The sequence below is a fragment of the Cognatazoarcus halotolerans genome (assembly GCF_009800965.1).
GTDB classification, from domain to species: domain Bacteria; phylum Pseudomonadota; class Gammaproteobacteria; order Burkholderiales; family Rhodocyclaceae; genus Cognatazoarcus; species Cognatazoarcus halotolerans.
The window spans coordinates 1-199,883 of the sequence record NZ_WUAF01000011.1; the positions used below are offsets into that span (position 1 = coordinate 1).

199 protein-coding genes, 1 tRNA gene and 2 pseudogenes are annotated in these 199,883 nt (G+C 61.7%); 123 read left to right on the forward strand and 79 right to left on the reverse strand.

Translation table 11 applies throughout. The annotated features are described in order from the left end of the window. Positions 1-211: 211 nt before the first annotated feature. The 12 genes from GQB03_RS14260 to GQB03_RS14315 all read left to right on the forward strand — a co-directional run bounded on the left by GQB03_RS14260 (position 212) and on the right by GQB03_RS14315 (position 10,368). Positions 212-287 (forward strand) — tRNA-Thr (locus GQB03_RS14260). Between the two features lie 200 nt (positions 288-487). After that, a complete protein-coding gene (locus GQB03_RS14265; protein WP_159690661.1) occupies positions 488-2,938 on the forward strand; it encodes a heavy metal translocating P-type ATPase in 2,451 nt (816 codons plus the stop codon). Positions 2,939-2,955: 17 nt separating this feature from the next. Further along, positions 2,956-3,189, forward strand: a complete 234-nt coding sequence (gene ccoS / locus GQB03_RS14270) for a cbb3-type cytochrome oxidase assembly protein CcoS (protein ID WP_159690664.1) — start codon at positions 2,956-2,958, stop codon at positions 3,187-3,189. Positions 3,190-3,556: 367 nt separating this feature from the next. After that, a complete protein-coding gene (ccoN, locus tag GQB03_RS14275; RefSeq protein WP_159690666.1) occupies positions 3,557-4,981 on the forward strand; it encodes a cytochrome-c oxidase, cbb3-type subunit I in 1,425 nt (474 codons plus the stop codon). Positions 4,982-4,999: 18 nt separating this feature from the next. Further along, positions 5,000-5,614, forward strand: a complete 615-nt coding sequence (gene ccoO / locus GQB03_RS14280; protein ID WP_159690669.1) for a cytochrome-c oxidase, cbb3-type subunit II — start codon at positions 5,000-5,002, stop codon at positions 5,612-5,614. Between the two features lie 17 nt (positions 5,615-5,631). Further along, complete coding sequence (locus GQB03_RS14285) at positions 5,632-5,808, forward strand: cbb3-type cytochrome oxidase subunit 3 (RefSeq protein WP_159690672.1); 177 nt, start codon at positions 5,632-5,634, stop codon at positions 5,806-5,808. Between the two features lie 3 nt (positions 5,809-5,811). Further along, entirely contained in the window at positions 5,812-6,741 is a 930-nt protein-coding gene (gene ccoP / locus GQB03_RS14290) for a cytochrome-c oxidase, cbb3-type subunit III (RefSeq protein WP_159690675.1), read from the forward strand. Between the two features lie 99 nt (positions 6,742-6,840). Further along, positions 6,841-8,280 carry a cytochrome c oxidase accessory protein CcoG gene (gene ccoG / locus GQB03_RS14295; RefSeq protein ID WP_235027069.1) on the forward strand — a complete coding sequence of 480 codons (1,440 nt, stop codon included), beginning with the start codon at positions 6,841-6,843 and terminating at the stop codon, positions 8,278-8,280. An 8-nt stretch (positions 8,281-8,288) separates the two neighbouring features. After that, complete coding sequence (locus tag GQB03_RS14300; RefSeq protein WP_159690678.1) at positions 8,289-8,804, forward strand: FixH family protein; 516 nt, start codon at positions 8,289-8,291, stop codon at positions 8,802-8,804. Between the two features lie 18 nt (positions 8,805-8,822). Then, entirely contained in the window at positions 8,823-8,960 is a 138-nt protein-coding gene (locus GQB03_RS14305; protein ID WP_159690681.1) for a DUF3149 domain-containing protein, read from the forward strand. A 112-nt stretch (positions 8,961-9,072) separates the two neighbouring features. Continuing rightward, a complete protein-coding gene (locus GQB03_RS14310; RefSeq protein ID WP_159690684.1) occupies positions 9,073-9,315 on the forward strand; it encodes a hypothetical protein in 243 nt (80 codons plus the stop codon). Positions 9,316-9,522: 207 nt separating this feature from the next. Next, the gene (locus GQB03_RS14315; protein WP_159690686.1) at positions 9,523-10,368 is read left to right on the forward strand and encodes a 23S rRNA (adenine(2030)-N(6))-methyltransferase RlmJ; all 846 of its coding nucleotides are present in this window, start codon (positions 9,523-9,525) and stop codon (positions 10,366-10,368) included. 28 nt (positions 10,369-10,396) lie between these two features. On the opposite strand, the gene GQB03_RS14320 is transcribed toward GQB03_RS14315, so the two are convergent. The 3 genes from GQB03_RS14320 to fabI form a co-directional block, all read right to left on the reverse strand. After that, a complete protein-coding gene (locus tag GQB03_RS14320) occupies positions 10,397-10,957 on the reverse strand; it encodes a DUF1415 domain-containing protein (protein ID WP_159690689.1) in 561 nt (186 codons plus the stop codon). 113 nt (positions 10,958-11,070) lie between these two features. Continuing rightward, positions 11,071-11,667, reverse strand: a complete 597-nt coding sequence (locus GQB03_RS14325; protein ID WP_159690692.1) for a hypothetical protein — start codon at positions 11,665-11,667, stop codon at positions 11,071-11,073. Positions 11,668-11,677: 10 nt separating this feature from the next. Next, the gene (fabI, locus tag GQB03_RS14330; RefSeq protein ID WP_159691171.1) at positions 11,678-12,457 is read right to left on the reverse strand and encodes an enoyl-ACP reductase FabI; all 780 of its coding nucleotides are present in this window, start codon (positions 12,455-12,457) and stop codon (positions 11,678-11,680) included. Between the two features lie 178 nt (positions 12,458-12,635). Here fabI and GQB03_RS14335 point away from each other — a divergent pair, with 178 nt between their 5' ends. From GQB03_RS14335 to GQB03_RS14355, 5 genes are all read left to right on the forward strand, one after another. Further along, positions 12,636-13,130: an HAD domain-containing protein gene (locus tag GQB03_RS14335; protein WP_159690695.1), complete on the forward strand. Its 495-nt coding sequence runs from the start codon at positions 12,636-12,638 to the stop codon at positions 13,128-13,130. 131 nt (positions 13,131-13,261) lie between these two features. After that, entirely contained in the window at positions 13,262-13,555 is a 294-nt protein-coding gene (locus GQB03_RS14340; protein WP_235027070.1) for a DUF3301 domain-containing protein, read from the forward strand. A gap of 2 nt (positions 13,556-13,557) precedes the next feature. Then, positions 13,558-14,226: a cupin domain-containing protein gene (locus GQB03_RS14345; protein ID WP_456064408.1), complete on the forward strand. Its 669-nt coding sequence runs from the start codon at positions 13,558-13,560 to the stop codon at positions 14,224-14,226. Continuing rightward, entirely contained in the window at positions 14,223-14,858 is a 636-nt protein-coding gene (locus GQB03_RS14350) for an acyl carrier protein phosphodiesterase (RefSeq protein ID WP_159690703.1), read from the forward strand. The genes GQB03_RS14345 and GQB03_RS14350 overlap by 4 nt, the downstream gene beginning before the upstream one ends. Positions 14,859-14,889: 31 nt before the next feature. After that, entirely contained in the window at positions 14,890-15,168 is a 279-nt protein-coding gene (locus GQB03_RS14355; protein ID WP_200832234.1) for a hypothetical protein, read from the forward strand. 12 nt (positions 15,169-15,180) lie between these two features. On the opposite strand, the gene GQB03_RS14360 is transcribed toward GQB03_RS14355, so the two are convergent. From GQB03_RS14360 to msrA, 5 genes are all read right to left on the reverse strand, one after another. Then, positions 15,181-16,197, reverse strand: a complete 1,017-nt coding sequence (locus GQB03_RS14360) for a DUF1615 domain-containing protein (RefSeq protein ID WP_235027071.1) — start codon at positions 16,195-16,197, stop codon at positions 15,181-15,183. A gap of 359 nt (positions 16,198-16,556) precedes the next feature. Beyond that, positions 16,557-17,180 (reverse strand): GTP cyclohydrolase I FolE, encoded by a 624-nt coding sequence (gene folE, locus GQB03_RS14365; RefSeq protein ID WP_159690709.1) that lies wholly within the window; start codon positions 17,178-17,180, stop codon positions 16,557-16,559. A gap of 19 nt (positions 17,181-17,199) precedes the next feature. Continuing rightward, on the reverse strand, positions 17,200-17,580 hold the full coding sequence (locus GQB03_RS14370; protein WP_159690710.1) for a ribbon-helix-helix domain-containing protein: 381 nt from the start codon (positions 17,578-17,580) through the stop codon (positions 17,200-17,202). 70 nt (positions 17,581-17,650) lie between these two features. Next, positions 17,651-18,229 (reverse strand): DJ-1/PfpI family protein, encoded by a 579-nt coding sequence (locus tag GQB03_RS14375; RefSeq protein WP_159690713.1) that lies wholly within the window; start codon positions 18,227-18,229, stop codon positions 17,651-17,653. Between the two features lie 89 nt (positions 18,230-18,318). Then, positions 18,319-18,927 carry a peptide-methionine (S)-S-oxide reductase MsrA gene (gene msrA, locus GQB03_RS14380; RefSeq protein WP_159690715.1) on the reverse strand — a complete coding sequence of 203 codons (609 nt, stop codon included), beginning with the start codon at positions 18,925-18,927 and terminating at the stop codon, positions 18,319-18,321. Between the two features lie 303 nt (positions 18,928-19,230). Here msrA and GQB03_RS14385 point away from each other — a divergent pair, with 303 nt between their 5' ends. Continuing rightward, complete coding sequence (locus tag GQB03_RS14385; protein WP_159690718.1) at positions 19,231-20,196, forward strand: AAA family ATPase; 966 nt, start codon at positions 19,231-19,233, stop codon at positions 20,194-20,196. Positions 20,197-20,257: 61 nt separating this feature from the next. On the opposite strand, the gene GQB03_RS14390 is transcribed toward GQB03_RS14385, so the two are convergent. Next, positions 20,258-21,190 (reverse strand): hypothetical protein, encoded by a 933-nt coding sequence (locus GQB03_RS14390; protein ID WP_159691175.1) that lies wholly within the window; start codon positions 21,188-21,190, stop codon positions 20,258-20,260. Positions 21,191-21,342: 152 nt separating this feature from the next. Beyond that, on the reverse strand, positions 21,343-22,614 hold the full coding sequence (locus GQB03_RS14395; protein ID WP_159690721.1) for a bifunctional O-acetylhomoserine aminocarboxypropyltransferase/cysteine synthase: 1,272 nt from the start codon (positions 22,612-22,614) through the stop codon (positions 21,343-21,345). A 249-nt stretch (positions 22,615-22,863) separates the two neighbouring features. On the opposite strand from GQB03_RS14395, the gene GQB03_RS23235 reads away from it, so the two are divergent. Then, entirely contained in the window at positions 22,864-23,286 is a 423-nt protein-coding gene (locus tag GQB03_RS23235; RefSeq protein WP_235027072.1) for a hypothetical protein, read from the forward strand. On the opposite strand, the gene GQB03_RS14405 is transcribed toward GQB03_RS23235, so the two are convergent. After that, complete coding sequence (locus tag GQB03_RS14405; RefSeq protein ID WP_159690727.1) at positions 23,241-23,759, reverse strand: O-acetyl-ADP-ribose deacetylase; 519 nt, start codon at positions 23,757-23,759, stop codon at positions 23,241-23,243. The genes GQB03_RS23235 and GQB03_RS14405 overlap by 46 nt on opposite strands. A 231-nt stretch (positions 23,760-23,990) precedes the next feature. Between GQB03_RS14405 and GQB03_RS14410 the strand changes: the two genes are divergently transcribed. Next, positions 23,991-24,602, forward strand: coding sequence for a hypothetical protein (locus GQB03_RS14410; RefSeq protein ID WP_159690730.1), 612 nt, complete (start codon positions 23,991-23,993; stop codon positions 24,600-24,602). A gap of 69 nt (positions 24,603-24,671) precedes the next feature. On the opposite strand, the gene GQB03_RS14415 is transcribed toward GQB03_RS14410, so the two are convergent. Both GQB03_RS14415 and GQB03_RS14420 read right to left on the reverse strand, forming a co-directional pair. Continuing rightward, positions 24,672-25,301, reverse strand: coding sequence for a DUF4136 domain-containing protein (locus tag GQB03_RS14415; RefSeq protein ID WP_159690733.1), 630 nt, complete (start codon positions 25,299-25,301; stop codon positions 24,672-24,674). Positions 25,302-25,395: 94 nt separating this feature from the next. Then, entirely contained in the window at positions 25,396-28,608 is a 3,213-nt protein-coding gene (locus GQB03_RS14420) for an error-prone DNA polymerase (protein ID WP_159690736.1), read from the reverse strand. A 70-nt stretch (positions 28,609-28,678) separates the two neighbouring features. Between GQB03_RS14420 and GQB03_RS14425 the strand changes: the two genes are divergently transcribed. The 3 genes from GQB03_RS14425 (at position 28,679) to GQB03_RS14435 (ending at position 31,289) form a co-directional block, all read left to right on the forward strand. Beyond that, positions 28,679-29,023, forward strand: a complete 345-nt coding sequence (locus tag GQB03_RS14425) for a hypothetical protein (RefSeq protein WP_159690739.1) — start codon at positions 28,679-28,681, stop codon at positions 29,021-29,023. A gap of 125 nt (positions 29,024-29,148) precedes the next feature. Then, the gene (locus tag GQB03_RS14430; protein ID WP_159690742.1) at positions 29,149-30,930 is read left to right on the forward strand and encodes a M61 family metallopeptidase; all 1,782 of its coding nucleotides are present in this window, start codon (positions 29,149-29,151) and stop codon (positions 30,928-30,930) included. 119 nt (positions 30,931-31,049) lie between these two features. Then, on the forward strand, positions 31,050-31,289 hold the full coding sequence (locus GQB03_RS14435; RefSeq protein WP_159690745.1) for a hypothetical protein: 240 nt from the start codon (positions 31,050-31,052) through the stop codon (positions 31,287-31,289). Between the two features lie 8 nt (positions 31,290-31,297). Here GQB03_RS14435 and GQB03_RS14440 read toward each other — a convergent pair whose 3' ends face one another. Further along, a complete protein-coding gene (locus tag GQB03_RS14440; RefSeq protein ID WP_159690748.1) occupies positions 31,298-31,837 on the reverse strand; it encodes an NUDIX hydrolase in 540 nt (179 codons plus the stop codon). 207 nt (positions 31,838-32,044) lie between these two features. On the opposite strand from GQB03_RS14440, the gene GQB03_RS14445 reads away from it, so the two are divergent. The 22 genes from GQB03_RS14445 (at position 32,045) to GQB03_RS14550 (ending at position 58,618) form a co-directional block, all read left to right on the forward strand. Further along, positions 32,045-34,036, forward strand: coding sequence for a diguanylate cyclase (locus tag GQB03_RS14445; protein ID WP_235027073.1), 1,992 nt, complete (start codon positions 32,045-32,047; stop codon positions 34,034-34,036). Between the two features lie 171 nt (positions 34,037-34,207). After that, the gene (gene flhD, locus GQB03_RS14450) at positions 34,208-34,525 is read left to right on the forward strand and encodes a flagellar transcriptional regulator FlhD (protein WP_159690754.1); all 318 of its coding nucleotides are present in this window, start codon (positions 34,208-34,210) and stop codon (positions 34,523-34,525) included. Positions 34,526-34,539: 14 nt separating this feature from the next. Further along, positions 34,540-35,085, forward strand: coding sequence for a flagellar transcriptional regulator FlhC (gene flhC / locus GQB03_RS14455; protein WP_159690757.1), 546 nt, complete (start codon positions 34,540-34,542; stop codon positions 35,083-35,085). A gap of 195 nt (positions 35,086-35,280) precedes the next feature. Then, entirely contained in the window at positions 35,281-36,135 is an 855-nt protein-coding gene (gene motA / locus GQB03_RS14460; RefSeq protein WP_159690760.1) for a flagellar motor stator protein MotA, read from the forward strand. A gap of 43 nt (positions 36,136-36,178) precedes the next feature. Continuing rightward, positions 36,179-37,267 carry a flagellar motor protein MotB gene (gene motB / locus GQB03_RS14465; RefSeq protein ID WP_159690763.1) on the forward strand — a complete coding sequence of 363 codons (1,089 nt, stop codon included), beginning with the start codon at positions 36,179-36,181 and terminating at the stop codon, positions 37,265-37,267. A 94-nt stretch (positions 37,268-37,361) separates the two neighbouring features. Continuing rightward, complete coding sequence (locus tag GQB03_RS14470) at positions 37,362-38,558, forward strand: methyl-accepting chemotaxis protein (RefSeq protein ID WP_159690766.1); 1,197 nt, start codon at positions 37,362-37,364, stop codon at positions 38,556-38,558. A gap of 23 nt (positions 38,559-38,581) precedes the next feature. Continuing rightward, positions 38,582-38,947, forward strand: coding sequence for a response regulator (locus GQB03_RS14475; RefSeq protein ID WP_159690769.1), 366 nt, complete (start codon positions 38,582-38,584; stop codon positions 38,945-38,947). A gap of 32 nt (positions 38,948-38,979) precedes the next feature. Further along, complete coding sequence (locus tag GQB03_RS14480) at positions 38,980-41,193, forward strand: chemotaxis protein CheW (RefSeq protein WP_159690772.1); 2,214 nt, start codon at positions 38,980-38,982, stop codon at positions 41,191-41,193. A gap of 182 nt (positions 41,194-41,375) precedes the next feature. After that, a complete protein-coding gene (locus GQB03_RS14485) occupies positions 41,376-41,879 on the forward strand; it encodes a chemotaxis protein CheW (RefSeq protein ID WP_159690775.1) in 504 nt (167 codons plus the stop codon). 28 nt (positions 41,880-41,907) lie between these two features. Continuing rightward, complete coding sequence (locus GQB03_RS23480; RefSeq protein WP_159690778.1) at positions 41,908-44,985, forward strand: methyl-accepting chemotaxis protein; 3,078 nt, start codon at positions 41,908-41,910, stop codon at positions 44,983-44,985. 52 nt (positions 44,986-45,037) lie between these two features. After that, complete coding sequence (locus GQB03_RS14495; RefSeq protein ID WP_159690780.1) at positions 45,038-47,929, forward strand: methyl-accepting chemotaxis protein; 2,892 nt, start codon at positions 45,038-45,040, stop codon at positions 47,927-47,929. A gap of 86 nt (positions 47,930-48,015) precedes the next feature. Next, on the forward strand, positions 48,016-48,876 hold the full coding sequence (locus GQB03_RS14500) for a CheR family methyltransferase (protein WP_159691177.1): 861 nt from the start codon (positions 48,016-48,018) through the stop codon (positions 48,874-48,876). Further along, positions 48,860-49,483 carry a chemoreceptor glutamine deamidase CheD gene (gene cheD / locus GQB03_RS14505; protein WP_159690783.1) on the forward strand — a complete coding sequence of 208 codons (624 nt, stop codon included), beginning with the start codon at positions 48,860-48,862 and terminating at the stop codon, positions 49,481-49,483. Before GQB03_RS14500 ends, cheD begins: the two co-directional genes overlap by 17 nt. A gap of 11 nt (positions 49,484-49,494) precedes the next feature. Beyond that, the gene (locus GQB03_RS14510; protein ID WP_159690786.1) at positions 49,495-50,535 is read left to right on the forward strand and encodes a protein-glutamate methylesterase/protein-glutamine glutaminase; all 1,041 of its coding nucleotides are present in this window, start codon (positions 49,495-49,497) and stop codon (positions 50,533-50,535) included. A 63-nt stretch (positions 50,536-50,598) separates the two neighbouring features. Beyond that, positions 50,599-50,907, forward strand: coding sequence for an STAS domain-containing protein (locus GQB03_RS14515; protein ID WP_159690789.1), 309 nt, complete (start codon positions 50,599-50,601; stop codon positions 50,905-50,907). A 126-nt stretch (positions 50,908-51,033) separates the two neighbouring features. After that, positions 51,034-52,710, forward strand: coding sequence for a methyl-accepting chemotaxis protein (locus GQB03_RS14520; protein WP_235027074.1), 1,677 nt, complete (start codon positions 51,034-51,036; stop codon positions 52,708-52,710). A 192-nt stretch (positions 52,711-52,902) separates the two neighbouring features. Beyond that, entirely contained in the window at positions 52,903-53,868 is a 966-nt protein-coding gene (locus GQB03_RS14525; protein WP_159690791.1) for a chemotaxis protein, read from the forward strand. A 19-nt stretch (positions 53,869-53,887) separates the two neighbouring features. After that, positions 53,888-54,835: a chemotaxis protein gene (locus tag GQB03_RS14530; protein ID WP_159690794.1), complete on the forward strand. Its 948-nt coding sequence runs from the start codon at positions 53,888-53,890 to the stop codon at positions 54,833-54,835. 14 nt (positions 54,836-54,849) lie between these two features. Then, entirely contained in the window at positions 54,850-55,248 is a 399-nt protein-coding gene (cheY, locus tag GQB03_RS14535) for a chemotaxis response regulator CheY (RefSeq protein ID WP_159690796.1), read from the forward strand. Between the two features lie 36 nt (positions 55,249-55,284). Next, on the forward strand, positions 55,285-56,157 hold the full coding sequence (gene cheZ / locus GQB03_RS14540) for a protein phosphatase CheZ (RefSeq protein ID WP_159690799.1): 873 nt from the start codon (positions 55,285-55,287) through the stop codon (positions 56,155-56,157). A gap of 83 nt (positions 56,158-56,240) precedes the next feature. Then, entirely contained in the window at positions 56,241-58,136 is a 1,896-nt protein-coding gene (locus GQB03_RS14545; RefSeq protein WP_200832237.1) for a chemotaxis protein CheA, read from the forward strand. Positions 58,137-58,309: 173 nt separating this feature from the next. Further along, a complete protein-coding gene (locus GQB03_RS14550) occupies positions 58,310-58,618 on the forward strand; it encodes a DUF3135 domain-containing protein (protein WP_159690801.1) in 309 nt (102 codons plus the stop codon). 47 nt (positions 58,619-58,665) lie between these two features. Here the strand turns inward: GQB03_RS14550 and tal are convergent, their stop codons facing one another. The 3 genes from tal to moeA form a co-directional block, all read right to left on the reverse strand. Next, on the reverse strand, positions 58,666-59,742 hold the full coding sequence (tal, locus tag GQB03_RS23255; RefSeq protein WP_235027075.1) for a transaldolase: 1,077 nt from the start codon (positions 59,740-59,742) through the stop codon (positions 58,666-58,668). Between the two features lie 138 nt (positions 59,743-59,880). Beyond that, positions 59,881-60,639: a pseudouridine synthase gene (locus GQB03_RS23260; RefSeq protein ID WP_235027076.1), complete on the reverse strand. Its 759-nt coding sequence runs from the start codon at positions 60,637-60,639 to the stop codon at positions 59,881-59,883. A gap of 39 nt (positions 60,640-60,678) precedes the next feature. Beyond that, a complete protein-coding gene (gene moeA, locus GQB03_RS14560; protein WP_159690803.1) occupies positions 60,679-61,932 on the reverse strand; it encodes a molybdopterin molybdotransferase MoeA in 1,254 nt (417 codons plus the stop codon). 316 nt (positions 61,933-62,248) lie between these two features. Between moeA and GQB03_RS14565 the strand changes: the two genes are divergently transcribed. The 8 genes from GQB03_RS14565 to GQB03_RS14600 all read left to right on the forward strand — a co-directional run bounded on the left by GQB03_RS14565 (position 62,249) and on the right by GQB03_RS14600 (position 68,743). Then, positions 62,249-62,725: a 4Fe-4S dicluster domain-containing protein gene (locus tag GQB03_RS14565; protein ID WP_159690805.1), complete on the forward strand. Its 477-nt coding sequence runs from the start codon at positions 62,249-62,251 to the stop codon at positions 62,723-62,725. 12 nt (positions 62,726-62,737) lie between these two features. Next, on the forward strand, positions 62,738-64,585 hold the full coding sequence (locus GQB03_RS14570) for an aldehyde ferredoxin oxidoreductase family protein (RefSeq protein ID WP_159690819.1): 1,848 nt from the start codon (positions 62,738-62,740) through the stop codon (positions 64,583-64,585). Between the two features lie 106 nt (positions 64,586-64,691). Beyond that, positions 64,692-65,957 carry an NAD(P)/FAD-dependent oxidoreductase gene (locus GQB03_RS14575; RefSeq protein ID WP_159690822.1) on the forward strand — a complete coding sequence of 422 codons (1,266 nt, stop codon included), beginning with the start codon at positions 64,692-64,694 and terminating at the stop codon, positions 65,955-65,957. Further along, positions 65,954-66,205 (forward strand): MoaD/ThiS family protein, encoded by a 252-nt coding sequence (locus GQB03_RS14580; RefSeq protein ID WP_159690825.1) that lies wholly within the window; start codon positions 65,954-65,956, stop codon positions 66,203-66,205. The genes GQB03_RS14575 and GQB03_RS14580 overlap by 4 nt, the downstream gene beginning before the upstream one ends. Positions 66,206-66,213: 8 nt before the next feature. Further along, a complete protein-coding gene (locus tag GQB03_RS14585; protein WP_159690828.1) occupies positions 66,214-66,522 on the forward strand; it encodes a hypothetical protein in 309 nt (102 codons plus the stop codon). After that, positions 66,523-67,233 carry an ABC transporter permease gene (locus tag GQB03_RS14590; protein ID WP_159690831.1) on the forward strand — a complete coding sequence of 237 codons (711 nt, stop codon included), beginning with the start codon at positions 66,523-66,525 and terminating at the stop codon, positions 67,231-67,233. It begins immediately after the preceding gene. After that, positions 67,233-67,952: an ATP-binding cassette domain-containing protein gene (locus GQB03_RS14595; RefSeq protein ID WP_159690834.1), complete on the forward strand. Its 720-nt coding sequence runs from the start codon at positions 67,233-67,235 to the stop codon at positions 67,950-67,952. The genes GQB03_RS14590 and GQB03_RS14595 overlap by 1 nt, the downstream gene beginning before the upstream one ends. Then, a complete protein-coding gene (locus GQB03_RS14600; RefSeq protein WP_235027077.1) occupies positions 67,934-68,743 on the forward strand; it encodes a substrate-binding domain-containing protein in 810 nt (269 codons plus the stop codon). The genes GQB03_RS14595 and GQB03_RS14600 overlap by 19 nt, the downstream gene beginning before the upstream one ends. A gap of 80 nt (positions 68,744-68,823) precedes the next feature. Here GQB03_RS14600 and GQB03_RS14605 read toward each other — a convergent pair whose 3' ends face one another. Both GQB03_RS14605 and xseA read right to left on the reverse strand, forming a co-directional pair. Beyond that, positions 68,824-69,408 carry a superoxide dismutase gene (locus GQB03_RS14605; RefSeq protein ID WP_159690840.1) on the reverse strand — a complete coding sequence of 195 codons (585 nt, stop codon included), beginning with the start codon at positions 69,406-69,408 and terminating at the stop codon, positions 68,824-68,826. Between the two features lie 83 nt (positions 69,409-69,491). Next, on the reverse strand, positions 69,492-70,871 hold the full coding sequence (gene xseA / locus GQB03_RS14610) for an exodeoxyribonuclease VII large subunit (protein WP_159690843.1): 1,380 nt from the start codon (positions 70,869-70,871) through the stop codon (positions 69,492-69,494). 388 nt (positions 70,872-71,259) lie between these two features. Here xseA and GQB03_RS14615 point away from each other — a divergent pair, with 388 nt between their 5' ends. The 7 genes from GQB03_RS14615 (at position 71,260) to GQB03_RS14645 (ending at position 76,332) form a co-directional block, all read left to right on the forward strand. Further along, positions 71,260-71,868 carry a MotA/TolQ/ExbB proton channel family protein gene (locus GQB03_RS14615; RefSeq protein WP_159690846.1) on the forward strand — a complete coding sequence of 203 codons (609 nt, stop codon included), beginning with the start codon at positions 71,260-71,262 and terminating at the stop codon, positions 71,866-71,868. Positions 71,869-71,883: 15 nt separating this feature from the next. Beyond that, complete coding sequence (locus GQB03_RS14620; RefSeq protein WP_159690849.1) at positions 71,884-72,306, forward strand: ExbD/TolR family protein; 423 nt, start codon at positions 71,884-71,886, stop codon at positions 72,304-72,306. Positions 72,307-72,315: 9 nt separating this feature from the next. Next, positions 72,316-73,335: a tetraacyldisaccharide 4'-kinase gene (gene lpxK / locus GQB03_RS14625; protein WP_159690852.1), complete on the forward strand. Its 1,020-nt coding sequence runs from the start codon at positions 72,316-72,318 to the stop codon at positions 73,333-73,335. Continuing rightward, the gene (locus tag GQB03_RS14630; protein WP_159690855.1) at positions 73,316-73,492 is read left to right on the forward strand and encodes a Trm112 family protein; all 177 of its coding nucleotides are present in this window, start codon (positions 73,316-73,318) and stop codon (positions 73,490-73,492) included. Before lpxK ends, GQB03_RS14630 begins: the two co-directional genes overlap by 20 nt. A gap of 4 nt (positions 73,493-73,496) precedes the next feature. After that, complete coding sequence (kdsB, locus tag GQB03_RS14635; RefSeq protein WP_159690857.1) at positions 73,497-74,273, forward strand: 3-deoxy-manno-octulosonate cytidylyltransferase; 777 nt, start codon at positions 73,497-73,499, stop codon at positions 74,271-74,273. A gap of 63 nt (positions 74,274-74,336) precedes the next feature. Then, complete coding sequence (gene adk / locus GQB03_RS14640; RefSeq protein ID WP_159690859.1) at positions 74,337-74,990, forward strand: adenylate kinase; 654 nt, start codon at positions 74,337-74,339, stop codon at positions 74,988-74,990. 85 nt (positions 74,991-75,075) lie between these two features. Beyond that, positions 75,076-76,332 (forward strand): 6-phosphofructokinase, encoded by a 1,257-nt coding sequence (locus GQB03_RS14645; RefSeq protein WP_159690861.1) that lies wholly within the window; start codon positions 75,076-75,078, stop codon positions 76,330-76,332. On the opposite strand, the gene GQB03_RS14650 is transcribed toward GQB03_RS14645, so the two are convergent. Then, a complete protein-coding gene (locus GQB03_RS14650) occupies positions 76,329-76,958 on the reverse strand; it encodes a YbhB/YbcL family Raf kinase inhibitor-like protein (protein WP_159690864.1) in 630 nt (209 codons plus the stop codon). The genes GQB03_RS14645 and GQB03_RS14650 overlap by 4 nt on opposite strands. A gap of 68 nt (positions 76,959-77,026) precedes the next feature. Next, a complete protein-coding gene (gene murJ, locus GQB03_RS14655) occupies positions 77,027-78,565 on the reverse strand; it encodes a murein biosynthesis integral membrane protein MurJ (RefSeq protein ID WP_159690866.1) in 1,539 nt (512 codons plus the stop codon). 177 nt (positions 78,566-78,742) lie between these two features. Between murJ and rpsT the strand changes: the two genes are divergently transcribed. Beyond that, on the forward strand, positions 78,743-79,009 hold the full coding sequence (gene rpsT, locus GQB03_RS14660) for a 30S ribosomal protein S20 (RefSeq protein ID WP_159690869.1): 267 nt from the start codon (positions 78,743-78,745) through the stop codon (positions 79,007-79,009). 140 nt (positions 79,010-79,149) lie between these two features. Here the strand turns inward: rpsT and GQB03_RS14665 are convergent, their stop codons facing one another. Then, positions 79,150-79,446 carry a DUF3579 domain-containing protein gene (locus GQB03_RS14665; protein ID WP_159690872.1) on the reverse strand — a complete coding sequence of 99 codons (297 nt, stop codon included), beginning with the start codon at positions 79,444-79,446 and terminating at the stop codon, positions 79,150-79,152. Between the two features lie 341 nt (positions 79,447-79,787). Here GQB03_RS14665 and GQB03_RS14670 point away from each other — a divergent pair, with 341 nt between their 5' ends. From GQB03_RS14670 to GQB03_RS14730, 13 genes are all read left to right on the forward strand, one after another. Next, complete coding sequence (locus GQB03_RS14670; protein WP_159690875.1) at positions 79,788-80,960, forward strand: aspartate aminotransferase family protein; 1,173 nt, start codon at positions 79,788-79,790, stop codon at positions 80,958-80,960. Between the two features lie 20 nt (positions 80,961-80,980). Continuing rightward, complete coding sequence (argF, locus tag GQB03_RS14675) at positions 80,981-81,904, forward strand: ornithine carbamoyltransferase (RefSeq protein ID WP_159690878.1); 924 nt, start codon at positions 80,981-80,983, stop codon at positions 81,902-81,904. Next, positions 81,897-82,340 (forward strand): cytochrome C, encoded by a 444-nt coding sequence (locus GQB03_RS14680; protein WP_159690880.1) that lies wholly within the window; start codon positions 81,897-81,899, stop codon positions 82,338-82,340. The genes argF and GQB03_RS14680 overlap by 8 nt, the downstream gene beginning before the upstream one ends. Before the next feature lie 31 nt (positions 82,341-82,371). Continuing rightward, positions 82,372-83,601, forward strand: coding sequence for an argininosuccinate synthase (locus tag GQB03_RS14685; protein WP_159690882.1), 1,230 nt, complete (start codon positions 82,372-82,374; stop codon positions 83,599-83,601). Between the two features lie 11 nt (positions 83,602-83,612). Then, positions 83,613-83,843 carry a DUF2788 domain-containing protein gene (locus GQB03_RS14690; RefSeq protein ID WP_159690885.1) on the forward strand — a complete coding sequence of 77 codons (231 nt, stop codon included), beginning with the start codon at positions 83,613-83,615 and terminating at the stop codon, positions 83,841-83,843. Positions 83,844-83,868: 25 nt separating this feature from the next. Then, a complete protein-coding gene (ppnP, locus tag GQB03_RS14695; protein ID WP_159690886.1) occupies positions 83,869-84,186 on the forward strand; it encodes a pyrimidine/purine nucleoside phosphorylase in 318 nt (105 codons plus the stop codon). Between the two features lie 66 nt (positions 84,187-84,252). Beyond that, positions 84,253-84,738, forward strand: coding sequence for a YajQ family cyclic di-GMP-binding protein (locus GQB03_RS14700; RefSeq protein ID WP_159690889.1), 486 nt, complete (start codon positions 84,253-84,255; stop codon positions 84,736-84,738). 224 nt (positions 84,739-84,962) lie between these two features. Then, entirely contained in the window at positions 84,963-85,658 is a 696-nt protein-coding gene (locus GQB03_RS14705; protein ID WP_235027078.1) for a retropepsin-like aspartic protease family protein, read from the forward strand. 107 nt (positions 85,659-85,765) lie between these two features. Then, positions 85,766-86,296 (forward strand): CoA pyrophosphatase, encoded by a 531-nt coding sequence (locus GQB03_RS14710; RefSeq protein WP_327516820.1) that lies wholly within the window; start codon positions 85,766-85,768, stop codon positions 86,294-86,296. Positions 86,297-86,352: 56 nt separating this feature from the next. Then, the gene (locus GQB03_RS14715; RefSeq protein WP_159690895.1) at positions 86,353-87,279 is read left to right on the forward strand and encodes a CobD/CbiB family protein; all 927 of its coding nucleotides are present in this window, start codon (positions 86,353-86,355) and stop codon (positions 87,277-87,279) included. Between the two features lie 24 nt (positions 87,280-87,303). Continuing rightward, positions 87,304-88,488 carry an acetyl-CoA C-acyltransferase family protein gene (locus GQB03_RS14720; protein WP_159690898.1) on the forward strand — a complete coding sequence of 395 codons (1,185 nt, stop codon included), beginning with the start codon at positions 87,304-87,306 and terminating at the stop codon, positions 88,486-88,488. Positions 88,489-88,738: 250 nt separating this feature from the next. After that, on the forward strand, positions 88,739-90,157 hold the full coding sequence (locus GQB03_RS14725) for a circularly permuted type 2 ATP-grasp protein (RefSeq protein ID WP_159690901.1): 1,419 nt from the start codon (positions 88,739-88,741) through the stop codon (positions 90,155-90,157). A 9-nt stretch (positions 90,158-90,166) separates the two neighbouring features. Beyond that, positions 90,167-91,117: an alpha-E domain-containing protein gene (locus tag GQB03_RS14730; protein ID WP_159690904.1), complete on the forward strand. Its 951-nt coding sequence runs from the start codon at positions 90,167-90,169 to the stop codon at positions 91,115-91,117. Between the two features lie 81 nt (positions 91,118-91,198). Here GQB03_RS14730 and rsgA read toward each other — a convergent pair whose 3' ends face one another. From rsgA to GQB03_RS14745, 3 genes are read right to left on the reverse strand one after another with little or no spacing between them, the layout of a single operon-like run. Further along, on the reverse strand, positions 91,199-92,086 hold the full coding sequence (gene rsgA, locus GQB03_RS14735; RefSeq protein WP_159691186.1) for a ribosome small subunit-dependent GTPase A: 888 nt from the start codon (positions 92,084-92,086) through the stop codon (positions 91,199-91,201). 55 nt (positions 92,087-92,141) lie between these two features. Then, complete coding sequence (locus GQB03_RS14740; protein WP_159690907.1) at positions 92,142-92,459, reverse strand: cytochrome c family protein; 318 nt, start codon at positions 92,457-92,459, stop codon at positions 92,142-92,144. A gap of 9 nt (positions 92,460-92,468) precedes the next feature. Then, entirely contained in the window at positions 92,469-93,725 is a 1,257-nt protein-coding gene (locus tag GQB03_RS14745; protein WP_159690910.1) for a M48 family metallopeptidase, read from the reverse strand. Positions 93,726-93,808: 83 nt separating this feature from the next. Between GQB03_RS14745 and orn the strand changes: the two genes are divergently transcribed. After that, positions 93,809-94,357 (forward strand): oligoribonuclease, encoded by a 549-nt coding sequence (gene orn, locus GQB03_RS14750; protein ID WP_159690913.1) that lies wholly within the window; start codon positions 93,809-93,811, stop codon positions 94,355-94,357. A 155-nt stretch (positions 94,358-94,512) separates the two neighbouring features. On the opposite strand, the gene GQB03_RS14755 is transcribed toward orn, so the two are convergent. Further along, entirely contained in the window at positions 94,513-95,712 is a 1,200-nt protein-coding gene (locus GQB03_RS14755) for a hypothetical protein (protein WP_159690916.1), read from the reverse strand. Positions 95,713-95,715: 3 nt separating this feature from the next. Here GQB03_RS14755 and GQB03_RS23485 point away from each other — a divergent pair, with 3 nt between their 5' ends. Continuing rightward, positions 95,716-96,105: a hypothetical protein gene (locus GQB03_RS23485; RefSeq protein ID WP_159690919.1), complete on the forward strand. Its 390-nt coding sequence runs from the start codon at positions 95,716-95,718 to the stop codon at positions 96,103-96,105. 143 nt (positions 96,106-96,248) lie between these two features. Here the strand turns inward: GQB03_RS23485 and rpmE are convergent, their stop codons facing one another. Then, positions 96,249-96,467 carry a 50S ribosomal protein L31 gene (rpmE, locus tag GQB03_RS14765; RefSeq protein WP_159690922.1) on the reverse strand — a complete coding sequence of 73 codons (219 nt, stop codon included), beginning with the start codon at positions 96,465-96,467 and terminating at the stop codon, positions 96,249-96,251. Between the two features lie 232 nt (positions 96,468-96,699). On the opposite strand from rpmE, the gene GQB03_RS14770 reads away from it, so the two are divergent. Continuing rightward, on the forward strand, positions 96,700-97,587 hold the full coding sequence (locus tag GQB03_RS14770) for an OmpA family protein (RefSeq protein ID WP_159690925.1): 888 nt from the start codon (positions 96,700-96,702) through the stop codon (positions 97,585-97,587). 53 nt (positions 97,588-97,640) lie between these two features. Here the strand turns inward: GQB03_RS14770 and arsC are convergent, their stop codons facing one another. Further along, positions 97,641-98,006 carry an arsenate reductase (glutaredoxin) gene (gene arsC, locus GQB03_RS14775; RefSeq protein ID WP_159690928.1) on the reverse strand — a complete coding sequence of 122 codons (366 nt, stop codon included), beginning with the start codon at positions 98,004-98,006 and terminating at the stop codon, positions 97,641-97,643. Between the two features lie 106 nt (positions 98,007-98,112). Between arsC and GQB03_RS14780 the strand changes: the two genes are divergently transcribed. From GQB03_RS14780 to GQB03_RS14790, 3 genes are read left to right on the forward strand one after another with little or no spacing between them, the layout of a single operon-like run. Next, the gene (locus GQB03_RS14780; RefSeq protein WP_159690930.1) at positions 98,113-99,078 is read left to right on the forward strand and encodes a tRNA dihydrouridine synthase; all 966 of its coding nucleotides are present in this window, start codon (positions 98,113-98,115) and stop codon (positions 99,076-99,078) included. Positions 99,079-99,086: 8 nt separating this feature from the next. Further along, complete coding sequence (trmB, locus tag GQB03_RS14785) at positions 99,087-99,812, forward strand: tRNA (guanine(46)-N(7))-methyltransferase TrmB (RefSeq protein ID WP_159690933.1); 726 nt, start codon at positions 99,087-99,089, stop codon at positions 99,810-99,812. Next, complete coding sequence (locus tag GQB03_RS14790; protein ID WP_159690936.1) at positions 99,809-100,516, forward strand: UPF0149 family protein; 708 nt, start codon at positions 99,809-99,811, stop codon at positions 100,514-100,516. The genes trmB and GQB03_RS14790 overlap by 4 nt, the downstream gene beginning before the upstream one ends. 194 nt (positions 100,517-100,710) lie before the next feature. On the opposite strand, the gene GQB03_RS22995 is transcribed toward GQB03_RS14790, so the two are convergent. Then, on the reverse strand, positions 100,711-100,947 hold the full coding sequence (locus GQB03_RS22995; RefSeq protein ID WP_200832250.1) for a hypothetical protein: 237 nt from the start codon (positions 100,945-100,947) through the stop codon (positions 100,711-100,713). Between GQB03_RS22995 and GQB03_RS23265 the strand changes: the two genes are divergently transcribed. Continuing rightward, on the forward strand, positions 100,900-101,259 hold the full coding sequence (locus tag GQB03_RS23265; RefSeq protein WP_159691189.1) for a YkgJ family cysteine cluster protein: 360 nt from the start codon (positions 100,900-100,902) through the stop codon (positions 101,257-101,259). The two genes, GQB03_RS22995 and GQB03_RS23265, sit on opposite strands and share 48 nt — an antisense overlap. 43 nt (positions 101,260-101,302) lie before the next feature. Here the strand turns inward: GQB03_RS23265 and GQB03_RS14800 are convergent. Continuing rightward, positions 101,303-102,151 (reverse strand): annotated as a pseudogene (locus GQB03_RS14800) (ATP adenylyltransferase family protein); the annotation flags it as partial. An 88-nt stretch (positions 102,152-102,239) separates the two neighbouring features. On the opposite strand from GQB03_RS14800, the gene GQB03_RS14805 reads away from it, so the two are divergent. Then, positions 102,240-102,470, forward strand: coding sequence for an RNA-binding S4 domain-containing protein (locus tag GQB03_RS14805; RefSeq protein ID WP_159690942.1), 231 nt, complete (start codon positions 102,240-102,242; stop codon positions 102,468-102,470). A 1-nt stretch (position 102,471) separates the two neighbouring features. Here GQB03_RS14805 and GQB03_RS14810 read toward each other — a convergent pair whose 3' ends face one another. From GQB03_RS14810 to acnA, 6 genes are all read right to left on the reverse strand, one after another. Beyond that, positions 102,472-104,187 carry a potassium channel family protein gene (locus tag GQB03_RS14810; RefSeq protein ID WP_159690945.1) on the reverse strand — a complete coding sequence of 572 codons (1,716 nt, stop codon included), beginning with the start codon at positions 104,185-104,187 and terminating at the stop codon, positions 102,472-102,474. After that, positions 104,184-104,567 (reverse strand): DUF6394 family protein, encoded by a 384-nt coding sequence (locus GQB03_RS14815; RefSeq protein WP_159690948.1) that lies wholly within the window; start codon positions 104,565-104,567, stop codon positions 104,184-104,186. The genes GQB03_RS14810 and GQB03_RS14815 overlap by 4 nt, the downstream gene beginning before the upstream one ends. A gap of 86 nt (positions 104,568-104,653) precedes the next feature. Next, positions 104,654-105,049: a YchJ family protein gene (locus GQB03_RS14820; RefSeq protein ID WP_159690951.1), complete on the reverse strand. Its 396-nt coding sequence runs from the start codon at positions 105,047-105,049 to the stop codon at positions 104,654-104,656. 73 nt (positions 105,050-105,122) lie between these two features. Next, entirely contained in the window at positions 105,123-105,950 is an 828-nt protein-coding gene (locus GQB03_RS14825; protein ID WP_159690954.1) for an HDOD domain-containing protein, read from the reverse strand. 83 nt (positions 105,951-106,033) lie between these two features. Further along, complete coding sequence (locus GQB03_RS14830) at positions 106,034-106,645, reverse strand: MOSC domain-containing protein (protein ID WP_327516818.1); 612 nt, start codon at positions 106,643-106,645, stop codon at positions 106,034-106,036. Beyond that, entirely contained in the window at positions 106,558-109,251 is a 2,694-nt protein-coding gene (gene acnA, locus GQB03_RS14835; RefSeq protein ID WP_159690957.1) for an aconitate hydratase AcnA, read from the reverse strand. The genes GQB03_RS14830 and acnA overlap by 88 nt, the downstream gene beginning before the upstream one ends. Before the next feature lie 425 nt (positions 109,252-109,676). On the opposite strand from acnA, the gene GQB03_RS14840 reads away from it, so the two are divergent. The 4 genes from GQB03_RS14840 (at position 109,677) to cls (ending at position 117,128) form a co-directional block, all read left to right on the forward strand. Next, entirely contained in the window at positions 109,677-112,274 is a 2,598-nt protein-coding gene (locus tag GQB03_RS14840) for a bifunctional aconitate hydratase 2/2-methylisocitrate dehydratase (protein WP_159690960.1), read from the forward strand. A gap of 201 nt (positions 112,275-112,475) precedes the next feature. Beyond that, positions 112,476-113,288: a DUF3014 domain-containing protein gene (locus tag GQB03_RS14845; protein ID WP_200832238.1), complete on the forward strand. Its 813-nt coding sequence runs from the start codon at positions 112,476-112,478 to the stop codon at positions 113,286-113,288. 139 nt (positions 113,289-113,427) lie between these two features. Next, positions 113,428-115,581, forward strand: a complete 2,154-nt coding sequence (locus GQB03_RS14850) for a YgiQ family radical SAM protein (protein WP_235027088.1) — start codon at positions 113,428-113,430, stop codon at positions 115,579-115,581. Between the two features lie 98 nt (positions 115,582-115,679). Beyond that, positions 115,680-117,128 carry a cardiolipin synthase gene (cls, locus tag GQB03_RS14855; RefSeq protein ID WP_159690965.1) on the forward strand — a complete coding sequence of 483 codons (1,449 nt, stop codon included), beginning with the start codon at positions 115,680-115,682 and terminating at the stop codon, positions 117,126-117,128. A gap of 75 nt (positions 117,129-117,203) precedes the next feature. Here cls and ppk2 read toward each other — a convergent pair whose 3' ends face one another. Next, positions 117,204-118,265, reverse strand: a complete 1,062-nt coding sequence (gene ppk2, locus GQB03_RS14860) for a polyphosphate kinase 2 (protein WP_159690968.1) — start codon at positions 118,263-118,265, stop codon at positions 117,204-117,206. A gap of 166 nt (positions 118,266-118,431) precedes the next feature. On the opposite strand from ppk2, the gene GQB03_RS14865 reads away from it, so the two are divergent. Beyond that, positions 118,432-118,884 (forward strand): MaoC family dehydratase, encoded by a 453-nt coding sequence (locus tag GQB03_RS14865; RefSeq protein WP_159690971.1) that lies wholly within the window; start codon positions 118,432-118,434, stop codon positions 118,882-118,884. A 6-nt stretch (positions 118,885-118,890) separates the two neighbouring features. Here GQB03_RS14865 and GQB03_RS14870 read toward each other — a convergent pair whose 3' ends face one another. Both GQB03_RS14870 and GQB03_RS14875 read right to left on the reverse strand, forming a co-directional pair. After that, on the reverse strand, positions 118,891-119,508 hold the full coding sequence (locus GQB03_RS14870; RefSeq protein ID WP_159690974.1) for a LysE family translocator: 618 nt from the start codon (positions 119,506-119,508) through the stop codon (positions 118,891-118,893). A gap of 26 nt (positions 119,509-119,534) precedes the next feature. Next, the gene (locus GQB03_RS14875; protein WP_159690977.1) at positions 119,535-120,056 is read right to left on the reverse strand and encodes a glycine cleavage system protein R; all 522 of its coding nucleotides are present in this window, start codon (positions 120,054-120,056) and stop codon (positions 119,535-119,537) included. 228 nt (positions 120,057-120,284) lie between these two features. On the opposite strand from GQB03_RS14875, the gene GQB03_RS14880 reads away from it, so the two are divergent. Next, the gene (locus GQB03_RS14880) at positions 120,285-120,674 is read left to right on the forward strand and encodes a nucleotide pyrophosphohydrolase (protein ID WP_159690979.1); all 390 of its coding nucleotides are present in this window, start codon (positions 120,285-120,287) and stop codon (positions 120,672-120,674) included. A gap of 1 nt (position 120,675) precedes the next feature. Beyond that, a complete protein-coding gene (locus GQB03_RS14885; RefSeq protein ID WP_159690982.1) occupies positions 120,676-121,215 on the forward strand; it encodes a YaeQ family protein in 540 nt (179 codons plus the stop codon). A 75-nt stretch (positions 121,216-121,290) separates the two neighbouring features. Here the strand turns inward: GQB03_RS14885 and narL are convergent, their stop codons facing one another. Further along, positions 121,291-121,944 (reverse strand): two-component system response regulator NarL, encoded by a 654-nt coding sequence (narL, locus tag GQB03_RS14890; protein ID WP_159690985.1) that lies wholly within the window; start codon positions 121,942-121,944, stop codon positions 121,291-121,293. Beyond that, positions 121,931-123,829 carry a HAMP domain-containing protein gene (locus GQB03_RS14895; RefSeq protein WP_159690988.1) on the reverse strand — a complete coding sequence of 633 codons (1,899 nt, stop codon included), beginning with the start codon at positions 123,827-123,829 and terminating at the stop codon, positions 121,931-121,933. The genes narL and GQB03_RS14895 overlap by 14 nt, the downstream gene beginning before the upstream one ends. Before the next feature lie 338 nt (positions 123,830-124,167). On the opposite strand from GQB03_RS14895, the gene GQB03_RS14900 reads away from it, so the two are divergent. Further along, complete coding sequence (locus GQB03_RS14900) at positions 124,168-124,854, forward strand: Crp/Fnr family transcriptional regulator (RefSeq protein ID WP_159690990.1); 687 nt, start codon at positions 124,168-124,170, stop codon at positions 124,852-124,854. A 33-nt stretch (positions 124,855-124,887) separates the two neighbouring features. Here the strand turns inward: GQB03_RS14900 and GQB03_RS14905 are convergent, their stop codons facing one another. Beyond that, entirely contained in the window at positions 124,888-125,586 is a 699-nt protein-coding gene (locus GQB03_RS14905) for a glutathione binding-like protein (protein ID WP_159690993.1), read from the reverse strand. A gap of 104 nt (positions 125,587-125,690) precedes the next feature. Between GQB03_RS14905 and purT the strand changes: the two genes are divergently transcribed. The 4 genes from purT to GQB03_RS14925 all read left to right on the forward strand — a co-directional run bounded on the left by purT (position 125,691) and on the right by GQB03_RS14925 (position 128,506). After that, positions 125,691-126,890, forward strand: coding sequence for a formate-dependent phosphoribosylglycinamide formyltransferase (purT, locus tag GQB03_RS14910; RefSeq protein WP_159690996.1), 1,200 nt, complete (start codon positions 125,691-125,693; stop codon positions 126,888-126,890). Between the two features lie 8 nt (positions 126,891-126,898). Continuing rightward, on the forward strand, positions 126,899-127,318 hold the full coding sequence (locus GQB03_RS14915; protein WP_159690998.1) for a hypothetical protein: 420 nt from the start codon (positions 126,899-126,901) through the stop codon (positions 127,316-127,318). A gap of 76 nt (positions 127,319-127,394) precedes the next feature. Next, complete coding sequence (locus GQB03_RS14920) at positions 127,395-127,757, forward strand: MbcA/ParS/Xre antitoxin family protein (RefSeq protein ID WP_159691001.1); 363 nt, start codon at positions 127,395-127,397, stop codon at positions 127,755-127,757. Positions 127,758-127,801: 44 nt separating this feature from the next. Next, on the forward strand, positions 127,802-128,506 hold the full coding sequence (locus GQB03_RS14925; protein WP_235027080.1) for an RES family NAD+ phosphorylase: 705 nt from the start codon (positions 127,802-127,804) through the stop codon (positions 128,504-128,506). 234 nt (positions 128,507-128,740) lie between these two features. Here GQB03_RS14925 and cspE read toward each other — a convergent pair whose 3' ends face one another. Further along, positions 128,741-128,950, reverse strand: coding sequence for a transcription antiterminator/RNA stability regulator CspE (gene cspE / locus GQB03_RS14930; RefSeq protein WP_159691004.1), 210 nt, complete (start codon positions 128,948-128,950; stop codon positions 128,741-128,743). Positions 128,951-129,319: 369 nt separating this feature from the next. Between cspE and ylqF the strand changes: the two genes are divergently transcribed. After that, positions 129,320-130,228 carry a ribosome biogenesis GTPase YlqF gene (ylqF, locus tag GQB03_RS14935; protein WP_159691006.1) on the forward strand — a complete coding sequence of 303 codons (909 nt, stop codon included), beginning with the start codon at positions 129,320-129,322 and terminating at the stop codon, positions 130,226-130,228. 31 nt (positions 130,229-130,259) lie between these two features. Here the strand turns inward: ylqF and GQB03_RS14940 are convergent, their stop codons facing one another. Further along, on the reverse strand, positions 130,260-130,469 hold the full coding sequence (locus GQB03_RS14940; RefSeq protein ID WP_159691009.1) for a dodecin: 210 nt from the start codon (positions 130,467-130,469) through the stop codon (positions 130,260-130,262). Between the two features lie 47 nt (positions 130,470-130,516). Further along, positions 130,517-131,608 carry a pseudouridine synthase gene (locus GQB03_RS14945; protein WP_159691012.1) on the reverse strand — a complete coding sequence of 364 codons (1,092 nt, stop codon included), beginning with the start codon at positions 131,606-131,608 and terminating at the stop codon, positions 130,517-130,519. 135 nt (positions 131,609-131,743) lie between these two features. Between GQB03_RS14945 and GQB03_RS14950 the strand changes: the two genes are divergently transcribed. Further along, positions 131,744-131,992 carry a hypothetical protein gene (locus tag GQB03_RS14950; RefSeq protein ID WP_159691015.1) on the forward strand — a complete coding sequence of 83 codons (249 nt, stop codon included), beginning with the start codon at positions 131,744-131,746 and terminating at the stop codon, positions 131,990-131,992. Here GQB03_RS14950 and GQB03_RS23490 read toward each other — a convergent pair. Then, entirely contained in the window at positions 131,965-132,426 is a 462-nt protein-coding gene (locus GQB03_RS23490) for a DUF2789 domain-containing protein (RefSeq protein WP_327516819.1), read from the reverse strand. The genes GQB03_RS14950 and GQB03_RS23490 overlap by 28 nt on opposite strands. Here GQB03_RS23490 and GQB03_RS14960 point away from each other — a divergent pair. Continuing rightward, a complete protein-coding gene (locus GQB03_RS14960; protein WP_159691017.1) occupies positions 132,425-132,895 on the forward strand; it encodes a CreA family protein in 471 nt (156 codons plus the stop codon). The two genes, GQB03_RS23490 and GQB03_RS14960, sit on opposite strands and share 2 nt — an antisense overlap. 47 nt (positions 132,896-132,942) lie before the next feature. Here GQB03_RS14960 and GQB03_RS14965 read toward each other — a convergent pair whose 3' ends face one another. Next, positions 132,943-133,557, reverse strand: a complete 615-nt coding sequence (locus tag GQB03_RS14965) for a YitT family protein (protein ID WP_159691020.1) — start codon at positions 133,555-133,557, stop codon at positions 132,943-132,945. 178 nt (positions 133,558-133,735) lie between these two features. On the opposite strand from GQB03_RS14965, the gene GQB03_RS14970 reads away from it, so the two are divergent. Further along, positions 133,736-134,560, forward strand: a complete 825-nt coding sequence (locus GQB03_RS14970; protein WP_159691023.1) for a nitroreductase family protein — start codon at positions 133,736-133,738, stop codon at positions 134,558-134,560. Continuing rightward, on the forward strand, positions 134,557-134,799 hold the full coding sequence (locus tag GQB03_RS14975) for a SlyX family protein (RefSeq protein ID WP_235027081.1): 243 nt from the start codon (positions 134,557-134,559) through the stop codon (positions 134,797-134,799). The genes GQB03_RS14970 and GQB03_RS14975 overlap by 4 nt, the downstream gene beginning before the upstream one ends. Here GQB03_RS14975 and GQB03_RS14980 read toward each other — a convergent pair. The 4 genes from GQB03_RS14980 to tssJ all read right to left on the reverse strand — a co-directional run bounded on the left by GQB03_RS14980 (position 134,771) and on the right by tssJ (position 138,398). Beyond that, positions 134,771-135,505, reverse strand: a complete 735-nt coding sequence (locus tag GQB03_RS14980; RefSeq protein WP_159691026.1) for a hypothetical protein — start codon at positions 135,503-135,505, stop codon at positions 134,771-134,773. The genes GQB03_RS14975 and GQB03_RS14980 overlap by 29 nt on opposite strands. 106 nt (positions 135,506-135,611) lie before the next feature. Continuing rightward, positions 135,612-136,376 carry a type IVB secretion system protein IcmH/DotU gene (gene icmH, locus GQB03_RS14985; protein ID WP_159691029.1) on the reverse strand — a complete coding sequence of 255 codons (765 nt, stop codon included), beginning with the start codon at positions 136,374-136,376 and terminating at the stop codon, positions 135,612-135,614. Next, a complete protein-coding gene (tssK, locus tag GQB03_RS14990; protein ID WP_159691032.1) occupies positions 136,373-137,713 on the reverse strand; it encodes a type VI secretion system baseplate subunit TssK in 1,341 nt (446 codons plus the stop codon). Before tssK ends, icmH begins: the two co-directional genes overlap by 4 nt. 19 nt (positions 137,714-137,732) lie before the next feature. After that, positions 137,733-138,398 (reverse strand): type VI secretion system lipoprotein TssJ, encoded by a 666-nt coding sequence (gene tssJ, locus GQB03_RS14995; protein WP_159691035.1) that lies wholly within the window; start codon positions 138,396-138,398, stop codon positions 137,733-137,735. Positions 138,399-138,536: 138 nt separating this feature from the next. Here tssJ and GQB03_RS15000 point away from each other — a divergent pair, with 138 nt between their 5' ends. The 14 genes from GQB03_RS15000 to GQB03_RS15065 all read left to right on the forward strand — a co-directional run bounded on the left by GQB03_RS15000 (position 138,537) and on the right by GQB03_RS15065 (position 156,368). Then, a complete protein-coding gene (locus tag GQB03_RS15000) occupies positions 138,537-139,148 on the forward strand; it encodes an outer membrane protein assembly factor BamD (RefSeq protein WP_200832239.1) in 612 nt (203 codons plus the stop codon). Positions 139,149-139,184: 36 nt separating this feature from the next. Then, the gene (tssB, locus tag GQB03_RS15005) at positions 139,185-139,706 is read left to right on the forward strand and encodes a type VI secretion system contractile sheath small subunit (protein ID WP_159691038.1); all 522 of its coding nucleotides are present in this window, start codon (positions 139,185-139,187) and stop codon (positions 139,704-139,706) included. Beyond that, positions 139,703-141,190, forward strand: a complete 1,488-nt coding sequence (gene tssC / locus GQB03_RS15010; protein WP_159691041.1) for a type VI secretion system contractile sheath large subunit — start codon at positions 139,703-139,705, stop codon at positions 141,188-141,190. Before tssB ends, tssC begins: the two co-directional genes overlap by 4 nt. Positions 141,191-141,215: 25 nt before the next feature. After that, on the forward strand, positions 141,216-141,752 hold the full coding sequence (locus GQB03_RS15015) for an Hcp family type VI secretion system effector (RefSeq protein WP_159691044.1): 537 nt from the start codon (positions 141,216-141,218) through the stop codon (positions 141,750-141,752). 57 nt (positions 141,753-141,809) lie between these two features. Continuing rightward, complete coding sequence (gene tssE, locus GQB03_RS15020; RefSeq protein WP_159691047.1) at positions 141,810-142,319, forward strand: type VI secretion system baseplate subunit TssE; 510 nt, start codon at positions 141,810-141,812, stop codon at positions 142,317-142,319. 2 nt (positions 142,320-142,321) lie between these two features. Beyond that, on the forward strand, positions 142,322-144,163 hold the full coding sequence (tssF, locus tag GQB03_RS15025) for a type VI secretion system baseplate subunit TssF (protein ID WP_159691050.1): 1,842 nt from the start codon (positions 142,322-142,324) through the stop codon (positions 144,161-144,163). Next, positions 144,160-145,179: a type VI secretion system baseplate subunit TssG gene (gene tssG, locus GQB03_RS15030; protein WP_235027082.1), complete on the forward strand. Its 1,020-nt coding sequence runs from the start codon at positions 144,160-144,162 to the stop codon at positions 145,177-145,179. The genes tssF and tssG overlap by 4 nt, the downstream gene beginning before the upstream one ends. Positions 145,180-145,364: 185 nt before the next feature. Beyond that, a complete protein-coding gene (locus tag GQB03_RS15035; RefSeq protein ID WP_235027083.1) occupies positions 145,365-148,181 on the forward strand; it encodes a type VI secretion system Vgr family protein in 2,817 nt (938 codons plus the stop codon). An 8-nt stretch (positions 148,182-148,189) separates the two neighbouring features. After that, a complete protein-coding gene (locus tag GQB03_RS15040; RefSeq protein WP_159691059.1) occupies positions 148,190-149,209 on the forward strand; it encodes a hypothetical protein in 1,020 nt (339 codons plus the stop codon). After that, the gene (locus tag GQB03_RS15045) at positions 149,206-152,322 is read left to right on the forward strand and encodes a T6SS effector BTH_I2691 family protein (protein WP_159691062.1); all 3,117 of its coding nucleotides are present in this window, start codon (positions 149,206-149,208) and stop codon (positions 152,320-152,322) included. Before GQB03_RS15040 ends, GQB03_RS15045 begins: the two co-directional genes overlap by 4 nt. 104 nt (positions 152,323-152,426) lie before the next feature. Continuing rightward, positions 152,427-153,341, forward strand: a complete 915-nt coding sequence (locus GQB03_RS15050; protein WP_159691065.1) for a DUF6708 domain-containing protein — start codon at positions 152,427-152,429, stop codon at positions 153,339-153,341. Further along, positions 153,338-154,351, forward strand: a complete 1,014-nt coding sequence (locus GQB03_RS15055) for a DUF6708 domain-containing protein (protein ID WP_159691068.1) — start codon at positions 153,338-153,340, stop codon at positions 154,349-154,351. Before GQB03_RS15050 ends, GQB03_RS15055 begins: the two co-directional genes overlap by 4 nt. Beyond that, on the forward strand, positions 154,348-155,361 hold the full coding sequence (locus GQB03_RS15060; protein ID WP_159691071.1) for a DUF6708 domain-containing protein: 1,014 nt from the start codon (positions 154,348-154,350) through the stop codon (positions 155,359-155,361). Before GQB03_RS15055 ends, GQB03_RS15060 begins: the two co-directional genes overlap by 4 nt. Further along, the gene (locus GQB03_RS15065) at positions 155,358-156,368 is read left to right on the forward strand and encodes a DUF6708 domain-containing protein (RefSeq protein ID WP_159691074.1); all 1,011 of its coding nucleotides are present in this window, start codon (positions 155,358-155,360) and stop codon (positions 156,366-156,368) included. Before GQB03_RS15060 ends, GQB03_RS15065 begins: the two co-directional genes overlap by 4 nt. A 110-nt stretch (positions 156,369-156,478) precedes the next feature. Here GQB03_RS15065 and GQB03_RS15070 read toward each other — a convergent pair whose 3' ends face one another. The 4 genes from GQB03_RS15070 to GQB03_RS15085 form a co-directional block, all read right to left on the reverse strand. Beyond that, positions 156,479-157,042 carry a class I SAM-dependent methyltransferase gene (locus GQB03_RS15070; RefSeq protein WP_200832240.1) on the reverse strand — a complete coding sequence of 188 codons (564 nt, stop codon included), beginning with the start codon at positions 157,040-157,042 and terminating at the stop codon, positions 156,479-156,481. A gap of 222 nt (positions 157,043-157,264) precedes the next feature. Continuing rightward, positions 157,265-157,621, reverse strand: a complete 357-nt coding sequence (locus GQB03_RS15075; protein WP_159691080.1) for an EthD family reductase — start codon at positions 157,619-157,621, stop codon at positions 157,265-157,267. A 678-nt stretch (positions 157,622-158,299) separates the two neighbouring features. Beyond that, positions 158,300-158,482 (reverse strand): hypothetical protein, encoded by a 183-nt coding sequence (locus tag GQB03_RS15080; RefSeq protein WP_159691083.1) that lies wholly within the window; start codon positions 158,480-158,482, stop codon positions 158,300-158,302. A 256-nt stretch (positions 158,483-158,738) separates the two neighbouring features. Continuing rightward, positions 158,739-159,065 carry a c-type cytochrome gene (locus GQB03_RS15085; RefSeq protein ID WP_235027084.1) on the reverse strand — a complete coding sequence of 109 codons (327 nt, stop codon included), beginning with the start codon at positions 159,063-159,065 and terminating at the stop codon, positions 158,739-158,741. A 261-nt stretch (positions 159,066-159,326) separates the two neighbouring features. Between GQB03_RS15085 and GQB03_RS15090 the strand changes: the two genes are divergently transcribed. Then, positions 159,327-160,535 (forward strand): ATP-grasp domain-containing protein, encoded by a 1,209-nt coding sequence (locus tag GQB03_RS15090; protein ID WP_159691086.1) that lies wholly within the window; start codon positions 159,327-159,329, stop codon positions 160,533-160,535. A 153-nt stretch (positions 160,536-160,688) separates the two neighbouring features. Next, entirely contained in the window at positions 160,689-160,991 is a 303-nt protein-coding gene (locus GQB03_RS15095) for a hypothetical protein (protein ID WP_159691089.1), read from the forward strand. A gap of 205 nt (positions 160,992-161,196) precedes the next feature. On the opposite strand, the gene codA is transcribed toward GQB03_RS15095, so the two are convergent. The 9 genes from codA to GQB03_RS15140 all read right to left on the reverse strand — a co-directional run bounded on the left by codA (position 161,197) and on the right by GQB03_RS15140 (position 170,664). Further along, positions 161,197-162,537: a cytosine deaminase gene (gene codA / locus GQB03_RS15100; protein WP_159691092.1), complete on the reverse strand. Its 1,341-nt coding sequence runs from the start codon at positions 162,535-162,537 to the stop codon at positions 161,197-161,199. A gap of 17 nt (positions 162,538-162,554) precedes the next feature. After that, positions 162,555-163,778 (reverse strand): PucR family transcriptional regulator, encoded by a 1,224-nt coding sequence (locus GQB03_RS15105; protein ID WP_159691095.1) that lies wholly within the window; start codon positions 163,776-163,778, stop codon positions 162,555-162,557. Beyond that, the gene (gene codB / locus GQB03_RS15110; RefSeq protein ID WP_159691098.1) at positions 163,775-165,055 is read right to left on the reverse strand and encodes a cytosine permease; all 1,281 of its coding nucleotides are present in this window, start codon (positions 165,053-165,055) and stop codon (positions 163,775-163,777) included. The genes GQB03_RS15105 and codB (GQB03_RS15110) overlap by 4 nt, the downstream gene beginning before the upstream one ends. A gap of 540 nt (positions 165,056-165,595) precedes the next feature. Then, positions 165,596-166,432, reverse strand: a complete 837-nt coding sequence (locus GQB03_RS15115) for an REP-associated tyrosine transposase (RefSeq protein WP_159691101.1) — start codon at positions 166,430-166,432, stop codon at positions 165,596-165,598. A 10-nt stretch (positions 166,433-166,442) separates the two neighbouring features. After that, entirely contained in the window at positions 166,443-167,345 is a 903-nt protein-coding gene (gene codB / locus GQB03_RS15120; protein WP_200832241.1) for a cytosine permease, read from the reverse strand. A gap of 541 nt (positions 167,346-167,886) precedes the next feature. Continuing rightward, the gene (locus GQB03_RS15125; RefSeq protein WP_159691104.1) at positions 167,887-168,723 is read right to left on the reverse strand and encodes an REP-associated tyrosine transposase; all 837 of its coding nucleotides are present in this window, start codon (positions 168,721-168,723) and stop codon (positions 167,887-167,889) included. 208 nt (positions 168,724-168,931) lie between these two features. Beyond that, complete coding sequence (locus GQB03_RS15130) at positions 168,932-169,378, reverse strand: hypothetical protein (RefSeq protein WP_159691107.1); 447 nt, start codon at positions 169,376-169,378, stop codon at positions 168,932-168,934. A 9-nt stretch (positions 169,379-169,387) separates the two neighbouring features. Then, positions 169,388-169,873, reverse strand: coding sequence for a hypothetical protein (locus GQB03_RS15135; protein ID WP_159691110.1), 486 nt, complete (start codon positions 169,871-169,873; stop codon positions 169,388-169,390). Then, complete coding sequence (locus tag GQB03_RS15140; RefSeq protein ID WP_159691113.1) at positions 169,870-170,664, reverse strand: M48 family metalloprotease; 795 nt, start codon at positions 170,662-170,664, stop codon at positions 169,870-169,872. Before GQB03_RS15140 ends, GQB03_RS15135 begins: the two co-directional genes overlap by 4 nt. Before the next feature lie 244 nt (positions 170,665-170,908). On the opposite strand from GQB03_RS15140, the pseudogene GQB03_RS15145 reads away from it, so the two are divergent. After that, positions 170,909-171,076: pseudogene (locus tag GQB03_RS15145) on the forward strand (IS200/IS605 family transposase); the annotation flags it as partial. Positions 171,077-171,197: 121 nt separating this feature from the next. Here the strand turns inward: GQB03_RS15145 and hpnE are convergent. From hpnE to GQB03_RS15165, 4 genes are all read right to left on the reverse strand, one after another. Further along, positions 171,198-172,487 (reverse strand): hydroxysqualene dehydroxylase HpnE, encoded by a 1,290-nt coding sequence (gene hpnE, locus GQB03_RS15150; protein ID WP_159691116.1) that lies wholly within the window; start codon positions 172,485-172,487, stop codon positions 171,198-171,200. 155 nt (positions 172,488-172,642) lie between these two features. Then, a complete protein-coding gene (gene hpnD / locus GQB03_RS15155) occupies positions 172,643-173,476 on the reverse strand; it encodes a presqualene diphosphate synthase HpnD (RefSeq protein WP_159691119.1) in 834 nt (277 codons plus the stop codon). Positions 173,477-173,485: 9 nt separating this feature from the next. Continuing rightward, positions 173,486-174,295: a squalene synthase HpnC gene (gene hpnC, locus GQB03_RS15160; RefSeq protein ID WP_159691122.1), complete on the reverse strand. Its 810-nt coding sequence runs from the start codon at positions 174,293-174,295 to the stop codon at positions 173,486-173,488. A 121-nt stretch (positions 174,296-174,416) separates the two neighbouring features. Beyond that, on the reverse strand, positions 174,417-179,231 hold the full coding sequence (locus tag GQB03_RS15165; protein WP_159691125.1) for an NAD-glutamate dehydrogenase: 4,815 nt from the start codon (positions 179,229-179,231) through the stop codon (positions 174,417-174,419). 300 nt (positions 179,232-179,531) lie between these two features. Here GQB03_RS15165 and GQB03_RS15170 point away from each other — a divergent pair, with 300 nt between their 5' ends. Continuing rightward, complete coding sequence (locus GQB03_RS15170; protein ID WP_159691128.1) at positions 179,532-179,756, forward strand: hypothetical protein; 225 nt, start codon at positions 179,532-179,534, stop codon at positions 179,754-179,756. 55 nt (positions 179,757-179,811) lie between these two features. On the opposite strand, the gene GQB03_RS15175 is transcribed toward GQB03_RS15170, so the two are convergent. The 10 genes from GQB03_RS15175 to GQB03_RS15220 all read right to left on the reverse strand — a co-directional run bounded on the left by GQB03_RS15175 (position 179,812) and on the right by GQB03_RS15220 (position 191,004). Next, on the reverse strand, positions 179,812-180,930 hold the full coding sequence (locus tag GQB03_RS15175) for an LVIVD repeat-containing protein (protein WP_159691131.1): 1,119 nt from the start codon (positions 180,928-180,930) through the stop codon (positions 179,812-179,814). 171 nt (positions 180,931-181,101) lie between these two features. After that, on the reverse strand, positions 181,102-181,518 hold the full coding sequence (locus GQB03_RS15180; protein ID WP_159691134.1) for a VOC family protein: 417 nt from the start codon (positions 181,516-181,518) through the stop codon (positions 181,102-181,104). Between the two features lies 1 nt (position 181,519). Continuing rightward, on the reverse strand, positions 181,520-181,798 hold the full coding sequence (locus GQB03_RS15185; protein WP_159691137.1) for a type II toxin-antitoxin system HicA family toxin: 279 nt from the start codon (positions 181,796-181,798) through the stop codon (positions 181,520-181,522). Positions 181,799-181,812: 14 nt separating this feature from the next. Continuing rightward, on the reverse strand, positions 181,813-182,805 hold the full coding sequence (locus GQB03_RS15190) for a toll/interleukin-1 receptor domain-containing protein (protein WP_159691140.1): 993 nt from the start codon (positions 182,803-182,805) through the stop codon (positions 181,813-181,815). Positions 182,806-182,898: 93 nt separating this feature from the next. Next, positions 182,899-184,401 (reverse strand): L-piperidine-6-carboxylate dehydrogenase, encoded by a 1,503-nt coding sequence (amaB, locus tag GQB03_RS15195; RefSeq protein WP_159691143.1) that lies wholly within the window; start codon positions 184,399-184,401, stop codon positions 182,899-182,901. A 33-nt stretch (positions 184,402-184,434) separates the two neighbouring features. After that, complete coding sequence (locus GQB03_RS15200) at positions 184,435-185,565, reverse strand: saccharopine dehydrogenase family protein (RefSeq protein WP_159691145.1); 1,131 nt, start codon at positions 185,563-185,565, stop codon at positions 184,435-184,437. 87 nt (positions 185,566-185,652) lie between these two features. Further along, a complete protein-coding gene (locus GQB03_RS15205) occupies positions 185,653-188,322 on the reverse strand; it encodes a CHAT domain-containing protein (protein WP_159691148.1) in 2,670 nt (889 codons plus the stop codon). A 162-nt stretch (positions 188,323-188,484) separates the two neighbouring features. Further along, positions 188,485-189,111 carry a LysE family translocator gene (locus tag GQB03_RS15210; RefSeq protein ID WP_159691151.1) on the reverse strand — a complete coding sequence of 209 codons (627 nt, stop codon included), beginning with the start codon at positions 189,109-189,111 and terminating at the stop codon, positions 188,485-188,487. 144 nt (positions 189,112-189,255) lie between these two features. Further along, positions 189,256-189,888: a glutaredoxin family protein gene (locus GQB03_RS15215; protein WP_159691154.1), complete on the reverse strand. Its 633-nt coding sequence runs from the start codon at positions 189,886-189,888 to the stop codon at positions 189,256-189,258. Positions 189,889-189,948: 60 nt separating this feature from the next. After that, complete coding sequence (locus GQB03_RS15220) at positions 189,949-191,004, reverse strand: RNA methyltransferase (protein ID WP_159691156.1); 1,056 nt, start codon at positions 191,002-191,004, stop codon at positions 189,949-189,951. Positions 191,005-191,229: 225 nt separating this feature from the next. Here GQB03_RS15220 and mgtE point away from each other — a divergent pair, with 225 nt between their 5' ends. The 3 genes from mgtE to GQB03_RS15235 all read left to right on the forward strand — a co-directional run bounded on the left by mgtE (position 191,230) and on the right by GQB03_RS15235 (position 196,595). Beyond that, positions 191,230-192,858 carry a magnesium transporter gene (gene mgtE, locus GQB03_RS15225; RefSeq protein WP_159691159.1) on the forward strand — a complete coding sequence of 543 codons (1,629 nt, stop codon included), beginning with the start codon at positions 191,230-191,232 and terminating at the stop codon, positions 192,856-192,858. 277 nt (positions 192,859-193,135) lie between these two features. Continuing rightward, on the forward strand, positions 193,136-193,891 hold the full coding sequence (gene epsA / locus GQB03_RS15230) for an XrtB/PEP-CTERM-associated transcriptional regulator EpsA (protein WP_200832243.1): 756 nt from the start codon (positions 193,136-193,138) through the stop codon (positions 193,889-193,891). Between the two features lie 319 nt (positions 193,892-194,210). Continuing rightward, positions 194,211-196,595 carry a metallophosphoesterase gene (locus tag GQB03_RS15235; RefSeq protein WP_159691161.1) on the forward strand — a complete coding sequence of 795 codons (2,385 nt, stop codon included), beginning with the start codon at positions 194,211-194,213 and terminating at the stop codon, positions 196,593-196,595. Positions 196,596-196,746: 151 nt separating this feature from the next. Here GQB03_RS15235 and GQB03_RS15240 read toward each other — a convergent pair whose 3' ends face one another. Beyond that, positions 196,747-197,256: an OsmC family protein gene (locus tag GQB03_RS15240; protein ID WP_159691163.1), complete on the reverse strand. Its 510-nt coding sequence runs from the start codon at positions 197,254-197,256 to the stop codon at positions 196,747-196,749. Positions 197,257-197,478: 222 nt separating this feature from the next. Here GQB03_RS15240 and GQB03_RS15245 point away from each other — a divergent pair, with 222 nt between their 5' ends. The 3 genes from GQB03_RS15245 to GQB03_RS15255 all read left to right on the forward strand — a co-directional run. Then, positions 197,479-199,182: a nitroreductase family protein gene (locus GQB03_RS15245; RefSeq protein WP_200832244.1), complete on the forward strand. Its 1,704-nt coding sequence runs from the start codon at positions 197,479-197,481 to the stop codon at positions 199,180-199,182. Further along, a complete protein-coding gene (locus GQB03_RS15250) occupies positions 199,179-199,643 on the forward strand; it encodes a rhodanese-like domain-containing protein (RefSeq protein ID WP_159691165.1) in 465 nt (154 codons plus the stop codon). Before GQB03_RS15245 ends, GQB03_RS15250 begins: the two co-directional genes overlap by 4 nt. Beyond that, positions 199,592-199,883 (forward strand): DUF1153 domain-containing protein (locus tag GQB03_RS15255; protein ID WP_235027085.1); only part of this gene is annotated, 292 nt, incomplete at its 3' end. The genes GQB03_RS15250 and GQB03_RS15255, both read left to right, overlap by 52 nt.

Consider the following 199,883-nt stretch of genomic DNA (forward strand, 5'->3'; position numbering starts at 1 on the left):
CCCATCCCGAACAGGACCGTGAAACAAGACCGCGCCGATGATAGTGCCCATCCGGGTGTGAAAGTAGGTCATCGTCAGACTAACCAAAAAAGGCCCCTGATAATCCATCAGGGGCCTTTCCATGTCTCCCGTCAAAAAGTAGACGAATTTTCGAAGATCCGCTGCACTGTCCTTGTCGGTGTGGGGATAGCCAGATAAAATCAACGCTTTCGCTGCTGTAGCTCAGTCGGTAGAGCAACTGATTCGTAATCAGTAGGTCACCAGTTCGATTCCGGTCAGCAGCACCAGCATCATAAAGGCCCGCAATAATGCGGGCTTTTTTTTGCGATGCCGTCGGATCGAACGGGTGTTTGTCGTGGTCTACGTCAATTAGTCGCACTCAAGCACTGGATCAGGATGTCGTGGTTCTGCGAGACTTGGTTGCGCGATGGCCGATCTCCGTTGGCGGCATTATTCAATATTGATGTGAGGGGATTTGACAGGCGCGATGACTGAAGAGCATGAAGATCAGTGCTATCACTGTGGTTTGCCTATCCCGCGAGATGTGAAGCACTCTGTTTCCATCGATGGGGTTAGGCGGGAGATGTGCTGCATAGGTTGTATGGCTGTCGCCCAATCAATAGTCGAGTCTGGATTGACCGAGTATTACCGCCATCGTGACTCCCTTCCTGCGTCCCCAAGGGAAGCACTTCCAGTCGAGCTAAAGGAATTGGGTTTATTCGATAATCTCGATTTTCAGAGGCGCTTTGTCCGTGAGGCAGAGGGGGGTGAAAAAGAAGCTGATCTCATTCTTGAAGGCATTACGTGCTCTGCATGCGTTTGGCTAAACGAACGGCACGTAATGGGGCTGCCCGGGGTAAGACTGGTCCATATCAACTATGCGACGAGACGTGCCCGAGTCAGATGGGATGAAGAAAAGATCAAGCTTTCAGAGATTCTGGCGGCTATTCAGGCGATCGGGTACCAAGCCTATCCTTACGATGCCGAGCGATCCGAGCAGGTGGCACAGCGGGAGCGACGGTCAGCTCTCTGGCGTCTCTTCGTCGCCGGCTTCGGGATGATGCAAGTAATGATGTATGCACTACCCGCCTATATTGCCGGAGACGGCGATATGGCCCCAGACATCGATCAATTGTTGCGCTGGGCGAGCCTTCTCTTGACGCTCCCCGTGGTTTTTTACTCTGCGGCGCCATTCTTTCGTCGAGCGCTTCGGGATCTTCGACTACGCCGCCTCGGAATGGATGTCCCGGTCGCTTTGGGAGTCGGTACTGCGTTCACTGCAAGTTGTTGGGCCACGTACTCGGGCACGGGTGAGGTGTATTTCGATTCAGTGGCGATGTTCGTATTTTTTCTGTTGTGTGGGCGTTTTCTTGAGATGCTGGCGCGTCAGCGCGCGGTCAGGGGGGTTGAGGAGTTGGGGAAGGTGATCCCCGCGTTTGCGGAACGCTTTGTCGTCTACCCCGGCCAGGAAACGGAGAGGGTGGCGGTGTCCGCCCTGAATGTGAATCAATATGTACGGGTCAAGCCCGGAGAGGTCTTTCCGGCGGATGGCGTAATCGTGGAAGGCGTCAGTAGTGCAGACGAGTCTCTGCTTACGGGAGAGAGCAGACCAATCGCAAAAGAGCGGGGGGCGGCGGTTATAGGTGGTGCCATAAACGTCAGTGCTCCTCTGGTCGTCAGGCTTGAAAGAGTGGGGGATTCGACCCGGCTGGCGGGAATGAGGCAGTTGATGGATCGCGCAGCGTCGGAGAAACCAGGGTTAGTCACTTTGGCCGACCGGGTGGCGGGCTGGTTTGTCGTTACGTTGCTCGTACTGGCTTCGGGTACCGGCATCTACTGGTGGGCCTATGATTCAGGACAGGCCCTATGGGTTTTTGTCTCGGTGCTCGTGGTCAGTTGTCCGTGCGCATTATCACTTGCGACCCCGGCGGCCTTAACCGTGGCAACGGATCATCTTGCTCGACTCGGTGTATTGATAACGCGCTCGCATGCGATTGAAGCGCTGTCACGGGCCGATCATTTCGTGTTTGATAAAACGGGAACGCTTTCTGAAGGGAAGATGCAGATCACCCAGGTTAAGGTGATTGATGGGGTATCGAGGTCCGATGTCGTGGTATTAGCGGCGTCGCTCGAAAAGGCGTCGGAGCATGCGCTGGCAAAAGCATTTTTCAACGAGGCAAGCAGACTCGGTGTGGCTCCAAGAGGGGCCGATGCGCTTGGCGCTGTTACGGGAGCCGGCGTGACTGGTTGGGTCGACGGGATCGAGTATCGGTTGGGGCGCATGAGTTATGTCGAAGATTTGGTTGGAAAGCCGGCTCCCGCCGAGTGGGGAATGCTCCTCGAGGAGCCTGGCACGATCGTTGTACTCGGATCGGTTGGCAGATGGATTGCAGCGTTTTGTCTCGATGACAGATTGCGAGAGGATGCTCCGGCGGCAATTGAATGGTTACAGAAGCATCGTGTCGAAGTTTCGATCTTCAGCGGGGATGGAAGCGCCGCGGTCCGTGCATGCGGAGAGTCGCTTGGTATTGCGGATGCTCGTGGCGAGATGAGTCCGGAGAAAAAGCATGATGAAGTCGAACTGCTCCAAAAGGGCGGAGCCATAGTGGCCATGACCGGCGACGGTGTTAATGACGCCCCCGTTCTCGCGAAAGCTCATGTTTCGATTGCGATGGGGGGGGGCACGGACTTGGCGCGAACGCAGGCAGACATCGTATTGTTGGGCTCGTCACTTCGGATGCTTACCGAGGCAGTACGGTTATGTCGCAAAACTCGGCGCATCATTGCGCAGAATCTCGGCTGGGCTCTTGCCTACAATCTGGTTGCGATTCCTTTGGCGATGCTTGGGATGGTGACACCCTGGATGGCAGGAATCGGCATGTCGGCGAGTTCACTCCTCGTTGTGCTGAACGCGACCCGGCTGCAACGCAAGACGTGATATCCGGGGTAATTTGAATGGAAACGCTCTACATCCTCATTCCGATCTCGGTTGTCCTGGTGTTCGTAATCGGTATCTTGTTTTGGTGGTCCTTGCGTAGTGGGCAGTTTGACGATATGGAGGGGCCTGCTTATCGCATGCTGATGGACGACGATCACCCGGAAAGCGAAGGCGGGGAAAAGCCGAGAGAGTTGAACGGTGTGCGGGACGGGGCGACAGGAGGGGAGGCGGACATCGGTCGAGCAAAATAGCCACACTCAATTCATGGGTTTTGATGTAGGTCAAGTCGCAGGAGCATGGTGTGTGGATAATTGACTGCAACGCAGGTGGCAGTAAATGGCGGGTACGCCAAATCGATACTGTCAGATGCCGTTTTGTCTCTCTGTTGGGGTTGGGGGTGCGTCGAAGGCGCACCCTTTTTTTGTTTTGGCTACGCGGGCAAACCGACGTAGTTTGAGCCGGATGGGCTTTGCTGCTGATCTTGCGGTGCAATACAATATTGATCTGTGTCAAAAATCATGTGTCGTCGCAAGGTATCCTTGCGCGGACCTTACCGTGACGCGAGCTTTAGGTTCGGGCCGGTCAAAAAAGTTCCATTAATCAAATGAGGTGACTTCCATGCAATCGCAAGCGACTTACAACTATAAAGTCGTGCGCCAGTTCGCCATCATGACGGTGGTGTGGGGGATCGTAGGCATGCTTGTCGGCGTGATCGTCGCGGCACAGCTCGTATGGCCCGAACTGAACTTTGCCGAGTGGTTCCATTTTGGCAGGTTGCGCCCGCTTCACACTAACGCAGTCATTTTTGCCTTTGGTGGATGTGCGCTGTTCGCTACTTCTTACTATGTCGTACAGCGTACCTGTCATACCACGCTGTTTGCGCCGAAGCTTGCCTCATTCACGTTCTGGGGTTGGCAACTCGTCATACTCCTTGCCGCGATCACGTTGCCATTGGGTATCACGAGCTCGAAGGAGTATGCCGAGCTTGAGTGGCCGATCGACATCCTGATCGCAGTGGTCTGGGTTTCGTACGCCTTGGTGTTCTTCGGGACAGTTGCCAAGCGTAAGACGTCCCATATCTATGTCGCTAACTGGTTCTACGGTGCTTTCATCATTACCGTTGCCTTGTTGCACATCGTGAATAGCATGGCTATTCCGGTAAGTCTGACAAAATCGTATTCGGCCTACGCTGGCGTTCAAGACGCAATGATTCAATGGTGGTATGGGCATAACGCCGTCGGCTTCTTCCTGACCGCAGGTTTCTTGGGGATGATGTACTACTTTGTGCCCAAACAAGCAGATCGCCCCGTTTACTCGTATAGGTTGTCGGTGGTGCACTTCTGGGCGTTGATCTTTACCTACATGTGGGCGGGGCCGCACCATCTGCACTACACGGCGCTTCCTGACTGGACTCAATCGGTGGGGATGGTGTTCTCACTCATCCTGCTTGCGCCGTCTTGGGGTGGGATGATCAACGGCATCATGACCTTGTCGGGTGCCTGGCATAAATTGCGGACCGATCCGATTCTGAAGTTCCTGATCACTTCGCTTTCGTTCTACGGCATGTCGACCTTCGAAGGGCCGATGATGTCGGTGAAAACCGTGAATGCGCTCTCGCATTACACTGACTGGACGGTCGGGCATGTGCACTCTGGAGCGCTTGGCTGGGTTGCCATGGTGTCGATTGGCGCGATGTACTATCTCATTCCCCGTATGTACGGGAAGACTGAGATGTACTCGACGAAGTTGATCACCACGCACTTTTGGGTTGCGACAATCGGCGTTGTTCTGTACATCGCATCAATGTGGATCGCCGGGGTCATGCAGGGGCTGATGTGGCGCGCTACCAACCCGGACGGGACGTTGACCTATTCGTTCGTTGAATCGGTGAAAGCCAGTTATCCGTTCTGGTCGATCCGCTTGCTGGGTGGTGTGCTCTTCCTGTCTGGCATGTTGATCATGTTCTACAACGTCTTGAAGACGATTGCTGGCGAGAAGGCATATAACGCACCCGTTCTCACGCCGCAAGCGGCACACGCCTGATCACGGAGAACTATAGTCATGGCTCAATCGAAACACGAGTTTATCGAGCGCAGCGTAGGCTGGATGATCGTGCTTACCCTTCTTGTGGTGAGTATTGGTGGTCTGGTCGAGATCGTGCCGCTGTTCTTCCAAAAATCGACAACGACACCGGTTGAGGGCCTCAAACCCTATGATCCGCTCCGTCTGGCCGGGCGAGATGTTTACGTCCGTGAGGGTTGCTACAACTGCCACTCGCAGATGATTCGTCCCTTCCGGGCCGAGACGGAACGCTATGGTCATTATTCGGTGGCCGGAGAATATGTCTACGATCGGCCGTTCCAGTGGGGCTCGAAGCGGACCGGTCCTGATCTTGCCCGGGTTGGTGGTCGTTATTCCGACCAATGGCATCGGGTGCATCTCCGGAATCCCCGCGACGTGGTGCCGGAGTCCAATATGCCCGCATTTACTTGGCTTGACCGTCCCGTGAAATCGGACGATATCGAGAAGAAGATGGCAGTGTTGCGCACGCTCGGCGCCCCCTACACCGATGAAGAAATCGCTGGTGCAAAGGCCGCTCTGCAGGACAAGACCGAACTTGATGCCGTCATCGCGTATCTCCAGGGGCTTGGTACAACGCTCAAAAATGTGAAGTGAAGGGATAGGATCGCGTCGTGGATATCAATGATCTTCGTAGTCTGCTGACCGTCTTGGGATTGTTGTGCTTCCTTGGCATTGCAGCGTGGGCATACAGCAGCAAGGCCCGAAAAGGGTTTGATGAAGCGGCGCAGATTCCCTTCACCGAAGAAGACTTGCCTGGCGAGAGCAGCAGGCAATCCAAGAAAGGATGAAAAATGGCTGACTTTGTTAGCGGTTTCTGGAACATTTATGTGATGGGACTGGTTGCGCTGAGCATCCTGTTCTGTGTGTTCATTCTTGTTTCGAACATGAAAGGTGAGCGGAACGCCGATGGTGAGGCGAAGTTGCATGGCCACGTCTGGGATGAAACGCTCGCCGAGTACAACAATCCGTTGCCGCGGTGGTGGATGTATCTTTTCTGGCTGACGATCTTCTTTGCGATTGTCTATCTGGTGCTCTACCCCGGGTTTGGAAACAACAAAGGTCTTTACGGCTGGAGTTCAGCGCAAGGCGAGGGTAGTCAGTACGCCCGCGAAATGCAGAAGGCGGATGAAACCTACGGTCCGATCTTTGCCAAGTATCAAACTGAAGATCTGAAGGCCGTTGCGGCTGATCCGGAAGCCAATGCGATGGGCGGGCGACTTTTTCTGACGTATTGCGCGCAGTGCCACGGCTCGGATGCGCGCGGTGCAAAGGGTTTCCCAAACCTTACCGACAACGATTGGCTGTACGGTGGTGAACCCGAAACGATCAAGACGACCGTGCTTGGGGGGCGTTTTGGTGTAATGCCGGCTCTTGGACCGGTACTTGGCGGCGAGGGTACGAAGGACGTTGCCAATTACGTTCGTTCGCTTTCTGGGCTTGCGCATGATTCGCTTCGCGCGCAACGTGGCAAAGAGCTTTTTGCACAGAACTGCGCGGCGTGTCATGGTCCTGATGGAAAGGGCAGCCATGCAATCGGGGCGCCCAATCTGACGGACAAAACGTGGCTCTATGGATCGTCCGAGGCCACCATCATCGAGACGGTAACAAAAGGTCGGCAGAACCAGATGCCCGCTTTCAAGGATTTCCTTGGCGACGCAAAGGTTCATCTACTGGCCGCCTATGTTTACAGCCTTTCGAACAAGACCGAGGCTGCGAAGTAATTGCGTTTTGAAGTTGCTGCACGTCAGTAGCGATTTCCCCGGGCTTGCTGCCCGGGGAAATTTTGAATTAGAACATAAGCAAGTGCGTATATACTGATCATGACAAAGCCAAGCTCCAGTGTTAAGGCAGGAATCGCCCCGAATCTGACTGCCGCCAAAGATGGCGAGGATTCGCTCTACGCGGTCCGCGAAAAGGTCTATATGCGGGCGGTTACCGGGTGGTTCGCGACTTGGCGATGGGTGTTGGTGTGGTTTACCCAGATTCTGTTCTACGGCCTGCCTTGGTTGCAGTGGAATGACCGGCAGGCGGTGCTCTTTCATCTCACCGAGCGCAAGTTCTATATCTTCGGTTGGGTTTTCTGGCCGCAGGATGTTTTTTTCCTCGCCATTTTATTGATCATTTCTGCTTATGCGCTTTTCTTCTTTACGGCCATAGCAGGCAGATTGTGGTGCGGCTACGCTTGTCCGCAAACGGTCTACACCGAAATCTTCATGTGGATAGAGCAGAAGATAGAGGGTGACCGCAACAAGCGGATGAAACTTGACAAGGGGCCAATGACGGCCCGCAAGTTTGGAATCAAGACGGCGAAGTACGGTGCCTGGCTAGCCGTGTCTCTCTGGACCGGCTTCACGCTTGTCGCTTATTTCAGTCCATTAAAAGATCTGTTGAGAGCGATTCCTACGCTTGGCTTTGGGCCGTGGGAAATCTTCTGGATCCTGTTCTACGGCGGGTTTACGTACCTCTTTGCAGGTGTGATGCGGGAACAAGTCTGCAAATACATGTGCCCCTATGCTCGATTCCAGAGTGTGATGTTCGATCCGGACACGCTGACCATTACCTATGATGAAGCGCGTGGCGAGCCACGTGGCGCCAGGAAGAAAGGTGCGGATCCGCAAACACTCGGAAAGGGTGACTGTGTCGATTGCGGTATCTGTGTTCAGGTTTGCCCGACCGGAATCGATATTCGCAACGGTCTGCAGTACGAGTGCATCGGTTGTGCGGCCTGTATCGATGCTTGTGATCAGGTAATGGACAAAATGAACTACCCGCGCGGATTGATTCGATATTCGACAGAGAATGCGATCAAGAAGGGATGGAGTTCAAAGGAGATTGTTGCGCATGTTTTCCGCCCGCGTACGCTCATCTACGGCGCGATTCTGGTTCTGATCTCGATGGCTTTTGTGTGGGGGCTTGCCACGCGATCTCCTTTGCGTGTCGATATCATCCGCGATCGCAGCATGCTGGCACGTGAGGTCGAAGGCGGGTTCATTGAGAACATTTACCGCCTGCAAGTGATGAACATGTCTGAATCTTCGCGCAAGTTCGAGATGTCGGCGTCGGGGCTGGATAATCTTAGGCTCAATGGCGATCGGGAAATATCCATCGAACCGGCCACGATAAAGTCCGTGACTGTTCAGATACAGGTCCCAGCCGACGCCGCCAAGCCAGGTTCACACGAAATTTTCATTGACGTGAGCGCCGAAGACGATCCGGGTGTGCATGTCCGCGAGAAGACGACTTTCCTGATGCCGGAGTGATGGTGCAAATGCGTAATCTGAAGAAGCAGGAAGGGGCGCGCCCTTGGTATCGAGAGACGTGGACTTGGTTCCTCATCAGTCTGCCCGCAACCGCCGTCATTGCCGGGTTCATCACCTATTGGCTTGCGGCAACGACGAATGACGGGCTTGTGGTGGATGATTATTACAAGCAAGGCTTGGCGGTGAACCAGGTCATTGCACGGGATCGCCTCGCCGCAAGACTTGGACTTCGTGCGCAGATAAGTCTGCGCGACGGCCAGATAACCGTAAACCTTGCCGCGGCGTCCGGGAGCCTGCCCGAGATAATCGTAGTTACGCTGATTCATCCGACCCGTGCCGGTGAGGATCAGAAGTTGCAGTTGGCTGGCCATAACGGAGCTTATGGTGGTGCACTCGCCCCAATGGCGCCGGGGCGCTGGCAGGTGGCGATTGAGGATGAGTCCCGCAGTTGGAGAATGAACGGGGCCGCAGACCTTCCGACAGAGACGACGATAAGGATTGAAAGTGTCAATTCCGACTCGTAATCTGACAGGAGGTACATCATGGCATTACAGGAGTTGTTTACAACCGATATCGGGCTGCTGAGCCTTTTTACCATTGGCTTCATTCTGGCGATGGCGGTGTTCATCGGTCGGTTCGTGAAGAACAGTATTCGTAAGGACGAACAGGCGAATAGCTAGAGACCGGTTGGATTCTGCGGTGCGGGTGTTTCTCGGCGGATGTTTCGCGCGAATCTGAGAGATGCCCGTACGCCCCGCTGATGGAGCTGGAAGATTTTCGGGAGCGTGTTGAATGCAAAGACTAATCCAGATTCTCTGGCCCTCATTCCTGATTGCAGGAGTTGCCGAAGCCGTATTCTTTACGGTGATCAACCCTCAGGAGCTCTATCTTTTCGGCAAGACAGTCAATTTTTCGGCTACTGCAACCTACTCGATCGGCTTTTTTGCTTTCTGGCTGGTCTGCGCAGCGTCGAGTTTGGTCACTATTTTCTTTCAGCGTACTGCCGATGAAGTCAATCACCCTGAGCGAAGCTGAAACGTAGCTGGGTGAAGCGACCGGGCGGCCGTCACGTATGCCGGGGATCTTCGTTGTTGCTTTTCGTCGTTTGGTCTCGCAGGTGATATGACCCGCAGAAATGTTGTTCCATGAGATTTGTTCTGCCGCTTTGGGGAGCGAATTCCGGATTGGCAGTGTTAGCATTGCGCTCCACCTTCTGCCCTTGATGCTTCACAGGACGCTCCAATGCTAAGCTATCGCCATGCCTTCCATGTTGGCAATCATGCGGACGTATTGAAGCACCTGGTGTTGATTCAGTTGCTTGATCATCAGCTCAAGAAAGATAAGCCATACTGGTACGTGGACACCCACGCGGGGGCAGGACGCTATGCGCTGGACAGCACGGAAGCGAACCGCAACGCCGAATATGTGGATGGTATTGGTCGGCTTCTGGCAGCGGCCGAAATGCCCGCCGCCATACGTGAATACGTTGAACTGATTCGGTCCTACAATCGTCGCGAGGCCGTGCGTTTTTACCCCGGTTCTCCAGCTATCGCATTATCGAGAATGCGAGCCGATGACCGAATGCGCCTGTTCGAGCTTCATCCGACGGATGCGAGGTTCCTGAGGCGCGCGTTCGCCACTGAAACAAATCGGGTAAAAATCGAGCAGGCAGAAGGTTTTGGCGCGCTGCGTTCGATTCTCCCGCCGCCGAGCAGGCGAGCGGTGGTGCTGATCGATCCTCCCTACGAGATTCGTGATGACTATCGTGTTGTCGTGGAAACCGTCAAGGATGCGCTCCAGCGGTTTTCCGGTGGTACTTACGCGGTTTGGTATCCACGCATTCAGAAGACCGAGGCGAAGCAATTGCCTGAGCGGCTGGGCAAACTCGGGGCGGCCTCGTGGCTGCATGTTTGGTTCGATGTCAGGAAACCTGCTCCCGGTGGACTCGGAATGCATGGTAGCGGACTATATGTGATCAACCCGCCCTGGACCTTGCCGAGTATCCTGAAGGACGTCATGCCGACATTGGTCCAGTTACTTGCTCAGGATGATTCCGCGCGCTTCGGACTGGATCATCATATTCCTTGAGTCGGCTCCTGCGGCAGGGCGTGTCTTCTTATCTCCAGTTCAGATATGGGAAGAGCCGGCGCTTCTCCAGAGTGCTCAAGCTGCACACTCGGCCGATGTTTCGCTCGGGGATACGCTCCGGGTTTGGAAACCTGCTCAGCGCCTCTTCGATGCTTTTTTCGCGTATGAGGTGCAGGATCGGATAGGGGGAGCGGTTAGTCAGGTTCTCGTCATCCTCCGGTGCGGTACCTTCGAAGCAATAGTCAGGATGGAAACTGGCTACCTGGATTTCGCCCTCCCATCCATACTGACGAACCAACATCTCCGCCACGTCGATAAAGCGGTTATAGGTTTCGAAGTCCTTGAGCATGGCGGGAACGACCAGTAGGCTCGTCTCCGTTGCGTCACTGGCTTCGTTCAGCAACAGCTCAACTTCCGATACGAGTTCATCGATCAGTCTTTCATCGTCTTGTGCGTTGCTGACAACGATTCTGAGTTGTCCGAGGCGACGAGGGCGCGCGGCGAACGGGCACAGATTGAGTCCGATTACAACCTGATCGAGCCAGGTGAGCACTTCAGTTTCAATGCGCTCGATGGCGTGTGGGCTCATGGCAGTCACCTTTGTCGTCGGAATCGTGTCGGGCGCGGTGTCGCCCACAAGCGCATATGTGATTAGCTGCGTTTATGCGGATGTCGTCCGCCTCACCCCTTGTCGCTGGAGATTCAGGCAATGAACACCGGATCAGAGAATACCAGTGTGCCATCGCGCCGTACCATCAGGTTCTCGGGATTCAGGATGTCCGGTTGTACCTGGTAGCTTTCTGTAAAGTCCGATAGAGACTTGAGTGCGTCCAGCATTGATGGCTGAATGCTCGCGGGCGGGGATTGCGTAAGGTGATAGAGCGCAATCCGGCCCATGTTGGCACCGAGCCTTATCCACTGCTGGCAGCCTTGGAAGTAGCTGTCAATCAGGCTCTTCGCAAGCCTTGCAGCCTCGGTGCCGGATGCGATGGGCCAGAGATGCTCCATCTCGACGAGATGGAAGGGGTAGCCCGAACACGCACGTCCGATCACGCCATGATCGACATGAACGATGGGGAAATGCGGTCCTCGTGGTCGATCGTCTGCTGTGTAGAGGAAGTAGTCCGCTGGCGAGCTGACAATTTTCATGACCCGCTCGCCATCCCCCTTGTCGAGGACGATGCTGTACTCCCCTCGACCGATTTCGCGAAGACCATCGAGCAGGGGGTGCTGTGGCACCGGATCCGGCAGAAGGATGTCGGCCCGCGCCAATGCGGTGCGGGCGCCAGCGTCGTCCATCGTTCCGGTGCTAGCCTACGATGTTGTAGCCAGCATCGACGAAGTGAATTCCGCCCGTGATGAGTCGGCCTGCGTCCGATACCAGGAAGGCGGTGAGGGCACCAATATCTTCCGGCGTCACCAGGCTATGCATGGGAGAGCGTTCGACGGCCGACGACATCAAGCCGTCGAATCCTGCAATGCCCGATGCAGCACGAGTCATCAGGGGGCCAGGCGAGACTGCATTTACCCGAATGTTCTTGCTGCCAAGCTCATAAGCCAGATAGCGGGTTCCAGCCTCGAGTGCGGCCTTGCAGAGGCCCATAACACCATAGTTCGCGATGACCTTTTCCGAACCCAGGTAGGTCATCGTGATCAGCGAGCCGCCGCCCGCTTTTTCCATGAGGGGTTCGACCAGTTTCGCGAGGCGGATGAACGAGTGAGTGGAGATATCCATCGCCATGGCGAAACCGTCCGCGGAGGTGTCGACCACCCTGCCGTGAAGATCGTCCCGCTTGGCGAAAGCCATGCTGTGAATCGCAAAATCAAGTTTTCCGAATGCGGCGTCGATCTGTTTGTGAACGTCGTCCATGGTTTCCGGGCGCGTTACGTCCAGCAGGTAAACATGTTCGACGCCGAGACGGTGAACGACCGGCTCGATGAATGCGCGGGTCTTCTCGTTCTGATAGGTAATGACCAATTTGGCACCGGCTTCAACACATGCTTCGGCGACGCCGGTGGAGATCGATTTTTCGTTGGCAATACCCGTTACAAGGCCGATTTTGCCTGTGAGATCAAACATTGGATTCATGATCATGCCCTTGAAATGGTTGGGGATAATGCGTTGCAGCAGAGCGCTCATCTCTTTAGTTCGGCTTGCTCTGTCTAAACTTTAACGCATTGCGTCCGATATTAGAGCGCTGGCTGTTGGGTTTTTTGATGCAACGCAATAAAATGCTCTTCAGCACGCTTTGACTTGGAGGTCGATTATGATTCGCCCTGTTTACATCTTCCTGGATTTCGATGGTGTGACACACCCGTGGGGAGAGGTCGAAGATTTCCGGTCGCTCCCGCTGATTGAGGACGTTGTCAGGCGCTACGAAGAAACCCGGATCGTGATTGCCTCTGACTGGCGGACCCTGTTCTCGATGCAGCGTCTGTCTTCGCGTTTCGCTGGAGATATCAGACCGCGTGTCGTGGGTGCTTCGCCCCATCTCGTGCCCAAGCGCGGTGTCGATCTGCACGGATTGCGCGAGCGAGAAGCGCGTCAATGGCTTGGTCAGCGCGCCGAGAAGGATGCTCAGTGGCTTGCAATCGATGATGCCCCGGGCAATTGGCCGACTCGTTCGCGCCTCGTGTTGACGGATTTCAAGCGCGGCTTTACCGAAGAGGATGCCGCCGCGACATGTCATCTTCTCGACGCCTTCAGGGCTGGAGGCTGGCAGGACGACGCGAATGCCACGGTGCATTCGTTGTGGGCTTGAGGGACGATGGTCTTCGCTGGGACAGGATGGTGAAAGTCGCGCTAATCTGCAGGTTGTGAACGGCGATTGTGCCGTTCCATTAACGCTTGCCGTGCTAGCCGATGCCGACTTTCGAGTTATCCGTAATTTGCTTGCTTGCCCTGGTTGCCTGGTTCTGGCTCGATACGCTTCGTGCCCGTGAAGCAGGGATTGCTGCCACACGTGCCCTGTGCCTCGGCCGGGGCCTGCAGCTGCTTGACGATACGGTTGCGTCAGAATCGCTTCGTTTGGCCCGTGACGACGACGGAAAGGTTCGGTTTCGGCGCGTTTACGCCTTCGAGTACAGCGATACCGGTGACAATCGCAGGCATGGATCCGTGACCCTGCTCGGATCGAGGGTCATCATGCTGGACGTGACCGAGCGCGTGCTCGAATTGGTCAAATGATCTTGCTGCGTGCCGATTTTTCCCGGCGAGAGGTAGTCGATACCAGGCTGATGCCGTGGGAGGCATCTCCGCTTGCGGGAGTCGATCGCAAGCCGCTAGACCGCATCGGCGGCGAGGTGGCACGAGCAACGAGTATTGTGCGGTACGCCGCAGGAAGCCATTTCGATGCACATGAACACCCGCTCGGCGAGGAGTTCCTTGTGTTGCTTGGCACGTTTTCCGACGAGTGGGGTGACTATCGGGCCGGGACTTATGTCCGTAATCCGCCAGGTTCGAGCCACAGGCCGTTTTCAAGAGATGGATGCGAAATCTTCGTCAAACTGAGGCAGTTCGTGCCCGACGATCGCAAGCGCATCCTGATCGATACACGTCGTACTGCATGGCTTCCGGGCCTGGTGCCGGGTCTTTCAGTGCTACCGTTGCATCAGCACGGTGTCGAGAGTGTGGCACTCGTGCGCTGGGCGCCCGGGACGCGTTTCAAAGCCCACAGCCACTGGGGAGGTGAGGAAATTCTGGTGCTTGATGGCGTGTTCTCTGATGAATATGGCGACTACCCGACGGGTACCTGGTTACGCAATCCACATCGCAGCATGCACACGCCATTCAGCGAGCAGGGGTGCCTGATCTGGGTCAAGGTTGGACACCTCGAGAGCCTTCCGGAGGGATCTTGAATTACCTTGCGCACTTGCTACTGGCCGGCGACGATCCGGCTCTGCGTCTCGGTGGGATACTCGGAGATTTCGTCAAGGGGTCATTGCCGGGCAACTTGCCGACCACGGTTGCGAGGGGGGTGGCATTGCATCGCAGGGTCGATTCGTTTGCTGACGCTCATCCTGCCTTTCAGACGAGCCGGAGGAGGGTGTCCGGCGCCCGGCGCCGCTACGCCGGAATCATGGTCGATATGTTCTACGATCACTTGCTCGCCGCCAACTGGTCTTCATGGTCTGGTCAGCCGCTTCATCGCTTTGCCGCCGATGCCTATGATCTCCTTGAGATGAATTCCAGCATGTTGCCAAAGCGTCTGACAGAAATCCTGCCAACAATGCGTTCACAGGACTGGCTCGCCTCCTATCGCGAGATCGATGCGGTTGCGGGGGCGCTTGATCGTATGTCGAAATACCGACTGCGCCAGCCCAACGGATTGGCCGGGGCCGGTCGGGAACTGGAACTGGAGTATCCCGGATTCGCAGCGGATTTTGCCGAGTTCTTTCCGGACGCGATTGCCTGTGTGCAAGACTGGATTGCCTCGGCGGCGGGTGCGCCTGCAGCGCTTGCAGTCGATCAAGAGGGCGGGCCATACTGACGCTCGACAACAAACGGGCCCCCAACCAAAGATGACCGACTCGCTTCGTCTCGCGATTGAACGCCTGCTCCGGGGGTCGATCTCGACAGCGCAGTTCGTGGCCGTATGGCGCAACGACGCCGGGCCGCTGCTCGCTGAACTGCCACCACGTTATGCAGAGGTGCTTGACGGGCTCCTGATGAGGCTCGAGTCTGCGGCGCTCTTCAGCGAAGAAAGCTGTTCATTCAGTCGCACCGAACTCATAGACAACCTTTCACTTTGGGTCGACAAGGCGGAATCTTATATTGCAGGCCTGCGCCGTGTCGGCTGAATCGGCCTCAGGCTATTGCCGCGTGAGGCAATTCCGGTAGCGCCATTCGACCCGCTTCGCAAACCATTCCGTTGTCAGTTTGCGGCTTATTTTCGGACTCTTGAGATCGATTCGCGGAATTTCCGCCCGTGGCGCCGGCGCCCCGCTTCGTTGATCGGCAAGAGCGAAAACCCGGCGATACAGTCGAGTCTGCGCAAAGCCTGTTTCCTTTTCGCTGCGCAGATCACGATCGATTTCATCACTGCCCATTCCGAGCGCGGACGTAAGCGCGGATAGCGCCCGCTGGGTCTCGCTCCGCTCTCCCGAAGGACGACCGTCCCGATAGCGCAACAGATCGCCATCAAGATCCAGACTTCGCCCTGAAAGGCGTGAGACTGCGCGCTGGAACGCTGCATTGCGACTGCTGTATCTGCCGGCATTGAAGTCCGCAAAGCGATAGACAGGTTCGCTGTAAGGGGCCGGGTAATCCAGCAGGATCGCAATGCCGAAGTACATGCCGCCGCGGCGGCTGAAAACTTCGCTGCGAATGCTGTCGCGAACCGGGTAAGGATAGGGGCGTTGTCGGGCGTGCGCCTCTGCAAATGCGACGCTGACCTGCATCGGGCCACCGGTATGTACCGGGTTGTGGCTCGCAAGCAGGGTGCGGCCGTAGGGCAGTTCGGAAATCATGTCCTGGTAGAGCGTGTTCATCTGGCTCTCGGTTCTGAGGGCATTTATCCGATCACGATAACTGCGTCCGTCTGGCGACGGTTTGAGCAGCGCCGCGTCGAGCAGCATTTTCGGAATTCCGTATCGGGTGCGCCGGGTTTCGATCTCTTTCCAGACGATTTTCGGAAGACCCGGAACCGGCGGGTCGGCCACGAACAGGGATTCCTGCTCGGTTACCGCGATCACGGCGCAGAAATTCTCGGGATTCGCCGCAATACGCAGGGTATTGAAGGCTGTCAGGATATCCTGCGCCCAACCGGCCCGATCTTTGCTGTTTGGCGGGATGAGCCGCGTAACCAAGGCGCGTGCCTGAGGCTCCACGAGTCGCGGCTGGCTTGGCTGGGCGGCTGGGGGAAGCGGTTCGATGGGCGCTGGCCGCGGATAGCCCTGGTCGATCACTGGCGGAAGCGTTTCAGTCGTGCTCGGACCCGCGCTGGGCTGAACCGGCGAAGGTTCCGGAGGCATTGGTGGCGATTGCCTGATTTCGGTCGGGCCTGTTGTGGCGCAAGCTGACAGAAACGCCGCAAGGATCAGGATGACGCGTTCTTTCTTCCACATCGGCTGCATCGTATGAATCGTCAATTGAATGGGCTGCGAGCGTAGCGGATCTGACGGCACGAGCAATCGGCCTGCGTTTCGATTGTGTAAGCGTTTGATTCAGCCCGACTCGGCCCGGCGCATCAATTCGAGAGCGTCCGCAGAAACTCGTTGCGCGCCTGGTGGGATGTCTCGAATTCGCCAGCCCATGCCTGGGTGACGACGCGTTCGTCTCCGCGTCGGTCTTCACCGAGCAGCAGGCACAACTGTTCGGCTTCGATGACGCATGCAGCGCCTCGGGCGCCGCCATGCTGTACCAGGGCATCCGCGATATCGCGTGTCATCCACTCCTGATAGGTGAAACGGTGGCCGATTGCGTCGACCAGCCGTGCAATCCGGCCAAAGCCGTGGAGTCGGCCGCCCGGCAGGTAGGCCACATGGGCCACCCCGCGAAACGGTACCAGGTGGTGAGGGCACACCCCGTGCACCGCGATGCCGCGGATCATCACCATGTCCCTGCGCGGATCTTCAAAGCCCTCGCCGAGCGCCTGTGCCGGGTCAAGCTCATAACCCCCGAGCAATCTGCGCTGCCACAACTCGCGTACCCGTTTGGGCGTGTGTCCGGTGTGGGTGGAGTCCAGCTTTACGCCACAGGCGGCCAGCAGGTCGGATATCGCACGCTCGAAGGCTTCGGGATCGAAGGCGTTCTGCCGCGGGATGCCAATTCCGCAGGCAGGTTCGGGCGGGTGGTCATGCTCATGCGACATCGGGCTCTCCGTGGTGGATTCAGCCCGATGATACTCCGAGGTGTCTGGACCGGTGCCCTGACGCCGGCGCCAGCACCCAGGCCGAGTCGAGCGAGGCGATCGGTACCGTTGTGTCGGCTGGAATCCTGCCCGCCAGCTGCAGTTGAAGATAGCGCGCGCAGGACACCCTCAGGAACGAGGTGAAATTGGTCGGGGAGCCCACGTTGCCGGCTTCCGACAGCTCGTCGTAAAGCTTCGATACGAGCTGTGGAATCGAAAGTCCGTCGCGTTCGCCGATCTCTTCGAGTACCTGCCAGAACAGATTCTCGAGTCGCAGGCTTGTCGCAACGCCGCGCAGTCGTATCGAACGGCTGCGGCTGGCGTAGAGCTCCGGATCGGCACTGATGAAGATCTCGCACATTGTCGTCTCCGCAAGTGTCGGTGATTCATTCCAGGGCAGGGCATATGCGGCCGGACCCGCCGGGTAAACTTCAGTGTTCGATGCGGGTGCCGAGCAGCGTCAGGAACTGTGCGAGCCATGCCGGGTGACCCGGCCAAGCGGGCGAGGTCACGAGGTTACCGTCGGTCATGGCCTGGTCTACCGGCATTGCAACGTAGGTGCCCCCAGCAAGCGTTACTTCGGGGCCGCAGGCCGGATAGGCCGTGCAGCTGCGTCCTTCGAGCACCTTGGCTGCAGCGAGGAGTTGCGCACCGTGACAGACTGCGGCGACGGGTTTGCCTGCCTCGAAGAAATGGCGGACCGTCGCGATCACACGTGCATCGAGTCGCAGGTACTCAGGGCCACGTCCGCCCGGAATCACCAGGGCATCGTAGGATGAGGCAACGACATCGTCGAAGTCGGCGTTGAGGGTGAAATTGTGGCCGCGCTTTTCGGTATAGGTCTGATCACCCTCGAAATCGTGGATGGCGGTTGCGATCGTGTCGCCGGCCTTCTTGCCCGGGCATACCGCGTGCACCGTGTGGCCAACCGCGAGCAAGGTCTGGAACGGCACCATGGTTTCATAGTCTTCACAGAAATCACCGCAGATCATCAGGATCTTCTTGGCCATGTCTCGCTCCTTGGATTGTTGATACGCGTGGAAGCGTCAGTCTCCCGCGATCGGATTTCCGGTGGGTAGTAACCGGGTACCACATCGAGTCAATGGCCCGCCGAACTACCCCATATGCGCTCGAGCACCGCGTCACGGCCGCATTGGTAACGGTAGAACTTGTAGCGGACCGGATTCTTCAGGTAGTAGTCCTGATGGTAATCCTCGGCGGGATAGAAGGTGTCGGCCGCGACAATCTCGGTCTCGAGCGGTCGCTTGAACTGCAATGCTTCCAGCGCCTCCCTGGACTCCTCGGCGAAACGCTTCTGCTCTTTGTCGTGATAGAAGATCGCGGTACGGTACTGGTTGCCGATGTCGCAGAATTGCCGGTTGTGCGCGGTCGGATCTATGTTATGCCAGTAGGTGACGAGCAGCTTTTCGTAGCTTATTTTCGTCGGGTCATAGACCACCTGAACTGCTTCCGCATGACCGGTGGCACCCGAAGAAACCTCTTCGTAGGTCGGATTCGCGGTTTTTCCCCCGGTATACCCGGAGGTTGTGGATATCACACCATCGAGTTTGTCGAACGGCGGCTCCATGCACCAGAAACAGCCTCCCGCAAAGGTTGCAGTCGCACGTTCGGCTGCGGTGGCCCAAAGCGGTGCGGAAAGGGGTAGCACCACTGCCAGGGCGAGCAGCTTGACTCGGTTGATGGACATCGTCGGCTCCGGATCGGATCGTAGGGGCGGTGACGGTGCGACACCGGCGGTTCGCTTCGGTTCGATGCTGCTCTGCGTCAAAATGGTGCGTCATCGAACGTGTCAGCACCCCAAAAGGGCAAGCGGCTCACGCGTTGCGTAGTGAATCAGGCAGGTGATCCGAGAATTTCAGGGTGCAGGTAATTTGCCTGTTGTCAAACGCGATTTATGGCACATCCCATGCTTGGTGGTAATCAGGTATAAATCAGTCAGCGGAGCAAATCCGTCGCACGCTGGATCAGGAAATGTCGCCGGGAGATTCTCATGAGTACGACCGAGATCAGCATTCCACTTGCAGACGCGCGCGAGATCTATCGCGTCGATGATGTAGACCGGGCGCTCGAAGCAAGCGCTACCAGCCGTAACGAGTCATTGGCGACCTTCTACGAGCGGATGCGAACGCTCGGTGGTACGCGCTACGTGGTCAAGCCAAGCCGCAGTGACGCCCTTGACCCGCTTTACGAGCGTTGTCCGAACTTCGGCGAAGTGGTCGACGACCTGAAGAAATCGATGGCGCTGGCGGTCTCGGGCAATGAACCTGTGAGCTTTACCCCCATCTTGTTGCTTGGTGAGCCGGGTATCGGCAAAACGCACTTTGCGCGCTGCCTCGCCGACCAGATATCCACCGGCTACCAGTTCATCTCCATGAGCTCGCTCACTGCGGGCTGGATCCTGTCTGGTGCGTCGGCGCAGTGGAACCATGCACGCCCGGGAAAGGTTGCCCAGACGCTGGTCAGTGGCGAGGTGGCGAATCCCGTCATCGTGCTGGACGAGGTGGACAAAGCCGGCGGCGATTCGCGCTACGATCCCATGGGGCCGCTTTACGAACTGCTGGAGTACGACACGGCACGCCGCTTCCGCGACGAATATGTGGATATCGAGATCGATGCCAGCCACATTCTCTGGGTTACCACGGCCAACGACGATCGCAATATTCCAGAGCCGATTCTCAACCGCATGAATGTGTATACCGTGCCGAGACCGGATGCGGGTGAGTCCTACGCGATCGCGTGCCGGCTATATCGCGAACTCGTCGGAGCGCATGACTGGGGTTTTCCCGACGAGCCGCCCGAAGACGTCATGGAAGGCTTGTCGACGTTGCCCCCCCGTGAGCAACGGCGGGCGCTGCTGGCTGCGTTCGGGAATGCCAAGCTGGCGGGGCGTGACGAACTTCAGATTGAGGACCTTGACGCATTGAGATCTGCTCGGAAACGCAAGATCGGCTTTTGACCGCCGGGCAGGGCGCATGCATGGCAGGCAAGCGTAAAGGGTTTTGTCGCCGTGAAACACCTCAGGACGTTTCGTTATCGGCTTTGCGGCGCCCACTGGCAGCGCGGTAGAACGCTTCGCAGGCGTCGATGAAATCCTTGGTGCTTTTGGGCATGGGTACGCGGGCGCGGGTAATGTAACTGATCAGATCGACCCCCCTTCTGATCAGATGAATACCCTCGCTGCTTTCGCGCTCATCGATGTCGGCAGCGTCGTCCGCCAGGTGTGGAGCAAAGCCGGTGACTTGTTGAGCGGCAACCACGAAGGTGGACCAGACGTCGAAAATGGCCGGATCGGTTCGAAGCGTTTCGCACTTGATCTTTGCCGCTTCGGCATAGGCCCGCAGGTGCGGCGCAATACCGGGCCCGAACATGTCCAGGCCGCTGAGGGTTTCGATGAGCGTTTCAGTGATGCGGTCGATGTCCCGCATGGTCATGGCGATCTTTACGTAGCGGCTCTCGTAGAACGCGTCGATCGGCATCGTGAATGCCTTGAACGGTTCACCCCAGAGTTCGTCGATCCCTTCCTCGCCGCTGCGGTGCTGGACCAGCCGGCCCAGGGTGAGCGCATCCTGCAGGCACTTGCCACATTCGCGCATCAACTGGTTGTCGGACTGGATTTCGACGCCCAGAGCTTGCAGTTCGACGAGCTTTGTGAAGATGTCCGTGGCACGGTTGAACAGTGATCCGGCGAGCATTGCCCCCTTGATACGCTTGCGCGCGGGGTCGGTTTCGGTATCGTAGGCGGTTCGTGCCGCTTCCAGCCGGGAGCCGGGAATGTTCAGGCCGTGTTCGACATGATTGAACAGGCGTCGCGTTAGCCCCTCGATCAGTCTTTTTTTTGCCTTCAGTGTGTTCGCCGGCGGATCGTAGGCCTTGATCCAGTAACCGTAATAATAGGTGCGATCCTGCCCGTCGATCACCTTGCGGGTGCCTAAGGGGATGCTTTCGTTCATCGTCGCGTCAACTCCGGGTGCTAGGCGTGTTGCCTGCAAGAAGCGAAGTTTAGGCCAAGCCTGAGTGCGCTGCACCATAACTTTTTGGTGCTGAGCGGAACAATGCGATCGAGCGGCCCCCGCGCCCGGGCTGTGCGGGGGCCGCTCGCTTGTCAGGCGGCTGCGAGTGCCTGTTCGAGATCCGCAAGAATGTCGTCGATGTGTTCGATACCGACCGACAGACGGACCATGTCGGGGGATACGCCGGCGCGGGAAAGTTCGTCGGGCGACAATTGCCGGTGGGTGGTCGATGCGGGATGGCAGGCGAGGGACTTTGCATCGCCGATATTGACGAGACGGGTAACGAGCTTGAGTGCATCCTGGAAGCGTGCGCCCGCCTCGAAGCCGCCCTTGACCCCGAATGAGAGGATGCCCGAGGCGCGCCCGCCCATGTACTTTTCAATCAGCGGGAAATCCTTGTGGTCGGGTAGTCCGGCGTAATTTACCCAGGCAACCTTCGCGTGCTTCTGCAGGAAGGTGGCGACCCGGCTGGCGTTTTCACAGATCCGATCCATCCGCAACGCCACGGTTTCGATGCCTTGCAGGATCATGAAGGCATTGAACGGGCTGATTGCCGCACCCATGTTGCGCAGCGGCACGACGCGGGCACGTCCAATGTACGCAGCAGGGCCAAGCGCTTCGGTGTAGACGACGCCATGGTAGGACACGTCGGGTTCGTTGAGTCTGCGGAAGCGTGCCTTGTGGTCCGCCCAGGGGAATTTCCCTGAGTCCACGATGACGCCACCGATCGAATTTCCGTGGCCGTTCATGTATTTGGTGAGTGAGTGCACCACGATGTCGGCACCGTGCTCGAAAGGTCGACACAGATATGGTGTCGGGACTGTGTTGTCGACAATGAGCGGAATGCCGTGACGATGGGCGAGCGCGGCAAGCTGCTCGAAATCGGTGACGTTGCCAAGTGGATTTCCCACCGATTCGCAGAAGATGGCCTTGGTGCGTGCGTCGATGAGGGGCTCGAAACTCTGCGGGTCACGATAGTCCGCGAAGCGCACTTCGATTCCGACCTGCGGGAAGGTGTGCGCAAACAGATTGTAGGTGCCGCCATAGAGCGTCGAAGCGGAGACGATGTTGTCGCCTGCTTCGGCGATGGTCTGGATCGCGTAGGTGATGGCGGCCATGCCCGACGCCAGCGCAAGTGCGCCCACGCCTCCTTCCATTGCCGCGACGCGCGCTTCCAGCACGGCCTGGGTCGGGTTCATGATGCGGGTGTAGATATTGCCCTGGACCTTGAGATCGAACAGGTCCGCCCCGTGCTGCGTGTCGTCGAAAGCATAGGAGGTGGTCTGGTAAATCGGTACCGCGACTGCCTTGGTCGTGGGGTCCGGACTGTAGCCGCCGTGCACCGCGAGCGTTTCGAGCTTCATGTGTCTCATTCTCCTGTCTGGTGGGATGTCGGCGGAGTATAGCCAAAGCCGCGTCGGACAGGCGGCAGGGGGCCGCGCGGCAGTTCTGCCGAGACACGCGCATTGTGCACCTGCAGATTGCATCTTTGTCCGAAAGATCAATAATGTCGGGCATGTAGCGCAGCCGCCCTGCTGCAGGACAGCCCCAACGCTGGATCAAATAGAGGTGGCACGCTACATAGGCATGGTCCGATTCGCGGAGGAGGGGACATGGAACATCGTAATAAAAGGGCCACGTGGCTCGAGCTTGCCGTTGCTCCAATCTGGCGGCGCGACAAGTTTGTCGTCAAGGTTCATTCGTTGCTGCAGCGTACCGAACAGTGCTTCGTACTTTCTGTAGACGAGCGCTGGCTGTGTTCGGGGGAAGGTAAGCTGACGGTATTTCGCAGTGGAGATGCCGTTGATCGATTTCTCCAGTTGCTGGGAATCACCGTGCGGCAGGAGGGAGCGCCGGTAAGCGATGTGGCCGACGAGGCATGCGGTCATCACTGCATGCAGCTGCAGGGAGATCATCTGGCTTATTGTGTGCTGAATGACCCGACGATCGAATGCCGCGAATCCGGGAGGGCGGTGCGGCGACACCGTATTCAGTCGGCACCGTCGAGAGCCTGTTTCATCAGCGATGCCGTGTGATCGTCGTAGGCGACCAGCAGGACCCGTTCAAGAGTCGTGTTGTTCGTCTCGAACATCTTGATGGTTCGTACCGCGATCCTGCAGGCTGTGGCGGCTGGGTAACCATAGACGCCGCAGCTGATCGCGGGGAAGGCGATTGTGCGAATTGAGTGGGCGGCCGCGAGCACGAGGCAGCTGCGATAGCAACCCGCAAGCAGGTCGGCCTCACCTTTGTTTCCGCCCTGCCATACCGGCCCGACGGTGTGGATGATCCATTTGCTTGGCAGTGCGAAGGCCGGGGTGATGCGGGCTTCGCCGGTGGGGCAGCCTCCGATCGTTCGGCAGTGAGCGAGAAGCGCCGGGCCCGCGGCGCGGTGTATCGCCCCGTCAACGCCGCCCCCGCCCAGTAGCGACGAATTGGCTGCATTGACGATCGCGTCGGTCGTCAGGCGGGTGATGTCGGCCTTTATGGTTTCGATCCTTAAGTCGCTCATTGGCTTTTCCCTGCTTGCATGCGGCCGGGTTGGGCTGGGCTGCATTTCCAGTATGGCTGTGCTGAGGGTCATTGGGCGATACCCGGTTGTCGGCCCACGCCGCCCGACTCATTGGATACTGTCGCATTGTTCTGCGATGGACGATTTTGTTATTCTCAGCCGCTATGGCGGAGATGGATATATTGCCCGCGATTTCCGTCCTAAGGTCCAGTGAGCAAGCGGAGAACATTGATGGCAAGCAGCAAGACCCCAAGTGCACGGGCGCGGCGCGTGACGACGAAGTCGGTTCCCCTTTCCCCTGCGAACGTGACCCCGGTGTCGCCCAAGCCTGCGGCAGCGCTTGAGCCTGCAGGTCTGAAATCGGCGAGGATCGCACCTTCTGCCATGAGTGATTCCGGCGTCACTGGTGTCATCGTTCAGGATGGCGCGAGAGCGGTCGCGGCTAGTTCGGTTCAGACCGGTGCGAAAGGGGGGGCGCAACCCGCTGCGTCGACTCCTGACCGGAAGGCCGGAAAAGTGATTGTGGGCAAAACGGCGATCGAGAAAAAAACGCCCGCTGTGCGTGCGGCCAAGCCGCCTGTAAAGAAGATGGCGTTGCAGGTAATCGAGAAGGGCAAGGAAAAACGCGAAAAGGTGGTGCGGGATTCGTTTTCGATGCCCAAGACGGAGCATGCCGGACTCAAGACCTTACGTACCGAATTGGCCAGGGCTGGACGAATCTGTACAAAATCCGAATTGTTGCGGGCCGGGCTTCGGTTGGTATCGGGGCGTTCGATCGAAAGTCTCGTCAAGTTACTCGATTCACTTCCAGTGGTACCAAAGGGGAAGAGCGCCAAGAAGTAGGGGAATGATGCTGCGTGATGGCGCGTGCGGCATTTCGTGGGCCTGGCCTTTGCCCGCGCCAGGTCGGGTTTATTCGGAAAGAAGCCAGTTACGCCGGGCAAGCGTGCCGGTTACGGTTCTTGCGATGTCCTCGAGTGCCTGCGCGGTGGTGCCTTCGGTGAGGGTGTGACTGATGGCGCGCCATAGAATCGTACCGTCGGATGCGTTGATCAGCTGGCTTTCGACGCTGACGGCAAGTGCCTCGACGATGCGCGGTGGCGTTGCGTCAAATGGCGTGAGCGGCGCATGCCAGAAGGGGGACGGCCGCCACCCCGGGGGCCAGCCCCACATCCAAGGGTCGCCATATCCGTAGGGTATGGCCGGATACCGGACAAGACGCTTTTCAACGCCGGCGATGCGCAGCAGCAAGATTCTGTCGAAACCGTCGCGCGAAATACGTGCACGGACGGCGGCCTCGGTGGGTTGGCCGTCGATGCCCTGCCGATGGGCTGGGCTCGCGTGGTTGGCCGGCGCAATGTCGGCAACGGCCTGGTTCTCCGTGGTCATTCGGAGATTTGTATCCGTCGCGGAAACCATGACCAGCAGTTTTTCCCCGGGCCAGCCCGGAGTAGTGGGGGCCTCGCTGCTGAAGCGGGTGCTCGCGCAGGCGCTGAGCAGGGCCGACAGGATGATGAGCGCAAGCCGGCCAGATCTTTGCATGTACATCGTCATCGTGGGTTACCGTGGTGATCTTTTTCGCAGCGCCGTCGGGCGGCGCGAATCCCGAACTCGATGGCTCTATGACTCGTGCGCCTCAATGAAAATCCCGGCTGACTGTAACAAGACGTCCAAGTAGTGCAGTGTGATCCACCACCCGGCTGGCGATCAGGTGTACGACCTTCCCCTGGCGACTGACCTGCCCGAAGACTCCCAGCAGTCGGGCGCTGAGCAGTTCTCTGCGCTGACGGTCGAGCAGCTCTGGCCTCACGATGATGTTGGCAAGGCCACTTTCGTCCTCGAGGGTGATGAACAGGGTGCCTTTGGCGGTGCCCGGGCGTTGTCGGCAGGTCACGATGCCGGCGGTTCGAGCAAGTTGCCGGTCCGCGCAGTCGAGTATCTGGCGGGCGCTCAGAAAGCGCAGTTCACACAAGCGTTTGCGCAGCAGGGCCAGCGGATGACGACCCAGGGTGAAGCCGAGCTGTGCGTAGTCCCTCGTCAGACTCTGGGTTTCGGTTTCGGCGGGCAGGGACAACATGCTTTCGCGCACCGGGGCCGTCTGAAGTACTCCGGTGTCGGGGCGCAGGGCCGCTGCCTGCCACAAGGCCTGTCGGCGATGTCCCGCGAGTGCATCAAGGGCACCGGCCGAGGCAAGAAGGCGTAGCTCATGTACATCGAGTCCTGCCCGTCTGGCGAGTTCGTCTACGTCATGAAAGACACCATCTTCGAGACGGCTTCGCGAGATGCGCTGGGCGGCTGCTTCCGGCAGGCCCTTGATCATCCGCAGGCCGAGTCGTGCCGCGGGGCGCTCGCCGAGGCGGAAACCGGAAAGCGGATCGCTTGCGCAGGATGTGACGGCATCCGGCTCGAGCGTTTCGAGCTGGCAATCCCAATTGCTGCGGGTCACGTCCGCGCCGCGTATCTGGACACCGTGGCGGCGCGCGTCCTGGATCAGCTGGGAAGGAGAATAGAAGCCCATCGGCTGGCTGTTGAGCAGGCTGCACAGAAAGGCTGCGGGCTCGAAACGCTTGAGCCAGGCCGAAAAATACACCAACAGTGCAAAACTGGCGGCGTGCGATTCGGGAAAGCCATAGCTGCCGAAGCCCTGGATCTGGCGGCAAAGCTGCTCGGCGAATTCAAGGCTGTAGCCGCGATCGAGCATGCCGCGAACGAGCTGTTGCTGGTATTGCTCGAGTTCGCCCTGGCGACGCCATGCGCCCATCGAGCGGCGTAGCTGATCGGCCTCGCCGGGCGTGAATCCGGCGGCTGCCACGGCCAGTTGCATGACCTGTTCCTGGAAGATCGGCACACCCAGGGTGCGTTCGAGCACTGCGCGGATCTCCGGTCGCGGCCATTCGATGGCTTCTTCTGCCTCGAGTCTGGCACGCGCCTCGAGATAAGGGTGGACCATGCCGCCCTGGATGGGGCCGGGTCGTACGATTGCGACCTCGACCACCAGATCGTAGAAACAGCGGGGCTTGAGACGCGGCAGCATGGTCATCTGGGCGCGCGATTCGACCTGGAACACGCCGATCGAATCGGCGTCGGAGAGCATCTCGTAGACACCTGGAACCTCTTTGGGAATGCTGGCCAGTCCGAAAGGGCGACCACGCCAGCCGGCGACCATGTCGAGGCAGCGGCGCAGTGCGCTGAGCATGCCCAGCGCCAGGACATCAACCTTGAGCAATCCCAGGGCATCGAGATCATCCTTGTCCCACTGGATGATGGTGCGATCCGGCATGGCGGCGTTCTCGACCGGCACCAGTTCATCAAGCCGGCCGCGGGCGATCACGAAGCCGCCCACGTGCTGGGAGAGATGGCGCGGAAAACCGATCAGCGTGCGGACCAGCCCGAGCAGTTTCATGATGGTCGGACTGGTGGGGTCGAGTCCGGCCTCGAGCAGGCGTTCGGGCGGAATCGATTTTCCATCCCACCAGAAATGGTCGCGGGTGAGACGTTCGATCCGGTCGAGCCCGATGCCGAGCGCCTTGCCAAGGTCGCGCAGGGCACTGCGTGGCCGGTAGGTGATGACCGTAGCGGCGAGCGCCGCCCGTTCCCGGCCGTAACGCTGGTAAAGGTATTGGATGACCTCCTCGCGGCGCTCATGCTCGAAATCGACATCGATGTCGGGCGGTTCGTTGCGTTCGGCGGAAATGAAGCGTTCGACCAACATGATGCCCAGTGCGGGGTCGACCTCGGTAATGCCCAGCGCCCAGCACACGGCCGAATTGGCTGCTGATCCGCGGCCCTGGCACAGGATGCCGTTGTTGCGGGCGAAGCGCACGATGTCGTGGACCGTCAGGAAATAGGCTTCGTAATTGAGTTCGCCGATCAATGCCAGCTCATGCTCAATCTGCTTGCGCACTTCGGGAGGGGCGGGATCGATATCGGCAGGCGGTCTGGCGTCCGGGCCGGGGGCAGGGGCCGAGCCGTACTGATCCGCACCTGAATGGCGCCAGATCAGTCCGCCTTCGGTGAGTTGTCTGAGCCAGCGGGCAGGTGTTTGGTTGGCAGGGACGAGTTCGTCGGGATATTCGTAGCGCAGTTCGTCCAGCGAAAAACGACATCGCGCGCTGATCTCGAGGGTTGCGGCCAGCAGCGCGGGAGGGTAGCGACGGGCCAGCGCGCCGCGGCTGTGCAGCCGGCGTTCGGCGTTGGCCTGCAAGGCGAGGCCGCTGGCGGAAATGGTGGTGCGCAGACGTATCGCACCAAGCGCGTCGGCCAGCGGTCGGCGGGCGGCGACATGCATGAGGATGCCGCCGGCTGCAACCAGCGGCAGGCCGGCAGTGACCAGCGTCTCGAGGCGGCGTGCGTGGTCGGCGTTGCGGGTGTGTGCAACCGCGAGCCAGCAGCGGTCGACAAAGCGCGCCTTCAACCATGCAGCATGTTCCCCGAGGAGGTTGGCGGTACCCGCTCCCTGGGACGGGATCAGCAGCGCGAGGCAATCGGGCAGGCCTTGGTCGAGTTCGTTGCGGCTGATGTAGTAGCTACCTTTCGGGGCGGTGCGCCTCGCCTGGCTGATGAGCCGGGAGAGATGGCCATAGCCGTTGCGATTGCAGGCCAGCATGACGAGGGTCGGGCCGTCCGAGAGCGTGAGTTCGCAGCCTACGATGAGGCGCAGCGGGAGGGCCGCCTTGCGGATCGCCAGATGGGCGCGGACCACCCCGGCCAGCGAACACTCATCGGTCAGTGCGAGAGCCCGGTAGCCGAGCTCGGCCGCGCGCATGACCAGCTCCTCCGGATGGGAAGCGCCGCGAAGGAAACTGAAATTGGAAAGGCAGTGGAGTTCTGCGTAGTCCGGGAATGGCATCTTTTAACTGTACAAAAATACAGTTTTTAGTCAAGCCTCGTCTGCAGTGGAATTGTTGTCCAGAGTTTTCGTGGAAAATCTTGTGGATAAATTGTGTGCGTTGCACAAAAACCCTTTCGCCGAAAGGCATTGCATGGCTTGCACCATATTGCAGCAGTTCGGCGAATTCCACGTATACAGGGCGTTTCAAGACTGCTGCGATCCCCCTTCCGGCAATTCGTTTTATCCCCGGTCACGGTGGGGCTTCTTGTGGATAAGCTGTGTGGCGGCGCTTCATCTCTTTCATTTTCATAAGGAAAAGGTGCTTGCCACAGAATGCGGCAAGGCCGCGATTGCTGCATGGCAGCGTCTGCTTGGGACGCGTGGCGCGGGTTTATCCCCGGCTGACGTGTGCAGTCTTGTGGACAAGCTGTGAGTGATGCCAACATGGCCTTGTCCGGACTGGTGCTCCAAGCGTTGCTCAAAATTTAGGCGTTGATCGAGGCTGCCGCTAGAATCGGGGCTTCCCGATCTTTCGCATCCCTTTTACTGGCGACGCTCATGAATGCACCGATCCGTTATCGCATCCAGCCGATTCGTCCCGAAGCGCATTTGTTCTCGGTGTGTTGTGAAATCGCCGATCCGTCACCCAAGGGGCAGATTTTCAGCCTGCCGGCCTGGATTCCGGGCAGCTACATGATTCGCGAGTTCGCCCGCAATATCGTCAGCATCACGGCTGAATCGGACGGACACTCCATCCCCCTGCACAAACTTGACAAGCACACCTGGCGCAGCGGCCCGGTAGCTGTCGGGCGCCCGTTGCGGGTTTGCTACGAAGTGTATGCATGGGATCTGTCGGTGCGCACTGCACACCTCGACCAGACTCATGGATTTTTCAACGGGACGAGCGTTTTCGTGCTGCCTGAGGGAATGGCGGAGCGTGAGTGCCTGGTCGAGATCGTTCGTCCCAAGGGTGATGCCTACAAACACTGGGCGGTGGCTACCGCCATGGACGAGGCTCGCGGACATAGTGGGGCCGCGCGCCGGCACGGGTTTGGTCTATACCGTGCGGCTGGATACGATGAGCTCATCGATCATCCGGTCGAAATGGGCGAGTTCACGCTTGCCTCTTTCGAGGCTGGCGGGATTCCTCACGAAATTGTCCTTACAGGGCATCACGATTGTGATCTCGAGCGGCTGTGTGCCGATCTGAGCCGTGTCTGCCAGTGGCAGATCGATCTCTTCGGGGCGCCACCACCGATGAGCCGCTATCTGTTCCTCACCATGGTGGTCGGGGAGGGCTATGGCGGCCTCGAGCATCGCGCCTCGACAGCTCTGCTGACAAGCCGCGACGATCTCCCGTATCGCGGCATGAAAGGTAGCAGCGACGGTTATCGCCAGTTTCTCGGCTTGTGCAGCCACGAGTATTTTCATAGCTGGAACGTCAAGCGCATCAAGCCCGCGGCGTTTGTTCCCTACGACTTGTCGCATGAGAACCATACGCGCTTGCTGTGGGCTTTCGAAGGCATCACCTCGTACTACGATGATCTGGCGCTGGTCCGCTCGAAGGTGTTTTCGGCGGAGGAATATCTCGCCCAGGTCGCGAAGACCGCCAACAACGTATTGCGCGGCAGCGGCAGGCACCGTCAGAGCGTTGCCGAATCCTCGTTCGACGCCTGGACCAAATACTATCGGCAGGATGAGAACGCGCCCAACGCGATCGTCAGTTACTACACAAAGGGGGCCTTGATTGCCCTATGCCTCGATCTGCAGCTTCGCATCGCGACCAAGGGGCGCCAGAGCCTCGACGATCTGATGCGGGCCATGTGGGTGCGTTACGGCAAAACCGGTGTTGGCGTGCCCGAGGATGGGGTTTTCGAATTGCTGGCCGAGATGGCGGGCTCAAGGCTCGCGCACTGGCTTCGAAAGGCGGTGGAAGGTACCGAGGATCTGCCATTGGTGCGCCTGCTCAAGGCTGTGGCGGTCAGTGTCCGGCATGTGCCTGCCGGTACGCTTGGTCGCATCGGGGTGAAGCTCGCGAGCGGTGAAAAGGTGAAACTCGCCAGTGTCTATGACGGAGGTGCGGCCCAGGAAGCTGGACTTTCGGCTGGCGACGTGATTATCGCGATGGATGGTTTGAAGGTGTCGACTTCATCGTTTGAAACGCGGCTCCTGCGGGTGTCGTCCGGAGAGACGGTCCGGATTCACGCCTTCCGGCGGGACGAGCTCATGACGTTTGACCTCGTGCCGGTCGATCCTCCCGCCACGGAACTCAGTCTCGGATTGAGCGAACGGGCGAAGTCTGATGCGCTCGCCTTGCGCAGGGCGTGGTTGGGCGTTTGACGGTCGGCAGCGCTTCGGCCAAAAGATATAACAATTGCAACATGGATTCCTTGGCGTGTTGCCGGCCGATCCGCGCAATAGAATGGGTCTTCCGTCCACAAGGCTGGCAGACGATACCCATGGCCGACCTGTCGCTCGAATCGGTTGAACTTGAAATCATCGAGATCCTCAGGGAATCGGGGCTCGATTTTTCGTCACTTGATCTTGTCGAAGAAACGCTCAGGGCCACAGGAAAAGCCGGGGACGACATCTTCTCGCCCGAATCCAGCGAAATTCTTTATCACCTGTTCGAGCTGCGCTCGGCGTTGCGCACGAACCCGGATTTTTTTGAGCTTGGCCGATCCGGCCAAGTGTCCTGATCGGGCGCCTATTGCTGCAGCGGGGCAAGATCGGCAGTGTGAAAACCGTATGTACCGCTTTGCCGATCATCGAAATAGCGCTTCAGCGTAAAGTGAATCGACCTGAAGGCAATGTCTTCCCAGGGAATCTCGTCTTCGGAAAACAGACGGACCTCGAGTGATTCCGTGCCAGGCCCGAAATCCAGATCGATCAGCCGGGCGCGATAGAAAAGGTGTACCTGGCTGATGTGAGCAATATTCACTAGGCTGAACAGGGCGCCTACCTCGATACGCGCACGCGCCTCTTCTTCGGTTTCACGTGCGGCGGCCTCGGCGGTGGTTTCCCGGTTTTCCATGAAGCCGGCGGGTACCGTCCAGAATCCGTATTGCGGTTCTATGGCACGGCGGCAAAGCAGGATCTTGTCTTCCCATTCGGGCAAGGCGCCGACCACCACCTTCGGATTCTGATAGTGGATCGTCCCGCAAGCTTCGCAGACATGACGAGGCAAGGTGTCGCCATCCGGAATCTTCAGGGCGACGCTGGCACCGCATGATGAGCAGAAGCGCATTTCCGGTCACGGGAGATTGATCACGGCCCAATTCTAGCCGGAAAACGCCTGTCCAGCGGCTTGTCGTCACTGTTGAGTCGTCCCGCTCGAGCAGCCGCTAAAGTTCGACCGGGTGGACCCGTTACCCAGAGCGGGGCCGCTTGAGCGCAAAGCGTTTGGGGCGCCGGTTAAAACCCAGCCATCGGTCGAACGGATATGCCGCCAATCGTGAATGTCAGTGAGTATGAGCGTCTCAAGGCGACGGGCGAACTGCCCTCGCCCAAGGGCGTTGCACTGGCGATCATCCGCAAGACACGCGAGGAGAACCTCTCGCTGGGTGAGCTTGCGGCGGTCATCAAGACCGATCCGGCCTTCGTCGCGCGATTGATCAAGGCCGCAAACAGTCTCGTAAACGGCGCCAGACGTCCTGCTGCATCGGTTCAGGACGCATTGATGGTGATTGGCTTGCCTGCCGTGCGGACGATGGCGCTCGGATTCTCGCTGATTTCCAATTATCGAAACGGCAAGTGCGCCGGCTTTGACTATGGCGAATTCTGGTCACGAAGCCTGTTGATGGCTCTCGCCGCCCAGCTGATCACCCGGCGGACGCGGGCCGCGCCAGCCGATGAGGCGTTCTGCCTGGGGCTGCTCGCGACTGTCGGTGAGCTTGCGCTGGCGACGCTCTATCCCGAGGAGTACGGCCAGCTTCTGAAGGAGCACAGGGCCCTCGGCGGTGTTTCCCTGAAAGAACTGGAGGGGCGGCGCTTTGCCATGAACCATTCCGAACTCGCCGTGGCGATGCTTTCGGACTGGCAATTGCCGGATGTCTTCTGTGAGGCAGTGGGGCGTTTCGAGGAAACTCAGGAGATCGATTTCCCGGAGGGTGGTCGTGAGTGGCTCCTTGCGCACATGCTTGCACTGGCAGCGCAGATTTCGGGGGTCTGCCTAGCCCATCCCGGTGATCGCCCTTCCTTGATGCCGATGCTGCTGGAACGGGGGGCGCTGCTCGGCTTGGACGAGGTGTCGCTTCTTGCGCTATGCGATCAGGTGGTAGCCGAGTGGCGGGTCTGGGGGGCGCTGCTCTCGGTTGGTTCTGCGGAGGTGCCGCCGTTCGCAGATCTGGCGAAAGTCGCCGGTGACCGTGCCCCTTCCGATTCGTCTTTGATGGCTGTCCCGAGTATCGGACTCGACGGGTCTCCCGAAACAGCGACCGCTGCCGAGGGGGGGCTGAGCGTCATCGTGGTCGATGACGACGCGTCGAGCAGGTCATTGTTAAGAGGTGTGCTCGAACGCGCGGGGCACCGGGTCTTCGAGGCTGAGGACGGGCGCAGCGGCCTTGAGCTCGCGCTTGAAGTGCAGCCCCAGATGATGATCGTGGATTGGATCATGCCCCAGATGGACGGGCTCGAGCTGACGCGGAATCTTCGCCAGACCCGAATCGGGCGGGGTATCTATGTCCTGATGCTGACGTCCCAGGACGACGACGAGTGCCTGATCGAAGCGCTCGAGAACGGCGCCGACGATTTCGTGACCAAACCGTTGCGGCCAAGGGTGCTGGCTGCGCGGCTGCGAGCCGGGCAGCGCGTCATCCGCCTGCAGCAGGCGATCCAGAAGGACCAGGAGGAGATACGTCACTTCGCGGCCGAGCTGGCGGTCACCAATCGTCGCCTGCAACAGGTGGCGCTGACGGACTCCTTGACCGGCTTTCCGAACCGCCGCTACGCGGTGGACCGAATCCAGCAGGAATGGGCGTCTTCGACACGTACCGCGCGGCCAATGTGTTGCATGGTCATTGATATCGACCAGTTCAAGATCGTCAACGACACGTTCGGCCACGATGTCGGCGATGCGGTGCTCAGCCAGGGAGCCGCCGCCATCAAGAAGTCGCTCAGGGCGCAGGACGTGATCTCCAGAACCGGCGGCGACGAATTCCTCGTCATCTGCCCGGACACCAGTATGGAAGCGGCTCTGATCTGTGCGGAGCGCGTTCGACGATCCGTCGAGCGTCTGAGTATTGCGATCGACGATCAGGTGTTGCGCGTCACGATAAGTGTCGGCGTCGCGATCAGGGACCGGACCATGACTGATCCCGACGCACTGATCAAACGGGCTGACGAAAGTTCGTATGTTGCCAAGGCGCAGGGGCGCAATCGCGTTGCGGCAATCCAGCTGGAAAGTCGCGAGTCATCGTCGGCTCCCAGGCTGGGAGCGGCCGGTTGAGGGATATCGGTTCCGCAGCCAGCCCCCTTCTGCCTATTTTTGTAAGTAAAAACCCTACAAAAATACCGCTTTTAATCCGACTCAAGTTTCGGGCTGCACCCGGTGTTGCCGTTTTGCCGTTTACGAGAAGCTTTCATCATCCAAGATAAAGACGCGGCAGTGAGGTCAGCCATGCAAACGACCGGACTTCAGGAAGAAATCAGGGATCTGAATCTCGCCTACTTGATGCTCGCACAGCAGATGCTGCGAGAAGATCGCGAAGCCGCGATGTTCCGTCTCGGAATTGGCGCAGACGTGGCGGAGCTCGTGCTTGGACTTTCCCCGGCTCAGCTCGTGAAGACCTCGAACAGCCAGATGATGCTGTGCCGCTTCCGTTTCGATGACAGCACCCTCTTCGGATTGCTTTCCGGGAACGGTCGTCAGGCCGCCACGGCTGGCGTGCATGCAGCAATCATCGCGGCAAGCAAACCCGTCGCCGTACTGGCCTGAGCGCGAGCGAACAGATGCGCAACAAGAGCGTGATCCAGGAGGCGGAGGATATCCAGCGGGCTGTAGACATGATCCAGCTCGGCGCCCGAATGCAAATGCTCGAAGCCGAAACCAAGCTGAGCAGGGAGCGGCTCCTCAAACTCTACAAGGAAGTGCGTGGCGTATCTCCACCGAAGGGGATGCTCCCGTTTTCAACCGATTGGTTCATGACGTGGCAGCCAAACGTGCATTCGTCGCTGTTCATGTCGCTCTATCGCTTCATGTGTGACACCACCGGACTGTCCGGGCTTGATGCGATTACCAAGGCCTATCGCCTCTATCTCGAGCACATTGCTGCCGACGATATGGAAGAGGTGCTCAGCCTTACGCGGGCGTGGACCCTGGTTCGTTTTTTCGATGCCGATCTTCTGCAGCTTGCGACCTGCTCGGCATGCGGCGGCCGGTTTGTGGCTCATGCCTACGATCCGACCCACGATTACGTCTGCGGCCTTTGCAATATGCCTTCACGGGCAGGCAAGGGACGCCGTTCAGGCTCCGCTCAGGAGCCGACAACCCGCTGACCTCCTCCTTGCTCGGCAAGGGGTTTTAGCGCCGCTGCCTGTCAGCGGCGTTTTTTCGTCCACGTCCCGGAGAAGCCAGCGTGCAACTTTCGGGGGCTCAAGTTTTTCTTGGCAGGGCCGATAGCGATGACGAGAGACTGCTCAGCGCCAGGATGATGCCGGGCAGGGTGGACAAGAAAAAACGGGAAGGTATCGATGTTCCTCATCATCGGATATGTGCTGATCCTTGCGGCGTCGCTTGGTACCTACGCGGTGCACGGAAGTCTTGGGGCGCTCTGGGTTCCGACCGAATACATTGCCATCGTCGGCCTCATGATTGGTGGTTTCGTGGCCGGCAACGGGATCAAGGCCATCAAGGCCACGGTTGGTGCATTGCCCGGCGTATTCAAGGGGTCTGCGTACACCAAGGCGTTCTACATGGACCTCCTGGCGATGATGTTCGAGCTTCTGTCCAAGGTCCGCAAAGAAGGCTTGATGTCGATCGAGGGCGACGTGGAAAACCCGGAATCGAGTCCGATCATTTCCAAGTACCCCGCGTTCCTCGCGGATCACCATGCGGTCGAGTTCCTTACCGACTACCTGCGCATGATGGTCGGTGGAAACCTCAATGCTTTCGAACTCGAGAACCTGATGGATATCGAGATCGAGACGCACCACGGCGAAGCTCATGTGCCCGTCCACGTCGTCTCCAAGGTGTCCGATTCGGTGCCTGCGTTCGGTATCGTCGTGGCGGTGATGGGCGTGGTGAACGTGATGGGTTCGGTCGGCGAGCCGCCTGCCGTGCTGGGCAAGATGATTGGTGGCGCGCTTGTCGGCACCTTTCTCGGCATCCTGATTTCATATGGCTTCGTGGCGCCGATTGCCGGCCAGCTCGAACAGAAGATGGAAGAGGGCGGCAAGATCTACCAGTGCATGAAGGTAGTGCTGCTTGCGAGCATGAATGGCTATGCGCCTCAGGTCGCGATCGAGTTCGGCCGCAAGGTGCTCAACTCGACGGAGCGCCCGACCTTCCAGGAACTGGAAGAAGACGTAAAGAGCCGCAAGGGCTGATGCAACAGGCAGACAGCGGGAAACGCGACGGATCCGTTAGTGCATGAGCGACGATACCCAACAACCAATTGTCGTCAAACGCATCAAGAAAGGCGGCGGTGGGGCCCATGGCGGCGCCTGGAAAATTGCCTACGCCGACTTCGTGACAGCGATGATGGCCTTCTTCCTGCTGATGTGGCTGCTCGGATCGACCGCGCAGGGTGACCTTGAGGGCATCGCCGAATTTTTTCAGAATCCGCTCAAGGTTGCCATGGAAGGCGGTTCGGGCAGCGGCGACAGCTCGAGCATCATCAAGGGTGGTGGCGAAGACCTCACCCGGTCGGTGGGGCAGGTCAAGCGAGGGGATGTCGAAGGCAACAAGAGCATCAATCTTGATGCGGCCAAGGGAGGCCCCGATCAGCTGCCCGATGTGCAGCCGGCGCAGAGTCCCGAACTGGAAGATGCCAGGAAGGCCCTCGAACGCCAGGAGCGCACGCGTCTGATCGACCTGAAGGGTCAGATCGAGGCGATCATCGAGGCGAGCGCAACCCTGAGGCAGTTCAAGAATCAGCTGCTGATGGACATCACGCCCGACGGGCTGAGGATCCAGATCGTCGACGAGCAGAGCAGGCCGATGTTCGACCAGTCGAGCGCCACCCTCAAGCCGTACACCCGCGAGCTGCTGCAAGCGATTGGCCGCACGCTGAACAGGGTGCCCAACTCGATCAGTCTGACAGGCCACACTGATGCTACGAAATATGCGGGCGGCGAGGGCGGATTCAGTAACTGGGAGCTTTCCAGCAACCGCGCGAACGCATCCCGAAGGGAGTTGGTCGCCGGAGGTCTTGCGCCCGAGAAGGTCGTCCGTGTGGTTGGTTTGGCAGACACCGTACCTTTCGATCCTGCCGATCCGGCGGCGCCGGCCAACCGACGTATTGCCATTGTCGTGCTGAATCGGCGCGCCGAGGCAGCTACGGGTGGCCAGCCCGAAACCTTGCGCCTTGATTCAGCACGCCCGGTCGTATCCGAAGAGGTTCAGACGGACATTCAGTCGGCGATAGAAACAGCGCCTCAAGACTCGGAGATGGAGGCCGGGCCACCGGTCGAGCGGCGCAGTTTCCGCGAACGCTATCGGGCTCTGGGTGGGCGCTAGGGACACCCGCTCAGCGTAGGGTGCAGCCTAAAGTTGCGATGCGCCATGCCGTTATCAGCAACGAGAAATTGATCAACCGACCAACAGGTTTCCGATGTCCAGATCCAATCACCTCAGACGTGTCCTTGCAGCACTGGCTTGGTCGGTGCTGGTCGCGACCGTACTAGAAATTCTGCCCGCGTTTCCTGGTGCCCAGCTGCTGGCCGTGATACTCACGACTGCAGTTTGGTGGTTGATCGCCGCCCGATCGATGGCGGTAAAGGTCGAAGTGCCGGACGAGGCCGCCGATGCCCTGCATGCAGACGAAGTCGCCATTGGCGATGCGGCCGAGGCCTGCGGCAGCGACATCGGGGATCAGATAAGTTCGCTAAGGAATGAGCTTGCGCGGGTGCAGGAGTTGCTCGGCACCGCAATCGTTGACCTTACTTCCAGTTTTTCGGGCATGACCGACCACACGCATGCGCAGCAGGCACTTGCCATCAGGGTTTCTCGGGGCAGTGATGGCGATGATGGGCGCCAGCTGTCCGACTTTGTCGATCACACGGTCGGAGTGATGAAGGGGATCGTCGAAAGTGTCGTGACCAACAGCAAACTCGGTATGGAGCTGGTTGAAGTGACCGACGGGATCTCGAAGAGCGCAGCCGAAATCGAGGCGATCCTCGGGGAGATTGGTGCGATCGCAAAACAGACCAACCTCCTGGCGCTAAACGCAGCCATCGAGGCCGCCCGAGCGGGCGAGGCGGGGCGCGGTTTTGCGGTGGTGGCGGACGAGGTGCGGGATTTGTCGAACCGGACCGGCCAGTTCAGTCACCAGATCGGAAAGGTTATTGCGACGATGCGTGCAAAGGTGCGCGAAACCGAACAAGCGATCTCGCGTATGGCTTCGCAGGACATGAGTTTCGCAGTCGAGTCCAAGGAGCAGGTATCGGAAGTCTTTCAGCGGATCGATCAGCTCAATCAAGATCGTGACGCGGCCATCGCACAGCTCGGCGAACATGCGGACCAGCTGGATGCCCAAGTGTCTCAGGCGGTTACAGCACTGCAGTTCCAGGACATGGTTTCCCAGTTGCTGGCACATGCCAACCGCAGGGTGGAGGCGCTGGATGCAGTGACAAGAGAGTTGGCGGTTGTGCCGGCAACATGTTTGCGAGCACGCCAACGAACCGATCTCGAGCCACTCGCGGACCGTCTTGCCACTGCTCGCAGAGAGTTGGTCGCAATCGGCACGCCGCCGGTGGCTCTCACGTCCAGCCAGCATGCCGGCGGCGCTGGCGATGTCGAATTGTTCTGAATTTGAATTACAGGAATACGAATATGGCAAAAACCGTTCTTACAGTCGATGACTCGGCCTCCATTCGACAGATGGTGTCGTTTACCCTCAAGAGCGCCGGCTACGAAGTTGTCTCGGCGAACGACGGCATGGACGGCCTCGAAAAGGCCAAGGCTCGGCAGGTGAACCTGGTGCTGACCGACCAGAACATGCCGCGCATGGACGGCTTGTCCTTGATCAAGACCCTGCGTGGCCTGCCTCAGTACAAAGCCGTGCCGATTCTGATGCTGACCACCGAATCGTCCGATGCAATGAAGTCCCAGGGGCGTGCTGCCGGTGCCACGGGCTGGCTGGTCAAGCCGTTCGACCCGCAAAAACTGATCGAGCTGGTCCGCAAGGTCATCGGCTGATCAGCGGCGGCACTGATTTCGGGGAGGGTGCGATGGCCATCGAAATGAGCCAGTTCTATCAGGTGTTCTTCGAGGAGGCCGCCGAACATCTTGCAGCGATGGAAAGTCTGTTGCTTTCCATGGATATCGACAATCCCGATGAGGAAGAACTCAACGCAGTTTTTCGCGCAGCCCATTCCATCAAGGGCTCGAGTGGCACTTTCGGCTTTACCGACATGGCGGAAGTTACCCACGTCATGGAAACGCTGCTCGACATGGTGCGCAAGGGCGAGGCGCGACCCAGCAGCGACATGGTGGATGCCTGCCTGGTGGCGGGCGACGTATTGCGTAACCTGCTGGGCGCGCATCGGGGTGAGAACGAGGCGGATCGGGAGGCGGCCCTGGCGATCTGCGGTCGGCTCGAGCAACTCTGTCGCGCGCTTTCCCAGGATGCTGCCGAGGGGTCGCTTGGCTCTGTGGGCGAAGGACCCGTGGCCGGCGGCAATGACTTCGAACTGAACTTCGTTCCGGACGAAGCGATCCGCACCAACCCGGCGCTGGCCGAGAATCTGCTTGCCGAGCTCGGCGGGCTGGGGACCGTTGTCTCGAGTGACACGGGCGAGGAGCGCGCTCATTGGCGGGTGCGAATCCAGACTGATGAGAGTGCAGACAGTCTGCGCGGCGTGATCGAGTTCGTGGCTGCCCCCGGAAGTGTCATGATCCTGCCGGCGAATGTCGGCATCCTGTCGTCCGACGAAGACGGTGCGTACGGCTTTTTCGAGCCGGTGCAGGCTGATGATGCTGACGAAGCCTACGGTTTCTTCACCGAGTTGCCGCCATTGCCAGGCGGTGCAGATGATTCGGCGGGCGAGACTGCCTATGGTCTGTTCGAGCCCGCTCCAGCCAAACCCTCCACGCCCCCAGTTGCCGAAGAAGCGGATGACGGCAGTTTCGGTCTTTTTGCGCCCCTCGAGGCGTCGACACCTGTCGCAAAACCGGAAGTGGTCACCGGGACGGCAATCGAGGCCCTGCCTGCACCTGCCGTCGCTGCGCCGACGCCCAGCAAGATGGCAAAGCCGACGGGCGATTCGGGTTCGATCCGGGTAGGCGTCGAGAAGGTCGATCAGATGATCAACCTCGTCGGCGAGCTGGTGATCACCCAGGCGATGCTGACCCAGGCTGCAAGCAGGGTTGATCCGGTGCTGCACGAACGCCTTGTCAACGGTCTTGCACAACTCGAGCGCAACACCCGGGATCTGCAGGAATCGGTGATGTCGATCCGGATGATGCCTATCTCGGTCGTCTTCAGCCGGTTCCCGCGGGTGGTTCGCGACATCTCGCAAAAGCTCGGAAAGCAGGTCGAACTCAAGATGAGCGGCGAGAGCACCGAGCTCGACAAGGGTCTCGTCGAGCGTATTACCGATCCACTCACCCACCTGGTGCGGAACAGCCTGGATCACGGAGTCGAGTCGCCGGAACGCCGCATCGAAGCGGGCAAGCGGCCTTCCGGCACGATCACGCTGCGCGCCTATCACCAGAGCGGCAATATCGTGATCGAGGTCGGTGATGACGGTGCCGGGCTCAATCGTGCCAAGATTCTCTCGAAGGCCCGCGAGCGCGGTCTGCCCGCGCACGACGGAATGAGCGATGCCGAAGTCTGGCAGCTGATCTTCGAGCCGGGTTTTTCCACCGCCGATCAGGTGACCGAGGTCTCCGGTCGTGGTGTTGGAATGGACGTCGTCAAACGCAACATTGCGTCATTGGGCGGTCGTATCGAGATCGAATCGATGGGCGGGGTAGGCACCCGCATGACGGTGCGACTGCCGCTTACGCTTGCGATTCTCGACGGCATGTCGGTCGGGGTGGGGGCGGAAACCTACATCGTTCCGCTTGGCTACGTAATCGAATCGCTGCAACCGACGCCGGCCATGATGTGCAGCATTTCCGGCGCCGATCGGCTGGTTCAGGTACGGGGTGACTACCTTCCGGTCATTTCGCTGCGCGAGATCTTCAATGTTGCAGGCGCTCAGCAAGACCGGACCAAGGGAATCATGGTCATTCTCGAGGCCGACGGCGCGAGAGCGGCGCTTTTTGTCGACGCGCTCATTGGTCAGCATCAGGTCGTGATCAAGAGCCTCGAAGCAAACTATCGTCGGGTGCCAGGCATTTCCGGCGCGACGATCATGGGTGATGGTCACGTGGCGCTGATCCTCGACGCGGCTGCGCTGGTGTCGATGGCGCGTCGCGCGCTGCCGGCTGCCGCCTGACTTTCTGCCGGGACGATGACCCACAGCTGTCGGGTCTTCCCGACGGCTGCGGTGGCCAGCCGATGGCCCCGGGCCATGGGCTGGCAGAACCGTAGAAAGCACTCCGGAATTCCGCGCGAAACCCTTCAGGAACACCGCATCAGGCCGTAAACAGGACTGAATGCAAACCCGGAGCGCCACCCATGGCTCACTCAAACGAAGCACACCGCGCAGATGCCTTGCCTGACACGGCCTTGGTCCAGGAATACCTTACTTTCACGCTCGGATCCGAGGAGTACGCCATCGATATCCTCAAAGTGCAGGAAATCCGCGGCTACAACGCGGTGACAACCATCGCCAATGCGCCAACGTTCATCAAGGGTGTGATCAACCTGCGGGGCGTGATCGTGCCGATCGTCGATCTGCGTATCAAATTCGGAATCGGCTCGGTCGAATACACCCCGTTCACCGTGGTCATCATTCTCAACCTCGGTGAGCGTGTGGTCGGTGCCGTGGTCGATAGCGTGTCCGACGTCATCGCGCTCGGGAGCGATCAGGTGCGCCCGGCGCCTGATTTTTCTTCGCAGGTCGGTGCGACCCATATTTCCGGTCTCGGCACGGTCGATGACCGGATGCTCATCCTGATTGATATCGAACGCCTGATGCTGTCTTCCGAGATGGCTCTGGTCGATGAGGCAGTGGCCTGACGGTCGGCTGAAGAGGAGTTTTCGCACAATGTCCCTGATTCTTCGCCCTGCTACCCGAATGCTTGCGCGCTTTTCGCTTCCCGGGAAGATGGCTTTCATCGCTGTCGTTTTCCTGCTGGTCATTGCGCTTTTGCTCGGGTTCTACTTGAACGCACAGTTCAATTCGATCGACTTTTCGGCGCGCGAACGCGTGGGTGTGGCGGCCATTGCCCCAACGATTGGTATCGCCGAGGCGCTCGGCACACATGCTGCCAAAGCCGACGATGCGTCCTTTCGTGCGGTGGGAAGCGCAATCAAGGCCGCAGCTTCCGAGCTGGAAAAGCCGCTATCCGAGCTTGGCCTGCGCGATCGCTGGCACGAACTCGAACGACAGTGGGACGCCGTAATTGCGGCGGAAAGCGGCAGGGCCGAGGCAGTACAAGCATTCTCGGTGGCCTTGACCGGATTCATCTCGGACGTCGCAGACGCCTCGAACCTCACGCTCGATCCGGATATCGACTCTTACTACTTGATGGATGCGGCGGCCTTTCGCCTGCCGGGTCTGGTCGATTCGGGCCTCCTGATCCATCAACTCGGTGCGGCGCTGTCGCAGCGCGGGCTGGTCCCGGTCAATGACCGTATCCGCATGGCCGAAACCTTCACGGTCTTCAATTCGGTTCTGGAGCCGATTTCGAGCGGTCTGGACAAGGTTGCGGCCGTCAATCCACCCATCGCGCAGGAGTTGGCGGTGGCGCGTGCCAGCCTGGCCAAGACGGTAGAGGCGCTTGGCGTCGCACTGCGAGAGGAAGTGATCGGCAGTGGTGACGCCCCGGTGGTGCCCGGCAAGATCTCTGCCGATGCCGACCATGCGATCGAGAGCGCGCTGGTGCTCTGGCGTGCCAGTCTCGGCAAACTCGATGTGCTGCTCGAGCGGCGTGTCGACGGCATGTACCTGGCAATGTGGGAAACGCTCTTGGTCGTGGCTTTGGCGCTTGTGCTGGCGACCTACTTTTTCCTTGCCGTGCGGGCGCAGATGTCTGGCGCAGTCGGGCGGATTGCAGAGGGCGTCGAACGAATTGCCAAGGGCGACCTGACCAACGATGTCAATCATGACGGTGCCGATGAGTTCGGACAGATTGCCGGCTTGCTAAACACCATGCGCAGCGAACTGGCGAGCCGGTTCGACCGGGAGCGCACGGTTGCGCTCGAAAACCTGCGGATACGCAATGCGCTCGATGGCGCATCAACCGCAATGATGCTGGCCGACGCCGATGGGCGCATTCTGTACATGAACCGCAGCGTCCATACGCTCTTGAGCAAGGCTCAGGACGAGCTTGCGAAACATTTGCCCGGCTTCGACGCGGATCGCCTGATCGGGCGAAATTTCGACGAATTCCATCGCAATCCCGCCCATCAGCGCAGTCTGATCGACAACCTGGCGGGCATGCACGAGGCTTTCATCCAGGTCGGCAGCTATCATTTCCGTCTGCGCGTGAGCCGTGTGTTCGGCAATGATGGCAAGCCGGTCGGTGCCGTGATCGAATGGGTCAATCGCACGGCTGAGGTGAGCGTCGAGAACGAGTTGAGTGGTCTCGTCGAGGCCGCGGTGCGGGGCGATTTCGCCGGCCGTCTGGCCATCGAGGGCAAGAACGGTTTCTTCCGTCAGCTTGCCGAAGGCATGAACCAGTTGATGGGGGTGATCTCGAGCTCGGTGGACGACGTTGCCAGGGTCTTGAATGCGCTGGCGCGCGGTGACCTGACCGACTCGATCACGACCGACTATCAAGGTACTTTCGGCCAACTCAAGGAAGACACCAACGCCACGGTTTCCCGGCTGCGCGAACTGGTCGGACAAATAAAGGAAGCCACCGACGCGATCAATGTTGCTGCCGGCGAGATCGCGGCCGGCAACGGCGACCTCTCCGCGCGCACCGAGGAGCAGGCCAGTTCGCTGGAAGAAACGGCGAGCTCGATGGAAGAAATCAACGTCACCGTGAAAAACAATGCCGAGAACGCCCGTCAGGCCCGAGAGCTGGCGGAACGGTCGGATCTGGTGGCAAGCGCAGGTGGCGAAAAGATGACGCAGGTGGTCAGTACCATGGGCGCCATCCAGGATTCGGCCCGCAAGATTGCGGACATCATCGGGGTGATCGACTCGATCGCGTTCCAGACCAACATCCTCGCGCTCAATGCGGCGGTCGAAGCCGCGAGGGCCGGCGAGCAGGGACGTGGCTTTGCCGTGGTGGCCTCAGAAGTGCGCACACTTGCCCAGCGTAGTGCCCAGGCCGCGCGCGAGATCAAGGGGCTGATCGCCGATTCGGTCAGCCGCGTCGAGAGCGGCGGCACGCTGGTCGACGACGCAGGTGCGACGATGAAGGACATCGTCGACAATTTCCGTGAGTTGTCGTCGCTGGTGGCGCAGATCGCAAGTGCGAGCCACGAACAGAGTAGCGGTATCGAGCAGGTAACGCAGGCGGTCGGGCAGATGGACCAGACCACCCAGCAGAACGCGGCGCTGGTGGAACAGGCTGCAGCGGCTGCAGAGAGTCTTCGCGACCAGGCGGGGGTGCTGTCGCGCACCGTGTCTACCTTTGTCCTTGATGCTTCGCAACGCTCGCCGCAGGCGATCGTCGGTCTCGATTTCGACGGGGCGATCCGTGCCCACATGCAGTGGAAGCAGAAGCTGCGCAGCTATCTCGGGGGCGCGGGAGAAAAGCTCGACGTCACTACCGTGGAACGGGACGACAAGTGCGTACTGGGGTGCTGGCTGCACGGCGACGGAAAGCGTCTCGCGGCCGATCCAGTCTATGTCAGCCTGCGGAGCAAGCATGCCGAGTTCCATCGCTGCGCGGCCAAGGTGATTCGTCTTTCTGACGCAGGCGAGCGCGACGCAGCACAGGCAATGCTCACCAACCAGTTCTCGGCCCTCTCCGATCGAACGGTGCAGGAAATTCGCAACCTGAAAACGAGTTATGGGGCGACGACGCCTCAGGCTGCGCCGGTCCGCAGCGCTACCGAGCAGCGGGCTCCGGCGCGAAACCTGCGTGCCATTTCTGCACCAATGCCAAAGGTAAAGCGTCAGGCAGCGGCTTCGCTCGCGGTGGAAGACGAATGGCAGGAATTCTGAACGAAACGATGCGCCGCCGCGATGACGGCGGTGCTGGTGGGAGAAAGAGCGCATGAAGATCAATTTGCCGGTGACCTCGAACGAGATCGAACTCGAGGCACGTCACCTGATCGTCTCGAAGACGGATTTGAAGGGCCAGATCACCTATGTGAACAAGGACTTCATTGAGATCAGCGGCTTTGCCGAGAGCGAGGCGGTTGGTCAGTCGCACAACATCGTGCGGCACCCGGACATGCCGGTGGAGGCCTTCGAGGACCTGTGGCGTAGCCTCAAGGCTGGCCGGCCCTGGGTCGGCTACGTCAAGAATCGCTGCAAGAACGGCGATTTCTACTGGGTCGAGGCGCACGCCACGCCAATGCTCGAAAATGGCCAAGTGACCGGCTTCATGTCGGTGCGCCGGCGTGCCTCGCGTGAAGCAGTCGCCAGCGCCGAAAAGGCATACAGGCTGTTCCGGGAGGGCAAGGCCAAGGGGCTTGAAATTTGCGACGGCAAGGTCGTCAAGTCGGGCGCGATTGCGCGTGCCGGGCGACTGCTCAGAAACATGAGTCTGCGGGCCACGCTGGGCGGCGCGGCGTGCGGGCTGGTGATGATGGCGATCATCGGCGGCGGCGTCGGGATGTACAACCTCATGAAGTCGAACGACCAGTTGGCGAACTTTGTCGACACCCGGCTTACGCCGAGTGGCGACCTGACCGAAGCAGGTCGTCATTACGCGAATGCACGTGCCGAGTTGATGCTGGCGATGCAGCACGCCCCCGGCAGTTCTTACGCGGCGGCCCATGACCATCCGATCGACAATCACCTCAAGTCGATCGAGACCGATCTTGCAGAAGCCTCGGAGCATTGGGCCAACTATCTGAAAGTCGCCCATGTCGACGCGGGACATGAAGCCCTGCAGATGCGTTACGAGCAGGCCCGCGATGCCATCATCCGTACCGGCATCGAACCGGCAGCGAAGGCGCTCGCTGGCGGCCATTTTGACGAGGCAAGCCGGATTTTGCTGGGTTCGCTGAATCCGAAGTTCGCGACGTTCGCCGAAGTGGCCGAGAGCTTGCTCGCCTTTCAGCTGGATGGCGCCAAGGCGCAGTACACCGCGTCTCAGAATGCGTTCTCGGTTGCACGTACCGAGATCGTTGTCGCGGTTGTGTTGGCAGCGATCATTCTCGTGATCGCCGCCTGGCTGCTGCTGGGGCGCATCCGGCGCCCGCTCGACGAGGCAATTTCGGTCTTCGCGCGGCTGGCAACGGGCCAGACGGACAACGCCATACGGACTGACCGCAATGACGAACTCGGCAAGCTGCTCCAGGGGCTGGAATCGATGCAGACCCGGTTCGGCTTCGATCTGGCCGAGCAAAGACGGGTCGGCGACGAAACCGCGCGCATTCTGCAGGCACTGGATTCGGTGACCACCAACGTGCGCATTGCCGACAAGGACGGCAGGGTGATTTATGCCAACGCTGCGCTCAAGGAGACGCTGAAGCGTACCGAAGCGGTAATCAGGGAGAAGATTCCCGGGTTTTCGGCAGCGAATTTCGTCGGCAGCTCGATCGGGGTCTTCTACGATGACCCGCAGGCGGCACTCGCCAGGTTGGCTGCGTTGCGTGAAACCGTTCGCTCCGAAATCTGGATTGGTGGCCGTCTCTATGCGCTCACCACCAGCCCGATCTTCAATGCCCAGGGCGAGCGTCTCGGTTCTGTTGGCGAGTGGCGTGACCGCACCGACGAGGCGGCTGCGCAGCAGGAAATCAACGCCTTGGTCAGCGCGGCGTCGGAGGGTGACTTTACACAGCACATTGAAGTGGTCGGGAAGGACGGGTTCTTCCTCGAACTGGCACGTGGCATGAACAGCGTGATGGATACCGCCTCGGCTGGCCTGGATGACATCGGACGGGTGATCAATGCCTTGGCGCGTGGCGAGTTGACCGAACGGATCACCGCGGACCACAAAGGCACCTTCGGGCAACTCAGGGACGACATCAATACCACCGTAGAGCGGCTGCGCGAGGTTGTGCTGCGGATCAAGGACGGTGCCGACATGATCAATGTTGCTGCCAACGAGATCGCCATGGGCAACTCGGATCTCTCCGGCCGCACCGAAGAGCAGGCCAGCTCGCTCGAGGAAACCGCAAGTTCGATGGAGCAACTCAACGCCACCGTCCGGCACAACGCAGAGAATGCGCGTGAGGCGCGCGAACTGGCGGTCGACTCCAACCGGGTCGCCGAACGCGGCGGCGAGATGATGACCAAGGTGGTCACCACCATGGGCGCGATCCAGGAATCGGCCCGCAAGATCGCGGACATCATCGGGGTGATCGATTCGATCGCCTTCCAGACGAACATTCTGGCGCTAAATGCTGCAGTCGAAGCCGCCCGGGCTGGTGAGCAGGGACGCGGATTCGCGGTCGTGGCCACGGAAGTGCGCGGGTTGGCACAGCGAAGCGCCCAGGCAGCCCGCGAAATCAAGGGGTTGATTGCCGATTCGGTCGATCGGGTCGAGGATGGCGCCGGCCTGGTCAGTCAGGCCGGCAAGACAATGGACGAGATGCTGGCTAACTTCCATCGGTTGTCGGGCCTCGTCGCCGAAATTGCGGAGGCTAGCCGCGAGCAGAGTTCCGGCATCGAGCAGGTGACCCAGGCCGTCGGTCAGATGGACGAGGTTACGCAACAGAACGCAGCGCTTGTCGAAGAGGCGGCTGCCGCCGCCGAGAGCCTCGAAGAGCAGGCGCGGGGCCTGGTGACAGCGGTAGCGGTGTTCAAGCTCGATGACCGGGCTCCGAGTGGCGCTGCACCGATGCTGGAGATTCATGACTCGGCTTCGAAGGTTGCGGCACTTCCGATGCGCGAACGTGCTCAGGCGAAACCGGTGGTGCGCCCCGCCTTGCCCAAGGTTCGTCGGGGAGCTTCGAACGCCAATGTGGCCGAAGATGAGTGGGAGGAGTTCTGATCGTGGATAGAGCTCCCCTGCCGAAACCGGGTATTGGCGCTGCCAGCGGTCTGGCCCGCGGCGTCAGGGAACGCTTCGCGTCGACTGTGCCGGCAAGAGCGGGCACCCCCAATGAGACCTCACGTGATCGGGAGTTCGTGTTTACCGGAGCCGACTTCAACCGGATTCGCAAACTGATCTACGATCATGCCGGAATCTCGTTGTCGGACGCCAAGCAGGACATGGTGTACAGCCGCTTGGCACGGCGCCTGCGAGCGACCGGTGAAGCCAGTTTTCAGAGCTACCTGTTGCGGGTCGAGCGAGACAAGGTCGAATGGGAGACGTTCGTCAATTCCCTGACCACCAACCTCACCGCTTTCTTCCGTGAGGCACATCACTTCGAGATTCTCGCAGCGCACATGAAGCAGCACCAGAGTCGCAAACCCTACCGGATCTGGTGCTCGGCCGCTTCGACCGGTGAGGAGCCGTATTCGCTTGCGATCACGGCATGCGAGGCATTCGGTTCGCAGACCCCGCCGGTAGAAATCGTCGCCAGCGATATCGACACCCAGGTGCTGTCGGTCGGCGAGAAAGGGATTTACCCGATGGCACGGATCGAGCGTTTGTCGCCCGAGCGCATCCAGCGATATTTCCTGAAGGGGGCTGGCAACCAGCAGGGCATGGTAAGGGTGCGTCCCGAGCTTCAACGCCTGATCCGTTTCCAGCGGGTAAATCTGCTCGAGCCCAACTGGCAGCTCAAAGGCCCGTTCGATGCCCTGTTTTGCCGGAACGTAATGATCTACTTCGACAAGCCCACCCAGTACGGCATCCTCAAACGCTTTGCCCCGTTGCTCGCGCCGCATGGGTGGATGTTTGCCGGACATTCGGAAAGCTTCATGCACGCTGCGGATCTGTTCCGCTCACGGGGGCGGACGGTCTACGAGAGAGTGGATGCAAAAGTCACTTGAAGGTGATTGGCAGGAGCACCTGGCGAAGAATCGTTACTTCGACCGGACGTTCGGTTGCGATGCGGTAAAGGTCCTGCCAGGCGAATATTTCGTCAGCACGCGTGATCTGGTGCTGGTGACGGTGCTCGGCTCCTGCGTGACTGCCTGCATTCGTGATCGGGAAAAGGGGATTGGAGGCATGAACCATTTCATGTTGCCACACGGCGGTTCGGGCGAGGGCAGTCTGATGTCATCTTCGGCCCGCTATGGCGCATATGCGATGGAGGTGTTGCTCAACCATCTCGCCAAGCTCGGTGCCCGGCGCGGCGCGCTGGAAGCAAAGATCTTCGGCGGTGGCCGGGTGATGGCGTCGCTTGCATCGAGCCAGGTTGGTGATCGCAATGCGCGCTTCGTGGTGGACTACCTGAAGCTGGAGGGAATTCCGGTCGTGGCGCAGGATCTGCTCGATGTCTATCCGCGCAAGGTTTACTACTTTCCTGCGAGCGGGCGGGTGATGGTCAAGAAACTGGTGAAAGTTGCCAATGACACGGTTGCTGAACGCGAGCGCGAGTATGAGGCGCGTCTCCAGGGCGGCAGCGTGGCCGGCGAGATCGAGCTCTTTGGCTGAGAACAATACCGATGCCGATCAAGGTATTTATTTGCGACGATTCCGTGGTGATGCGCAGTCTGCTGACGGAGATCATCAATGGTGACCCGCGTCTCAAGGTAGTGGGTGCGGCGCCAGATCCGATCGCCGCCCGCGAGATGATTAAGACCCTGAACCCCGACGTACTGACGCTCGATGTCGAGATGCCGAGGATGGACGGGCTGGAGTTCCTGGACCGCTTGATGCGGCTACGGCCGATGCCGGTGGTCATGATCTCGAGCCTTACCGAGCGAGGCTCCAGCGAGACGTTGCGCGCGCTCGAGCTTGGTGCTGTCGATTTCATGCAGAAGCCGGGTCAGGGGCGGGCGATGAGCGATTTGGCGTGGGAAATTTGCGACAAGATCAAGACGGCCTACCTGGCGCGGCCGCGGCAGACTTCCCGCGTCGGCGGAGCGCACGATGCGGCGCCAACACCCGCGGGCAGGGTGCCCGAGCGAACCCTGCGCGAAAAGATCGTGGTGCTGGGGGCCTCGACCGGGGGAACTGAAGCGATCCGGGAAGTATTGACTCGCCTGCCGGAGGCCTTTCCGCCTGTGTTGATCGTGCAGCACATGCCGGAAATGTTCACCAACTCATTTGCGCGCCGACTCGACGGCCTGTGCGCGCTGACGGTACAGGAGGCCGCGCACGGAGACCGCATCAAGCCCGGCCATGTCTATATAGCGCCCGGTCATTCGCACCTGCTCCTGAAGCGGGTGGCGGGTGGCATGCAATGCGAACTGTCGAGGGCGGATCCGGTAAACCGTCATCGACCCTCGGTGGATGTGCTGTTCAATTCGGCCGCACCGATTCTCGGCTCGAACGGGCTGGGCGTGCTGCTGACCGGCATGGGCAAGGACGGCGCCCAAGGCATGCTTGCGTTGCGCGAGGCGGGTGCATGGACGATTGCGCAGGATCAGGATAGTTGTGTGGTGTGGGGCATGCCGCGCGAGGCAGTGGCGGTGGGCGCTGCGTGCGAGGTGGCCCCGCTGGCCGACGTTGCCGGACGGTTGATTGCGAGGCTGCAACGTTGAAATCCCGGTTGGTTCAGGCAATTTCGCCGGAACCGGCCACAGTCGATAGCAAGGAAAAAGCTAATGGAAACCGTAGTCGATAGAGTCAATGGCGAGGTTGTGATCAGGTTGAACGGGCGTTTCGATTTCAATGCCCACCGTGACTTTCGCGAGGCCGTGGAAACCGCGCTTGCCAGTAGTGGCAACGGGGTGCTCAAGGTCGATCTGGAGAACGTCGCCTACCTGGACAGTTCCGCGCTTGGCATGCTTCTGATGCTGCGCGACAAGGCACGCACGGCGAGCCGCACGGTGGTGTTGTCACAGGCAAAGGGGAGCGTTCGCCAGGTTCTCGAGATAGCGAATTTCGCGAAATTGTTTTCGATTACCGACTAGTTCCGGCCTTTTGGGCGGGGCGGGCTCAAGTTCGGTGCTGTCCGGACGATACACCTTTCATGATGGTTAGAGGCGGAGCCCGAAAGCGGCACCGCAATCTTCCGCGGCCAATTGGAGACAGGGTGTATGAAACACGCCGGACTGTGGGCAATGAGTGTGCCGATCGCACTGGGCAGCTTTGCGGTGACCGCGCTGACTGGCGCGGAGGTCGGTGTTTCGACGGTCGCGGGAGCGGGTGTCTTCGGGCTGCTGGTAGTGTCCGTCCTGGCACTGTATTTGCGCCAGCAAGTGACCGTGCCGCTTGGAGAGATATGCAGAGTCGTCGATGCGATGCGTCGAGACGGCGACCTCTCCCGAAGGGTTACAGCTGCCGGTGGCGACATGAAATGCCTTGCGACCAGCTTCAACGGATTGGTCGAGAGCTTTCAGGGCATCGTGGGCAAAGTCATTTTCGATGCGCGCCGGGTTGCCGCAGCCGCCGATGAGCTGTCGGAGCATGCCAGGCTGGTGGCGGATGGTTCGGATCGCCAACATACTGTGGCGAGCGAAATGGCCCGTTCGATTGATGAGATGAACGCGGGTGTGACGTCGATAACCAATCGGGCCCAGCGCACTGCGCAAAATGCCGAAAACGCCCAGGCGCTGTCGGTTGACGGTGTGGCGGTCGTGGGTGAAGCCAGTACCAAGATTGAGCGTATCGCCGAGTCGGTGGCCCAGTCGGCGCTTACGATCGGGGCGCTCGGGCAGCGATCTTCGGAGATCAGCGGTATCGTCAAGGTCATCCGCGAGATTGCGGACCAGACCAACTTGCTGGCACTCAACGCCGCCATCGAGGCGGCCCGGGCGGGTGAGCAAGGCCGGGGTTTTGCGGTGGTCGCGGACGAAGTGCGCAAGCTCGCCGAGCGAACTTCGGGGGCGACCGGTGAAATCAGCACCCTGATCGAAGCGATCCGGCGGGAGACGGCCCAAGCGATCGACGCGACCCGGATCGTCAGCGAACTGGCATCCGACGGGGCCTCCCTGGCGGGCCGTGCTTCGGATTCGTTACAGGACATCCAGGTCGGAGCGCGCAAGACCATGGACGATGTGGCCGACATGGCGGCTGCAATCGATCAGCAGAGTCGTGAGACCGAGGTGGTCACGACCCATGTAACCAACATCATGGATCTTGCGGGACGGAACTCGGAGCAGGCCGCCAATACGCTAAGCGAGGCACATGGTCTCGAGAGCCTCGCTGCAAATCTTCACGAGATAAGCAACGTGTTTCGACTCGGTGCGTCCGGCGAGGAAGCGATCGCCGTGCACGACCGCATGCCGGCGATCGCTCACCAGGCGGCCCTGGCGATTGCCACTGCTCTCGATCAGGCGATCGAACGTGGCCAGATTTCGCTTGAGGACCTGTTTGCGGAACGCTACGAGGCAATTCCGAACACCCGTCCGCAAAAATACAGAACCGGTTTCGATGAAGTCACTGACAGGATATTCCCGGCCATCCAGGAGGCGCTGCTGGAACAGAATCCGCACATCGTCTATGCAATCGGCTGCGACCGGCGTGGTTATGTCCCGACGCACAACAAGTGCTTCAGCCGGCCGTTGACCGGGAACTACGATGTCGATTTCGTCGGCAATCGTACCAAGCGGATTTTCGATGATCCGGTAGGAAAGAAATGTGGCAGTCATGAACTGCCTTTCCTGATCCAGACCTATCGTCGGGACACTGGCGAGATCATGCACGACATCTCGTCCCCCGTTCATGTTTCCGGACGCCATTGGGGCGGATTCCGGATTGGCTACCGGGCGTAGGCCGCACTCCCTCCCTCTGCGTCCGTTTTCGACCCGCCCCGTGCGGGTCGCTTTGTCTGCGGCGCGTGCTTCGTGTCCGCCACAGAGCTTGAAAAAAACTTCAAGTCGGATTGGGGGCTGCCGTTAATTCCAACAGATAAAGTTTTGGAGCCGCTCCAGTGTTCTGCGGGCGGTTCTTGACGGAGAGATCGAATGTCTGAGCTGTTCAAGAACATCGACGCACGAACCCGCCTTGCCGGGACCAACAAACTGGAGATACTCCTGTTTTCGCTGGGCGTCGATGCGCGTACCGGGCGTCGCGAGACCTTCGGCATCAACGTCTTCAAGGTACGTGAGGTCATGCGTACCCCGGCGATTACCGCTGCACCGGAGATGCCTTCTGCCGTGGAGGGCATGGTCAGTCTGCGCGGCGCGCTGGTGCCGGTTGTCGATCTTGCCAGATACGCGGGAATGGCGAACGAGTCGCCGCGGGAAATCATGATCGTGACTGAATACAACGGACACACCCAGGGGTTCCTGGTGGAGGCGGTGGATACGATCCTGCGTCTCGACTGGGCGCAGATGCGTGTTCCACCCGACATGATGACGGCCAATCTCGGTGGGCTCGTGACCGCGGTGACCGAGCTCGCCGACAACCGCCTGATCATGATGCTGGATGTTGAAAAGGTGTTGTCCGAAACCGCTCGCTACGATGACGAGATTGTTTTCCAGAGTATCGAGCCGATGCAGGAGAGCGACGTCACGATCCTCTATGCGGATGATTCTTCGGTGGCACGCAAACAGATCGAGCGCACGCTCGGGGTTCTTGGCGTGCGCTCGATTGCCTCGGTGAACGGCCGCGCCGCCTGGGACGAACTGAAACGGATGGCCAGGCTTGCCGAGAGTTCGGATCGCAAAGTGAGCGACATGGTGCAGTTGATTCTTACCGATGTCGAAATGCCCGAGATGGACGGCTACATCCTGACCAAGCTGGTCAAGTCTGATCCGCGCTTCAGCGGCATACCGGTGATCATGCATTCGTCGCTGTCCGGAATGTCCAATCAGCAGCTTGGACGGTCGGTGGGGGTGGATGAATATGTTCCCAAATTCGAACCGCAGCGGCTTGCCGAGACGCTGCGCCGGCTGATCGGCCGTGCGGCAGTCAATGCCGCTGCCTGAATCGTGCAGAGAGATGAAAATGGATCGCATTGACAACACACTCCTCGACGCCGTCGATGGCCGCACCCGATTGGCCGGCTCGAATCGCATGGAGATCCTCCTTTTTTCGCTGGGTACCGGCGAAACCTTCGGTATCAACGTATTCAAGGTGCGAGAGGTTTCGAAGACGCCCTTCATTACCAAGTCCCCGAACATGCCGGCGGGCGTCGAAGGACTGATTTCGTTGCGTGGCAACGTCATTCCGGTGCTCGCACTGGCCAAGATCCTGCAACTGGACGACCGTGCGAGCGAGCAGGGCGGATCGATGATGGTGACCGAATACAGCAAGCGGACGCTCGGCTTCCTCGTTCATGAAGTCGACCGGATCATCCGGGTCGATTGGGAGAATGTGCACTCCCCGGACAACGTATCGGGCGGAGCGCAGGGCTATGTCACGGCGATTACGGAAATGCCCGACGGCAAGCTGGTTTCGATCCTCGATGTCGAAACGATCCTTGCCAATACTTTCGGCGAAGGGGCAATCGGCCATATCGACCCGCTCGGTGGGAGCGAGACGGTCAATGTGTTCTTCGTCGATGATTCGGCCGTCGCACGCCGCAAGATTGCCGAAGTCCTCGACAAGCTCGGGGTTCAGCACAAACACGCGGTCAATGGTCTGGAAGCCTGGACCCGGCTCGAAGGAATGGCCGGGCACGCTCAGCAGACTGGCCGGGATCTTCGACGCGACCTGGATCTGATTCTTGTCGATGCCGAGATGCCCGAAATGGACGGCTACGTGCTGACCCGCAACATCAAGAACGACGCGCGTTTCGAGGGCATTCCCGTGGTGATGCATTCGTCGTTGTCGTCCGAAGCGAACCGGGCCATGGGCAAACGGGTTGGGGTGGATGGCTATATCGCAAAATTCGACGCGGATGTACTTGCCGATACGCTGCGTCCGATGTTGTTGAAGCCCGCCAAGGGCTGACTCCGGAGAACATGATGGCGGATCCAAAAATGAAATTCCTGGTTGTTGATGACTTTTCCACCATGCGCCGAATCGTGCGCAATCTGCTCAAGGAGCTTGGCTTCTCGAATGTGGATGAGGCCGAAGATGGTCTCGTCGCCCTGCAGAAGCTCAATTCGGCCGCCTTCGATTTCGTAGTCACCGATTGGAACATGCCGAACATGGACGGCCTGACCTTGCTCAAGTCGATCCGGGCTACGCCACATCTCAAACATCTGCCGGTGCTGATGATCACGGCCGAAGCGAAAAAGGAAAACATCATTGCCGCAGCTCAGGCAGGTGCCAGTGGTTACATCGTGAAGCCCTTCACTGCAGCGACGATGTCGGAGAAGCTCGAGAAGATCTTCGAAAAGATGGGCCAGAAGGCTGCCTGACAACGGACCGATCAAAAAACTTAAGGGAGCCGGGAAATGGCGAAGCGGCTGAAATTCGATGAGTCGGGTGATAGTGACGATCTGCAGGCATTGTTTGACAGCATTGCCTCCAGCCCGGTCAAACCCCGACTCGAAGTGATCAATGACGTCACCGCTTCCGGCGATGATGACGAACTCCAGTCGCTGTTCGACTCGGTTGCTGCAGAGTTTGGTGACATGCCTGCCGCCGGCGAAGATCAAGCGGGCGGTGCAGAGGCACTGGCCTCGGCGGAGAGTCTGGATCACGCCCACGCGCCGGAGCAGGTGGGCGATGCCGTCTTCAATCGCATTGGCCACATGACGCGGCAACTTCACGACACCTTGCGCGAGCTCGGTTACGACCAGGCGTTGCAGCAGGCGGCCGAGTCGATTCCGGACGCACGCCAGCGGCTTCTGTACATCTCGCAGATGACCGAGCAGGCGGCCAGTCGGGTGCTGAACGCAACCGATATCGCCAAACCGATCCAGGAACGGATCGAAGCGCGTGCCGGTGCACTTCATGCCCGTTGGGAGTCTGTTTTCGCGAACAAGCTTTCGGCAGACGACTTCAAGACGCTTGCTGTTGAAACCCGGACTTTCCTTGGTGAAACGGTAAAGGACAGCCGGGCCACCAATTCGCAGCTGACCGAAATCATGATGGCGCAGGATTTTCAGGATCTGACCGGGCAGGTCATCAAGCGGGTGATCGATCTGGCACAGCGGCTCGAGAGCCAGTTGCTTCAGGTGTTGATCGAATCAATGCCAGCCGAGCGCAAGGGCGAGAAGTCGTCGAGTCTCATGAACGGCCCGGTGATCAACGCCGCGGGGCGCGACGACGTGGTGAGCAGTCAGGAGCAGGTGGACGATCTGCTCGAGAGCTTGGGATTCTGATCGGGCGCAAGCCGAATGGTGGCAGCAAGAACACGTGGTTCGCGCCGTTTGTGTGCGGATAGTGCGGATGGGAGCAAGGGATAATGAGCGATTTCGCCGGAATGGAAGATCTTCTGCAGGATTTCCTCGTCGAAGCGGGGGACCTGCTTTCGGGTGTCGACAACAAGCTGGTGGATCTGGAGCGGACGCCGGCGGATCGTGGCCTGCTCAACGATATCTTCCGCGGTTTTCATACCATCAAGGGTGGTGCGGGTTTCCTGAATGCCACCGAGCTGGTCACCCTGTGCCACCTGACCGAGAACCTCTTCGACAAACTGCGTAACGGTGAGCTCGAAATCTCGACCGAGACGATGGATGTCATCCTCGCCGCAACCGGCGTGGTCCGCGACATGTTCGGCAGCCTCGAGGCCGGAAGGCAACCGGCTGCCGCGAGTGCCGAGCTGATCGACAAGCTCAAGTGCGCGATCGCAGGTGATCTCGGTGTGGCGCCGGTGAAAGCGATGGACCCGGAGCTCGATACTCCGGCGGCGGGCGAATTGCTCGATGCTGGGAGCGGTCCCGATTGGGACCAATTGCACGCGATCGTGACGGGCACTCCGGTCGTGAAGGTCGAAACACCCGTTACCGTCGCCGAGCCGGTACATGCCGACGTCGCGGGCAAGACACCGGAACAGATCATCCAGGCAGCGGTGGGGCGGCGTGCCAGCGACAAGCCAGGCTACAGTGGTCCCGGGGGGCGCCGCGATTCGGAGAAGACTCGCGAGAACTCGATTCGTGTCGATACAACCCGACTCGATCAGGTGCTGAACCTGTCAGGCGAAATCGGCCTCACGAAGAACCGACTCAACGCCTTGCGTAGCGATATCCTCAATGGCAAGACCGACACCGAGACGGTGCATGCGCTCGACATCGCGGTAAGTCAGCTCGATCTCCTTGTCTCCGACTTGCAGAACGCGGTCATGAAAACCCGCATGCAGCCGATTGGCCGCCTGTTCCAGAAATACCCGCGAATTGCCCGCGATCTCGCCCGCAGTCTCGGCAAGGATGTGGAGCTGGTGCTGGCTGGCGAGGAAACCGAGATTGACAAGACAATGATCGAGGATCTCTCGGATCCGATCATCCACCTTGTCCGGAACGCGGTCGATCACGGTGTCGAGGATGCACCCGAGCGCACAGCCAACGGCAAGCCGCTGAAATCGATGGTGCGTCTTGAGGCACGGCAGGAAGGCGACCACATCGTCATCCTGATCGAAGACGACGGGCGCGGCATGAACGCCGAGAAATTGCGCGCCAAGGCGCTCGAAAAAGGCCTCATCACCGATGAAGAGGCCAACATGATGGACGAACGCCAGAGCTACAATCTGGTGTTCCTGCCCGGCTTTTCGATGGCAAGCCAGGTTTCGGACGTTTCGGGGCGCGGGGTTGGTATGGACGTTGTCCGCACCAACATCCAGAAGCTCAACGGGACCATCGATATCAGCTCGACGCTCGGAAAGGGCACGACTTTCGTGATCAATCTGCCACTCACGCTCGCAATCCTGCCGGTCTTGCTGGTGCGGGTCGGAGAGCAGCCGCTGGCGGTACCGCTATCGATGGTTCGCGAAATCTTGCCGATCGAGATCGAGCAGGTGCAGGAAGTGGGCGGGCGCGCCACGATGGTGGTGCGTGGCGAGGTGCTCCCGATCCTCCCGCTGGCGACCATGCTCGGCTGGGAGATCGATCAGACTCCTGAATACGGCGTGCTGATGCAGGCAGCGGAACACAGCTTCATCCTCGCCATCGACAGCTTTGCGGGGCGCGAAGACGCGGTGATCAAATCGCTGGATGATTTCCGGCCCAAGGGCGTTGCCGGTGTGACGACGCTGTCGAATGGACAGATCGTGCTGATTCTCGACATGAAGGAACTTCTTGGATCGCAGGGCGAGCAACGTGGTCTGCCCCGCAGCCGGTTGATCCGGCAGGTGCCCATGGCGGCCTGACCAACCCTGGCCGTTTCCCCCGGCTGGCGACCTGCGTCACGCTTTGTGACGGAGGTCGCTTGTCTGTGTGTGCCTGTCTGACCTAGGATCCTCCCCATTGGTGCCGTTCCGCGGCCGGGTTCCGGTTTTCTCCGGCACGCGCGGCGCCGTCAATCTGGCATACGGGGCGGATCTTGACGGACTTTGACTTCGATCATTGGTGTGAGCTGGCTTGCCGCGAACCCGCGCGGTACTACCGCGAGCGCGACCGGGTGATTTCGGAGTTCATCGATGCTCATCCGGCCGAGGAGGCAGAACGGCTGCGCGAGCTGCAGGCGCATGTCGATGCGACCCGCGCTCTGGCCGGGGTGCCTCTGAAGGCAACGCGTCAACTGCTCGGTCTGATAGAAGACCGTCTCGAAGCGATGCGCGATCGCTTGCTTGAGCTGCAGCGGGAAACCGAGCAGTTGTCCCGATCCTTGAAGCAAGGGCCTCACAAGTAAACCGTTGCGCCGGGTCTTGCTGCATCGCCCGGGCGATGCCGGTTCGGTCAGGCAGTCGTCGCCAGCAGGGTCTCGAACGCGACTTCGAACTGCCGTAGCCCGTCGGCCTTGAGTTCTTCGCCGACTGCGTTCATGTCTATGCCGAGCGCTTCCAGTTGGGTGAACTGGGACTCGGCCCGTGACAGATCCTTGGTGATGGTCTCGGCGACCTTGCCGTGATCGCGAAGGGCCGCAAGGGTTGCGTCGGGCACGGTGTTGACCGTTTCCTTTCCGATCAGCGGCTCGACGTAAAGCAGATCGTCGTAGCTGGGATTCTTGGTGCCGGTGCTGGCCCACAGCAATTGCTGCGGACGCGCACCTGCATTGAGCAGATCGGCGAATTCAGGGCCGTGAAAGCGCGTGAGATAGCGCTGGTAGGCGAGCTTTGCCATCGCCACCGCGCTGTAGCCACACAGTGTGGTGGCATCGCCACCGAGCGCCTCGAGCCGCTTGTCGACCAGAGTGTCCACCCGGCTCAGGAAAACGCTTGCGACCGACTTTACGCTCGAGATATCTCCGCCGGACTGACGCAGCTGTTCAATGCCCCTGATGTACGCCTGGCCAACCGCGTCCACATCTGCAAGCGAAAACATGAGCGTGACGTTGATGCTGACCCCCTCGCCAATCAGGGTCTGGATGGCGTGGATGCCGGCGTTGGTGGCAGGAATCTTGATCAGTACGTTTGGACGGTCGACCGCCTCACGCAGACGTCTTGCCGCGGCAACGGTTCCGGCCTCGTCGTTTGCCAGTGCTGGTGAAACCTCGAGGCTGACGTAACCCGCGTCGCCACGCGAACGATCGAACACCGGCGCCAGCATGTCGCACGCGCGTTGCACGTCGGTAACGGCGAGTCGTTCGTAGCGTGCTTCAGCCGACAGGTCCTTCTCCTTGAGCGCCTCGAGCTCTTCCGCATAGTAGCGACCCGCCGTGATCGCCTTCTGGAAGATTGCCGGATTGGTGGTGACGCCGGCAAGACCGTCGTCTGCAATCAGGCTGGCGAGTTCGCCGTCGTTCAGAAGGGTCCGGGAGAGGTTGTCGAGCCAGATTTGCTGGCCGCGTTTTCGTACTTCGAGAAGAGGGTTCATGGCAATGCGCTGGACTACGGTAATGAAGTATTGTGCATCGAAAAGTGTGACGGGCGAAAGTTGTCATGTCTGTCGGTGCGAACCCTTCCGCGGGCGGTGACGCCAGACCCGCTCCGGCGGACGCTCCCGGGTCCTTGGTCAGCCGTTGATCGACCGGTTGTTCCGCCAGCTGACCGGAAGTGCTTCGGTCCAGCCAAGGCGACCGAGCAATGCAGAAAAATCCTCGGATGGCGGGGCTGTCAGCAAGACCGGTTTCCCGCTTGCCGGGTGGGTAAACGTCATTTCGACGCAGGCCAGAAGCAGTCGGTGACTGTCCAGCCTTTCCTGGAAGCTGCGGTTGTGTATGCCCTTGCCGAAGGTTGCGTCACCAATGATCGGGTGCGCGATATGTTTCATGTGGCGCCTGAGCTGATGGCGCCGTCCGGTCTTCGGTGCGAGGGCCAGCAGCGCATAACGGCTACGCGGATAGCGGTCGATCGCCCAAGGGAGTTCGATGGTCGCAAGGCGGGTGAAGTCGGTGATTGCCGGCTGAGGCGCATCGCTGGCTGCATGACGGGACCTTTCGGCATCGTCGCGACGGCGGCTCAAGGGGTAGTCGATGTGGCCCGTGGCAGCTGGGTGCCCGCGCACCACGGCGAGGTAGTGCTTGATCACTGCCCGGGACTCGAACTGGCTGCCGAGCAGGGCCGCCGTGCTGCGGTCCAGCGCAAAAACCAGGATGCCCGAGGTCCCCTTGTCGAGGCGGTGCACCGGGTGAACATGCTGGCCGATCTGGTCACGCAGCAACTGGACCGCAAAGCGGGTTTCGTTGCGGTCCAGTTCGCTGCGATGAACCAACAGACCGGCCGGCTTGTGAATGGCGATGATATGTTCATCGCGGAACAGGATGGGTAGCACTGCGGGTGGTGCTTCAAGTGGGCCGGTGCGTCCGGGTGGTCAGGAAAATCCCTCGAAGAGCTGAACCTGGACTGCGCTCCCCGGGGCGACGTTGGCCGACGACTCTGGCAGGACGATGAAGCAGTTGGCTTCCGACATCGAGCGCAGCACGCCCGAGCCCTGCGCCCCGGTTGGTTCGACCTTCCAGCCACCTTCGCTGCGGTGCAGGCTTGCACGTATGAACTCGCGACGTCCGGGTTGCTTGCGGATGTGACCGGTGCATTCAGCCTCGAGCAATGGGCGCTCGGGCAACGGCGCTACACCCATCAGCTTGAGCAGGGCATCCAGTACGAACTGGTAGTAAGTGACCATGACCGCAACGGGATTGCCGGGAAGGCCGAAGAGCAGGGTGGTCCCGATCTTTCCGAAAGCCATCGGCCGGCCCGGCTTGATGTTGATCTTCCAGAAGGCGACGTCACCGAGTTTCTGCAGCAGCGCTTTGATGAAATCTGCCTCGCCGACCGAAACGCCACCGCTGGTGAGAATGACGTCGGCGCTGGCCGCCGCATCGACAAGAGCCTTCTCGAGTGCGGCAGGTTGATCCGGAATCACGCCCATGTCGAGCAGCTCGCAATCGAGATGGCTCAGAACGCCAAAGAGTATGTAGCGATTGCTGTCGTATATCTGCCCCGGCGCGAGGGGAGACCCGATCGACGCGATCTCGTCGCCGGTGGAAAAGAACGCAACCCTCAAGCGCCGCCGTACCTTGACCTCCGCGATACCCAGTGAGGCGATCAAGCCAAGTTCGGCCGGGCCCAGCCGCTTGCCGCTCGGCAGTGCCACGGCGCCCTGTGCCAGATCCTCTCCCGCGCGCCGGATGTTCTGTCCCGAACGCTGCCCGGCCGGGATGATCACTTCCGAATTCTCGGTCCGCGTAATCTCCTGTACGACGACGCAGTCTGCTCCGCGCGGCAGCACGGCGCCGGTCATCACCCGTACCGCCTGCCCCTTGCCGATCAATCCCGAGAATGGCACGCCGGCGAGCGCAGTACCGACCACGCCGAGCCGGGTCTCGGCGTCTTCCAGCAGATCGGCGGCCCGGACGGCGTATCCGTCCATCGCCGAATTGTCATGGGCCGGTACGTTGAACGGTGCGATCACGTCTTCGGCAAGAACCCGGCCCAGCCCGGTGCGAACCGGCACGCTGCACCAGCCTTCGATGGGGGTGATGCCGTCGAGGATTGCACGTCGCGCATCATCCACCGAAAGTGACTGGCGGTCGGGCTTCAGCGCTGGAGCCGGGTTTGCTTGCATGTTCGAACGGATCCTGAGATGTCTGCCGGGCGTGAGGTTTCGAGCGGTCCGGCAAGATGGTTTCGGAAGTGCGATAAATATCACACATTGCCGGTTTGCAGGGACGTGCCGAATACCGTTGAAACCCTCATGGGCATTGACAATGGAACACTCGCGCGTATTCTGGGAATTCCTATCCGTGTCGGTCGCGTTCGTTCCGCGCAGCGCCACGGGCGAGGGGAGAATGAGCGGGCGATCAATGCAGGCGCGCGCAGTGCCGAAGGTCCGACAGAGACCATGAGCCCGAACCAGACGTCACTAAAGGAGGCATTGGTCCATGTGGAAATCCCTGCACATCGATCCGGCCAAATGCACTGGTTGCCTGCAGTGCGAGATGGCCTGCTCATATGAGCACACCGGCGTTATCAACCCCGCCAAATCCCGTATCAAGATCTTCGATTTCGAACACGAGGGCCGCAAGGTGCCCTACACGTGTACCCAGTGCACCGAGGCGTGGTGTCTCAATGCCTGCCCGGTCGACGCCATCCGCGTTGATCTGTCGACCGGCGCAAAGGTGGTCGACGAGGACATCTGCGTTGGCTGCAAGGTGTGCACGATCGCCTGCCCGTTCGGAACGATCAATTACAACCAGGACACCGGCAAGGTCCAGAAATGCGACCTCTGCGGTGACAATCCCGCTTGTGCGACTGCCTGCCCCACGGGTGCCATCACTTACGTGAATGCCGACTGGACCGGACTCGACCGGATGCGCCAGTGGGCCGCCAGGGCCAATACCGCGGTTGCGGTTGAATAGGAGGGCGCGATCATGGGATGGAACAAGAAGGTTCTGCGTGTCGACCTGACCGCAGGAACGTGTACCAGCGAACCACTCAACATGGAGTGGGCAAACGACTACCTCGGCTCCAGGGGACTGGCGACCAAGTATCTCGTCGAGGAGACCGATCCGACGGTTGACCCCCTGTCGCCGGGCAACAAGATGATCATGTCCACCGGCCCGCTTACCGGCACCATGGCGTCGACCGGCGGTCGCTATACGGTCGTTACCAAGGGTCCGCTCACCGGCGCCATAGCGTGTTCCAATTCGGGCGGCTTCTTCGGCGCGGAGATGAAGTTCGCTGGATGGGACATGATCATTTTCGAAGGCAGGTCGCCCAAGCCGGTCTACCTTTTCGTCGAAAACGACAAGGCCGAGTTGCGCGACGCGTCCCAACTGTGGGGCAAGACCTGCTGGGAAACCGAAGAAGCGATCAAGCGCGATCATCACGATCCGCAGATCCGCGTGTCGTCGATTGGACGTGCCGGGGAGAACCAGGTGCTGTTCGCCTGCGTGGTGAACGATCTGCACCGTGCGGCCGGACGTTCGGGCGTCGGCGCGGTGATGGGCTCGAAGAACCTCAAGGCGGTTGCGCTGCGCGGGACCAAGGGGGTTTCGGGAATCAGGGATTTTGGTGAATTCCTGAAGGTCACCACCGAGAAGAAGAAGGTCCTTGCCGACAATGCGGTCACTGGTCAGGGTCTTCCGACCTATGGTACCCAGGTGCTGATGAACGTGATCAACGAGATGGGCGCGCTGCCTACTCGGAATCACAAGGACGTGGCGTTCGAGGATGCCTCGAAGATTTCCGCCGAGGCCATGCACGAAAAGCGGGAAACCGACGGCAAGGCACAGCTGGTAACGAACGCTGCCTGCTTCGGCTGCACCATCGCCTGCGGGCGGATTTCCGCGATCGACAAGACCCACTTCACCGTGGTTAACAACCCGAAATACTGGGGCGCATCCGGTGGTCTGGAATACGAGGCAGCCTGGGCGCTCGGTGCAGCCAATGGTGTCGGCGATATCGAGGCACTGCAATACGCCAATCTGCTGTGCAATGAAGACGGCATGGATCCGATCTCGTTCGGGGCGACCGTGGGTGCGGTGATGGAACTCTACGAGATGGGGGTTCTCACCAAGGAGCAGATCGGTATCGATGCACCGTTCGGCTCTGCCGAGGCACTGGCCCGATTCACCGAGATGACGGCTCGTGGGGAAGGTTTCGGCAAGGAGATCGGTCTCGGCTCGAAACGGCTCTGCGAGAAGTACGGCCACCCGGAGCTGTCGATGAGCGTCAAGGGGCAGGAATTTCCGGCCTACGATGCGCGCGGTATCCAGGGCATGGGCCTTACCTATGCGACGTCAAACCGCGGTGCCTGCCATCTGCGCTCCTATACCGTGGCTTCCGAAGTGCTCGGCATTCCGGTCAAGACCGATCCGCTCGTTACCGAAGGCAAGCCTGAACTGGTCAAGGCCTTCCAGGATGCGACGGCGGTGTTCGATGCGGCAGGCATCTGCGTGTTTACTTCGTTTGCGTGGACGCTCGCCGATGTGCAACCGCAGATCGCGGCGGCGTGTGAGGGTGACTGGAGCATGGACAAGCTCAATGACGTCGGCGAGCGTATCTGGACCATGGAGCGTCAGTACAATCTCGCCGCCGGTTTCACCCGCAAGGACGACGACCTGCCGGCGCGGCTCAAGACCGAAGCGGCCAAGACCGGGCCCGCCAAGGGATTGGTGAGCGGTATCGACAGGATGATCCCCGAGTACTACCAGGTTCGCGGATGGACGCCGGAAGGCGTGCCGACCCGGGAGACGCTGGAACGCCTCGGCCTCTGATCCCATCATCCCCGGTTCCGCGAGGATGCGCCTGCCTGTCGCAAGGCGGGTGCGTCCGCATGTCCTCGAATATGCGCGGAACCTCTGTCATTTCGGAGAGTTCCGGATGAAACACGTGATTATCGGCAACGGCCCGGCAGGGGTCGTTGCAGCTGAAACGCTTCGGCATGCCGATCCGGCGTGCCAGATTCTGATGATTGGCAGCGAACTCGAGCCGCCCTATTCGCGTATGGCGATTCCCTATTTGCTGGAGGGGAACATCGACGAAAGCGGTACCTATCTGCGCAAGACGCCCGATCATTTCGCCAGCAAGCGAATCGAGACCCTCCAGGGGCGTGTCGTCGCGCTCGACACCTCGGCATGTACCCTGTTGCTCAAGGACGGAACGTCGATTTCTTACGATCGCCTGTTGGTGGCCAGTGGTTCACATCCGGTGCGGCCGCCGATTCCCGGCATTGATCGGCCGCAGACGCAGACATGCTGGACGCTCGAAGATGCCCGTGCGATTGCCGCGTTGACGAAACCTGGCAGCCGTGTGCTGCAACTCGGCGCGGGATTCATCGGTTGCATCATCATGGAGGCGCTGGCGGCGCGGGGCGTCGAGCTGACCGTGGTGGAAATGGGCGATCGCATGGTGCCGCGCATGATGACCCAGAAGGCAGGCAACATGATTCGCGAATGGGTCGAATCGAAAGGCATCCGCGTGCGGACCAGTGCCGGCGTGGAGCGAATCGACGACGGGACGGGCGATGCACCGCTGTCGGTCAAACTGTCTACCGGAGAGGCATTGCCCTGCGATGTGGTGATCGTCGCCGCGGGCGTGGTGCCCAACACCGGATTTCTCGAGGGGTCGCCGGTGCATGTTGCAAAGGGGGTGCTGGTGGACGACAGGATGCAGACCTCGGTTCCTGGCATCTATGCCGCCGGCGACGTCGCCGAGGCGCCCGACCTCTTTACGGGGGCGCACCTGGTATCGGCTATCCAGCCCAATGCGGTCGATCAGGCACGGGTCGCCGCGATCAACATGGCGGGTGGAAGCGCACGCATGCCGGGTGTACTCGCAATCAATGTGCTCGATACATTGGGCCTGATTTCTTCATCCTTCGGGCAATGGTGGGGTGGCGAGGGTACCCAGGGGGTGGAGCGGATCGACGAGGCCAATTTCCGATATATCAGCCTGCAGTTCCGCGGTGACGTGCTCGTGGGCGCGACTTCGATCGGTCTTACCGATCACGTCGGGGCGCTGCGGGGCTTGATCCAGGGGAAACTACGTCTCGGTGCCTGGCGGGATCGTCTTCTGGTCAATCCTTTCGCTTTCTTCGAGGCATATGTTGCGAGCACCCAACCGGTTTCGCTGAGCCGAGCGGCATGAAGATCCGCTTCAAGCTCTTCGCCGGCCTGACGGAACTCTTGCCGCCCACACGCAAGAGCAATGTCGTCGAGCTCGAGGTAGAGGATGGAACGAGCGTCCAGCAGATGATCGATCTCTACCGGATTCCGCCCCGCAATGCTCACCTGGTTCTGCTCAATGGCCTCTACATTGCTCCGGCCGAGCGGCCAGCAAGCCGCTTGTCCGAGGGCGATGAGCTTGCCATCTGGCCGCCGGTTGCCGGCGGCTGAGGGAATTCATGCGGGTGATGAGCGCGGGGTCGCGAAAGCGGATCGAGCGGGAAGTTGGCGCCACCCGGGCGGAGTTTCTGAGGGCACTGGCACTCGCGCACTCCCCGGGGGTCGAAGCGCTTGGTCCCGATACCTACCGGGTGCGTTCGGGAGATGTCGTGCTGGATATCTCACTTTTCGAGGCGCCGCCACGGCGCATTGCGCTGATCGAGATTCCGGTCCTCAAGGCAGTCTATGAGTTCGTCCAAGGAGGCGGTCCGGACTGCGAAGTGTTGCTTGCGAAGCTGGATCGCGCGATGCAGCGGGGAGGCGGTTGATTGTCGACTGGTGGGGTAGGTACGGCCTTCGGCGAGGCGCTCTCCTTGATATTGGCTTTCGACCATCAGGTGCTCGATATCGCGTTGCTGTCCCTGCGGGTCAGCGGCCTCGCGGTCGCAATCGGCTTGCTTATCGGTCTGCCGGCCGGCGCCTGCCTCGCGGTCGGCCGGTTTCGTGGGAAGCAGACGCTTGCCGTCATTGCAAACGGCTTCATGGGCTTGCCTTCGGTGGTGGTTGGTGTGGTGGTCTACCTGCTTTTGTCCCGTTCAGGACCTTTGGGTGACTTCGGCCTCTTGTATACGCCTAGTGCAATGGTCATCGCCCAGATCGTCCTGGTCGTGCCTTTGATGGCGGCCATATCACGGCAGGTCGTGGAGGATGCCTGGCGGCAGTATGCGGAGGAGTTCAACGCGATGCGATTTACATGGAGCCAGTCGGTGCGAACGCTCTTGCACGATTGTCGATACTCCCTTTTCGTGGCCGTGCTGGCCGGCCTCGGGCGGGCAATGTCAGAGGTAGGTGCGGTCATGATCGTCGGGGGCAATATCGATCGTTCGACCCGCGTCATGACCACTTCGATCGCGCTCGAAACGAGCAAGGGGGATCTCCCGCTCGCGATTGCGCTGGGTCTCGTGCTGATTGCAATGATCCTGCTGCTCAACGGCCTCGCATTTGTGGTCCGAAACTGGGCCATGCGCCGGTATTCCTGATGCCGATGTTTCCTGTATCAGCCTCTCGGTTACGTTTCGAGCCAAATGGCCACGCGGTGCTGCGGGGGCTTGATCTCGTCCTGGGCGGAGAGGGTATCTCGGTAGTGCTCGGCCCGAACGGGGCCGGCAAGAGCGTGCTCCTGAGGATCCTGTGCGGACTGCTCGAGCCGTCGGCCGGCACGCTTCGGTGGGGCGACTACGATCACTGTCCAGAAGGTGTGGCGATGGTCTTCCAGCAGCCGATCATGCTGCGTGCTTCGGTACTCGAGAATGCCGCGCTTGGTCTGATTCCGCTTGGCGTGGCGCGGCGTGAGAGGCAGGCGAGTGCATGGGCCATGCTGGAGCGGGTTGGACTCGCCGATCGGGCACGGGACAGCGCCCGCCAGCTCTCGGGTGGGGAGCGCCAACGTCTTGCGCTCGCGAGAGCCTGGCTGACCCGGCCGCGCCTGTTGTTGCTCGACGAGCCGACAGCGAGCCTTGATCCCTCCGGAGCCGAAATGGTCGAGAGGATCATTCGTGAAGTCCGCACCGAAGGTTGCAAAATAGTCATGACAACGCACAATCTTGGCCAGGCTACGCGACTCGCGGATGATGTCGTCTTCATGGCAAGTGGATGCGTGCGCGAGCACGTTCCGGTCAGCGAGTTTTTTCGACGTCCTGCTTCCGAAGAAGCGAGACTTTTCATACAAGGAGAACTACCGTGGCAAATGGCATTCTGAAGCGACTGGTCGCAGCCGCCGCGCTTTCGTTGGTGGCGCTGGGAGCGGCTGCAGCGGATTCGATCACGCTCGCATCGACGACCTCGACCGAGCAATCGGGCCTTTTCGGCCATATTCTGCCAATCTTCCAGAAGAAAACGGGCATCGAGGTGAAGGTTGTGGCGCTCGGTACCGGGCAGGCGCTGGATGTAGGCCGGCGGGGCGATGCCGATGCGCTGCTGGTTCACGATCGTGCTAAGGAGGACGCGTTCGTCGCCGAGGGCTATGGTGCCTATCGGAAGAACGTCATGTACAACGACTTCGTGATCGTCGGACCAACGGAAGATCCTGCTGACATCAAGACGGCGAAGGATGCCGGTGACGCGTTCAAGAAGATTGCGGACGGCGGCAAGGCCTTCGTCTCACGCGGCGATCGCAGCGGTACGCATTCCGCGGAACAGAGGTTCTGGAAAGCGGTGGATGTGAATCCGGTCGGACAGACCTGGTACAAGGAAGCCGGTGCCGGCATGGGACCGACGCTCAACATGGCCGCCGGCATGGGTGCCTACACGCTGACCGACCGCGGCACCTGGGCCAACTTCAAGAACCGCCAGGGGCTTGCGATTCTCTATTCGGGTGATCCCAAGCTGTTCAATCCGTACGGCGCGATCCTGGTCAATCCGGAGCGCCATCCGCACGTCAAGAAGGCGCTTGCCGAGACTTTCATCAATTGGATCACTTCGGATGAAGGTGCAGCTGCAATTGCTTCTTACAAGCTGGGTGGCGAGCAGCTCTTCTTCCCCATGAAGTGAGCGCGCCGAACAGCCGGAACGAAAAAAGGCATCCGAGGATGCCTTTTTTCGTTGATCGCCGACGTTTTGCCGTCAGGCGCTCAAGCGAAGTTGCTTGCCGCAAAGTCCCAGTTGGCGAGACTGTTCAGGAAGGTCTCGACAAATTTCGGGCGGGCATTGCGATAGTCGATGTAGTAAGCGTGTTCCCACACGTCGATGCAGAGCAGTGCCTTGTCGCCGGTGGTCAGCGGGGTGCCCGCAGCGCCCATGTTGACGATGTCGACCGAACCATCGGCCTTTTTCACCAGCCAGGTCCAGCCCGAACCGAAGTTGCCGACTGCGGAGGCCTGGAAAGCCTTCTTGAACTCGTCGAACGAACCCCATTTGGCGTTGATGGCTTCGGCCAGTGCACCGGTCGGGGCGCCGCCGCCGTTGGGTTTCATCGAATTCCAGAAGAAGGTGTGGTTCCACACCTGGGCGGAATTGTTGTAGATACCGCCGGCCGGGGCTTTCTTGACGATTGCCTCGAGGTCGAGGTTCTCGTATTCGGTGCCCTTGATCAGGTTGTTGAGGTTGGTGACGTAGGCCTGATGGTGCTTGCCGTAATGGAAATCGAGCGTTTCTTCGGAAATGTGCGGTGCAAGAGCGGTCTTCGCGTAAGGCAGTGCGGGAAGGGTGTGTTCCATCTGTTTCTCCTGGGTTTGATTCTTGATGAGAGCCCGACGATTCTAGTCGGGATAGCGGGGTGTGACAATTACGGCCCCATGACTCATTCGTCCGGCGACGTCGCTGCCGGGTGCGTGGCACTGACCACGGCATCGAGGCGGCCGTGGGACAGTCTGATGCTCAGTGCCTCGCCTGGCCCGACCGACGTGGCCTCCCGGACAATTCTTCCGTTCTGGTCGCGGACGATGCCGTATCCGCGGGCCAGAACGGATTCGGGGTTGAGATGGGCGAGATTCGCGGCAAGTCCGTCAACGCGTTCGTGCTGCCGGCGGATGAGCCGGTTCGCCGCACTACTCAATCGGTCCTCGATATGCCGCAGATGATCCTTCTGGGCACGGAAATCCGGGCGCTTCCCGGAGAGCCGCGCGGAGAGATTGTCGAGGCAATGCGAATGGGCGCGCAAGCGTGCCGTGGCTGCCCGTTTCAGGCGAGCATCGACGCCTTCAAGACGCTCGCGCGCCCTGGCAAGCCTTTCTCTCGGATGTATGACGCGAACCGCGGCACGATCGAGACGTTGGGCGGCGTTTTCGAGTGTGCGCGCCGCCGCGCGCAGGAGTCGCCGGGTCTGCTCGGCGAGGCGCTGGCTGATCGCGACATATGCCGCGGTGGCCAGTTCGGCGGCTGCCGTAGGGGTTGCTGCCCGAAGGTCGGCGACGAAATCCGCGATGGTGAAATCGGTTTCATGGCCGATCCCGGTTATGACCGGAACGGGGCTGCGGCGGATTACGCGTGCAAGGGCCTCGTCGTTGAAGGGCCACAGGTCTTCCAGGTTGCCGCCGCCCCGCACCAGCAACAATACGTCGATACCGTCGCGGGAGGCACGTGCGCCAGCGGTCTCTATCGCGCCGGCAAGCGCGTGCGGAGCTTCCGAACCCTGAACGGTCGAAGGGTAGATCACAATGGGCAGATGCGGGGCGCGGCGGCGCATTGCGGAAAGTACATCTCGCAGGGCTGCGGCCTGCAGCGACGTGATGATCCCGACGCCGCGCGGAAAGCTTGGCAATGGGCGTTTGTCGGATGCCTTGAAAAGCCCTTCGCGCTCAAGCCGCTCCCGTAGCGCGAGGAAGGCCTCGTACAGGCTGCCGACGCCTGCGCGGCGGATCGTTTCCACGTTCAGCTGGAAATCGCCCCTTGCTTCGTAAAGCGTTGCCAGCGCACGAACCTCGACTTTCTGGCCATGGGTCGGCTGAAAGGGAAGCAACTGCGCCTTGCTGCGCCAAAGCGTGCACCGCACCTGGGCTTGCGCATCTTTCAAGGTGAAATAGATGTGTCCGGATGCGGCTCGGGTGAGATTGGATATTTCGCCCGCGACCCAATGGAGGGGGATGGCGGACTCGAGCGCCTCACGCGCGAGTGTATTGAGCTCGGCAACCGAGATCGTCTGTTGTCCCCCGGCTGAGGAAAATTCGTTCGCGAAGCTCATCGGCGCATTTTACGTCAAGTGGCCGGGAGGTCAGGCCGCAAGCAACGCAGTTCGGAGTCGGAACACTCAGAAGGGGAAGGATGGCGGGGCTGCCATCCACAGCGGTCGGACCTTGTCAAGCCTCGGTAACAAAATCTGTCCGGTTGTGTTGGGTGGATCTAAGATATTGAAATAAAAAGAAAAAAATATTGATGCATTTTTGATCGGACGACCTTATTCCCTTTGTTTCCGGTACCTTCCGGCGTTTCAGCAGGCATGATCCACAAAGTTATCCACAGTTTCTGTGGATTGAGGTCGAGACCGTGTGGGGCTGGCCGCGTTCCAGAACTTGCAGAATGCGTCGCGGCGGGGATAGAGTCCCGCGTTTGGCAACTCCGGAGTGTGAGGCGTGTTCGCAATCATCGAGGCCGCGGGATGGCCTATCTGGCCGCTGTTGTTCGCATCCATCATTGCCGTGGCTCTCATCATCGAACGCTCGATCACGCTGAGACGCTCGAAAATCGTTCCTCCGGGACTGCTCGAGAAGATCGTGGCCGAGTACCGGCAGAAGGGCGTCTCGGCTGACATGGTCAATCGGGTGGCTGCGCACTCGCCTCTTGGAAGGGTTCTGGCGGCGGGATTGCGCAACGTGAGAAGTCCGCGCGACGTCATGAAAGAGTCGATCGAAGAAGCGGGGCGTGCCGTCGTCCATGACATGGAGCGCTTTCTGACCACCCTCGGGACCATCGCGTCGATCAGCCCGCTCATGGGGCTTTTTGGAACGATCATCGGGATGATCGAGATTTTCGGTTCTCAAGGCCCGTCGGGCGGCAGTCCACAGCAACTGGCCCACGGCATATCGATCGCCCTGTACAACACTGGATTCGGCCTCATGATCGCCATTCCGAGCATGATTTTCTGGCGGCATTTCCGCGCCCTGGTGAATGCCTTCGTGATCGACATGGAGCAGCAGGCGGTCAAGCTCGTCGAGGTTGTCCACGGCGAACGACGTAATTGACCGGCGGACAGTTCGATGAGATTCCAGAGCAATCGCAGGCAGGAAGAACCGGAGATCAACCTGATCCCGCTGATCGACGTGCTGCTGGTGATCATCATCTTCCTGATGCTCACCACCACCTATTCGCGCTTTGCGGGGCTCGAGATAAACCTTCCGAGCTCGACCGCGGATGCGACGGAAAGCGAGCCCAATGAAGTGAATGTGGCGGTGACGGCGAATGGCGACGTGCTGATCGACAAGCGCCCGGTCGGTGCCCGAGACATCGCGTCCATAGCAGCAGCGCTGGGCAGAGCGGCCGCTACCACGGGGAAGTCTCCGGTGGTGATCATAAGCGCCGATGCGAAGGCAACGCATCAGAGTGTCATCGATGTGATGCAGGCGGCACAGCAGGCCGGACTCGAACAGATTTCGTTTGCTACGCAGACGGCCAAGCGGTAGGCGTATCGGGTGGCCAGCCGCGGCGCACCGGCATTCTGGCAGCAGCGTGGGCTCAAGGCCCGCGCGCTGCTTCCGCTGGCCCTCGTTTTCGGCGCCTTGTCGGCGTTTCGGCGAAGTCTCTTTCTCCGGGGTGTCCTCAAGGTGCAACGTGTGCCGCGACCGGTCGTCGTGGTCGGGAACATTGCGGTAGGCGGCAGTGGCAAGACGCCTGTGGTGGTGTGGTTGTGCGAGCGACTTCGCGAGGCGGGCCACTCGCCGGGAATTCTGAGTCGCGGCTACGGCGGACGGGTCGAGGGGGTCGCCGAGGTGCCGGCCCGTGATGCGGACCCGGCGGTTTTTGGCGATGAACCGGTGTTGCTCGCTGCGCTGACCGGAGCGCCGGTTTTTGTGGGCAGAGACCGGCCCGCTGCTGCACGTGCCCTGTTGGCTGCCCATCCGGACTGCTCTGTGCTGGTGAGCGATGATGGCTTGCAGCATTACCCGATGGGCCGTGATGTCGAGATCATCGTCGTGGACCCCGCGGTCCTCGGAAATCGCTACCGGTTGCCCGCAGGTCCCTTGCGCGAGCCGATGGAGCGGCTTGCAGAGGCCGATTTGGTGTTGCTGCACGGTGGTATGGACGCACAGCTCGAGGCAGCCCGCGGCACGGCGGAGGTGTTCGCGATGAGGCTTCAGCCGGGCGATTTGGTGGCAGTTGACGGGTCAGGAGCGAGCGCGCCGCTTTCGACGTTCCGTGGTCGAACTGTCCATGCGGTCGCCGGAATTGGCCGGCCGGAGCGATTTTTCGATACCCTGCGCCGGGCCGGTGTCGAGCCGATCTGCCACGCCTTTGCGGATCATCACCCATTCGTGGCCGAAGACCTGCGCTTCAAAGATGCATTTCCACTGCTGATGACCGCCAAGGATGCGGTAAAATGCCGGGCTTTCGCGCCGCCGGACAGCTGGGTGCTGCCGGTTGCGGCGCAGCTCGATCGGGGTGCTTTCAGAATCGTGATGGAGAAGCTGGTCCATGGACAGTCGTCTGCTTGAAATCCTGGTTTGCCCGCTCTGCAAAGGGCCGCTCGATTATCGCAAGGCCGAACAGGAACTGGTCTGCAAGCCATGCAGGCTCGCCTACCCGGTGCGTGATGGCATTCCGGTGATGCTCGAGGACGAAGCTCGGCAGATGCCCGCTACCGAGGATTGATGCGATGGCCGGCTTCAAGGTCGTGATTCCGGCCCGCTTTGCCTCGAGCCGTCTGCCAGGAAAGCCGCTGGCCGACATCGGTGGCAAACCGATGGTGGTACGTGTGCTCGAACGCGCCCGCCAGGCGGGTGCCGACGAGGTCTGGGTGGCGACCGACCATTCCGGTGTCGCGGCTGCAGTGGAGTCTGCCGGCGGATCGGTCGTGCTGACGCGTGAGGATCATCCCAGTGGTACCGACAGGCTCGCCGAGGTCGTGGCTCGTCTGGGCTGGGATGACGAAACCTTGGTTGTCAATGTCCAGGGCGACGAACCGCTGATCGAGCCGACGCTCGTGAGTCGGGTCGCGCAAGTTCTTGCGGATGATCGCGAAGCGTCCATTGCGACCGCAAGCCATCCGATCGACGATCCGGAAGAGTTGTTCAATCCCAATGTGGTCAAGGTCGTATGCGATAGCCATGATCGTGCGCTCTATTTTTCGCGTGCGAGTATTCCCTGGGCGCGTGATGCGTTTGCAGATGGCGGACGCGGCGTGCCCCCGGGATTCGTGATGCAGCGTCATGTCGGCCTCTATGCATACCGGGCAGCCTTTCTGCGGCGTTATGCCGACCTCCAGCCTTCCCCGATCGAGACCTGGGAAGCGCTGGAGCAGCTGAGGGCGTTGTGGCATGGCTACCGTATCAGGGTTCTTGCGATCGATTCGGCGCCACCCGCGGGTGTCGACACGCAGGCGGATCTCGAGCGGGTTCGCAAGGTGTTTGACCGCATGGGTGATTGTGGTTAACTTGCCGCTGAAGTTTTCATAAATGCGGCCCGTTCGAGGATGCCGCGAATATCGGGAGGGTATATGCGACTCATTCTGTTGGGACCGCCGGGCGCGGGCAAGGGAACACAGGCCAACTACATCAAGGAAAAGTTCGGCATTCCACAGATCTCGACTGGTGACATGCTTCGTGCCGCCGTCAAGGCAGGCACCCCGCTGGGTGTCGAGGCCAAGAAGGTGATGGATGCGGGCGGCCTCGTTTCGGATGACATAATCATCGGTCTCGTAAAGGATCGTTTGCAGCAGGACGACTGCAAGGCGGGTTACATGTTCGACGGCTTTCCGCGCACGATCCCGCAGGCGGAAGCGATGAAGGCCGCGGGTGTACCGATCGATTACGTTCTCGAAATCGACGTGCCTGACGGTGACATCATCGAACGCATGGGTGGTCGCCGGGTGCATGTGGCATCGGGCCGGACTTATCATGTGAAGTTCAATCCACCCAAGGTTGAAGGGAAGGACGACGTGACCGGCGAGGATCTGATTCAGCGCGACGATGACCGTGAAGAAACGGTCAGGAAGCGGCTCGAGGTCTATCACGCGCAGACCAAGCCGCTGGTTGCCTACTATTCCGACTGGGCAGCCACCGGTGATGCCAAGGCGCCGAAATACCGCCGTATTGCCGGCCAGGGAAAGGTTGAAGAGATCACTGCCCGGGCTTTCGACGCGCTGAAGTAATCATCCCTGCTCAGGCCGGGTCAAGAGGCGTGCCAGGAGACGATGCGTCCCTGGCACGCCTTCTCTTTTTAGTGAGACGGGTTCGATGGCACCTCCCAACGCCTTGTACGCGCAGTCCGGCGGCGTCACTGCGGTAATCAATGCTTCCGCCTGTGGGGTGATCGAAACTGCACGACGGCATCCTCGACGTATTGGCAGGATGCTTGCGGCGCGGAACGGGATTCTTGGGTTGCTTTCCGAAAGCTTGGTGGATACCGGGAGCTTCGCGAACGATCAGCTGATTGGCATGCGAAATACACCCGGGGGTATCTTTGGCTCGTGTCGTTTTGATCTCGACGAAGAGCGCGACAATCCTGCGCAGTACGATCGGATCTTTGAGGTACTCGCGACGCACAGGGTCGGTTACCTCTTCTACAACGGGGGCAACGGGTCGATGCGAACCGCGCGACAGATCGCGGAATCGGCGCTTCGCCGGGATTATCCGTTGGTCGTCGTGGGGATTCCCAAGACCGTCGACAACGATATCGTCGAGACAGATTGTTGTCCCGGTTACGGTTCGGCGATCAAGTATCTGGCGACGTCGATGCGAGAGGCGTCGATCGATCTGGCCTCGATGAGCACCCGGCGGGGGCGGGTGTTCGTTCTCGAGGTCATGGGGCGCAATGCCGGCTGGTTGGCTGCCGGCTGTGGGCTGGCCGCAGACCGGGAGGATGCGGCCCCACATCTGGTATTGCTGCCGGAAGTGACGTTCGACGAGGCGCGGGTGCTCGCCGCGATCAAGACATGTGTCGCGCGGCTCGGCTACTGCGCGATCGCGGTGGCCGAGGGCGTCCGCTCTTCCGATGGCAAGGCGCTGGCGCAGGTCGCCACGGACCCCGCGGGTTATGTCCAGCTGGGGGGGGCGGGGGCCTTCGTGGCGGGCAGGGTCGCCAGTGTGCTTGGATACAAGGTGCATCATGCGATCGGTGATTACCTGCAACGTGCAGCACGCCATCTTGTTTCGGCCACCGACGATGCGCAGGCCCATGCTGTTGGCGTGTTCTCGGTGGAGGCGGCGCTGCGAGGCCAGAGTGGTGTTTGCTGCGTCATCAGACGAACTTCTTCCACGCCATACTGCTGGCAGGTGGACTCGGTGCCGCTTGCAGACGTGGCCGATTTCGAGCGCACCTTGCCGCCCGAGTACATCCGCGGGGATGGCCTGCACGTGAGCGAGGCATTTCGTGCCTGGGCGCAGCCACTCATCACAGGTGAATGCCTGCCGGCGTTCCGGGACGGACTCCCGCGTTACTGGCAGCCGCGTCTGGTCGAGATGCCGCGGCTGCTCGAGCCCTACACGATCTAGGGCTTCACGGACGGATTGAGCGAATAGGTTCCAGTGATCGATGCCTTGTCGAGCACGTGGCCCGAAATGGCATCGCGTACCGCCTGACCGGTGATTGCCCCCGGAATGTCGGGCCGCTCAACGTCCAAGGCGTACAGGGTGAAGACGTAGCGATGAATAATTTCATCGTTCCAGGGCGGGCAGGGGCCGTCGTAACCGTAGTAGTCGCCGCTCATCTGCGCATCGCTTGCGAACCAGCCGGTGTAGTCATTGATGCCCTGTCGCGTCCCGCGCGCCGCAGCTGGGCCGGATTTCCCCGTTGCCGTAACCCCGTCGCTGAATTCGGCTTCGAGGATCGGTGATGCGTCGGCTGGCAGATCTACGAGGATCCAGTGAAAGAAGTCTACACGCGGCAGTGAAGCCGGGACGGTACGTCCTTCCTGATTGACGTCGTCTCCACGGCTGGGTACGTCGGGATCGTGGCAGATGAGCGCGAGCGATCTAGTCCCGGGGGGAAGCCCGGACCATGCGAGCTGGGGATTCCTGTTCGGTGCAAGGGCCACATGGCCTTCCGCGGCAGGATTGCAAAATGCGAAGGAATCCGGAATTCGTTCGCCATCATTGAAGCTCGTGCTGGTCAGTTTCATGCCTGCCTCCACTTTGGAGCACAACCTGAAGTCAGGTTGCCATCAGCCCGAATTGTAGCGCTGCCTCGCTAAGCTGCGGCCTTGCGTCTGAAGTCGGCCGGCCTGAATCCGAGGATGAAGAGCGTCGCGAAGTAGGCTACGGCGCCGACGGCAACGACACCGGCCAGCTTCGCGACGCGTGCAATTCCTTGCCCGGCAAGCCAGCTTTCGGCGCTGCCGGCCGCAAACCACAAGCTTGCCCCAAGGACCAGCAGTGCGATGGCCAGTTTGCCGAGGAACAGCCCCCAACCGTCTTGCGGCGCATAGATGCCCTTGGCACGAAGGCCGCGATAGAGCATGCCGGCGTTCAGGCACGAGGCAAGACCGATGGACAGCGCCAGTCCTGCGTGCTGGAGGGGCGTTATGAAAGCGAGGTTCATGAGCTGTGTGGCGATCAGCGTGACGATCGCGATTTTGACGGGCGTGCGGATGTCCTGACGGGCGTAGAACCCGGGGGCGAGCACCTTTACCAGGATAAGTCCGGTGAGGCCAATGCTGTAGGCCATGAGCGCGTCGCGAGTGTGAGCGACATCCGCGGCTTCGAACGCACCATAGTGAAACAGCGTGGCAACCAGCGGGACGGCAAGAACTGCCAGGGCCAGGGCTGCTGGCAAGGTCAGCATGAGCGTAAGCCGCAATCCCCAGTCGAGCAGTGAGGAAAATTCCTCGTGCCGCTCGTCGGCATGCAGTTTGGAGAGGCTGGGCAAGAGGATGGTCCCCAGTGCGACGCCCAGCATGCCTGCCGGAAACTCCATCAGGCGGTCGGCGTAATAGAGCCACGAGACGCTCCCGCTTGGCAGAAAGGATGCGAACACCGTGTTGATCAGAAGAGAAATCTGGCTGACCGAAACGCCCAGCGTGGCCGGCGCCATGAGCTTGAGGATCCGGTTCACACCCGGATCGCGCAAGGTGAAGTCGAATCTGGGCAACATGCCGATTCGTCGCAACGGGGCGATCTGTAGTGCCAGCTGCAAGGCCCCGCCGATGAACACGGCCCAGGCCAGCGCCGCTACCGGGGGGTTGAAGTACGGGGCAGCGAAGAGTGCCATCGCGATGAACGAGATATTCAGCAGGACCGGAGTGAAGGCGGGTACCGCGAATCGACTCCAGGTGTTGAGCACGCCGCCCGAGAGCGCCACGAGTGACATGAACAGGATGTAGGGGAAGGTGATACGGGTAAGTTCGACGGTCAGCGCGAACTTGTCGGCATCTTCCGAGAAACCCGGAGCGGAGACATAGATGATCAGCGGAGCTGCGACAACGCCGAGCAGCGAGACGAGCAGTACGACCAGACCGAGTATTGTCGCGACCCGGTTGATGAGCGTATGGGCTTCGGTATCGCCACGACGGTTCTTGTACTCCGCGAGAATCGGGACGAATGCCTGCGAGAATGCGCCTTCCGCGAAGAGCCTGCGCAGTAGATTGGGAAGCCGGAATGCGACAAAAAACGCGTCTGTAACCAGGCCAGCACCGAATGCGCGCGCGATCACGAAGTCGCGCACAAAGCCCAGAACGCGGGAGAGGAGTGTCATGCCGCTGACGGTTGCCAGCGCGCGTAGAAGATTCATGTGTCTGCGTTCGACGTTTATGGCCAAGGTCGCGGATGATACCGGATGCCGATCGATGCGGTTTCGGTGCGTCGTCAATCCGGGAGTTCGCCGCGCTTGGTGCGATTTTAGTTGCTAACTCCCCCCGGGCTGGCTAGAATCGCGGGTTTCGTAAACCAAACAACGGAATTTCTCGACATGGCCAATTCGGCACAAGCCCGCAAACGCGCGCGTCAAGCCTTGACGGCACGCGCCCATAATGCAAGCTTGCGTTCGCGCCTGCGTACCGCGATCAAGGCAGTGCGCAAGGCCGTCGCAGCAGGTGACAAGTCTGCCGCCCAGCAGGTGTTTCAGGCGTCCACCAGCACGATCGACAGCATCGCTGACAAGAAAATCATTCACAAGAACAAGGCCGCTCGCCACAAGAGCCGTCTGTCTGCCGCGATCAAGGGCATGGCTGCTTGATCGACGCTGAAGTATGAATGCTAGAACGGCGACCACAGGGTCGCCGTTCTTTTTTGGTCTTCTCCAAGCTGAGCGGTTACGTTTCCGCCGCAGAACATCCAACGGTCGCGTCCGGTTGGTGATTTCCTGCTCTGGCGGGTTCAGACGGCGGTCGTTTCGGGGTCAACGGTGTCGACCTGGAGGTTGTTGTCCTTCGCGAAATTAACCAGAAAATTGTAGGCGAGGGGTTCGACATCGTGGAGGCGGGCATCGACAACAACGGTTTTGTCGCCCTTCAGAGAGCATCCGGGACGCACGTACGGTGAGTACATCATCCGGTTGTCAGCTCCGAATGCGGACATGACGCCGCAAAGCCTGTCTGCCCAGTCGCTGGGCCTGAATTTCTTGCCTTCATTGGTGACGCCGACGATGACAAAGCTCTGGATTCTTGATTTCATTTTCCGAGCCGCGAGGCTGTAAACAGGACGGTGGACAAACTTGCGCGAGAGTCGTCGCCGGGGGCGGGCGTTCGGCTGCCTTTGGAGGCCCGTGCAGCGATGCTGCCGAATGGTATCAGAAAACGGTCGTTTCGCATGGCGCGCGGCTTGTCCACAAGGTGAACTTCTCGCCCGTACCGGTACGGCAGCCGAAGAACCCGAGGGGGGCGAACTATACAATCGAGGCCGCTTTCGCTTACCATTGGCGGTCAGTTTGACGCCGACGGCGGCCCGTGCCGCCGTCTGCTTTTTAGATCACGGGGCCCGAATCGGGGCTTTCGTCTCGGCACTCGGGGAGAGTGATGTCGCACCTGATGAATACATACGGACGTTTGCCGGTCGCTTTCGAGCACGGCGAAGGCGTCTGGCTGTTTGATGAGAGCGGAAAGCGCTATCTCGATGCGTTGGCCGGGATCGCGGTGTCTACACTGGGGCACAACCACCCCCGCCTTGTCGAGGCGATCGCTCGCCAGGCTGCGAGCGTCATCCACACCTCGAATCTTTACCGGATTCCTCTGCAGGAGGCGCTGGGCGACCGGCTCGCCGAGCTGGCGCAGATGGAGCAGGTGTTTTTCTGCAATTCGGGTTGTGAGGCGAACGAGGCTTCGATCAAGCTGGCCCGTCTTTACGGCCACCAGAAGGGCATCGAACAGCCTGCGATCATCGTCATGGAGCAATCGTTTCACGGCCGCACGCTGGCGACGCTTTCGGCGACGGGCAACCGAAAGGTCCAGGTCGGCTTTGAGCCACTGGTGTCCGGGTTCGTAAGGGTGCCATTCGATGACATCGGGGCGATCAACAAGGTCGCGGAGTCGAATCCGAACGTCGTCGCTGTGCTGTTGGAACCTATCCAGGGCGAAGGCGGAATCCACGTCGCTCATGCCGAATACATGCGTTCGCTGCGAGATCTGTGCACCCGTCAGGGCTGGCTGATGATGCTCGATGAAGTGCAGTGTGGCGTCGGCCGGACCGGGGCCTGGTTTGCCCATCAGCAACTGGGGATTCGACCTGACGTGATGTCGCTTGCCAAGGGGCTGGGTTCGGGCGTCCCGATCGGCGCCTGTCTTGCCGCAGGGCCGGCTGTCGATGTTTTCAAACCCGGCAATCATGGAACCACTTTCGGCGGCAATCCACTAGCCTGCGCGGCGGCGCTCGCAACCTTGCAGATTCTCGAGGATGACGACCTGCTGGCACAGGCGACGAAGGTCGGAGACTATATCCGCCGTCAATTTGCCGACGCGTTGAGCGACCTTGAAGGTGTTCGCGACATCCGGGGTTCGGGTTTGATGATCGGGATCGAATTGGATCGTCCCTGTGGGGAGCTGGTGAGCAGGGCGATCGCAGCCGGTCTGCTGATCAACGTGACTGCCGAGCGCGTCATTCGATTGCTGCCCCCCCTGGTGTTTACCGAAGCGGATTCCGATGTGCTCGTCGAGCGGCTCGTGCCGCTGATCCGGGCGCATCTGACTGCCTGAAAATAGCAAAGAAGGTCGGAATGAACCCACCACGCCACTATCTTCAGTTCAAGGACTTTTCGGCACAGGAGTATGACTACCTGTTCGAGCGCATTTGTCGGATCAAGGACCGATTCAAGCGCTACGAGCCGTATCGTCCGCTGTTCGACCGTTCTCTGGTAATGATCTTCGAGAAGGCCAGTACTCGGACCCGCCTGTCGTTCGAAGCCGGAATGCAGCAACTTGGCGGAGCGGCGATCTATTTGAATACCCGTGATTCGCAGCTGGGGCGTGGCGAGCCGGTGGAAGACGCCGCTCAGGTGATTTCGCGAATGACCGACATCGTCATGATTCGCACTTTCGAGCAGGAGATCATCGAGCGGTTTGCGGCCAACTCGCGGGTACCGGTGATCAACGGACTGACGAACGAATACCATCCGTGCCAGATCCTCGCCGATATCGTTACGTTCATCGAGCATCGCGGTTCGATCAAAGGCAAGACGGTGGCCTGGATCGGCGATTCGAACAACATGTGCAATACCTGGCTGCAGGCGGCGGAAGTGCTCGATTTCAATGTGCACGTTTCTACCCCGCCGGGTTACGAAGTCGAACCTGAACGCGCCGGGCTCTACGGCACGGACAATTTCGAACAGTTCGCCGATCCGATGGATGCCTGTCGTGGTGCCGATCTGGTGACGACCGACGTCTGGACCTCAATGGGTTTCGAAGCCGAGAACGAGGCCCGCATGAAGGCTTTCGCCGACTGGCAGGTCGACGAGGACATGATGGATGTAGCTCGGTCGGATGCTCTTTTCATGCACTGCCTGCCCGCTCACAGGGGGGAGGAAGTGTCCGCCGGTGTGATCGACGGCGTTCATAGCGTTGTGTGGGACGAGGCGGAGAACAGATTGCATGCGCAGAAGGCGCTGCTGGAGTTCCTGCTGCTGGGTCGTGTGGATGACTGAAGTCCTGCGTGGTCTACTGGTCGGAGCGTCGCTGCTCGTGACGATGCAGGCCGGTGCTGCGGACGGCGGTGACGATTCACGACAGCGGGTCGAAATGCCTGCGCAGGCAGTCGAGCTTCTGCGGGCCGAAATGCGGGCGCATACTCTGGCACTTGCCGAAGTGTCGGGCTTGTTGGCCGAGGGAAGGTTCGAAGAGGCCGCCGCAGCTGCCGACGCCGGGATCGGCTTCGGGTCGATGGGGCAGCAAAGGGGTAATCCGGATGCGCCGGGAAGACACATGCCGGCAGCGATGCATCGGCTCGGAATCGGCATGCATGACGCTGCCAACCAGTGGTCCGAGGCGATTCGGAGCGGGGATGGCAAACGGATTTTTGCAGGGTATCAGGCGGTGATGAACGCCTGCGTGTCCTGCCACATGGCTTACCGGGTGCGTTGATCCCGGCAATTTGATATCTGGAAGTTAAGAGATGAGCGACGTCAAGAAGGTTGTGCTGGCTTATTCCGGCGGACTGGATACTTCGGTGATTCTGAAGTGGCTCCAGGACACCTATCAATGCGAGGTGGTGACTTTCACCGCCGATCTGGGGCAGGGCGAGGAGCTCGAGCCGGCGCGTACCAAAGCGCTGAAATTCGGAATCAAGCCCGAGCACATCTACATCGATGACCTGCGCGAAGAGTTCGTCAGGGATTTCGTCTTTCCGATGTTCCGTGCCAACACGATCTATGAAGGGGAGTATCTGCTCGGCACCTCGATTGCCCGGCCGCTGATATCCAAGCGCCAGATCGAAATTGCCCGCGAAACCGGTGCTGACGCTGTGTCGCATGGCGCAACCGGCAAGGGTAACGACCAAGTGCGTTTCGAGCTGGGATACTACGCACTGATGCCCGGTGTGAAGGTCATTGCACCGTGGCGGGAGTGGGATCTGCTCTCGCGCGAAAAGCTTCTTGCCTATGCCGAGAAGCACGGCATCCCCATCGAGATGAAACACAAGCAGGGCGGTTCGCCGTATTCGATGGATGCCAATCTCCTGCACATCTCGTTCGAGGGGCGTCATCTCGAGAACCCGGCTGCCGAGGCCGAGGAGTCGATGTGGCGTTGGACCGTTTCGCCCGAGGCTGCGCCCGATGCTGCCGAATATCTGGATCTGGAGTTCGAAAAAGGCGATCTCGTCGCGATCAACGGTACTCGCCTGAAAGCGCATGAGCTGCTGGCCAAACTAAACGAACTGGGTGGCAAGCACGGCATCGGCAGGCTTGATCTCGTCGAAAACCGCTACGTCGGAATGAAGTCGCGTGGTTGCTACGAAACCCCTGGGGGCACGATCCTGCTCAAGGCCCACCGCGCCATCGAGTCGATCACGCTTGACCGCGAAGTCGCGCACCTCAAGGATGATCTGATGCCGCGCTATGCGAGCATGATCTACAACGGCTATTGGTGGGCGCCCGAGCGAGTCTCGCTGCAGGCCTTGATCGATCAGACGCAGTTGACCGTCAATGGCTGGGTCCGTCTGAAGCTCTACAAGGGCAACGTGATCGTGGTCGGGCGTGATTCGAAGACCGATTCGCTGTTTGATCCGACGATTGCCACATTTGAAGACGATGCCGGTGCTTACGACCAGAAGGACGCCCACGGATTCATCCGGTTGAATGCGCTTCGCATGCGCATTGCCGCGAACGCAAGACTCAAGCGCGGCTGAGGGAGACTGGCGTGGCACCGGAACCGCTGATCTTTGGCCTTACGGTCGCCGAGTTCGAGGATATCTCGCTCAAGGTGTGCTTTACCGGCCTGATTGCGTACATGGTGTTCATCATTGGTCATCTCGCCTGGGAATCGAAGGCCGGAAAATACGGTGCAATCTGGATGTTCGTCGGACTCGGACTCGGATTTATCGGCTTCATTTCCAAGGAAATCATCATCAAGTTTCTCGGCATCAATTGATGCGACCCAACAGGATCGTTTTGCAATGAGTAAGAGTTTCGATGGCGTTTCGGTGGACAAGGCTGCCAACGTCTACTTTGATGGCAAGTGCGTGAGCCACACAGTCACCTTTGCGGACGGGACGCGCAAATCGGTGGGCGTCATCCTGCCGGCTGAGCTGACCTTCAACACCGCCGCGCCCGAGGTCATGGAAGGCGTAGGGGGAAGCTGCAGGATCCGCCTCAGGGGCGAATCGGAATGGAAGGCATACGTCGCTGGACAATCCTTTTCCGTGCCTGCGAATTCAAGCTTCGATATCGTTGTGGAGGGGGAACCCTTCCATTACGTTTGCCATTACGGCTGATTCGAAGCGCACCGAAGCCGCACTTACTTGTCGTGAGTGCGGCCAAACGAGAACGGAATATTTGCCATGCCGTCGTTCGACATCACGTCTGAAGTGGATCTGGTCAACCTGCGCAATGCGGTTGAGGGCGCCAACCGGAAAATCGGTGGGCGATACGACTTCAAAGGTTCCGATTGTCGTGTCGAGCAGGGTGACAAGTTGCTGACGCTTTACGCGGATACCGACTTTCAGCTCGATCAGATGCAGGGAATCCTGCTGCCCGAAATGACCTCGAAGAAAATCGATGTGCGTTGCCTCAAGTACGGAGACGTGCAGAAGGTCGGGGGTAACAAGGTCAAGCAGGAATTGATAGTTCGGGTCGGTGTCGAGCAGGAACTCGCGAAGACTATCGTCAAGCTGCTCAAGGACAGCAAGTTGAAGGTACAGTCCAGCATCCAGGGTGAAGCGGTACGGGTCAGTGGTGCAAAGCGCGACCTGCTGCAGGAGTGTATTGCACTGGTGCGCAAGGAGGTAACGGATTTTCCGCTGCAGTTCGGGAACTTCAGGGACTGAGATGGGGATGGCGATATCCTCGATTTCACGGAGCGCTATCGGGACGGGCCGAACGGAACCGTTCAGTGGCTTGGTGGCGCAGCGGGCTTTCCGCAAGGCGCTGGATGTCGAGATGAGCGTATCGCGATTGCTGCAGGCTGTCCCGGCGTCGGTGCCTGTTTTCCGCTCCGGGCAGACACTTGGCTCGAGTGTCTGCCCTCACGCCTGAACGGCGCTCTGCCAGCATGACCATGTACAGGCCGCTCGGCAAGTTGGGCCATGCGGTGCGATCACTGGAGATGCCGATTGGGCGGTGGCTTGCTGCTGCCATGCTGGTTTTCGTTTCGGGGCAGCTTCCGGCCGCCGAAGTGGTGGTTGCAGGGGTCTTTCCTGGCAAGGCTGTCCTCATGATAGACGGTGGCGCACCGCGAGCCGTTGCGATCGGCGAGTCGCGGTCAGGCGTGCGCGTGCTAGCGATCGAAGGACAGACGGTCACCTTCGAGGTGGATGGAAAGAGGTCGACTCTCAGGGTTGGCGAGCAGGTGGCGCGACAAGGGAACAACGCCAGCGCTGATCGGTCTTTGAGCGTGTCGGCTGATGCCCGTGGCCATTTCTTCCTCGATGGTCGGGTAAACGGTGCCGGAGTGCGATTTCTCGTTGATACTGGCGCTTCGCTCGTCTCGCTGGGGCGTGATGATGCCCGGCGCGCCGGCCTTGACTACAGGGCGGGGCAGCTGATCAGAACCCAGACGGCAAACGGTGCGGCAAGGGCCTGGTTGGTCCGGGTGGATGAGCTACGGATAGGCGGGCTTGTGTTGCACGGTGTGGATGCCGCGGTACACGAGCGAGAACTGCCCTTCGCGCTGCTTGGCATGAGTGCGTTGAATCGCATGGAGATATCGAGGGAAAGTACGGTGCTCACCTTGAAGCAGCGATATTGATGAAGCAGGATTCCTCATCTGCTGGCGATCGCCCCACCATTGATCCGGACCGCATACGTGCGTGCTTTGCTGCGCCTCGCTTGATTCTTCCGCCTGTCGAGCCCGGTGTGCCTGCCGGCCTGCGTCCTGCAGCGGTGCTCGTTCCGCTGGTTGTTCGAGAAGGAGGCTTGACGGTACTGCTTACCAAACGTACCGATCATTTGCATCATCATCCGGGACAGATCAGTTTCCCGGGTGGGCGGGTTGAGGCCGATGACGAGAGCCCGATTGTCGCCGCATTGCGCGAAACCGCGGAGGAAATCGGCCTGCAGGCCGACAAGGTAGAGCTGCTCGGGCGGTTGCCTGACTATCAGACCGGAACGGGCTTCAACATCACGCCGGTGGTAGGGCTGATCGCCAGACCGTTCGAACTCGTTCTTGATGAATTCGAGGTTGCGGAAGCGTTCGAAGTACCGCTCGAATTTCTAATGGATCGACGCAACCAGCGCCTCCACAGCATCGTGATCGAGGGGCATCGCCGGCAGTACTTTGCGATACCGTACGACCGCCATTACATCTGGGGCGCGACTGCTGGAATGTTGGTGACCCTGCGCCGTTTCCTGACCGGCGAGGACGACGGCTTCGCCGAGGAAGATTGAGGCGGTGAATGTGATATTGTTCTCGCCTGCCCGCCGCCATATTCCCGTGTGACTGCATGACTCTCCTCGCTCTGATCGTAGCCTTGCTCATCGAGCAGATCAGGCCCTTGCCGGTAGATAGATTCGTGCTCGCGCCGCTGCGCCGTGTGTCCGCATCGATGATCGAACGTTTCAACGACGGACGCCACCGAAACGGACGGCTTTCCTGGGGCCTGGTGATTGTTGGTGCGACGCTAGCAAGTGCCGTGGCGTTTGTTCTACTCTCGCGACTGCACCCGGTACTCGCGCTTGTCTTCAATATCGCCGTGCTTTATCTGACGATGGGATTCAGGCAGGAGAGCCATTTCTTCACCGATATCCATCTGGCCCTGCGCATGGGGGAACTCGAGCGCGCCCGCAAGCTTCTCGGCGAGTGGCGCGGCGCCGGGCATGACGATTCGAGTTCGAGCGAAGTGGCCCGGTTGGCGATCGAGCAGGCTCTCATCGGAGCCCATCGGAACGTTTTTGGCGTATGCTTTTGGTTCATCCTGCTGCCAGGGCCGAGCGGTGCCGTGCTCTACAGGTTGGCGAGGTTTTTTGCCGAAGAGTGGGGCAAGCGTCGGGATCCCGAATTCGGCAGCTTTGGCGCTTTTGCGCGGCGGGGTTTCGAATGGCTCGACTGGCTGCCGGCAAGGGTCACGGCAATTGCATTTTCGATCGCCGGGGATTTCGAGGATGCGATCTTCTGCTGGCGGACTCAGGCATTGCAATGGCCGGATCGCATCGACGGGATACTGATCGCGAGCGGGGCGGGTGCGCTGGGCGTGCGTCTGGGCATGCCGGTGCATGAGTTTGGCGAGATTGTGGACCGACCGGAAATCGGAACCGGCGATGAAGCAGATGCGGATTTCATGCAGGCAACGGTAGGGCTCGTTTGGCGATCCCTTGTGCTTTGTCTGCTGTTGCTGGTCTTGCTTGCGATCGCAGGTTGGGTCGGCCGTTAGTGTGCTTTCATGGAGGGAGTGTAGATGGCAAATCGTGAAGTGGTGGTTCTGAGCGCCGTGCGTTCACCGATCGGGGGCTTTGGCGGTTCCCTGGCTGATTTCGAAGCCAGTGAACTCGCAGGCATCGTGATGAAGGAGTCGGTGGTCCGTTCAGGCGTCGATCCCCAGTTGATCAACTATGTGACCGTCGGTAACTGCATCCCGACGGACGCGAGGTACGCCTACGTTTCGCGTGTCGCTTCCATCCAGGCGGGTCTGCCAATGGAGTCGGTCGCGATGCAGGTGAGCCGCCTGTGCTCCTCTGGCCTGCAGGGCATCGTTACTACTGCCCAGAACATCCTGCTGGGCGATGCCGATTACGGTATCGGTGGTGGTGTCGAGGTGATGTCGAAAGGCGTTTACATGCTTCCCGCGCTGCGCTCCGGTGCCCGCATGGGTGACACCAAGGCGCTCGACAGCATGGTGGCTGTGCTTACCGACCCGTTCGGCGTTGGCCATATGGGTATTACCGCCGAAAACCTTGCGGCCAAGCATGGGTTCTCGCGCGAAGAGCAGGACGCATTCGCAGTCGAATCTCAGCGTCGCGCTGCGATCGCGATCGATGAGGGTCGTTTCAAGTCGCAGATCGTGCCGATCGTGAAGCAGACGCGCAAGGGTGAGGTCGTATTCGACACCGACGAGCACCTCAAGCGTGGTACGACGATGGAAACGCTGGCCAAGATGAAACCGGCATTCAAGAAGGATGGTACCGTTACCGCCGGAAACGCTTCGGGTATCAACGACGGCGCGGCCTTCTTCGTGATGGCGGATAGCGAAGTCGCGGCAAAAGCAGGTCACAAGCCTATGGCGCGTTTGGTTTCCTACGCAATTGCTGGCGTTCCCAACGAGGTGATGGGTGAAGGGCCGATTCCTGCAAGCCGAATGGCGCTGAAAAAGGCTGGTCTGACGCTCGACAACATGGATGTGATCGAGTCCAACGAAGCCTTTGCTGCGCAGGCTCTGACCGTGGCCAAGGTTCTCGGCCTGGATCCCGCCAAGACCAACCCGAACGGTGGCGCGATTGCTCTGGGGCACCCGGTCGGTTGCTCCGGCGCGTTTATCGCCACCAAGGCACTGTACGAATTGCAGCGCACTGGTGGGAAGTATGCCTTGGTGACCATGTGTATCGGTGGTGGCCAAGGCATTGCCGCGATCTTCGAACGACTCTGATCCGGAGAGATCCGAGCACGCGAACCCCCGCCTTGTGCGGGGGTTTTTGTTTTCAGAGGCTCATCAAGGCCTAGTTTTCCTGCAAGGCGGCAGGCACCAATAAGTGCTTGCTTGGCCCGCCTGATGCACTGGAATGGTGCGGAAAAACGAACTTCCCGCCCTAAATGCCGTTCTCGCCTGTAACCCGGGGTTGGCACGTTTTTCGCTGTAACTATGGCGAAAGAAAACCGATTTGTTACCGAGCGGCTCTATGACCATCAAGAAGTTTTACAACGAGATGGCCGACGCGGAGGGAGGAATTCGCGAGCAGTACCGCGAATTCGCTGCGTGGCTGTCGAGCATGTCCGACGAGCGTTTGGCCCGAAAGCGGGCAGAGGCGGACACGCTTTTCCACCGATTCGGTATTACCTTCGCCGTATATGGGGAGGACGCGGGCGTCGAGCGATTGATTCCTTTCGACATCATTCCGCGCATCATTACCGCGAAGGAATGGAGCACCATGAGCGCCGGCCTGAGCCAGCGGGTACAGGCACTGAACGCCTTCGTTCATGACGTCTATCACGACCAGGCCATTCTCAAGGCGGGTCGGATTCCCGCCGAAGACGTTCTGAACAATGCGCAGTTTCGCCCGGAAATGCGAGGTGTTGCGGTCGCCCAGAACGTCTATGCGCACATTGCCGGGGTGGATGTCGTCCGTGCGGGTGAAGGCGAATTCTACGTACTTGAAGACAATCTCCGGGTCCCGTCGGGCGTGTCTTACATGCTCGAGGATCGTCGCATGATGATGCGGCTGTTTCCAGAGTTGTTCTCGAGCAATCGGGTTGCGCCGGTCGACCACTATCCCAACTTGTTGCTCGACACCCTGCGTAGTGTCGCCCCGATGAGCCTGGATGATCCGACGGTCGTGGTGATGACGCCGGGCGCGTATAACAGCGCGTATTTCGAGCACGCGTTTCTCGCCCAGCAGATGGGCGTCGAACTGGTAGAGGGGCAGGATCTCTTCGTCAAGGACGAACAGGTCTTCATGCGCACTACACGGGGACCCAAGCGGGTAGACGTCATCTATCGGCGCATCGATGATGACTTCCTGGATCCGCTCGCATTCCGCAAGGATTCGATGCTTGGCGTCGCCGGCCTTCTCTCCGCCTACCGTGCGGGCAAGGTGACCTTGTGCAATGCGATAGGTAGTGGTGTCGCCGACGACAAGTCGATCTATCCGCATGTGCCGGAGATGATTCGTTTCTATCTTGGCGAGGAGCCGATACTCAACAACGTGCCGACTTACCGCTGTAGAGACGCTGGTGAGCTTTCCTATGTTCTGGCGAACCTCGCTGAACTGGTCGTCAAGGAAGTCCATGGTGCGGGAGGCTACGGCATGCTTGTGGGCCCCACTTCGTCGAAGGCTGAAATCGAAGAGTTCCGGAAGCGCCTGCTTGCGTCGCCGGAACGCTACATTGCACAGCCGACCCTGGCGCTGTCGGCTTGTCCGACTTTCGTCGAAAGCGGTGTCGCTCCGCGCCACATTGATCTGCGTCCGTTTGTGCTTTCCGGGAAAGAGGTTCGAATGGCACCCGGTGGCCTGACACGCGTCGCGCTGCGGGAAGGATCCCTCGTTGTTAATTCGTCCCAGGGTGGTGGCACCAAGGACACTTGGGTGCTGGAGGCCTGAGGAAAAGACATGCTGAGCCGAACTGCCGATCATCTGTTCTGGATGGCCCGATACATGGAACGGGCCGAGAATCTCGCGCGCATGCTGGAAGTCAATTACCGCATGTCGCTGCTTCCGCAGACGCGGGCGGAGGCGACTGACAATTGGGTTGCACTTTTGCGGATCATGTCACTCGACGAGCAGTACAAGGAGCGACATGGCGCGGTGACGCCCGATTCCGTACTGCGATACATGATTTTTGATGACGCAAACCCTTCAAGTATTCGCAGTTGTCTGCGGGCCACGCGCGAGAATGCACATGCGGTGCGCGGCACCCTGACGAGCGAACTCTGGGAAACCACCAACGCGTGCTGGCTCAAGATGCGCAGCTTTACGCCAGCGGCAATGGAAGAGACGGGGATCGATGCGTTCTTCGAATGGGTCAAATACCGTTCGCATCTTTCACGAGGCGTGACGATCGGGACGATGTTGCAGGACGAATCGCTGCGTTTCATTCGCCTCGGTACTTTCCTCGAGCGCGCGGACAATACCGCACGGATTCTGGACGTGAAGTATCAGACCCTCATGTCTTCAGAAGGTGAGGACGATGGCGGCTCCGCCGACTACTATCGTTGGAGTGCGCTGCTTCATTCCGTATCCGCCTTCGAGGTATATCGCAAGGTTTACCGCGACATGATCACGCCGGTACGAGTTGCAGAGTTGCTCATCCTTGATGCGAACATGCCACGATCCCTGGCGCGATGCCTGAAGGAGGTTGCGACGAATATTGCGGCGGTGGGCAATGGTCGTTCGGCGGAGACGGGCCGTCGTGCAGGCCAGTTGGAAGCATCGCTACGATTCGGTCGCATCGAGGACGTGATGTCGCGAGGCCTTCATGCCTTCCTGGATGAATTCATGGAGAGTATTTACGATCTGGGCGGTCGCATCGCAGACGATTTTCTGATTCCGACCAATAACTGAGTGTCACGCTGCGGTACGACAATCCGATGCGCGTCAAGCGCTCGGTGTGCGCGATATCGCAGGCCTGACCGGGGGCGCGGGCTACCAGCCTTTCGAGAGTCGTCTCGCGTCGTCCAGTTCGCCGCTGAACTGACGGTAGTGCGCCCACCGCTGGGGGGCGATATGCCCTTGTTCAAGCGCAGCGAGCAGGCCGCAGCCCGGTTCGGCATCATGTCTGCAATCGCGGAAGCGGCAGGTGCCGATAAAGGGGCGAAATTCCCGGAAGGCGTGCAGCAGCGAAGGCTGATCGAGATGGGCCAGGCCGAAGGTCTGAAGCCCCGGGCAGTCGATCAGGCGGCTCGTGTCGTCCAGTCGGTACATTCGTGCAAACGTCGTCGTGTGTTTGCCGCTGTCGAGCGTCTCCGAAATTTCCCGCGTAGCGGCATTAGCCCCGGGAACCAGTGCGTTCGTGAGGGTCGACTTGCCCATTCCGGACTGTCCGACGAGAACGTTGCAGTGATCGTGCAAATACGTGCGAAGCGGTCCCACGTCAACGTGGGCGGAGAGTTCGAGTAGCGTGTAACCAAGTCGGGTGAAGATCTGCAGCGCCTGCCTTGCAGCGGGAAGTCGATCGGCAAGATCCGTCTTGTTGAGGACAAAGAGCGTCTCGATTTCCTGGCTTTCGGCGGCGCAGACACACCGGGAAAGCAGTTCATTGCTGAAGCTCGGTTCGGTTGCGACCACCAGAACGAGTTGTGTCACATTGGCGGCAATCAGTTTCTGCTTCCATGCGTCCGATCGATAAAGCAGGCTGTGGCGTTCGAGATGTGTCCGTATGACGCCGACTCCGTCACCGCTGTACTCGACCTGCACCTTGTCACCACATGCGAGATTGCTACGTTTTCCCCGAGGGTAGCAAAGGAGCTTCTCGCCGCTTTCAATCTCCACTTCGTATTGGCGGCCAAATGCCGCCACCACCTGTCCGGACAATGCGCTCAAGCGTGCAAGCTCCGCATGCCATCGCCGTGGATGTGAAAAGCAGCATTCATTTGAATTTGTAGTATTCCTTGTTCAGGTAGCCCGCGACGTCGAGTTCTTCCTCGGGGAACCAACCCAGTTTGAGCATCGTGACGCAGGTCGTCACCTGTTGGGTGAGGGCCGACGCAGACTTGACCTTGTGGTCGCTTCGCAGATACATCCTGGCTGCGTCACCCTCGAACTTTTCCGCGTGGCACGCGACGCAGTGTTCCGCGTGCATTTTCCTGCCGTTTTCAAGATTTGCACCGCCAAACGGATTTGCTAGTGTCGCGGTGCTTGCGAAGAGGGTTGCGACTGTTGCCACGGTGTATCTGAATCCACGCATGATCGTCTCCTAGGCTGATCCCTGCGCCTGCAACCGGGCTACGCGCAGTGCGGCAGGTGGGTGTGAGTCGTAGAAGCGCGAATAGATTGGATCCGGTGTCAGTGTCGACGCGTTGTCGCGATAGAGTTTGACCAGGGCACTGACGAGGTCGTTTGCGGAGGTCTGTCGTGAAGCATAGCTGTCGGCTTCGTATTCGTGGAGGCGTGACCAGAAACTCATCGCCGGCCCGAATGGAAAAGTGAAAACAGGCATCGTCAGCGCAAAAAGTGCGAGTGCCGATGCCATGTCCCGGCTGTTCATTCCCAAGCCCGAAAAGAACCAGTCCCGGGACGAAAGCCAACCCAGCAGCGCGAGCAGCAGGAGCGTCATCAGGGACATTGCGGCGAGGCGTTTCCAGACGTGATGGTGGCGGAAATGCCCGAGCTCATGAGCGAGGACAGCCTCGATCTCGTTCGGTGCCAGCTTTTCAAGCAGGGTATCGAAAAAAACGATCCGCTTGCTCGCGCCGAAGCCGGTGAAATAGGCGTTGCCATGCGCCGAACGCCGCGATCCGTCCATGACGAACAAGCCGCTTACCCTGAATCCGCACCTCGTCAGAAGCGCTTCGACGCGACGACGCAGCTCCGGATCTTCCAAGGGCGCGAACTTGTTGAAGAGTGGCGCGATGAAGGTTGGCCAGACGAGCAGGACGAGGAGGTTGAAGGCCAGCCAGAAGCACCAGACGTAGAACCACCACATGCTGCCCATGTCGTTCATCAGCCATAGCACCATCGCAATGACCGGAAGCCCGACCAGGGCGGCAACCAGCGCTTCCTTGAGCGTGTCCGAGACGAGCAGGCCAGGCGTCATGCGATTGAAGCCGAAGCGGGCCTCGATACCGAATGTGCGGTAAAGCGTGAATGGAAGGTCAATCACCCAGCCGAGCACCGCGATGCTCGCGAGAAACGCCGTGCCGTGCGCGATGGTGCCGGGGGTCGCAAATGCGCCTAATAGATCGTGAACTGCTTGCAGTATTCCGCCCATGGTGAGTGCCAGCAGCCACAGTGCCGAGACGAGCAGATCAACGAGTCCGAATCGGACCCGCGCGACGGTGTAATCGGCTGCACGCCGGTGGGCACTCTGGTTGATCCGGTCGGCAAATGCCGTGGGCACCATGTCCCGGTGGCTGCGGACATGCGAGATCTGACGCATCGCGAGCCAGGCCCGCACGGTCACCGTCAAGGCAAGGCCAGCGATAAATATGGTGCTGAATTCGTGTGCGCTCATTGGGCTGGGGAAGGGCCGCCACGTTTGGCCGGATTGCAGACGTGAGTTGTGACAGAATGCGGCTTTAATTGTTCGCGGCGATTATGGCACAGGATCAGAACCACCTCATCTGGCTGGACATGGAAATGACCGGTCTGGAGCCCGACAACGATCGTATCATCGAGATCGCGATCGTGATCACGGACAGCAGGCTCGAAACTGTTGCGGAAGCGCCCGTCATAGCGGTACATCAGCCGCCGGCCGTCCTTGACGGGATGGACGAGTGGAACCGGAACACCCACGGCCGCTCGGGACTGATCGAGCGGGTGCGCGCGTCTGCGACCGGTGAAGCTGAGGCGGAGTCGCAGATGCTTGCATTCCTGCAGGCGCATGTTCCGGCACGGACCTCTCCGATGTGTGGCAATTCCATCTGTCAGGACCGGCGTTTTCTTGCGCGCTACATGCCGAAACTCGAGGCCTGGTTTCACTACCGGAATCTCGACGTGTCAACGCTCAAAGAGCTTGCCAAACGTTGGCGCCCGGATGTGCACAAAGGCGTGGAGAAGAAGGGGAAGCACGAGGCGCTGGCCGACATTCATGAATCCATCCAGGAGTTGCGCCACTACCGCGACAACTTCCTGCGGCTGGCGTGACGTCGCGCACGTGAGGTACCGGTCGGCGTTCGACTTGAGCGGTTTTCTCACTGCAGGGTTGCCGGGTGCGATTCCTGTCGCTACCTCACGATTGGCGTTCTGATCGGTGCTCGGGGTGCGGGCGGGCGAGGCGCCGTAATCTTGAGCAATTCAACTCAATTGCGGCGATACAGCCGGAATACCTCGAACTGACGGCCTCCTCCGCGGCGATATTCCCAGGTTTCTTTCCAACCGTCCTTTTCGAGTGCGCGGGCGGTCGTATCGGGCTGCCCATAGGTCAGAAGCGCTTGGCAGCCTGTCTTGCCGTCGACACTGATGCGCGTTTGGAGTCCGGCGAAGTATTGCATCGAACTGCGTTGGGATGGTCCGAGGCCAAGGCTGGCCACACAGCCTCGGTACTCCCCCGGCAGCGCCTGCGAAAGGCTTTCCGCTGCCGTACGGTAGCTCTTGCCATAGTTGAACCAGGGCTGCAGGAGGGTAACCGCAAGGCACCACATTGCAGTCATGCCGATGGCCCAGGTCAATGCGGCGTCACGACCGGCTGCGCGCCTGAGCGCCAGATAGGTAAGCCAGCACACACAGATTACGCCTGCCACGACGATCGCTGCGATCGATGGAGCGAGTTCGAATGCTGGCGCCAGCTTGCGGAAATGGCGCGCCAGACCCGGCGGCCAGCCGGATATCATCGCACTCCAGCTGCAGATCAGCAGCAGGCCGAAGAATGAGAAGGTGGCGAGGGCAAACCAGTCGAAGGCCGCCGCGCCGCCGCGCTTGAGGGCCGGCATGGCCTGTGCCGCGAGAAGCGCCAGCGGCGCAATCAACGGGATGGCACGGGCCGGGTTGGGGTTGCTGAACAACAGGAGTTGCAGCATTCCTAGTGCCAGACCGGACAGCGGGATGCAGATGGCCGGATCAAACAGCCTGCCTCGGGCCCGCCACAGGCGCCACAGCGCGAGTGGCCACAGCGGCCACACGAACCACGCCAGCAATTTGAGCCAGTCTCCCACTTCCGTTCCGTCGGGAGGGCTGAGCGAGAACGACGCCGATTCCACTGCAAGCCAGGTTTGCAGTGCGTCGGGTGAGCGCATCGCAAACGGAATCAACCAGGCGGCAGCGGACAAGATAGAGACCCCTACTGCAGTCCACGTTTGTCGTCCAACCGACATGCCGTCGCTGCGGCGGGCGAGCAGGGCTATCAGGGGCAGTGGCATACATAGCAGTGCGCCGTCCACACCTGCTGCCAGAATCGCTGCACCGGCTCCCAATCCGCACAGTACTCCGGAGCCACGTACTCCCTTCGCGATCCCGGCGGCGCCGGCCAGCGCCCACGCCTGAGCCGCCATCAGTGCGAGCATGGGTTGATTTTCATGGGCGTGGATGACCAGGCCAAGACAGCCGAGTGTCAGAAGAAGCGAAGCCGGGGCACTTTCTTCGCCATCCAGTCTTCGGCAAGCGTGCCACAAGCCGAGAAGCGCCAGCGCGGCAAAGACGCTGGTGGCAATGCGCGCTGCATCATGTATGGGAAGCACGACGCCCAGGGATTGGGCCAGCAAGGCTGCAACCCAGTAATAGAGCGGGCCAAAGTCCGGAAGGACGGCACCACCGATGCTTGGATACAGGGTGCTTCTGCCGCCGAGCATTTCAAGGACTGGGCCCAAATGTGCCGCATCGGCTCCTCTCCACGGGTCGTGGCCGATGATGCCGGTAAGGAGATAGATTCCGGCGAGAAGGGCGATCGGAAGAAATGAATCTCTGCGCATGGATGCTTCGGCGGCTGGCGCTCTATTTGTCTTGCGGAAGTCTATCCGCTTCCGGCCCGGGCTTGCGTCAAAAGTCACGGGCAACAAAAAAGGCAGCCTTGGCTGCCTCTTTCGTCGTGCTGCACCTCGAATCAGCCGAGGCGCTGTACGTTGCCGTATTTTTGACGGAAACGCTCGACCCGGCCAGCGGTGTCGACGATACGTTGCTTGCCGGTATAGAACGGATGGCAGGCGGAGCAGACTTCAACGTTGATGCTGGGCTTGCCAATCGTGGAGCGCGTCTTGAAGCTGTTGCCGCAGCTGCAGACGACATCGACTTCGGCGTAGTTCGGATGGATTTCGGCTTTCATTGTGGTTCCCCGGCTGCGGACGGTGAATGTGGCCGCCCTAAAAAAGGCAGAATTATGACCGCAACGGCAAAAAAGAACAAGCATCGGGCGACTGCCGCCGCGACATTGTTGCGATGGATTAAATGACCGCCCAGCGAGGGCCTATCCCGGCCGCATTCGGTTAAACTCGCGTGCGTCCAGCGCGACAGGCCTAACTAGCCCGCCCACAACACCAGCAAGACAAGGGAGTGTCATGGAAGATCAGGATCAGGAAAGCAGGTTTGGCGCCGTTGCCGGCGTCGTGATTGCAGTGGTGGTGGCGATTGCGGCCACGCTGTTCATGGCAATCGGTCGCAACGGAAGCGGTGGTGAGGGCGGGGCAGCGGTTGTTGCCGCACCAGCCGACGTTGAAGTCGCACTTGGTACGATCGGCATCGCGTTCTCGGATGGAAAGATGGTGCTCGAAGGCCGCGTACCCGACGAAAACACCCGCCGTCGGGTCCTTACGAAAGCTCAGTTGTTCTTCGGCGCAGAGAACGTGACCGACCAGCTGGAGATCGCCGCTGATGCGCCGCGTCTGTGGTGGAAGGCCAAGCCGCTCGACGTCTTTGCCCGTCTGCGTGGGGTACCGGTTTTCAATCTTGTTCTTTCGAATGGCAATGAAGCCACGCTCGAGGGGCGGGTCGGGTCGGAAGCGGCGCGCAGCGAAATTGCTGCGTGGTTGTCCGCGAACCTGGTCGATGGGCTCAAGCTCGATAACCGTCTGACTGTCGACTCAGCACTTGCCGGTAATGCTTCGACGGTCGCTCCTTCGGTGCTGCTCAACGAAACCATCGAATTTGCGACCGGAAGTGCCGAGATTCCGGAAGTGTCGCGCCCACGCCTCAACCTGATTGCCCAGGTGCTGGCCGAGGACGGCCGGAGCGTCAAGGTTCTCGGTCATACCGATAACGTTGGCGATGCAGAATCGAACCGCACGCTCTCGAAGCAGCGCGCGGAATCGGTGGTGACCTATCTCGTTGCCCACGGCGTGGATTCCGGCAAGCTTGCCGCCGATGGCCTTGGACAGGACAAACCTGTCGCCGACAACGGGACGCCGGAAGGTCGTCAGCGCAATCGCCGCATCGAGTTCGTCGAGTAAGTCTGGCGCATGTGAAAAAAGCCGGCGACACGCCGGCTTTTTTCATGGTGGAGTCAGGTTCCTGGCCCGTCGAGCATGGTGGCGATCCTTTCCGGTGGGCGTCCGATGACGGCGCGGCCTTCCGCGACGACGATCGGCCTTTCGATCAGGATCGGGTGCTCGACCATCGCCTGAAGCCAGCCATTGTCGTCGAGTGCCTGCCCGGCATATTGCTCCTTGAAGATGTTTTCGTTGCGTCGCACCAACTCTGCGGGGCGGATGCCGAGCTGCGCCACGATTGCGCGCAGTTCCTCGAGGCTGGGCGGCGTCTTGAGATATTCGATCACCTCGAATTCGACGCCCCGTTCGGCGAGGAGTGCGCAGGCTCCACGGCTTTTGGAACAGCGCGGGTTGTGATAGATGCGGATTTTCTCTGACATGTCGCGTGATGGAGTGATCAATCCCATATTCTAGAGCGCCCGCCCGCTATGCCGTCCACTCCAGTACAATCGCGCCCCTGCCGGGAAATCTTGAGATGATTGCGCGATGAGGCTGCTGCTTGCACCGATGGAAGGACTTGCCGACGATGTGCTGCGGCAGGTCCTGACGCGTGCCGGGGGCTATGACTGGGCGGTGACCGAGTTTGCGCGGGTGACCGGTACGGTTTTGCCCCGGCGCTTCTTCCGCCGCCTCAGTCCCGAATTGCAACGCGGTGGCAGAACCGCAGCCGGAACACCGGTGCGCGTGCAACTTCTGGGCTCCGATCCATCGATGATGGCCGAGAGCGCGGCCTCGCTCGCTACCTTGAACCCCCCGGGCGTCGATCTGAATTTCGGTTGCCCGGCACCGATCGTCAATCGCCATCGTGGCGGGGCGGTCCTGCTCGACGATCCGGACCTGCTGAATCGCATTGCGACATCGGTGCGGGCTGCAGTGCCAGCCGGTGTTCCCTACAGTGCGAAGATGCGGCTCGGGGTTGACGATCCGGGACGTGCCGTGGAATGTGCGCAGGCGTTGGCCGATGGCGGCGTCGACCTGCTGGTCGTGCATGCACGGACCAAGGCAGATGCGTATCGTCCCCCGGCGCATTGGGAATGGGTGGCACGGATCGCGGATGCCGTATCGATCGAGGTGGTTGCGAACGGCGAGGTCTGGAATACCGAGGACTGGTCGCGCTGCCGGCGGGTTTCGGGCGTTGCGGACGTGATGCTTGGCCGGGGTGCGGTTGCGGATCCCTTTCTTGCACGGCGCATAAAGGGCGGCTCGGAGCCGGATCGCGAAAGCGAGTGGCACGAACTGCGGCTGCTCCTGGGCGAGTTCTGGGAGGCCGTGAGCGCAAAGCTTGAAGCGCGACACGTGCCGGGGCGACTCAAGCAGTGGCTCAACATGCTTCGCCGCAATTTTTCGGGGGCGCAGCGGCTTTATGACGACCTTCGGGCCGAGCGCTGCCACCTGCGGATTGCCCGGATCCTGCAGGAGCACGGTGTGCCGCTGCACCAGCTGGCAGCCTGAGGACGGATATGAGCTACGCCAACTCGAAAATTCCCGAGAGCGCCCAGACGGGTGTTCACGAGGGGCTGGCTGAACGGGTGCTGCGCCATGCACGTGCGCCTTTTCGCAAGCCTTATGCAGACTACAATCGGGTAGCGCTTGCCGATAGCCTGGTGGGATGGAATGGCAGCGACCCAGTGATTCTCGATGCCGGATGCGGTGTAGGGCATTCGACCATTCAGCTCGCGCGCGCGAACCCCGGACACTGGGTGATCGGAGTCGATCAATCAGCTGATCGGCTTGCGCGCCGCAAGCCTTATCCCGACGCTTTGCTACCGACCAATATGGTGCTGGTACGTGCCGATCTTGTCGACTATTGGCGGCTGCTGCATGAATCGGGTGTGCGTCTGGATCGGCACTATGTGCTGTATCCGAATCCTTGGCCCAAGATCGGGCATCTGGCGCGGCGCTGGCATGCCCATCCCGTCTTTCCCTATTTGCCAAGATTGGGTGGGCGATTTGAATGCCGTACCAACTGGCGCGTGTATATTGAAGAGATGACTGCGGCCCTGGCGCTGCTGCGGGGACATACCTTCGAGTGGGCAACTTTCGAACCTGATCGGCCGATTTCGCCCTTCGAGCGCAAGTACCGGGATTCGGGGCAGACCCTGTTCCGGCTGGAAGCAGATTTCGATCGGGACCCGGCGGACGCCGATACCGATTCCACCATCACCAACACACTGGACAGGCAATGAGTGAGGAATTGGCGCAGCAAATGCGTTTGAGCGACGACGAGTTCAGCGAACTCGAAGAATTGCTGGTGTCGGATGACGTCCCCGCGGATTGCATGAATCTGGAGATGCTGGATGGCTATCTGGCTGCGATCGTCGCTGGTCCCGTCGTGCAGGCACCTGCGGACTGGCTGGCCGCAGTCTGGTCGGCCGATGCCGATGAAGCCAGCTTCGGCTCGGCGCGCGCGGCACGCAGGGCGCTTGAAATGGTCCTGAGATATCACAACGAGATCGTCGCCACGATCGCCCTCGGCGAAGAGGGCTGGGATCCGTTCTGCTATTCACCCGAAGGGAAGGATGCTCCGCCGCTCGGAGAAGAGTGGATCGCGGGTTTTGAGCAGGGGCTGGAGAGCTGGCCGGAGGACTGGCGCGAGCGCTTTTCTGACGATGATGTCGACGTTGCCGAAGGGCTCCTCGAGCGCGCCTTCGCGCCATGGGCGTCGGAGGAAGAGGAAGAGGATCTCGACGTGCGGCTTGGCTGGCTTGCCGAATCCGCACAGGCGGTACGTGGGCTGCATGCGCATTGGCGCGAACTCGGGGTTGCCACGCCGGTCCCGGTGAGCATCGATGCGCCGGGAACGTCACAGTCCGGTGGTCCGGGGCGTAACGATCCCTGTCCTTGCGGGAGTGGGAAGAAATACAAGAAGTGCTGTGGGGCGCCGGTGTGAGCGCTGCGCGGATGTGTGATGGCCGGCTGACGGCAGGCGCCTGATCGCGTGCCGCCCCGGGAGCGTCTCTTGCGAATGAATCGATCTACCGCTTTCGGGGCGACCGGTTCGCCGTACACCTGTCACTATGCGAACCTGAGTCATTTCGGGATGGGCGAAAAATTTGGCCAAATATGTTTTTAATTTGTTGAAAATTAAAGAGTTTTTTGGTCTCTTGATTTTGCCTTGAGAAGCGCTAGAATCCGCGCGCCGAGATCGATGAGCAGCACGAAATCCTGAATATCCCAGCGCCCGGATCCGGGTTTTTCCGGATCGGGCGGGCCATGTCGATCGGGTGGCGCCAGTGCTTCGGTGCCTCGTATGAATGCATGCGTGTGCCCGAAATGAGCGACCCCAACCCCTGCATGACCTGCGGTATCTGCTGCACCCATTTCAGAATTTCGTTTTACTGGGCCGAGGCCGACGACGTGCCGGGTGGTTTTGTGCCAGCCGCCCTTACGGAGAAGCTCACGCCTCATTTGCGTTGCATGCAGGGGAGCAACAGTGAGCCGCGTCGCTGTGTTGCGCTCTCGGGCGAGCTCGGCAAATCGGTTTCCTGCACGATCTACGAGAACCGGCCTACGCCGTGTCGGGAGTTCCCGGTGTTTTTCGAGGACGGCTCGCCGAATCCGAAGTGTGACGAGTTGCGTGCCCGTATCGGTCTGCCGCCGCTTGAACCACTTGTTTTTCCGCAAGCGGCCTGAGAACGCCTGCCTGCGATTCCTCGAGTCCGGTCACGGAGGAGAGGATGGAGAGCGGGCCGGCCTGGCGTACGGCGTCTATCTGCGATTTTTCCGGCACGAACAACAGTCCCGCAAAGCCAAGGGAATTGATCGACATCCGTTGCCATGATTCCCTGGTGCGCGGCACGAGTAGCATCCAGCTGCGGGTCAACAAAAGGTTGTACGGTGGCAAGGGACCGGTTCGAGCTTGCATGCCGAGGCCTTCGCACAGGGTGGTAAAGCATGCCTGGAGTGTGTCGCCCGCTTTGTCGCGAGGCTGCGCCGCGATGTCGTCCAGTCGCCGGAAAGCGTGGCGGAACGGGAAGGCGGGAACGGCTTCGGGTGTCCGCTGCGGTTGCGCACTGCGCACGGCCGCGGCGATCGGTATGCTCGACGGATCCTCCGGATCTGCAGGGATCCATTGCAGGTGCTTGTGATGCTGGCTGGCACCCGCGAGCTGTCCGCCATTGCAGAAACCCATGCCGCCGAGCCGTTCGATCAGTGACCACAATGCGGCGAGATCCGCCGAGGTGAGTGGATCGGTCTGTTCTTCATAGGCGCGGGTGACGATCAGCAGGTGCCTGTCCATGACAGGGTACTTGTTCAGGAGGGCGACGTGGTGCTGGCCAAGTTGGTCGACTTCGAGGGTGGTGTCATAGGGAAGAAACGGGTTGTAGTCGGGGCGCCGGCCGCTTGCATTGACAGCTTGCATGCGCTTGCGCGCCAGTTCGGAAACCCACCGGACCACGAAGGGAATTCCGTGCTCCTCGATGACCAGTTGTTCCGTGGCGATCGGTTGCAGCGCGCCAGCGGCGAGGGCCCGTCGGATGGTGTTGGTGATGAGAAGCTCGAGATGCTGATCGGTGGTGCTCATGGCGGAAAGAGGCCGGCTCTGGGAGAATGCCGGGGGCTGGCAGGAACGCCGGCTATTGTACGTGTCCAACCCGATCCGGAGTCTCCTGATGGCAATCGTCTTCGCTGTGCGTGGTGACTACATCCAGCTCGACCAGTTGTTGAAGGCCTGCGGGCTCGTTATGTCGGGCGGCGAGGCGCATCGCGTGGTCGAAGCCGGGGAGGTCAGCGTGGATGGCAAGCGCGAGAACCGCAAACGGGCCAAGCTGCGCCCCGGTCAACGCGTGCGGCTCGCCGACCAGGAAGTGAAGCTGGTATCCGACGAGCGGGGCGCGGATTGACTCAGGCGCGTCGGCGCGCGAGCCGCTCCCATACCCAGCCGCCGGGCACGTCATGCCCGGTCAACACGTAATCGAGCGTGTTGGGGTTTTCCAGGGTGAGTGCGAGCGCACTTTGTGCCTCGCGCGTACCGACCAGCAGCAGTTGGTCGCCGACCCTTACCTCCTGGTCTGAATCGGGCAGCAGAACGGTGCCGTCGTCATCCCGCATGATGTAGAGCACTTCGCACTCGAGCGGTCGGGCGCGGTCGGCGGGGTCCTGCAGCAAGCTGCCCAGGTTCACGATCGGGCCTGCCGGCATCAGCAGGCGGAACAGCGCGGGTGCGTTTTCCGCGTTGATCCTCACGCTCCAGATGTTCGGCACCTTCCAGCCAAAACGGTCCGTGAGACGTTTCACCAGGCGCCGCGACCATGCTTCGTCACGCTGCTTGATCTGGGCCAGGAACGGAACCAGCAGCGGTGTCGTGAGGATGGCCAGGCATTCGTGCGCCACGATACGGCTTGATACGACTCGCAGGTCGCTCGGGAAAGCGTCGAAAAGCGGTGCGTTGGCAAAGTGGTTCTGACGAAGGATGACGAAAAGGTCGGGCTTGAGCTCGCGGGCGGTGACCGCGATCGACAGGTTGTTTACGTCGCTGCCGACACAGGCAATGATCCCGCTTGCCGTTTCGACCCCTGCGGTGCGAAGTGCCTGCGCGCCGGTGGCGTCGCCGCAGAGCCATTCGCCCTCGTAATCGGCGGGGGCCGGGCCCTGATCGATCACGATGACTTCCACGCCCTCCTGACGCAAGGATCGGGTCAGGATGCGGCCGAAGTTACCGTATCCGCACAAGAGCCAGCGTCCGTGCGGGGGGTCACGGTGCGGTTCGACGAGACTGCCCGGAACGCCTGTGAGCCATTCGAGCAGATGAAATGCCGACGGGGCATGCAGCGCCAGCGCGAGGTACTCCCCGAATTTTTCGAACGGACTGATGATGTGCCGGGTGCCGAAAGACGCCATGTTGGCGGTGGATTCCGGTGACTCGGAGCGGCACAGGGCCGGCAGCGTCGGCGCCAGCAGGCGGGCCGCAATGGCGACCGAGAGGTTTACCGTGTCGTCGTTGGTCAGGGTCATGACGCCGCGGCAGTTCGGATGGGTCAGGCCGGCCAGTCGCAGGACTTCGGGGTAGCGGGCATCCGCAACGAGGGTCGGGATGTCCGCGTAGTAGGTGTGCAGCTCGAGTTCGCCGGCCTTGACTTCGTCAACCTCGACGGCCACCACGCGGAGTCCCATGCGGTCCAGTGCGCGGGTGAGCAGTCGGCCGGTTTCGCCATAGCCGCAGATCAGGAAGAAGGGTTCGCGAAGCCGTCTGACCGCCCGGGCGAATTGTTCTACCTTGAGGGCGTGCTGGAAGTTCTTGTCCTGAAACAGGGCGAAAAGGGTGCCGATGCTATATGCCCAACCCACCACGGACATGTATATGCACAGTGTTGCCCACATCCTCTGCGCTTCGCTGAAGGCGTTCGGTACCTCACCAAAACCGATTGTCGTAGCGGTATAGCTGATGAAGTAAAAGGCGTGGAAGAAGCTCATCCGCGCCGGGTTGCCGTTTTCGTCGTAACCCGGGACGATGGTGAGACCCAGGACCGAAATCGCGAAGATAAGGATCAGCAGGATCAGCGGCGCTCGCATGCGCCGCAGGATCAGGAAGAAGCTGCCGTGATGGGTGCCCGGAATCATCGCCGCTGCATGATGGTCTCGGCGATCAGGATCACCACGGATACGACGTTGGCAAACAGCGCGCCGCCCGAGAGCGAAACGATTTTCGCGGTCAGATCGGCCGAGAGTGGGGCGCCGGCCACCGTGGTTCCGTAGCCCCAGACAACCGCCGCGGCGATCAGTTGGAGATCGGCAACCAGGCTGGTTGACAGATGAATCGCGCCGATCTGCGTGCGGTCACCGAACTTCAGCACGGTGGCGATCAGGTTGACGACGATCGCGGCAAAGAGCTCGTAGACATCATGATGGACCGCATTGTCGATGTCGCCGATGAAGAATCCGAAATTGAGCGTCGCGGCCAGGACGATGAAGAAGCCGAAGATGACCTTTTCTAGGTTCATTTTGGTTGGATCCCTGAATGGTGGCCCGATTATAGAGGCGACGGGAGCCGAGCGGGCTCATGCACGGCCAACTGTCGCCGGCGTTGTCAGGACTCGTGGAGCGTACCGTCGACGTAATACCAGTGATCGCCTTCGCGGATGAAGCGGCTGGTTTCGTGGAGCCGCGAAGCGCGGCCGCCGATCCGGTAACGAGCGATGAACTCGACCTCGGAATGGGTGTCGTCGATCGTCCTGTGGCTCACGATCTTGAGCCCGATCCATTTTGCGACCGGTTCGCCCGGCTGATGCTCTATGTTTGGCGGGCGGGTGTCCGGATGCCAGCTGCGCAGCAGGTAGTCGCGCTGGTCGGTTGCAAAAGCACTGTATCGCGAGCGCATGAGCTGTTCGGCGTCGGGGGCTGTCTGACCGCCATGAATATATCGGCCACAGCAACTGGCGAGCGGCAGGCTCGAACCGCACGGGCAGGGAATTGATTTTGCCATTCGTCGATTCTAGCGGCGTGGCCCGTGTCGTGGAATGGGCGGGCGAGGCGGACCTGCCGGTGATGCGTCGGACTCAGGTGCCCAGCAGCGTCAGCCAGTCGGACGCCTCTGCGAGAACGCTGTCCGCCTGCTCGGCCAGCTCGCCGACGTCGAGCCCGATGATTGCCGTGAGCTCGGGTGGCAGCGCCTCAACCGCCTCTGCGGTCGATGCGCCCCCGGCAAGCTTGGTAGCAAGGCTTTCCGCCAGAGACAGGATCACGGCAAGGCGATCGTCGGCGAGGTGCTCGAGCGGGTTTCCGTAATGTTGCATTGCCTCGCCAATCGGTCCGGGCAGGCTCCACTCACGGGCTAGCGCGGCGCCGACAACGCCATGGTCGAGGCCGATGACCGTACGTTCCGCAAGCAGACGCGGCTGGCCTCCGGCGACGGCTTTGTCGATCTGACGGTATCGCTCCGGTTCGACCGATCGCAGCAGCAATTCGCCGATCCTGTGCATCAGGCCGGTAACGAAGCACTCCTCGGGGCGGGTCTTCACGAGCGCGCCGATCGTGCGTGCGAAGCAGGCGGTGAGCAGGTTGTGGCGCCAATAGGCCAAGTGATCGAAACCGGGCAGATCGGGCCGCATCGTCGAGGCGCCTGATGCAATCACCAGGGTACGGACCCGGTTGAAGCCAAGAACCATCACCGCGTCATGGATGCTGCCGATCTTGCGGCCGCGCGAGAACTGGGCCGAATTCGCCATCCGCAGGACCTTGGCGGCAATGACCTGATCGAGCGCCACGCGAGATGAAATCGCGTCGACATCGATATCACTGCGGTCGAAACTGCCGAGCAGTTCGTGAACGACCGCAGGTATGGTCGGTAGCAGATAGGCCTGCTCGAGTACGTCCTCTAGCTCCACGATTGATCGCCCATGCAAGTTTTCGTCGCCCTTGGCTATCGGCCGCAGGCCTGAAAACTGTAGGGCTTTGGTCCGCAAGACTTTCAGCAATGAATGACGCGAACCTCGCTGCCGACTTTGATCCATCCGTCGGTCAGGATGGTTGCCAGCATGCCGCCATGCCCGCGCATTGCGTTGTAGCCACCAGCGCCGAGAATTTCTTCCATTCGCGAACAGGGCGAACAGGCCTGACCGATCCGTACGATCACATCGCCGATTCTCAGATCCACGGTCCGCTCTCGTCCAAGTGGTTTGAGCGCGAGCAAGTTGATTCCCGATATCACCAGATTTCGCCTCAACAGTGCGGGTTCGATGGCTTCGGCACCGATCAGGGCTGCGATTACCGGGAGATGCTCGTGCTGTATCAGGCTCAGTTGTCGCCGGCCACCATGGCTGCGGTCGCCCTCGAGACCGCGGCCGGCGACCGCCAGCGTACCGTTCAATTCAATACAGGCGGTGCGTCGGGCCGGTCGGACGAAGATGCGCTCGATACGACCCGTGTGAGGAAACTGCGCACTCAGACGGTGGATGCCTTGCGGCGCATCCGCAGTGCGTCCGTGCGGAGGTCTCACTTCTGAAGGAGTCCGCGCAGTACATAGGGCAGAATCCCGCCATGCCGGTAGTACTCGATCTCGATCGGCGTGTCGATACGGCACAAGACCGGCACCGTGTCCTTGCTGCCATCGCTGCGACGGATCACCAGGCTCAGGTCCTGCCGCGGTTGGAGCGGGCCGTCGGCGTCTGGTATGTCGAAATGCTCGTCACCGCGCAGTTCGAGCGACTGCCAACTGTCTTCGCCTCTGAACTGCAGCGGTAATACACCCATGCCGACGAGGTTGGAGCGGTGGATGCGCTCGAAGCTGCGCGCCACCACCGCTCTTACACCGAGCAGAAGGGTGCCTTTTGCGGCCCAGTCGCGCGATGAACCGGTACCGTACTCCTCTCCAGCAAGGATTACGGTCGGTGTCCCCCGCTGCTGGTAAGTGCTCGCCGCCTCGAAGATGCTGACGCATTTGCCATCAAGCAGCGTAAAGCCGCCCTCGATCCGGGAGCCGTCACTGCGTGGCGGCAGCATCAGGTTCTTGATGCGTACGTTGGCAAAGGTGCCCCGCACCATCACGGCGTGATTGCCCCGGCGCGAGCCGTAGGAGTTGAAATCCCTGCGCTCGACCCCCTTGCCGGTCAGCCACTCACCGGCGGGCGTCTGTTCCGAGAAAGAGCCGGCTGGCGAGATGTGGTCGGTTGTGACCGAGTCGCCGAGCATCAACAGGGCGCGGGCGCCTTCGATTGCGGCGATGGGTCCGGGCTCGATTGAAAATCCGTCGAAGAATGGTGGCCGGGCGATGTAGGTCGATCGTGGCCACTGGTAGACCTCACCGTCCGGGGCAGCGATGCTGTCCCACAAGGTATTGTCGGACGTGAAATCCGAGTAGAGCCTGCGGAAAGTCTGTGGATCGGCGGCAAAGGGCAGGACCGCGTCGATCTCGTCGGAATGCGGCCATATGTCGGCAAGGAAGACCGGCTTGCCGTCATTACCGGTTCCCAGCGGCTCGCTGTCGAGATCTATGTTCACCCGTCCCGCGATCGCGAAAGCCACAACCAGGGGTGGGGAGGCGAGAAAGTTGGCGCGGATGTTCGGATGGATGCGGGCCTCGAAATTGCGATTGCCGGACAGTACGGCTGCGGCGACGAGCTCGTGTTTCGATATGGCTTCGTTGAATTCGGCAGCCAGATCACCGGAATTGCCGATGCATGTGGTGCAACCGTATCCCGCAAGCGCGAAACCCAGCTTGGCGAGCGGCTCGAGCAGCCCGGCCTTGTCGAGATATTCGGACACGACGCGCGAGCCGGGGGCCAGCGAAGTCTTGATGTGGGGCTTGACCCGCAGGCCTCGGGCCACCGCATTCTTGGCCAGCAGGCCGGCGGCAAGCATGACGGCAGGGTTCGAGGTGTTGGTGCACGATGTGATTGCCGCGATCAGTACGTCGCCATTGCCGAGGTCGATGTTGTCGAGTCCGGTCTCATAGCGCCTGGCCAACGCTTCGGGTGACTGGTTGAATCCGTTCCTGGAAGCGGGGGCGGAGAAGAGCGCATCGAAGGTGGATTTCATGGACGAGAGCGCGACCCTGTCCTGAGGGCGCTTCGGGCCGGCCAGCGAGGGGACGATTGATCCCAGATCGAGCGTGAGCTCGCGGGAGTAGTCAACGTCGCCCTTTACCGGTATGCCGAACAGCTTCTGAGCGCGGAAGTAGGCCTCGAAGGTTGCGCAGGTCTCCTCGCTGCGACCGGTATTGCGCATGTAGGTCACGGTATTCGCGTCGACCGGGAAGAAGCCCATGGTGGCGCCGTATTCGGGAGCCATGTTGGCGATCGTCGCCCGGTCGGTGGCGGTCAGGCTGGCAGCCCCTTCACCGAAGAATTCGACGAACGTGCCGACGACCTTTTCGCGGCGGAGCATTTCCGTAATCACCAGGACGAGATCGGTTGCGGTGATCCCGCTGGCCAGCCTGCCCGTAAGTTCCACGCCGACGACGTCGGGAGTCAGGAAGTAGACCGGCTGGCCGAGCATGGCTGCTTCGGCCTCGATGCCGCCAACACCCCACCCGACGACCCCGATGCCGTTGATCATTGTCGTGTGGGAGTCGGTGCCGACAAGCGTGTCCGGGTAAAGCAGATCACCGTCGGCGCGTACGCCCGTGAAGAGATGCTCGAGATTGATCTGATGCACGATACCGGATCCCGGTGGTACGACCTTGAAGGTGTCGAAGGCCTGCATGCCCCATTTCAAGAACTCGTAGCGTTCGCGGTTGCGCTGGAATTCGATTTCCATGTTCTCACGCAGCGCTTCGGGGGTTCCGTAATGATCCACCTGGACCGAGTGATCGACGACGAGATCCACGGGTACCATCGGCTCGATGAGCTTTGGGTCGCGTCCTGCATCGGACGCCACGTTGCGCATTGCGGCGAGATCGCACAGAAGCGGCACGCCGGTGAAGTCCTGCAGGACGACGCGTGCCACCACGAAAGGAATCTCGCTGTCGCGCACTCCCCGGGCCTGCCAGTTGGCAAGCTGTCGGACGTGATCGGTGGTGATGCGCGTGCCATCGACATTTCGCAGCACCGATTCAAGCACGATCCTGATCGATACGGGCAAGCGCGCGACGTTGGGAAGTCTGTCCGCAAGGGCAGGCAGGCTGCAGTACCGAAGCTGCTTTCCATCGCTCGTAATGAGGCTGCGCGTGCAATCGATGACGTCGTCCATTCTGTTCTCCTGTGCCTTGCGGATCTGATCGATCCGATCGACATTCCGAGTCAGAGGTTCCCGGCTTGGCTTCGTGGTCGTCGGTCGCGCGCACTTACTGCCGTTGCGGCTCGAATCCCGAGCGGCGCCCATGATCGTGACCTATACTCTTGTGCGTCATGGGCAAGCGACGGTAAGCGGGTGATCGGCGGCAGGTGGCGCGTCGTCGGTATGGCCCTGTCCGGCAGCGGAGCCTTCTGATGTTGCACGGCCGGGATTTCGTCAGTTTTTATTGTGCGACTGCACAAATTCCGGCGACAACATGTATCATATATAAGACTTGGTGGGACGCTTCTTGCCCCGCAGGTTTTAAGAGTGGCGCAGACGGCCCTCGATGGCCGGCAGCGCGTGTGTTTGGGTCGAAAAATCATTGAGGAAGAACTACGATGCTTGAAGCCTATCGCCAGCATGTTGCGGAGCGCGCCGCGCTCGGTATTCCGCCGCTGCCCCTGTCCCAGCAGCAGGCCGAAGAACTGGTCCAGCTGCTGAAGAACCCGCCCGCCGGCGAGGAGTCCTTCCTCGTCGAGCTGCTCACCTATCGCGTGCCGGCTGGCGTGGATGACGCCGCCAAGGTCAAAGCAGAGTTTCTCGCAGCAGTTGCCAAAGGTCAGGAGAAGTGTGCGCTGGTGTCTCGCGCCAAGGCCACCGAACTGCTCGGCACGATGCTGGGCGGATTCAACATCAAGCCCTTGATCGACCTGATCGACGACGCCGAGGTTGGCGCTGTCGCCGCCGAGGGTCTCAAGAAAACCCTGCTGATGTTCGACTACTTCCACGACGTCAAGGAACTCGCCGACAAAGGCAGCGCCAATGCCAAGGCCGTGATGCAGTCGTGGGCCGACGCCGAATGGTTCACCAGCCGCCCCGAAGTGCCGGCTTCGATGAAGATCTCGATCTTCAAGGTCACCGGCGAGACCAACACCGATGACCTGTCCCCTGCGCCGGATGCCTGGTCGCGTCCCGATATCCCGCTGCACGCGCTGGCCATGCTCAAGAACCCGCGCCCGGGCATCACCCCGGAAGAGGCGGGCGTGCGTGGTCCGGTCAAGTTCCTGGAAGATCTGCGCGCCAAGGGCAACCTGGTGGCCTACGTCGGTGACGTGGTCGGTACCGGTTCCTCGCGCAAGTCGGCGACCAACTCGGTGCTGTGGTTCACGGGCGAGGACATTCCCTTCGTGCCGAACAAGCGCTTCGGCGGTGTGTGCCTCGGCTCGAAGATCGCCCCGATCTTCTTCAACACCATGGAAGATGCCGGCGCGTTGCCGATCGAGATCGACGTCTCAGCGATGGACATGGGCGACGAGGTCGAGCTGAAGGTCGATCACGCCACCGCCGTGGTCACGGCATTCAAGAATGGCGAGAAGATCTCCGAAGCCCCGCTCAAGACCCCGGTCATCCTCGACGAAGTGCGCGCCGGCGGCCGTATTCCGCTGATCATCGGTCGCGGCCTTACCGCCAAGGCACGTGAAGCGCTGGGCCTGCCCGCGTCGACCCTGTTCCGCCTGCCGCAGGACCCGGCCGATTCCGGCAAGGGCTTCTCGCTCGCGCAGAAGATGGTCGGCCGCGCCTGTGGTCTGCCGGAAGGCAAGGGTATCCGTCCGGGGACCTACTGCGAACCCAAGATGACCACCGTCGGCTCCCAGGACACCACCGGCCCGATGACCCGTGACGAGCTCAAGGACCTCGCCTGCCTCGGCTTCTCCGCCGACCTGGTGATGCAGTCCTTCTGCCACACCGCGGCCTATCCGAAGCTGGTCGATGTGAAGATGCACCGCGAACTGCCGAGCTTCATCAGCACGCGTGGTGGCGTGTCGCTGCGTCCGGGTGACGGCGTGATCCACTCGTGGCTGAACCGCCTGCTGCTGCCCGACACCGTCGGCACCGGCGGCGACTCGCATACCCGTTTCCCGATCGGCATCTCCTTCCCGGCAGGCTCCGGCCTGGTGGCCTTTGCCGCCGCGACCGGCGTGATGCCGCTGGACATGCCGGAATCGGTGCTGGTGCGCTTCAAGGGCACGATGCAGCCGGGCGTGACGCTGCGCGATCTGGTCAATGCGATTCCGCTCTACGCGATCAAGGCCGGTCTGCTGACCGTCGAGAAGAAAGGCAAGAAGAATATCTTCTCGGGCCGCATCCTCGAGATCGAAGGTCTGCCCGACCTCAAGGTGGAGCAGGCGTTCGAACTGTCCGATGCCTCCGCCGAGCGCTCCGCCGCCGGTTGCACGGTGCATCTGAACAAGGCGCCGATCGTCGAGTACATGAATTCGAACATCACGCTCATGAAGTGGATGATCGCCAACGGCTACCAGGACGCACGGACCCTCGGCCGCCGCATCAAGGCCATGGAAGACTGGATCGCCAACGGCGAGCTGCTCAAGGGCGATGCTGATGCCGAGTACGCAGCCGTGATCGACATCGATCTGGCCGACATCAAAGAGCCGGTCGTGGCCTGCCCGAACGATCCGGACGACGTGAAGATGCTGTCCGAAGTCGCCGGTGCCAAGATCGACGAGGTCTTCATCGGTTCGTGCATGACCAACATCGGCCACTTCCGTGCGGCCGGCAAGGTGCTCGAGGGCAAGTCGGACATCCCGACCCGCCTGTGGATCGCTCCGCCGACCAAGATGGACGCCATGATCCTGAACGAGGAAGGCTACTACTCGACCCTCGGCAAGTCGGGCGCCCGCATGGAAATGCCGGGATGCTCGCTGTGCATGGGTAACCAGGCGCAGATCCGCAAGGGCTCGACCGCCATGTCGACCTCCACGCGGAACTTCCCGAACCGCCTCGGCATCGACACCCAGGTCTACCTCGGCTCTGCCGAGCTGGCTGCGGTGTGTGCCCTGACCGGCAAGATCCCGACCCCGGCCGAGTACCTCGCGCAAGTGCAGTCGCTCAACGCCAAGGCGGGAGAAGTCTATCGCTACATGAACTTCGACCAGATCGAAGAGTTCAAGAGCGTTGCGGATACCGTAGAGGTCTGATCCCGTAGCTGCGGGATTTACCTGGAGCGGCGGATCGCAGGATCCGCCGCTTTTTTTCGTCCTGCGGATTCAGGGCGTATGCTTGGCTTGCCGGTGCTCGCGCAGTTGCGCAGCAGCGTTGTCGAATGAACCTGTTCGTCCGGGCCGATGCCGTAGTGACCGGCGCGGATCAGCCTGCACTAAACGCATCGAGGGCAAACGATGAAAACGGCACTGCGAATTCTGTTGGTTCTGGCGCTGCTGGGCGGTCTGGGTTATTTCTTCATGGTACGTGAAGCGGCACCGCCGGCGCCGGTAGCGGTCGTGCAGCCATCGGTAGAGGCGCCAGTGCAGGCCGAGCCAACGACTCCCGCCGAACCTCCCATCCAGTTCCCGGTCGAGCAGATCCTGCCTGAACAGGTGCAGGAGGCGGCGGCTGCCGGCGAACCGGCGCCCGATCCTGACGCGCTGGCCGCCGAAGCGCTTGCGGGTGCTGCTCCGGCCGGATCGATCGGTGACGTGATGTTGATGCAGGACCTGATACGGCGAATCGTGGTCACCGTGGACAACCTTCCGCGCGAGAAAGTCGCCCGCAAGCTGGCGCCGGTGAGGGCTGCCAGCGGGCCCCTCGTGGTCACGGGCGAGGAGGGGAGGCGTGCGATTGGTGCGGAGAACTCGGCCCGCTACCTGCCTTACGTACGCTTTGCCGAAGCGGTGAATCTGAAGGCGCTGGTAGCCGGCTATGTGCGGCTCTATCCGTTCTTCCAGCAGGCATACAGGGATCTCGGCTATCCCAGTGGCTATTTCAACGACCGGCTGGTGGAGGTCATCGACCACCTGCTCGCCGCGCCCGAGCCAGGCGGGCCGATCGCGCTGGTGCAACCGAAGGTGCTTTACCAGTTTGCGGACCCACAGCTCGAAGCGCTCTCGGCCGGACAGAAGATCATGGTTCGAATGGGAGCCGACAACGCGAAGCGGGTGAAGGTGCGGCTGGCAGCATTGCGCTCTTTGCTGGCCGGTAAGCGCTTGCAGTAGGCGGGAGAAGTCCGGCAAAGGTCGCGCAAATCGAAATTAGTTGACTGCCGCAGTCGGATATAATCGCGCGATGAATCCACCGTTCCCCCTGATTTCTACCCAGCCCGCTGCAGTGCCAAAGGCTGCGCCCTTCCTGCCGATGTCCCGTGCCGAGATGAATGCGCTGGGCTGGGAGCAGTGCGATGTGATTCTGGTGACCGGGGATGCCTACATCGATCATCCGAGCTTCGGCATGGCGCTGGTGGGGCGACTGCTGGAGTCGCAGGGATTCAGGGTGGGGATCATCAGCCAGCCAGACTGGCAGTCGGCAGAGCCGTTCCGGGCGCTCGGCCGTCCGAGGCTGTACTTCGGTGTCACGGCCGGCAACATGGATTCGATGATCAACCGCTATACCGCCGATCGCAAGATCCGTTCGGACGACGCGTATACGGCAAACGCCGAAGCCAACCGACGTCCCGATCGGGCGGTGGTGGTCTATTCGCAGCGCGTGCGGGAAGCCTATCCCGGTGTGAACGTGGTGATCGGCAGCATCGAGGCAAGCCTGCGGCGGATTGCGCATTACGATTACTGGTCCGACAAGGTGCGCCGGTCGGTGCTCCCTGATTCCAAGGCAGATCTGCTGCTCTATGGAAACGCCGAACGGGCGCTTGTCGCGCTCACCCATCGGCTGGCTGCGGGTGAGCCCATTTCCTCGATTCGTGACCTGCGCGGGACGGCCTTCATGGTCAAGCGCGGGTGGCTGCCGGACGCGGACTGGGTGCTGCAGGACTCGACCACGGTCGATCGGCCCGGTCGTGTCGATGTGCACCCGGACCCTTACGCGATGGAGCCCGCGCAGACCGGGCCCAGTCAAGCTGGAAGCCAGCCGATCCGGATCGTGCCGCTGGCGGAGCGGGTCGCCGCACGCAAGGCTGCGCGCGAACGTACAGCCATCCGGCTGCCGTCCTACGAGCAGGTGAAGGACGATCCGGTGCTGTACGCGCATGCCTCGCGGGTGCTGCACCTCGAGTCCAATCCCGGCAATGCGCGCGCGCTGGTGCAGGCGCATGGTGATCGCGAGGTGTGGCTCAACCCGCCACCGATCCCACTCGAGACGCAGGACATGGATTACGTGTTCGGCTTGCCTTATGCCCGCAGGCCTCATCCTTCCTACGGGGAGGCGCACATCCCGGCATGGGAGATGATCCGGTTTTCGATCAACATCATGCGCGGCTGTTTCGGGGGCTGCACATTCTGTTCAATTACCGAGCACGAAGGGCGCATCATCCAGAGCCGCTCGGAGGGCTCGATCCTGCGTGAGATCGAGGAGATCCGCGATCGCACCCCGGGCTTTGCGGGGCATATCACCGATCTCGGCGGCCCTACCGCCAACATGTACCGCATGGCCTGCAAGGATCCCGAGATCGAGCATTCCTGTCGACGCCTGTCCTGTGTCTATCCGGGCATCTGCGAAAACCTCGATACCGACCATGCGCCGCTGATCGACCTGTATCGCAAGGCCCGCGCCATCCGGGGCGTCAAGAAGATCTCGATCGGTTCGGGGCTACGTTACGATCTCGCGGTGCGCTCGCCCGAATATGTGAAGGAACTGGTCACGCACCATGTCAGCGGCCTCCTCAAGATCGCCCCAGAGCACACCGAAGATGGTCCGTTGTCACGGATGATGAAGCCGGGCATCGGCGCCTACGAGCGCTTCAAGGAGATGTTCGACAGGTTCTCGAAGGAGGCGGGCAAGAAGCAGCATCTGATCCCCTACTTCATTGCCGCCCATCCAGGTACCACCGATGAGGACATGCTCAATCTGGCACTGTGGCTGAAGCGGAACAATTTCAGACTCGATCAGGTTCAGACCTTTCTGCCGACACCGATGGCGCTGGCGACCACGATGTACCACAGTGGCAAGAATCCCTTGAAGAAGGTGGGGCGCGATTCGGAGGCGGTGGACACGGTGAGGGCAGGGCGCATCCGGCGACTCCACAAGGCTTTCCTGCGCTATCACGATCCCGAAAACTGGCCGATGCTACGCGAGGCACTGGAACGCATGGGCCATCGGGAGCTGATCGGCAACAGCCCGGACCATCTCGTGCCGCGCTTTCAGCCAGGAGTGGTCACTGCGAAGGCGGTCGTGAAACCGTCATTGGGGCGTGATGGGCGTACGAATGCAAGGGGGCCGCAGCCCACCCGCCCGCAGCCCGAGACCCGTGGTTTGCACGGGAAGGCCGATCGGAAACGGGAGAAGGCCGGTTTGGCGGGGCGCGGGCGGATGGCCGGTGGTAAATCGGGTGGGCGCTGAGCAGCCGGCTGCGTGCAGCCCGGCTCCTGCTCGAGGAACCCCGCGGTTTTTCGTATAAGCTCCGGGGCGTCTGCATCTTCGCTTGATTCCGACGCCAAGTGAGTTCCGGTTTTCTTTCTTCGCTGATGAACGGTGACAACTGGCTGATCATTTTTTCGGTCAGTGCCTACGCGTTGGCGATCCCGAGCGCGGTACGTGCGGTTCTCGTGACCCGGACATCGCAAGGTGCGATGGGTTGGGTCATCGCTCTCATGGCGATGCCCGTGATCTCGCTCCCGCTGTACTGGGTGTTTGGTCGCACCAAATTCCAGGGCTATGTGAACCGTCGTGCCCAGATTGACGAACTGGCGGTTCGCGAGGCCGAGCGACTCAGGGCGCTGCGCCATTTCGATTTGGAGCCGCGCGCCGGTCTGCAGGGATTGCACGGAATCGCGAGCAAGTTGTCGGGCACCGGCTTTCTCGGTGGCAACTGCCTCGAACTTCTGGTGGGCGGGAAAGCGACATTCGACAGCATCCTCGCCGAGATCGCTGCTGCCGAGCGCTATATTCTCGTCCAGTACTACATCTTCCGGGCCGATGGCGTCGGGCGACGTTTTGCTGCGGCACTCATGGCGCGGGCGAAGGCGGGCGTCAAGGTCAGCTTTCTGTTCGACCCGATTGGTTCGAGCCTGCCGCGGAGCTTCATAGAAGAGCTGCGCCGTGCCGGGATCCGCTGCAGTCCCTTCGATACGACCCGGGGCAAGGGCAACCGCTTCCAGATCAATTTCCGCAATCACCGCAAGATCGTCGTGGTCGACGGACGGGTGGGGTTCATCGGGGGCCTTAATGTGGGCGATGACTATCTCGGCCTCGATCCCGACGTCGGTCGATGGCGGGATGCACATGTCCGGATCCAAGGGCCGGCTGCGGTGATGGCGGCGGTGGCCTTTGTAAAGGACTGGTACTGGGCGAGACGAAAGCTGCCTCGCATGGATTTCGACCTTCCCGATGCGTGTGGTGATTCACGTGTGCTGCTATGGCATACCGGCCCGGCCGACGACCAGCCCGAGTGCACCGTGTCTTTGCTGTCCTCCTTCAATGCTGCGCGCAAGCGGATCTGGATCGCGAACCCGTATTTCGTCCCGACGGATCCCGTTCAGCAGGCTCTGCGGCTCGCCATCCTGCGTGGTGTGGATGTACGCATCGTGCTACCCGAGAAGGGGGACAATCGCCTGATCCGCCAAGCGTCGTGGCTCTATCAGGCAGACCTGCTGCGCGCGGGGGGACGGGTCTTCCACTATTGCGCCGGCTTTCTGCATACGAAGGCGTTCGTTGTGGACGATTTGCTCGCCTGCGTCGGGACGGTCAATCTTGATCACCGCTCGATTCTCATCAACTTCGAAATCGCGGCATTTTCCGACGACGAAAGGTTCGTACGCTCGGTGGGCAGGATGCTGGACGACGACTTTGCCGAAAGCCGGGAGATCAGTATTGCCGAAGTGAACCGGCGCAGCATCTGGCACCGCTTTGCTACGCGGGCTGCCAATATGCTGGCACCGATTCTCTAGGGCGTGTCCGCAGCAGGAAAGCGGCCCGGTTGCCTTCGGGGCACGTGCCCGGAGGCCGTCATCGCCGCGGATCCCTTAGAAGAAGGCGTCGACCGACGCTTCGCTGCGTTCGAGCACGCTCACCGCCGAGCCAACGAGCAGCGGATCGGCCTTGCTGGCGACCGTGTGGTCCTTGTCAGGATAGTCGAGCATCGACAGGAAGTGACGCATGCAGTTTAGTCTCGCGCGCTTCTTGTCGTCGGACTTGATGACGACCCAGGGGGCATCGGCCGTGTCCGTGTGAAAGAACATCGCTTTCTTCGCGGCGGTGTAGTCATCCCACATGTCGAGTGACTTGATGTCGATCGGTGACAGCTTCCAGTGCTTGAGCGGATCGTCGCGACGCGAGATGAAGCGGCGAAGCTGCTCTTCGCGGCTGACCGAGAACCAGAACTTGAACAGTCGTATGCCCGAATTCACCAGCATCCGCTCCAGCTGCGGCGCCTGACGCATGAATTCGAGATACTCCTGCGCGGTACAGAAGCCCATCACGCGCTCGACACCCGCGCGGTTGTACCAGGACCGGTCGAAGAACACGATTTCACCCGCGGTCGGCAGGTTGGTGATGTAGCGCTGGAAGTACCATTGCTTGCGCTCGACGTCGGACGGTTTTTCCAGTGCCACCACGCGTGCGCCGCGGGGGTTGAGGTGCTCCATGAAGCGCTTGATGGTGCCGCCCTTGCCGGCCGCATCGCGGCCCTCGAAGAGGACGACGATTTTCTGACCGGTCTGTTTGACCCAGCTTTGTACCTTGAGGAGTTCGATCTGAAGTTCCTGCTTGGTATCCTCGTATTCCCGGCGGCTGAGGCGCTCGGCATAGGGGTAATCGGAGGGCAGTGGTGCCTTGCCGCTGTCTTCCCAAGTGCCGTGGGGTGCCTCCGCAACCTTCAACGCGACGGGAGCATGGCTGATCGACAGAATCTCGGCTGCAGCATCGTCGTGCTGCTTTTGCGAAACTCGGGTTTCATACACTTGAGGGGTTTCATCGTCGCCCGTGGCTGGCGCGAGGCTGTCAACGGTGGCGCCTTGCGGTGCTGTCTGCTTGTCGGCACCCTTCGTGTTCGTACTGCGACCTTGTGGATTATTGGTTTCGGCCATGTGTTCTCCTCCGCCTGGGTAAAAGTACCAGTCTGCTCGGGCTGGATGCGCAATTCATGACGCGTGTCAAAAGATGGTCATTTTTTGTCGATGAAAGTGCGGTCGTCGGTTTCTTGGGCGTTTTGCCCCCGGACGTATCCGGCATGCCGTTCAAATGGAGATTTTCATGTATCAGAATCGCTGGTTCGAAGATTTTTCGGTGGGTGAGCGCTTCGTGAGCCAAGGCTGCACGCTGACCGAGGCCGCCATCATCGATTATGCCTTTCGCTATGATCCGCAGCCCTTCCACCTCGACGCGGGTGCGGCTGCCCGTTCGCCATACGGTGGCTTGATTGCGAGCGGGTTTCAGACCGTTGCCTTGTGCTTCCGGCTTTTCATACAGAGCGGAATCATCATCGAGTCGAGCATCGGCTCCCCCGGGCTGGATGAACTCCGCTGGCTTGCACCGGTTCGTCCCGACGATACGCTTCATTCCGAGGTGGAGGTGCTTGAGCTTCGGCCGTCCCGCTCCAAACCGGATCGCGGTATCGTCCGGATGCGCTACGAGGCCCTGAACCAGCGCGGCGAACCTGTCTTGAGCTTCATCGGCAATCACCTGCTTCTGCGGCGACCGCAATAGCGTCTTTCAGTGGCGGGTGGCCAAATAGACGCCCGCCGCGATCATGATGCTGCCCGCGCTGCGATTGAGCCAGCGCACCGCGCCAGGGGTCTTGAGTCGTTTGGAGGCCCATGCTGCCGAGGTGGCGATCAGCATCAGGCCGAGCATCAAGGCAATCACGGTGAGCATGGAGGCAATCGAGATATCCCGCGCAGTGAGCGTGGTCAGATCGATGAAGGTCGGCAGAAAAGCGATATAGAACAGAATCACCTTCGGGTTTGACGCCGATATGAGAAAACCCTGGACGAAACTGGCGAGCCCGCTCCCGCTGGCAACAGGTTGATCCGCCTCGTTGATCTTCGGCCGGGTCGTGAACATTTTCCATCCGAGATAGAGCAGGTAGGCTGCACCGAGGATGCGGATGGCCGTAAACAGTTCGCCCCAGTGATGTGCGACCGCGGCCAGCCCGAGGCTGGCGAGGACAAGATATACGGCGTCGCTGATGGTCATGCCGAAGGCGAGCATCGCGCACGAGCGCGCGCCGAACATCATTGCCCGGGCAAGGATGGCAAACACGCCCGGCCCGGGTGTGATGCCAAAGATGAATATCGCCAGAAAAAAGCTGATTCCACTTTCGAAGCTCATTGAGCGGAGTCCTTCTGTGCCGGAGGTCAGTTTTCCGAGCGCACGAGGTCGATATCGACCATCAGATCCGCGGAAATGCGTTCGAGATCATCTTGCAGGGCGGCAATGTCGAAACCGGGTGCGGCAAGCAACTCGGCGTCGGCCTTGAACAGCATTTCGGCGGACATCGGTGCGCTGGCCGTGCCAGTCACGAGCTTCTCGACGTTGACTGCATGGCGGGCGAGCACGGTCGTGACTTCGCGAACGATCCCGAGACGGTCGTGACCGACGAGTTGCAGCGAGAATCGCGCACCTGCCGCCGACGTGATCTCGGGACCACTCGTTTCGACGAGCACCCGTAACTCGGGAAGGTCGGAAAGTGCCTTGCTCAGTCGCGTGACATGCTCATCGGGTACTTCGATGCGTACGATCCCGGCGAATTTGCCCGACAGGCGGGACATGGAGGATTCGAGCCAGTTGCCTTCATGTCTGCTGATTGTGGATGCCAGCTTTTCGACCAGCCCGTGGCGATCGTCGCCGATTACAGTGAGTACGAGAGACTGGGTCATTTCCGATCCTCTGGTTGCGCGTGAATGATTGCAGGTGCGACTGTGCCTGAGCGGGCTGGATCGCCGCAAGTGTCTATCCGAAGCATAGATCCCGGTGTGGCTCGAATGGTGTCGGCAGTACGAAGGGCGAGGGCGGGATGATACGGTGTTGGCGGTGCCACCGTTCTTTCGATCGCGCATCCTGCGCAGGGTTTATAGTGCCGGCCTGGCAAATGAAGGCGCGTCAACATGAAAGACGATCAATTGCGCGGGCTCACCGAGCTTGTATGCGCGTTTCGCGACGAGCGGGACTGGGCCCAGTTCCATTCTCTTCGCAACCTGGTCACTTCGCTCAGTCTTGAGGCCGCCGAACTCCTGGAACTCACGCAGTGGCGTTCGGACGCCGAGGTGGAGTCGCTGCCAAAAGAGGCCGCTTCCCGAGAGGCGCTTGGCGACGAGTGCGCGGACATCCTCCTCTATCTGTTGCTGATTGCCGATCGTACCGGTATCGATCTGGCCGACGCGGCGCGCCGGAAACTCATCAAGAATGCGGACAAGTATCCGGTCGAGACGAGCCGCGGCTCACGCGAGAAATACACTCGCCTCAAGAGCGTCGCCCGGGCTGCGGAGAAGGACTGACATGGCCTTGCGCGCGACCATTTTCAAGAGTGTTCTCAGTGTGTCGGACCTGGATCGGCACTACTACGCCGAACACGCCCTTACGTTGGCAAGACATCCGTCGGAGACCGATGAGCGGATGATGGTTCGCGTGCTGGCTTTCGCTCTGTTCGCGGATGAACGACTCGAGTTCGGCCGCGGCTTGTCGAGCGAAGACGAACCCGCCCTTTGGCTCAGGGACTACGGCGGTGAGATCCGGCTGTGGATAGAAGTTGGTTTGCCTGACGAGCGCGTCCTGCGCAAGGCATCGGGGCGGGCCGAGCGGGTGGTGCTTCTGGCTTACGGCGGGCGGGCAGCGGAGGTATGGTGGCAGAACCAGCGTGCGGCACTTGCTCGCCTTGATAATCTGACCGTGCTTGCGGTTCCGCAAGAGGCCTCGCGCGGGCTTGCAGCCATGGCCGAGCGCGGCATGCAGTTGCAGGTGACGGTGCAGGATGGCGAACTGTGGTTTTCGTCCGCGGATTCAGCGGTTCAGGTGAGCTTCGAGCGACTCAAGGACTGAGATAAGGGCGGGGGTGTTCCGACAAGGCCGTCCGGTCGACCCCACATGTCGGGAGGTCGAGGCGTCCTCCGTGGCTCAACGCTTCAGATGACCAACGGCCCAAACGGCAGCCTCGACCCGGGAGCGCAGGTTGAGTTTGCGAAGAATGTGTTTGACGTGCACCTTCACCGTGCCTTCCGCGATATCGAGGTCGCGCGCGATGAGCTTGTTGCTCAGACCGCTGGCCAGCCGTTCGATGATTCGCAACTCCTGTTCCGTGAGCCCCGCGTCCTCGGGGCTTTCCGGGCGCGGCTCGCCCCTGAGCGCGCTTGCCAGCAAATGGGTAAGGCTGTCCGAGACGACCACCTGTCCGTTCGCGGCCGCTTTGAGGCGGTCGACCATCTGCTCCGGTTCCATGTCCTTGAGCAGGTAGCCATCCGCGCCGGCGCGCAACGCGGCGACCAGATCCTCGCCATGGTCCGACACGGTAATGATGAGTATGCGGGTGTCGGTATCCGTCGCCTTGATGGCCCGGAGCACCTCGAGGCCGCTGATGTCGCGCATGTTCAGGTCGAGCAACATCAGATCGGGCTGCAGGCGCTGCTGAAGTTCGATGCCCTCCGCGCCGCCGGAAGCCTCGCCGATCAGCGCGAAGCTCGCGATGGTCTGGATCAGCTGGCTGAGCCCGCGACGGAATAACGGATGATCGTCCACTAGCAGAACGGTCTGGTGAGGTTCAGGCGTGCTCATGAGGGGTTTCCGTATCCGGTTGAGTAGCCGGAAAGCGTAGCGTTACCCGCGTTCCGCCTCCCGGGCGCGGATCGATCTGCACACTGCCGCGCAGGCTCAGTGCGCGCTCTTTCATGATGGCGGTGCCGTGGTGTCCGGCCGGTGCGGCGCCCGCCGAGAGAAGGCCGACTCCGTCGTCGTCGATGACTGCGATCACTTCGCCGTCTTCCCGGTATTCGATCAAGACGCTGGCGTTAGCCGCGCGCGCGTGGCGGGTCATGTTCGACAGGGCCTCGCGTATTACGTGCAGGGCGTGAATCTCCTGGTTCGGCGTGAGATGGCAGCCATGAAGCTGCGTCTCGAGGGTGATTGGAACACCACTGCGTGCGCTGTATTCGCCGACCGTCGCATTGAGAAGATCGAGAAAGTCTCCCTCCATCCGAAGCCGAAAGGTCGACAGCAATTCCCTCAACTGACGATAAGCGAGATTGATGCCTTCACGCAGGTCACCGAGCACCACCCGGGCCTTCGCGCTGCTTTGAGGTGAGTCGAGCATGGGCTGGAGCAGGCTGGCCTGAATCTTCATGTAGGAGAGTGACTGGGCCAGCGAATCGTGCAGCTCCCGGGCAATCGTCGAGCGTTCCTCCTGCAAGGCGACGAGGCGATCCCGCTCTGACTGAAACGAGATACCCTGCGCGATACCGATATGCTTGGCGACTGCGTTCAACAGCATTTCCTGCCACTCCTCGAGTTCATGATGCTCCTCGAGCAGCACCCGGAGCACGCCATAATGATGATCGGCATCGCGCAGGGCGAGCTGGCGCAAGCGGGTGTCGGATCCATCGGGACGCAGGACTCGCAGCACCGGGCCCGTATTGCCTGCCCGAGCCGGCACGGCCGGTCGGAGCCTTTCGCGACGGGCAAGCGTGGTTATGTAGCCGTCGAACTCGGGGCATCGGGGACAGCCTTCCGCGCTGCGGTCATCGCAATTGCCGATCGAACTGGCAAGTATCGATGCGCTGCCGCCATGCTTGGGCAGTTGACACAGCATGCTGCCGGACAGGCCCAGAACCTCCTCCAGATCGTCGAGCACCTTGCGGTAACTTTCCTGCCGGCCGGGCGCGTTGTACAGATGGGATATCGAGTCATAAAGCAGCTTGAGCGAACGGTTGCTGCGGCTCAGTTCTGCCGTCTTTGCCGCGACCTGTTGTTCCATCCGTCCGCAGAGCGAAGCCAGCTGCGATGACATCAGATTGAACGACTCGGCCAGGTGCCCCAGCTCATCATGGTTTTGGTAACGGATGGGTGATTCGAAATCGCCGCGTGCCACGCGTTCGGCTCCGGCGACCAACTGCTCCATCGGTAAGGCGACGCGGCGATGCAGCAGCACCAGGGTCGGCATGAGCAGAATCAGGATAAGTGCCAGCGCTGCGGCCAGCGTCAGCCGCAACTGGCGAATACGGTTCTCGGCGTCGAGCTCGAGGTGCTCGACGAACTCATTGATGGTGGATACGAGCAGGTCAATTTCAGCGATCAGCGCCGGGCCGTCCTTCGATACGGTTGAGGCTCCGTTTGCAAAGCGCAGAATGTGTGGCTTCACGACCCCACTCCAGGTCTGCTTTACCTTTTCGTAGCTGGTGTCCATCGATCTGGACGAAACTCGCTTGATCGCCCCGCGCAGCGTGTCGGAGGCGATTTCGGTGTCGAAGGCGGCAATTTCAGCCACTACTCGCTGACGCCCCGGTGCGTCTTCCGCAGTGAGTGCCAGATTGGCCAGACGATGACTCTTGTGGCGCAGGCTGCCGGCAACGTTGATGGCGATCCCGCTACCTTGTACCCGCTCCGCGATGCGCTCGGAGGCCGCGATCACGATCAAACCGACCATCGCTATGGCGGCGACGGCCATGGATGTTCTGCTGACGATGGAATGGCGCCAGTCGGGCGCCGGACGGAGCGGCATTCTCGGGTTCATTGCGATTTGCTCGATTCTCTCTCAGATGGTCCTGCAGAAGCTTGCAAGCTGCGGGGTATTGGGGATACCCCCTCCGCATCGATGCCAATTGACTCCCACTGCTGGGGTGCAAATGAAGGTTCATTAAAACAATCGTTTGGCGTCGTGCGCATGTACCTCGAAAGTGGTAGTCCGAGTGGAGGAGACGGAGATGGCGCCCCTTCGCGCGCGCGCGGATGCTTTCTACACTCCGGCAACCAATCCTGGATCAGCACGGGGAGTGCAGAGAAGTCATGTGTCCGCAAAGCAAGGATCCTGTTTGTCACGTTCTTTCAGGGCTGGATCAGTTCGGTTCGCTGGATGCCGACACGCTTCAGGAATTGCAGGCGGGCGCCAGCCTCTATCGTATATCGCGGGGCGAAATGCTGTTCCACAAGGGAGATTCGGCGGACGGCGTGCATCTGGTGATCGAGGGTGAGATAAAACTGTTCTTCCTGTCAGCCAATGGCACCGAGAAACTGATCAGCACGGTAAGCGATGGTGAAAGCTTCGGCGAGGAATGCGTGCTGCTCCCCGGCCCGAGGCGCTTCTCCGCCCAGGGTACCCGCGATACCGTCGGCTTGCGGTTGCGAAAGCAGACGCTCGACGAAGTGATGGCGGCCGATTGCACGCTTGCCCGCGCCTTGCTGCGGAGCTTGAGCGGCCGTATGGATGCGTTGATGGAGAGCATGGAGAATTGCGTACAGCGCAACAGTATCCAGCGGGTCGCATATTACCTCGTGCAGCATGCCCCGACGTCATCCGAGCGATATGAACTGCAACTGGCCGCGAACAAACAGGAGATCGCGGCCCAGCTGAATGTCACGCCGGAAACGTTTTCTCGCGTTCTCGGCCGTCTGACAAGGGACGGACTGATCCGCTCGCAGGGGCGTTGCATCGAGGTCATGAGCCAGCATCTGTTGCGTGCCTGCGCCGGTTGATATCATGCCGAGCGGGCGTTTCGGTCTGTCCGTCTATCGCCTGATGGTGCTGGCATCCTGGCCAAACATTACGCGCTTGGCTTCATCATCCATCACCGGGGCCCTGTTGATCGATTCGGCCAGCTCGTAAGCGCGAATCGTCGCCGGCCGCGCCGCAATCGAATCAAACCAGCGCTTGAGATTCGGGAAGTCGCCCAGGTTCTGCCGTTGACGCTCGTGGGGAACGATCCACGGATAGCATGCCATGTCGGCAATCGAATATTCGCCGACGATGAATTCCCGCCCCGCGAGCTGACGGTCGAGCACCGCGTACAGGCGCGCGGTCTCCTTCACGTAACGATCGATCGCGTAAGCGATGGGCTCGGGCGCGTATTGAACGAAGTGATGGTTTTGTCCCGCCATTGGTCCAAGTCCTCCCATCTGCCAGAAGACCCACTGCATTGCCTCGATGCGGGCGCGCGATCCAGAGGGCAGGAATTTTCCTGTCTTCTCCGCGAGATACTGCAGTATGGCCCCCGATTCGAACACTGATAACGGTTCGCCGCCATCGGAAGGCTCATGGTCCACGATGGCCGGGATCCGGTTGTTGGGGGCTATCCGGAGAAAATCGGGATCGAATTGTTCGCCCCGGGAGATGTTTATTGGCCTGATGGTGTAGGGGAGGCCGCTTTCTTCCAGAAAAAGGGTGATCTTGTGACCGTTTGGGGTCGTCCAGTAGTAGAGATCGATCATGGTGTCGTTCCTCATTGTTGAAGCGTGCGTATTTGGGCGATCCCCGGTCGTGTCGCCTGGTGTTTGCGCGATGCTATGATCGGCCGGAATTACAGGGAGGCCTCATGAGATTCGGAACACCACTTTCGCCGACGGCGCTGCGGGTGATGTTGCTTGGTGCCGGGGAGCTCGGCAAGGAAGTCATCATCGCGCTGCAGCGCCTCGGTGTCGAGGTGATTGCGGTTGATCGCTATCCCGATGCCCCGGGCCATCAGGTCGCGCATCGCGCGCATGTCATTTCGATGACCGACGGAGCCGCGTTGAGGGCACTTGTCGAAGCGGAGAGACCGCACCTGATCGTGCCGGAGATCGAAGCGATCGCAACGGAAACCCTGCTTCAGATCGAGGCCGAGGGGCTCGCGGAAGTGATTCCTACGGCGCGCGCGGCGCGCCTGACGATGGATCGCGAAGGAATTCGCCGTCTCGCCGCCGAGACGCTTGGCCTGCCGACGTCCCCGTTTCGGTTTGCGGATAGCGAAGACGAGCTGCGTGGCGCGATCGAAGGTGGAATCGGCTACCCCTGTCTTGTCAAACCGGTGATGTCATCTTCGGGCAAGGGGCAGTCGCTGCTCACCGGGCCCGATGACATCACCACGGCCTGGGCCCATGCAGCAGCTGGCAGCAGGGTGGATCGGGGAAGGGTGATCGTCGAGGGATTCGTCGACTTCGAATACGAGATCACGCTGCTCACCGTCCGGGCAAACGATGGGACCGGGGTGATCGGTACGTATTTCTGCGAACCGGTCGGGCACCGGCAGGTCTCGGGCGATTACGTCGAATCCTGGCAGCCGCAGGCAATGACGCCGCTTGCTCGGCAGCGCGCGGAGAAAATCGCGGCTGCAGTGACTGCCGATCTGGGCGGGCGGGGCCTGTTCGGCGTGGAGTTGTTCGTCAAGGGGGACGAGGTCTGGTTTTCCGAGGTCAGTCCGCGTCCTCATGACACCGGTCTCGTGACGCTTTGCTCGCAACGCTTCTCCGAATTCGAACTGCATGCGAGGGCCATTCTCGGCCTGCCGGTTGACGTGTCGTTGCGTGAGCCGGGGGCGTCTGCAGTCATCTACGGAGGGATGAATGCGGCAGGGATCGCATTCGAGGGTATCGCCGAAGCACTGGCCGTTCCGCGAAGCGATGTCCGCCTGTTCGGCAAGCCGGAAGCCTTCGAGCGGCGACGCATGGGGGTCGCGGTGGCCAATGCGGACGATGTCGCGGAGGCGCGTCGTCGGGCCTGCCTGGCTGCGAGCCTGGTCAAGCCGGTGCAAGGGTAAGCGAATCGATGAAGATCGCCATGCGCGACGTGATCTTGGCTGTGATCTTCTCCGCCGGGCTTGGCGGATGTGCGAACCTGTGGCAGGACGGGCAGGAGGATGCCGTGTTGGGCGTTGTGGTCTCGCAGCGGATTCTCGTCGAAGGTGTGCCGGGCGGTGGTGGTGTCAGTGTTGGCGTAGGCGCGGCCGGTGGGTCGGGGGGCGGCACGATCTTCGGATTGGGCGTCAATGTCGACCTGGGGCAGCTGTTCCGGGGGAGTGCCAGAAACGTCGGGCGGCAATACACGGTGCGTTTGCAGGACGGTCGGGTGCTGGAGGTGCGGGACACTGGGAGTGAGGCTCTGGCGGACGGTAGCTGCGTAGCCCTCGTGCTCGACCGGAATGGGGTGCCGCGATCGGTTAAGCCGTCTACAGCGTGCGCTCCGTGAGGCGCCTCGTGATCCTCGTGTGCTGCATTTGCACTTTTTTGGTATAAGATGACGCAAATGCCAGCGTGAGGTTTCAATGTCGACACTTCAGATCCAGAATCCGGATCCGTCTGCCGTGCTTTTGGTTGCGCTGCTCAATGCCGGTAAGGACCTCGGCCTATCGCAGAGTGAGATAGGGGCGGTCGTCGGCCGCGACAGGACCGCTTTCAGCCGCCGTGCCGGTATCGATCCAGGTAGCAAGACGGGCGAACTGGCGCTGCTCCTGATCCGCGCTTATCGGAGCCTGTTTGCGCTGGTCGGTGGCGATATCACTCAGATGCGCCACTGGATGCACACTGCCAACCTGCATACGGGGGGCGTTCCCGCGGAGCAGATTCGTGGTGTGGCAGGGCTTTCGCGGGTGGTGGAATACCTCGACGCGATACGAGGCAAGGTCTGAGCACGATCTGGGATGCCTGCGCCCAACAGGTGGTCGAGCAAGCGTTGGGTGGCGATTTCCGACGGATCGTGGAGTCCCAGGAGCAGGTCGCCACCAACCGACTCGTTTCCTCGCTCGAGGAGCAGGCTCTGCTCGAATCTCTACTCGAATCGAGCAAGCCGCCGCTGCCTTCCGGGTGCGGAAAACTTCATTATCTGTTGAGCACGCCTTTCAGGTACCCACCGCTTCGCCATGGCTCCCGATTCGGGTCGCGTTTCGAGCCGAGCCTGCTTTACGCATCGCGGACAAGCGAGACGGTTCTTGCCGAAGCGGCATACTACCGGCTGCTCTTCTGGTCCGGAATGACCGAGCCGCCCAAGCTAGCCTTGAAGACCCAGCACACGATGTTCGGGGCGCGTTTTCGTACCGAGCGAGGCTTGCGGCTTCAGAAACCTCCGTTTGACACCTTTCGAGAGCAGCTGGCCGACCCGGTTGACTATCGGGCGACCCAGGCGCTCGGTACGCGTATGCGAAACGAGGGTGTGGAGGCCTTCGAGTTCCGTTCGGCCCGCGACCCGGGCGGTGGTACGAATGTAGGCATTTTCAGTTCTGCGGTGCTGTCCGTTCTTCGGCCGTTATTCTCGGAGAACTGGCTGTGTGAAACCACGGCTTCCGGTGTCGATTTCTATTGCGCCGATAACCGTCAGGTGCTTCGTCATCGGCTGGAGACATTTCTGGTGGACGGAGCTCTGCCGATGCCCGCCACTTAGATTCATCAACTCGCGGCTCGTCATCGGGCGCGTCTCGATTGCGTCCCCACCGGAGGACAGCCTGCCTGCATTGGTGGAGCTTTCCACAAGGCGCAGATACCGCGCTCCCGTCTCGGCCCGTTACGTGACGACCTACCGGCCAAGTGTGCTGACCACGGACTGCGTTTCGGAGCGCCCAGCAAAAACAAAAACGCGGCTTTCGCCGCGTTTTTTCGAATCCGTCGCGAGTGCCTGTTACAGCGGACGAATGTTCGAGGCCTGCATGCCTTTGGGGCCCTGCTTGACTTCGAACTCGACGCGCTGGTTTTCAGCCAGGGTTTTGAAGCCGCTGCTCTGGATCTCGCGGAAATGTGCGAAGAGATCGTCACCGCCCTGATCGGGGGTGATGAAGCCGAAGCCCTTGGAGTCGTTGAACCATTTCACGGTACCGGTTTGAGTGCTCATTATTTGCGTTCCATTCAAAAAGAATTAAGGCGATTCGCCTAGGTGCAGGAACGATCAAGACGCGTTACTGGGGGATTCAAACTGGAGCGCAAAACGACCCAACCGCTGGAAACACACCGCAATGACTTACCACTTGATACGACCGCGCGCACAAGATACACGTTTTTTACCGGAGGTGGCGGATTTTCTCGCCTTGAGCGACGTGCCCCTTGATGGAGCGTGGCGCCCGCTCCGTCCGCAGACGCATACTGTTTGGAAAGGTCGGCGCTGCGGGTCCGTTCTGCCGAGCTGCGATTCGGTGAACTCTTGATCGCGTTACGGACGGCAAGTGATGGGATAATCTCGCCTCACGGACTAGCGCAGGCAAAAATGGCAATTCAGTGGTTTCCCGGGCACATGACCTCGGCACGGCGCAAGGCTGCCGAAACGATGGCAGTGGTTGATGTAGTGATCGAAGTATTGGATGCACGCATTCCCGAAGCGAGCTGCAACCCGATGATCGGCGATCTGCGTCGCCATCGGCAGCGCCCCTGTCTGAAGGTACTCAACAAGGCGGATCTTGCTGATCCGGTCGTGACCGAAGCATGGCTCGCGCACTATAACCACCAGCCCGGTGTGAAGGCCGTGGCGTTGTCGTGCAAGAAGGCGGGTGACGCCAGTCGTGTACCCGCACTCTGCCAGTCGTTGGCACCGCATCGCGACGATGGTACGAAACCGCTGCGCATGATGATCATGGGTATTCCCAACGTCGGAAAGTCCACACTGATGAACGCCTTGCTCAAGCGTCGTGTAGCCAAGGTGGGTGACGAACCGGCTGTGACAAAGCAGCAGCAGCGCTTCGATCTTAGCCCTAGGATGGCCTTGATCGACACCCCCGGCATGATGTGGCCCAAGATCGAGCATGACAGTGACGGCTACATGCTTGCCGCGAGCCATGCAATCGGCCGGAATGCGGTCATCGACGAGGAAGTCGCGGTCGAGCTTGGATGCATCCTGCTTGCACGCTACTCGCCGGAGCTTGAGAAACGCTACGGCATTTCAGTCAGCACAATGGACGGGCAGGCTCTTGTCGAGGCAGTCGCCGCGCGGCGCGGGTGCAGAATCAAGGGCGGCGGACTCGATCTGGAAAAGGCCGCGCTGATCCTGCTGAACGATTACCGTAGCGGGGCCATCGGCCGGATCAGTCTGGAAACGCCCGACACCCGTCAGGTCATGCTTGCCGCTCATGCCCGGCGGGTTGAGGACGCAGCGTCCAGCGCACGGCCGGCAAGCGAATGACGTCGTCCGGAAGGGGGGCTCGTCGTGCGACTCAGCTCTCGAGGCGGAAGCCGACTTTCAGTTTCACCTGATGATGGGCGAGCTTGCCGTTTTCGATATGACCGCGGATCTCGGTCACCTCATACCAATCCATGTGGCGGACCGTCGCGGCGGCGGTTTCGATGGCGTTGCGGATGGCATCGTCCACCCCGATGGGCGACGATCCGACGAGTTCCACGAGTTTGTAAACATGGCTGGACATCTTCATTGCCTCGTTGTGGGGATGTTCAGTCAGTATAGGTCCTTGCTTCAGAACTTCTCGTCGCGCCGCAGGTAACGCCAATGACCGACCGGCAACTGGCCCAGTGAGACCCTGCCGATCCTGACGCGCTTGAGGCCCACCACCTTCAGGCCGACAAGCTCGCACATGCGGCGGATCTGGCGCTTGCGGCCTTCGCGAAGAACGAAACGCAACTGGTCTTCGTTCTGCCACGAGACCTTGGCTGGCTTGAGTTTGACGCCGTCCAGGCTCAGGCCATGATTTAGTAACTTCAAGCTTTCGGACGATAGCTCGCCCTCGACACGCACGAGATACTCCTTTTCGACGGTCGAGTCCTCGCCGATCAGCCAGCGCGCCACGCGACCGTCCTGGGTGAGGACCAGCAAGCCGGTTGAATCGATGTCGAGACGTCCGGCCGGCGCCAGCCGGCGCACGTGAGCCGGCTTGAAGTTGATCGGCGTATTGTCTTCCGACCAGCGGTTCTCGGGTTGCACGAGTACGGACGCGGGTTCGTAGCCGTCTTCGGCCTGCCCCGATACGTAACCGATCGGCTTGTTGACGAGAATGGTCACGAGTTCAGCCTGGCTGCGCATCGCGTCGTCGTGAATCTCGATGAAGGCGTCGCTGCGCACGCGCGAACCGAGTGTGTCGATCACTTCGCCATCGACGCGCACCCAGCCGTTCTCGATCCAGTCGTCGGCTTCGCGGCGGGAGCAGATTCCCCGCTCGGAGAGGACCTTGGACAGGCGGGGAAGATCCGGTTCGCTGCGGCCGGCATCGGAATGTGGCCGCTCGGCTGCGCGTGGGGAAGATCGCTCCTCGGTACGGGCGTTACGGTCCGATCGTGCAGGCCGCGGCGATTTTTCCTGGACGCGTGGCCGTGCCGGGCGCTCGTCCCGGCGACCGGTACGCTCGACACGCCCTTCGTCCCGGGCAGGGCCGGAGCCGGCGGGACGCCGTCCACGTGTATGCTCAGCATCGTCAGGGCGCTCCGGGCGCGGCGGTGGTGGCTTGCGGACCTGGGAGCCGCCACGGATAGGCCGTCGGGCAGGCTTGCGGCCGTCGGATCCGGGAGCCTCCTGCGCGGATTTTTTGGGGAGTTTCAGGGTGTTGCGAGACATGGGCTGTTGCTGCTTCGATGCGAGCCGTGCACTTTACGTCAGATTCCTTCGCGGCCGTAGTCCGTGCGACAGGTTTGTGCCGCGATTACGACGACCCATGCGCTCCGGCGCCTGCCTTGACGGTGGATTGCGCAAATGAGTGACCATCCGGCCAGCGCGCGTCGCTGCGTGTCATGCAATCGCTGGGCCGGGGAACGCGTGCCGGCTTCGGTGCCCGATCACGTGTTCGTTCAGGACGATGCTGCCAAGGGACTGTGCACCGAGGGACCGTGGCATGGCACGCCACGGGGCGTGCGCAATGCCTGTGGCCAGTGGGTTCGCTGGCTTGCGCTCGGCGATTCGCCCGTCGGGGCGGATCAGCCCCGCAGTCGCGCGTCCAGCTGATCCACGATCTCGGCCCAGTCTGCGTCCTCGCGGACCTCCTCGCGCAGGAAACTTGCCTGCGCGCCAGACCAGAAAGGCGCATCGGCGAGCTCGATGCCCGATGCCAGCGGCCGGTGTTGTGCAATGAAATTGTCGATCGCGGCCGTGTCGGACGGCAAACCCAATTGAGCGAAGAGATTGTTGATGCTGTGGATCGGCGTTTCCATGCTGGCTCCTTTACTGCGGTTGGGGATAGCGGAACTGACCTGTGATTTTGCGGGCGGTTCAAGTTCTTTTGGCGGGCGATGCGCCAGTCGGGGCGCGGCCAGCGATTCGCTCCTGCCGGGTCTCTCGGATATCCTTTGGCGGGCAGGCACCCGGCCACGCAGGTCCGGGATTCGCTCTACCAGTGCCAATGCTGCCATTACTTTATAGACACAGGTCGGACTGTTCATGCAAAAGCAATTCATTTTTCTTGTTCTCGCGAGCTTTCTCGTTCCGCTTGCTTGTGCCGAGGATATCGGGTCGGTGAATACCGAGTGGAAGCTTACGGGGTCCCACAAGCTGGTCGTCGAGGTTATCGACGATCCGAAGGTCGATGGGGTGGCCTGCTATGTCGCCAAGCCGGAACGCGGTGGGGTGGCCGGCGCGTTCGGCGTGGCGGAGGAAGTGTCGGACGTCTCGATCGCGTGCCGTCAGGTCGGGCCGATCCACTTCAAGGAGTCCGTACCCCTCAAGGAGGACGCCTTCAGCGAGCGAAGGTCACTGATCTTCAAGACCTTGCATGTGGTCAGGATGGTCGATGTGGCGCGCAATACGCTGGTGTACCTGACCTATTCGGATCGCGTGATTTCGGGCAGCGCGAAGAATTCGGTGACCGCGGTGACGGTGGACAGGGCGATGCCGATTCCGGTCAAACGCTAGTCCGAGTTGTTCGAGGGCGCGGTGGAGTCAACCAGCGCCCCCTCCCGCTACATGCCCATGTAGCGCCCCGGCCGGTGATTGACCGCGATCACGACGTTTACCGCGATTGCGCCGAGCACTGAAATCAGGACTGCCTTGGGCGGCACCACGAAGATGGATAGACCGACGATGAGGCAGTCGGCGGCCATCTGTACCTTGCCAGCACGCCATCCCCGGGTGCGCTGCAGGTGAATGGCCAGCACGCCGATGCCGCCGAGGCTGGCACGATGGCGTATCAGCATCAACAACCCGGTGCCCGCAAGCAGGCCTCCCATCACGGCTGCGAAGTAAGGGTCGATGGAGCCGATTTCGATGAGGCGCGGCAACCACTCGCTGTAGATCGACAGCAGCGCGACCGCGAGGAAGGTCTTGAAGGTGAATATCCAACCCAGGGCGCGGATCGCGAAGATGTAGAACGGAAGATTGACCACGAAGAAGACCGCTCCGAACGGAAACCCGCTCAGGTAATGAACCAGGAAAGCCAGACCGGCTGTGCCACCGGTGAACAGGCCGGCCTGGCGGAACAACACGACGGCCATCGCGACGAACAGGCTTCCGAACAGCAGGGCCTGGACGTCCTCGAGAAGAGAGTGCTCATCGTTGTGCGGAACAGCCTGGTTCATGGCAGCGATACTTTCTTGCTTCGGTCTGGGATTCTCGCCGATTTGCGCTTCGACGACGTGATGCAAAGTGAGGGACGGGTTCCTTCGGGCGGGTCGATCGGCGAGCGCGAAGACTCGTCGAGGTAGCCATCCCGGCTAGAATCGGGTCCTGTCCCCGGATAATTGCATGGAAACACGCATGAGCAATCTTCAGAGTCTCTATCAAAGCCGCTATGGCGACGCCAACGCGCAATCTCCCACCGCGAACAATCCAATGATCGAACTGCTGCTGCGGCACCGTTCGGTGAGAGCCTATGCGCCTGACCGGGCTGTCAGTGACGATCAGCTCGAAGCGATCATTGCGGCCGCGCAATCCGCCGCGAGTTCATCGAATCTGCAGGCATGGAGCGTGGTGGCGGTTCGCGACGAGGCACGCAAGGCCCGTCTTGCAGCGCTCGCGGGCAATCAGAAGCACATCGAAGATGCCCCGCTGCAACTCGTGTGGCTCGCCGATCTGGCGCGGCTGGAACACGTTGCGCAGTCCGTCAGCCGACCCTCCGCTGCGCTCGATTACACGGAAATGCTGATGGTCGGCGTCATCGATGCATCACTGGCCGCCCAGAACGCTGCCGTTGCCGCAGAGTCCTTGGGCCTCTCGCTGGTCTATATCGGCGGGATGCGCAACAAGCCCGAAGAAGTAGCCGAAGTGCTCGGGCTGCCACCGAGGGTGGTTGCCGTATTCGGCATGTGCATCGGGTACGAGGATGATTCGAAACCGGCCAGCATCAAACCACGGCCCCCCCAACCGGTGGTTCTGCACCGCGAGACCTACGATCTGCCGGCGCAGGATGAGGGCATTGCCCGTTACAACGCCGCGATGGCGCGCTTTTACGAAGAGCAGGGCATGAATGTGCGGGGTAGTTGGGCTGATCACTCCGCCAAGCGCGTCGCCGGACCCGAGACTCTGTCCGGGCGCGACCGGCTGGTGGAAGCGCTTGCGAACCGCGGGTTTCCGCTCAAGTGAGCGATCAGGACCCGGTGCATACCGACGCTGGGCAGCTGTCGCTGCGTATCGAGGCGCTCGAAGCCAAGCTGGTTTTCGCAGAGGACTTGCTCGAAACGCTGAATCTGACGGTGTATCGGCAGCAGCAGCATATCGAGCGTCTGCAAAAGCAGTTGGCGCGTTTGGCCGAGCAGGTCGCCGGGAACACAGGAGCAGGCGAGGCGCGCAACCTCAAGGACGAGATTCCGCCTCACTACTGATCGGAGGGGGCGCCTTTGCTTCTTCCACAGTATCGGCGGCGGGGGCGGCAGGGCCGGGCCCCCGCGCGAGCGGTGCCCGCAGGGCATCGAAGTCCCCCGGGGCGACATACTGCATCAACTCCTTGCCCTTTGGATCGACGATGATGTCCAGCCCCCTGGCGGGATAAAGCAGGTGTTCGGCGCCTTCGGGGCCCTGAATGCGCTCCCCGGGTTCGCCAAAGCGGGCGATGATGGTCTGCTCGTCGAGGTTGATCGATGGAATGAAGCCGATGGCGCGGATCTTGAGCTTCAAGGCCCTGTCGAGATCGTCCGGATGGAGCGCGGATTTACGGGTCGTGCTTTCCATGAACTCGGTTTTCGTGACACGTGACAGCATCGCTGAAAGTGTCGATTCGTCAATGGCTGCAGTGAGGACGAGTTTTCCGGTAACCATGCCGGCGGCAAAGGTGCCGTAGTAGGCTTCGAGCGAACCATGTTCCCCCGGTGCCGTGATCAGGGCAATCTCGATGTCTTGCCCGAGCGCATGTCTGGCATCACCGAGTGTGCTTTCGCCAATCGTCAGCCCGAACACCCGGCTCTTGCCGCCGTCAGTCGTGGCGATTTCCCATGGAGGCGTCGCAGTGACCGCACTGCCGCCCGGACTGAACACGAGTGGTGCGGCAAGCACTGCAATCGCGAGAAGAATGATGGCGAGGACGAGTTTCATGAGGCGGCTACTGCCGGGCGCTGGCGAAGCCGGTATTGTGCAGTATCGCGGCCGATCAGGCACTCCACGCCCCGAGTCGGCGGTGCAAGACGGATTTCCCGATGTTTCAGGGGAGGGTGATCACCAGCCGCGGTACTGCGGACGACTCGCTGATGATGCCTTGATAGACATCCAGACGCTCGAGGATCTCTGCGCTCAGTTGGGATCTCAGCCCGACGTATGCGCCGAGCGCCATCAGGGCGGTGAGCGCGCCGATTACCCACAAGGGTATCTCCCGCCTGAGGGTGTGGCTGGCGCGGTCCGGTAGCGCCCAATGCGGGGCGAAGCCGCGATGCTTGCCCTTCAGGTGCGCGATCTGTTCGCCCAGCTGGGCGGTCAGGTAACCCAGCTTTTCGGTACCCTCTAGCAGGTAGCGACCCTTGAATCCGAGCAGCAGACACATGTGGAAGACTTCCAGCACCTCGAGTCTTGCCGCTGCGTTACCGCGGAGCTGTTCGAGCTTGTCGAAGAATCTCTCCCCGGCGAGTACATCGCCAAACAGGGCCAACTGAAGCGGTTGCCGCTCCCATTCGCTGCGCACCGCGAAGGAGGAGCCGAGGACGACCTCGTCGACGGTGGCACAGAGTGCATATTTCGCGGCGTAGATGGCCTCCGGATCCGTACCCTGTCGCTTCGCGTCGCGCTCGAAGCCGTCGAGAAATTCGATGAAACGATTGGCGAGGCCTTCGGCGCCGGTGGGGGCGTGCCGGTTCTTGAGCAGGAATACCAGATAGAAGCCGTCGTAGAGCAGATCAACGAGACTTGCGGTTTGCCGCGGCGCGTCGTCGGAACGTTGTGCGGAGGCTGCGAGCAGGGACGGGTTGGGGTTCATGCATTCACCGCGATGAGGTCGATATTCAGGCCGTCGAACCCAGAAGGAGCGTGGATGTTGATGCTTTGCGCCTTGAGCATGCGCTCGTAAAGCGGGCCATGAGTGTCGAGCTCGAAGTAGCTCGCGCCGGGGCGAACCGGCACCGCAGCCGGCACCTGCGGAGAGTGGATGATCCTGACCCCGCTCATCGCGGAGAGGACGAGCTTCTCGACATCGTCTGGTGCGCCGACCTTGAGCCTTTGGGGAACCGCATCGATCAGCTCTGCGGCAGAGAGTCTGGCGGAGATACCGAGATAAAAACGGGTGTCCGCGTTGATCTTTTCCGAGTCAAGCCGGCCTGCGTGCAGACCCGGTTTGAGCTCATCCAGCGCAATGGCAAAGTAGCGTGTCGATATGACGGTTTCGAGCAGGTCCCGGATGATGATGTCGAGATGATCGAACGCCGGGCCGGGTTCGCCGTGATCGTAGCTTGGCAGGGCGTCGAGCGTGTGGCGCTTGGAGAAGGTCATCAAGCCGCCGGCAAGTCGCAACATTTCCTGGAACAGCCGTTCGGGATGCAGCTGAGGATTGGCATGAAGATGGGCGAGGGCCGCCGAGCCCGCGCTGGCGGTATGCAGCAGCCAGAATGAGGCGATGTCGCCGGAGCGGAATTCGATAACGTGGCGAGCGGGTTCGCGGTGAAGACCGTAGAGCGCGTTCACCTTGGCCTGCAGCGCATCGAGCAGGCGCTGCAGACGGGACCGCAAGGCAGGGGAGGCGCCGATCGACAAACAGGGCGGTACGAAGTGGGGATCGAGCTCGTGGCTGCCCGAAACGGTACGTTGCAGTCTCAGCAGCGGTAGCCGGACGAAGGATTCAGCGGTCTGCGCGCGTATCCTCAGGCGGGCCTGCTTGCGCAATGTGATCAGCTCGGCCGGCGCTGCGTCGGAGAAGAGGTCGGTGCCTTCGGCAGTATCCGTGACGAAACGCGTCGTGCCGGCACCGTCGGGCGCCTCGCAGTTCTTTCCGAAGCTCTGGATCGGGCTGATGGTCAGGTCGACGATGCAATCTGCGTCGATGGCGCCGAGCGTCTCGAGGCGCAGGTCGGGCGGCAGCACGTCGGCGTCGGGCGCAAGATAGCGCTCGCCGTCGGGCATGCGGGCATCGATGCGATTGAGGCGCAGGATGCCGCTGCGGAGCGCATCGCGATCTATCTCAAGCTCGCTCACCCCGAAGCCGAAGGGCTGGGCGGCGAAGAGTAGCTCGCGTTGGCGTGCCTCGTGATAAGCGTCCTGTTGCTGAAAGTGCTGAGGCCGCAGGAAGAGGCCTTCGCCCCACAGGATCTTTGGGTGGCTCATGAGGAATTCATCCGGATATTTACAGGGAACTGGATAGGGTGTGCGATTGCTTGTCCGGCATGGCGGCGCAGCGTATGCCGGCGAGATTGATTGCATTCGTGCTCGCCTCGGCGCCGGTGAGTGCACCGGCGCCGACTGTCATTGCACAACGGTGAAAACCCAGTGCAATACCCGTGTCGGTGGACGTGCTGGCGTCGAACGAATAGCGCCAGCGTTTCGCCGCCGGTGCGCGAAACAGCGCGGCAACGGCAATGACGCGCGTGCCGGTGATCAGCGATTCGTCGAGATCGAGACGTGCTCCGGGGGTAAGCATGACTTCGCGCACCGCGAGCAGATCCTCGCCAAGCGCTTCGCGCTCATGCTCGGGTTCGAGCAGGGCATCCGCCTTTACGGTCGAGAACGATTGCGCACTGCGCAGCTGATAGACCTTTACCAGCAGGGCGAGTGACTGGCCGTCGTCCGTGGTGTTGAGCGAGCGGGCCGCGTTCAGTGTGATTCGTATGCGGCGCTCCTGCGCTTCCCTTGAGGCGGGCTTGAGTCCGGCCGCTTCCATTCCGGTTCCGACCGCGGAGGCTGCGAGGCTGACGATGCCCGCAGTCGAACAGGCGCTCAGAGCCAGACTGACAGTGATCGCAGCCCAGGATGCGCCGCACCGACGAACGGCCTTGTTTAGGGTGTGGTGCATTGGTTTCGTGCGTTTCGAATCTTGCAATTGTCATTAAATAAATACCAATGTACTATGCGCGGCAATCTTTTCCAATGACAAATAAATAATCAGGCATGTATGGAGGTTGCGTAGGTGTTTGCGTCGAGAACCGTGCTGATGCTGCTAGTCGTTTCCTTGTTGTCCGCTTGCGCAACTGCCCCAAGGCAGCTTGACGACGTCCAGTTTGACGAGAAGCTGGTCGAGACCGACCTGAAGGTGGAGGCGCTTGGCAAGGCGGGCAAAATGGAGGAGGCAAGCGTTGCGCTGACGCGCCTGGCTGCCTTGAACACTGCCCGCAAGGAGCCATGGTCGCGGCTGGCGCGTATGCATTTCGAGAGCGGCAACTACGGTGCGGCAATCACCGCGGCCGATGAAGTCTTGCAGCGCGACTCTTCCGATCTCGCGGCGAAAAGTATTCGTGCGGTCAGCGGGCTGCGAGTGGCTGCTCGTTCGCTCGAAGACATCCAGAAAGACCAGACGCTCGCCGGAGCAGCCCGGCCCGATGCACAGAAGCTCGCCACCTTGTTGCGCGAAACGCTCGGTGAACCGGTGCTGGTGCCGCCGACCACGCCGGTGGTCGAACCGCCGGAAGAGGTTCGCAGGCCAGTGCGCAAACGCCGTGTTCGACGCGTCCGAAATGTTTCGCCAGCGCCTGCGGCCGTTAGCGTCCCCGCAGCTCCCGCGCGAGCCGATGGCGCGAGTGCCAACCCCTTCGGTGCTCTGCAGTAAGTCACCCTTCGTCCATCCCAGTTTCCGGAGAGTCTCGTGTCAAAGAAAGAAAGCGTTCAGAAACGACTGCAGCGGGTGCGGCCGCCGCGGGTACAACTCACCTATGACGTCGAGATTGGTGATGCAGTCGAGCAGAAGGAGTTGCCCTTCGTCGTCGGCGTCATAGGCGATTACGCGGGGCAAAGCCTCCAGCCGCAGGGCAAGGTCCGTGACCGCAAGTTTGTCAGTGTCGATCTCGACAACTTTGACGATGTCATGGCAGGTGTGGCGCCGCGCGCCGCCTACCGCGTCAAGAACAGGTTGTCCGATCAAGGAGGGGAACTCGCGGTCGATCTCACCTTTGAATCCTTCGAGGATTTCCGGCCCGAAGCGGTGGTCGCGAGGGTGGAGCCGCTGCGAAAACTCATGGAAGCCCGTTCGCGCCTTGCCGATCTGCGCAACAAGCTTGCCGGCAATGAACGTCTCGAGGACTTGCTTGGCGAGGTGCTCCACAACACCGATGAGTTGGCTGCCCTGGGTCGGAGTCGGACTGACGGCGACCAGGAGGGCGGACAATGAGCGCGCAGCAGGCATTCCAGGACGAAGCGATCGAGGGGCTCGAGGGCGGCAGCCTGCTTGATCGCATCATTGGCGAAAGCCGTATTGCCCGCTCCCGAGTGGAGCACGAGCGGGCCCGCGACCTCATCGGCGAATTGGTCGATCAGGTCCTCGAGGGCGAACTCGTTCCCAGTGAAAACCTTTCGGCCAGTCTCGATGCACGTATTGCGGAACTCGATGCGCTGATCTCCGCGCAGCTCAGCGAAGTGATGCATGCTCCAGAATTCCAGCGTCTGGAGAGTGCGTGGACCGGGCTGCGCTACCTGTGTGCGCAGACGTCTACCGGTACGAATCTCAAGATCAAGCTGCTCAATGCCGGGAAGCGGGATCTGCTCAAGGACTTCAGGACGGCGATCGACTTCGATCAGAGCGCACTCTTCAAGAAAGTCTACGAGGAAGAGTTCGGTACCTTCGGCGGGTCCCCGTTCGGGGCGCTGATCGGTGAATTCGAACTCACCCGGCAGCCCGAGGACATGTATTTCGTCGAGCAGATGTCGCACATCGCGGCAGCGTCGCACGCGCCCTTCATCAGCAGTGCTTCACCCGAGCTTTTCGGCCTGGAGCGCTTCACCGAACTGGGGCGGCCGCGTGACCTGGCAAAGGTTTTCGATACCGTCGAATACGCCAAGTGGAAGTCCTTCCGCGAGTCGGAGGATGCGCGCTACGTTGGTTTGGCGCTGCCGCGCTTCCTTGGGCGTCTGCCATACAACCCGCTCGATGGCATTACTGTCGAAGGTTTCAATTTTGTCGAAGAGGTCGACGGCAGCGATCACGACAAATATCTTTGGTGCAACGCGGCTTTTGCGTTTGGTGCGCGCTTGACGAGTGCATTCGAGCAATACGGCTGGTGTGCTGCGATCCGTGGCGTAGAGGGTGGTGGCCTGGTCGAGGACCTGCCAACCCACACGTTCCGCACCGACGATGGCGAAGTGGCGCTGAAGTGTCCGACAGAGGTGTCGGTCACCGATCGGCGCGAGAAGGAGTTGAGCGACCTCGGTTTCATCCCGCTCGTGCATTGCAAGAACACCGACTACGCGGCCTTTTTCGGCGCCCAATCGGCGCAGAAGGCGCGGCGCTACGACAACGATGCGGCCAATGCCAATTCGGCGCTGTCGAGCCAGTTGCAGTACATCTTCGCGGTCTGCCGGATTGCGCATTACATGAAAGCAATGATGCGCGACAAGGTCGGCAGCTTCGCGTCGGCGAGCAACGTAGAGCATTACCTGCAGCGCTGGGTGGACCAGTACGTCACCGCGGACGACTCGGCTTCGCAGGAGACAAAGGCGCAGTTTCCCTTGCGCGAAGCCTCGGTCGAGGTGTCCGAGGTGCCGGGCAGGCCGGGTGTCTATCGGGCGGTTTCGTTCATCCGGCCGCATTTCCAGCTCGACGAACTGTCGGTTTCGCTGCGGCTCGTCGCCGAGCTGCCGCACGGCAACAAGGCTTGATTGAATAACCAGGAGCACAAGCGCAATGAAAGATATCTATGTCGAATTCAAGGGTAGCGACATCAAGGGCGACTCCCGCGACCAGAAGCACAAGGACACCGTCGAGGTTTACTCATGGAGTCATCTGATCCGCCAGCCCAAGTCTGCGACTGCGTCGAGTTCCGGTGGACACACCGCCGAACGCTGCGAGCATGGCGAAATGGTCTTCACCAAGGACATCGACGGTTCCAGCCCAAAGCTCTGGCAGGCCTGTTCATCCGGCATCGTGGTCAATGACGTGGTGGTTTACTTTTACCGTGCGTTCGGTGGCAAGAACAACACCGGTAGTCCGGGCAGCACGCAGAATCGCCACCAATATCTGAAGATCGAACTCAAGAACGCGATCGTCGCTTCGGTGTCGCCGGTGGTCTCGAGCGAGGGTATCCCACAGGAGACCTTCACGCTCAAGTACTCGGCGGTGAAGTGGACCTACGACGAGCTCAACATCGACGGTAACAAGTCGGGCAAGGTCAATATCCAGGGCGCCTGGAATCTTGCCAAGAACACGCCGAACCTCACCTGATCCAGTATCTGCCGGGGGAGCATGCGCGATAAAGCGCAGTGCTCCCCCTGTCATTCCATGCCAGCATCCAACGGCTTTGAACCCAGCCTGCTCGACAAACTTCTGGACACTGCGCCGAGGGCCGCGGTGCAACGACGTCACGACATCGAGGCGCTGAAGGAGTCTGTTGCAGCCGATCTCGAGTCCCTGCTCAATGCCCGCGCGACGATATCCGCTGAAGCGATCGACGGCTTTCCGCTTGCCGCAAACTCGGTAGCGGGCTTTGGCCTGTGTGATTTCGCCGGCCTGAGTCTGGACAGCGTACCTGACCGCAAGCGCATCTGCGATGGCATCCGCCAAGCAATTGCGGCTCACGAGCCACGTCTGCGTGACGTCCGGGTGACGCTCCGCCTCGAGCGACGCGCGGTCAATGCCCTGTTCTTCGACATCATGGCGATTCTGGTCGTGCGTCCGGCACACGAGCCTGTGAGCTTCGACGCGATGCTGCAGCCGTCCACGCTGCGATATTCGGTGCGCAAGCCGCGCGGGCTGGGCGGTACGGCCGGCGCGATCCCGCGGGCCGCCTGACCATGAAGGACTTGCTGCCCTATTACGAGCAGGAGCTCGCCTTTCTGCGGCGGCATTCGCGCGAGTTCGGCGAACGCTATCCAAAGCTCGCCGCGAGCCTGCTGCTCAACGGTGAGCGCAGCGAAGATCCGCATGTGGAGCGCATGATCGAGTCCTTCGCGCTGCTGTCGGCACGCGTGAACAAGAAGATCGAGGACGGCTATCCAGAATTCACCGAAGCGCTCCTCAATGTGCTTTATCCGCATTACCTGAGGCCCTTTCCCTCCTGCTCGATTGCGCGTTTCGAGGGCGTAGGCGGTGCGGATGTGCTGTCGGCGCCGGTGGTGGTCCCACGCCATGCCGAGCTTCGGTCCCGTCCCGTCCGGGGGCTCTCGTGCAGGTTCCGCACCGCCTGGGCAGTGCATGTGTTGCCGCTCATGATCGAGGCGGCGTGCTTCGAGCCGATCGCCACCGTTCCGTCATCGGTGCCGTTGCCCGCAGCAGCATGCGGTGTGCTCTCGATCACGCTGTCGGCGACCGACCGTGGCATCGACTGGAAGGCGCTGCCCGATCGGCGGCTACGGGTCTTCATCGACGCGGAGCCCTCGCTCGTCGCCACGCTTCGTGACTGTCTCTTCATGCGCTGCGACAGCGCCTTTGCCGTGGCCGCCGAGACGGGAAAGTGGTTGCCGCTTGCAGGGCCGGTCATCGGTGAAGCGGGCTTCGCCGATGACGAAGCACTGCTTGAGTTCCCCGAGACGGCGCATTCGGCCTATCGACACCTGACTGAATATTTTGCCTTCCCCGAGAAGTTCAGCTTCTTCGACCTGCGTCTGGAGCAGTTGCCGGATGTACTGCGCAGCGCGCGCAAGCTCACGCTGAAGCTGGTCGTCAGCGGAATTCAGACCGCGAAATTGGCCGGCAGCCAGCTGCAGGGCCTGACAGCAGCAAATCTGCAGCTGTTCTGCGTGCCAGTGGTCAATCTTTTCGCGCAGCGCGGAGAGCCGATAAAGGTCACGCACCGAAGTCCGGACTATTCCGTGGTGGCGGATGGCCGTAACGCCTTCGGCTACGAGGTCTATTCCATCGATAGGGTGGTGAGGGTGCGCAAGGGGGCACAAGGCGAGATGGTCACCGAGTTCCGGCCGTTCTTTTCCCTGCGCCACGGCGAGCCGCGCGAGAATCGCGGGCAGTACTGGTTTGCGCGACGCGATGCCCTGCTCGCCGAGAGAAGCCCGGGGTACGAGACCCGGATTGCGCTGGTCGATACCGATCTCGACCCACCTTCGACGACCTCCGACACCCTCAGCCTCAGCCTGACCTGCTCCAATCGGGAGTTGCCTTCGCGGCTGGCCATCGGCCATCCCGGCGGAGATCTTTCGCTGGAGGGCGGCAGCGTCGTGCGGCAGATCAGCCTGTTGCGCACGCCGAGCCTGCCACGGCGTTTCAGTACCGGTCAGACGAGTCAGTGGCGGCTGATCTCGCAACTGTCGCTGAACCATCTTTCGCTTACCGGGAGCGGGCTCGTGGCCTTCAAGGAAATGCTCAGCCTCTACGACATCGCGGGTTCATCGGTGAGTCGCCGCCAGATTGACGGCATCACCGCCATTACGCGCGAGGAAAAGACCGTGTGGCTCGCCGGCAAACCCTTCGCGAGCTTCGTGCGGGGCTACGAGCTGCGCTTGAGCATTGATGAAGAGCACTTCGTGGGCAGCGGACTGGACGTATTCGCACGCGTCATCGACCGCTTCCTCGGGCTCTATGTGCACCTCAACAGCTTCATTCAGCTGGTCCTCGTCTCGTCGCGCGGTGGCGAAGAATTGCTGCGTTGCAAGCCGCGAAGCGGCGACGCGATCCTCGCATGACGACACCGTTGCTCGAAGCGCCGCAGGCATTCGAATTCTTCCAGGCGGTGCGACTGCTCGAACGTCGCCTGCAGGCCGATGGCGAGTCGCGGGGCGGCATATCTCCCGTATCCGAACGGATCCGCTTCCGTAACAGCCTGTCGCTCTCGTTTCCGCCCTCGCAGATCGAGGCGCTCGAGCCGCTTCCAGATGAGGACGGTTCGGAGTCGGGGCGTTTCGAGCTTACCCCGAGCTTCATGGGCTTGCTCGGCCTTGCCGGTGTGTTGCCGGTCCACTACACGGAGCGGCTCGCAGCGCACGAGCAGCAGCATCGGGACGATGCGCCGCGCGCCTTTCTCGACATCTTTTCCAACCGCCTCGTGGGCCTGTTCTATCAGGCCTGGAAGAAGCACCGGCTTCCGCTCCAGTACGAATCGAACCCGCGCGATGGGTTCATCGGGCCGGTGCTCTCGCTGGCCGGGCTCGGCTTCGCCGCGCTGCGCGATCGGCTCGGCAACGGCGAGGACGGAATCGACGACGAATCCGTCGCACATCTTTCCGGCCTGCTCATCCAGCGGCCGCTCTCGGCGTCGGCCTTGCAGACCCTCATCGCCACGTATTTCGGCGTGCCGGTGCGGATCGAGCAGTTTGTCGGGCACTGGTATGTACTGGAACATGCGCAGCGCAGTCATCTGGGTGTCGGCAGCTGCGTCCTCGGCCAGAGTGCGCTCTGCGGCGCGCGTGTCTGGCAGCGCGATCTTCGCATCGTCATTCATATCGGGCCACTGGATCGGGCTGCCTACGCGCGATTCCTGCCCCAAGGCAGGAGTACGGCCGCACTCGGTCGCCTGCTCGGGCTCGCCAGCGCCGGCCCGCTCGAGTACGAGATTCGACCTTCGCTACGCGCTGCCGAGGTCGCACCGCTGCGGCTTACGGCAAACGCGAGTGCGCGCCTCGGGCACGATAGCTTTCTGTGCAGCCGTGCCGGGCTCCTCGATCGGGACGATGCCGCTTTCGTGCTCGATCCGGCGCACTGACGCGGGGCCACGATGCAAACCGTAATCAAGACTTCGATACCCGAACTCGATCGGCAATGCGAACCGATTGCCGAGCGCACCGTGCATGAGACGAATCGCCGGGGCGTTCGCAGGAGCGTCATTGGGCATGCCTGTCGCGACGAGATCCTGGTGCCCGCAGGGAGGCGGCCCGGCGCCGGAACGTCGTGGAGCAGGTTCGAAATCCGGGTGAGCCGATGATCGACAGTCCGGCGCTCGCCGATGGCGTGAGATGGCAGCAGACAGATCGTCTGCTGCGGCTTTGCTCCCCGTCTGGGGAGGATGTGTTGCTGGCCGAAGACTTCGATGCAGTCGAGTGTCTTGGGCCTGACAGCGAGCATGCCGGCTTCCGGATCGAGCTGACCGCGCTGTCGCGAGATGCCGGGCTGGATCTGGATTCGCTGCTCGGACAGCCACTGCGGGTCGACCTGCTCACCAGCCAGTCGCGCGACCAGCGCCGCCCCTTCCACGGGTACTGCACGAGCGCCGGCAGGCTGGGGAGCAATGGCGGATTCGCGCGATACCTGCTGCGGATCGAGCCCTGGCTTGCGTTCCTTGGCCACGGACGGGACAGCTACATCTTCCAGGATCGAACGGTCTTCGAGATCGTCGACGAGGTGTTCGGAGACTGGTCCGGCAAAGGCCGGCTTCAGCCCGTCTGGCGCTGGGAGATTGCCGATCGCCGCGTCTATCCGAAGCGTTCGATCACCACCCAGTTCGAGGAAAGCGACCTGACTTTCGTGCAGCGCCTGCTGGCCGAGGAGGGCCTGTTCTGCTGGTTCGAACACGAAGCGGTCGATGACGGAACCCTTGGCAGCCACTGCCTGGTTATCGCCGATAACGCAGATGTGGTCGGCGATAACCTCCAGCCGGTGTTCCGCTACACGCAACCCGGCGCGGTGATGCCCGAGGACAGCATCGACCGTTGGTCCGAACTGCACCGGATCCTGACCTCGGGGCTCGACGCTGCCAGCTGGGACTATCGCAGTCGAAGCAGCCGCCCCCAAGCGGCGCGCGCGCTCGACCGCGACGCTGCGGTCGGGGAACTGATCGAGTGCGACGACCCCGGGCAGTACGCTTGGGAGACCGCGGCACAGGGTGCCCGGTTGCTTGCCTGCCGGCAGGAGGCACACGACGCACGCCGGCAGCGGTTCGAGGCCGAGGGCACGGTCCGCAGCGCGGCCCCGGCTACCCGCTTCGTGCTGCAGGGGTATGCCGATATCGTGCCCGGTGAGCGTCGCGAATACTGCATCGTCGGCGTTGCGCACCGCGCCCGCAACAACCTGGGTGCGGTTCGCGTCAGCGCCGGGGGAGGCACAGGCGAACCCACTTTCGGGGAAGACGTGCCGCTCTACCGCAACCGGCTCCATGTCATTCCGGGCGGGCTAGCGTGGCGGCCGCTGCTCAGGGACGGCCACGGTCGGCGGATCCATCCTCGTCCGAATATCCGCGGTACGCTGACCGCGGTGGTGGTCGGACCAGGGGCACCAACCCATACCGACCGCGACCATCGGGTGCGGGTGCAGTTTGCCTGGCAGCGCGGCAGCAACAGTGCCAGCGGCATGGCGCACCCCAGCGGCGCCGACAACGCGCCGGCGTCCGATGCGCTGGGCACCTGGGTACGGGTCATGAGTCCTGTTGCCGGCGCCAACTGGGGCGGCGTCTTCGTGCCACGGCCCGGCCAGGAGGTGGTCGTGGCCTTCATGCATGGCGACATCGACCGCCCGGTGGTGATTGGCGCACTCCATAACGGCCAGGGGCAGCGTGACGCGGCGGGCAACTTGCTTGCAGGCGGAGCCATGCAGGCCAGCGCCAGCGCACCCGCCTGGTTCGCTGGTGAGACTGCGATGCCTCATCGCCATGGCGCGAGCCTCTCCGGCATCAAGACCCAGCAGCTGTCCGCAAGCCGTACCGGGCAGGGCGGCTACAATCAGCTTGTGTTCGACGATACCCCGGCGCAAGGCCGTATCGAACTCGGCACCACCGAATACGCGAGCCGGTTGCAGCTCGGGCACCTCAGGCAGCAGATCGACAATGCCCGTCTGGCTGACCGCGGCCACGGCGTAGAAATCTCCACCGCCGCTGCAGCCGCGCTGCGCGCCGGGTGCGGCCTGCTGTTGAGTGCGGATGCCCGTCCCGGCGCTGCCGGTGGGCACCTCGATAGTCGCGAGCCAATCGCGCAAAGCGGGTTGGCGATAGAGCTTGTCGGCAAGCTGGCCGGTGCCGCGGCGAGACGGAATGCCACACTGAAGAATGATCCGGCGCCGGACAAGCTGTCGGCGCATGCCTCGCTCGAAAACGCGGAAAAGGTGATGTCCGCCACCCAGACCCGCGGCGCGGGCGCGGGTGCGCCCACAGGCAGCGCGGGGCGCAGTGAAACATCGATTGCCGCCACCGGCGGAGGCGAGGGCACAGTCCCCGCCTGGAGCGCGCCGCGCATCCAGTATTCAGCACCGGCCGGCATCGTCCAGCTCACTCCGGCCGACGCGATTCTGGTCGCCGGCAAAGGCATGGGCCTTGTCGCGGGCGAAGACGCAAACCTCGCTTTCCAGGGCAGCCACAGCCTCGTGATAAAGGACGGTCTCGTACTGTTTTCGGTGGGCAAGGCCACGCGCGAGCAAAAACCGAATGGCGAAACAGGCATTCACCTGCATGCGGCAAGCGGGAAGGTCAGTGTGCAGGCGCAGGGCGGCCAACTGCGCGCCGCGGCGGACAAGTCCGTCACCGTTGCCAGTACCGCGGCAAGCGTCTTCGCCAATGCAAAAGGACATCTTCTTGCGACCGCCAAGGGCGCCAGCCTCAGGATCGAAGGCGGCAACATCTCGCTTCACGCGCCGGGGCCGGTCAGGCTCAAGGCGAGCATGAAGAACCTGACCGGGCCGAAGCGTTCGAGCACGAGTGGCGCTCTGCCCGAGGCGGGAGACGTGAAAGGCTGCGGTGCGGCCGCCGCGGCGGCCGGTGCATCCGGTGCGTCGGCAATCTAAGGGTGCGCATGATCGGTCTATACCCCCTTGATTCCGAGGCGTTGGCGCAGGAACTCGTCGCGCGGCTTGATCCGCTAGTCCCGGCGTTCCTGCTCATAGACCCCTTTCTTCGAGAGCCGACGGAGTCGCTCAACGAAGCGGTGCAGAGGTGCGAGGACGCGCACGCCCTGTCCGATGCCCGGAGCACGTATTGGGAGGCAGCCGTATTCCCGGTTTCCCTGAGCGACAAGCTGCGGATACCGCAGCATCGGCATCCGTACGTGGTGGAATGCTCGATGGTGCGACCGGGCGTGCTCGAGGAGACGGTGCGTTTTGCAGTGCAGGAGCGCGGCAGGGCGCTGGCAACCGGTCTCGCCCCTTACTGCATCGGTGGGTGGCTGCAATCGACGAGCGCGCCCGATCAGCTCTGCGCCACATTGTCGAGGCTAAGCCAGCTCAGGACTTCCCCGAGCACGCTTGCTGCCGCCCGTTACCTGCGCATTGCCGATCGCAGGGTGCTGGGCCTCCTTTGTCACGTGCTGGGTCCGGAGCAAATCATGACGCGCCTTCCTGGGCTTGATCGATGGCTATGGCTTGACGATGCAGCTGGGCTGCGCGCCATCGAGCGTTGTGGCGTTGCAACCACAGAGCCGCTGGTCATCGATCGCGCGGCATGGCAGCGCCTCGCGAACGGCAGCGATCTTCATCCGGTACGCGCACGGCTGATCGGCTTGAAGCCGGACGCTGCCTCGCAGTTCGATCGCATCGAAGCCGCGCTCGAGGCTGGAAGAGCGGTCGCGACGCGATGGCCCACTCGTTTCACGACCGCTCGGGATGTGCAGGACTGGGCCTTGCTGACATTGCTGTTCGGAGACCTGAAGGAGCATCCCGAGGTGATCCGGATACTTGCGCATGGTGACCCGGAATGCCCCGAGCTGCCGGGCGAGCCACCCGAGCCATTTCATCTGCTGCTCGATGCGGCAATCGGCGCGGCCCGCACCGCCGACGAGAAGAGCCCTGCGTGCGGGTTTTCCGAGGAGCGGACATGACGCCGGAACCCAAGTGTGACACCTGCGCGAAGAGCGGCTTGTCGCTCGCCCTGTTCCGCCCGTCGATCGTCGCTGCCCACGATGTGCGCGTGAGCCCGCCCGGGGCGGAACACGTCTCGGTACCCGGGGCGCTGCTGGCCGGGCTGATGCCGGAGCACGGGGTGACCCAGTCGCGCCCCGTGCTGCGAATGTTGCGCAAGGGTTATCTGCACGTCTATTTCGAAAAGCCTCTTGTCGGTGGTGTGCGCTGGCAGACCTATCGTGTCTCGGAGCGAGCGGAGCTTGTCCCACTCGATCTGGCTGACATGATCAATACCAGGGGCGAGGTCGTCTGCAGTCGTTCCGCCCACAATGTTCACGGGCTCAGGACTCTGCACATTCCGCAAGCGCACAAGGCCGGCAAGGTGTGGATCGCCTTCAGCGCCAACCTGTGGTCGGACGTCCTGAAGGCCAGAAACCAGGCGGATCCTGCGGTCATGCAGTGCATCGACGTACCCGCCATTCTGGGCGGCGCGATCCCGCCCAACGGTTTCCGCCCGAGCGCCGAATTGCTTGCGGCGCGCGTGGCTGAATGTGGCCTGGCAGCGTTTGCAACGGCGCGGCGGGGCGATCTGAGCCCGTATCCGTTTACCCGCCTCAAGCGAAATTCCGCCGCAAGTGGAAACGGCGGCCGAGACGAGGTGGCCGACTGGGCCGCGGCCATGGCCGCCATCACGCAAGCACATCCGAAAACCCGGGACAAACAGATCGCCCTGGTCGTGCGCGACCCGGTCGCCCTGGCAGCGGAACTGAACGCGCTGCGGCTGCGTCGGTACGCGCTTGCGCAAGCCGAAATGGAGCGCCCCGAGAATGTGCACGCGCTCAACAGCTCCAACGCCCTGATGGGGCTCAAGTCGGTGATGCTCGATGCCAATCTGGCACAGGGTTGGGAGAAGGTGGCTCCGGTGATGAGCCTCGGCGCGTTTCAGACCATCACGCGGACCAGACCGAACGCACGGAATTGGCCCGAGGGGATGCGTTGGGAGCCGCTGCCGGATACGCGCGAGAACCGTGCGAAATACGGCTACGGGATGGGCCGCCCCGTGTTCCCGGACCACGAACAAAGGGCCGAAGAATGGGCGCGCCGCCAGACCGAAGCGACCTGGTCGCGAATGGCCAGATATTACGACGAGACCGCGCGGAGCCAATGGCTTATCGATTTCGACAAGAGGCTCGAAAAGAGCCACTTCAAGCCGCTCGAAGCTTATGAACTCGACTGGCTTGATGCCCGGGCGTCGAGCGCATTCCGGAACTACTTCGAACGTCATTTCGACCCCAACGATTCGAGCAACCCGAACCAGGCGCATCAGCCGGGGGTGATCTACGCGCAAGAGGTCGAATCGGCCCTGGTCCCGCAACCTCTGACCCGTGGCGTCGTCCTGCGCGCCTGGGTGGATGGTCTCGAGAAGCGGGCCAACGCCCCGGACGCCTATCTATTGCGTGCCCTGGTGGGCAATCAGGCCGAAGTGGTGGCGGCCAGCGATGCCGTATACGACATCAATGGCGCTGACGAGGCGGGCAGACACCTGCACGACAACCGCAACGACAAGCTGCTCGATCTGGGAAAAGGTGTCGTTCAACAAGCGGCCGAAGGCAAGATGGGCGCCACCACGGCTGCGCTTACCAAGCGATTCGGTTGGCTCTCCGACGCCTTGGGGGGGTACGCCACCAGCATCGCCATGAGCGCCTCGGGTGCCGTGGCCGCGCTCACCGACCCCAGGACCGCCTCGGCGATCGGCGCCGGGGTCAGCGGTCTGGCACACCTGCAGATGGACACGGTCGCCGGCAAACGCTTGTTGCGCAAGGTCCAATCGATCCACCTGGTACGCCAGACCATGGATATGGCGCTGCAAGGCGTGGTTCAGGGCGGCGGCTTCAAGACGCCCGTGCTGATCCACCGCTCGATGCCCATCGGCGAGGCCATGGACCTGCTGCGCGGTCGCGCCGACGCCGACATGGGAATCTCGCGCAACCAGCTCAAGCGGCTCGGGCGCGGTGGGCAAGAGACGATTGTCATGAGTGTTCTGACAGACAACAAAACCCTCGCCGAACTGGGTGGCGACACCAAAGCGCTGATCGAGCAAGGCCGCGGCGAGATCAGACTCGGCGGTGCCTCGCGGGCGCAGCAGGCAGGCGCGGCCGCTGCCACGGCGATTGTCTCCGAAGCTGAATTCACCCGGCTCTACCGTGCACAGTCGACCCTATTGACCAAAGCATCGGCGGGCATCGGCGAAGCATTCGGTGGTGCCAGGGCGGCAATGCGCAACCTCGACGGGCGCCTTGCACTGGGGGTGATCATCATCAACGGTGCGGGGGTGTTGAACAACCTCAACAATCTGGACTCCGCGGACGCCATCGAGGTGCGCAACGCCTGGTACGGCATGGCCGACGCCGGCGCGGGGGTGACTGGCGGTTTGTTGGAACTGTCGGGGGTGGTGACCAAAGCGGCCATGGAGGCGCGCAGCCGGGTGCCGATCGTGGTTGCGGAGAGCACCCCGCTCACGACCTTGGCCAGTCTTGCCTACTTCATGGGGGCGATTGCGGGGGTGGTCAATGGGATGGCGGCATTGGCGAAACGGGACGATGCGAAGCGACGTGGGGATGAAGCAATTGCGAAGCTGTACTTTGCGTCAAGTATGGCGTTTTTTGGGATGTCGTCAGCCTACTTGGTGCTAACTGCGGGTGCGATAGCCGATCGAATGGTTGCCAAGGGCGTGGGCGGAGCGGTAGCGAGGGGGATCGCCATGCGTTTTGGTGCGGAAGGTACAGCGGCCTTGTTTGGGGTCTCCGTCAGCGGCTGGGGGCTGATTCTGCTCGGAGCGGGGCTGATCTTCGAGGTGGGCGCGATCCTGATGACTCCTACGCCCCTGCAGAACTGGATCCGGCGTACCTATTTCGGCACGGGAGGCGGCGATGGCGATCTCTTTGCCAAGGGTGACTGGCCCTCCGAGTATGCAGGCCTGATGGAGACACTAAATTTGGGGACCGAATCGGAAACCAGGGCCCAGGACGGCAACTCGGCGATACCAAGCTTGAATCCTGCGCTGGAGAATTCCATTAACATCGCGCCATGACGACATTGAGACTCTATCGGCACGGGGAGCATCCAGAGCAGCGGGTAAGCGCGGATCTGCCCGAACCCGAGGCTCGGCTCCAGGAGGGCGCCAACTTCTCCGGCGTGGTCAAGCGCTTCGACAAGCACGCGCGCACGCACGAGAACGGAATGTCGATGGGGTGGGTGAAACGAATGCATGCGGATGCGATTGAGTGCACGCGGGCTGGAGATGGGGTGCGCGGCCTTGGGTTCTTCTTCGCGTGCGTTTCGCTCGTTGTCGGACTGATCGAGGTATGGGCACTGATCTCCGTATGGATGGATGCTGATCTAATTGAATATTTCATGAGCATATTTTTGGTTTTTTTGATCTTTGTTTCGATGTTGCTCATCCCTCTCTTCCTGACCCGAGCCGAACTCTTCGCCCCCGACGACCTCCCGGTCATCTTCGATCGCAAACATCGCAAGGTCTATCAGATCACACGGTACACCCAGCCCGGCCTCAAGGGCCTGTTCCAACCGTGGCCGACGGTGGCGCTCGAATACGATTGGGACCTGATCGATGCGCAATTGAATGTTCAGACGGCCGTGGGCCCCAACATGGCCAAACGCCAGCATTCGCTGTGGTTCATCGTGCGCCGCAGCGCCGAGGACGACACCCCGATCGATGCCTTCACGCTGGGCAATCCCTTCGTATTGAACGAAGGGCTGGCTTCGGCATTCTGGGAGCACATTCGGCGCTTCATGGAAGAGGGTGGTCCGCATGTGGTGCGGGGTGAGCCCTTGGCGAAGGTATTGCGACCCAAGAGTATCAAGGAGGGCATCGCGCAAGTCTCGCCACTGCAGGGGCGTTCATTTTTCCGCTGGGTGAGCGAAGAGCCGTTCTATGCGTTCGTGCTTGCCGTCGCGGCGCCGGCCTATTTGATCATGTTGCCGCTATGGGGCATCGGAAACTACCTCGCCTACAAGACCTCCACGCCGGTTCAATGGCCGCAGGAAGTGCTCGATGCGGTGGGTGAGCCGTTGGCGGAAGGGAATTGAAACTCTATCGACATGGGGAGCACCCTGAGCAGCAGTTAAGTGCGGATCTGCCCGAACCCGAGGTTCCGCTGCAGGAGGGCGCCAACTTCTCCGGCGTGGTCAAGCGCTTCGACAAGTACGCGCGCGCGCACGAGAACGGAATGTCGATGGGGTGGGTGAGGCAGACGTATGTGGATGCGCTCGAGTGGACGCGGGCTGGGGATGGCGCACGCGGGCTCGGTTTCTTCTCGGCGTGTGTTTCTCTCATGATAGGGATGAGTGCTGCTTGGGTCATTGGCTCCGTTTGGATGGATGCTGATTGGGTCGAATACTTGATAAGTGTTTTTGGCGTAGTCATGGTTTTTTTCGCGATAGTGGTCATACCGCTTTTTTCGATTCGAACTGAACTCTTCTCCCCCGAAGACCTCCCCGTCATCTTCGACCGCAAGCACCGCAAGGTGTACCAGATCACGCGCTACACCCAGCCCGGCCTCAAGGGCCTGTTCCAGCCCTGGCCGACGGTGGCGCTCGAATACGACTGGGATCTGGTCGATGCCCAACTAAACGTTCAGACTGCCGTAGGCCCCAACATGGCCAAACGCCAGCACTCGCTGTGGTTCATAGTGCGCCATAGCGCCGAAGACGACGCCCCGATCGATGCCTTCACGCTGGGCAATCCCTTCGTATTGAACGAAGGGCTGGCTTCGGCTTTCTGGGAGCACATTCGGCGCTTCATGGAAGAGGGTGGTCCGCATGTGGTGCGGGGTGAGCGGTTGGTTGAAATGGGGCGACCGGAGACGATGTGGGAAGGCATCAAGCAGGCCGCGCACTACAAAGGCGGCGGATTACGGCAGTGGTTCCGGGATGGCTCGCTCATCCCCTGGATGGTCATCCTGCTCTTTCCGGTCTTCGGTCCGATGATCTTTCTGTCCGGTATCGGCAACTACCTCGCCTACAAGACTTCCACGCCGGTTCAATGGCCGCAGGAAGTGCTCGATGCGGTGGGCGAGCCGTTGGCGGGAGGGAATTGAAACTCTATCGGCATGGGGCGCATCCCGAGCAGCGGGCAAGCGCGGATTTGCCCGAACCCAAGGCTCCGCTCCAGGAGAGCGCCAACTTCTCCGGCGTGGTCAACCGCTTCGACAAGCATGCGCGCGCCCACGAGAACGGAATGTCGATGGGGTGGTTAAAGCGGAAGTATGCCGATGCGGTTGAGTTTACACGGGTTGCGGATGGGGCGCGGGGGCTGGGTTTTTTTTCTTCGTGCCTTTCAACGGCTGTTGGTCTAATTGGGTTGTGGGCTCTAGGTACGGTTTGGCTTGATGCCAGTCTGTTTGAGTACATTATCAGTGTGGTTTGGATTGTTTTTGTCTTTGTCGCTTTAGTGGTCATACCGCTTTTTTCGATTCGAGCCGAACTCTTCTCCCCCGAAGACCTCCCAGTCATCTTCGACCGCAAGCACCGCAAGGTCTACCAGATCACCCGCTACTCGCAACCCGGCCTCAAGGGCTTGTTCAAGCCCTGGCCGACGGTGGCGCTCGAATACGACTGGGATCTGGTTGATGCCCAACTGAACGTTCAGACTGCCGTCGGCCCCAACATGGCCAAGCGCCAGCATTCGCTGTGGTTCATCGTGCGCCGCAGCGCCGAGGATGACACCCCGATCGATGCCTTCACGCTTGGCAACCCCTTCGTATTGAACGAAGGGCTGGCTTCGGCATTCTGGGAGCACATTCGGCGCTTCATGGAAGAGGGTGGTCCGCATGTGGTGCGGGGTGAGCGGTTGGTTGAACTGGGGCGGCCGGAGACGATGTGGGAAGGCATCAAGCAGGCCGCGCACTACAAAGGCGGCGGATTACGGCAGTGGTTCCGGGATGGCTCGCTCATCCCCTGGATGGTCATCCTGCTCTTTCCGGTCTTCGGTCCGATGATCTTGCTGTCCGGTATCGGCAACTACCTCGCCTACAAGACTTCCACGCCGGTTCAATGGCCGCAGGAAGTGCTCGATGCGGTGGGCGAGCCGTTGGCGGAAGGAAATTGAAACTCTATCGGCACGGGGCGCAACCCGAGCAGCGGGGGCACGAGGGCGTGTCTGAAACCCTGTCTCCTACCAAGGAAGGGGCTGCATTCGATGGCGTGGTCAAACGCTTCGACAAGCACATCCGTGCACACGAAAATGGAATGTCGATGGGATGGGTGAAGCGAAAGTTCCCGAATGCGATCGAATACACCCGAATGGGGGACGGTGTGCGGGGGTTAGGGTTTTTCATTAGTTGTGCATCGGTGTTAATGATGGGTGCTTTCTGCGTTTATGGGATCGTCACGCTTTCTGAGTTTGATATTTGGTTCGGGTATGCCGGTATCGTGATGTTGCTCGGGATGATGGTTTTTTCAGTTGTCTTCATCCCACTCTTTCTGACCCGAGCCGAACTCTTCGCCCCCGAAGACCTCCCGGTGATCTTCGATCGCAAGCACCGCAGGGTCTACCAGATCACGCGTTACAGCGAGCCCGGTCTCAAGGGCCTGTTCCAACCGTGGCCGACGGTGGCGCTCGAATACGATTGGGACCTGGTCGATGCGCAAGTGAACGTTCAGACTGCCGTCGGCCCCAACATGGCCAAGCGCCAGCATTCGCTGTGGTTCATCGTGCGCCGCAGCGCCGAGGATGACACCCCGATCGATGCCTTCACGCTTGGCAACCCCTTCGTATTGAACGAAGGGCTGGCTTCGGCATTCTGGGAGCACATTCGGCGCTTCATGGAAGAGGGTGGTCCGCATGTGGTGCGGGGTGAGCGGTTGGTTGAACTGGGGCGGCCGGAGACGATGTGGGAAGGCATCAAGCAGGCCGCGCACTACAAAGGCGGCGGATTACGGCAGTGGTTCCGGGATGGCTCGCTCATCCCCTGGATGGTCATCCTGCTCTTTCCGGTCTTCGGTCCGATGATCTTTCTGTCCGGTATCGGCAACTACCTCGCCTACAAGACTTCCAAGCCGGTTCAATGGCCGCAGGAAGTGCTCGATGCGGTGGGCGAGCCGTTGGCAGGATAGCGGGCTTCTACCGGTTATCGAATGCTCTTGCGAGGCATCGACGACCAACCGGGCGAGCCGTGGCCTCTTCGGGCGCCCGGCCACTTCAAAGAAGAAAGCCCCGGAACGTCTCAGGTCTTGCTGCAGACCATGAGGAATATCGGATATTCCCGTTTGTGGCAGTCCTTCTCGCGAGTCATGCGAAAGACTGTGGAGAAAGAGACCGCCTGAAAGCCGGCTTGCTCCGCAAGTTCCCCGAGATGTTGGCGGTCGAAGCCGTTGTGACCGCTGAAGCCGTCGCCGTGGAATGAGCCATCTTCGGCATCGAGATCTGCCACGCAGAGGTGGCCTCCCGGTTGAAGCAGCGTATGCAGATCGGTCAGCAGGCGGGCCGTGTCGGGCACATGATGGACCGTCATGAGGGAATAGATCAGATCGAAGCGCTGCGTGGGGAGCGGATCGGTGTCCAGATCCAGCCGAAGTGTCCTCATGTTTTCTATGCCGCCCGCGGCTATCTTCTGCGCTGCCACCTCGAGCATCCCTTTTGAGCTGTCGACCAGCGTGACGTGACCCAGGTCGCGCTGGAGGAAGAAGCTCAGCAGGCCGGTCCCGCTGCCGAACTCCATCGCGTTGACGGCGGGCGTGAGCGGCACGTTCTTGCGGATTTCATCAGCTACGGCCGCGGCTCTGGCCACCTTCACTGGGTCGGTATCCCAAGTGGCGGCCTTGCTATCGAATACGTTCATGGTCTGTCACATTGTTCCGGTTTTGCAGCGGAAGCGAACGACATTGCGCTCGATCGTGATCTGCCGTGGTCAATCGTTCCGTTCGGCTGACGAATACTGTGACCCGACGCCGAACGACGGTGTTTGCGCGGCTTTCGTATCTGGCAAGTCGATCACCGACGCGGTCAGGCCCTAGCCTCCGTGGAGGCGCAATTCGCCGGCTTCGCTACGGCTGGCGTTGATCATCACCTCGCTCATCTGCAATACGATCTCTGCGTCGGTGTAATTGGGTACGTCGGCAAGAATCACCTCGGCCTGCGGACCGAAGCTCGCCTGAAAAGCTTCAGGAGAATCAAAGAAAAGATGCCCCATCGCGATATAGGAGGGGGATGAGCCGGGTTCCTCGCCGGACAGACCCTTGTCGACTGCGATTCCCTTGCAGGCCGCACCGAGTCGGTCGCGCACCATCGGAATGTGGGTCTTGCAGTAGTAATCCATATCGAACCGGCAGCCGGCGGCGTTCTTGTACATGACACTGACCTTGATCATTTCGATTCTCTCCTGGTTGGGTTCTGGAACGCGTCGGCGATCAGTTTTTCGGACAAGTTGCTCGTGTTCGGCAAGCTGCTTGGCGCGGCAGGCCCGCGCGCATGCAAGATCGAGGCGGAAGGACGGTCCGATGAATCGTGGTGGTCTACGATCTCTGGCCCGAGTACGCTCCGGCGCCGGAATTGCCATCCTATACCACGATCGATGCCGGCTGCTTCGCGTTTGATCTGGCTGACCTGGATACGACACGCTCGCGCCGATCGAAGGCGAAACGAAAGGGGTGCCCGAAAACAATGAGGATCGGCGCCTGCGAGCGCCGGGTGGGGCGCTTGACCGCACGATGGGTGCGGAGCGTGAAGTGCGACCATCGTGGTGTCCGCGTCGCTGACGGCGGTACGGAAGGTGAACGCGCTGAGAAAGCCGGCCGTGCCGGACGCGTACTGAGGAAAATGATGGCGGAAGCGTCGGCGTTGCCTCGATGGGCACAGGAAGATGCAGTTCGGTCGTCCCCCGAAAGACCCGCTTGCCGGGGGCTGCGGGAGCCGTTAGCCGGAAATCAACTGGCCGTAACGGTGCCGGGCGGGGGCGAGCTTGTCCAGTGAAGGCGGATGCCCATCCTCCTGGTCGGGGTGGATGGTTCGGCCACTGGTCCGCGTGTCCTCCGCCCGGCGCGCTGCATCATTCGTGAACCGTGATGCTCTTGATGTTTCCGTTTCGATAGAACTTGTAAACGGTAGTCTTGCCGCCGCTCACCATTTCTGCCATCTCAGGGGAGATCTCCGTCATGGCGACCTTGTCGGCATGCCGGAGGGCGAAGCGATCCATCGAGGTCGCGTGGGAGGTTCTTGCGCTGGTTTCCATGGCTCTGACTCCTTTGAGTTGAAGGTTTGAACGCATCCGTCCACCTGCAGGGGCAGCGGGTGCGTGGGAGTCAGATTACGGTGGCTGCGGAACGCGGGCAGTGGTCGCTGCCGCCGTAGAACGGTGAGAAAGTGCACACCCGGGTACGGTCGGCAAGCAGGCTGCGCGCTCGGTCTATCGCCGCTCGTTCGAGTGGTGCTACTGCGAGGAGCGGCGATCAATCCGTTGCCGCGTCGCGGAATATTGAGGCTGTGTGTCAGTGGGTCAGGATCCAGCCGATCGCGGCCTTCAGGTCCGCGTCGTTCACTTGCGCTACCGCGACTGGCGGCATCGGCACTTTGCCCCACACATCCTTGCTTCCGCCACGGACTTTTCCGGCGAGCATGTCCACCGCGTTCGCCTGCCCCTTGTACTTCGCAGCCACAGCTTTGAGGGTCGGACCAACGCGGGGTTGGTCAGGCGCGTGACACGCCGCGCAACCGACCGACTTGAAGACGTTTTCGCCGTCCGCGGCCCAGGTCGCAGGGGCAAGCAAGGCGCCGGTCATGGCAACAAGAATGACTGAAAGACGGGAAATTCTCACGGCGCTTCTCCGGTGGTCATATGGCAATCCGACACGACATGGGACTTCCATGCCCCGCTCGGGCTCGCGTGTCAGATCAACTATCGGAAACATGCAAGCGAGGCTTTAGCGATTCCCCTGTTCCTCACAGCGACGCGCAGCCAGGGTCCCCCGTAGATCGTGCGGCCCGCCTGGCGGAGTGCGGCCTGAACGGCGCTTTGCTCCGGCCCCCTGCGCGTGGTTCAATCGGGGCCCGTCGTCTTTCATGGCAGCCGTCCCACGGTGTCTGCGATCATCCGGTCCCGAGCCTGGCAGGGCTATCTGGGCCTCGCTCCCTTTCTGCGCCTGAGCATCAACGGCGAATCCCTGCTGCCGGTAGCGCAGTCCTTGCTTGCCGAGGCTGGCGAACGGCCCGACGACGCGCCGCTGTGGATGAACCTGGCTACCGCCATGATGTGTCTCGGTCAGCGCGAGGCGGGGCTTGCGGTGCAACAACAGGCGCTGATGCTGCAGCGGGTGTTTGAATTGCCCCACCAGGTGCCGGCGGCGGTGCGCGTGTTGATGCTGATGGCGCCCGGTGATGTGGCCGAGAACATCCCGCTGGAATGCCTGTTCGAGACCGGCGACGTGGCGTTGATCCACTACTGGCTCACGCCGGGCGATCCCTTTGCCCAACCGCTGCCAGCCCATGACGTGGTTCTGGCCGCCCTTGGCGAGGCGGACGCCAGCCGGCCCTTCCTGGGTCCCGTCGGGGAGGCGCTGGACAACTGGCCGGTGCCGGTGGTGAATCACCCACGGCATATCGCGCTCACCTCCCGGCACGCCGTGAGTGCGCGCCTGCAGGGCATCCCCGGCCTGCAGGTGCCGAGCGTTGTTGCCGTACCCCGTGCTGTGCTGGAAGCCGCCGCAGTCGGGCAGGACAGCCTGCCGGCAGGGCTGGGCTACCCCTTCATCGTGCGTCCCGTGGGCTCCCAGGCCGGATGCGATCTTGCGCGCGTAGGCTGTGCCGCGGATCTGCAAGCCTACTTGCATGAGGTTGCCGAATCGCAGTTCTACCTGGCGCCCTTTGTCGATTACAGCGGGCCCGATGGGCTCTTTCGCAAGTGTCGCGTGGCGATGGTGGACGGTCGCCCCTACGCCAGCCACATGGGCGTCTCGCAAGACTGGATGATCCACTACCTCAACGCCGGCATGTACGAAGATGCCGCGCGGCGTGCCGAAGAAGCGGCCTTCATGGCGGGTTTTGACGATTTTGCCTGCCGCCACGGGCCGGCCCTGGCCGCCATCCACGAGCGCCTCGGGCTGGACTATTTCTGCATCGATTGCGCCGAACTGCGGGACGGCCGCCTGCTGCTGTTCGAGGCGGATCACGTGATGGTGGTCCACGCCATGGACCCGGTGGACCGCTTCTCCTACAAGCAGGCGCCCATGCGGCGACTGCGCGAGGCCGTGCGCGCCATGTTGCTGCGGCGTGCCGGGCGGGCGGTTTGAGCAGCGCGCTCCACGTCTGCGTAGATGGAGTTTTCAAGCCTGGTGGGCGTGGCGCTGTTTGGCTTCATTAAACCGATTTAACTTGAGTCGGCGCCGGGCGCCCGTCAATCTTGCGGATACGGCAGCCTGCCGTGTTTTCAAGGAACACTCAAAATGCGCAAGACCTTGATCGGTTTTACCCTGATCGCCCTCGCTGGCGCGGTCCACCTGGGCAACGCTTCTGCTGCTGATGCCGCAGCTGCACCGGCCGACGGTTGCATTGTCAAGGCCGACGCCAAGAAACTCGCCGGTGCCGCGCGCAACAGCTTCGTCAAGAAGTGCCAGCGCGATTCCGGTGCGGCCCCCGCCGGCGGTCCCGGCGTCCAGTGCCAGAGCGCGGCTGACACCAAAAAGCTCCATGGCGCGGCGCGCAACAGCTTCGTCAAGAAGTGCGTGAGCGACGGCGGTCCGAAGTAAGCGAAGCTGAGGCGGAGGCACCTGGCTGCGCGCTTTGCCCCCAATCCGAAATCAACGAAGCTGTTTCCATGGCTGGCTTCGACGGCTTCGCTCACCGCCAGGATGACGCACTGTCCGCGATCAATGAGCGCATCGGCTCGAGCCGCGACCCCGGCAGGCATCTCCCGATGGCGAATCGGGCTTTCGCATCGGGACCCCTGGGCATTCAGATGAGTACGACATCTGTCTCAGGTGACTCGCGTGCGGGAAGCCTCACCGAATCATGCCCCATGCCATCGCTTGCGACGGTGGCGCTGCTCGCTGCGTCGCGCCAGGTTGTATCGCCAAGGGTTCTGCGCATGAGCACTTCGCCGTGCCGGATCGATACCAGGGCCTGACCCTGGGATTGCAGCATGGCGTAGTCGCTCTCGGCCGAAAGTATCAGCAGATTTGCCGGCCGACCAAGCTCGATGCCGTAGCCATCACCCAGGGCCATGGTCCGTGCGCCATGGTCGGTCACAAAATCGAGGGCGCGCTGCAGGTCCTCGTAGCCGAGCATGTGGCAGATGTGCAGGCCAGCGTCGAGGATGCGCAGGATGTTGCCGTTGCCGAGCGGGTACCAGGGGTCGACGATCGAGTCCTGGGCGAAGCATACGTTTAGGCCCGCGCGGTCGAGCTCCGGCACGCGCGTGAGCCCGCGTCGCTTCGGGTAGCTGTCGAAGCGGCCCTGCAGATGGATACTCTCGGTCGGGCAGCAGATGAAGTTCAGCGCTGAGCGTTTGAGCAGGCGGAACAGTTTGAAGCAGTAGGCGTTGTCGTAGGAGCCCATCGCGGTGGTGTGGCTGGCGGTGACTCGCGGTCCCATGTCGCGTACGCGCGCAATCTCGGCGAGCACCTCGAGAAAGCGCGACTGAGGGTCGTCAGTCTCGTCGCAATGGACATCCACCAAACGGTCGTGGCGCTCGGCTAGATCCATGAGGAAATGGATCGACGAGATGCCCTGGTCGCGGGTGTTTTCGAAATGGGGAATGCCGCCGACCACGTCGGCGCCCATCGCGACCGCCTCGCTCATCAGCGCGCGGCCATTGTCAAAGGACTCGATGCCCTCCTGGGGAAAGGCGACGATCTGCAGGTCGACCAGCGGCCGGGCTTCGTCGCGTACCTCGAGCATGGCCTGCAGGGTCTTGAGCCCGGGTTCGGTTACGTCCACATGGGTGCGCACATGCTGGATGCCATGGGCGGCGAGCATGCGGATGGTGCGGTGCGCGCGTTCCTTGGTGTCCTCGGGTGTGACCGTCGCCTTGCGCTCAGCCCAGCGCTCGATGCCCTCGAACAGGGTACCGGTCTGGTTCCAGCGGGGCTCGCCGGCAGTGAGTGCGGCGTCCAGGTGGATGTGCGGTTCGACCAGCGGCGGAATCACCAAATGGCCTTCGGCGTCAAGGCCGTTGCCGGCCGCGGTAGCCACCTGGCCCTGCTGGGGTTCGATGGCGCTGATCCGGCCGGCCTCCCAGCGAAGGGTGAACAGGCCGGTGCGGCCGCGAAGTCGAGCGTTGAAGATGTGGTTCATGGGGTGTCCTCGAGTAGTCAGGGAGTGTGGGGCGACAGCCGCAGGATCATCAGGGCGATTGCGATGGCGAGACGTTGTTGTGGGTCGTCGAGATCGTGGGGGAGCAGATCCTGGATCTGTCGCATGCGGTGGTTCAGGGTGTTTCGGTGAAGACCCAGCCGATTGGCGGCGGCGGCGATGTTGCCGTTGCTCTGGATCCATGCTTCAAGGGTGTGGATCAGCACCGCGCGATGGGCCTTGTCGTTCCGAAGGACAGGGCCGAGCGTGGCCTGCACGAAGCGGTCAAGCAGGTTGCGGTCGGGAATGGCTGTGAGCAGTTCGAGCAGGCCGAGCTCCTCGAAGCAGCACAGGCCGGCCCGTTCCGGCAAGGCGCGAGCGGCCATCAGCGCCTGGCGAGCCTGACCCAGGCCACGTGGCAGGTCGATGGCCTGTGGGCAGGGAGCGCTCAGTCCGGCCAGCAATTTCAGAGGCGCCGGGGCGTCGAGGGCTTGCATCCATCTTTCGACCTTGCCACGGTGGCCGGTGGAGGCTGCATCCGCCTCCAGCGGCAGCAGAACGATCCATTGGTTCCCCTGATGGATTACCGGCAAGGGGTGGCCCAGCGCGTCCAGGTTGCGTGTCAGGTACTGGAGCACGCGCTGTCGGAAGTTCTGCAGGGCGAGCTCCGCCGCAGCCGGCTCGGCCTCCTGGTAGAGCGCCGCACTGTCGGTCGGTTCGAGCACCAGCACCTGGCGCGGCAGGCTCAGGTCTACCTCCAGGCCGGCTGCCCGGTGCGCCAGCACACGGGTGTCGGCAAGGTTGCCATCCAGCAACTGCTCGATGAGCCGTTGGCGCGAACTGCCGAGCAGTTGCGCCTGCACCAGGGCCGAGCCGATGGCCTCGGTCACCACCACCAGCGGCAGCGCATAAGGCTGTTCGATCAGGGGCAGGCCCAGCTCGTCCGCCACCGCCAGCACGCCCGCCGGGATTTCGTCGATATAGTCCGAGCCGGTGAGGATGACCAGCCCTGCGCACGCCCGCTCATCCGCCTCGCGCACCAACTGCACGAGGTTCGCTTCGTCGCGGTGCTGGTTGATGCCGGTCACGAATACCAGTTCGCCACCAAGCACCCAGTCGGCGATGGAGTGGTTCTCCACCACGTAGGGCCAGCGCACGACCCGCTGCACGTTGGCTTCACCTGCGCGCAGGCGCAGGGTCTGGAGCACGGGCAGCAGGAGGACGTCGCGAACGCTCAGGCTCATGCGTCCACCGGAGCCAGTTGCTGGCGGGCGATGCGTACGCGCTGCAACTCGAACAGCGCCACGTAGGAGAGCGCAGCCACGCCGATGCCCACCAGGGGCGCGACCCAGGGCGAGAGATAGGCACTCAGGGCGCCGGCGCCGTAGGCGGTGAGTCCGATCCAGTTGAAGCGCTCGATGCGCGCAGTGGCGAGCTGTGGGTAGCGTCCTTTGTGGCCGTGGAAGAAATCCGCCATGATCACGCCACCGATGGGCGGGATGATGGAGCCGAGCAGGATCAGGAACGGAATGAGCATCTCGTACATGCCGCCGATCGCCAGCAGGGTGCCGACACCGGCGCCGATCAGGGTGATGGTGCCCCGGCGGTCCCGGCGGACCAGGTTGCAGCCGGCTGCGGCGAAGTTGTAGATGGTGTTGTCCTGGGTGGTCCAGATGTTCAGGAAGAGCATCACCACGGCGGCCACCGACAATCCCTGCAAGACCATGACCCCGATGATGTCCGGTTCCTGATAGACCATCGCACCGTAGGCGCCGACGAGAATCATCAGCCCGTTGCCGATGAAGAAGCCCACCAGACTCGAGAGCACCGCGGTGCGACCGTCGCGGGCGAAGCGGGTCCAGTTGGTGGCCTGGGTGGCGCCGCTCACAAAGGTGCCGAACACCAGCGTGATGGCCAGATGCCAGCTCATGCTCTCCTTCGGCGTGATGGCGAGCAGGCCGTCCAATCCGCCGACATCCCGGGTGGCGATCCAGAGCGAAACTGCCAGCAGGACGAGCATCGCCGGAACGGCGACCCGAGAGAGCAAATCAAGTCCCTTGTAGCCGACGAATGCGGTGAGGCTGAAGCCGAAGCCAAACAGGATCATGAGCGGAATCGTCCAGGACTGGGGAAGATCGAGCATCTTCACCAATACCAGCGCGATGGTGGCGGTGCCCCAGGCGTACCATCCGATCTGGGTGAAACCGAGCAGAAAATCCGACAACTTGCTGCCTGTCTCACCAAAGCAGAAGCGCCCCATCAGTACTGAGTTCAGACCGCTGCGGCAGGCGATGAATCCGAGCGCTGCGGCGTAGAGTCCGAGCAACAGATTGCCCGCAATGCTGGCGTAGATGAGGGTCTTGAAATCCAGGCCCATGCCCATCTTGCCGCCAGCAAACATGGTCGCGGTAAAGAAGGTGAAGCCGAACAGCAGAATCGAGGTCGACACCAGACCCTTGCGGGCGCCGGCGGGTACTTCGCTGAGCGGATAGTCGTGATCTACATGTTTTGTGTCGTCCATTTCGGGCGCTCCTGATGAGGGTGGGTTTGCTCTCCATTCAGCAAGCGGTGTGCCAGGCATGAAGCAGGGATCTGGGCCAAAAATGCAGTTCGATTGAGACGACGAGCTTTGTGCATGGTGAACAATTTATGCAAACAAGCTGGATGACGCTCGCACCATCGGAGGGCGGATGGTCATGGCGATGCGTTCATTCGGTGCATGGCCGCGCTGCCCGCATCGGTGGATCAGCTCTGGCGTCCGGCTGAGTTTTCACCAGCGTGTAGCGGAGAAAGCCGTCTGCAGGCGCTGGTCATGCAAGTTCGATCGGTTTCGCAGGGGTGGATCGGCAGGGGCGCCAGCACACAGCGCTGCGGCCGCGGGATCAAGACACCGTTGTGCACACTGCCACATTGAACGGAACGAAATCGAGGGTGCGCCATAGGTGCTCGTAGCAGAGCATGCGGCAGCCAGGCAGTCTTGCGAAAGGCGCGGGCACTGCCGTCGGGGGGGGCTGTGGCCAGGGCGGGGCTGCTCAGCGCCTCTGTGCACGTGCAGGCGTAGTCACAGGGCCCGCCGCACGATCCTGCCGACACTCCCGGGATGCAGCCCGAAATGGGCCGCGATCTCGCGGTAGCTGTAGGCACCGCTGGCATGCGCGGCAATGATCGCCTCGTCCCTGGCCGCGTGGCTTGCCTCGATGGCGGCCAGCGAAGGGGCAGGGGCGCGACGCTGGATTCTGGGAATCGAAATGTCTTCGTCCGAAACGTTGGCCTCGGCTTGCATGCGGCTCACGAAGGCTGCATCGCCCAGATAGATCTGCTGGCGAAGGTGCTGCCAAACGCTCGCTTGCCCGACGCCCTCGGCGACGAAGCGAACATAGCGCTCGCGGGCCCGCCGTCTTTGTTTGCCAAAGATCGAAAGCAAGGCATCGGTCGTGAGAAAAGCGGGCGCCGCGCATTCACCCGCGGTAGCCAGGTAGCTGCTCCACGGCCAATCCTCCGCCGCACCCACCATGCCCGCCCGCACCGGATTCAGCACCACGTAGCGCGAGAGTTCCAGCAGGTAGCTTTCCTTGTCCACAAGGATCGCCTTGAAGCGCCCCTGAAAAAGATGGCCGCTGCGGCCATGGCGGCGGTTGCTGGCCTGGGTGAACACCCCGTTCAACTGTCGCATCCCCTTGGAGATGTTGCCCTCCAGCGTCTCGATCACCAGGTGGTAGTGGTTGTCCATCAGGCAGTAGGCATGGCACAGCCAGTTGAAACGCGAGACAACCTCGGCCAATACCCCGAGAAAGACTTCCCGGTCCTCGTCATTCTCGAAGACAGCCTCCCGCCGATCGCCACGTGAGGTGACGTGGTAAAGCGCGCCAGGGAATTCGATGCGAAGGGGTCGGGCCATGGGGTGAACCTTAGATCATGGGGTGGGATGATTCAAGGAGAGACCTGACCCCATCGTTCTTCCAGATGTTCAGGAAGAGCATCACCACGGCGGCCACCGACAATCCCTGCAAGACCATGACCCCGATGATGTCCGGTTCCTGATAGACCATCGCACCGTAGGCGCCGACGAGAATCATCAGCCCGTTGCCGATGAAGAAGCCCACCAGACTCGAGAGCACCGCGGTGCGACCGTCGCGGGCGAAGCGGGTCCAGTTGGTGGCCTGGGTGGCGCCGCTCACAAAGGTGCCGAACACCAGCGTGATGGCCAGATGCCAGCTCATGCTCTCCTTCGGCGTGATGGCGAGCAGGCCGTCCAGTCCGCCGACATCCCGGGTGGCGATCCAGAGCGAAATTGCCAGCAGGATGAGCATCGCCGGAACGGCGACCCGAGAGAGCAAATCAAGTCCCTTGTAGCCGACGAATGCGGTGAGGCTGAAGCCGAAGCCAAACAGGATCATGAGCGGAATCGTCCAGGACTGGGGAAGATCGAGCATCTTCACCAGTACCAGCGCAATGGTGGCGGTGCCCCAGGCGTACCATCCGATCTGGGTGAAGCCGAGCAGGAAATCCGACAACTTGCTGCCCGTCTCACCAAAGCAGAAGCGCCCCATCAGTACCGAGTTCAGGCCGCTGCGGCAGGCGATGAATCCGAGCGCCGCGGCGTAGAGTCCGAGCAGCAGGTTACCCGCAATGCTGGCGTATACGAGGGTCTTGAAATCCAGACCCATGCCCATCTTGCCGCCAGCAAACATGGTCGCGGTAAAGAAGGTGAAGCCGAACAGCAGAATCGAGGTCGATACCAGACCCTTGCGGGCGCCGGCGGGTACTTCGCTGAGCGGATAGTCGTGATCTACATGTTTCGTGTCGTCCATTTCGGGCGCTCCTGATGAGGGTGGGTTTGCTCTCCATTCAGCAAGCGGTGTGCCAGGCATGAAGCAGGGATCTGGACCAAAAATGCAGTTCGATTGAGACGACGAGCTTTGTGCATGGTGAACAATTTATGCAAATAGGCTGGATGGCGCTCGCACCATCGGAGGGCGGATGGTCATGGCGATGCGTTCATTCGGTGCATGGCAGCGCTGCCCGCATTGGTGGATCAGCTCTGGCGTCCAGCTGAGTTTTCACCAGCGTGTAGCGGAGAAAGCCGTCTGCAGGCGCTGCTCAAACAACTTAGATCGGCTTCACAGGGGGGAACCCACAGGGGCGCCAGACACAGCGCCGTGGCCGCGGGATCAAGGCACCGTTGTGCACACTGCCACATTGAACGGAACGAAATCGAGGGTGCGCCATAGGTGCTCGTAGCAGAGCATGCGGCAGCCAGGCAGTCTTGCGAAAGGCGCGGGCACTGCCGTCGGGGGGGGGCCTGCGGCCAGGGCGGGACTGCTCAGTGCCTCTGCGCACGTGCAGGCGCAATCACAGGGCTCGCCGCACGATTCTGCCCACGCTCCCCGGATGTAGCCCGAAATGGGCCGCGATCTCGCGGTAGCTGTAGGCACCGCTGGCATGCGCGGCAATGATCGCCTTGTCCCTGTCCGCGTGGCTTGCCTCGATGGCGGCCAGCGAAGGGGCCGGGGCGCGACGCTGGATTCTGGGAATCGAAATGTCTTCGTCCGAAACGTTGGCCTCGGCTTGCATGCGGCTCACGAAGGCTGCATCGCCCAGATAGATCTGCTGGCGAAGGTGCTGCCAAACGCTCGCTTGCCCGACACCCTCGGCGACGAAGCGAACATAGCGCTCGCGGGCCCGCCGTCTTTGTTTGCCAAAGATCGCAAGCAAGGCATCGGTCGTGAGAAAGGCGGGCGCCGTGCATTCACCCGCGGTAGCCAGGTAACTGCTCCACGGCCAATCCGCGGCCGCACCCACCATGCCCGCCCGTACCGGATTCAGCACCACGTAGCGCGAGAGTTCCAGCAGATAGCTTTCCTTGTCCACGAGGATCGCCTTGAAGCGCCCCTGAAAAAGATGCCCGCTGCGGCCATGGCGGCGGTTGCTGGCCTGGGTGAACACCCCGTTCAACTGCCGCATCCCCTTGGAGAGATTTCCCTCGAGCGTCTCGATCACCAGATGGTAATGGTTGTCCATCAGGCAATAGGCGTGGCACAGCCAGTTGAAGCGCGAGACAACCTCGGCCAATACCCCGAGAAAGACTTCCCGGTCCTCGTCATCCTCGAAAACAGCCTCCCGCCGATCGCCGCGGGAGGTGACGTGGTAAAGCGCGCCAGGGAATTCGATGCGAAGGGGTCGGGCCATGGGGTGAAGCTTAGATCATGGGGTGGGATGATTCAAGGAGAGACCTGACCCCATCGGTGTGACCCCAATGGTGCAACCTTGTTTGCGAAGCACGAACGCCTGCCGACGGATGTGTTCGAGGGCTTCGGGCGGGAGCTTTCTGGCGTCGATTTTTTCCATGCCAGAATTATATTAATATCTATTTGATTGCCGAGTTAATAAGAGCGTTTTACTTCGCGTTGCCGACATACTCAATTGAAATGTAAGCATCAAAACGCCCAAACGGGGAAATAGATATATTTACGCCATCGGCACCGTTAAAACTATGTCGTTCGGAGGAGATTATGTCAACCTCGTCCCAACCAAGGCATGATGCCACTGCCATTCGAATTTGCCTGATTCCGACTCGGCGATCATTTTCATCTAAAAACATATAGAAACACTTCGCCTCACTACCCCCAGCTTCATCATCAATAATCGAACATCTATTTGCCTGTGGCAAATAGATTTTTGGAACCCAATCCCCAACGGAACTCTTCCGCATCTTAAGATCTACAAAATTTGACTTAGCTCCCAAAAAATATTCTTCCAATGCCTCGCACGACTTTTCGCTAGGATAAGAAACGCACGAAAAAAATGTAATCGCTGTTCCGAACAACCACTTGCTCCAACCCATTGCGATCTCCTATGGCCTCCTAATCGAGACGCTTTCTCTATTGGCACCCCCGCCAGAGTATGATCGGGTTCTTACAACCACAAGCTGCCTATCCTTTGTAATAATGTTATAAGAAACCGACCTACCGCGACCGCTTTTAGAAGCGTATTCTTTTTGGTCTCGAATTTTAAGCCCGCACGAATTTACAAAATTATCTGCTGAGCCGATAGCATGCTGAATATTTCTCGCCCTTCCACTTCCGGATGAACAAGTAAATACAAATCCATCCTCATCCTCCATTACAATACAGTCTGGAAGCAATTCTAGATAAATTGAAGTTTTAAAAAATTTCACCCCATCAACTTCATCCTCCATACCTTCTTTGATCGAAACAAAATTCTCCGACGCCAGAGAAATTATATTGTTTAGCTTGCTGCAATCATCAGATAAAGCGCGACCGTTAAAAACAGCAAAAATAAACAACGATACAGTTTTGACTAATAAAGACGGTTTCACGTAGACACTCCACATTCACTTGCCGCGCGACGAAACGCCTGTGTCAGATCTAATCCAATTTGCGCAGACATTAGCCCACGTTGAAAAGCCATACCTCGATCTTCCGGTGTCCCGTGGTGCCCGGAATCATTGAAGTGATAATCGCCTTTCCTGAAAAATCCAATCAAAGCTGACCTAAGATCTACGGCTCCGTACGTTTGCAGCGCACGTACGCCCATGTACCAACCCGCCATTTGATCCGCTTGCAGCTCAATTTGCTTCCCTGGGTGGAATTCGGAAAGCGCTTTGAATTGCATTATATGCGCCCATTCATGCGCCATTATTGCCGCCATAACATGATCAAATCGCCCCCCCTGAGATTTGTGATATCTGAATTCAGAAATCATAAGATTTGACCCAAAACAAACGGTACCGTCTGGAAATGGATGATCGCCTATTATCTCAGGTGTCGCAAAAGCATTTGGAGATGGGTCATCAAACATAAACAAGCCCGGACGAACTGCGAGTTGAGCACACAGAACGTCGTACTCTCTCGACATTCCAGCATCCAACAAAGCGTTTCCAGTAGTTCTTGAGAGCGCAATTTGGTTTGATGCATCTTCGCGCGATGCATTCAGATGACATCCTACAAAATCTACTTGTGACACATTCCGCGTCTTGTTGTCTGACAGGGATGGCCGTGGCACATTTTGGCCTACTGCTCGATCAGTCCAATCCGCAAATGCAATTCCGATCTTTGCTGAGACCAAAAGGCCGCCCGCGCATGTACAGCAAAAAGTTCTTCTATTCATTATCGTTCCCCTGGGAGAGCTTCACTACACACAAGGAGGAAGCCTTTTCAACGCGGCACCCATTTGTTCGGTCGACAAAAAACGGTAACAAATTATTACCACTTGGGCGCCCTTCCGGTAAATCAACAATTACACATAACTCATTGAGGTAGGCCCCCGGCTATGCCGGGGGACTCACCAAGGTTTGACCTTTACGACGGTCGGCGTGAATTTCTGATCTCCGCCAAGAGAAGGGAGATTCACTATGAAAGAGTATCAGAGCCTGAGTCGCACGAGATGGGACTGCAAGTATCACGTGGAGTTCATACCGAAGCGACGCAAGAAACGGGTGTTCGGTGTGCTGCGTCGGCACCTGGGCGATCACGTTCACATATGCATCAGCATTCCGCCGAAGTACGCGGTGTCGAATGTGGGGCGGATTCAACATCCTGAATCGCCCCGGGAATTGAGGAGGCTCCATCAGACATCGGGGTCAGGTCGGAGATCGGGGTCAGGTCGCACCTTATTGCATCTTCGCGCTGTGCGGGCTCCCCTCAAAGCGATGCAAGAACCGCCAACGCCGTCCTCACCCCCGACCGTGTAGCTCCCTCCAGCGTCGCCGGATAGTCCCCGGCGACGTAATCCCCGGCCAGCCACAGGCCCGGTACCGCGGTGCGGTGACTGGGCCGATCGAGTCCCGGTTTGCATGCGAAGGTGGCGCGTTTTTCGACGATGGTCTTGATCCACTGGGGGGGCGGCAGGCGGCCGAGGAGGGTGTGGATTTCTTCCTGGATCAGAACTTCGAGTTCGGCCTTGTCGAGTGCTTCGTGGGGGCCGTGCGCGCTGATGACGGCGGCGAGCAGGCCGGGCGGGCCGCCGAACTGGGCGCGGTCGAACAGCCACTGGATGTGGCCGCCGCTCATGCCGATCATCGGTTCGGGCAGGCGCACCGATTCGTCGTAGGCGAGATAGGTGGTGAGGATGGGTTCGTATTCGAGCGCTTCGATCTGCTGCCTGAGGCGCGCGAGCTCGGGGAAGGGTTCGATCAGCGGCAGCGCGTGGTAGGGCGCGGTGGCGATCACGACGTGGTGAAAACCAGCCCATTTGGGGCCGCCGTCGAGCCAGAACACGCCGTCTTCGATGCGGATGCCCTTGATCTGGTCGAGCGTGCTCACGCGATGGCCGTGCATCGCCAGCCAGCGCGCGGCGGGGACCGGGAAGAGTTCGGAAAGGTCCACCCGCGGCAGCAGGAGTTCGCTGGCCGACGCGCCGGCACCGAGGCTGTCGCGCAGCACGTTGGCAAAGATCTGTGCTGAGGCGCGCCTGGGCGGGGTGTTGAGGGCCGCGATGCACAGCGGTTCCCACAGCAGCTCGCGCAGCCTGAGGGTCTGGCCGGCGTCGAGCAGCAGGTTGGTGACCGGCTTGTCGGCGCCGAGCTGCCACTTGCGTTTCTTGAGGTAGCGGATCAGCCGTGCGGCGGCGAAGCGGTCCTTCCAGTCCAGGCCGCTGGCGCGCAGCAGTCCGACCGCGAGATGCAGCGGAGAGGGCAGGTTTGCGGCCTTCAGATGCATGCGGCCGGGGTAATGCATGGTGAGCGGGCGGGTCTCGAGCCACTTGGGTGAGACGCCGACCTGGCGCATCAGCTGCAGCGTCTGGCTGTAGGCGCCGATCATGATGTGCTGGCCGTTGTCGATCCGCGAGCCGTCTTTCTCCACCACTCGCGCGCGCCCGCCCAACACCCGCGAGGATTCGAATACCGTGACCCGCACGTCGGCACGGGCCAGCGTGACCGCGCAGGCGAGTCCGGCGTAGCCGCCGCCGATGATCGCGATCTCGGGCTTCATTGCGGGATGGGGCGCACGACGCGTGATGAAGCCTCATTCGGGCGGGGGTGGAAATCCGGGCGCATCATGGTCTTGGACCCCGGCCTGTGCCGGGGTGACGAATCCATCAGCTGATTGCCGTCGCGGGAGGGCTCGTGCGTCCTGTTCATGATCGCTCAGCCCTTGATCCAGGTGGTGCCCGCCAGCCACACCTTGCGCAGCGGGGTGAGCGAGGTGCGGCGGTCGAGCACCTGGAAGCCGTCCTGACGGATTTCCTTGAGCAGGGTGCGGTAGATGGCCGCCATCACCAGGCCGGGTCGTTGGGTCTTGCGGTCGCAGTCGGGCAGTTGCGAGAAAGCCTGGTCGTAATATTTTTCGGCGCGCTCGGCCTGGAACTGCATCAGCGCCAGAAAGCGATCGCTGTGGCGGGCTTCGAGGATGTCCTTGGCGGGCACGTCGAAGCGCTGGAGTTCGTCGATCGGCAGGTAGATGCGCCCGCGGCGCGCGTCTTCGCCGACGTCGCGGATGATGTTGGTGAGCTGGAAGGCGAGGCCGAGGTCGTGGGCGTACTTGAGTGTCTGGCGGTCGGTGTAGCCAAAGATCTCGGCCGACAGCAGCCCGACCACGCTGGCCACCCGGTAGCAGTAGAGCTGCAGGCCCTTGAAGTCGAGATAGCGGGTCTGCTGCAGGTCCATCTCCATGCCGTCGATGATCTCCAGCAGCTGCTCCTGCGGCAGCGTGAAGCGCGTCGATACGTCCTGCAAGGCCTGGCTGACCGGGTGCTGGGGCTTGCCGGCGGAGATCAGCTCCACCTCATGCCGCCACCATTCCAGCTTGGACTGAGCGATGGAGGGGTCGCGGCATTCGTCCACCACGTCGTCGACCTCGCGGCAGAAGGCGTACAGCGCGGTGATCGCCTGGCGGCGCTCGGGCGGCAGGAACATGAAGCTGTAGTAAAAGCTCGAGCCGCTCGCCGCGGCCTTGTCCTGGCAGTATTTGTGAAAATCCATGCGCTCTGTCTATCTCGTTGCGGCGCGCCAGGCAAGGCGCAGCCAGTCGGTTTTTCCAAGCTCGGGACGGTGCCGGAAGACATCGTGGCCGGCCGCTTCGATCTTGTCGAGGATGGCGAGCCCGCCCTGCACGATGAGCCGCAGCTCCCAGCCGATGCGGCCGGGCAGGGCGCGGGCCAGCGGGGCGCCGTCGAGCATCATCGCGCGCGCGCGTTGCACCTGAAAGTCCATCAGTGCGTGCCAGTTGGCGTCGACCGTCTGCGCGTCGAGCTGCGCCTCGGTCACGCCGAAGCGGGCCATCTCGTCCTGCGGAAGATAGATGCGCTGCTTGCGCCAGTCGATCGCCACATCCTGCCAGAAGTTGATGAGCTGCAGCGCGGTGCAGATTGCGTCGGACCTGCGCAGGTTCTCGTCGCCGTCGGCGCGGTAGAGGCACAGCAGCAGCCGGCCGACCGGGTTGGCCGAGCGGCGGCAGTAGTCCAGCAGCTCGTCGAAGTCGGCGTAGCGGGTCTTGCCGACGTCCTGGCTGAAAGCGTCGAGCAGGTCGCGGAAGAGCTGGATCGGCAGCGCGAAGTCGCGGATGTTGCGGGCGAGGCGCGCGAACATCGGCGCGTCCGGCATCTTGCCCTGTTCGATCCGGTGCAGCTCGCGCCGGTAGTCGTTGAGTTGGGCGAGGCGCACCACAGGCGGTGCGTCACCTTCGTCGGCAATGTCGTCGGCCGACCGTGCAAAGGCATAGATGGCCTCCACCGGCTCGCGCAGGCGCGCGGGCAGGAGGAAGGAGGCAACCGGGAAGTTTTCGTAGTGATCGACGGGCATGAAGCTGGCCCGCAAGCGGGCCCGCGGGCGTGTTCATGGGCGGCCCGAAGTATAGCGGCAGGGCGCGACGAGATGGGCGCGATGTGCGGCCGACGCACGATGCGCCGGCCGCAGGGGGCGGTCAGGTCAGGCTGCGCAACTCCCGGAGCACCACCGAGACCATCGGCATGTCGATGCTGGCCGAGCTGCGGACGTCGGCAAAGACCTGCCGGCAGCGCTCGATCTGGGCCTTGCGGTCCTGCTCCCAGACATCGATCAGGGTGCCGGCATCACCCGGTTCGGGTGAGCGCTTGAGCACATTGGCGGCCAGGTTGCGCGCCTGCAGCGAGAGATCGTCGCGCAGCGCGGTGCGGGCGAGCGCCTGCCAGTGCGTCTCGGCCGGCAGCGAGGAGATCTGGCGGCCCAGCCAGTGCAGGTCGAAACGCCCGCCCAGGGTGAAATAAACCGCGGCGACAAGATCTGCCTCGCGGCCGGTGTCATCCGCCACCTCGACGAGGTCCAGCGCCGAATAGAGTTCGTCCAGCCCGGCGATGCGCGCGGCCAGCTCTGGCGGCACGCCCTGTTCGGAATAGTGCGCGACGATCGCGTCGAGCTCCTCGCGGTAGCTCGGGGTGACCACATCGTGCAGCGTCGGGGCGAGGCGCAGTGCGCCGGGGCGGAAGCGCCGGATCGTGGCGTCCAGGTCGCGGATGTGCTCGCGGTGGTGCAGGAACCACAGCGTGCCGCGCAGCACCAGACGCGAGCAATCGAGGATCATCGCGGTCTGCACCGCGTCGGCCACCTTGTTGTCGAGTTCCTCGATGGCTTTCCAGACTTCCACCAGGCTGAACACTTCGCGGGTGGCGATGTAGGCGCGCACGATGTCCGAGGCCGGTGCGCCGGTTTCTTCCTGCAACTGGCTGGTGAAGGTGCTGCCGACCCGGTTGATCATGCTGTTCACCACGTGGGTGGCGATGATCTCGTGCTTGAGCGGGTGGCGGCGGATCTGCTCGCCGAAGCGCTCGCGCAGCGGTACAGGGAAGTAGCGCTCCAGCGCGGTGGAGATGTACGGGTCTTCCGGAACGTCGGAGTCCAGCACCAGATCGTAGAGTTCGATCTTGCTGTAGGCGAGCAGCACCGCCAGCTCGGGCGTGACCAGGCCGGTACGGCTGGCCTTGCGCTCGCCCAGTTCTTCGTCGAAGGGCAGGAACTCGATCTTGCGGTTGAGATGGCCGCTGTTGCCGAGCTTGCGCATGAAGCGCGACTGCTCGTCAAGCAGGGCCACGCCCCGGGTACGGGTCACCGACAGCACCTGGGTCTGGAAGTAGTTGTCGCGCAGCACCAGGGTGGCGACTTCGTCGGTCATGTCGGCGAGCAGCTTGTTGCGCTGTTTCTCGGTGAGTTCGCCCTCGGCGACCACGCCGTTGAGCAGGATCTTGATGTTGACCTCGTGGTCGGAGCAATCCACCCCGCCCGAATTGTCGATCGCGTCGGTGCATACCTTGCCGCCCTTGAGCGCGAATTCGATGCGCCCGAGCTGGGTGGCGCCGAGGTTGCCGCCTTCGCCGATCACCTTGCAGCGCAGCTCGCCGCCATTGACGCGGATCGCGTCGTTGGCCTTGTCGCCGACCGCCGCATCGGTTTCGCTGGCGGCCTTCACGTAGGTGCCGATGCCGCCGTTGTAGAGCAGGTCGGCCGGCGCGGTGATGATGGCGCGGATGAGTTCTGCCGGCGACAGGCTTTCCGCCTCGATGGCGAGCGCCTCGCGGGCCTGCGCCGGGAGCTTGATCGACTTGGCGCTGCGCGGCCATACGCCGCCGCCTTCGGAGATCAGCGACTTGTCGTAGTCGTCCCAAGAGGAGCGCGGCAGGGCAAACAGGCGGGCACGTTCGGTCCAGCTGGTTTCGGGATCGGGCGATGGGTCGATGAAAACGTGACGATGGTCGAAGGCCGCCAGCAGGCGGATCTTCTTCGACAACAGCATGCCGTTGCCGAACACGTCACCGGACATGTCGCCGATGCCGACCACGGTGAAGGGCTGCGTCTGGGTGTCGACGCCCAGCTCGCGGAAGTGGCGCTTGACCGACTCCCAGGCGCCGCGCGCGGTAATGCCCATCTTCTTGTGGTCGTAGCCGACCGAGCCGCCGGAAGCGAAGGCATCGCCCAGCCAGAAGCCGTATTCCTGTGCTACTGCGTTGGCGTAGTCCGAGAAGGTGGCGGTGCCCTTGTCGGCCGCGACCACCAGGTAGGGGTCGTCCTCGTCGTAGCGCACCACGTCTGGCGGTGGCACCACCTTGCCCTGGACGAGGTTGTCGGTGATGTCGAGCAGGCCGGAGAGGTACATGCGGTAGCAGGCGATGCCTTCGGCCAGGATCGCCTCGCGGTCGCCGCCCTGCGGCGGGTTCTTGACCACGAAGCCGCCCTTGGAGCCGACCGGCACGATCACCGCGTTCTTGACGATCTGCGCCTTGACCAGGCCGAGGATCTCGGTACGGAAGTCTTCCATCCGGTCGGACCAGCGCAGGCCGCCGCGTGCGACCTTGCCGCCGCGCAGATGCACCCCTTCGACGCGTGGCGAGTAGACGAAGATTTCGAACATCGGTCGCGGTTGCGGCAGGTTGGGAATCTTCGACGGATCGAACTTGAACGAGAGGTAGGACTTGGGCTGGCCGTCCTTGCCGGTCTGGAAGTAATTGGTCCGCAGGGTCGCAAGAATCATTGCGAGGAACTGGCGCAGGATGCGGTCCTCGTCGAGGTTGGCGACCTGGTCGAGGGTCTGCTCGATGTCGGCAACCAGGGTGGCGCAGCGGTCCTCGCGATTGCCGGCCCTGGCCGGGTCGAATCGCTCGGCGAACAAGGTCATGAGCTGTCGGGCCACCCCGGGGTAGGCCGACAGGGTCTGCTCCATGTAGGACTGACTGTAGGTGAAGGCTGCCTGCTTCATGTGCTTCGCATAGGCGCGCAGCACGCTCACCTCACGCCAGCCGAGCCCCGCCAGCAGGGTCAGGCGGTTGAGATCGTCATTCTCGATGTCGCCCCGCCATGCACGGCGAAAGGCTTCCTGGAAGAGCGGACGGAGGCGTTCAATGTCGAGGTCGTCGGCGCCCTGGCGGACCATGCCGAAGTCGTGAATCCATGCGAGGTTGCCATCCTGCCGCTCGATTCTGGCGGGATCCTCCTCGATCACTTTCACGCCCATGCGCTCGAGCATCGGCAGGCTGAGCGACAGCGGCACAGGTGTGTCGGCATGGTAGAGCTTGAAATGCAGCCGGCCCGGTTCGGCCTCGAGCGGTACGTAGAGGCTCATCGCCAGACCGTCGTTCCGGTCCACTGCTTCGAACTGCTCGATGTCATGCACTGCCATGCGCGGTGAATAGTTCTCGCGGTAGCCGGCCGGGAAGCCCGACCCGTAGCGGTTGTATAACAACACGCCGCGCTCTTCACCACAGTGCTCGATCAGCGCCTGCTTGAGGTCGTCCTCCCAGCGGCGAGCGACACGGACCAGGCGCTCTTCGAGTTCGCGTACGTCGATGTCCGGGACCTTCGAACCCGGCGTGCGCACGATGATGAGAATGCGCGCCAGCGCCGATTCGGAGAAATGCACTTCGAATTCGGCCGAGGCGCCGTCGAAGGCTTCGATCAGCACCTTCTGCATGCGCTTGCGCTGTTCGGTGTTGTAGTTCTCGCGCGGCACGTAGATGAGGCAGGAGACGAAGCGTGCGAAGGTGTCGCGACGCACGAAGAGGCGGATCCGCTGGCGTTCGCCAAGTCGTTGAATGCCCGTGGCATTGGCGTAGAGCTCGTCGATGCTGATCTGGAACAGCTCGTCACGTGGGTATTGTTCGAGGATCGTCGCCAGTGCCTTGGCGGCGTGGCTGCCGGGCATGAAACCCGCGCGCTCGATCACCGTGCTGACCTTGCGGCGCAGCAGCGGGATGCGCTTAGGGTTGGTGTTGTAGGCGGTGGAGGTGAGCAGGCCGATGATGCGGCGTTCCCCGGTGACCTTGCCCTTCTTGTCGAAGACCTTGACCCCGATGTGATCGAGATAGCCCTGGCGGTGTACCGTCGAACGGGTGTTGGACTTGGTGATGGTGAGCAGCTGCGGCAGATGCGCCTGGGCCTTGAGCTGCGGTGGCAGGGCGGCGAACGACACCGAATGGTGCGAGGCGCCGGTTTCCCGCAGCAGACCCAGCCCGGAGCCGGTCACGATGCGCAGTTCGTTCTCGCCCTTGCTGCTTTGCAGTTCATAGTCGCGACAGCCGAGCAGCACGAAATTGTCGGAGGCCAGCCATTCGAGGAAGGCCTTGCCTTCGGCGATGTCCTCCGGGTCTTCAGGAGAGGGTGGATGCCCGACGCCGGCGATGATCTCCTTGAGGCGCTCGACCATCGCGGGCCAGTCGGTCACCGCCGCGCGCACGTCGGCGAGGATGTGGGTGAGGCCGTCGTGCAGGTTCTGCAGATCTGCGGGTTCGGTGCGGCGGTCGACCTCGACGTGGATGATCGATTCGTATTTGCCTTCCTTGTCGTTCTTGGCCATGCGCACGAGCACGCCCTTGTCGTCGCGTACCAGTCGCATCACCGGATGGACGATCAGATGCAGGGTGAGGCCCTGACGATTCACCTCGGTGCCGATCGAGTCGACCAGGAAGGACATGTCGTCGCCGACGATCTCGATCACGGTATGGGTCGATTCCCAGCCGTGCTCTTCGAGATGGGGGTTGTAGACCCGAACGCGCGTGCCGCCGGCGTGCTTGCGGACGAAGTGCAGATGGCTCAGGACTGCGCCGTAAAGGTCGTCGATGGTGCGCTCGGCGAGGTCCTCCGGGTCAACCTGACTCAGGTATTTTCTGGCGAAAGGCTCGGCCAGTGCCGCCTGAGCCTTGGGGAGCTTGCTGCGAATCTGCTCCGCGACCGCCTCGATGAATCCCGCGTTGGTGCCATCGTCCAATTGCGACATTTTCGCCTCCTGTATTTTTGTTCTCGCGATGAAAAACACCGGGCCGGCCGTTTTCCGGGGCGCGGCGTTACCCGTCCTGGCGGGCATGCGATCCGTCTCACGATACGCCTCTGTGCCACGCGGCGAAAGTCTGCGGGCGGCAACGGCGGCGCACCGCTCCGCTCGGGAAGGCGCATCGCGGGCCGTTCCCGAGGGTCCCGAAGGCACGGGGCCAGTCGTCGAGCAAGGGTTTCAGCGACAGTGGGCGCGCGGCCGAAGGCGGCGTAAAGTGGCGATGCGCGCAGCATTTGGAGGACGACGATGAGCGAGCCCGGACAGGCAGGGAAATTCAGGATCTACCAGGACGAACTCAAGCCTCGCCATACCACCCACTGGGATCTCGACTATCTTGGTGCGGCGGATTACGAGGCGGTCATGAAAGGGGAAAAGACCTTGCCCGAGCCGTCGCCGGCAGCAGCCGCGGAACCGACGTCATCGGCTCGGGCATGGTTGGACTCGCTGTTGGCGGGGCGTGCCAGGGGCTGATGGTGCGTATTGTTGCCCGGCATGCGGGCCGGGCATCGCAGGGCGCGAGGGATTGTCAGTCGGTCACGAACAGTGCCAGTCTGGCCGGTGTCGTGAGTACCGGGTTTCCGAGACCATCGGTACCGAACACCGGCGAGGTTGCAAACACGCCGAGCTTGTCGAACACCCGGACCAGATCGGGCTGCCCGCTGGCCGGAATGCTGCGCACGAATGACAGGTCGTTGCCCGCCAGACGCATCAGCGCGAGTTCGTTCCCGCCGGCGCAGACCAGCAGGTCTGTCGCCGTGGCAGCGATACAGTCGGCCGAAACGCCGGTCACGGCCGTTCCGCTGCCCAGCGGCATTGCCGCGGCGCCGACATCCGTTACGTACACCGCGCGCACGGGATCTGCGAAATAGGCCATTCCGCTGACGATTGCCAGACTGCCCCGGGCGCTTGCCGTTGAAGGTGACCCGCTGGTAGCAAGGACCACAGGCGCGCTCGGGTCGCTCACATCGACGACGTCGAGAAACCTGCCGGAGCCGTCGACATCGCTGCCCGCGATGTAAACCCGGTCCCCCGACTTTTGAAGACGGGCTGCGACCGAAACCGCGACCTGTCCAACAGGTGTCGGGTTGGTGGGGTCGGTCAGATCGATCACGTCGAGACGGCCGGCGCTGAACGCGGATCCGAAGCTGAATTGATGCCGCAATGCGTAGAGGTAACGGCCGTCGATGAGCAAATCACTGGCGCCCTCGGAGAGCGTGGCGATCCGTGCAGGATTGGTCGGGTCCGAGATGTCATGGATGCGGATCTCGCCCCCATCCGGATCGAAAGAGCAGAAGCCGGAACAGCCGGGGACGACAGCCGCCGCAAGCGTGTTGCCGCTGACGGCGACCTGCACAAAGGTGTCGGGTGAGTTCGGATCGGTGCCGTACTGATCGATACGACCGAGGACCGACGGTTGGCGCGGGTCGGATACGTCGATGATGCTCAGTCCGTTGCCCATGGCGGCCACCAGGGTCGGACCGCTGGCCGTGACCGGCGCGATGCTGCCGTCGCCGTAGGCATCGAGTGTGCCGAGCAGAGTGTACGCGGGCGGGGACGGATTCGCGGGCGAATCGTTCGAGCCGCCGCAGGCGCAGAGCAGCGGGATGGTCAGCGACAGCACTGCAAGGGATTTTGCCAGAGCCATGGATTTTTTCCGGGTCGGTTTGGGGATGAACATGGCTCACGCGGAGTCCATCGCGCGAGCCGGCGGCATCATCACACACGGCCACGGAAATGACAATCGGGTTTTTTGGCTCGTTGAAAGGCGTGCGAGCCACGCGGAATCGTGGCGCGGGGAACAGCCCTTGGCGATGCTTCAGATCGTTTGCGGCGCGCCGGGCCCGAGCGGTTGCCCGTAGCTGAATTCGACGAAGTTTCCGTCCGGGTCGCGCAGCCCGCAGTAGTAGCCGACCGGGTAGGGTTCGTCGCGCGGTGGCCAAACCAGTACGCCACCGTCCCTGGCCCGCTCCGCCACGGCATCGACTGCGTCTCGGCTCTCCAAGGCGAAGCCGAGATGGGAGAAATCGGTGTCGAGCTGGTTGCGTCCAGGGCCGCCCGGAAACACCACCAGGATGAAGTCGCGCTCCTGCCCCGGTGCGGCCAGCCAGACGATGCGTTTGTCGTGGGCGCTGCGGTCGTGAACGATGGTCATGCCGGCGTAGTCGCGATAGAAGCCGATGCAGGCATCGAGATCGCGCACATGCAACGCGACATGGGTAAGCGCCGCGGTCACCTCAGCCGCCCGCAGCTTCGTAGGCGGAAGGGCTGATACCGGCATGTCCGAGGTAGTCGCGCAGGACCTTGAGATCCTGCCGGCTCATGGTGTTGCCGTGGTGCGGGTGGTGGAGGGTGCCCTCGATACCGTTCAGCATGACCTTGAAGCGCGCGCCATGACCGGGGCTGATCTCGGCGCCGAGATTGTTGAGCAGCGATTCGATTTCCCGCCACTGAAGGTTGGCGGGCAGCGGGTCGTGGAAGATGCTTCGCAGGATCGTGGCGTGCTTGTGGCTCATGATGATCTCCTTTGCTAGCGCAGTCGCAGCAGTACTGCCGAATCGCGGTTTCCGGTGGCCGGGTCGCGGATGCTCACGTCGAGCCGCGAATCGTCGTCGGAGACGACGAAGCTGGACTGCAGCGGATAACCGTTGAGCGTATAGGCACCCTGGCCGCGGCGCCCCTGCAGCGTGGCCGAGCCGCTCACGTAGCCGTCAGGCCCAGCGCCCTGGATGACGAGCTGATTGCCTTGTTGGGCGATCTCGAAACGTCCGCCGAGATTGTCGTGCCAGAGGCCGGCAAGCATCGGCAGGTGGTCGGACCCCTGCACGTTGCTGACCGCCCGCTCGCCGGCCGATGTGTCGGCAGCGGGTAGCGCAGCGGGGTGCGCATCCGCGGTGTAGTCGATGGCATCCTGGCTGTCGCTGCTCTGGTCCTCGGCGAGGTAGACAACCACGCCGATCGCCAGCAGCGCGGCGGCGCCCCACAGCTTCCAGTTGCGCGCGGGCACCGGCGCAGGGCGATCATGCGGCGCAGGGGCGGGGGCCGGCTCCGGGTCGGGCAGGCCGAGGATGCCGCGCAGGGTGTTCTGCAACTGCGAAACGTCGTAGTCCCAGCGCTTGTCGGAGAGTTCGACGGCGTTGCGTCTGGCCAGCGCCGCGAGATCCTCGGGCAGCGCCTCGGCGCCGGGCATCTGCGCGCCCTCGACCAGTACCGGGATCACCCGCACATCGCTGCGTTTGAGCGCGGTAGCGATCTCGAGGCGGGTGTAGTCGTTGACGTTGTCGAGACGGCGCTGGCCGTTTTCATCGGTGATCGTGGCCCAGCGAGGGCCGATCACCGCGAGCAGCACCTTGCATGATTTCAATGCCCGCCCGATTGCTTCTACGAAGTCCACCCCGGGTTCGATGGTCTCGACGTCCCTGAAGATCGGGACACTGGCGAGGTGTTCCCTGAGATGGTCCGAGAGTCGGCCGGCGGCACTCTGGCTGTCCTGGCGACGGTAGCTGACGAATATTCCCTGCATCGGCTTCTCCGGGGGGCGTTGGTACTGCCGGGCCGGCGTGGCGGCACGATCTCAGCATAGTGCCTTGCGAGCGCATCCGCCGCCCCGACTCGCTCAGTCGAGGTCAAAGCGCACACCCTGGGCGAGGGGCAGGGCGGTCGAATAGTTGATGGTGGCGGTCGACCTGCGCATGTAGCCCCGCCACGCATCCGAGCCGGATTCCCGGCCGCCGCCGGTTTCCTTTTCACCGCCGAAGGCGCCGCCGATCTCTGCGCCGCTGGTGCCGACGTTCACGTTGGCGATGCCGCAGTCGCTGCCGCGGGCCGACAGGAAGATCTCGGCTTCGCGCAGGTCCCTGGTGAAGATCGCCGAGGAGAGGCCCTGGGGCACTGCGTTGTGGCGCTCGATCGCGTCGGGCAAGGCCTCGTAGTCGAAACAGTAGAGGATCGGCGCGAAGGTCTCTTCGAAGCTGTTGCGCATCGCCGGGCCCGCCTTGACGATGGCCGGGCGCACATACCACGCCTGCGGAAAACGTTCTTCGAGCAGCCGCTCGCCGCCCCAGATGGTGGCGCCGTGCTCGCGTGCGGCCTGCAGGGCGGTCTGCATCTGCTCGAAGGCACGTCGGTCGATCAGCGGGCCGACCAGGTTGCCTTCGTCGCGCGGATCTCCGATGGCGAGCTGTCCGTAGGCGCGCTCGAGACGCGCCAGGAGTTCCGCGCGTATTCGCTGATGGATGAAGACCCGGCGGGTGCTGGTGCAGCGCTGGCCGGCGGTACCGACCGCACCGAAAACGATTGCCCGCAGGGCCAGGTCGAGGTCCGCGCTGGGCGCCACGATGATCGCGTTGTTGCCGCCCAGCTCGAGAATCGAACGGCCGAAGCGCTGCGCCACGCGGGGCCCGACGATGCGACCCATGGCGCAGCTGCCGGTGGCGCTGATGAGCGGCACCCGGCAGTCGCCCGCCAGCCGTGCCCCGATCTCACGGCCGCCGATCAGGACAGTGGAGAGGCCCGCAGGCGTCTCGTCGAGTTCTCGCACCGCCCGCATCAGCAGGTGCTGGCAGGCAAGCGCGCAGAGCGGTGTCTTCTCCGACGGCTTCCAGATGATCGGGTTGCCGCAGACCAGCGCGAGTGAAGCGTTCCAGGCCCACACCGCCATCGGAAAATTGAAGGCGCTGATGATGCCGACCGGACCGAGCGGATGCCAGGTCTCACGCAGCACGTGTTCGGCCCGTTCGGAGGCGATGGTGCGGCCGTAGAGCTGGCGCGACAGCCCCACCGCGAAATCGCAGATGTCGATCATTTCCTGGACTTCGCCTTCGCCTTCCGAGCGGATCTTGCCGCATTCAAGGGTGATCAGCGCGCCAAGGGCCGGTTTGTGGGCGCGCAGGATTTCGCCGAAGCGTCGTACCAGCTCGCCGCGCCGCGGTGCAGGTACGCCGCGCCACTTGCAGAAGGCGGCACTGCTCGCGGCGATGGCGGCATCGACGTCGGCCGCCGAATGTGCTTCGAGTCGCGCGAGGAGGGCTCCGTCTATTGGCGATCGCACCTGCAGATCGCCCTCGTCGGGCAGGTTCGCGGCGAGGCCGATGCTGTCGAAGATGTTCTTGAGCTTCATTGCGTGATTCCCTGGCTGGTCGGCGAGTCCGCCTCAGCGGACCTGCCGGATGCCGCCGGTCGCGGCGAAATGCGGCTCCGTGCCGTCGGACATGAAGTTGCCGCCGAAACGGTTGTCGATGAAATCCTCGAAGCGGATGTCTTCCTGGCGCACGAAGCCGCGCTGCGGGAGCCGGCCCTGAACGAGCAGGTCGAGCGCGGCGCACAGGGCGCTCGCCGTCGTGATCTGGATCGCGCTGCGCAGCGTGCCGTTGATGGTGCTGCTGTAGATCTTGCGGGCGAAGGTTTCCTGCATCAGCTGACCACCGCGCATGCCGCTGACACTCACGAATACCAGCACCACATCCTGCATGGTGATCGGGATTGCCGACTCCAGGATGTCTTTGAGCAGGGCCCGCCGCTCGCCGAGGCGCAGGTCGTTGAGCAGCAGCTTCATGACGTCGCGGTGGCCCTGGTAGCGCACCGTGCGGTAGTTGAGGTTCATCACCCGGCCCTTGAGCGTGTCGCACAGGGTGCCGAGTCCCCCGGAGGTGTTGAAGGCTTCGTAGTCGTCGCCGTCCAGAGAGAAGTGCTCCAGCTCCTCGAGCGGCGGCATCTCCTTGAGTTCGCCGCCTACGATTGCCTCGCAGGGATTGAGGTACTCGTTGATGAGTCCGTCGGTGCTCCAGGTGAGGTTGTACTTGAGCGCGTTGGACGGAAACTTCGGCAGCGCGCCGACGCGCATATGCACGTTGTGGAGGGTGTCGAAGCGGGTGGCGAGGTGATAGGCTGCAATCGAGATGAAGCCGGGCGCGAGCCCGCACTGCGGAACCAGCGCGATCGGCGCGTCGGTCGCCATGGCACGGATCGCGCGGGCGCTGGCAACGTCCTCGGTGAGGTCGAAGTAATGTGCCGAGGCTTGGGTTGCGGCCCGCGCGAGGGTTTCGCTCATGTCGAAGGGGCAGGCGTTGATGAGCGCGAAAGAGCCCGCCAGCGCAGCGGCCAGCGCCTTGGCATCGCAGGCGTCCAGCTCGCGAACCGTCACCGACGGCAGTTCGGAGGCCACCCGGGCAAGCAGCGCGGTATCGCGGTCGGCCACGGTGACCGCATAGTCCCCGCTGGCCGACAGGAAGTCGGCGATGACGCTACCGATCTTGCCCGCTCCGACGATCAGTACCCGCTGCATGGAATCCTCCCGTGCGCTTGCCTCGCGATCAGCGTTTCGACAACAACTGCGTTCCGATGGTGCCGGCGCGCCATCGCCGACGGCGCCTCAGCGCGTGGAGCGCGCTCGCAGCAGGAGCACCTGTCCCGGGTGCAGCAGATCGGGGTTCGGTATCGTACGACGGTTGTCCTCGTGAATCTGCCGCCACATCGACGCGTCGCCGTAGATGCGCCATGCAATGCGCGACAGGGATTCTCCTTGCGAGACGTGATATTCGATGGCGTCGGGCTCCGTGTTGCTGAGCGGGACATGGATCCTGTCACCGATTCGGATCCGTGACGGGTCGCGGATCAGCCGGCCGCCCATGCCGATCTCCACGCGCCGGTTGTGGTGTTCGACCAGCGCGGGCCAGTTGCGGCCGTGGCCGGTAAGCCGCCGGGCGATGTCCCACAGCGTGTCGCCGCGGCGTACGGTGTAGCGCAGCGGATCTTCCATGCCGCCCGCGGCGGGCGCTGCCGCCAACACGCTTTCCAGCCAGGGAGCCAGCTGGGTGAGGATGTGATCGTTCAGCGCCGGGTCGATCGGCCCCAGGGCGTCGATCAGATCGGCAAGCCGGTAGCCGAGCACCGTGTCGCCTTTCTTGAAGGCCGCTTCGGCCGCATCACCCAGCGCGCGGGCGAGCACCGCATGATCGGCTCCGAGCCGCTCGCTGGTGAGGGCGGTGGCATCGGCATTGAGCATGCCTTGCAGTACCTCGGCGGCGCCGGCACTGTCTCCGGCATGCAACTTGTCGAGTGCTTCGGCGACACGGCTGGCGGGAACCGGTGAGGGTTCGACGACGGGGGCGGGCTGCGGTGGCTCGGGCTTGACCGCCGGCGCGGGGCTTGGGGGCGCGGGGATCGGGGGTGCTGGCACGACGTCCGCGGGTCGCTCCGAGCCCTTCAGCAGCCATAGACCCACTGCAAGCAGGGCAAGGATTCCGATCGCGGCTGCCGCAAGCATGCCCCGGGTGCCGCCGGACTTGCCTGCACCGGGATGTGCTTGTTCCGCCAACGGTGGCGGGGCGGCCGGGGGTGGCGCCGACTGGGTCGCGAGGGGCGGTTGCGGGCTTGGTGGGGCCGGTGGCGCGGCTGCCGCAGGCGGTGCGTCGGAGGGCTCCGCCATCCTGGCAACCAGGGGTGCGGCCGGGGCGAGATCGAAGAGCCGGCCGTCCGGGGTACGCATGTGCAGCGCGGGCGCGCCCCATTCCACCGGGTAACCGCGCGCATACAGGAAGGCGCGGGCCGAGGTCAGCGCCGCATCGACCGGCTGGCCAGCAGCGAGGTAGCGGTAAAAGTGCCGCGCCAGCGCCACTGCGGCCTTGTCCGGGATCGGGAACTGCATCGCGATCACCGCCGGAATGCCGCGCCGGATGAGGCTCTGCGCAACGCCGCCGAAGGGGTCGCGGCGCGAGGCGGTGGCACCCATGCAGCTGTTGAGGAAGACCAGTCGCAGCGAGGTCAGGTGGTTGCGCAGCAGCACCGCTAGCTGCCGCCCGGCGATGGTGTCCGCGGTGCCCGGTGCGGTGTCGGATTCGAGTACCAGCACGCCTTCGTCGCCGACGAAATCCCCGTGGCCGATGAAGTGCAGGATGTGCGGGCGGCTCTGCAGCAAGGCGTTGTCGAGCGATTCGAGCGTGGCGTGGTCCAGGCGCACCGCCTCGACCTTGCCGCTGGAAGTAAGCTCGGCAAGCGCGCTGTCGAGATGGGCGATCTCCTCGCCGACCTCGAGCCCCGGCCGGTCGGTGGGCGCGGCGATGACCATCAGCAGGCGCAGCGGCGGTTCGACCGCGAGGGTGGGCGGCGGCTCATCCACATCGAGCCAGCGTACCACCGGCTTCATGCGGTCCGAGAAGAGGAAATCGTCCTTTGCCGGGCTGTAGAGGAATTCCCAGGGCAGGCGCGCGAGGTCGGGCGCATCGGTGGTGTTGATGACGAAGCGCAGGCCCTCGCCGCGCTGCGGGTCGATGGCTCGCAGGCCCTCCTCGAAGCATGCTCGTAGTGGAGATTCGAACAGCGCCGCATACAGCGCCTGGCCCACCTCGCGGGCATTCGGTGCCGCCGGCAGCAGGGCTTCGAGATCCGCGTCGGGGTTGGCCCGGCGTGCCGAGCCTTCGATCTGCCGTGCGCCCGACCAGAGAGTCTGCTCGAGGCTTGCCGGATCCAGTGCAAAGGCGGCCGCCTCTTGGCCGCCGTCAGGCGCTTCGGGTACCGCAATGGAATACCTGCCGTCGGCGCCACGCCCGAAACGCAGCTGCATCGAGCGATAGTGCGGTCCGGCGGGCGTGCTCGCGGATGGGGGCTCCGGGGGCGGGGGTTCCGGGTTGGCAGGGGCGAGGGTGTTGGCCCGAACCCGGTCCTCGACCTCGATCACCACTTCTGCAGCGAGGTTGCCCTCGGCCTGCATGATGGTCAGTGCCCGCAGGTAGGCCGGTACATCGGCCAGTGGCGTTTCGGCCACCTGCACCGGCAAGACGTGCCAGCCCGGCGTCGGCCACTTGCGGCTCGCGAGCTTCACCTCGGTGCGGGTGTAGTGCCCGTCCGCCACCGATTCCGGCGAAATCAGGAAGATGAACAGCTCGCTGCTTTCGATCGCATCGCGGATCCGGTCATCGAAACTCTCCCCCGCGGGCAGGTCTTCACGGTCGAAGAAAACCTCGTGCCCCACCGCCTGCAGACGGCAGCAAAGGTCGTCGGCGATGTCGCGGTACTTGGACGCATAGGACAGGAATATCTTCACGCCGGGGCAGCCTTGCGCATGGTGAAAGGCGGGTTGGACCTGCTTGAGTATAGTCAGGGTAGGTCATTGCATGGCCGGAAGGCCAGCGTAACGGTATCGCCGGCTCCAGCGCCGCCGGGCGGTCATGCCGTCCCGTTCATGCGATTCGCGTGCGCGCTGCCTTCAGGCGCGACGTTCGAGGGCCAGCTTGACGCCCAGGCCGATGAGTACCGCGCCGCTGGTACGGTACAGCCATGCAAGGACTGCCGGGCGTGCCCTCAGCCATCCTGACAGCGCGCCAGCCGCCAGGCCGACCGGACCCTTGACCAGGAAGGTGAGACCGGCGAATGCCAGCCCCAGGGCGAACATGGAGAGTGTCGGATGCGACGCCTCGGGGCGCACGAACTGCGGCAGGAACGCGAAGTAAAAGACGGCGATCTTGGGGTTCGAAACATTCGACAGGGCCCCGTCGAAGAAAAGCCGCATGAGCGATTTCGCCCCGGCTTGCGAGATGGCCAGTTGATGCTCCCTGCTGCGCAGCAGTTGGATGCCGAGATAGACGAGATAGGCCGCGCCAGCCAGTTTCAGCGCAATGAACAGCCACTCCGACGCCCGCAGCACGGCGCCGAGACCGAGCGTAGCCAGCACCGTGTGACCGACGAGACCGATACTGACTCCGGCTGCGGTTGCTACCCCCGCGGCGGACCCTTGCGCGATGGAGCGCGACATGACGAGGATCATGTCCTGCCCCGGCGTCACGATGAGGACCAGTGAGGCGATGATGAAAACCAGCCAGGTGACTTCGATCATGGTGGGCCGCTCCGGGGAAGGGGGTATCGCCGCCGCATCAACCAGGCCGATCATCTGGGACTGGCGTTCATCGGGCGTCGGGCGATTATGCCGCAGCCGCCGCGACGAATGACGCCGATCTTGCCCGGCTCCGGGCTCCTGCGACTATCCGGCCGCAGGTGACAGCGAACTGCGCCCCCGTTCGGCGTTGGGTTCGACGCTGCGGTGCAGGCATTCAGAAAGCTGGTCCGCGCCGCCGATGTATTCGCCGTCGAGCCAGATCTGCGGCACGGTCACCTGTGTCCTGGGGCCGATCAGCGGTTTTACGCGCGCCAGCATCTCGTACAGCGCGCGCGGATCGCGGACCACATCGTGATAGGTGTAGTCGATGCCGGCCTCGTCGAGGTATTGCTTGGCGCGCGCGCAGTGGGGGCAGGTGGCCTTGCCGAAGACGTGGTTGCCCTCGAGGCTGGTGGTCGCGGCCGCCGCGTTGATCACCGCCTGGGTGAGCAGGCCGCGGTTGAGCGCCTGCCCCTGGCTGACCAGCTTGCCGTCGATCATCACGATCGGTGCGTGCCAGCCGCCTCTGGCAAGCGGCTTCCACCAGTGGCTGAGCCAGTCGTGCACCTCGAGTTCCACGTTGATACCGGCGAGCTCGTGCTGCAGCGTGTCGGTGATGACATCGCGGGTGAGGGCGCATTCGCCGCAGGGAATCTTCACCTTGAACGGGCCCCATTCGCCGGCCCAGCGATAGACGAGGATGCGTACTGGTTTGCCCTGCGTTGCTGGCGTGCTCATGTTCCTGTCTCCAAGGCGCTGCTCCAGATGTGGATCCAGACCTTGCGAGTGGTTCATCCCTTACACAGCCGGCGTCTCGGACTGCGTTTGCGCGGTTTCGTCGCGGCGGCGTCGCACCACGGTGACGTGTCTCGCGCGGAGTTGGCCGCAGCCGCCGTCTACCTCCTGACCGGCGGAGTGGCGCAGCTTGGTGAGGATGCCGTGGCGATGCAGGAAGCGGGCATGCGCGGCCGCACGTTCCCAGTCCGGGCGGCGGAAGTCGAGGCCATCGACGGTGTTGTAGGGGATCAGGTTCATCACCGCGTAGCGCCCCTTGAGCAGTCGCACGATGCCCTCCATCTCCTGCTGGCTGTCGTTGATGCCTTCGAGCAGCGTCCATTGGTACTGGACCGGATAGCCGGTATTCCTCGCGTAGTGCTCGGCACGTTCGACCAGCTCTTCGGGTGCGATGCGCGGCGCCCGCGGCAACAGGCGTTCGCGCAGCTCGGCGTTGGTGGTATGCAGTGACAGCGCCAGCGCAGGCTTGACCACGGCACGCGGCAGGGCGTCGAAGACCCGCGGGTCGCCGACCGTGGAGAACACCAGGTTCTTGTGACCGATCGCGCCGTCGTTGCCCAGCAGCTCGATTGCTTCGAGGACGTTTTCGAGATTGTGGGCCGGCTCGCCCATGCCCATGAAGACGACCTTTTTCACCGCGCGCATGCGTCGGGCGAGGGCGACCTGGGCGACGATCTCGGCGCTGCCGAGCTGACGGATCAGGCCGTCGCGGCCGGTCATGCAGAATACGCAGCCGACCGCGCAGCCCAGCTGCGAGGAAACGCACAGGCCGTCGCGCGGCAACAGCACGCTCTCCACCGTCTGGCCGTCCGCCAGGTCCACCAGCAGACGCACCGAACCGTCCTCCGCCGGGTGGCTGGAGCGCAGCCGGGCGAGGCCGTCCAGCGTGTCGGTGAGCGCCGGCAGCGCCTCGCGTACCGCCAGCGGCAGGAAATGCTCGGCAGGACGCGGACCGCCGTCGAGCGGCAGCACCTGGGTCCACGCACGCATCAGGCGTGCCTCGTGGCAGGGTTTGGCACCGGCGGCACGCAGTCGCTGGCGGATGTGTTCGATTCGCATGAGGGTGCGAATGCTAGCACCGGCCATGCTCGAATGGGCGGGTCTTCGGCGCCGGAAGAGGTGGCGAATCGGCCGGAGCAGCGCCGCTTGCGGGGCGATCGGCCAATGCCGTGCAAGAATAAGGGCCTCGAGCGCTATTCCAGAGTGCTGGTCCGGCGGGTCGCATCGATGCGCGGCGGGCAAGTCAGGTAGGCGCGAAATCGCACAGGAATCCAGGCAGGAGCGATGACAGATCAGGCAGGCGACATCCTACGCACCGAGATTGCGCCCATCATCGAGGCGCTGGACAGTGGCAAGTACAAGCGCGTGCGCAAGCGTCTGCGCTCGATGCATCCCGCAAAGATCGCCGGTCTGATCGAGGCGATCGACGCCGAACAGCGGCTTGCGGTATGGCAGCAGGTCGACGCCGGCCAGGAAACCCGTATCCTCGAACACATCGATCCGGTGCTGGCGCGGCTGCTGATGAACGATTCCGGCGATCCGGCGGGTCCGGCGTCGGAGGGCGATACGGGCGAGGTGCAGCTTGCCTCGACGCAGATCCGCGACGTGCGTGCGGCGCTCGCGCTCGGGAAGCTCAAGCGCGTCAGCAAGATCCTGCGCGACATGCATCCGGCCAAGGTCGCCGGGCTGCTCGAATCGCTGCCGTCAAAGGAGCGCGGCGCAGCCTGGAGCATGGTCGAGACCGATCGCGCCGGCAAGGTCCTGACCTACCTGCACGACGAGATCTGCGCCGCGCTGGCACGCGAGATGGATCATGAGGACCTCATCTCGGCGGCACAGCGGCTCGACCTCGACGATCTGGTCGACCTGATACAGGCGTTGCCCGAGGAGCAGGGGCGGCACCTGCTGGCTGCCACCGGTGGCCGTCGTCGCGAAAAGCTCGAGTCGATGCTCTCCTACCCGGAGGATTCGGCCGGCGGCCTGATGAACACCGACCAGATCGAAGTGCGGCCCGACGTGCGCCTGGAAACCGTGCTGGGTTACCTGCGGCTGCTCAAAACGCTGCCTGTCCAGACCGACAAGCTCATGGTGGTGGACCGCAAGGGCGTGTTCCAGGGCGTGCTGAGGCTCAGCAAGCTGGTGACCTCGGCCCAGAATCTCAAGGTCGCGGAGGTAATGGACAGCGAGTTGCCAGCCATCCAGGTCGATGCGGCGGCGGACGAAGTGGCCCATCTGTTCCAGGACCTCGATCTGCTCTCGGCCCCGGTTGTCGATGCCGAGCGGCGGTTGCTCGGACGGATCACCGTCGATGACGTGGTCGACCAGATCCGCGAGAGCTCGGATCGCGCGATGATGCACATGGCCGGTCTTGACGAAGAGGCCGACATGTTCGCGCCGATCCTCACCAGTTCGCGCCGGCGCGCGGTGTGGCTCGGCATCAACCTCGTTACCGCTTTCCTGGCGGCATGGGTGATCGGGCTTTTCCAGACCACGCTCGAGCGCGTCGTGGCGCTTGCAGTGCTGATGCCCATCGTTGCCAGCATGGGGGGCATCGCCGGCAGCCAGACCCTCACCCTGGTGATTCGCGGCATGGCGCTCGGCCAGGTGGAGGGCAGCAATGCGCGCGCGCTGCTGGCCAAGGAAATCGGCATTGCCTTGCTGAACGGGCTGCTGTGGGCGGTGGTGGTGGCGCTGCTGGCGGTGGCCTGGTTCGGCGACTGGCACATCGGCGGCGTGATCGGCGCCGCCATCCTCATCAACCTGCTGTTTGCGGCGCTCGCCGGGCTCGTGGTGCCGATGGTGCTTGACCGGATGGGAATAGACCCGGCCCTGGCAGGCGGGGTGATCCTCACCACGGTGACCGACGTGATCGGCTTCTTCGCCTTTCTGGGGTTGGCCTCGGTGGTGCTTTAGGCGCGCTGGCGTCGCGCAGCCAATGTGCAGTCCGGGTGATCGCGCCGGCGTTTCGCAACGCGACAGTCATCAAGGGCCGGTAAAGTTTTCCGGCCCTGCCGCGTGGACGGACCCCCTTGCGCTAGGCCGGCACCGATCTGCACCTCGTGTCGCCTGAGCGGTGCCGTCTGGGGCGGTTTTTGGTGACGAACCGTCATGCGCCCTGAATGTTTTCGATACGTGCGGGATGCACGGTGACCGCGGGGCCGCCGTGATGCACCCGTCAGATGGAATCAAGATGTCGTTGAGCAGTGACGACCTCGAGCGGCTTCTATTCACGCTCGAGACCTCGATCAAGGTCAACAAGCCTTTCCAGTTCTTCTTGTGGGCCCAAGGGACCTTGCAGAGCTTCCTTCCCCACGAGACGCTGGTGTGCGCCTGCGGCAACCTGACGGATATGCGGCTGCGTCAGGAGGTATTTTCTCGGACAGTGTTGTCGACCGGCATGCAGGCGGCGTTGATGGACCCGGTGTCCGGCGTGGTTCCCTCGCTGATCGGTGTATGGCAGGCGCGTCAGCGCACACCGTTGGGTGTTCCAGCCGAAGCAAGTCCGAACGCGGGGCGCTGGTGTGCCGCCGAGGGACATCTGCTGTGCCATGGTGCCCGTGAGGCGCGCGATGACCAGGGATCCTTCTTCGTATTTCTCAACATGCCCGAGGTGCCCGGCGAGCGGGAGTACTACCTTGCCGATCTGTTGATGCCGCACATGCACATGGCATTGCAGCGGGTCTTCGGCGCGAATGGCAAGGTGGTCGAGCGCGCGCCGCTCGAAGCGCAACTCACCGGACGGGAGATCCAGGTGCTCGAACGGATGCGCGACGGAAAGACCAATCACGAGATCGGCGCCATTCTCAGGATCAGCCCGCTGACCGTAAAGAACCATGTGCAGAACATTCTGCGCAAGCTCGAGGTCAGCAATCGAACCCAGGCCGTCGCCAAGGGTGACGACTACGGGCTGTTTGGCAAGCAGGCAGAGGGCCGTCACCCGGTCTGATCCGCATCCTGCGGCTTCGCTGCCGCCTTGCCGCGCGTGCGGCCAACGCGGCGGCAGATCGCTTTGGTCCGGGACGTTCGACCGGTCGCCCTTATACCTTCGAACCCTCGGCGGCAATGAGCCGAATGGACCAGGCCGGCACACCATCAACGGACACATCACGGCGGTAAAACTCCGCCTGCGTTCGATATCTCTTTCGACGTATGGCGTTCGCAGTTCGCTCGGGACGGGGCGCCGCCATCACGCTGTTCCACAACGCATTCACGGTTTGCACGCGTGCCTCGCCGGTGCGCTTTCACCCAATTTCTGGAGCAAGTCCATGCGACCATCGCTACGCCCGATCGCCATTCTTATCGCCTCCGCCTTCGTTGCGGCCGGAGCGCTGCCCGCGCACGCCGGCATCACCTACAAACCGTACATTCAGCCGGGCGATGCTTCGTCGTTGGCCGGCGCCGACGTCAAGGTCATTGCCTGGCAGACCGACGAAGCCGTCGCCGCGCCGCAGGCCTACCGCGTCGAGTTCGGCACCACACCGAATGCCCGCCGGCCCGCGACGGTAAAGGGACGCGTGGTCGACAACTACCTCAGTGCGGACCCGCAGCTTCCAGTGCCGGCGACCGCTTCCGGTGCCCATGTGAACTACTACGCCACGCTCACCGGCCTCGGCTATGACCGCACCTACTACTACACGGTGTATGGCCCGGGTCTGCCCGCGGAAGGCTTCCAGTCGTCGTTCCGTACGCGCAAGACGGGACCGCGCGTTGCCTTCCAGGTGGTCGGTGACGAAGGTTTCTTCCCGACTCAGCCCGGCTCCAGCCCGAAACGCGTGATTAACTGGGAGGCACGCATCGTCCACCAGATGTTCGAGGCCGACTCCCTCAAGGTGCCCGGTGCGCCGCGCCTGCCGAAGGCCGACTTCGCGATCAACACCGGTGACAACGTCTACAACCTCGGCACCGAAGGCGACTATCGTGACTTCTGGATGCCGGTGTGGAACAACGACGTCAGCTCCAACGAGACTGGCGCCCCCTACATCCGCCACATTCCCTACTACATCGTGGCAGGTAACCATGACCTCGGCGGCACCGGCAGCACCGTCAACATGCTCGGCACTGGCGATGGTGGCCGCTACAGCGGAAACTCCGGTGGCGGCGATGCGCTGGCCTATTTCAACAACTACTACTTCCCGCTCAACGGACCCACCGGGGTCGACGTGCAGCAGATCTTCAACGGCGATGTGAGTCGCGCAGAAGGTTTTTACCTCTCGTACGGCGGGGTGAGCTACGACTCGCCCGCCGCCATCGAAGCCTTCCGCGCCAGCACCGAGGTCGACACCGGCCGCGGCACCAAGCGCCAGATCGACCATATGGGCAACTTCTCCTTCGACCAGGGCAACGTGCACTTCGTCTTCCTCGATGGCAACCCGCACCTGTTCGACGCCTTGCTGAGCTACGAAGCCAACTACCTCAGCCCGCCGACCGCCTTCCCGAAGTACCCCAGCGGCTTGCGCGACTGGCTCATCCACGACCTCGACAGCAGTGACCAGACCTGGAAGATCGTCGTCTTCCACCACCCGTCCTTTTCTTCCAGCAACAGCACGGTGCGCAACTTCCAGATGCGCCGCGTCGCCAAGCTGCTTGAGGACCATGGCGTGAACATCGTCTTCAACGGCCACGCCCACAACTACCAGCGTACCCATCCGCTGCGCGCGCTGGCCCGGGTGGCCGATGCGCCGGATACCGCCGGCACGCCCGCGGTGGCCATCGACACCGCCTTCGACGGCCGCAGCGACACCGTGCCCGACGGCGTGCTCTACCTGGTCGAAGGCGCCGGCGGCCGCGACAGCCACGACAGCGGCGGCGAGAGCCCGCGCGGCAACGGCAACATCGTCGATGAGGACGATTCGGCCACCGGTACCAAGACCCTGGGCGGCATGGATTTCCCCAACGGTCCCGCGGCCTGGCTCGACACCCACCTGACCAACGCCCAGATGGCACCGTTCATTCCGAATGCCGGTGACGGACCCAAGATCACCGCGGTGTTCAAGGGCAGGGTGTTCTCCTTCGGCCATGTCATCGTCGATGACAACCGCCTCTCGCTCTACCAGATCTCCGAGCCGCTGCAGGACAGCTCTTCCGCGTCGGCCGGTAATCCTTACCCCTTCGGCACGGACATCAACGGCGCGCCGGTGAATGACCCGATCCCCGACACCCTCATCGACGCGGAGACCGGCAAGGTCGTGTCGACGCCGGCGCTCGGCAGGCCGGCATTGCTCGATGCCTTCACCGTTACCAAGCCGGAAGTCCGGGGCAAACTCCTTGCCCGCCTGATTGCCGAGCGTGGTGACAAGGGTGGTGCAGCGACGGCGTATCGCCTCCACCTGGAGAACCGCTCTGGTCACGCACTCAACGGTACCCAGGCCGTGCTTTCGCTGCCGGCTGGCAGCAGCATTAGCGGCTTCCAGGGCGAGGTGACGCGGGTCGGCGACGAGCTGGTGCTGACGCTCGGCCGGCTGGACGCCGGCGAGATGCGCGACGTCAGCTTCCAGCTCAGCGAAGCGGGTGGACACGGCCATGGCGATGTCGGGCAGCGGGGCCGGGATGCCGATGAGCACGCTCGACTCACCGCCCGCCGCGTGACCATCCGCTCGGCGACCGCCATGCCGGTGGCTGCCTACGAAGAGCGCGGCCGCAGCGAGCGCTGAGCGTCCGTTGCCGGCAGCGGGGCATCACGCCCCGCTGCCGGCGATGTAACAAGGTTGGCGGGCGCCTGGCAGCTGGTGACCGGTGCCAACACGGGTCACTCGGTCACCATGGTGCTCGCGGCGTGTCCGCGGTGTGGCGGCTATGTGGCGGCTATGTGGCGGTCTGCTGTGTCACCGACAGCGCGGGCGGCCTGGCGAGGGTCTGGAAGACCACGCAGTAGCGTTCGGTGAGACGCAGCAGGGTATCGATCTGATCCTGCGGTGCGTCGGTGTCGAGGGTGATGTTCAGGCGGATCGCGCTGAAGCCCACCGGCGCCTCCTTGTCGAGCCCGAGGGTGCCGCGGAAGTCGAGGTCGCCTTCGGCGCGCAGCGTCGCGTCGCGCAGGGCGATGCCAAGGGCCGTTGCCACCGCGTTGAGCGTGACCCCGGCGCAGGCCACCAGTGCCTCCAGCAGCATGTCGCCCGAGCACGCGGCCAGGCCGCTGCCGCCGGTGGCCGGATGCAGGCCTGCGGTCATTAGCGCCTTGCCGGTCTCGATGCTGCAGGTCACGCCTTCGCCAAGGCGGCCTTCCGCCCGCAGGGTGATGCGCGCCGCCTCCGGGGTGTCGCGGTACTGCGCTTTCAGCGGTGCCTGTGTTGCGCGCAATTCATCAGCGTTCATGCCTGGTTTCCTCCTTGTTGTGCGTGGTGCTCCGGCTTCGAGACCGGCTGGAAGCGATGAATCATGCACCGGTTTCGGGAAGCGCGTCGGCGGTGTTGTTGTGCGGTGCGGCGGCTCCTTCAGTTGTGTGTGTAGCGAAACCGACAAAAAGGGTGCGGCGCTCCGCAAGCCATTGAAATTTCGAGCGGCGCAAACTGGTATCGATCTTGCGATGCAGCAAACATGGAAGCCGATGCCCACCTCGAGACCCCCGAAACGCCGCCCGCGGAAGCGCCGGTGCCGGGCTACCATCGGCGCAGCGCCCATCGCTTCGAGGCCTATGCCGCCGGCCCCGGCAGCCTCGACTGGGAAGCTCAGCCCGCAGCGTTTCGCCACTATCCGGGTTGCCCGGTGGTGCTGCTGCCGCTGGTCGACACCTGCCTCGCGCAGGCGCCGGGCGGGGCCCTGCGCGGCGCGCTGGTGCGACCCTTTGTGCAGCTCGGCGAGGGTGCCGCGATCGCGCCGGGGCTGGATAGCCTGGGCGCCTTGCTGCAGCTTGCCCTCGGGCTGACCGCCTGGAAGCGCCTCGGGCCTGACCGCTGGGCGGTGCGGGCGAACCCGTCGAGCGGCAATCTCCACCCGGTGGAGGCCTGGGTGATCACCTGCGGCTGGCCGGGCCTTGGCGACGGCGTCCATCACTATCGGCCGGACGATCACGCGCTGGAACTGCGCGCGGCCGATGCGCCGGATCAAACCTCCGCGGAGCCGCGACTCTTCATCGCGCTGAGCAGCGTGATGTGGCGGGAAGCCTGGAAATACGGCGAACGCGCCTTCCGCTACTGCCAGCTGGATGTCGGCCATGCGCTCGGTGCGCTGCGCTACGCAGCGGCGGTGCTCGGCTGGGATCTCGTCGAGCAGCGCCACATCGGCCATGCCACGCTCGCCGCGCGCCTCGGGCTCGATCGCATCGAGGAGTATCCGGCGCGGCGCGACCCGGCGACCGAGCGCGAAGAGCCGGAAGTGCTGCTGGCGGTCGGCATCGGCGGCGAGCCTCCACCTGGATCGGCCGCGGCGCTTCGTGAGGCGTGTGCCGCGGCGAGCTGGTTCGGCAGCGCGAGCACTATCGATCGTCATCCGATGTACCGCTGGCCAATCGTCTCCGAGGTGGCAGAACTGACGCGTCGTGGCGATGCGACCATCGCGATGACACCTGCGCAAACGCGGCGGACCGGCCGTGTTGAAGGTGAGAGGGAGGGCGTCAGCGCTGCAGCGCTGATCCTGCACAGACGGAGCGCGCAGCGTTTCGATGCCGCCCATGTCATGCCGCTCGAAGGCCTGTGTGCGCTGCTCGACGCGCTCGATGTCGATGCGCGCGTGCCGCTCGATGTGCTTGCCGAGCAGCGCTGCATCGACCTCCTGCTTTTCATTCATCGTGTCGAGGGCATGGCCGCGGGCCTCTACCTGTTCCGGCGCGATCCACGTGCCGCCTTGCCGCCCGCGCTCGCTCAGGCCTTTCCCGAGCGCTGCGCCGAGCCCGCCCTGGCGGGGCGCCTGCTTCGTTTCAGGCAGGAGGCGGCGCCGCAAGCGCTCAAGCGCATCGCACGCAGCCTGCATTGTCATCAGGACCTCGCCTCCAGCGGCTGTCTTGCAATCGGGATGCTCGCACCGCTCGACGCGGCACTGGATGCCGACCCCGCCGCCTATCGCGATCTGCATCGCGCTGCCGGCCTGCTCGGCCAGTGCCTCTACCTCAACGCCGAGGCCCAGGGCCTGCGCGGCACCGGCATCGGCTGCTTCTTCGACGAACCGGTGGGCGAGATCGCCGGGCTCGCAGGCAGCGGCCTTCGCCCGCTTTACCACTTCACCATCGGGCGGGCCCTGGACGACCCGCGAATCGAAACCACGCCAGCCTACGCCGGCAGAACCACCGACGAGACATACCCATGATCGCCATGCCGCTTTCCGCCCACGACCCAGACCGCATCTCGGCCCGCGACGCGGCCGACATGGTGATGCGCCACCTCGATGGCGTACTACCGGAACTGGCGGTGTTCGATGTGCGCGATGCCGCTCAGTACGCCGCTGCGCACATCCCGGGCGCCAGCCATCTAACCGAAATCGCCTTCCCGGGCGTGGTCCGCAGCCTCGCCCGTCACACCCCGGTGCTGGTGTATTGCTACCACGGCAACGCCAGCCAGCAGTGGGCGCAGACCTTCAGCGACTTCCGCTTCGCCGAGGCATGGAGCGTGGATGACGGCTACGAAGCCTTCGCCGCCGAACTCGCGCTTCGCTGTATTGACCCAGTAAAAACCTGCTCAGGTGTTAGCCTTGAGAGGAAGGACACATGGGTACGGAAATGGAAGACGAAATCAAGCGTTGGACGGCCAGGCGCAAGAGCGCATTGGTGATGGAGGTCCTGCAAGGGAAGAGGACGTTAGCGGAGGCGAGTCGTTCGTACGACCTTTCCCCATCAGAGATCGAGACCTGGATCGACGAGGCGAAGCGAGGGATGGAGAACGCACTGCGAACCAACCCGCTGGACATCCGGGAGCATTACGAGAAGCAGATCAAGCAGCTCCAGGAAGCCTATGGGGAAGCGATGCTGGAGCTGCGTGCCCGAAAAAAATTGCAGTCCCTGCTGGGCGAGG

What these genes read in the sequence shown, in the direction of transcription:
- GQB03_RS14820 (WP_159690951.1), bottom strand. Translation starts at nt 105,049, where the DNA reads ATGGCAAAATCAATTCCCTGCCCGTGCGGTTCGAGCCTGCCGCTCGCC.
- GQB03_RS14730 (WP_159690904.1), top strand. Translation starts at nt 90,167, where the DNA reads ATGCTGAGCCGAACTGCCGATCATCTGTTCTGGATGGCCCGATACATG.
- xseA (WP_159690843.1), bottom strand. Translation starts at nt 70,871, where the DNA reads ATGAGCTTCGCGAACGAATTTTCCTCAGCCGGGGGACAACAGACGATC.
- GQB03_RS14885 (WP_159690982.1), top strand. Translation starts at nt 120,676, where the DNA reads ATGGCCTTGCGCGCGACCATTTTCAAGAGTGTTCTCAGTGTGTCGGAC.
- GQB03_RS14940 (WP_159691009.1), bottom strand. Translation starts at nt 130,469, where the DNA reads ATGTCCAGCCATGTTTACAAACTCGTGGAACTCGTCGGATCGTCGCCC.
- GQB03_RS14265 (WP_159690661.1), top strand. Translation starts at nt 488, where the DNA reads ATGACTGAAGAGCATGAAGATCAGTGCTATCACTGTGGTTTGCCTATC.
- GQB03_RS14385 (WP_159690718.1), top strand. Translation starts at nt 19,231, where the DNA reads ATGAGTACGACCGAGATCAGCATTCCACTTGCAGACGCGCGCGAGATC.
- GQB03_RS14370 (WP_159690710.1), bottom strand. Translation starts at nt 17,580, where the DNA reads ATGTGCGAGATCTTCATCAGTGCCGATCCGGAGCTCTACGCCAGCCGC.
- acnA (WP_159690957.1), bottom strand. Translation starts at nt 109,251, where the DNA reads ATGGACGACGTCATCGATTGCACGCGCAGCCTCATTACGAGCGATGGA.
- codB (WP_159691098.1), bottom strand. Translation starts at nt 165,055, where the DNA reads ATGGACGACACAAAACATGTAGATCACGACTATCCGCTCAGCGAAGTA.
- GQB03_RS14670 (WP_159690875.1), top strand. Translation starts at nt 79,788, where the DNA reads ATGTCGCACCTGATGAATACATACGGACGTTTGCCGGTCGCTTTCGAG.
- GQB03_RS14430 (WP_159690742.1), top strand. Translation starts at nt 29,149, where the DNA reads ATGAATGCACCGATCCGTTATCGCATCCAGCCGATTCGTCCCGAAGCG.
- GQB03_RS14375 (WP_159690713.1), bottom strand. Translation starts at nt 18,229, where the DNA reads ATGGCCAAGAAGATCCTGATGATCTGCGGTGATTTCTGTGAAGACTAT.
- GQB03_RS15200 (WP_159691145.1), bottom strand. Translation starts at nt 185,565, where the DNA reads ATGCAGCGGGTACTGATCGTCGGAGCGGGCAAGATCGGTAGCGTCATC.
- GQB03_RS15240 (WP_159691163.1), bottom strand. Translation starts at nt 197,256, where the DNA reads ATGAACGCTGATGAATTGCGCGCAACACAGGCACCGCTGAAAGCGCAG.
- GQB03_RS15250 (WP_159691165.1), top strand. Translation starts at nt 199,179, where the DNA reads ATGATCGCCATGCCGCTTTCCGCCCACGACCCAGACCGCATCTCGGCC.
- tssE (WP_159691047.1), top strand. Translation starts at nt 141,810, where the DNA reads ATGCCAGCATCCAACGGCTTTGAACCCAGCCTGCTCGACAAACTTCTG.
- GQB03_RS15215 (WP_159691154.1), bottom strand. Translation starts at nt 189,888, where the DNA reads ATGAGCACGCCAGCAACGCAGGGCAAACCAGTACGCATCCTCGTCTAT.
- GQB03_RS14565 (WP_159690805.1), top strand. Translation starts at nt 62,249, where the DNA reads ATGTGGAAATCCCTGCACATCGATCCGGCCAAATGCACTGGTTGCCTG.
- GQB03_RS14595 (WP_159690834.1), top strand. Translation starts at nt 67,233, where the DNA reads ATGCCGATGTTTCCTGTATCAGCCTCTCGGTTACGTTTCGAGCCAAAT.
- GQB03_RS14435 (WP_159690745.1), top strand. Translation starts at nt 31,050, where the DNA reads ATGGCCGACCTGTCGCTCGAATCGGTTGAACTTGAAATCATCGAGATC.
- codA (WP_159691092.1), bottom strand. Translation starts at nt 162,537, where the DNA reads ATGAACCACATCTTCAACGCTCGACTTCGCGGCCGCACCGGCCTGTTC.
- GQB03_RS15220 (WP_159691156.1), bottom strand. Translation starts at nt 191,004, where the DNA reads ATGCGAATCGAACACATCCGCCAGCGACTGCGTGCCGCCGGTGCCAAA.
- narL (WP_159690985.1), bottom strand. Translation starts at nt 121,944, where the DNA reads ATGAGCACGCCTGAACCTCACCAGACCGTTCTGCTAGTGGACGATCAT.
- flhD (WP_159690754.1), top strand. Translation starts at nt 34,208, where the DNA reads ATGCAAACGACCGGACTTCAGGAAGAAATCAGGGATCTGAATCTCGCC.
- mgtE (WP_159691159.1), top strand. Translation starts at nt 191,230, where the DNA reads ATGACAGATCAGGCAGGCGACATCCTACGCACCGAGATTGCGCCCATC.
- GQB03_RS15140 (WP_159691113.1), bottom strand. Translation starts at nt 170,664, where the DNA reads ATGAATAGAAGAACTTTTTGCTGTACATGCGCGGGCGGCCTTTTGGTC.
- GQB03_RS14605 (WP_159690840.1), bottom strand. Translation starts at nt 69,408, where the DNA reads ATGGAACACACCCTTCCCGCACTGCCTTACGCGAAGACCGCTCTTGCA.
- GQB03_RS14310 (WP_159690684.1), top strand. Translation starts at nt 9,073, where the DNA reads ATGCAAAGACTAATCCAGATTCTCTGGCCCTCATTCCTGATTGCAGGA.
- GQB03_RS14780 (WP_159690930.1), top strand. Translation starts at nt 98,113, where the DNA reads ATGAGGCTGCTGCTTGCACCGATGGAAGGACTTGCCGACGATGTGCTG.
- tssG (WP_235027082.1), top strand. Translation starts at nt 144,160, where the DNA reads ATGACGACACCGTTGCTCGAAGCGCCGCAGGCATTCGAATTCTTCCAG.
- GQB03_RS14390 (WP_159691175.1), bottom strand. Translation starts at nt 21,190, where the DNA reads ATGAACGAAAGCATCCCCTTAGGCACCCGCAAGGTGATCGACGGGCAG.
- flhC (WP_159690757.1), top strand. Translation starts at nt 34,540, where the DNA reads ATGCGCAACAAGAGCGTGATCCAGGAGGCGGAGGATATCCAGCGGGCT.
- GQB03_RS15125 (WP_159691104.1), bottom strand. Translation starts at nt 168,723, where the DNA reads ATGGCCCGACCCCTTCGCATCGAATTCCCTGGCGCGCTTTACCACGTC.
- GQB03_RS14405 (WP_159690727.1), bottom strand. Translation starts at nt 23,759, where the DNA reads ATGAGCGACTTAAGGATCGAAACCATAAAGGCCGACATCACCCGCCTG.
- GQB03_RS15175 (WP_159691131.1), bottom strand. Translation starts at nt 180,930, where the DNA reads ATGGCTCTGGCAAAATCCCTTGCAGTGCTGTCGCTGACCATCCCGCTG.
- GQB03_RS23235 (WP_235027072.1), top strand. Translation starts at nt 22,864, where the DNA reads ATGGAACATCGTAATAAAAGGGCCACGTGGCTCGAGCTTGCCGTTGCT.
- GQB03_RS14965 (WP_159691020.1), bottom strand. Translation starts at nt 133,557, where the DNA reads ATGAACCAGGCTGTTCCGCACAACGATGAGCACTCTCTTCTCGAGGAC.
- GQB03_RS14650 (WP_159690864.1), bottom strand. Translation starts at nt 76,958, where the DNA reads ATGAAACTGACCAGCACGAGCTTCAATGATGGCGAACGAATTCCGGAT.
- GQB03_RS15245 (WP_200832244.1), top strand. Translation starts at nt 197,479, where the DNA reads ATGGAAGCCGATGCCCACCTCGAGACCCCCGAAACGCCGCCCGCGGAA.
- GQB03_RS22995 (WP_200832250.1), bottom strand. Translation starts at nt 100,947, where the DNA reads ATGGGTGCAGCAGATACCGCAGGTCATGCAGGGGTTGGGGTCGCTCAT.
- ppk2 (WP_159690968.1), bottom strand. Translation starts at nt 118,265, where the DNA reads ATGGCCGAAACCAATAATCCACAAGGTCGCAGTACGAACACGAAGGGT.
- GQB03_RS14305 (WP_159690681.1), top strand. Translation starts at nt 8,823, where the DNA reads ATGGCATTACAGGAGTTGTTTACAACCGATATCGGGCTGCTGAGCCTT.
- fabI (WP_159691171.1), bottom strand. Translation starts at nt 12,457, where the DNA reads ATGAATCCAATGTTTGATCTCACAGGCAAAATCGGCCTTGTAACGGGT.
- hpnD (WP_159691119.1), bottom strand. Translation starts at nt 173,476, where the DNA reads ATGGATTTTCACAAATACTGCCAGGACAAGGCCGCGGCGAGCGGCTCG.
- adk (WP_159690859.1), top strand. Translation starts at nt 74,337, where the DNA reads ATGCGACTCATTCTGTTGGGACCGCCGGGCGCGGGCAAGGGAACACAG.
- ccoO (WP_159690669.1), top strand. Translation starts at nt 5,000, where the DNA reads ATGGCTCAATCGAAACACGAGTTTATCGAGCGCAGCGTAGGCTGGATG.
- GQB03_RS14915 (WP_159690998.1), top strand. Translation starts at nt 126,899, where the DNA reads ATGAAGATCGCCATGCGCGACGTGATCTTGGCTGTGATCTTCTCCGCC.
- GQB03_RS14720 (WP_159690898.1), top strand. Translation starts at nt 87,304, where the DNA reads ATGGCAAATCGTGAAGTGGTGGTTCTGAGCGCCGTGCGTTCACCGATC.
- GQB03_RS15000 (WP_200832239.1), top strand. Translation starts at nt 138,537, where the DNA reads ATGCTGCTAGTCGTTTCCTTGTTGTCCGCTTGCGCAACTGCCCCAAGG.
- GQB03_RS15080 (WP_159691083.1), bottom strand. Translation starts at nt 158,482, where the DNA reads ATGGAAACCAGCGCAAGAACCTCCCACGCGACCTCGATGGATCGCTTC.
- GQB03_RS14805 (WP_159690942.1), top strand. Translation starts at nt 102,240, where the DNA reads ATGGCAATCGTCTTCGCTGTGCGTGGTGACTACATCCAGCTCGACCAG.
- GQB03_RS14645 (WP_159690861.1), top strand. Translation starts at nt 75,076, where the DNA reads ATGGCACCTCCCAACGCCTTGTACGCGCAGTCCGGCGGCGTCACTGCG.
- GQB03_RS14525 (WP_159690791.1), top strand. Translation starts at nt 52,903, where the DNA reads ATGTCTGAGCTGTTCAAGAACATCGACGCACGAACCCGCCTTGCCGGG.
- GQB03_RS15235 (WP_159691161.1), top strand. Translation starts at nt 194,211, where the DNA reads ATGCGACCATCGCTACGCCCGATCGCCATTCTTATCGCCTCCGCCTTC.
- GQB03_RS14335 (WP_159690695.1), top strand. Translation starts at nt 12,636, where the DNA reads ATGATTCGCCCTGTTTACATCTTCCTGGATTTCGATGGTGTGACACAC.
- GQB03_RS14355 (WP_200832234.1), top strand. Translation starts at nt 14,890, where the DNA reads ATGACCGACTCGCTTCGTCTCGCGATTGAACGCCTGCTCCGGGGGTCG.
- rpmE (WP_159690922.1), bottom strand. Translation starts at nt 96,467, where the DNA reads ATGAAAGCCGAAATCCATCCGAACTACGCCGAAGTCGATGTCGTCTGC.
- GQB03_RS14475 (WP_159690769.1), top strand. Translation starts at nt 38,582, where the DNA reads ATGGCAAAAACCGTTCTTACAGTCGATGACTCGGCCTCCATTCGACAG.
- GQB03_RS14980 (WP_159691026.1), bottom strand. Translation starts at nt 135,505, where the DNA reads ATGAAACTCGTCCTCGCCATCATTCTTCTCGCGATTGCAGTGCTTGCC.
- GQB03_RS14415 (WP_159690733.1), bottom strand. Translation starts at nt 25,301, where the DNA reads ATGCAAAGATCTGGCCGGCTTGCGCTCATCATCCTGTCGGCCCTGCTC.
- ppnP (WP_159690886.1), top strand. Translation starts at nt 83,869, where the DNA reads ATGAGTAAGAGTTTCGATGGCGTTTCGGTGGACAAGGCTGCCAACGTC.
- GQB03_RS14575 (WP_159690822.1), top strand. Translation starts at nt 64,692, where the DNA reads ATGAAACACGTGATTATCGGCAACGGCCCGGCAGGGGTCGTTGCAGCT.
- msrA (WP_159690715.1), bottom strand. Translation starts at nt 18,927, where the DNA reads ATGTCCATCAACCGAGTCAAGCTGCTCGCCCTGGCAGTGGTGCTACCC.
- murJ (WP_159690866.1), bottom strand. Translation starts at nt 78,565, where the DNA reads ATGAATCTTCTACGCGCGCTGGCAACCGTCAGCGGCATGACACTCCTC.
- ccoS (WP_159690664.1), top strand. Translation starts at nt 2,956, where the DNA reads ATGGAAACGCTCTACATCCTCATTCCGATCTCGGTTGTCCTGGTGTTC.
- tssK (WP_159691032.1), bottom strand. Translation starts at nt 137,713, where the DNA reads ATGAGCCACCCAAAGATCCTGTGGGGCGAAGGCCTCTTCCTGCGGCCT.
- GQB03_RS14630 (WP_159690855.1), top strand. Translation starts at nt 73,316, where the DNA reads ATGGACAGTCGTCTGCTTGAAATCCTGGTTTGCCCGCTCTGCAAAGGG.
- GQB03_RS14685 (WP_159690882.1), top strand. Translation starts at nt 82,372, where the DNA reads ATGAGCGACGTCAAGAAGGTTGTGCTGGCTTATTCCGGCGGACTGGAT.
- GQB03_RS14485 (WP_159690775.1), top strand. Translation starts at nt 41,376, where the DNA reads ATGGCTCACTCAAACGAAGCACACCGCGCAGATGCCTTGCCTGACACG.
- GQB03_RS14320 (WP_159690689.1), bottom strand. Translation starts at nt 10,957, where the DNA reads ATGAGCCCACACGCCATCGAGCGCATTGAAACTGAAGTGCTCACCTGG.
- GQB03_RS23490 (WP_327516819.1), bottom strand. Translation starts at nt 132,426, where the DNA reads ATGAACAGTCCGACCTGTGTCTATAAAGTAATGGCAGCATTGGCACTG.
- GQB03_RS14815 (WP_159690948.1), bottom strand. Translation starts at nt 104,567, where the DNA reads ATGAACCTAGAAAAGGTCATCTTCGGCTTCTTCATCGTCCTGGCCGCG.
- orn (WP_159690913.1), top strand. Translation starts at nt 93,809, where the DNA reads ATGGCACAGGATCAGAACCACCTCATCTGGCTGGACATGGAAATGACC.
- motA (WP_159690760.1), top strand. Translation starts at nt 35,281, where the DNA reads ATGTTCCTCATCATCGGATATGTGCTGATCCTTGCGGCGTCGCTTGGT.
- GQB03_RS14510 (WP_159690786.1), top strand. Translation starts at nt 49,495, where the DNA reads ATGCCGATCAAGGTATTTATTTGCGACGATTCCGTGGTGATGCGCAGT.
- GQB03_RS14875 (WP_159690977.1), bottom strand. Translation starts at nt 120,056, where the DNA reads ATGACCCAGTCTCTCGTACTCACTGTAATCGGCGACGATCGCCACGGG.
- hpnC (WP_159691122.1), bottom strand. Translation starts at nt 174,295, where the DNA reads ATGCCCGTCGATCACTACGAAAACTTCCCGGTTGCCTCCTTCCTCCTG.
- cheY (WP_159690796.1), top strand. Translation starts at nt 54,850, where the DNA reads ATGGCGGATCCAAAAATGAAATTCCTGGTTGTTGATGACTTTTCCACC.
- codB (WP_200832241.1), bottom strand. Translation starts at nt 167,345, where the DNA reads ATGGACGACACGAAACATGTAGATCACGACTATCCGCTCAGCGAAGTA.
- GQB03_RS14530 (WP_159690794.1), top strand. Translation starts at nt 53,888, where the DNA reads ATGGATCGCATTGACAACACACTCCTCGACGCCGTCGATGGCCGCACC.
- GQB03_RS14905 (WP_159690993.1), bottom strand. Translation starts at nt 125,586, where the DNA reads ATGATCGATCTCTACTACTGGACGACCCCAAACGGTCACAAGATCACC.
- ccoP (WP_159690675.1), top strand. Translation starts at nt 5,812, where the DNA reads ATGGCTGACTTTGTTAGCGGTTTCTGGAACATTTATGTGATGGGACTG.
- hpnE (WP_159691116.1), bottom strand. Translation starts at nt 172,487, where the DNA reads ATGAAGCCCGAGATCGCGATCATCGGCGGCGGCTACGCCGGACTCGCC.
- tssC (WP_159691041.1), top strand. Translation starts at nt 139,703, where the DNA reads ATGAGCGCGCAGCAGGCATTCCAGGACGAAGCGATCGAGGGGCTCGAG.
- GQB03_RS15210 (WP_159691151.1), bottom strand. Translation starts at nt 189,111, where the DNA reads ATGATCGAAGTCACCTGGCTGGTTTTCATCATCGCCTCACTGGTCCTC.
- GQB03_RS14395 (WP_159690721.1), bottom strand. Translation starts at nt 22,614, where the DNA reads ATGAAGCTCGAAACGCTCGCGGTGCACGGCGGCTACAGTCCGGACCCC.
- ccoN (WP_159690666.1), top strand. Translation starts at nt 3,557, where the DNA reads ATGCAATCGCAAGCGACTTACAACTATAAAGTCGTGCGCCAGTTCGCC.
- GQB03_RS14680 (WP_159690880.1), top strand. Translation starts at nt 81,897, where the DNA reads ATGACTGAAGTCCTGCGTGGTCTACTGGTCGGAGCGTCGCTGCTCGTG.
- GQB03_RS15165 (WP_159691125.1), bottom strand. Translation starts at nt 179,231, where the DNA reads ATGTCGCAATTGGACGATGGCACCAACGCGGGATTCATCGAGGCGGTC.
- moeA (WP_159690803.1), bottom strand. Translation starts at nt 61,932, where the DNA reads ATGCAAGCAAACCCGGCTCCAGCGCTGAAGCCCGACCGCCAGTCACTT.
- GQB03_RS15040 (WP_159691059.1), top strand. Translation starts at nt 148,190, where the DNA reads ATGATCGGTCTATACCCCCTTGATTCCGAGGCGTTGGCGCAGGAACTC.
- ylqF (WP_159691006.1), top strand. Translation starts at nt 129,320, where the DNA reads ATGGCAATTCAGTGGTTTCCCGGGCACATGACCTCGGCACGGCGCAAG.
- GQB03_RS15190 (WP_159691140.1), bottom strand. Translation starts at nt 182,805, where the DNA reads ATGCAGGGAATATTCGTCAGCTACCGTCGCCAGGACAGCCAGAGTGCC.
- folE (WP_159690709.1), bottom strand. Translation starts at nt 17,180, where the DNA reads ATGTCGCATGAGCATGACCACCCGCCCGAACCTGCCTGCGGAATTGGC.
- GQB03_RS14900 (WP_159690990.1), top strand. Translation starts at nt 124,168, where the DNA reads ATGTGTCCGCAAAGCAAGGATCCTGTTTGTCACGTTCTTTCAGGGCTG.
- GQB03_RS14665 (WP_159690872.1), bottom strand. Translation starts at nt 79,446, where the DNA reads ATGAAATCAAGAATCCAGAGCTTTGTCATCGTCGGCGTCACCAATGAA.
- GQB03_RS14770 (WP_159690925.1), top strand. Translation starts at nt 96,700, where the DNA reads ATGGAAGATCAGGATCAGGAAAGCAGGTTTGGCGCCGTTGCCGGCGTC.
- GQB03_RS14620 (WP_159690849.1), top strand. Translation starts at nt 71,884, where the DNA reads ATGAGATTCCAGAGCAATCGCAGGCAGGAAGAACCGGAGATCAACCTG.
- kdsB (WP_159690857.1), top strand. Translation starts at nt 73,497, where the DNA reads ATGGCCGGCTTCAAGGTCGTGATTCCGGCCCGCTTTGCCTCGAGCCGT.
- GQB03_RS14495 (WP_159690780.1), top strand. Translation starts at nt 45,038, where the DNA reads ATGAAGATCAATTTGCCGGTGACCTCGAACGAGATCGAACTCGAGGCA.
- GQB03_RS14970 (WP_159691023.1), top strand. Translation starts at nt 133,736, where the DNA reads ATGAGCAATCTTCAGAGTCTCTATCAAAGCCGCTATGGCGACGCCAAC.
- GQB03_RS15105 (WP_159691095.1), bottom strand. Translation starts at nt 163,778, where the DNA reads ATGAGCCTGAGCGTTCGCGACGTCCTCCTGCTGCCCGTGCTCCAGACC.
- GQB03_RS14920 (WP_159691001.1), top strand. Translation starts at nt 127,395, where the DNA reads ATGTCGACACTTCAGATCCAGAATCCGGATCCGTCTGCCGTGCTTTTG.
- GQB03_RS14790 (WP_159690936.1), top strand. Translation starts at nt 99,809, where the DNA reads ATGAGTGAGGAATTGGCGCAGCAAATGCGTTTGAGCGACGACGAGTTC.
- cspE (WP_159691004.1), bottom strand. Translation starts at nt 128,950, where the DNA reads ATGAGCACTCAAACCGGTACCGTGAAATGGTTCAACGACTCCAAGGGC.
- GQB03_RS14470 (WP_159690766.1), top strand. Translation starts at nt 37,362, where the DNA reads ATGTCCAGATCCAATCACCTCAGACGTGTCCTTGCAGCACTGGCTTGG.
- GQB03_RS14705 (WP_235027078.1), top strand. Translation starts at nt 84,963, where the DNA reads ATGACCATGTACAGGCCGCTCGGCAAGTTGGGCCATGCGGTGCGATCA.
- GQB03_RS14755 (WP_159690916.1), bottom strand. Translation starts at nt 95,712, where the DNA reads ATGCTCGCACTGATGGCGGCTCAGGCGTGGGCGCTGGCCGGCGCCGCC.
- tssJ (WP_159691035.1), bottom strand. Translation starts at nt 138,398, where the DNA reads ATGCACCACACCCTAAACAAGGCCGTTCGTCGGTGCGGCGCATCCTGG.
- GQB03_RS15045 (WP_159691062.1), top strand. Translation starts at nt 149,206, where the DNA reads ATGACGCCGGAACCCAAGTGTGACACCTGCGCGAAGAGCGGCTTGTCG.
- GQB03_RS15170 (WP_159691128.1), top strand. Translation starts at nt 179,532, where the DNA reads ATGAGCGAGCCCGGACAGGCAGGGAAATTCAGGATCTACCAGGACGAA.
- GQB03_RS15075 (WP_159691080.1), bottom strand. Translation starts at nt 157,621, where the DNA reads ATGATCAAGGTCAGTGTCATGTACAAGAACGCCGCCGGCTGCCGGTTC.
- GQB03_RS14895 (WP_159690988.1), bottom strand. Translation starts at nt 123,829, where the DNA reads ATGGCCGTCGCCGCCATAGCGATGGTCGGTTTGATCGTGATCGCGGCC.
- GQB03_RS14300 (WP_159690678.1), top strand. Translation starts at nt 8,289, where the DNA reads ATGCGTAATCTGAAGAAGCAGGAAGGGGCGCGCCCTTGGTATCGAGAG.
- purT (WP_159690996.1), top strand. Translation starts at nt 125,691, where the DNA reads ATGAGATTCGGAACACCACTTTCGCCGACGGCGCTGCGGGTGATGTTG.
- GQB03_RS14520 (WP_235027074.1), top strand. Translation starts at nt 51,034, where the DNA reads ATGAAACACGCCGGACTGTGGGCAATGAGTGTGCCGATCGCACTGGGC.
- GQB03_RS14580 (WP_159690825.1), top strand. Translation starts at nt 65,954, where the DNA reads ATGAAGATCCGCTTCAAGCTCTTCGCCGGCCTGACGGAACTCTTGCCG.
- rpsT (WP_159690869.1), top strand. Translation starts at nt 78,743, where the DNA reads ATGGCCAATTCGGCACAAGCCCGCAAACGCGCGCGTCAAGCCTTGACG.
- GQB03_RS14570 (WP_159690819.1), top strand. Translation starts at nt 62,738, where the DNA reads ATGGGATGGAACAAGAAGGTTCTGCGTGTCGACCTGACCGCAGGAACG.
- GQB03_RS14945 (WP_159691012.1), bottom strand. Translation starts at nt 131,608, where the DNA reads ATGTCTCGCAACACCCTGAAACTCCCCAAAAAATCCGCGCAGGAGGCT.
- GQB03_RS15015 (WP_159691044.1), top strand. Translation starts at nt 141,216, where the DNA reads ATGAAAGATATCTATGTCGAATTCAAGGGTAGCGACATCAAGGGCGAC.
- GQB03_RS14325 (WP_159690692.1), bottom strand. Translation starts at nt 11,667, where the DNA reads ATGGACGACGCTGGCGCCCGCACCGCATTGGCGCGGGCCGACATCCTT.
- GQB03_RS14700 (WP_159690889.1), top strand. Translation starts at nt 84,253, where the DNA reads ATGCCGTCGTTCGACATCACGTCTGAAGTGGATCTGGTCAACCTGCGC.
- epsA (WP_200832243.1), top strand. Translation starts at nt 193,136, where the DNA reads ATGTCGTTGAGCAGTGACGACCTCGAGCGGCTTCTATTCACGCTCGAG.
- cheZ (WP_159690799.1), top strand. Translation starts at nt 55,285, where the DNA reads ATGGCGAAGCGGCTGAAATTCGATGAGTCGGGTGATAGTGACGATCTG.
- GQB03_RS14960 (WP_159691017.1), top strand. Translation starts at nt 132,425, where the DNA reads ATGCAAAAGCAATTCATTTTTCTTGTTCTCGCGAGCTTTCTCGTTCCG.
- GQB03_RS14585 (WP_159690828.1), top strand. Translation starts at nt 66,214, where the DNA reads ATGCGGGTGATGAGCGCGGGGTCGCGAAAGCGGATCGAGCGGGAAGTT.
- ccoG (WP_235027069.1), top strand. Translation starts at nt 6,841, where the DNA reads ATGACAAAGCCAAGCTCCAGTGTTAAGGCAGGAATCGCCCCGAATCTG.
- GQB03_RS23265 (WP_159691189.1), top strand. Translation starts at nt 100,900, where the DNA reads ATGAGCGACCCCAACCCCTGCATGACCTGCGGTATCTGCTGCACCCAT.
- trmB (WP_159690933.1), top strand. Translation starts at nt 99,087, where the DNA reads ATGAGCTACGCCAACTCGAAAATTCCCGAGAGCGCCCAGACGGGTGTT.
- tal (WP_235027075.1), bottom strand. Translation starts at nt 59,742, where the DNA reads ATGAACCCTCTTCTCGAAGTACGAAAACGCGGCCAGCAAATCTGGCTC.
- GQB03_RS14840 (WP_159690960.1), top strand. Translation starts at nt 109,677, where the DNA reads ATGCTTGAAGCCTATCGCCAGCATGTTGCGGAGCGCGCCGCGCTCGGT.
- GQB03_RS14745 (WP_159690910.1), bottom strand. Translation starts at nt 93,725, where the DNA reads ATGAGCGCACACGAATTCAGCACCATATTTATCGCTGGCCTTGCCTTG.
- GQB03_RS23480 (WP_159690778.1), top strand. Translation starts at nt 41,908, where the DNA reads ATGTCCCTGATTCTTCGCCCTGCTACCCGAATGCTTGCGCGCTTTTCG.
- amaB (WP_159691143.1), bottom strand. Translation starts at nt 184,401, where the DNA reads ATGAAGCTCAAGAACATCTTCGACAGCATCGGCCTCGCCGCGAACCTG.
- GQB03_RS14870 (WP_159690974.1), bottom strand. Translation starts at nt 119,508, where the DNA reads ATGAGCTTCGAAAGTGGAATCAGCTTTTTTCTGGCGATATTCATCTTT.
- GQB03_RS14725 (WP_159690901.1), top strand. Translation starts at nt 88,739, where the DNA reads ATGACCATCAAGAAGTTTTACAACGAGATGGCCGACGCGGAGGGAGGA.
- tssF (WP_159691050.1), top strand. Translation starts at nt 142,322, where the DNA reads ATGAAGGACTTGCTGCCCTATTACGAGCAGGAGCTCGCCTTTCTGCGG.
- GQB03_RS14715 (WP_159690895.1), top strand. Translation starts at nt 86,353, where the DNA reads ATGACTCTCCTCGCTCTGATCGTAGCCTTGCTCATCGAGCAGATCAGG.
- argF (WP_159690878.1), top strand. Translation starts at nt 80,981, where the DNA reads ATGAACCCACCACGCCACTATCTTCAGTTCAAGGACTTTTCGGCACAG.
- icmH (WP_159691029.1), bottom strand. Translation starts at nt 136,376, where the DNA reads ATGAACCCCAACCCGTCCCTGCTCGCAGCCTCCGCACAACGTTCCGAC.
- GQB03_RS14480 (WP_159690772.1), top strand. Translation starts at nt 38,980, where the DNA reads ATGGCCATCGAAATGAGCCAGTTCTATCAGGTGTTCTTCGAGGAGGCC.
- GQB03_RS15115 (WP_159691101.1), bottom strand. Translation starts at nt 166,432, where the DNA reads ATGGCCCGACCCCTTCGCATCGAATTCCCTGGCGCGCTTTACCACGTC.
- arsC (WP_159690928.1), bottom strand. Translation starts at nt 98,006, where the DNA reads ATGTCAGAGAAAATCCGCATCTATCACAACCCGCGCTGTTCCAAAAGC.
- GQB03_RS14865 (WP_159690971.1), top strand. Translation starts at nt 118,432, where the DNA reads ATGTATCAGAATCGCTGGTTCGAAGATTTTTCGGTGGGTGAGCGCTTC.
- GQB03_RS14410 (WP_159690730.1), top strand. Translation starts at nt 23,991, where the DNA reads ATGGCAAGCAGCAAGACCCCAAGTGCACGGGCGCGGCGCGTGACGACG.
- GQB03_RS14850 (WP_235027088.1), top strand. Translation starts at nt 113,428, where the DNA reads ATGTCCCGTGCCGAGATGAATGCGCTGGGCTGGGAGCAGTGCGATGTG.
- GQB03_RS14880 (WP_159690979.1), top strand. Translation starts at nt 120,285, where the DNA reads ATGAAAGACGATCAATTGCGCGGGCTCACCGAGCTTGTATGCGCGTTT.
- GQB03_RS15095 (WP_159691089.1), top strand. Translation starts at nt 160,689, where the DNA reads ATGCGCAAGACCTTGATCGGTTTTACCCTGATCGCCCTCGCTGGCGCG.
- GQB03_RS14845 (WP_200832238.1), top strand. Translation starts at nt 112,476, where the DNA reads ATGAAAACGGCACTGCGAATTCTGTTGGTTCTGGCGCTGCTGGGCGGT.
- GQB03_RS14740 (WP_159690907.1), bottom strand. Translation starts at nt 92,459, where the DNA reads ATGCGTGGATTCAGATACACCGTGGCAACAGTCGCAACCCTCTTCGCA.
- GQB03_RS14545 (WP_200832237.1), top strand. Translation starts at nt 56,241, where the DNA reads ATGAGCGATTTCGCCGGAATGGAAGATCTTCTGCAGGATTTCCTCGTC.
- GQB03_RS14950 (WP_159691015.1), top strand. Translation starts at nt 131,744, where the DNA reads ATGAGTGACCATCCGGCCAGCGCGCGTCGCTGCGTGTCATGCAATCGC.
- GQB03_RS15130 (WP_159691107.1), bottom strand. Translation starts at nt 169,378, where the DNA reads ATGGGTTGGAGCAAGTGGTTGTTCGGAACAGCGATTACATTTTTTTCG.
- GQB03_RS15185 (WP_159691137.1), bottom strand. Translation starts at nt 181,798, where the DNA reads ATGAGCCACAAGCACGCCACGATCCTGCGAAGCATCTTCCACGACCCG.
- GQB03_RS14440 (WP_159690748.1), bottom strand. Translation starts at nt 31,837, where the DNA reads ATGCGCTTCTGCTCATCATGCGGTGCCAGCGTCGCCCTGAAGATTCCG.
- GQB03_RS14315 (WP_159690686.1), top strand. Translation starts at nt 9,523, where the DNA reads ATGCTAAGCTATCGCCATGCCTTCCATGTTGGCAATCATGCGGACGTA.
- cheD (WP_159690783.1), top strand. Translation starts at nt 48,860, where the DNA reads ATGCAAAAGTCACTTGAAGGTGATTGGCAGGAGCACCTGGCGAAGAAT.
- GQB03_RS14420 (WP_159690736.1), bottom strand. Translation starts at nt 28,608, where the DNA reads ATGCCATTCCCGGACTACGCAGAACTCCACTGCCTTTCCAATTTCAGT.
- motB (WP_159690763.1), top strand. Translation starts at nt 36,179, where the DNA reads ATGAGCGACGATACCCAACAACCAATTGTCGTCAAACGCATCAAGAAA.
- GQB03_RS14810 (WP_159690945.1), bottom strand. Translation starts at nt 104,187, where the DNA reads ATGATTCCGGGCACCCATCACGGCAGCTTCTTCCTGATCCTGCGGCGC.
- GQB03_RS14515 (WP_159690789.1), top strand. Translation starts at nt 50,599, where the DNA reads ATGGAAACCGTAGTCGATAGAGTCAATGGCGAGGTTGTGATCAGGTTG.